Annotated in this window: 247 protein-coding genes, 1 tRNA gene and 4 pseudogenes (2 of these 252 running past the window's edge); 117 read left to right on the top strand and 135 right to left on the bottom strand. The window is 68.5% G+C overall.

The window, feature by feature from the left end; genetic code table 11:
* Positions 1–473, bottom strand: partial view of a S9 family peptidase gene (locus tag U3A55_RS14875; RefSeq protein WP_330992281.1) — the start only. It extends 1,315 nt beyond the left edge of the window; 473 of the gene's 1,788 nt are visible here — the first part of the coding sequence; it begins with the start codon at positions 471–473; its stop codon lies off the left edge, out of view.
* 90 nt (positions 474–563) lie between these two features.
* Between U3A55_RS14875 and U3A55_RS14870 the strand changes: the two genes are divergently transcribed.
* Positions 564–1,616: a glycosyltransferase family 4 protein gene (locus U3A55_RS14870; protein WP_330992280.1), complete on the top strand. Its 1,053-nt coding sequence runs from the start codon at positions 564–566 to the stop codon at positions 1,614–1,616.
* Here U3A55_RS14870 and U3A55_RS14865 read toward each other — a convergent pair.
* From U3A55_RS14865 to purH, 3 genes are all read right to left on the bottom strand, one after another.
* Positions 1,607–2,227, bottom strand: a complete 621-nt coding sequence (locus U3A55_RS14865) for a class I SAM-dependent methyltransferase (protein WP_330992279.1) — start codon at positions 2,225–2,227, stop codon at positions 1,607–1,609. The two genes, U3A55_RS14870 and U3A55_RS14865, sit on opposite strands and share 10 nt — an antisense overlap.
* Positions 2,220–4,619, bottom strand: a complete 2,400-nt coding sequence (gene folP, locus U3A55_RS14860) for a dihydropteroate synthase (protein WP_330992278.1) — start codon at positions 4,617–4,619, stop codon at positions 2,220–2,222. Before folP ends, U3A55_RS14865 begins: the two co-directional genes overlap by 8 nt.
* A gap of 224 nt (positions 4,620–4,843) precedes the next feature.
* Positions 4,844–6,418, bottom strand: a complete 1,575-nt coding sequence (gene purH, locus U3A55_RS14855) for a bifunctional phosphoribosylaminoimidazolecarboxamide formyltransferase/IMP cyclohydrolase (protein WP_330992277.1) — start codon at positions 6,416–6,418, stop codon at positions 4,844–4,846.
* A 162-nt stretch (positions 6,419–6,580) separates the two neighbouring features.
* On the opposite strand from purH, the gene purB reads away from it, so the two are divergent.
* A complete protein-coding gene (gene purB, locus U3A55_RS14850) occupies positions 6,581–7,951 on the top strand; it encodes an adenylosuccinate lyase (protein ID WP_330992276.1) in 1,371 nt (456 codons plus the stop codon).
* Positions 7,952–8,030: 79 nt separating this feature from the next.
* A complete protein-coding gene (locus tag U3A55_RS14845; RefSeq protein WP_330992275.1) occupies positions 8,031–9,185 on the top strand; it encodes an acyl-CoA dehydrogenase family protein in 1,155 nt (384 codons plus the stop codon).
* On the opposite strand, the gene U3A55_RS14840 is transcribed toward U3A55_RS14845, so the two are convergent.
* Positions 9,182–9,376 (bottom strand): helix-turn-helix transcriptional regulator, encoded by a 195-nt coding sequence (locus U3A55_RS14840; protein ID WP_330992274.1) that lies wholly within the window; start codon positions 9,374–9,376, stop codon positions 9,182–9,184. The two genes, U3A55_RS14845 and U3A55_RS14840, sit on opposite strands and share 4 nt — an antisense overlap.
* Positions 9,373–9,792, bottom strand: a complete 420-nt coding sequence (locus U3A55_RS14835; RefSeq protein WP_330992273.1) for a DUF2178 domain-containing protein — start codon at positions 9,790–9,792, stop codon at positions 9,373–9,375. Before U3A55_RS14835 ends, U3A55_RS14840 begins: the two co-directional genes overlap by 4 nt.
* Positions 9,793–9,890: 98 nt before the next feature.
* On the opposite strand from U3A55_RS14835, the gene U3A55_RS14830 reads away from it, so the two are divergent.
* Both U3A55_RS14830 and U3A55_RS14825 read left to right on the top strand, forming a co-directional pair.
* Positions 9,891–11,366 (top strand): SLC13 family permease, encoded by a 1,476-nt coding sequence (locus U3A55_RS14830; RefSeq protein ID WP_330992272.1) that lies wholly within the window; start codon positions 9,891–9,893, stop codon positions 11,364–11,366.
* A gap of 156 nt (positions 11,367–11,522) precedes the next feature.
* Positions 11,523–11,825 (top strand): hypothetical protein, encoded by a 303-nt coding sequence (locus U3A55_RS14825; protein ID WP_330992271.1) that lies wholly within the window; start codon positions 11,523–11,525, stop codon positions 11,823–11,825.
* Position 11,826: 1 nt separating this feature from the next.
* Here U3A55_RS14825 and U3A55_RS14820 read toward each other — a convergent pair whose 3' ends face one another.
* Genes U3A55_RS14820 through dapA form a run of 6 tightly spaced genes read right to left on the bottom strand, consistent with a single transcriptional unit; the run spans position 11,827 to position 17,353 of the window.
* On the bottom strand, positions 11,827–12,870 hold the full coding sequence (locus U3A55_RS14820) for a M20 family metallopeptidase (RefSeq protein ID WP_330992270.1): 1,044 nt from the start codon (positions 12,868–12,870) through the stop codon (positions 11,827–11,829).
* Entirely contained in the window at positions 12,867–13,691 is an 825-nt protein-coding gene (gene dapF / locus U3A55_RS14815) for a diaminopimelate epimerase (protein WP_330992269.1), read from the bottom strand. Before dapF ends, U3A55_RS14820 begins: the two co-directional genes overlap by 4 nt.
* Positions 13,688–14,908, bottom strand: a complete 1,221-nt coding sequence (gene lysA, locus U3A55_RS14810) for a diaminopimelate decarboxylase (protein WP_330992268.1) — start codon at positions 14,906–14,908, stop codon at positions 13,688–13,690. Before lysA ends, dapF begins: the two co-directional genes overlap by 4 nt.
* Entirely contained in the window at positions 14,905–15,723 is an 819-nt protein-coding gene (locus U3A55_RS14805) for a 2,3,4,5-tetrahydropyridine-2,6-dicarboxylate N-succinyltransferase (protein ID WP_330992267.1), read from the bottom strand. The genes lysA and U3A55_RS14805 overlap by 4 nt, the downstream gene beginning before the upstream one ends.
* Entirely contained in the window at positions 15,720–16,481 is a 762-nt protein-coding gene (dapB, locus tag U3A55_RS14800; RefSeq protein WP_330992266.1) for a 4-hydroxy-tetrahydrodipicolinate reductase, read from the bottom strand. The genes U3A55_RS14805 and dapB overlap by 4 nt, the downstream gene beginning before the upstream one ends.
* Complete coding sequence (gene dapA / locus U3A55_RS14795) at positions 16,478–17,353, bottom strand: 4-hydroxy-tetrahydrodipicolinate synthase (RefSeq protein WP_330992265.1); 876 nt, start codon at positions 17,351–17,353, stop codon at positions 16,478–16,480. Before dapA ends, dapB begins: the two co-directional genes overlap by 4 nt.
* A gap of 280 nt (positions 17,354–17,633) precedes the next feature.
* Between dapA and U3A55_RS14790 the strand changes: the two genes are divergently transcribed.
* Positions 17,634–18,275, top strand: coding sequence for a metallophosphoesterase family protein (locus U3A55_RS14790; RefSeq protein ID WP_330992264.1), 642 nt, complete (start codon positions 17,634–17,636; stop codon positions 18,273–18,275).
* A 29-nt stretch (positions 18,276–18,304) separates the two neighbouring features.
* Positions 18,305–18,802, top strand: a complete 498-nt coding sequence (locus U3A55_RS14785; RefSeq protein ID WP_330992263.1) for a LabA-like NYN domain-containing protein — start codon at positions 18,305–18,307, stop codon at positions 18,800–18,802.
* On the opposite strand, the gene U3A55_RS14780 is transcribed toward U3A55_RS14785, so the two are convergent.
* The gene (locus tag U3A55_RS14780) at positions 18,799–18,981 is read right to left on the bottom strand and encodes a hypothetical protein (protein ID WP_227260514.1); all 183 of its coding nucleotides are present in this window, start codon (positions 18,979–18,981) and stop codon (positions 18,799–18,801) included. The two genes, U3A55_RS14785 and U3A55_RS14780, sit on opposite strands and share 4 nt — an antisense overlap.
* Positions 18,982–19,066: 85 nt before the next feature.
* On the opposite strand from U3A55_RS14780, the gene U3A55_RS14775 reads away from it, so the two are divergent.
* The 3 genes from U3A55_RS14775 to U3A55_RS14765 all read left to right on the top strand — a co-directional run bounded on the left by U3A55_RS14775 (position 19,067) and on the right by U3A55_RS14765 (position 20,730).
* Positions 19,067–19,525, top strand: a complete 459-nt coding sequence (locus U3A55_RS14775) for a PUA domain-containing protein (protein ID WP_330992262.1) — start codon at positions 19,067–19,069, stop codon at positions 19,523–19,525.
* 102 nt (positions 19,526–19,627) lie between these two features.
* Positions 19,628–20,014, top strand: coding sequence for a nascent polypeptide-associated complex protein (locus U3A55_RS14770; RefSeq protein WP_330992261.1), 387 nt, complete (start codon positions 19,628–19,630; stop codon positions 20,012–20,014).
* On the top strand, positions 20,011–20,730 hold the full coding sequence (locus U3A55_RS14765; protein WP_442978309.1) for a tRNA (adenine-N1)-methyltransferase: 720 nt from the start codon (positions 20,011–20,013) through the stop codon (positions 20,728–20,730). Before U3A55_RS14770 ends, U3A55_RS14765 begins: the two co-directional genes overlap by 4 nt.
* A gap of 184 nt (positions 20,731–20,914) precedes the next feature.
* Here U3A55_RS14765 and U3A55_RS14760 read toward each other — a convergent pair whose 3' ends face one another.
* The 4 genes from U3A55_RS14760 to U3A55_RS14745 all read right to left on the bottom strand — a co-directional run bounded on the left by U3A55_RS14760 (position 20,915) and on the right by U3A55_RS14745 (position 25,130).
* On the bottom strand, positions 20,915–22,666 hold the full coding sequence (locus U3A55_RS14760; protein ID WP_330992260.1) for an acyl-CoA carboxylase subunit beta: 1,752 nt from the start codon (positions 22,664–22,666) through the stop codon (positions 20,915–20,917).
* A gap of 72 nt (positions 22,667–22,738) precedes the next feature.
* Positions 22,739–23,338 (bottom strand): GAF domain-containing protein, encoded by a 600-nt coding sequence (locus U3A55_RS14755; RefSeq protein WP_330992259.1) that lies wholly within the window; start codon positions 23,336–23,338, stop codon positions 22,739–22,741.
* 158 nt (positions 23,339–23,496) lie between these two features.
* Positions 23,497–24,342 (bottom strand): class 1 fructose-bisphosphatase, encoded by an 846-nt coding sequence (locus U3A55_RS14750; RefSeq protein WP_330992258.1) that lies wholly within the window; start codon positions 24,340–24,342, stop codon positions 23,497–23,499.
* Positions 24,342–25,130, bottom strand: coding sequence for a class I fructose-bisphosphate aldolase (locus U3A55_RS14745; RefSeq protein WP_330992257.1), 789 nt, complete (start codon positions 25,128–25,130; stop codon positions 24,342–24,344). The genes U3A55_RS14750 and U3A55_RS14745 overlap by 1 nt, the downstream gene beginning before the upstream one ends.
* Positions 25,131–25,222: 92 nt before the next feature.
* On the opposite strand from U3A55_RS14745, the gene U3A55_RS14740 reads away from it, so the two are divergent.
* The 3 genes from U3A55_RS14740 to U3A55_RS14730 are packed head-to-tail and all read left to right on the top strand — an operon-like array spanning position 25,223 to position 26,630.
* Entirely contained in the window at positions 25,223–25,516 is a 294-nt protein-coding gene (locus U3A55_RS14740) for a hypothetical protein (RefSeq protein WP_330992256.1), read from the top strand.
* A gap of 48 nt (positions 25,517–25,564) precedes the next feature.
* Positions 25,565–26,425 (top strand): 3-hydroxyacyl-CoA dehydrogenase family protein, encoded by an 861-nt coding sequence (locus U3A55_RS14735; protein ID WP_330992255.1) that lies wholly within the window; start codon positions 25,565–25,567, stop codon positions 26,423–26,425.
* 31 nt (positions 26,426–26,456) lie between these two features.
* A complete protein-coding gene (locus tag U3A55_RS14730; protein ID WP_330992254.1) occupies positions 26,457–26,630 on the top strand; it encodes a hypothetical protein in 174 nt (57 codons plus the stop codon).
* Positions 26,631–26,633: 3 nt separating this feature from the next.
* Here U3A55_RS14730 and U3A55_RS14725 read toward each other — a convergent pair whose 3' ends face one another.
* The gene (locus U3A55_RS14725; RefSeq protein WP_330992253.1) at positions 26,634–27,674 is read right to left on the bottom strand and encodes a phytoene/squalene synthase family protein; all 1,041 of its coding nucleotides are present in this window, start codon (positions 27,672–27,674) and stop codon (positions 26,634–26,636) included.
* An 89-nt stretch (positions 27,675–27,763) separates the two neighbouring features.
* On the opposite strand from U3A55_RS14725, the gene U3A55_RS14720 reads away from it, so the two are divergent.
* Positions 27,764–28,894 (top strand): acyl-CoA dehydrogenase family protein, encoded by a 1,131-nt coding sequence (locus U3A55_RS14720; RefSeq protein WP_330992252.1) that lies wholly within the window; start codon positions 27,764–27,766, stop codon positions 28,892–28,894.
* Positions 28,895–28,958: 64 nt separating this feature from the next.
* Here U3A55_RS14720 and U3A55_RS14715 read toward each other — a convergent pair whose 3' ends face one another.
* The 3 genes from U3A55_RS14715 to U3A55_RS14705 form a co-directional block, all read right to left on the bottom strand.
* Positions 28,959–29,273, bottom strand: a complete 315-nt coding sequence (locus U3A55_RS14715) for an AzlD family protein (protein ID WP_330992251.1) — start codon at positions 29,271–29,273, stop codon at positions 28,959–28,961.
* The gene (locus tag U3A55_RS14710) at positions 29,266–30,009 is read right to left on the bottom strand and encodes an AzlC family ABC transporter permease (RefSeq protein ID WP_330992250.1); all 744 of its coding nucleotides are present in this window, start codon (positions 30,007–30,009) and stop codon (positions 29,266–29,268) included. Before U3A55_RS14710 ends, U3A55_RS14715 begins: the two co-directional genes overlap by 8 nt.
* 79 nt (positions 30,010–30,088) lie before the next feature.
* Positions 30,089–30,394 carry a winged helix-turn-helix domain-containing protein gene (locus U3A55_RS14705; protein ID WP_330992249.1) on the bottom strand — a complete coding sequence of 102 codons (306 nt, stop codon included), beginning with the start codon at positions 30,392–30,394 and terminating at the stop codon, positions 30,089–30,091.
* Positions 30,395–30,494: 100 nt separating this feature from the next.
* Between U3A55_RS14705 and U3A55_RS14700 the strand changes: the two genes are divergently transcribed.
* The 3 genes from U3A55_RS14700 (at position 30,495) to U3A55_RS14690 (ending at position 32,519) form a co-directional block, all read left to right on the top strand.
* Positions 30,495–30,770 (top strand): DUF7111 family protein, encoded by a 276-nt coding sequence (locus tag U3A55_RS14700; RefSeq protein ID WP_330992248.1) that lies wholly within the window; start codon positions 30,495–30,497, stop codon positions 30,768–30,770.
* Positions 30,771–30,993: 223 nt separating this feature from the next.
* Entirely contained in the window at positions 30,994–32,160 is a 1,167-nt protein-coding gene (locus U3A55_RS14695; RefSeq protein ID WP_330992247.1) for a thiolase domain-containing protein, read from the top strand.
* Positions 32,157–32,519 carry a Zn-ribbon domain-containing OB-fold protein gene (locus U3A55_RS14690; RefSeq protein ID WP_330992246.1) on the top strand — a complete coding sequence of 121 codons (363 nt, stop codon included), beginning with the start codon at positions 32,157–32,159 and terminating at the stop codon, positions 32,517–32,519. The genes U3A55_RS14695 and U3A55_RS14690 overlap by 4 nt, the downstream gene beginning before the upstream one ends.
* Here U3A55_RS14690 and U3A55_RS14685 read toward each other — a convergent pair.
* Genes U3A55_RS14685 through U3A55_RS14675 form a run of 3 tightly spaced genes read right to left on the bottom strand, consistent with a single transcriptional unit; the run spans position 32,496 to position 34,839 of the window.
* Positions 32,496–33,431, bottom strand: a complete 936-nt coding sequence (locus U3A55_RS14685; protein WP_330992245.1) for an alpha/beta fold hydrolase — start codon at positions 33,429–33,431, stop codon at positions 32,496–32,498. The genes U3A55_RS14690 and U3A55_RS14685 overlap by 24 nt on opposite strands.
* A gap of 25 nt (positions 33,432–33,456) precedes the next feature.
* Positions 33,457–34,425, bottom strand: a complete 969-nt coding sequence (gene meaB, locus U3A55_RS14680; RefSeq protein ID WP_330992244.1) for a methylmalonyl Co-A mutase-associated GTPase MeaB — start codon at positions 34,423–34,425, stop codon at positions 33,457–33,459.
* Entirely contained in the window at positions 34,426–34,839 is a 414-nt protein-coding gene (locus tag U3A55_RS14675; RefSeq protein ID WP_330992243.1) for a cobalamin B12-binding domain-containing protein, read from the bottom strand.
* A 128-nt stretch (positions 34,840–34,967) separates the two neighbouring features.
* On the opposite strand from U3A55_RS14675, the gene U3A55_RS14670 reads away from it, so the two are divergent.
* On the top strand, positions 34,968–35,567 hold the full coding sequence (locus U3A55_RS14670) for a DUF420 domain-containing protein (RefSeq protein WP_330992242.1): 600 nt from the start codon (positions 34,968–34,970) through the stop codon (positions 35,565–35,567).
* Positions 35,568–35,702: 135 nt separating this feature from the next.
* On the opposite strand, the gene U3A55_RS14665 is transcribed toward U3A55_RS14670, so the two are convergent.
* From U3A55_RS14665 to cyoE, 3 genes are read right to left on the bottom strand one after another with little or no spacing between them, the layout of a single operon-like run.
* On the bottom strand, positions 35,703–36,449 hold the full coding sequence (locus U3A55_RS14665) for an ABC transporter permease (RefSeq protein WP_330992241.1): 747 nt from the start codon (positions 36,447–36,449) through the stop codon (positions 35,703–35,705).
* On the bottom strand, positions 36,446–37,372 hold the full coding sequence (locus tag U3A55_RS14660) for an ABC transporter ATP-binding protein (RefSeq protein ID WP_330992240.1): 927 nt from the start codon (positions 37,370–37,372) through the stop codon (positions 36,446–36,448). Before U3A55_RS14660 ends, U3A55_RS14665 begins: the two co-directional genes overlap by 4 nt.
* A 38-nt stretch (positions 37,373–37,410) precedes the next feature.
* A complete protein-coding gene (gene cyoE, locus U3A55_RS14655; protein WP_330992345.1) occupies positions 37,411–38,739 on the bottom strand; it encodes a heme o synthase in 1,329 nt (442 codons plus the stop codon).
* A gap of 168 nt (positions 38,740–38,907) precedes the next feature.
* Here cyoE and coxB point away from each other — a divergent pair, with 168 nt between their 5' ends.
* Both coxB and U3A55_RS14645 read left to right on the top strand, forming a co-directional pair.
* Positions 38,908–39,699, top strand: a complete 792-nt coding sequence (gene coxB, locus U3A55_RS14650) for a cytochrome c oxidase subunit II (protein ID WP_330992239.1) — start codon at positions 38,908–38,910, stop codon at positions 39,697–39,699.
* Positions 39,700–39,779: 80 nt separating this feature from the next.
* The gene (locus U3A55_RS14645) at positions 39,780–40,421 is read left to right on the top strand and encodes an SDR family oxidoreductase (protein WP_330992238.1); all 642 of its coding nucleotides are present in this window, start codon (positions 39,780–39,782) and stop codon (positions 40,419–40,421) included.
* Positions 40,422–40,517: 96 nt separating this feature from the next.
* On the opposite strand, the gene U3A55_RS14640 is transcribed toward U3A55_RS14645, so the two are convergent.
* Positions 40,518–41,390, bottom strand: coding sequence for a cytochrome c oxidase subunit 3 (locus tag U3A55_RS14640; protein WP_330992237.1), 873 nt, complete (start codon positions 41,388–41,390; stop codon positions 40,518–40,520).
* 86 nt (positions 41,391–41,476) lie between these two features.
* On the opposite strand from U3A55_RS14640, the gene U3A55_RS14635 reads away from it, so the two are divergent.
* The 5 genes from U3A55_RS14635 to U3A55_RS14615 are packed head-to-tail and all read left to right on the top strand — an operon-like array spanning position 41,477 to position 45,641.
* The gene (locus tag U3A55_RS14635) at positions 41,477–42,847 is read left to right on the top strand and encodes a hypothetical protein (RefSeq protein WP_330992236.1); all 1,371 of its coding nucleotides are present in this window, start codon (positions 41,477–41,479) and stop codon (positions 42,845–42,847) included.
* On the top strand, positions 42,844–43,101 hold the full coding sequence (locus tag U3A55_RS14630) for a DUF7410 domain-containing protein (RefSeq protein ID WP_330992235.1): 258 nt from the start codon (positions 42,844–42,846) through the stop codon (positions 43,099–43,101). Before U3A55_RS14635 ends, U3A55_RS14630 begins: the two co-directional genes overlap by 4 nt.
* Before the next feature lie 38 nt (positions 43,102–43,139).
* Positions 43,140–43,496, top strand: coding sequence for a DUF7541 family protein (locus U3A55_RS14625; protein WP_330992234.1), 357 nt, complete (start codon positions 43,140–43,142; stop codon positions 43,494–43,496).
* Positions 43,497–43,532: 36 nt separating this feature from the next.
* Complete coding sequence (locus U3A55_RS14620; protein WP_330992233.1) at positions 43,533–43,751, top strand: DUF6684 family protein; 219 nt, start codon at positions 43,533–43,535, stop codon at positions 43,749–43,751.
* Positions 43,752–43,808: 57 nt separating this feature from the next.
* Entirely contained in the window at positions 43,809–45,641 is a 1,833-nt protein-coding gene (locus U3A55_RS14615; RefSeq protein WP_330992232.1) for a cbb3-type cytochrome c oxidase subunit I, read from the top strand.
* 26 nt (positions 45,642–45,667) lie between these two features.
* On the opposite strand, the gene U3A55_RS14610 is transcribed toward U3A55_RS14615, so the two are convergent.
* Positions 45,668–45,793 carry a hypothetical protein gene (locus tag U3A55_RS14610; RefSeq protein ID WP_330992231.1) on the bottom strand — a complete coding sequence of 42 codons (126 nt, stop codon included), beginning with the start codon at positions 45,791–45,793 and terminating at the stop codon, positions 45,668–45,670.
* A gap of 19 nt (positions 45,794–45,812) precedes the next feature.
* On the opposite strand from U3A55_RS14610, the gene U3A55_RS14605 reads away from it, so the two are divergent.
* Positions 45,813–46,073: a DUF7520 family protein gene (locus U3A55_RS14605; protein ID WP_330992230.1), complete on the top strand. Its 261-nt coding sequence runs from the start codon at positions 45,813–45,815 to the stop codon at positions 46,071–46,073.
* Here U3A55_RS14605 and U3A55_RS14600 read toward each other — a convergent pair.
* Positions 46,070–46,735 (bottom strand): haloacid dehalogenase type II, encoded by a 666-nt coding sequence (locus tag U3A55_RS14600; protein WP_330992229.1) that lies wholly within the window; start codon positions 46,733–46,735, stop codon positions 46,070–46,072. The genes U3A55_RS14605 and U3A55_RS14600 overlap by 4 nt on opposite strands.
* A gap of 77 nt (positions 46,736–46,812) precedes the next feature.
* Here U3A55_RS14600 and U3A55_RS14595 point away from each other — a divergent pair, with 77 nt between their 5' ends.
* On the top strand, positions 46,813–47,565 hold the full coding sequence (locus U3A55_RS14595; RefSeq protein WP_330992228.1) for a GNAT family N-acetyltransferase: 753 nt from the start codon (positions 46,813–46,815) through the stop codon (positions 47,563–47,565).
* Here the strand turns inward: U3A55_RS14595 and U3A55_RS14590 are convergent.
* The 3 genes from U3A55_RS14590 to U3A55_RS14580 are packed head-to-tail and all read right to left on the bottom strand — an operon-like array spanning position 47,562 to position 51,086.
* Entirely contained in the window at positions 47,562–49,265 is a 1,704-nt protein-coding gene (locus tag U3A55_RS14590) for an acyl-CoA mutase large subunit family protein (RefSeq protein ID WP_330992227.1), read from the bottom strand. The two genes, U3A55_RS14595 and U3A55_RS14590, sit on opposite strands and share 4 nt — an antisense overlap.
* A 46-nt stretch (positions 49,266–49,311) precedes the next feature.
* On the bottom strand, positions 49,312–50,103 hold the full coding sequence (locus U3A55_RS14585) for an ABC transporter permease (RefSeq protein ID WP_330992226.1): 792 nt from the start codon (positions 50,101–50,103) through the stop codon (positions 49,312–49,314).
* On the bottom strand, positions 50,100–51,086 hold the full coding sequence (locus U3A55_RS14580; protein ID WP_330992225.1) for an ABC transporter ATP-binding protein: 987 nt from the start codon (positions 51,084–51,086) through the stop codon (positions 50,100–50,102). The genes U3A55_RS14585 and U3A55_RS14580 overlap by 4 nt, the downstream gene beginning before the upstream one ends.
* A gap of 86 nt (positions 51,087–51,172) precedes the next feature.
* Between U3A55_RS14580 and U3A55_RS14575 the strand changes: the two genes are divergently transcribed.
* Positions 51,173–52,030 (top strand): winged helix-turn-helix domain-containing protein, encoded by an 858-nt coding sequence (locus U3A55_RS14575; protein WP_330992224.1) that lies wholly within the window; start codon positions 51,173–51,175, stop codon positions 52,028–52,030.
* 1 nt (position 52,031) lies between these two features.
* On the opposite strand, the gene U3A55_RS14570 is transcribed toward U3A55_RS14575, so the two are convergent.
* The 16 genes from U3A55_RS14570 to U3A55_RS14495 form a co-directional block, all read right to left on the bottom strand.
* Positions 52,032–52,835 (bottom strand): CBS pair associated ParBc domain-containing protein, encoded by an 804-nt coding sequence (locus U3A55_RS14570; RefSeq protein WP_330992223.1) that lies wholly within the window; start codon positions 52,833–52,835, stop codon positions 52,032–52,034.
* A gap of 34 nt (positions 52,836–52,869) precedes the next feature.
* Complete coding sequence (locus U3A55_RS14565; protein ID WP_330992222.1) at positions 52,870–54,273, bottom strand: DHH family phosphoesterase; 1,404 nt, start codon at positions 54,271–54,273, stop codon at positions 52,870–52,872.
* 49 nt (positions 54,274–54,322) lie between these two features.
* A complete protein-coding gene (locus tag U3A55_RS14560; RefSeq protein ID WP_330992221.1) occupies positions 54,323–55,792 on the bottom strand; it encodes an NADH-quinone oxidoreductase subunit N in 1,470 nt (489 codons plus the stop codon).
* A complete protein-coding gene (locus tag U3A55_RS14555) occupies positions 55,793–57,310 on the bottom strand; it encodes a complex I subunit 4 family protein (protein WP_330992220.1) in 1,518 nt (505 codons plus the stop codon). It lies immediately after the preceding gene.
* Positions 57,311–59,320: an NADH-quinone oxidoreductase subunit L gene (nuoL, locus tag U3A55_RS14550; RefSeq protein ID WP_330992219.1), complete on the bottom strand. Its 2,010-nt coding sequence runs from the start codon at positions 59,318–59,320 to the stop codon at positions 57,311–57,313.
* A gap of 1 nt (position 59,321) precedes the next feature.
* The gene (nuoK, locus tag U3A55_RS14545; protein ID WP_330992218.1) at positions 59,322–59,624 is read right to left on the bottom strand and encodes an NADH-quinone oxidoreductase subunit NuoK; all 303 of its coding nucleotides are present in this window, start codon (positions 59,622–59,624) and stop codon (positions 59,322–59,324) included.
* A complete protein-coding gene (locus U3A55_RS14540; protein ID WP_330992217.1) occupies positions 59,621–59,944 on the bottom strand; it encodes an NADH-quinone oxidoreductase subunit J family protein in 324 nt (107 codons plus the stop codon). Before U3A55_RS14540 ends, nuoK begins: the two co-directional genes overlap by 4 nt.
* On the bottom strand, positions 59,944–60,219 hold the full coding sequence (locus tag U3A55_RS14535) for an NADH-quinone oxidoreductase subunit J (RefSeq protein WP_330992216.1): 276 nt from the start codon (positions 60,217–60,219) through the stop codon (positions 59,944–59,946). Before U3A55_RS14535 ends, U3A55_RS14540 begins: the two co-directional genes overlap by 1 nt.
* The gene (locus U3A55_RS14530; RefSeq protein ID WP_145843825.1) at positions 60,216–60,677 is read right to left on the bottom strand and encodes a NuoI/complex I 23 kDa subunit family protein; all 462 of its coding nucleotides are present in this window, start codon (positions 60,675–60,677) and stop codon (positions 60,216–60,218) included. Before U3A55_RS14530 ends, U3A55_RS14535 begins: the two co-directional genes overlap by 4 nt.
* Entirely contained in the window at positions 60,674–61,723 is a 1,050-nt protein-coding gene (locus tag U3A55_RS14525) for a complex I subunit 1/NuoH family protein (protein ID WP_330992215.1), read from the bottom strand. Before U3A55_RS14525 ends, U3A55_RS14530 begins: the two co-directional genes overlap by 4 nt.
* A complete protein-coding gene (locus U3A55_RS14520; protein ID WP_442978315.1) occupies positions 61,720–63,345 on the bottom strand; it encodes an NADH-quinone oxidoreductase subunit D in 1,626 nt (541 codons plus the stop codon). Before U3A55_RS14520 ends, U3A55_RS14525 begins: the two co-directional genes overlap by 4 nt.
* Positions 63,346–63,412: 67 nt before the next feature.
* Positions 63,413–64,120, bottom strand: a complete 708-nt coding sequence (locus U3A55_RS14515) for an NADH-quinone oxidoreductase subunit B (RefSeq protein WP_330992213.1) — start codon at positions 64,118–64,120, stop codon at positions 63,413–63,415.
* Positions 64,113–64,511 carry an NADH-quinone oxidoreductase subunit A gene (locus U3A55_RS14510; protein WP_330992212.1) on the bottom strand — a complete coding sequence of 133 codons (399 nt, stop codon included), beginning with the start codon at positions 64,509–64,511 and terminating at the stop codon, positions 64,113–64,115. The genes U3A55_RS14515 and U3A55_RS14510 overlap by 8 nt, the downstream gene beginning before the upstream one ends.
* Positions 64,512–64,626: 115 nt before the next feature.
* Entirely contained in the window at positions 64,627–65,232 is a 606-nt protein-coding gene (gene purE / locus U3A55_RS14505) for a 5-(carboxyamino)imidazole ribonucleotide mutase (RefSeq protein WP_330992211.1), read from the bottom strand.
* On the bottom strand, positions 65,229–66,368 hold the full coding sequence (locus U3A55_RS14500) for a 5-(carboxyamino)imidazole ribonucleotide synthase (protein ID WP_330992210.1): 1,140 nt from the start codon (positions 66,366–66,368) through the stop codon (positions 65,229–65,231). Before U3A55_RS14500 ends, purE begins: the two co-directional genes overlap by 4 nt.
* 53 nt (positions 66,369–66,421) lie before the next feature.
* On the bottom strand, positions 66,422–68,149 hold the full coding sequence (locus tag U3A55_RS14495; protein WP_330992209.1) for a flippase activity-associated protein Agl23: 1,728 nt from the start codon (positions 68,147–68,149) through the stop codon (positions 66,422–66,424).
* Positions 68,150–68,226: 77 nt separating this feature from the next.
* Between U3A55_RS14495 and ribH the strand changes: the two genes are divergently transcribed.
* The 3 genes from ribH (at position 68,227) to U3A55_RS14480 (ending at position 70,754) form a co-directional block, all read left to right on the top strand.
* Positions 68,227–68,631, top strand: coding sequence for a 6,7-dimethyl-8-ribityllumazine synthase (gene ribH / locus U3A55_RS14490; RefSeq protein WP_330992208.1), 405 nt, complete (start codon positions 68,227–68,229; stop codon positions 68,629–68,631).
* Positions 68,628–69,773 carry a pyridoxal phosphate-dependent aminotransferase gene (locus U3A55_RS14485; protein ID WP_330992207.1) on the top strand — a complete coding sequence of 382 codons (1,146 nt, stop codon included), beginning with the start codon at positions 68,628–68,630 and terminating at the stop codon, positions 69,771–69,773. Before ribH ends, U3A55_RS14485 begins: the two co-directional genes overlap by 4 nt.
* Positions 69,774–69,851: 78 nt before the next feature.
* The gene (locus tag U3A55_RS14480) at positions 69,852–70,754 is read left to right on the top strand and encodes a lysine exporter LysO family protein (protein ID WP_330992206.1); all 903 of its coding nucleotides are present in this window, start codon (positions 69,852–69,854) and stop codon (positions 70,752–70,754) included.
* Here U3A55_RS14480 and U3A55_RS14475 read toward each other — a convergent pair.
* Positions 70,751–71,551 carry an endonuclease III domain-containing protein gene (locus U3A55_RS14475; protein WP_330992205.1) on the bottom strand — a complete coding sequence of 267 codons (801 nt, stop codon included), beginning with the start codon at positions 71,549–71,551 and terminating at the stop codon, positions 70,751–70,753. The genes U3A55_RS14480 and U3A55_RS14475 overlap by 4 nt on opposite strands.
* 329 nt (positions 71,552–71,880) lie before the next feature.
* Positions 71,881–72,663 carry a helix-turn-helix transcriptional regulator gene (locus U3A55_RS14470; RefSeq protein ID WP_330992204.1) on the bottom strand — a complete coding sequence of 261 codons (783 nt, stop codon included), beginning with the start codon at positions 72,661–72,663 and terminating at the stop codon, positions 71,881–71,883.
* 177 nt (positions 72,664–72,840) lie between these two features.
* On the opposite strand from U3A55_RS14470, the gene U3A55_RS14465 reads away from it, so the two are divergent.
* Complete coding sequence (locus U3A55_RS14465) at positions 72,841–73,095, top strand: hypothetical protein (protein WP_330992203.1); 255 nt, start codon at positions 72,841–72,843, stop codon at positions 73,093–73,095.
* Between the two features lie 456 nt (positions 73,096–73,551).
* Here the strand turns inward: U3A55_RS14465 and U3A55_RS14460 are convergent, their stop codons facing one another.
* On the bottom strand, positions 73,552–73,965 hold the full coding sequence (locus U3A55_RS14460) for a DUF371 domain-containing protein (RefSeq protein WP_330992202.1): 414 nt from the start codon (positions 73,963–73,965) through the stop codon (positions 73,552–73,554).
* A gap of 282 nt (positions 73,966–74,247) precedes the next feature.
* On the opposite strand from U3A55_RS14460, the gene U3A55_RS14455 reads away from it, so the two are divergent.
* The 5 genes from U3A55_RS14455 (at position 74,248) to U3A55_RS14435 (ending at position 78,467) form a co-directional block, all read left to right on the top strand.
* A complete protein-coding gene (locus U3A55_RS14455) occupies positions 74,248–75,147 on the top strand; it encodes a coiled-coil protein (protein ID WP_330992201.1) in 900 nt (299 codons plus the stop codon).
* Positions 75,148–75,240: 93 nt separating this feature from the next.
* Positions 75,241–76,239, top strand: coding sequence for a signal peptide peptidase SppA (sppA, locus tag U3A55_RS14450; RefSeq protein ID WP_330992200.1), 999 nt, complete (start codon positions 75,241–75,243; stop codon positions 76,237–76,239).
* Positions 76,240–76,283: 44 nt separating this feature from the next.
* Positions 76,284–77,402 (top strand): DUF373 family protein, encoded by a 1,119-nt coding sequence (locus U3A55_RS14445; RefSeq protein WP_330992199.1) that lies wholly within the window; start codon positions 76,284–76,286, stop codon positions 77,400–77,402.
* A 44-nt stretch (positions 77,403–77,446) separates the two neighbouring features.
* Entirely contained in the window at positions 77,447–78,166 is a 720-nt protein-coding gene (locus tag U3A55_RS14440; RefSeq protein ID WP_330992198.1) for a diphthine--ammonia ligase, read from the top strand.
* Between the two features lie 73 nt (positions 78,167–78,239).
* Positions 78,240–78,467, top strand: coding sequence for a hypothetical protein (locus U3A55_RS14435; protein ID WP_330992197.1), 228 nt, complete (start codon positions 78,240–78,242; stop codon positions 78,465–78,467).
* Here the strand turns inward: U3A55_RS14435 and U3A55_RS14430 are convergent.
* Both U3A55_RS14430 and U3A55_RS14425 read right to left on the bottom strand, forming a co-directional pair.
* A complete protein-coding gene (locus U3A55_RS14430) occupies positions 78,464–79,432 on the bottom strand; it encodes an NDP-sugar synthase (RefSeq protein WP_330992196.1) in 969 nt (322 codons plus the stop codon). The genes U3A55_RS14435 and U3A55_RS14430 overlap by 4 nt on opposite strands.
* Positions 79,433–79,641: 209 nt before the next feature.
* Entirely contained in the window at positions 79,642–79,926 is a 285-nt protein-coding gene (locus U3A55_RS14425; protein ID WP_330992195.1) for a transcriptional regulator, read from the bottom strand.
* 70 nt (positions 79,927–79,996) lie between these two features.
* Between U3A55_RS14425 and U3A55_RS14420 the strand changes: the two genes are divergently transcribed.
* Entirely contained in the window at positions 79,997–80,410 is a 414-nt protein-coding gene (locus U3A55_RS14420; protein ID WP_330992194.1) for a Rieske (2Fe-2S) protein, read from the top strand.
* Here U3A55_RS14420 and U3A55_RS14415 read toward each other — a convergent pair.
* From U3A55_RS14415 to U3A55_RS14400, 4 genes and pseudogenes are all read right to left on the bottom strand, one after another.
* Positions 80,382–81,015, bottom strand: a pseudogene (locus U3A55_RS14415) (aminotransferase class IV). The gene U3A55_RS14420 and the pseudogene U3A55_RS14415 sit on opposite strands and share 29 nt — an antisense overlap.
* A 105-nt stretch (positions 81,016–81,120) precedes the next feature.
* Positions 81,121–81,612, bottom strand: a complete 492-nt coding sequence (locus tag U3A55_RS14410) for a helix-hairpin-helix domain-containing protein (RefSeq protein WP_330992193.1) — start codon at positions 81,610–81,612, stop codon at positions 81,121–81,123.
* 26 nt (positions 81,613–81,638) lie between these two features.
* Positions 81,639–82,442, bottom strand: a complete 804-nt coding sequence (locus tag U3A55_RS14405) for a shikimate dehydrogenase (protein WP_330992192.1) — start codon at positions 82,440–82,442, stop codon at positions 81,639–81,641.
* The gene (locus U3A55_RS14400) at positions 82,442–83,596 is read right to left on the bottom strand and encodes a sodium:calcium antiporter (protein WP_330992191.1); all 1,155 of its coding nucleotides are present in this window, start codon (positions 83,594–83,596) and stop codon (positions 82,442–82,444) included. The genes U3A55_RS14405 and U3A55_RS14400 overlap by 1 nt, the downstream gene beginning before the upstream one ends.
* 81 nt (positions 83,597–83,677) lie before the next feature.
* Here U3A55_RS14400 and U3A55_RS14395 point away from each other — a divergent pair, with 81 nt between their 5' ends.
* The 4 genes from U3A55_RS14395 (at position 83,678) to U3A55_RS14380 (ending at position 86,839) form a co-directional block, all read left to right on the top strand.
* Complete coding sequence (locus U3A55_RS14395; protein WP_330992190.1) at positions 83,678–84,961, top strand: D-aminoacyl-tRNA deacylase; 1,284 nt, start codon at positions 83,678–83,680, stop codon at positions 84,959–84,961.
* Between the two features lie 61 nt (positions 84,962–85,022).
* On the top strand, positions 85,023–86,165 hold the full coding sequence (gene ftsZ / locus U3A55_RS14390; protein WP_330992189.1) for a cell division protein FtsZ: 1,143 nt from the start codon (positions 85,023–85,025) through the stop codon (positions 86,163–86,165).
* Between the two features lie 64 nt (positions 86,166–86,229).
* Positions 86,230–86,400 carry a protein translocase SEC61 complex subunit gamma gene (locus tag U3A55_RS14385; protein WP_330992188.1) on the top strand — a complete coding sequence of 57 codons (171 nt, stop codon included), beginning with the start codon at positions 86,230–86,232 and terminating at the stop codon, positions 86,398–86,400.
* Position 86,401: 1 nt separating this feature from the next.
* Entirely contained in the window at positions 86,402–86,839 is a 438-nt protein-coding gene (locus U3A55_RS14380) for a transcription elongation factor Spt5 (RefSeq protein WP_330992187.1), read from the top strand.
* Between the two features lie 114 nt (positions 86,840–86,953).
* On the opposite strand, the gene U3A55_RS14375 is transcribed toward U3A55_RS14380, so the two are convergent.
* From U3A55_RS14375 to U3A55_RS14365, 3 genes are all read right to left on the bottom strand, one after another.
* A complete protein-coding gene (locus tag U3A55_RS14375) occupies positions 86,954–87,211 on the bottom strand; it encodes a hypothetical protein (protein ID WP_330992186.1) in 258 nt (85 codons plus the stop codon).
* Positions 87,212–87,254: 43 nt separating this feature from the next.
* The gene (locus U3A55_RS14370; RefSeq protein ID WP_330992185.1) at positions 87,255–87,545 is read right to left on the bottom strand and encodes a DUF7565 family protein; all 291 of its coding nucleotides are present in this window, start codon (positions 87,543–87,545) and stop codon (positions 87,255–87,257) included.
* 84 nt (positions 87,546–87,629) lie between these two features.
* Entirely contained in the window at positions 87,630–88,781 is a 1,152-nt protein-coding gene (locus U3A55_RS14365) for an acyl-CoA dehydrogenase family protein (RefSeq protein WP_330992184.1), read from the bottom strand.
* A gap of 84 nt (positions 88,782–88,865) precedes the next feature.
* Here U3A55_RS14365 and U3A55_RS14360 point away from each other — a divergent pair, with 84 nt between their 5' ends.
* Positions 88,866–89,621 (top strand): PHP-associated domain-containing protein, encoded by a 756-nt coding sequence (locus U3A55_RS14360; RefSeq protein ID WP_330992183.1) that lies wholly within the window; start codon positions 88,866–88,868, stop codon positions 89,619–89,621.
* Here U3A55_RS14360 and U3A55_RS14355 read toward each other — a convergent pair.
* Positions 89,618–90,106, bottom strand: a complete 489-nt coding sequence (locus tag U3A55_RS14355; RefSeq protein ID WP_330992182.1) for a metal-dependent hydrolase — start codon at positions 90,104–90,106, stop codon at positions 89,618–89,620. The genes U3A55_RS14360 and U3A55_RS14355 overlap by 4 nt on opposite strands.
* Positions 90,103–90,609 carry a CinA family protein gene (locus U3A55_RS14350; protein ID WP_330992181.1) on the bottom strand — a complete coding sequence of 169 codons (507 nt, stop codon included), beginning with the start codon at positions 90,607–90,609 and terminating at the stop codon, positions 90,103–90,105. Before U3A55_RS14350 ends, U3A55_RS14355 begins: the two co-directional genes overlap by 4 nt.
* 94 nt (positions 90,610–90,703) lie before the next feature.
* Between U3A55_RS14350 and U3A55_RS14345 the strand changes: the two genes are divergently transcribed.
* Positions 90,704–91,804 carry a pyridoxal phosphate-dependent aminotransferase gene (locus tag U3A55_RS14345; protein WP_330992180.1) on the top strand — a complete coding sequence of 367 codons (1,101 nt, stop codon included), beginning with the start codon at positions 90,704–90,706 and terminating at the stop codon, positions 91,802–91,804.
* Here the strand turns inward: U3A55_RS14345 and sfnG are convergent.
* The 4 genes and pseudogenes from sfnG to U3A55_RS14325 form a co-directional block, all read right to left on the bottom strand.
* Positions 91,801–92,898: a dimethylsulfone monooxygenase SfnG gene (sfnG, locus tag U3A55_RS14340; RefSeq protein ID WP_330992179.1), complete on the bottom strand. Its 1,098-nt coding sequence runs from the start codon at positions 92,896–92,898 to the stop codon at positions 91,801–91,803. The two genes, U3A55_RS14345 and sfnG, sit on opposite strands and share 4 nt — an antisense overlap.
* A gap of 84 nt (positions 92,899–92,982) precedes the next feature.
* Entirely contained in the window at positions 92,983–93,567 is a 585-nt protein-coding gene (locus U3A55_RS14335) for an NADPH-dependent FMN reductase (RefSeq protein WP_330992178.1), read from the bottom strand.
* Positions 93,568–93,676: 109 nt separating this feature from the next.
* Positions 93,677–94,564 (bottom strand): annotated as a pseudogene (locus U3A55_RS14330) (formate/nitrite transporter family protein); the annotation flags it as partial.
* 47 nt (positions 94,565–94,611) lie between these two features.
* Positions 94,612–94,794, bottom strand: coding sequence for a hypothetical protein (locus U3A55_RS14325; RefSeq protein ID WP_330992176.1), 183 nt, complete (start codon positions 94,792–94,794; stop codon positions 94,612–94,614).
* Between the two features lie 85 nt (positions 94,795–94,879).
* On the opposite strand from U3A55_RS14325, the gene U3A55_RS14320 reads away from it, so the two are divergent.
* Complete coding sequence (locus U3A55_RS14320; RefSeq protein ID WP_330992175.1) at positions 94,880–95,899, top strand: ArsA family ATPase; 1,020 nt, start codon at positions 94,880–94,882, stop codon at positions 95,897–95,899.
* Here U3A55_RS14320 and U3A55_RS14315 read toward each other — a convergent pair.
* From U3A55_RS14315 to U3A55_RS14305, 3 genes are read right to left on the bottom strand one after another with little or no spacing between them, the layout of a single operon-like run.
* A complete protein-coding gene (locus U3A55_RS14315) occupies positions 95,896–96,714 on the bottom strand; it encodes an SDR family oxidoreductase (RefSeq protein ID WP_330992174.1) in 819 nt (272 codons plus the stop codon). The genes U3A55_RS14320 and U3A55_RS14315 overlap by 4 nt on opposite strands.
* A 30-nt stretch (positions 96,715–96,744) precedes the next feature.
* Positions 96,745–97,521, bottom strand: a complete 777-nt coding sequence (locus tag U3A55_RS14310) for an endonuclease V (protein WP_330992173.1) — start codon at positions 97,519–97,521, stop codon at positions 96,745–96,747.
* 1 nt (position 97,522) lies between these two features.
* Entirely contained in the window at positions 97,523–98,491 is a 969-nt protein-coding gene (locus tag U3A55_RS14305) for a rhomboid family intramembrane serine protease (RefSeq protein WP_330992172.1), read from the bottom strand.
* Between the two features lie 327 nt (positions 98,492–98,818).
* Here U3A55_RS14305 and U3A55_RS14300 point away from each other — a divergent pair, with 327 nt between their 5' ends.
* From U3A55_RS14300 to U3A55_RS14290, 3 genes are read left to right on the top strand one after another with little or no spacing between them, the layout of a single operon-like run.
* Complete coding sequence (locus U3A55_RS14300; RefSeq protein ID WP_330992171.1) at positions 98,819–99,253, top strand: DUF5788 family protein; 435 nt, start codon at positions 98,819–98,821, stop codon at positions 99,251–99,253.
* Positions 99,250–101,001 (top strand): DNA polymerase/3'-5' exonuclease PolX, encoded by a 1,752-nt coding sequence (polX, locus tag U3A55_RS14295; RefSeq protein ID WP_330992170.1) that lies wholly within the window; start codon positions 99,250–99,252, stop codon positions 100,999–101,001. The genes U3A55_RS14300 and polX overlap by 4 nt, the downstream gene beginning before the upstream one ends.
* Positions 100,998–101,432 carry a DUF5615 family PIN-like protein gene (locus U3A55_RS14290; RefSeq protein ID WP_330992169.1) on the top strand — a complete coding sequence of 145 codons (435 nt, stop codon included), beginning with the start codon at positions 100,998–101,000 and terminating at the stop codon, positions 101,430–101,432. The genes polX and U3A55_RS14290 overlap by 4 nt, the downstream gene beginning before the upstream one ends.
* On the opposite strand, the gene U3A55_RS14285 is transcribed toward U3A55_RS14290, so the two are convergent.
* Entirely contained in the window at positions 101,429–102,268 is an 840-nt protein-coding gene (locus U3A55_RS14285) for a DUF7139 domain-containing protein (protein WP_330992168.1), read from the bottom strand. The genes U3A55_RS14290 and U3A55_RS14285 overlap by 4 nt on opposite strands.
* A 121-nt stretch (positions 102,269–102,389) precedes the next feature.
* On the opposite strand from U3A55_RS14285, the gene U3A55_RS14280 reads away from it, so the two are divergent.
* Both U3A55_RS14280 and U3A55_RS14275 read left to right on the top strand, forming a co-directional pair.
* A complete protein-coding gene (locus tag U3A55_RS14280; RefSeq protein WP_330992167.1) occupies positions 102,390–102,677 on the top strand; it encodes a DUF5789 family protein in 288 nt (95 codons plus the stop codon).
* A 32-nt stretch (positions 102,678–102,709) separates the two neighbouring features.
* Entirely contained in the window at positions 102,710–103,159 is a 450-nt protein-coding gene (locus tag U3A55_RS14275) for a DUF302 domain-containing protein (protein WP_330992166.1), read from the top strand.
* On the opposite strand, the gene U3A55_RS14270 is transcribed toward U3A55_RS14275, so the two are convergent.
* The 3 genes from U3A55_RS14270 to nreA are packed head-to-tail and all read right to left on the bottom strand — an operon-like array spanning position 103,145 to position 105,469.
* Positions 103,145–103,921, bottom strand: coding sequence for a CPBP family intramembrane glutamic endopeptidase (locus U3A55_RS14270; RefSeq protein WP_330992165.1), 777 nt, complete (start codon positions 103,919–103,921; stop codon positions 103,145–103,147). The two genes, U3A55_RS14275 and U3A55_RS14270, sit on opposite strands and share 15 nt — an antisense overlap.
* The gene (locus tag U3A55_RS14265; RefSeq protein WP_330992164.1) at positions 103,918–104,145 is read right to left on the bottom strand and encodes a hypothetical protein; all 228 of its coding nucleotides are present in this window, start codon (positions 104,143–104,145) and stop codon (positions 103,918–103,920) included. Before U3A55_RS14265 ends, U3A55_RS14270 begins: the two co-directional genes overlap by 4 nt.
* Positions 104,146–104,176: 31 nt before the next feature.
* Positions 104,177–105,469: a DNA repair protein NreA gene (gene nreA, locus U3A55_RS14260; protein ID WP_330992163.1), complete on the bottom strand. Its 1,293-nt coding sequence runs from the start codon at positions 105,467–105,469 to the stop codon at positions 104,177–104,179.
* 202 nt (positions 105,470–105,671) lie between these two features.
* Between nreA and U3A55_RS14255 the strand changes: the two genes are divergently transcribed.
* Both U3A55_RS14255 and U3A55_RS14250 read left to right on the top strand, forming a co-directional pair.
* Positions 105,672–105,827 (top strand): hypothetical protein, encoded by a 156-nt coding sequence (locus U3A55_RS14255; protein WP_330992162.1) that lies wholly within the window; start codon positions 105,672–105,674, stop codon positions 105,825–105,827.
* 74 nt (positions 105,828–105,901) lie between these two features.
* Entirely contained in the window at positions 105,902–106,048 is a 147-nt protein-coding gene (locus tag U3A55_RS14250; protein ID WP_330992161.1) for a hypothetical protein, read from the top strand.
* Here the strand turns inward: U3A55_RS14250 and U3A55_RS14245 are convergent.
* The gene (locus tag U3A55_RS14245; protein ID WP_330992160.1) at positions 106,045–108,531 is read right to left on the bottom strand and encodes a DNA topoisomerase I; all 2,487 of its coding nucleotides are present in this window, start codon (positions 108,529–108,531) and stop codon (positions 106,045–106,047) included. The genes U3A55_RS14250 and U3A55_RS14245 overlap by 4 nt on opposite strands.
* Before the next feature lie 78 nt (positions 108,532–108,609).
* On the opposite strand from U3A55_RS14245, the gene U3A55_RS14240 reads away from it, so the two are divergent.
* Genes U3A55_RS14240 through U3A55_RS14230 form a run of 3 tightly spaced genes read left to right on the top strand, consistent with a single transcriptional unit; the run spans position 108,610 to position 110,057 of the window.
* The gene (locus U3A55_RS14240) at positions 108,610–108,981 is read left to right on the top strand and encodes a hypothetical protein (RefSeq protein WP_330992159.1); all 372 of its coding nucleotides are present in this window, start codon (positions 108,610–108,612) and stop codon (positions 108,979–108,981) included.
* Between the two features lie 39 nt (positions 108,982–109,020).
* Complete coding sequence (locus U3A55_RS14235) at positions 109,021–109,389, top strand: hypothetical protein (protein ID WP_330992158.1); 369 nt, start codon at positions 109,021–109,023, stop codon at positions 109,387–109,389.
* 59 nt (positions 109,390–109,448) lie between these two features.
* Positions 109,449–110,057, top strand: coding sequence for a nitroreductase family protein (locus tag U3A55_RS14230; RefSeq protein ID WP_330992157.1), 609 nt, complete (start codon positions 109,449–109,451; stop codon positions 110,055–110,057).
* Here the strand turns inward: U3A55_RS14230 and U3A55_RS14225 are convergent.
* The 3 genes from U3A55_RS14225 to gatB all read right to left on the bottom strand — a co-directional run bounded on the left by U3A55_RS14225 (position 110,054) and on the right by gatB (position 113,018).
* Complete coding sequence (locus tag U3A55_RS14225) at positions 110,054–111,067, bottom strand: zinc-dependent alcohol dehydrogenase family protein (RefSeq protein WP_330992156.1); 1,014 nt, start codon at positions 111,065–111,067, stop codon at positions 110,054–110,056. The genes U3A55_RS14230 and U3A55_RS14225 overlap by 4 nt on opposite strands.
* A gap of 61 nt (positions 111,068–111,128) precedes the next feature.
* Complete coding sequence (locus U3A55_RS14220; RefSeq protein ID WP_330992155.1) at positions 111,129–111,533, bottom strand: GNAT family N-acetyltransferase; 405 nt, start codon at positions 111,531–111,533, stop codon at positions 111,129–111,131.
* A 6-nt stretch (positions 111,534–111,539) separates the two neighbouring features.
* On the bottom strand, positions 111,540–113,018 hold the full coding sequence (gatB, locus tag U3A55_RS14215; RefSeq protein ID WP_330992154.1) for an Asp-tRNA(Asn)/Glu-tRNA(Gln) amidotransferase subunit GatB: 1,479 nt from the start codon (positions 113,016–113,018) through the stop codon (positions 111,540–111,542).
* 110 nt (positions 113,019–113,128) lie between these two features.
* On the opposite strand from gatB, the gene U3A55_RS14210 reads away from it, so the two are divergent.
* The 3 genes from U3A55_RS14210 to U3A55_RS14200 are packed head-to-tail and all read left to right on the top strand — an operon-like array spanning position 113,129 to position 117,861.
* On the top strand, positions 113,129–113,407 hold the full coding sequence (locus U3A55_RS14210) for a DUF7518 family protein (protein ID WP_330992153.1): 279 nt from the start codon (positions 113,129–113,131) through the stop codon (positions 113,405–113,407).
* A gap of 6 nt (positions 113,408–113,413) precedes the next feature.
* Positions 113,414–116,992: a chromosome segregation protein SMC gene (gene smc, locus U3A55_RS14205; protein WP_330992152.1), complete on the top strand. Its 3,579-nt coding sequence runs from the start codon at positions 113,414–113,416 to the stop codon at positions 116,990–116,992.
* Positions 116,992–117,861 carry a ScpA family protein gene (locus U3A55_RS14200; RefSeq protein ID WP_330992151.1) on the top strand — a complete coding sequence of 290 codons (870 nt, stop codon included), beginning with the start codon at positions 116,992–116,994 and terminating at the stop codon, positions 117,859–117,861. The genes smc and U3A55_RS14200 overlap by 1 nt, the downstream gene beginning before the upstream one ends.
* Here the strand turns inward: U3A55_RS14200 and U3A55_RS14195 are convergent.
* From U3A55_RS14195 to U3A55_RS14185, 3 genes are read right to left on the bottom strand one after another with little or no spacing between them, the layout of a single operon-like run.
* Entirely contained in the window at positions 117,848–118,564 is a 717-nt protein-coding gene (locus tag U3A55_RS14195) for a DUF7504 family protein (RefSeq protein ID WP_330992150.1), read from the bottom strand. The genes U3A55_RS14200 and U3A55_RS14195 overlap by 14 nt on opposite strands.
* Before the next feature lie 57 nt (positions 118,565–118,621).
* Positions 118,622–119,476: an S-methyl-5'-thioadenosine phosphorylase gene (mtnP, locus tag U3A55_RS14190; protein WP_330992149.1), complete on the bottom strand. Its 855-nt coding sequence runs from the start codon at positions 119,474–119,476 to the stop codon at positions 118,622–118,624.
* Between the two features lie 44 nt (positions 119,477–119,520).
* A complete protein-coding gene (locus tag U3A55_RS14185) occupies positions 119,521–120,393 on the bottom strand; it encodes a hypothetical protein (RefSeq protein ID WP_330992148.1) in 873 nt (290 codons plus the stop codon).
* A 98-nt stretch (positions 120,394–120,491) separates the two neighbouring features.
* Here U3A55_RS14185 and U3A55_RS14180 point away from each other — a divergent pair, with 98 nt between their 5' ends.
* Positions 120,492–120,881: a CopG family ribbon-helix-helix protein gene (locus U3A55_RS14180; protein WP_330992147.1), complete on the top strand. Its 390-nt coding sequence runs from the start codon at positions 120,492–120,494 to the stop codon at positions 120,879–120,881.
* On the opposite strand, the gene U3A55_RS14175 is transcribed toward U3A55_RS14180, so the two are convergent.
* Positions 120,878–121,579 carry a phosphoribosyltransferase gene (locus U3A55_RS14175; RefSeq protein WP_330992146.1) on the bottom strand — a complete coding sequence of 234 codons (702 nt, stop codon included), beginning with the start codon at positions 121,577–121,579 and terminating at the stop codon, positions 120,878–120,880. The genes U3A55_RS14180 and U3A55_RS14175 overlap by 4 nt on opposite strands.
* A 68-nt stretch (positions 121,580–121,647) precedes the next feature.
* On the bottom strand, positions 121,648–122,031 hold the full coding sequence (locus tag U3A55_RS14170; protein ID WP_330992145.1) for a DUF7522 family protein: 384 nt from the start codon (positions 122,029–122,031) through the stop codon (positions 121,648–121,650).
* 205 nt (positions 122,032–122,236) lie between these two features.
* Here U3A55_RS14170 and U3A55_RS14165 point away from each other — a divergent pair, with 205 nt between their 5' ends.
* Positions 122,237–123,181 (top strand): PhzF family phenazine biosynthesis protein, encoded by a 945-nt coding sequence (locus U3A55_RS14165; protein ID WP_330992144.1) that lies wholly within the window; start codon positions 122,237–122,239, stop codon positions 123,179–123,181.
* Here U3A55_RS14165 and U3A55_RS14160 read toward each other — a convergent pair.
* The gene (locus U3A55_RS14160; protein WP_330992143.1) at positions 123,178–123,585 is read right to left on the bottom strand and encodes a hypothetical protein; all 408 of its coding nucleotides are present in this window, start codon (positions 123,583–123,585) and stop codon (positions 123,178–123,180) included. The two genes, U3A55_RS14165 and U3A55_RS14160, sit on opposite strands and share 4 nt — an antisense overlap.
* Before the next feature lie 94 nt (positions 123,586–123,679).
* Between U3A55_RS14160 and ppsA the strand changes: the two genes are divergently transcribed.
* The 5 genes from ppsA (at position 123,680) to metG (ending at position 130,710) form a co-directional block, all read left to right on the top strand.
* Positions 123,680–125,932: a phosphoenolpyruvate synthase gene (gene ppsA, locus U3A55_RS14155; protein ID WP_330992142.1), complete on the top strand. Its 2,253-nt coding sequence runs from the start codon at positions 123,680–123,682 to the stop codon at positions 125,930–125,932.
* A gap of 40 nt (positions 125,933–125,972) precedes the next feature.
* A complete protein-coding gene (gene mfnA, locus U3A55_RS14150; RefSeq protein WP_330992141.1) occupies positions 125,973–127,052 on the top strand; it encodes a tyrosine decarboxylase MfnA in 1,080 nt (359 codons plus the stop codon).
* The gene (locus tag U3A55_RS14145) at positions 127,046–127,606 is read left to right on the top strand and encodes a hypothetical protein (RefSeq protein WP_330992140.1); all 561 of its coding nucleotides are present in this window, start codon (positions 127,046–127,048) and stop codon (positions 127,604–127,606) included. Before mfnA ends, U3A55_RS14145 begins: the two co-directional genes overlap by 7 nt.
* Positions 127,607–127,645: 39 nt before the next feature.
* Positions 127,646–128,320 carry a LiaF transmembrane domain-containing protein gene (locus U3A55_RS14140; RefSeq protein WP_330992139.1) on the top strand — a complete coding sequence of 225 codons (675 nt, stop codon included), beginning with the start codon at positions 127,646–127,648 and terminating at the stop codon, positions 128,318–128,320.
* A gap of 317 nt (positions 128,321–128,637) precedes the next feature.
* On the top strand, positions 128,638–130,710 hold the full coding sequence (gene metG / locus U3A55_RS14135) for a methionine--tRNA ligase (protein WP_330992138.1): 2,073 nt from the start codon (positions 128,638–128,640) through the stop codon (positions 130,708–130,710).
* A gap of 57 nt (positions 130,711–130,767) precedes the next feature.
* Here metG and U3A55_RS14130 read toward each other — a convergent pair whose 3' ends face one another.
* On the bottom strand, positions 130,768–131,097 hold the full coding sequence (locus U3A55_RS14130; protein WP_330992137.1) for a hypothetical protein: 330 nt from the start codon (positions 131,095–131,097) through the stop codon (positions 130,768–130,770).
* A gap of 176 nt (positions 131,098–131,273) precedes the next feature.
* Here U3A55_RS14130 and pyk point away from each other — a divergent pair, with 176 nt between their 5' ends.
* The 6 genes from pyk to U3A55_RS14100 are packed head-to-tail and all read left to right on the top strand — an operon-like array spanning position 131,274 to position 136,994.
* On the top strand, positions 131,274–133,007 hold the full coding sequence (gene pyk, locus U3A55_RS14125; protein ID WP_330992136.1) for a pyruvate kinase: 1,734 nt from the start codon (positions 131,274–131,276) through the stop codon (positions 133,005–133,007).
* A 44-nt stretch (positions 133,008–133,051) separates the two neighbouring features.
* A complete protein-coding gene (locus U3A55_RS14120; RefSeq protein ID WP_330992135.1) occupies positions 133,052–133,195 on the top strand; it encodes a DUF7312 domain-containing protein in 144 nt (47 codons plus the stop codon).
* Positions 133,196–133,233: 38 nt separating this feature from the next.
* Positions 133,234–133,737, top strand: a complete 504-nt coding sequence (locus U3A55_RS14115; RefSeq protein WP_330992134.1) for an NfeD family protein — start codon at positions 133,234–133,236, stop codon at positions 133,735–133,737.
* Positions 133,738–133,781: 44 nt separating this feature from the next.
* Positions 133,782–134,954 (top strand): SPFH domain-containing protein, encoded by a 1,173-nt coding sequence (locus tag U3A55_RS14110; RefSeq protein WP_330992133.1) that lies wholly within the window; start codon positions 133,782–133,784, stop codon positions 134,952–134,954.
* Positions 134,955–134,993: 39 nt separating this feature from the next.
* A complete protein-coding gene (locus U3A55_RS14105; protein ID WP_330992132.1) occupies positions 134,994–135,587 on the top strand; it encodes a winged helix-turn-helix transcriptional regulator in 594 nt (197 codons plus the stop codon).
* A 42-nt stretch (positions 135,588–135,629) separates the two neighbouring features.
* Entirely contained in the window at positions 135,630–136,994 is a 1,365-nt protein-coding gene (locus U3A55_RS14100) for a lamin tail domain-containing protein (protein ID WP_330992131.1), read from the top strand.
* Here the strand turns inward: U3A55_RS14100 and U3A55_RS14095 are convergent.
* The gene (locus U3A55_RS14095) at positions 136,991–137,242 is read right to left on the bottom strand and encodes a DUF7123 family protein (RefSeq protein WP_330992130.1); all 252 of its coding nucleotides are present in this window, start codon (positions 137,240–137,242) and stop codon (positions 136,991–136,993) included. The genes U3A55_RS14100 and U3A55_RS14095 overlap by 4 nt on opposite strands.
* A gap of 195 nt (positions 137,243–137,437) precedes the next feature.
* Here U3A55_RS14095 and U3A55_RS14090 point away from each other — a divergent pair, with 195 nt between their 5' ends.
* A complete protein-coding gene (locus U3A55_RS14090) occupies positions 137,438–139,279 on the top strand; it encodes a flippase-like domain-containing protein (RefSeq protein WP_330992129.1) in 1,842 nt (613 codons plus the stop codon).
* Here U3A55_RS14090 and yjjX read toward each other — a convergent pair.
* Complete coding sequence (gene yjjX, locus U3A55_RS14085; protein WP_330992128.1) at positions 139,263–139,769, bottom strand: inosine/xanthosine triphosphatase; 507 nt, start codon at positions 139,767–139,769, stop codon at positions 139,263–139,265. The genes U3A55_RS14090 and yjjX overlap by 17 nt on opposite strands.
* A 141-nt stretch (positions 139,770–139,910) precedes the next feature.
* On the opposite strand from yjjX, the gene U3A55_RS14080 reads away from it, so the two are divergent.
* From U3A55_RS14080 to U3A55_RS14070, 3 genes are read left to right on the top strand one after another with little or no spacing between them, the layout of a single operon-like run.
* Complete coding sequence (locus U3A55_RS14080) at positions 139,911–140,873, top strand: transcription initiation factor IIB (protein ID WP_227260731.1); 963 nt, start codon at positions 139,911–139,913, stop codon at positions 140,871–140,873.
* Positions 140,874–140,903: 30 nt separating this feature from the next.
* On the top strand, positions 140,904–141,263 hold the full coding sequence (locus tag U3A55_RS14075) for a hypothetical protein (protein WP_330992127.1): 360 nt from the start codon (positions 140,904–140,906) through the stop codon (positions 141,261–141,263).
* A 24-nt stretch (positions 141,264–141,287) separates the two neighbouring features.
* Positions 141,288–141,965, top strand: a complete 678-nt coding sequence (locus U3A55_RS14070) for a type I 3-dehydroquinate dehydratase (protein WP_330992126.1) — start codon at positions 141,288–141,290, stop codon at positions 141,963–141,965.
* Positions 141,966–142,101: 136 nt separating this feature from the next.
* Here the strand turns inward: U3A55_RS14070 and U3A55_RS14065 are convergent, their stop codons facing one another.
* The gene (locus tag U3A55_RS14065) at positions 142,102–142,554 is read right to left on the bottom strand and encodes an MGMT family protein (protein ID WP_330992125.1); all 453 of its coding nucleotides are present in this window, start codon (positions 142,552–142,554) and stop codon (positions 142,102–142,104) included.
* 89 nt (positions 142,555–142,643) lie between these two features.
* On the opposite strand from U3A55_RS14065, the gene trpC reads away from it, so the two are divergent.
* The 5 genes from trpC to U3A55_RS14040 all read left to right on the top strand — a co-directional run bounded on the left by trpC (position 142,644) and on the right by U3A55_RS14040 (position 147,541).
* Positions 142,644–143,396, top strand: a complete 753-nt coding sequence (gene trpC, locus U3A55_RS14060) for an indole-3-glycerol phosphate synthase (protein WP_330992124.1) — start codon at positions 142,644–142,646, stop codon at positions 143,394–143,396.
* A complete protein-coding gene (gene trpB, locus U3A55_RS14055; protein WP_330992123.1) occupies positions 143,393–144,613 on the top strand; it encodes a tryptophan synthase subunit beta in 1,221 nt (406 codons plus the stop codon). The genes trpC and trpB overlap by 4 nt, the downstream gene beginning before the upstream one ends.
* Entirely contained in the window at positions 144,610–145,488 is an 879-nt protein-coding gene (gene trpA / locus U3A55_RS14050) for a tryptophan synthase subunit alpha (protein ID WP_330992122.1), read from the top strand. Before trpB ends, trpA begins: the two co-directional genes overlap by 4 nt.
* Positions 145,489–145,512: 24 nt before the next feature.
* The gene (locus U3A55_RS14045; RefSeq protein WP_330992121.1) at positions 145,513–146,301 is read left to right on the top strand and encodes a 2-amino-3,7-dideoxy-D-threo-hept-6-ulosonate synthase; all 789 of its coding nucleotides are present in this window, start codon (positions 145,513–145,515) and stop codon (positions 146,299–146,301) included.
* A 73-nt stretch (positions 146,302–146,374) separates the two neighbouring features.
* On the top strand, positions 146,375–147,541 hold the full coding sequence (locus U3A55_RS14040; protein WP_330992120.1) for a 3-dehydroquinate synthase II: 1,167 nt from the start codon (positions 146,375–146,377) through the stop codon (positions 147,539–147,541).
* On the opposite strand, the gene U3A55_RS14035 is transcribed toward U3A55_RS14040, so the two are convergent.
* From U3A55_RS14035 to lonB, 4 genes are all read right to left on the bottom strand, one after another.
* Positions 147,542–148,012: a universal stress protein gene (locus tag U3A55_RS14035; RefSeq protein WP_330992119.1), complete on the bottom strand. Its 471-nt coding sequence runs from the start codon at positions 148,010–148,012 to the stop codon at positions 147,542–147,544.
* A gap of 30 nt (positions 148,013–148,042) precedes the next feature.
* Positions 148,043–148,489, bottom strand: a complete 447-nt coding sequence (locus U3A55_RS14030; RefSeq protein ID WP_330992118.1) for a zinc ribbon domain-containing protein — start codon at positions 148,487–148,489, stop codon at positions 148,043–148,045.
* A gap of 30 nt (positions 148,490–148,519) precedes the next feature.
* The gene (locus tag U3A55_RS14025; RefSeq protein WP_330992117.1) at positions 148,520–149,200 is read right to left on the bottom strand and encodes a CPBP family glutamic-type intramembrane protease; all 681 of its coding nucleotides are present in this window, start codon (positions 149,198–149,200) and stop codon (positions 148,520–148,522) included.
* 151 nt (positions 149,201–149,351) lie between these two features.
* Complete coding sequence (gene lonB, locus U3A55_RS14020; RefSeq protein ID WP_330992116.1) at positions 149,352–151,394, bottom strand: ATP-dependent protease LonB; 2,043 nt, start codon at positions 151,392–151,394, stop codon at positions 149,352–149,354.
* A 175-nt stretch (positions 151,395–151,569) separates the two neighbouring features.
* Between lonB and U3A55_RS14015 the strand changes: the two genes are divergently transcribed.
* On the top strand, positions 151,570–152,082 hold the full coding sequence (locus U3A55_RS14015; protein WP_330992115.1) for a nicotinamide-nucleotide adenylyltransferase: 513 nt from the start codon (positions 151,570–151,572) through the stop codon (positions 152,080–152,082).
* Between the two features lie 605 nt (positions 152,083–152,687).
* Positions 152,688–153,296: a trimeric intracellular cation channel family protein gene (locus tag U3A55_RS14010; protein ID WP_330992114.1), complete on the top strand. Its 609-nt coding sequence runs from the start codon at positions 152,688–152,690 to the stop codon at positions 153,294–153,296.
* Position 153,297: 1 nt separating this feature from the next.
* Here U3A55_RS14010 and U3A55_RS14005 read toward each other — a convergent pair whose 3' ends face one another.
* The 3 genes from U3A55_RS14005 to thsA all read right to left on the bottom strand — a co-directional run bounded on the left by U3A55_RS14005 (position 153,298) and on the right by thsA (position 156,765).
* Entirely contained in the window at positions 153,298–154,671 is a 1,374-nt protein-coding gene (locus U3A55_RS14005) for an APC family permease (protein ID WP_330992113.1), read from the bottom strand.
* The gene (locus U3A55_RS14000) at positions 154,671–155,066 is read right to left on the bottom strand and encodes a hypothetical protein (RefSeq protein WP_330992112.1); all 396 of its coding nucleotides are present in this window, start codon (positions 155,064–155,066) and stop codon (positions 154,671–154,673) included. The genes U3A55_RS14005 and U3A55_RS14000 overlap by 1 nt, the downstream gene beginning before the upstream one ends.
* Before the next feature lie 133 nt (positions 155,067–155,199).
* Positions 155,200–156,765, bottom strand: coding sequence for a thermosome subunit alpha (gene thsA / locus U3A55_RS13995; protein ID WP_330992111.1), 1,566 nt, complete (start codon positions 156,763–156,765; stop codon positions 155,200–155,202).
* A 108-nt stretch (positions 156,766–156,873) separates the two neighbouring features.
* Between thsA and U3A55_RS13990 the strand changes: the two genes are divergently transcribed.
* Positions 156,874–157,689 (top strand): amidohydrolase family protein, encoded by an 816-nt coding sequence (locus U3A55_RS13990; protein WP_330992110.1) that lies wholly within the window; start codon positions 156,874–156,876, stop codon positions 157,687–157,689.
* A gap of 85 nt (positions 157,690–157,774) precedes the next feature.
* On the opposite strand, the gene U3A55_RS13985 is transcribed toward U3A55_RS13990, so the two are convergent.
* The 3 genes from U3A55_RS13985 to U3A55_RS13975 all read right to left on the bottom strand — a co-directional run bounded on the left by U3A55_RS13985 (position 157,775) and on the right by U3A55_RS13975 (position 159,940).
* Positions 157,775–158,689 (bottom strand): glycosyltransferase family 2 protein, encoded by a 915-nt coding sequence (locus U3A55_RS13985; protein WP_330992109.1) that lies wholly within the window; start codon positions 158,687–158,689, stop codon positions 157,775–157,777.
* A gap of 61 nt (positions 158,690–158,750) precedes the next feature.
* Complete coding sequence (locus tag U3A55_RS13980) at positions 158,751–159,455, bottom strand: class I SAM-dependent methyltransferase (RefSeq protein WP_330992108.1); 705 nt, start codon at positions 159,453–159,455, stop codon at positions 158,751–158,753.
* Between the two features lie 53 nt (positions 159,456–159,508).
* Positions 159,509–159,940: a PPOX class F420-dependent oxidoreductase gene (locus U3A55_RS13975; RefSeq protein WP_330992107.1), complete on the bottom strand. Its 432-nt coding sequence runs from the start codon at positions 159,938–159,940 to the stop codon at positions 159,509–159,511.
* A 109-nt stretch (positions 159,941–160,049) separates the two neighbouring features.
* Between U3A55_RS13975 and U3A55_RS13970 the strand changes: the two genes are divergently transcribed.
* From U3A55_RS13970 to U3A55_RS13960, 3 genes are read left to right on the top strand one after another with little or no spacing between them, the layout of a single operon-like run.
* The gene (locus U3A55_RS13970; RefSeq protein ID WP_330992106.1) at positions 160,050–160,313 is read left to right on the top strand and encodes a helix-turn-helix domain-containing protein; all 264 of its coding nucleotides are present in this window, start codon (positions 160,050–160,052) and stop codon (positions 160,311–160,313) included.
* Positions 160,314–160,344: 31 nt separating this feature from the next.
* Entirely contained in the window at positions 160,345–161,103 is a 759-nt protein-coding gene (locus U3A55_RS13965; protein ID WP_330992105.1) for an MBL fold metallo-hydrolase, read from the top strand.
* A gap of 36 nt (positions 161,104–161,139) precedes the next feature.
* The gene (locus tag U3A55_RS13960) at positions 161,140–161,784 is read left to right on the top strand and encodes a YkgJ family cysteine cluster protein (RefSeq protein ID WP_330992104.1); all 645 of its coding nucleotides are present in this window, start codon (positions 161,140–161,142) and stop codon (positions 161,782–161,784) included.
* Here the strand turns inward: U3A55_RS13960 and U3A55_RS13955 are convergent, their stop codons facing one another.
* A complete protein-coding gene (locus U3A55_RS13955; protein WP_330992103.1) occupies positions 161,785–162,096 on the bottom strand; it encodes a hypothetical protein in 312 nt (103 codons plus the stop codon).
* 96 nt (positions 162,097–162,192) lie between these two features.
* Here U3A55_RS13955 and U3A55_RS13950 point away from each other — a divergent pair, with 96 nt between their 5' ends.
* Positions 162,193–162,600 carry a TRAM domain-containing protein gene (locus U3A55_RS13950; RefSeq protein WP_330992102.1) on the top strand — a complete coding sequence of 136 codons (408 nt, stop codon included), beginning with the start codon at positions 162,193–162,195 and terminating at the stop codon, positions 162,598–162,600.
* Here the strand turns inward: U3A55_RS13950 and U3A55_RS13945 are convergent, their stop codons facing one another.
* Positions 162,601–164,268, bottom strand: a complete 1,668-nt coding sequence (locus U3A55_RS13945; protein WP_330992101.1) for a radical SAM protein — start codon at positions 164,266–164,268, stop codon at positions 162,601–162,603. It abuts the gene before it with no gap.
* Positions 164,269–164,399: 131 nt separating this feature from the next.
* Between U3A55_RS13945 and U3A55_RS13940 the strand changes: the two genes are divergently transcribed.
* Both U3A55_RS13940 and U3A55_RS13935 read left to right on the top strand, forming a co-directional pair.
* A complete protein-coding gene (locus tag U3A55_RS13940) occupies positions 164,400–164,558 on the top strand; it encodes a DUF7559 family protein (RefSeq protein ID WP_330992100.1) in 159 nt (52 codons plus the stop codon).
* Entirely contained in the window at positions 164,555–164,926 is a 372-nt protein-coding gene (locus U3A55_RS13935; RefSeq protein WP_330992099.1) for an Hsp20 family protein, read from the top strand. Before U3A55_RS13940 ends, U3A55_RS13935 begins: the two co-directional genes overlap by 4 nt.
* On the opposite strand, the gene U3A55_RS13930 is transcribed toward U3A55_RS13935, so the two are convergent.
* Positions 164,923–166,020 (bottom strand): NAD(P)/FAD-dependent oxidoreductase, encoded by a 1,098-nt coding sequence (locus U3A55_RS13930; RefSeq protein WP_330992098.1) that lies wholly within the window; start codon positions 166,018–166,020, stop codon positions 164,923–164,925. The two genes, U3A55_RS13935 and U3A55_RS13930, sit on opposite strands and share 4 nt — an antisense overlap.
* Positions 166,021–166,131: 111 nt before the next feature.
* On the opposite strand from U3A55_RS13930, the gene U3A55_RS13925 reads away from it, so the two are divergent.
* Positions 166,132–166,263: a hypothetical protein gene (locus U3A55_RS13925; protein WP_255473799.1), complete on the top strand. Its 132-nt coding sequence runs from the start codon at positions 166,132–166,134 to the stop codon at positions 166,261–166,263.
* Here the strand turns inward: U3A55_RS13925 and U3A55_RS13920 are convergent.
* From U3A55_RS13920 to U3A55_RS13900, 5 genes are read right to left on the bottom strand one after another with little or no spacing between them, the layout of a single operon-like run.
* Complete coding sequence (locus tag U3A55_RS13920) at positions 166,253–166,711, bottom strand: hypothetical protein (protein ID WP_330992097.1); 459 nt, start codon at positions 166,709–166,711, stop codon at positions 166,253–166,255. The genes U3A55_RS13925 and U3A55_RS13920 overlap by 11 nt on opposite strands.
* Before the next feature lie 49 nt (positions 166,712–166,760).
* Complete coding sequence (locus tag U3A55_RS13915; protein WP_330992096.1) at positions 166,761–167,354, bottom strand: NUDIX hydrolase; 594 nt, start codon at positions 167,352–167,354, stop codon at positions 166,761–166,763.
* Positions 167,355–167,380: 26 nt separating this feature from the next.
* Positions 167,381–167,836: a DUF7109 family protein gene (locus tag U3A55_RS13910; protein WP_330992344.1), complete on the bottom strand. Its 456-nt coding sequence runs from the start codon at positions 167,834–167,836 to the stop codon at positions 167,381–167,383.
* A gap of 23 nt (positions 167,837–167,859) precedes the next feature.
* The gene (locus tag U3A55_RS13905; protein ID WP_330992095.1) at positions 167,860–168,954 is read right to left on the bottom strand and encodes a glycosyl transferase family 2; all 1,095 of its coding nucleotides are present in this window, start codon (positions 168,952–168,954) and stop codon (positions 167,860–167,862) included.
* Between the two features lie 27 nt (positions 168,955–168,981).
* Complete coding sequence (locus U3A55_RS13900; RefSeq protein WP_330992094.1) at positions 168,982–170,181, bottom strand: MFS transporter; 1,200 nt, start codon at positions 170,179–170,181, stop codon at positions 168,982–168,984.
* 82 nt (positions 170,182–170,263) lie between these two features.
* On the opposite strand from U3A55_RS13900, the gene U3A55_RS13895 reads away from it, so the two are divergent.
* Complete coding sequence (locus U3A55_RS13895; RefSeq protein ID WP_227260765.1) at positions 170,264–170,431, top strand: HVO_0758 family zinc finger protein; 168 nt, start codon at positions 170,264–170,266, stop codon at positions 170,429–170,431.
* A gap of 15 nt (positions 170,432–170,446) precedes the next feature.
* On the opposite strand, the gene U3A55_RS13890 is transcribed toward U3A55_RS13895, so the two are convergent.
* From U3A55_RS13890 to U3A55_RS13850, 10 genes and pseudogenes are all read right to left on the bottom strand, one after another.
* Positions 170,447–171,322, bottom strand: a complete 876-nt coding sequence (locus U3A55_RS13890) for an SDR family oxidoreductase (protein ID WP_330992093.1) — start codon at positions 171,320–171,322, stop codon at positions 170,447–170,449.
* Positions 171,322–171,753, bottom strand: a complete 432-nt coding sequence (locus U3A55_RS13885; RefSeq protein WP_330992092.1) for a DUF5791 family protein — start codon at positions 171,751–171,753, stop codon at positions 171,322–171,324. Before U3A55_RS13885 ends, U3A55_RS13890 begins: the two co-directional genes overlap by 1 nt.
* 38 nt (positions 171,754–171,791) lie before the next feature.
* Positions 171,792–174,557, bottom strand: a complete 2,766-nt coding sequence (locus U3A55_RS13880) for a DUF7286 family protein (protein ID WP_330992091.1) — start codon at positions 174,555–174,557, stop codon at positions 171,792–171,794.
* Complete coding sequence (locus tag U3A55_RS13875) at positions 174,554–174,982, bottom strand: DUF7262 family protein (RefSeq protein WP_330992090.1); 429 nt, start codon at positions 174,980–174,982, stop codon at positions 174,554–174,556. The genes U3A55_RS13880 and U3A55_RS13875 overlap by 4 nt, the downstream gene beginning before the upstream one ends.
* Positions 174,979–175,356, bottom strand: a complete 378-nt coding sequence (locus tag U3A55_RS13870; protein WP_330992089.1) for a DUF7285 family protein — start codon at positions 175,354–175,356, stop codon at positions 174,979–174,981. Before U3A55_RS13870 ends, U3A55_RS13875 begins: the two co-directional genes overlap by 4 nt.
* Positions 175,337–175,795: a DUF7283 family protein gene (locus tag U3A55_RS13865; RefSeq protein WP_330992088.1), complete on the bottom strand. Its 459-nt coding sequence runs from the start codon at positions 175,793–175,795 to the stop codon at positions 175,337–175,339. The genes U3A55_RS13870 and U3A55_RS13865 overlap by 20 nt, the downstream gene beginning before the upstream one ends.
* A 25-nt stretch (positions 175,796–175,820) precedes the next feature.
* On the bottom strand, positions 175,821–177,497 hold the full coding sequence (locus tag U3A55_RS13860; protein ID WP_330992087.1) for a type II secretion system protein: 1,677 nt from the start codon (positions 177,495–177,497) through the stop codon (positions 175,821–175,823).
* The gene (locus U3A55_RS13855) at positions 177,494–179,269 is read right to left on the bottom strand and encodes a type II/IV secretion system ATPase subunit (RefSeq protein ID WP_330992086.1); all 1,776 of its coding nucleotides are present in this window, start codon (positions 179,267–179,269) and stop codon (positions 177,494–177,496) included. Before U3A55_RS13855 ends, U3A55_RS13860 begins: the two co-directional genes overlap by 4 nt.
* Before the next feature lie 56 nt (positions 179,270–179,325).
* Positions 179,326–179,700 (bottom strand): annotated as a pseudogene (locus U3A55_RS15295) (DUF7311 family protein); the annotation flags it as partial.
* Positions 179,697–180,065: a DUF7310 family coiled-coil domain-containing protein gene (locus tag U3A55_RS13850; protein ID WP_330992085.1), complete on the bottom strand. Its 369-nt coding sequence runs from the start codon at positions 180,063–180,065 to the stop codon at positions 179,697–179,699. The gene U3A55_RS13850 and the pseudogene U3A55_RS15295, both read right to left, overlap by 4 nt.
* A gap of 75 nt (positions 180,066–180,140) precedes the next feature.
* On the opposite strand from U3A55_RS13850, the gene U3A55_RS13845 reads away from it, so the two are divergent.
* Positions 180,141–181,214, top strand: coding sequence for a tubulin/FtsZ family protein (locus U3A55_RS13845; RefSeq protein ID WP_330992084.1), 1,074 nt, complete (start codon positions 180,141–180,143; stop codon positions 181,212–181,214).
* A 483-nt stretch (positions 181,215–181,697) separates the two neighbouring features.
* Here U3A55_RS13845 and U3A55_RS13840 read toward each other — a convergent pair whose 3' ends face one another.
* Together U3A55_RS13840 and U3A55_RS13835 are read right to left on the bottom strand one after the other, a co-directional pair.
* On the bottom strand, positions 181,698–183,035 hold the full coding sequence (locus U3A55_RS13840; RefSeq protein WP_330992083.1) for an alkaline phosphatase family protein: 1,338 nt from the start codon (positions 183,033–183,035) through the stop codon (positions 181,698–181,700).
* Between the two features lie 269 nt (positions 183,036–183,304).
* Positions 183,305–183,838 (bottom strand): inorganic diphosphatase, encoded by a 534-nt coding sequence (locus tag U3A55_RS13835; RefSeq protein WP_330992082.1) that lies wholly within the window; start codon positions 183,836–183,838, stop codon positions 183,305–183,307.
* A 111-nt stretch (positions 183,839–183,949) separates the two neighbouring features.
* On the opposite strand from U3A55_RS13835, the gene U3A55_RS13830 reads away from it, so the two are divergent.
* Positions 183,950–184,297 (top strand): PadR family transcriptional regulator, encoded by a 348-nt coding sequence (locus tag U3A55_RS13830; RefSeq protein ID WP_330992081.1) that lies wholly within the window; start codon positions 183,950–183,952, stop codon positions 184,295–184,297.
* Here U3A55_RS13830 and U3A55_RS13825 read toward each other — a convergent pair.
* Both U3A55_RS13825 and rnhA read right to left on the bottom strand, forming a co-directional pair.
* Complete coding sequence (locus tag U3A55_RS13825; protein ID WP_330992080.1) at positions 184,294–184,845, bottom strand: DUF7108 family protein; 552 nt, start codon at positions 184,843–184,845, stop codon at positions 184,294–184,296. The genes U3A55_RS13830 and U3A55_RS13825 overlap by 4 nt on opposite strands.
* The gene (gene rnhA / locus U3A55_RS13820) at positions 184,838–185,431 is read right to left on the bottom strand and encodes a ribonuclease HI (protein ID WP_330992079.1); all 594 of its coding nucleotides are present in this window, start codon (positions 185,429–185,431) and stop codon (positions 184,838–184,840) included. The genes U3A55_RS13825 and rnhA overlap by 8 nt, the downstream gene beginning before the upstream one ends.
* A 257-nt stretch (positions 185,432–185,688) precedes the next feature.
* Here rnhA and U3A55_RS13815 point away from each other — a divergent pair, with 257 nt between their 5' ends.
* From U3A55_RS13815 to U3A55_RS13795, 5 genes are all read left to right on the top strand, one after another.
* On the top strand, positions 185,689–186,408 hold the full coding sequence (locus U3A55_RS13815; RefSeq protein WP_330992078.1) for a phosphoglycerol geranylgeranyltransferase: 720 nt from the start codon (positions 185,689–185,691) through the stop codon (positions 186,406–186,408).
* A gap of 65 nt (positions 186,409–186,473) precedes the next feature.
* Entirely contained in the window at positions 186,474–186,977 is a 504-nt protein-coding gene (locus U3A55_RS13810) for a hypothetical protein (RefSeq protein WP_330992077.1), read from the top strand.
* A 35-nt stretch (positions 186,978–187,012) separates the two neighbouring features.
* On the top strand, positions 187,013–187,840 hold the full coding sequence (locus tag U3A55_RS13805; protein ID WP_330992076.1) for a pantoate kinase: 828 nt from the start codon (positions 187,013–187,015) through the stop codon (positions 187,838–187,840).
* Positions 187,841–187,877: 37 nt separating this feature from the next.
* Positions 187,878–188,630 (top strand): 4-phosphopantoate--beta-alanine ligase, encoded by a 753-nt coding sequence (locus U3A55_RS13800; protein ID WP_330992075.1) that lies wholly within the window; start codon positions 187,878–187,880, stop codon positions 188,628–188,630.
* A 40-nt stretch (positions 188,631–188,670) separates the two neighbouring features.
* On the top strand, positions 188,671–189,444 hold the full coding sequence (locus U3A55_RS13795) for a DUF7551 domain-containing protein (protein ID WP_330992074.1): 774 nt from the start codon (positions 188,671–188,673) through the stop codon (positions 189,442–189,444).
* On the opposite strand, the gene U3A55_RS13790 is transcribed toward U3A55_RS13795, so the two are convergent.
* From U3A55_RS13790 to U3A55_RS13770, 4 genes and pseudogenes are all read right to left on the bottom strand, one after another.
* Positions 189,441–190,346 (bottom strand): thiamine-phosphate synthase family protein, encoded by a 906-nt coding sequence (locus U3A55_RS13790; protein WP_330992073.1) that lies wholly within the window; start codon positions 190,344–190,346, stop codon positions 189,441–189,443. The two genes, U3A55_RS13795 and U3A55_RS13790, sit on opposite strands and share 4 nt — an antisense overlap.
* Positions 190,343–192,013: a dCTP deaminase domain-containing protein gene (locus U3A55_RS13780; protein ID WP_442978314.1), complete on the bottom strand. Its 1,671-nt coding sequence runs from the start codon at positions 192,011–192,013 to the stop codon at positions 190,343–190,345. The genes U3A55_RS13790 and U3A55_RS13780 overlap by 4 nt, the downstream gene beginning before the upstream one ends.
* Positions 192,002–192,355, bottom strand: a pseudogene (dcd, locus tag U3A55_RS13775) (dCTP deaminase); the annotation flags it as partial. The pseudogene dcd and the gene U3A55_RS13780, both read right to left, overlap by 12 nt.
* 33 nt (positions 192,356–192,388) lie before the next feature.
* Positions 192,389–192,976 (bottom strand): YIP1 family protein, encoded by a 588-nt coding sequence (locus U3A55_RS13770; RefSeq protein ID WP_330992072.1) that lies wholly within the window; start codon positions 192,974–192,976, stop codon positions 192,389–192,391.
* Between the two features lie 90 nt (positions 192,977–193,066).
* Here U3A55_RS13770 and pth2 point away from each other — a divergent pair, with 90 nt between their 5' ends.
* From pth2 to U3A55_RS13725, 9 genes are all read left to right on the top strand, one after another.
* Positions 193,067–193,405 carry a peptidyl-tRNA hydrolase Pth2 gene (pth2, locus tag U3A55_RS13765; protein ID WP_330992071.1) on the top strand — a complete coding sequence of 113 codons (339 nt, stop codon included), beginning with the start codon at positions 193,067–193,069 and terminating at the stop codon, positions 193,403–193,405.
* Positions 193,405–194,772, top strand: a complete 1,368-nt coding sequence (gene truD, locus U3A55_RS13760; RefSeq protein WP_330992070.1) for a tRNA pseudouridine(13) synthase TruD — start codon at positions 193,405–193,407, stop codon at positions 194,770–194,772. The genes pth2 and truD overlap by 1 nt, the downstream gene beginning before the upstream one ends.
* Positions 194,773–194,826: 54 nt before the next feature.
* Positions 194,827–195,435, top strand: a complete 609-nt coding sequence (locus U3A55_RS13755; protein WP_330992069.1) for a VOC family protein — start codon at positions 194,827–194,829, stop codon at positions 195,433–195,435.
* A 42-nt stretch (positions 195,436–195,477) separates the two neighbouring features.
* Positions 195,478–196,230, top strand: coding sequence for a DUF2103 domain-containing protein (locus U3A55_RS13750; RefSeq protein WP_330992068.1), 753 nt, complete (start codon positions 195,478–195,480; stop codon positions 196,228–196,230).
* A gap of 55 nt (positions 196,231–196,285) precedes the next feature.
* Positions 196,286–196,570: a 50S ribosomal protein L37ae gene (locus tag U3A55_RS13745; protein WP_330992067.1), complete on the top strand. Its 285-nt coding sequence runs from the start codon at positions 196,286–196,288 to the stop codon at positions 196,568–196,570.
* The gene (locus tag U3A55_RS13740; protein WP_227260794.1) at positions 196,570–196,704 is read left to right on the top strand and encodes a DNA-directed RNA polymerase subunit P; all 135 of its coding nucleotides are present in this window, start codon (positions 196,570–196,572) and stop codon (positions 196,702–196,704) included. The genes U3A55_RS13745 and U3A55_RS13740 overlap by 1 nt, the downstream gene beginning before the upstream one ends.
* Entirely contained in the window at positions 196,691–196,939 is a 249-nt protein-coding gene (locus tag U3A55_RS13735; protein WP_330992066.1) for a KEOPS complex subunit Pcc1, read from the top strand. Before U3A55_RS13740 ends, U3A55_RS13735 begins: the two co-directional genes overlap by 14 nt.
* A gap of 160 nt (positions 196,940–197,099) precedes the next feature.
* Complete coding sequence (locus U3A55_RS13730) at positions 197,100–197,495, top strand: prefoldin subunit beta (protein WP_330992065.1); 396 nt, start codon at positions 197,100–197,102, stop codon at positions 197,493–197,495.
* Complete coding sequence (locus U3A55_RS13725; RefSeq protein ID WP_330992064.1) at positions 197,496–197,738, top strand: DUF3194 domain-containing protein; 243 nt, start codon at positions 197,496–197,498, stop codon at positions 197,736–197,738.
* On the opposite strand, the gene U3A55_RS13720 is transcribed toward U3A55_RS13725, so the two are convergent.
* Genes U3A55_RS13720 through U3A55_RS13710 form a run of 3 tightly spaced genes read right to left on the bottom strand, consistent with a single transcriptional unit; the run spans position 197,735 to position 200,868 of the window.
* A complete protein-coding gene (locus tag U3A55_RS13720; protein WP_330992063.1) occupies positions 197,735–199,597 on the bottom strand; it encodes a DUF2070 family protein in 1,863 nt (620 codons plus the stop codon). The genes U3A55_RS13725 and U3A55_RS13720 overlap by 4 nt on opposite strands.
* Before the next feature lie 3 nt (positions 199,598–199,600).
* On the bottom strand, positions 199,601–200,146 hold the full coding sequence (locus tag U3A55_RS13715) for a GMP synthase subunit A (protein WP_330992062.1): 546 nt from the start codon (positions 200,144–200,146) through the stop codon (positions 199,601–199,603).
* A 44-nt stretch (positions 200,147–200,190) separates the two neighbouring features.
* Positions 200,191–200,868: a DUF7097 family protein gene (locus U3A55_RS13710; RefSeq protein ID WP_330992061.1), complete on the bottom strand. Its 678-nt coding sequence runs from the start codon at positions 200,866–200,868 to the stop codon at positions 200,191–200,193.
* 111 nt (positions 200,869–200,979) lie between these two features.
* Here U3A55_RS13710 and U3A55_RS13705 point away from each other — a divergent pair, with 111 nt between their 5' ends.
* On the top strand, positions 200,980–201,327 hold the full coding sequence (locus U3A55_RS13705; protein WP_330992060.1) for a DUF192 domain-containing protein: 348 nt from the start codon (positions 200,980–200,982) through the stop codon (positions 201,325–201,327).
* Positions 201,328–201,387: 60 nt separating this feature from the next.
* A complete protein-coding gene (locus tag U3A55_RS13700; protein ID WP_330992059.1) occupies positions 201,388–202,743 on the top strand; it encodes an FAD-dependent oxidoreductase in 1,356 nt (451 codons plus the stop codon).
* 244 nt (positions 202,744–202,987) lie between these two features.
* Here U3A55_RS13700 and U3A55_RS13695 read toward each other — a convergent pair.
* Positions 202,988–203,072 (bottom strand) — tRNA-Ser (locus U3A55_RS13695).
* An 88-nt stretch (positions 203,073–203,160) separates the two neighbouring features.
* Here U3A55_RS13695 and U3A55_RS13690 point away from each other — a divergent pair.
* Positions 203,161–204,111, top strand: a complete 951-nt coding sequence (locus U3A55_RS13690; RefSeq protein WP_330992058.1) for an AAA family ATPase — start codon at positions 203,161–203,163, stop codon at positions 204,109–204,111.
* Here U3A55_RS13690 and U3A55_RS13685 read toward each other — a convergent pair.
* Genes U3A55_RS13685 through U3A55_RS13670 form a run of 4 tightly spaced genes read right to left on the bottom strand, consistent with a single transcriptional unit; the run spans position 204,108 to position 207,344 of the window.
* Positions 204,108–204,605 (bottom strand): DUF7519 family protein, encoded by a 498-nt coding sequence (locus U3A55_RS13685; RefSeq protein WP_330992057.1) that lies wholly within the window; start codon positions 204,603–204,605, stop codon positions 204,108–204,110. The genes U3A55_RS13690 and U3A55_RS13685 overlap by 4 nt on opposite strands.
* Entirely contained in the window at positions 204,602–205,864 is a 1,263-nt protein-coding gene (locus U3A55_RS13680) for a DUF58 domain-containing protein (protein ID WP_330992056.1), read from the bottom strand. Before U3A55_RS13680 ends, U3A55_RS13685 begins: the two co-directional genes overlap by 4 nt.
* On the bottom strand, positions 205,861–206,415 hold the full coding sequence (locus U3A55_RS13675; protein WP_330992055.1) for a DUF7269 family protein: 555 nt from the start codon (positions 206,413–206,415) through the stop codon (positions 205,861–205,863). Before U3A55_RS13675 ends, U3A55_RS13680 begins: the two co-directional genes overlap by 4 nt.
* Positions 206,412–207,344, bottom strand: coding sequence for a DUF4129 domain-containing protein (locus tag U3A55_RS13670; protein WP_330992054.1), 933 nt, complete (start codon positions 207,342–207,344; stop codon positions 206,412–206,414). The genes U3A55_RS13675 and U3A55_RS13670 overlap by 4 nt, the downstream gene beginning before the upstream one ends.
* Positions 207,345–207,442: 98 nt before the next feature.
* Here U3A55_RS13670 and U3A55_RS13665 point away from each other — a divergent pair, with 98 nt between their 5' ends.
* From U3A55_RS13665 to U3A55_RS13635, 7 genes are read left to right on the top strand one after another with little or no spacing between them, the layout of a single operon-like run.
* Positions 207,443–209,578, top strand: coding sequence for a type II/IV secretion system ATPase subunit (locus U3A55_RS13665; protein ID WP_330992053.1), 2,136 nt, complete (start codon positions 207,443–207,445; stop codon positions 209,576–209,578).
* Positions 209,575–211,392 carry a type II secretion system F family protein gene (locus U3A55_RS13660; RefSeq protein ID WP_330992052.1) on the top strand — a complete coding sequence of 606 codons (1,818 nt, stop codon included), beginning with the start codon at positions 209,575–209,577 and terminating at the stop codon, positions 211,390–211,392. The genes U3A55_RS13665 and U3A55_RS13660 overlap by 4 nt, the downstream gene beginning before the upstream one ends.
* Positions 211,389–212,093 carry a DUF7289 family protein gene (locus U3A55_RS13655; protein WP_330992051.1) on the top strand — a complete coding sequence of 235 codons (705 nt, stop codon included), beginning with the start codon at positions 211,389–211,391 and terminating at the stop codon, positions 212,091–212,093. The genes U3A55_RS13660 and U3A55_RS13655 overlap by 4 nt, the downstream gene beginning before the upstream one ends.
* The gene (locus tag U3A55_RS13650; protein ID WP_330992050.1) at positions 212,086–212,529 is read left to right on the top strand and encodes a DUF7266 family protein; all 444 of its coding nucleotides are present in this window, start codon (positions 212,086–212,088) and stop codon (positions 212,527–212,529) included. Before U3A55_RS13655 ends, U3A55_RS13650 begins: the two co-directional genes overlap by 8 nt.
* Positions 212,526–213,188 carry a DUF7263 family protein gene (locus tag U3A55_RS13645; protein ID WP_330992049.1) on the top strand — a complete coding sequence of 221 codons (663 nt, stop codon included), beginning with the start codon at positions 212,526–212,528 and terminating at the stop codon, positions 213,186–213,188. The genes U3A55_RS13650 and U3A55_RS13645 overlap by 4 nt, the downstream gene beginning before the upstream one ends.
* A complete protein-coding gene (locus tag U3A55_RS13640; protein WP_330992048.1) occupies positions 213,181–213,582 on the top strand; it encodes a DUF7262 family protein in 402 nt (133 codons plus the stop codon). The genes U3A55_RS13645 and U3A55_RS13640 overlap by 8 nt, the downstream gene beginning before the upstream one ends.
* Positions 213,570–214,082 carry a DUF7261 family protein gene (locus U3A55_RS13635; protein WP_330992047.1) on the top strand — a complete coding sequence of 171 codons (513 nt, stop codon included), beginning with the start codon at positions 213,570–213,572 and terminating at the stop codon, positions 214,080–214,082. The genes U3A55_RS13640 and U3A55_RS13635 overlap by 13 nt, the downstream gene beginning before the upstream one ends.
* 12 nt (positions 214,083–214,094) lie before the next feature.
* Here the strand turns inward: U3A55_RS13635 and U3A55_RS13630 are convergent, their stop codons facing one another.
* The 3 genes in view from U3A55_RS13630 to U3A55_RS13620 are tightly spaced (at most 54 nt apart) and all read right to left on the bottom strand, a layout consistent with a single transcriptional unit that may run on beyond the window.
* On the bottom strand, positions 214,095–214,688 hold the full coding sequence (locus U3A55_RS13630) for a thioredoxin family protein (RefSeq protein ID WP_330992046.1): 594 nt from the start codon (positions 214,686–214,688) through the stop codon (positions 214,095–214,097).
* Positions 214,689–214,742: 54 nt separating this feature from the next.
* Positions 214,743–215,231, bottom strand: a complete 489-nt coding sequence (locus tag U3A55_RS13625) for a hypothetical protein (protein ID WP_330992045.1) — start codon at positions 215,229–215,231, stop codon at positions 214,743–214,745.
* A protein-coding gene (locus U3A55_RS13620; protein WP_330992044.1) for a nucleotide-binding protein crosses the window boundary here: on the bottom strand, positions 215,228–215,434 show its end. 567 nt of this gene lie beyond the right edge of the window; only the last 207 of its 774 coding nucleotides appear in the window; the start codon falls outside the window, past its right edge; it ends in the stop codon at positions 215,228–215,230. Before U3A55_RS13620 ends, U3A55_RS13625 begins: the two co-directional genes overlap by 4 nt.

Below are 215,434 nucleotides of genomic sequence, written 5' to 3'. Positions count from 1 at the left end.
CCGGCGACGGTGAGCCAGTCCATGCCGCGGCCGTCGAACACCAACTCGGCGTCCTCACCGGTCTCGTCACGGCGCTGGACGTACGCGTCGAAGTCGCCCTCCTCGCGCCTGTTCGCGGTGAACGCGAACCGCTCGCCGTCGTGGCTCCAGCCGCCCCACTGGTGGATGCTCTCCGGGTCGTCGGTGAGAGGGACGTCCTCGCTGCCGTCCGCGCTCAATCGGAAGAGCTGGGTTTTCTCGTTTCCGCCCTCGTCCATCCCGTAGACGAGTTCCTCGCGGGCAGGCGAGTAGGACGCGAAGGAGACGGACTCCTCGTGGAAGGAGAGCTGGTCCGGCCACGACTCCGGTTCGTCGAGCTGCCAGACCTGGTTCGTTCCCGTGGTGTCCATCAGGAACGCGAGCCGGCCGTCCGGGCCGAACGACGGGCCGCCGGCGCTCCGGATGTTGAGATATCGTTCGATGTCGTACGCCATACCGGAGGGTGCGAACCGAGCAGGAAAGCCGTTCGGGTGGCGGAACCCGAACCGTGAAACCTTTTATGCGCACCTCGAATCCTCTCGTGTATGCGCGTGGCGTTCGTCGCGGACCACACAGTCCATCACGAGACCGTCCCGGAGTCCGCCGAACGCCTCGACCGCCTCGCCGGCCTCCTGGTCGCGCGCGGCCACGACGTGTCCGTCCTCTGCAGTCAGTGGTGGGAGGGCGACGTGGACGAGTTCGAACACGACGACATCGAGTACGTCGCCGCCACCGACGAGCCGGACGACTGGAAGTTCCCGGTTCGAGTGCCGGGCGCGCTCCACGAACTCGACCCTGAGGTCGTGCACGCGTTCGGCCCGCCGAGCCACCTCGCGGCCGCTCGCGTCGGCGCGCTCGGGGACACCGCGTTCGTGAGCGACGTGTACGACTCCCCCGAGCGCGGCGCGCTCGCCGACCGCTGTCTGCGGTTCGCAGCCGGTGGCGGTCCCGTCGTCGTCCCGGCACGGACCGTCGCCACCGCGCTCCGCGAAGCCGGCGTCCCCTCCTCGGCGCTCACGACGCTCGGGAACCCCATCGAGATGGAGCGCATCCGAACCACCGACCCCGAGCCCTGCGGCGACATCGTCTACTCGCGGCGGCTGGACGAGGACGCGAACCTCGAAAGCCTCCTGCTCGCGCTCGCGGAGTTCCGCGAGTACGACTGGAGCGCGACCATCGTCGGGGACGGCCCCGAGCGCGCGAACTACGAGCGCCAGGTCCGCGACCTCCGCATCGACGACCGCGTCGAGTTCGTCGGCGAGAAGGACGTGACGGAGCGCATCGCGCTGTTCAAGGACGCGCACGTCTACGTGCACACGGCGCGCCGGACGACGTTCGCGACCGACCTCCTGCGCGCGCTCGCCTGCGGCTGCGTCGGTATCGTGGAGTACCACGCGCAGTCGAGCGCGCACGAACTCGTCGAGCAGGAACCCCGTGGGTTCCTCGCGACGAACGACGAGGAGATAACGGAACGCCTCGCCGAGGCGACGGACATCCCCCGGGAGGACGTGTCGGAGCGGTTCGCCGACCGCGACGAAACGGCCTTCGCGGAGACGTACCTCGACTTCTACCGCGGGGGCGGCGCGGGCTACGACTGACGCAGGCGGAGGTGGCGGAACTCCCCGCCGAGTGAGTCCCCCACGTCTTCTTCCGCGCGGATTTCGAGGCCGGCGTCGGCCACCAGTTCTCGCGTCTCTTCGAGGTCCGGCCAGCTCCACGCCATCTCGACGCCCGCGTCGAGCCAGTCCGCGTTCGCGCCCGTCCACGCGTCGTGGCCGGTGACGACGACTGCGTCGCCGCCGGGGCGGAGGACGCGCGCGAGTTCCGCGTAGAAACTGCCGTGGTCCGCGGCGGGGACGTGAATCACCGAGTACATCGCGGTGGCGGCGTCGAACGCGTTCGCGTCGAACGGCAGGCGGGTCATGTCGGCTCGGGCGACGGCGTCCGTTCGGGCGCTCGCTCGCTCGACCTGTTCGCGGGAGAGGTCGATACCGACGCCCGTCGCGTTCGCGGGAAGCGAGTCGAGGACGAGGTCGCCGGCGCCGCAGCCGGCGTCGAGTACGCGCGCGCCCTCGGGGAGGTCGGCCAGCAGTCGGGCGAGCAGGTCGGGGTCGTCGTCGCTGGCGTCGCGCTGGTCGGCGTACGCGTCCGCGAGGCCGTCGTAGCCGTCCATCACGCGCCGCCGGAGGTCGCGGGCGTCGTCAGGCATCGTCACTCCCCCCGCGAACTGCGTCCGCGACCCGGACGGCGGCGACGTTCTCCGCGGCGTCGTGGACGCGCACGATGTCCGCGCCGCGGTCGGCCGCGAGCGCGGTCGCGGCGACGGTCGCGTACCCGCCCTCGTCCGGGTAGCGGTCTACTCGCCCGAACATGGACTTGTGGCTGTGTCCGACGAGCACGGGACAGCCGAGCGCGCGGAACTCCGCCGTACGGTCGAGAATCTCGAAGTTCTCCCCGACTGATTTCCCGAACCCGATGCCGGGGTCGACGATAATCTTCTCCCGCGACAGGCCGGCTTTCTCCGCGAGCAGCACGCGCTCGCGGAGTTCGTCGAGCACGTCGTCCACCACGTCGTCGTACGTGACGGACTCGCCCGGCTCGACGGGCGCGTGCAGCGAGTGCATCACGACGAGCGGCGCGTCGTGCTCGGCGGCGACGAACCGCATCTCGGGGTCGCCCAGTCCGGTCACGTCGTTGAGGATGTCCGCGCCCGCCTCCAGCGCGGCGCGTCCGACCTCGGCCTTCATCGTGTCCACGCTCACAAGCGCGTCGAGGTCGCTGATGCGTTCGATGACGGGGACGATACGGTCGATTTCCTCCGCGGCGGGCACGGGGTCCGCGCCGGGTCGCGTGGACTCGCCGCCCACGTCGATGACGTCCACGCCCGCCGCGACGAGGTCCTCCGCGTGCGCGACGGCGTCCTCGACCGCGCGGTACTCGCCGCCGTCGTGGAACGAATCGGGCGTGACGTTCAGGATGCCCATCACGGCCGTGCCGTCGTCCCACGGGTAGTTCGTCCCCTCGGTGTCGAAGGAGTCGCGGAGGTCGGACGCGACCGCGGGCAGGCCGTCCGGGGCGTCGTCGAGTCGGTCGCAGAGCGCGCTGAAGGTCGCGCGGGAGCCGGAGAGCACCACGCCGAGGTAGTTCCCGGGCTGGCTGCGGAGCGCGGACACCTCGCAGGCGCCGCCAGCGGCGGTCATCGCGGTCTCCACGCGTTCCGCCTGGCGCTCGCGGAGCCGGATGGTTCTGGTCGCACCCACGTGGTCGTCCGGGGTTCCATCCGGGGCGTCGGCGGCGTCGAGCGCCCGAGTCGCGTCACCCCGACCGCGAACGACGCGGGGCGTGGCGGTGCGCGTCCAGCGCCGCCGCCCCTCCGCGACCGCGTACAGCGACCCCGTGAGGAGCACGAGGTCGTCGGGGCCGGCGGCGTCGAGTCCCGTGTCGAGCGCGGATTCGACGTTCTCGACGACCCGCACGTCGTCCGTTCGGTCCTCGAAGACCCGGGCGAGTACGTCAGGGTCTTCGGCGCGCGGCGTCGCGGGTTCGCACGCGACGACCGTCGCGGGGTCGGGGAGCGCGTCCGCCATCCCCGCGTGGTCCTTGTCGTTCATCGCACCCAGCACGAGCACCAAGTCGTCGTAGTCGTACTCCGCGAGCACGTCGGCAAGCGCGTCGCACGCGCCGGGGTTGTGCGCGCCATCGAGCACGGTCAGGGGCGAATCGTCCATCACCTCGAACCGGCCGGGCCAGTGCGCGCCCCGGATGCCGCGCGCGATTGTCCCGGAATCAGCGTCCGCGAGCTGGCGCGCGAGCACGGCCGCGACGCCCGCGTTCTCGGCCTGGTGTCGGCCGGGATGGGGGAGGCGCGCCGACACCGCCCAGTCCCCGCCGTCGATGCCCACCGCGGCCTCCGCGAGGCCGACTCGCCCCCGGTAGTCGACGGTCACGTCCTCGCCCACGACGACCACATCGCCCGCTTGGTCGCGGACAGTGTCGAGCGCGTCCCCGGTGGCGGCGGTGACGAGCGGGCGGTCCGCGGGCGCGACGTGCGCCTTGTCGCGCGCTATCTCCTCGACGGTGTCCCCGAGCACGCTCTGGTGTTCGAGCGTCACGCTCGTCACCGCCGCGGCTTCGGGGTCGACGACGCTCGTCGCGTCGTACTTCCCGCCGATGCCGACTTCGAGCACCGCCACGTCCACGTCCTCGCGGCCGAAGTGCCAGAGCCCCATCGCGGTCACCGCCTCGAAGAACGTCGCCGGGTCGTCGGCCGCCGCGCGCTCCACGAGGTGGGGTTTCGCGTCCTCGACGAACTCGGTGAGCGCCGATTTCGGCATCTTCCGGCCGTTCACGCGAACGCGCTCCCGCACGTCGTCGAAGTGCGGGGACGTGAACAGCCCCACGTCCAGGCCCGCCTCCCGGAGAACGGATTCGAGCATCCGGGCGGTGCTCCCCTTCCCGTTCGACCCCGCAATCTGGACGTACGCCGGCCCCTCGTGGGGGTCGCCGAGCGCGTCCAGTAGGTCGGCCGTCGAGTCCGTGCCCGCGCGCGGCCGGTACCGCTGGAGGTCGAGCAGGAAGTCCGCAGCCTCGTCGTATCGCATACACCGAGTCCTCACCGGGCGGCCGCAAAGGCCTGTCGAACCACGCCCTCAGCGACCCCCGAAACGCGAACGCTAGTCGTGCCGGAACGCCCGGTTCCCGGTGAAAGACCCAAGCCCTCCTCGCTCGCACCGCTCGCTCGTCGCCCTTGGAGAGTCTTGCGGAAGACCGGTCTTCCGCCGTGCAGGAAATCTCTGGATTTCCGGCACCGCCAGGACCAGAACTATCAGTCGTGCCGGAACGCCCGGTTCCCGGTGAAGACCATCGCGATGTCGTGGTCGTTGGCCGCCTCGATGACGTCGTCGTCGTTCACGCTGCCGCCGGGCTGAATTACTGCACTGATGCCGGCGTCGGCGGCTTCCTCGACGCCGTCCGGGAACGGGAAGAAGGCGTCGGACGCCATCACGGCGCCGTCGGCGGACTTGCCCTCGGCGTGTTCGTCGGCCTTCATCGCGGCGAGTCGGACGGCGTCGACGCGGGAGACCTGTCCCATGCCGATGCCGACAGTTTCGGTTCCCTGCGCGAACAGGATGGCGTTCGATTTGACGTGCTTGATGGTCTGCCACGCGAACAGCATCGACTCGATTTGTTCGTCCGTGGGTTCGCGCTCCGTCACGATTTCGAGGTCGTTGGCGGTGAGAGACTGGCGGTCGCGTTCCTGAACGAGCCGGCCGCCCGTGAGCGGTTTCTCGGTGAAGCGCTCGCTGTAGCCGTCCAGACTTCCGACGTCGAGCACGCGGAGGTTCTTCTTCCCCGTGAGCACGTCGAGGGCGGCGTCGGTGTAGCCGGGCGCGACGACGACTTCCTTGAAGGAGTCCACGATTTGTTCCGCGGTCTCGGCGTCGCACTCGCGGTTGAGCGCGACGATACCGCCGAAGGCGCTCATCGGGTCGGTGGAGAGCGCGTCGGCGTACGCGTCGCTGAGGGTGGCGGCGGTCGCGCAGCCCGCGGGATTGGTGTGTTTGATGACGGCGGCCGCCGGTTCCTCGAACTCCTTGATGAGGTCGAGCGCGCCGTCCGCGTCGTTGTAGTTGTTGTAGGAGAGCGCTTTCGCGCCCTCGTTCAGCTGGGGTGCGCCGACGACGCTCGCCTCGCTGGTGGTGCGGTCGCGGTAGACCGCGGCGTTCTGATGGGGGTTCTCGCCGTACCGGAGTTCGCTGTCGCGGTCGTCGGAGACGAGTCGGCGCACGGGGAAGTCGCCGGACGCGTCCGCAGGGATGCTGACTTCGCCGTCCTCGACGGTGAGGTCGCCGTCGTGGAACCACTGGACTGCGCGCGGGTACGCCTCGAACTCGGCCTCGTGGAGCACGCGCTCCTTCAGGGCCTGAGCGTCGTCGTCCTCGAAGACGGGGACGGGTTCCTGGGTGACGATTGGGCCGTCGTCCACCTCCTCGGTGACGATGTGGACAGTGCAGCCGGTGACGCGGACGCCCGCGTCCAGCACCTGCTGGTGGGCGTTCATGCCGTCGAAGGCGGGGAGGAGGCTCGGGTGGACGTTCAGCGTCAGCGGCGCGGCGTCGAGGAAGGTGTCGGTGAGCACCCGCATGTACCCGTCCAGGCAGACGAGGTCGAAGTCGTAGTCGGCGAGCGCGTCGAGCACGCGTTCCTCGTGGGATTCGCGGGACTCGCCCTCCTCGCGGGTCACGACCTCGGTGGGGATGCCGCGGTCGGCGGCGGCGTCGAGAACGGGCGCATCGGCGCGGTTCGTGAGCACGACGCCCAGTTCTACGTCGTCGAGCGTGTCCGCGATGTTCCGGAGGTTGCGGCCGCGGTTCCCGGCGAGACCGGCGATGGTCGTCATACCCGAGTCCGGGCGCGCGCGCCGCAAAGTAATTGCGGTTCTACGCAGCCAGGTATGCAGGGACGCGGATAGAAACACGGCCGTTCGGGGAGGTATGGGTTCGTTATATGCACTCCCGTGATGTTTCGACACGCCTTTTGCGTGCGGGCGTCACTCCCCGCCATGAACCCGCTGTACGCCGTGAGTCCCTTGGACGGCCGCTACGCCGGCCGAACCCGCCCGCTCGCCGAGTACGCGAGCGAAGCCGCACTGATGCGCGCGCGCGTCGAGGTCGAAGTCGAGTACGTGCTCTCGCTCGCCGAGGTGGACGCGATTCCGCTGGCGTTCACGGACGACGAGGTGGCGGCGCTCCGCGACCTGTACGACGCGTTCGACGAGTCCGACGCGGAGCTCGTGAAGCAAATCGAGACGGAGGGCTACGGCGAGTACGCGGCGACCAACCACGACGTGAAGGCCGTCGAGTACTTCGTCCGGGAGGGCGCGCCGGCTCGCGCGCACTCGTGGATTCACTTCGGCCTCACCAGCGAGGACGTGAACAACCTCGCCTACCGCATCCTGGTGCGGCCCGCAGTCGAGGACGTGCTGGTGCCGGAACTCCGCGACGTGCGGGACGAACTCGTCGAGATGGCGCACGAGTATTCTGAGGTTCCGATGCTCGCGCGGACGCACGGCCAGCCCGCGACGCCGACGACGTTCGGGAAGGAGATGGCGGTGTACGCGAGCCGGCTCGGCCGCGCGCTCGGCCGCGTCGACGACGCGCTCGACGGACTGGAAGGAAAGCTCGCGGGCGCGTCCGGCACCTACGCCGCGCACCGCGCCGCCTACCCCGACGTGGACTGGCGAGCATTTAGTAGGGAGTTCGTCCACGAACTCGGCCTCCAGCACGCGAGCCACGTCACGCAGGTGAACCCGAGCGACGACCTCTGCGAGCTGTTCGACGCGCTCGGCGGCGTGAACGACGTGCTCCTCGACCTCGACCGGGACGCCTGGCGCTACGTCTCCGATAAATACCTCGGACAGGAGGCGACAGCGGGCGAGACGGGGAGTTCGACGATGCCGCACAAGGTGAACCCCATCGACTTCGAGAACTCCGAGGGGAACCTCTCGAAGGCGAACTCCGACCTCGAATTCCTCGGAGACTACCTGACGAAGAGCCGACTCCAGCGCGACCTCTCCGACTCCACGGTGAAGCGAAACATCGGGAGTGCGTTCGCGCACTGCCTCATCGGCTACCTGAAGCTCGGGGACGGCCTCGGGAAGGTCGTACCGAACCCCGAGGTGATGCGCGCCGAGTTGGACGACACGCCGGAGGTCATCGGGGAGGCCGTGCAGACCATCCTCCGCCGGGAGGGCCACAGCGACGCCTACGAGCGCGTGAAGGCCCTCACGCGGGGTCGCCGCGTCACCATCGAGGACTTCCACGAGCTGTTCCGCGACCTCGACGTCTCCGAATCCGTGCGGGAGGAGCTGCTCGCGCTCACGCCCGCCTCGTACACGGGATACGGCGCGGAGCTGGCGCGCGACGCGGAGTGAAACAGCGCGCGGAATGAACTCCGTGTCCGTTTCCGGTAGTTCCGGAGCGCCTAAGCCCGCGTGTGGGAAGAACTCTCGTATGGATTTCGAGCTATCCGACGAGCAGGAAGCGATTCGGGAGGAGGTTCGACGGTTCGCGGAGAACGAGATTGCGCCCGTCGCCACCGAGTACGACGTGGAGGAAAAGTACCCCTACGAAGTCATGGAGAAGGCCGCGGAGATGGGGCTCACGGGCTCCGGCATCCCTATCGAGTACGGCGGCGCGGGTTACACTCCCCTGGAGAACGCCATCATCATCGAGGAACTGTTCAGTTACGACCCGGGTATCGCGCTCTCCATCACGAGCGCGGCGTTCGGCGCGGACGCCATCCGCGAGTTCGGCACCGAGGAGCAGAAGGAGGAGTACCTCGCGCCCATCGCGGCGGGCGACGCGGTCATGGGAACCGCGATTTCGGAGCCGGACACGGGCAGCGACGTGTCCGCCGTCTCCACGCGCGCCGAGAAGGACGGCGACGAATACGTCCTCAACGGCAACAAGATGTGGATTACGAACGGCTCGGTCGGGGACTACTTCGTCGTGATGTGCAAGACGAACCCCGACGCTGAGGACCGGTACGCGGGCTTCAGTCAGATTATCGTGGAGTCCGACCGCGACGGCTTCAGCTCGGAGAAAATCACGGGCAAACTCGGTATCCGCGCGAGCGACACCGCCGAACTCATCTTCGACGACGTGCGTGTCCCCGAGGAGAACCTCGTGGGAACGGAGGGCATGGGTTTCCTCCAGTTGATGCAGTTCTTCGACGAGACGCGGACGATGGTCGCCGCACAAGCGGTGGGTATCGCGAAGGGCGCGTGCGAGCGCGCGCTCGACTACGCGCAGGAGCGCGAGCAGTTCGGGAAGTCCATCGGGGAGTTCCAGGCCATCCAGCACAAGCTCTCCGAGATGCACACGAAGACGGAGGCCGCGCGCAACCTCACGTACAAGAGCGCGTGGAGCGTGGACAACGCGGACGACCAGCTCACCGCGCTCGCGTCCATGGCGAAGGAGTTCGCGTCGAAGACCGCAGTCGAGTGCGCGGACGAGGCCGTCCAGATTCACGGCGGCGCGGGCTACGTCAACGACTTCGACGTTGAACGCCTCTATCGCGACGCGAAAATCACCCAGATTTACGAGGGGACCACCGAAATTCAGAAGAACATCATCGCCCGCGAGCTGATGGGGAAGGGCTTCTAGTCGTCGGGCGTGAAGACGTCCTCTATCCGGCAGTCGAAGTGGGCGGCGAGGGCGAACGCGAGTTCGAGCGAGGGGTCGTAGCGGTCGCGTTCGATGGCGTTGATGGTCTGGCGGGTGACGCCGACGGCGTCGGCGAGGTCGGCCTGACTCAGGCCCGCGCGCTCGCGTCGCTCGGGGAGGTCGTTTTTCATTGGCGGCGTTTGACGACGCCGAAGCAGACGCCGTAGAGCAGGAAGAGCGCGGACGCGACCCAGATGCCGCCCCAGACGGTTCCCGTGAGTTCGACGTAGTTGCCGGCGTCGAGGACGTACAGCGCGGGGATGACGCTGAGACCGACCAGCATAGCGATACCCATCGTGAGGCCGCTCGCGCGGTTGTGGAGGTCGTCGTCGCGTTCGTCCTGGAGTGTCGCGTCGGTGAACTTCGGCGCGAGCACGGCGATACCGCCGCCGAGCCAGCAGCCGAGCAGGTAGACGGCGATGCCCGCTACCGGGCGGTCGAATCCCATTCCGGCGAAGAGGCCGATGATGGCTAGCGCGAACAGCCCGTACACGATTCGTTCGTAGGTTTGACGGGTGAATCCCGTTTCAGTCTGTGACACCGACATTGTGTAAAGCACCCTTTACAGTAAATCCTACTTTACACTCCATCATAAGGCTTCCGCCGCACGGGGGTTTTTCTCGATACCGCGAGACGAGGGAGGTGATGAATCAGCGGAACGCGCTCACCGTCGCGGGCGCGCTCGCACTCACGGGACTGGTGGCGTTCGGCCTGTCCGCGGAGGGATTATCGACGACCGGCCGGTACGCGCTCGCGACCGGCGTGTTCGCGGCAGTACTCTGGGTGACGGGCGCGCTCCCGCTCTCGGTGACGGCGCTCTGCGTCCCGATGCTCCTCGCCGGACTCGGCGTGTCCTCGCTCGAAGGCGCGCTCTCCGGGTTCGCGGACCCCGTCGTCTTCCTCTTCCTCGGGACGTTCGTGCTCGCCGGCGCGCTCCGCGAGCACGGCATCGACCGTGTCGTCGCGTTCGCGCTCCTCAGACGAGTCGGCTCCACGCCCCGCCGAACCGTGTTCGGCGTGATGCTCTCGACCGCGGCGCTGTCGATGGTCATCTCGAACACGGCGACGGCGGCCCTGATGGCTCCCGTCGCACTCGGCATCGCGGAGTCCGCGGGCGGCGGCCGGAACTTCCGCGTCGCCCTCCTGCTCGGCGTCGCGTACGCCGCGTCCGTCGGCGGCGTCGCCACCCTCATCGGCACGCCGCCGAACGCCATCGTCGTCGGCCAACTCGACGAACTGCTCGGTGTCTCGGTGTCCTTCGCGGACTGGCTGCTCGTCGGCGTCCCGCTCGCCGCGGTGAGCCTCCCCGTCGTCTGCGCCGTCCTGCTCGCCGTCTTCCCGCCCGCCCTCGACGCGGACGCGCTCGCGCCCGCCGACCACCCCGACGTTCCCGCGCTGGACCGCGACGGCCGCCGGGTCGCAGCCGTGTTCGCGCTGGTCGCCGGCCTCTGGGTCGTCGGCGGCCTCGGCTTCCTCCTCGACGGCCTGCTTCCGGCGACGTGGCACGTCACCGTCTTCGGCGGAACGGGCGAGTCCGCGCTCGGCACGCTCGGCCACCAGGGACTGCTGTACTACGCGCTCGTCGGCCTGCTCGCCGTGCCGCTCCTCGTGCTCGTCGGCGCGGCGGACGAAAACAGCATCCGAGATATCGACTGGGCGACGCTCCTCCTGTTCGGCGGCGGCATCAGTCTCGCGGACGCGCTCGGGCAGACCGGCGCGACCGAGTGGCTCGCCGGCGCGCTGTTCGGCGGCCTCGCGCTCCCGTCCATCGTCCTCCTGCTCGCCGTCGTCGCGCTCGTCACCGTCGCGCTCTCCGAACTCGCTTCGAACACGGCGACCGCGGCCGTGATGGCCCCCCTCCTCATCGGCGTCGGCCTCGCCGTCGGCCCCGCGTTCGGGATGACCGGCCCCGAGGCGGCGACCTATCTCGCGGTCGGGAGCGCCGCCGCGGCGAGCTTCGGGTTCGCGCTCCCCGTCGCCACCCCGCCGAACGCCATCGTCTACGGCACCGGCGAGGTCACTCGCGACGAGATGCTGCGCGCGGGCGTCCTCCTCGACGTCGCCATGGTTCCGATTCTCACCGCCGTTCTCACGGTCGTCTTCGGCGTCGGCGCGTTCTAGGGAGAAGACCTATCTCGGGCGTGCCGGAACACGCCCGCGTGCTCGTACGGATTCCCGAGTCGGTCGCGGCGTGGGTGTGGACGCTCGCGTTCGCGCTCGCCCCGGGTCTGGTCGCGGCGGTCGTCTGGAGTCCGGTTCTGGCGTCGGAACGGCTCCGTGCGCTGTTCCGCGCTCCCGCCGACCGGCTCGCTCGGCGTCACGTACCCGGTGGTCGCGGTCGCGCTCTCGCTCCCCTACCTCGGCGCGTTCCTCGCCGCGCTCGCCCTCGTCTCCGTCGTGTACGTCGTCGGGGGACCGGTCGTCGCGGCGGTCGGCCTCCCGCGGCTGGGCGTCGACTGGGACTCGAACGGCTACGACGGCGCGACGTGGCTCATCCTCGTCGCTACGAGCGCGTGGTACGCCGCTATCTTCGCCGTTCGCTTCCTCGTGTTCTCGGTCTTCGCCGCACTTCCGACGTGACCTACCCGACCAGGTCGGCGAGCGCGCCTTCGACGACCTCGGCGGCGCGCTCCACGTCGGGGAGGGCGACGTGTTCGTCGCTGGAGTGCGCGACGGCGAGGTCGCCGGGGCCGAAGACGACCGTCGGCGCGTCGGTCGCGAAGTAGGAGGCTTCGGTGGCGGCGCCGAACGGACGGGGGCGGCCCGCGCCGGCGTCGACGAGCGCCTGAACGACGCTCGCGTCGCTCGGCGTGTGGAAGGCTTCGAGGAAGGGCGTGTCGCGCTCGGCGCGCGCGACGGTGACGGTCACGTCGTCGGGAACGGAGACGCCGACGTGGTCCGCGAACGCAGCGAAGAACTCGGCCTCGGTTTCGGGCGGGACGCTCCGCCGGTCGAACGTGACGCTGGCGTCGCTCGGGACGCGGTTCGTCGCCTCGCCGCCCCGAATCTTGGTGGCGACGAGCGTCGGCGGTCCCAGTTCGTCGTGCCGGCTCGGGCCGTGTTCGGCGTCGTAGGAGTCGATAGCGTCGAGCACGGGCGCGGCGGCCTGAATCGCGTTCACGCCCTCCTGTGGTTGTGCGGCGTGCGCGCCCTCGCCGCCGAGTTCGACGGTCCCCTGGAAGCGCCCGCGGGCGCTCGTGCAGGCGTTCAGGCTCGTGGGTTCGCCGACGATGTACCCGTCCACATCGGCCAGTTCGAGGGCGTGCGCACCGGTCGAGTCCGTCTCCTCGTCCGGCGTGACCGCGAGCGTCACTCGGCCCGTATCGGGGTCGACGCGGTCGAACGCGGCGAGCAGGGCGGCGAGCGGTCCCTTCGCGTCACAGGACCCGCGGCCGTGGAGCGTGTCGCCGTCGCGGCTGGCGGGAACGTGCGGCGGCACGGTGTCGATATGGGTGTTGAGGACGACGTGCGGCCGGCCCGACCCCCGAGAGGCGAGCACGTTCCCGGCGTCGTCCACCTCGGGGTCGTGGTCGGCGAGTTCGTCCAGGAGGAGGGTGCGCATCGCGTCGACGTTCTCGTGGGAGGGCGTGCGGACCGCGCGCTCGAGGAAGTCGAGGGGGTTCACGTGTCCATCCGGCGCACGGGCGTGCGCTCGGCTTCGCCGTCCCCGACGACGGTCGTGGGGCCGTGGAGCACGGCGGTGTCGCCGTCGAGGTCGATGGTGAGGTCGCCGCCGGGCGGGGAGACGCTGACGGTGGCGTTCTCGGGGACGCGGCCCTCGCGGGCGGCGACGACCGCGACAGCGACCGCGCCCGTGCCGCAGGACTGGGTTTCACCCTCGACGCCGCGTTCGAACGTCCGCTGGCGGAATCCCGTCTCGGTTTCCTCCGCGAACGTCGCGTTCGCGCCCTCGGGGAAGCGGTCGTGGTGGCGAATCGGCGGGGCGTCCGCGTCGATGTCGACGGCGTCCACGTCGTCCACGAACGCGACCGCGTGCGGGACGCCCGTGTTCACCGCGGTGACGGTGTAGCCCGCGATATCCTCGCGAATCATCGGGTCGTCGCCGGTGACGGGGACGGACGCGGGAGTGAAGGCGGGCGCGCCCATCTCGACCGCCACGTCGTCGCCGTCCACGACGGTGCGGCGGGTGCCGGCCTGCGTGTCGAGCATCACTTCGTCGGCGTCGGTGCGCGCGGCGACCCAGCGTGCCGCACAGCGCGCGCCGTTCCCGCACATCGCGGCGGTGCCGCCGTCAGGCTGGACGAGCGTCATCACCGCCCGCGGCGGTCGAGTGGAGTCGTTAATCGCGAGGAAGAGGACGCCGTCGATGTCGAGGTCGGCGCAGAGCGACTCCGCGAACGCGCTGCGGTCCGGGACGTGCTGTGCGTTCGCGTCGACGATGGCGAAGTCGTTGCTGGTGCCGTGGTAGATGTCGTAGGGAATCATGCTTCGTGGAGTGTGAGGTCGGCGAGGGTCTCGCGCCGACGGACGAGCGTCTCGCCGTCACCGTCGAGCGCGACGACGGCGGGCCGGGGTCGGGAGTTGTACGTGCTCGCCATCTCGACGCCGTACGCGCCGGCGTTCCCGACGGCGAGCAGGTCGCCGCGTTCGACGCGCGGGAGGTCGCGGCCCTCGGCGAGGACGTCCGCGCTCTCGCAGACGGGGCCGACCACGGAGGTCGAGACGGAGATTCGGTCGGCGGCGTCGGGCGCGAGGTTGCGGACGGCGTGGTAGGCGTCGTAGAGCGCGGGCCGAATCAGCGTCGTCATCCCGGCGTCGACGCCGGCGAGCAGGTCGCCGTCGGTCTCCTTCGTGGTGTTGACGGTGGTGAGGAGGACGCCGGCGTCGGCGACGAGGTAGCGGCCGGGTTCGATGACGAGGTCGACGTCGAGGCCGGCGAGGGCGTCCCGGGTGGCGGCCGCGACGGCGTCGAGGTCGAGCGGCGGTTCGGACTCGCGGTAGGGGACGCCGAACCCGCCGCCCACGTCCACGCGGTCGAGGTCCACGGGGCTGTCGGCGACGAGGTCGGCGAGCGTCTCGACGACGGTACGGTGGTCGTCGCGGTCGCTCGCGGTCAGGAGGCCGCTTCCCGTGTGGGCGTGCAGGCCGCGAACGTCGAACCCGCGGTCGTCCGCGTCGGCGAGGACGCCGTGCACGCGGTCACGGGGGACGCCGAACTTCGCGTCCGCCCCCGTCGCGACTTCGGCCGAGTGGCCCGCGCCGACGCCGGGGTGGACGCGCACCAGCACACGGCCGGTGAACCCGCGCTCCGCGAGCCGGTCGAGCGTGTCGGCTGAGCCGACGGTGACCGTGGCGTCCGTATCGGCGAGGCGGTCGACCGCGTAGTCGAGGTCGCGGGCGGGCGGATTGACGGGCGTGTAGTGGATATCGCTCGGGTCGAATCCGGCATCGAGCGCGCGCTTCAGTTCGCCGGCGCTCGCGCACTCCGCGCCCGCACCCGCCTCGCGGAGCGTGTCGAGGACGTGCCGGCCGGCGTTCGCCTTCACGGCGTACAGCACGTCCGCGTCCGGGAACGCGTCGACGAGCCGCCGGTAGTTCTCGCGGACGCGGTCGTGGTCCTGCACGTAGAGCGGCGTGCCGTGCTCGTCGGCGAGCCGACGGAGGCGGGTGTCGGACCACTCGGCGAGCCGGCGTACGCTCACCGGAGTTCGTCCTCCCGCTGGCTGGCTTCCAGCGTCTGGTTCTCCAGTTCGGTCGCGACGACCGCGGGCTTGTACGCCGCGCCCGGGATGAGGTCGTTGTCGCTCACCGAGGACTCCACGAACCGCGCGAACGCGCGGCGCTCCGGCGGGAGTTCTCCGTACAGAACCTCGTCCTCCACGAGGTCGTAGACCGGAATCCGGGGGGAGAGCAGGGTGTTCTCGCCGACGACGGAGTTCTCGCCGACGACGAACCCGGAGGTGACGCGGCAGCCCGCGCCGAGGCTGACGCCGTCCTCGACGACGACGGGCGCGCTCTCGACGGGTTCGAGGACGCCGCCGATGAGCGTGTTCGCGCCGAGCTTCACGTCGCTCCCGATTTGCGCACAGGAGCCGACAGTGTCCGAGGAGTCGACGAGCGTGCCGTCGCCGACGTACGCGCCGATGTTCACGAACGAGGGCGACATCATGATGGCGTTCTCGCCGACGTACGCGCCGCGGCGGATGACGGTTCCGTCGGGCGTGTTCCGAGTGCCGCGCTCGCCGAGGTCGGCGGTGTCGCGGAGCGGGAGCACGTCGTGGTAGGTGACATCGCCGTACTCCCGGGCCTCGGTCGCGCGCAGGCCGAAGTTCAGGAGGATGCCCTGCTTCACCCACTCGTTCGCCTCCCACGACCCATCGGTCTTCTCGGCGGCGCGGATGTCGCCGGCTTCGAGCGCGTCGAGGAACGCGTCCAGGGTGTCCTCGGCCTCGCTGAAGGACGCCTCGTCGTTCTGGTGGCGCTGCCACAGGTCGGAGATGTCGGATTCGAGTGTCATAGGTCGGCTGCGATGTCGGAGAATCGGTGGTAGTTCGGTTCGGCGTCCTGTACGAAGCGGGCGGCGTCGAGCGCGCCGGCGGCGAACACGCCGCGGTCGCCCGCGCGGTGCGTGAGCGAGAGCGACTCGTCGTTGCCGGCGAGGAGGAGTTCGTGTTCGCCCGTGATGTCGCCGGCGCGGCGGGCGTGCACGCCGATTTCGCCGGGCTGACGGGGCGCGTCGCCCTCGCGGCCGTGCACGCGCTCGCCGGCGTCCTCGCGTTCGGCTTCAACGGTGTCGAGGATGCGCTTCGCGGTGCCGCTGGGAGCGTCACGCTTCCCGTTGTGGTGGGTTTCGGTGAGTTCCACGTCGTACTCGGGGAGCGCGGAGACGGCGGTGCGGGCGACCGAAAGGAGCGCCTGCACGCCGCGGGAGAAGTTCGCGCCCCGGACGACGGGAATCGAGTCGGCGGCGTCCCGGAGCGCGGCCTCGTCGGATTCACTGAAGCCGGTGGTGCCGGTGACCACGGGGACGCCGGCGTCCGCCGCGGCCGCGACGTACTCGACCGCCGCTTCAGGGACAGTGAAGTCCACGATTGCATCGGGCTGGTGGTCGTCGAGGGCGGCCGCGAACTCCGCGGGCGTGACGACGGGCGCGTCGGTGTCGGCGTCGTCGGGCGTGCGGGAGACGGCGAACGCCACGGAGATGTCGCGCTCGCGGGCGGCGGCGAGGACTTCGCGGCCCATGCGGCCGGTCGCGCCGGTGACGCCGATTCTCATAGCTCGGCGAGGACAGCGTCGAGTCGGTCGATAGTCTCCTCGCTCGCCGGCGACAGCGGGTCGCGGAACGTCGCGGTGCCGTGCCCGCGGAGGGAGAGCGCGTGCTTCACGGGCACGGGATTGGTCTCCGCGAACAGCGCTCGAAAGAGCGGCCCGAGTTCGTGGTGCACGTCGCGAGCGGCCGCGTACTCGTCGTCGTGGGCGCGCTCGACCAGTTCGACCATCCGCTCGGGTTCGACGTTCGCGGCGACGCTGATGACGCCCGTGCCGCCGGCGGCCATCGTGGGAAGCGTCATGGCGTCGTCACCGGAGAGCACGGAGAACTCCGCGTTACGGGTGCGTTCGGCGACTTCGCCGATGCGGCCGAGGTCGCCGCTCGCGGCCTTGTACCCGATGATGTTCTCGTGGTCCGCGAGCGACACCGCGGTGTCGACGGCGATGTTTCGGCCGGTGCGTCCGGGGACGTTGTAGATGATTTGGGGGATGTCGACTTCGTCCGCGATGCGTCGGTAGTGCGCTTCCATGCCCGCGGGCTCGGGGCGGTTGTAGTACGGCGAGATTAGGAGGAGCGCGTCCGCGCCCGCGTCCGCGGCGCGCCGGGAGAGCGAGACGGCCTCGTGGGTCGCGTTACTCCCCGCTCCCGCGATGACGGGCACGTCCACCGCGTCGACGACGGTCTCGATGACGTCGATGTGTTCGTCGTGCGTGAGCGTCGCGGACTCGCCCGTGCTGCCGACGGGAACGAGGCCGTCGACGCCCGCGTCCGCGAGTCGTCGGGCGTCCGCTGCGAGTTGGTCGTGGTCGATACTGCCGTCCGCGTCGAAGGGCGTCACCATCGCCGGGAAGACGCCGGATGTGAGGTTTCGTGTCATGTGTCTCGGGAGTCGTCGTGGTCGGAGCGTGATTCAGTCGGGGACGGCCCGGCACGAAATGTCAGTCCGCGCGGAGCCACTACTGCGCGCGTTTGCGTTTCGCACCCGAGGAGAAAACGACGCCAGCGCTCCCCGCCGCGGACGACCGAGTGGAGCGCGCGTGGCACATACTCCAGTTTGGGGGTTGGGGTCGTAAAGCGTTGTCGCCGTTCGCAACCTCTGCCGTCCGCGGAGCGCTGCCGCCCGGGTTTATGTGTCCCGCGGCCCGACCGTGACGTGAATGCTCGTTCTCGGAGACGCACACGCGAACGAACCCGACCGGCGCCAGGCGCTCCTCGCCGCGTACCGCGCGAGCGACGCCGACGTGGCGCTCCAGGCCGGCGACCTCTTCTACTACCGACTGCCGATACAGACGTACTTCATCGCGGGGAACAACGAGGACTTCGACGTCATCGACGCGCTCCGCCACGGCCGCATCGAGAGCGACCGCGTGAAGAACGCGCGACTGCTCGCGAGCGACGCCGTCGACGTGCAGGGACTCCGAGTCGCCGGACTATCCGGGAACTACGCGCCGTCCCGGTACAACTACGCCCGCCGCGACCTCCGCGACGACCGCCGCCGGCACTTCGTCCGCGAGGACGTCGCCGCCGCGAAAGAACTGGCGGGCGTGGACGTCCTGTTGACGCACGAAGCGCCACACGGCGCGCCGGTCGACGAGGAGTACGACGTGGGTTGTCAGTACATCGACGAACTCCTCGACGCGCTCGAACCCGACCTCTGCCTCGTCGGCCACCACCACCAACACACGGAATCGACGTACGGCCCGACGCGAGTCGTCACGCTCGCACCTGCGTGGGAGTCGTACTACGACCTCGACCCCGACACGCTCTCCCTCACTCGGTTCGGGACGCCGGACGCGTAGTTTTTAGGACTGGCCGGCACAGACCCGGTATGACGGATATCCACGACGACCAGCGCGTCGCCGTGCTGGCGGACGCGCAGAACCTCTATCACTCCGCGCACAGCCGGTACTCGCGGAACGTCGACTACGAGAGCCTCCTCTCGGAAGCCGTGCAGAACCGCCGACTCACGCGCGCCATCGCGTACGTCATCCGCGCCGACAGCCCGAACGAGGAGTCCTTTTTCGACGCGCTCGTCGACATCGGGTTCGAGACGAAAATCAAGGACATCAAGACGTTCGGCGACGGGTCGAAGAAGGCCGACTGGGACGTGGGGATGAGCCTCGACGCCGTCACGCTCGCCGACCACGTCGACACCGTCGTGCTCTGCACGGGCGACGGCGACTTCTCCCGATTATGCAGTCACCTCCGCCACGAGGGCGTGCGCATCGAAGTGATGGGGTTCGCGTCGAGCACCGCGGACGAACTCAAGGAGAGCGCGGACGCGTTCGTCGACCTCGGCGACCGCGAGGACACGTTCCTGCTCTAGACGGAGCGCCCGCCTTCGCTCGTCCCCATGAGGAGGCTGCCGGCCGCGAGGAGCATGGTGGAGAGCGCGGCGATACCGAGCGAGACGGCACCGCCGTTCCAGTTGATGCCGGTCCAGAGGATGAGGACGGTTCCGACCGCGAGGAGCGCGCCGCCGGAGAGGACTTTCTGGTTTGCCATCGTAGCTATGGGTTCTCCCGCGGGCCATATAAGCCATTCTCCATCGGTTCGACGGGGTTTTGCGGGTCGCGGCCCCTGAACGGGTATGGACGAGTTCGCGGTGCTGCGGCGGATGGCGGTCTACCAGTTCGGTCGCGGAGCGGACGACGCGCTGTTCCCGGACGGCGAGGAGTTCCGCGTGGAGCGCTCGGCATCCGGGCGGCCGCGGCAGGTCGTGAGCGATAACGGCCGCCTCGTCTCCGTCGGGATGGACGGCCGGTTCACGCTCGGCCTCGCGGGCGGCCGCCGGCTCTACGACGCAATCGACGGCTACCGCGTGACCGTCGGCGACGAGAGCGAGCCGTTCGTCCGCGACGGCCGGAACGTCTTCGCGAAGTTCGTCGACGAAGCGGACGACGCCATCCGCCCCGAGGACGAGGTCGTCGTCGAACACGAACGCGGCGAAGTCATCGCCGTCGGTCGCGCGGAACTCGACGCACAAGGTATGCTGGACTTCGACTCCGGGATGGCGGTGAAAGTCAGAGAGGGTGCAGGCGGCGACTAAGCGGCCGCGGGGAGGGAGTGGGGGCGCGGACCGCGACGAGTGACCGCGTGTTCTGCGGTCGGACCCGCCATGTTTTTTGCCGCGCGGCGTGACTCTCTGGGTATGTTTGGAGGAGGTGGCGGAATGAATCCGCGGAAGATGGAACAGATGATGGAACAGATGGGGATCGATACGGAGACTATCGACGCCGAAGAGATCGTCATCCGAACCGCAGACGGGACGGAGCTCGTGTTCACGGACGCCGACGTGACGCGTATCGACGCGCGCGGCCAGGAGACCTACCAGGTCATCGGCGAACCCGAGGAGCGCGAGAGCACCGCTGGCGAAGTCGAGTCCGGCGAGGCCGAGTCGGCGGGCGAATCCACGGGGATTCCGGACGACGACGTCGAGCTCGTCGCGGCCCGTGCGGGCGTGAGCGCGGAGGAAGCGCGTGCGGCGCTCGAAGCGACCGGCGGCGACCTCGCGGCTGCGATTGACCGCGTAGAGTGATACTGGTCGTTCGGGGCGACCGCGAATTCCTCTGTGAACCCGGGGAGGAGGTCCACACGGACCTCGGCGTCCTCCACCTCGCCGAGGACGTGGAACCGGGGGACACCGTCGAGTCCCATCTCGGCGAGGAGTTCCGGGTGCGCGCCCTCCGCGGCCCCGACCTCTTCGACCACCTCGAGCGCACGGGCGCGCCGATGATGCCGAAGGACATCGGCCTCGTAATCGGCCATACGGGTGCGGCGCGCGGTGACCGCGTGCTCGACGCCGGCACGGGGACGGGCGTGCTCGCCGCCTACCTCGGGCGCCTCGGCGCGACCGTCACGACGTTCGAACGAAAGGAGGAGTTCGCCGAGGTCGCCCGCGAGAACATGGAACTCGCGGACGTGGACGACACCGTCGACGTGCGAACCGGCGACCTCACGGACGAACTCGACGAACTGGACGAGTTCGACCTCGTGACGCTCGACACGCCGAACGCGCCCGAACTCGTCGAGCGCGTTCCCAACCATCTCGCCGGCGGCGGGTTCCTCGCCGTCTACTCGCCGTTCGTCGAGAACGCCCGCGAGTGCGAACTCGCCGCGCGCGACGCCGGCCTCGTGGAAGTCGAAACCCGCGAGACCATCCAGCGCCGCATGGACTTCGACGACCGCGGCAGCCGACCCAGCACGGCCGGCGTCGGCCACACTGGCTACCTCCTGTTCGCCCGGAAACCGTAGGCAGGTGGCGGACGGCAGACTGTGCATTCCCGCGCGAACGGAGTGAGCGCGACACTTTTTAGTCCAGGTTTTTGCTCCGAGCGGTTTGGTTCGAGAGAGCTTCGCTCTCTCGTCATCACGAAAGAGCGCTTTGCGCTCTTTCGAACGACGCCAGCGGCGAACCCGAGGAGGAAAAACGTGGGGTCTAGATGATGGTGCCGTGTTTCTTGTCCGGGACGTCTTTCTCGACGGTTTCGTAGAAGTCGAAGCGGTTGGTGAGTTCGTCGCGGAGGGTGCTGGGCGGGACGATGTCGTCGATGACCACGTCGCTCGCCATCCGGTGCACGTCGATGTCCTCGCGGTATTCTTCGCGGAGTTCCTGTTCGCGTTTCTCGCGTTCCTCCTCGTCTTCGATGTCGTTGAGTTTGTTCGCGTAGACGGCGTTGATGGCGGCTTCGGGACCCATGATGGCGATTTCGCCGGACGGGAGTGCGATGGTGGATTCGGGGTCGTAGGCGGGGCCGCTCATCGCGTAGATGCCGGCGCCGTAGGCCTTCCGGACGACGACGCACTGCTTGGGGACGGTAGCGGCGGAGGTGGCGTAAATCATCTTCTTGCCCTTCTCCAGGATGGCCTCCTTCTCGACGCCGGAGCCGGCCATGAAGCCGGGCGTGTCGGCGAGGTAGAGGAGGGGGATGTTGTAGGCGTCGCAGGTCCAGACGAACTCGGCGGCCTTCTCGGCGGCGTCCGGGAAGATTGCGCCCGCGCGCTCTGCGGGCTGGTTCGCGACGATACCGACGGGGCGGCCGTCGACGCGCCCGAACCCGGTGAGGATTTCCTTCCCGTAGGACTCCTTGAGTTCGAAGAAGCTCCCGGCGTCAACGACGCGGTCGATGACGTCGTGCATGTCGTACGCGCGGTTCGGGGCGTCGGGGATGACCGCGTCGATGCCCTTCGGGGACTTCGCGGGCGGCTTCCCGTCTGTCTGCGGTGGTTTCTCGTCGCTGTTGTTCGGGAGGTAGGAGGTGAGTTGCGCGACGAGTTCGCGGGCGTGTTCCTCGTCCTCGGCGACGAGGTCCGCGCTCCCGGACTCCTCGGCGTGCATGCGCGCTCCGCCGAGTTCCTGCATGTCGATGTCCTCGCCGGTCACCATCTGCACCATCCGCGGGCTGGCGATAGCCATCGCGCTCATTCCCTCCACCATCACGGTGAAGTCCGCGAACACGGGCGTGTAGGCCGCGCCGGCGATACACGGCCCGTACAGCACGCAGATCTGGGGGACGCGTCCCGAGAGCTGGGAGTGGTTATAGTAGTACTTCCCGATGCCCTCGCGGTTCGCGAAGAACCCGGACTGCTGGTCGATGCGGCCGCCGGAGGAGTCCATCAGGTAGAGCACGGGCTTCCCGGTCTTGAGCGCGCGCTGCTGCATCCGGAGGAACTTCTCCACGCCCTTCTCCGCCATCGACCCCGCCTTCACGGTGAAGTCGTTCGCCATGAAGTGGAGGTCGCGGCCCTCGAACTCCGCCGCGCCCGTGATGAGTCCGTCCGCGGGCAACTGGTCCTCTGAGTCCCACTCGGCGAACTTCCCGTCCTCGAACAGAATGCCGTCATCGCCGTCGCCGGACTCCGTCCGGCTGCCAGCCGAGCTCTGCTCGGCGTTGAACCAGAGGTCGAGACGGTCGCGGACGAACAGTTTCCCCTGCTCGGAGAGGCGTTCTTTGTACTTCTCCGGGCCGCCGTCGAGGATTTCTTCGATTTCGTCCCACAGCTGTTCTTCGCGCTCGGTGGGTTCGTACTCCTGTTCTGGTTCCGACTCGTCGGGCCCGTCGCGGGTCGCGGCGGGTGTGTCGCTCTCCCCCACGAAGACCTCGACGTCGTCCCGGTAGTGTTCGGCGAGCGCGGCGGCCACCGCCGCCGCCTCCTCGGCGGTAGCGTTTGCACCGATACGAACCTTCATACTGGCCCGTTCGTCGAACCGGCTTGAAACAGTTTCCCCTTACGCGCCCCGGCGTTCGACGTGCGAGACGACCTAGTCCGCGAACCACGAGAGGGCGCGCTCGTCGTCGCCGCCGAACTCGCGCGGTTCGGAGTCGAGCACGCACACCATCCCGAGACGGTGGCCGTCCGAGGTGGTGAGGGGCGCGCCGGCGTACGCCGCGGGGTCGAAGCCGTCGAGCGGATTGCTGGGGAACCGAACGTCGGCGTCGAGGTCGGGGATGCAGACCGGGCCGTCGGCGAGCAGTCCGTGCGCGCAGACGGCGTCGGCGCGCGAGATGTCGGCGAAGTCGGCGCCGTCGACGCCGAGGAAGCGCTCGGTGTCCGCGTCCAGCACGCCGACGAACCCCACGTCGGCGTCGAGGGATTCGCGGACCGCGACGGCGAGCGCGTCGAGGTGTGCGGCGAGCGCGGGCGTCGAGAAGTCGTAGCGGGCGAGGGCGTCCAACCGCGCGGGTTCGCCGACCGGAATCGGGAACGCGCGGGCGTCGTGGCCAGCGGCGTCGCGGATCGCGGCGGCGAGACGCGCGTGACTGTCCGGTACGTCCGCGTCCACGACGGCAGCGGCGCCGGCGGGACCGGTACCGTAGCCGACCGCGGGCGCGTCCACGGAGAGCGTGGAGTCGTCGCTCACGGCGACCGCGTCGGGCGAGTCGTCGACGAGCGTGAAGGACGCGTTTCGGCTGAGCCACGCTCGCGCGTCCTCGCGGAGGGCGACCGGTCGAACCCGTGTCGGGGGACGTGTCGATGGGATACCAGTACTCGGGGTGGGTCGCTAAAGAAAATGTCGGCCTACAGCGATTCGACGCGCTCGACGTACGCGTCGTCCCCGACGAACACGGGCGTGCGCTGGTGGAGGCGCGTGGCGGGAACGTCGAGAAGGCTTCGCTCGCCGTCGGTGGACGCGCCGCCCGCGGCTTCCACGACGTACGCGATTGGCGCGCCCTCGAAGAGGAGGCGGAGTTTGCCCTCGGGGCGGTCGCGGAGGCCCGGGTAGCCGAAGATACCGCCGTACGTCAGCACCTGGCTCACGTCGGCTATCATCGCGCCGCCGTACCGGAGTTTCAGTTCGTCCTCGACCTCGCGGACGAACGCCTCGAAGTCGTCGGTCCAGTCGGGGACGCGGCCGCCGAACCCGTACACCGTCGGGTCCTCGGGGAGTTCGACGGCCCCCACGTCGCGGGGCGTGCCGTCCTCCACGACGTACTCGGTCGCCGTCGCGTCACTCGCCGGACGTCCCGCAGCGCCCTCCGCGACGACCATCGTCGTGATGGGGCCGTAGAGCACGAACCCGGCGGCGACGAGGCCGGTGCCGGATGCGGGGAGCGGCGCGTCGTACACGCCGACGACGGTCCCCATCGGGTTGTTCGACTTGAGGTTCGAGGAGCCGTCGAGCGGGTCCACCGCGACGGAGACGCCGTCGCCGGCGTCCACCACGTCGTCGCGCTCCTCGCTCGCGTACGCGCCGACGGAGTCGAGCGCGGTGAGGCGTTCTTCGAGGAGTTCGTCCGCCCACACGTCCGCGGCGAGCTGGGTCTCCCCGCTCGCGTTCTCCTCGTCGGTCTTTCGGCGGCGTCCCGGGAGGCCGGCGCGGATGTCGGGCACGGCCGCCGCGACCGTCTCGAAGACCTCGTGCATCAGAGGTAGTCGAGCGCCTCGTCGACGCTCGCTTCCTCGAAGATGACGGCTTCGAGCGCGTCCAGCATCTCCCGGGGGTTCTCGCGCTGGAAGACGTTCCGCCCGACCGCGAGACCGACCGCGCCGGCGTCGATGGCGTCCGAAACCGTGGTGAGGAAGTCCTCGTCGCTCGTCTTCGACCCGCCGGACATCACGACCTTCGTCGGCCCCGCGGCGTTCACGGCGTGCTCCATCGCCTCCTTGCTCCCGGGGTACTTGACCTTCGCCACGTCAGCGCCGAGTTCGAGCGCCTGCCGCGCCGCGTACGCGATGGTTCCCGGCGACGTGTCGTTCTTCAGGCCCTGGCCGCGCGGGTACGACCACATCACGACGGGAAGGTCGTGCTCGCGCGCTTTCTCCTGAGCGTCCCGGAACTCCTCGGCCATCTCGATTTCGTTGTTCGACCCGCCGTACAGCGTGAAACCGACGGAGGACGCGCCGAGTTCGGCGGCGTAGTCCACGCTGCAGTTGACGGCGGAGTCGGGTTCGCCCATCCAGAGGTTCGACGTGCCGTTCAGCTTCAGGAGGAGGTTCACGTCGTCGTACTGGTCGGCGTAGGCCTCCGCGACGCCCTTCTGCACCGCGAATCCCGTAACGGCGTCGTGGGTCGCCACGTCCCAGACTGTCTCGGGGTCCATCGTCTCCGGCACGTCCTCGAAGTCGACCGGGCCGTGTTCGAGGCCGTGGTCGTACGCGAGGATGAGTACTTTGCCGTCACGCGAGAGGGGTGTGTCGTCGAACGGTCGCATACGCGAGTCTCCGGCGCGCCCGACTATAAAACCAGTCAAGACGCACGCGCCCGACCCAATCTTTTTTATCCGATACGTGAAACGTTCGAATAATGCCCTCCAATAGCCTCCCCGACTCGATCATCGGCCGTCTACGATGGGCGCTCGGTGAGAGCCTCGTCGTCGCTGGAATCTTCGCGTTCTGGATACTGCTCGCCCCCGCTCTCAACACGGCCCTTGGCCTCCTCACACGCGTGCTCGCGGCCCTCGACGTGCACGCGGTTTACTTGCTTGACGACCTCACGGTTCTGTGGCCGACCGTCGTCCCGCTCGCATTCGTCACGGCCGTACTCTACACGGTCGTTCGCGCCGGAACGCTCCTCATCGACCACTACCGGAACGAGTGAGCGGACGACTCCGCTACCTTTAGGCACGACTCGCGTCGAGAACGCGATATGCGTGGATTCGACGAGATAGAGACCGTCGGCGTGGTCGGCGCGGGAACGATGGGGAGCGGTATCGCGCAGGTCGCGGCGACGCACGGCTACGACGTGGTGATGCGGGACGTGGAGGAGGACTTCGTGGAGTCCGGGTTCGACACCATTCGGGACAGCCTCGCGCGGTTCGTGAAGAAGGAGAAGCTCACCGAGGACGAATCCGACGGTATCGTGGAGCGCATCACGGGAACGACGGCGCTCGACGACCTCGCGGACGCCGACTTCGTGGTGGAGGCCGCGGTGGAGAACATGGATATCAAACAGGACATCTTCGCGGACCTCGACGCGACCGTGGACGAGGACGTGGTGCTCGCGACGAACACCAGCACGCTCTCCATCACCACCATCGCGGCCGCGACGGACCGCCCGAGCCAGGTGGTCGGCCTGCACTTCATGAACCCCGTGCCAGTGATGAAAGGCGTCGAGGTCGTCGCGGGCGAGAAGACCGACGACGACGTGACCGCGTTGGCCCACGAGTTCGCGGAGTCCCTGGAGAAGGAGACCTGGGAGTCCGACGACAAACCCGGGTTCGTCTCCAACCGCATCCTGATGCCGTGGATAAACGAGGGCGTCCGCGCGCTCGACGAGGGCGTCGCCACGAAGGAGGACATCGACACGGGCATGAAACTCGGCACGAACGTCCCGATGGGCCCGCTCGAACTCGCCGACCACATCGGCCTCGACGTCTGTCTGAACGCGACGGAGACCCTCCACGACGAACTCGGCGACCGCTACAAGCCCGCCTACCTCCTCAAGCGAAAAGTGGACGCGGGCGACCTCGGGAAGAAGACCGGGAAGGGATTCTACGAGTACGACTAGATTTTTCGGGGACGCTCGACGAGACTAGCGTATGCGACGCACCTCCGTCCTCACCACGATGGTCGCCGCGGCCTGTTTCGCGTTCGGCCTGTACGCCTACCTCGTGCTCGGATGGCGGTTCGACGGCGGCGGAAACACGATAGGAACGGTCGTCGGCGCGGCGGTGGCGGTCGGCGCGGTCGCGCTCACGCTGCTGCGGTGGTAGGACTCAGTACGTGTAGGGACTGTCGGCGATGTCGTCACGCAGCCGGTCGAGGTCGTCGCGGCGGACGCCGTCGCTGAACCGCTGGATGAGCGAGAACACTTCCGCTTTCGAGACCTTCGCGTCGCCGGTGCGGAGCACGTCCCGAGGGCGCTGGCGGAGTTCGCGCATCGTGCCGACGGCGAGCAGGTAGGGGATGGCCCACGCGGCGAGCGTGTTCCCGTACTTGAGCGGGAGGTGTTCGAGGTAGGTCTGCGCGCCGTCGGTGTAGCCGTCCGCGTGCCCGACGAGGCGCTCGATGACGTCCGCGACCTCGGCCTCGTTCTCGGGGTCGTTCACGGCGTTCTGGTCGATACCGGCCTCGGCGAGCCACTCCGCGGGGAGGTAGACGTTGTCCTCGCTCTCGTAGTCGTCCCGCACGTCCTTCGCGACGTTCACGAGCTGAAGGAGGAGCGCGAAGTCCTCGGCGTTCTCACGGAGCACTTGCTCGCGCTCGGGGGACGTGTGGCGGACGAGGAGGTTCGTCACGAGGTCGCCGACGGTACCGGCGGCGTACCAGCAGTACTCTTCGAGTTCCTCCACGGAGTGGATGCGGAGGCCGCCGGTGTCGGCGTGGCGCGCGACGAACTCCGCCATCCCCTCGACGAGTTCGCGGACGGGCGGCAGCATCGCCTCGCGGTCCGCGGCGGGCAAGCCCTCGAACGCGGCGACGGCGCGGTCGGCGTTCGCGACCACGTCCCAGTCGGCGTTCCGGTCGGCGGGCACCCACGGTGCGACCGCGTCCGCGAACTCCGCGACCGTCGTTTCGCTCGCGGGGTCGAGCGTGTCCGCGTACGTCCGGAGGACGGCGGCCTTCTCGCTCGCGGGGATGTGGCCGGCGTCCTCGACGGTGTCCGCGACCCGACACAGGAGGTAGCCGACGCAGATTCGGGACGCCATCGGCTCCTCCAGCACGTCGACGGTGATGGCGAAGGTTCTCGAAACACCGTCGACTGCGTCGAAACACCACGCCACCTCGGCTGTTCGGCCGCTCGCACGCTCGCGCATTACCCCCATAGACGGGCCGCAGAACCGAAAAGCCACCGGGCGAGACCGACGAACGGAACCCCTAAGGATTGACACCCGAACGCTAGCGTATGGATTTCAGCCCGAGCGCGGAGCAACAGCAGATCCGGGAGATGGTCGCGGAGTTCGTGGACGAGGAAGTGAAGCCGCGCGCGGCGGAGATAGACGAGACGGACGAGGTGCCGTGGGACCTCATCTCCGAGATGGGCGACCTCGGCCTGATGGGGATGCCGTTCCCCGAGGAGTACGACGGCGCGGGCCTCGACTACCACTCCTACGCGCTCGCGCTCGAGGAGATAGCGCGCGGCAGCGGCGGTCTCGGTACGATTGTCGCGGCGCACACGAGCCTCGCGGGGAACGTCGTCTACCACTACGGCGACGACGACCAGGTCGAAGAATACCTGCCGGCGATGAACCGCGGGGACGAACTCGGGGCGTTCGCGCTCTCCGAGCCCGGCGCGGGAAGCGACGTGCCCGCGATGCAGACCACGGCGGAGAAGGAGGGCGACGAGTACGTCGTGAACGGCGGGAAGCTCTGGATTTCGAACGGCTCGGTCGCCGGCACGGTGACGCTGTTCGCGAAGACCGGCGAGGAGGAGATTTCGACGTTCGTCGTCCGCCCCGAGGAGGACGACGGTTTTTTCGTCGAAGGCACGGAGGACAAACTCGGCGATAAGGGCTGTCCGACCGCCGAACTCCGGTTCGACGAGATGCGCCTCCCCGAGAACCGCCTGCTCGGCGAGGAAGGGGACGGCTTCCGGCACGCCCTCGAAACCCTGAACGGCGGCCGCATCACCATCGCCGCGCGCTCCATCGGCATCGCGCGCGCCGCCCTCGAAGACTCGCTCGCGTACGCGCAGGACCGCGAGCAGTTCGACCAGCCCATCAGCGAGTTCCAGGCCATCCAGCACAAGCTCGCGGACATGGACACGAAAGTCGAGTCCGCCCGGATGCTCATGCACAAGGCCGCGGACAAGAAAATCCGGGGCGAGGACTACATCAAGGACGCCGCGCAGGCGAAGCTCTACGCGAGCGAAATCTCGCGGGAAGTCGCGAACGAAGCCATCCAGATTCACGGCGGCTACGGCTACACCAAGGACTTCGACGTGGAGCGCTACTACCGCGACGCCAAACTCAACGAAATCTACGAGGGCACGAGCGAAATCCTCCGGAACACCATCGCGCGGCAGCTACTGGAGTAGCGCGCTCGGGGATTCGCCGGTCCCTGGTGGACTCTCCGCGGGGCGAGTGCGCTCGGCTCCCGGACTACAGCGCGTTTCTGAGTGCGAGTACGGTGCCGACGCCGACGGCGAGCGACAGCAACAGGTTCCCGGATTTCCGGGCGACGGCGAGCGTGGCGGCGCCCGCGAGCCACTCGGGCGGGCCACCGCGGGCGAGCGCGGGGGCGACGTACGCGACGACGACGGCGCCGGGGAGCGCGTCGACGCCCGCTTCAGCGCGCTCCGAGAGGTCGAAGCGCCCGACGAGCCAGAGCCCACTCGCTTTCGTGGCGTACGTGACGGCCGCCATCCCGAGGACGACGGTGACCGTCAGGGGGTCGAGCGCGAGCGCGTCAGGCATCGTGGGTCACCACCTCGACGAGGGCGCCGGCGAGCGCGCCGCCGACGACGTACCACTTGCCGGGGAGGACGGCGGACGCGGCGATCGCGACCCCGGCGGCGGCGAGCCACGGCCGGAGCGACGCCTCGCCCTCCCAGAGCCCCGCGGCGAGCGTGAGGAAGACGGCGGTGACGACGAAGTCGAGGCCCCAGCGCGCCGGGTCGCCGACGAGGTCGCCGGCCGTCGCGCCGACGACGGTAGCGGCGACCCAGAGCACCCAGATGGCGAGGCCGCTCCCGAGGAGGAACGCGCCCCGCGTGCTCCCGTCCCGGAGTTCGGCGACCGTGAGCGCCCAGTTCTCGTCGGCGGTGAAGAAGGCGCTGCCGTAGGCTTCGACGGGCGAGAGGTCGCGGAACCACGGGCGGAGCGCGGCGCCCATCAGGACGTACCGGAGGTTCACGACGGCGGTGGTGGTGAGGACGGCGGCGACCGGGACGGGGTCGCGCCACAGTTCGACGGCGAGCAGTTGCGCGGCGCCCGCGAGCACGGTGGCGCTCATCAGCGCGGCCTCGGCGACGCTGAGGCCGGCGCGCGCCGCGAGCACGCCGAACACGACGCCGTAGCCCGCGACGCCGACGGCCACGGGGAGGCCGGCGACGAACCCCTCTCGGACGCCCGCGAGCGAGAACGACAGGGACTGCTGGCGCTGGGCGTCACTCGTCGGCGTCGGTTCGGCGGTCGCGTCGGCGTCAGCCACGGCGCTCGCTCACCCGGTCTGGCATCGCTACGGTGACAGGGCCGGCACCGACGTAAGGGTTCGGAGAACGCGCGTTCCCCTATCGGGTGGCGGCGTCGAGCGCGGCGACGAGCGTCTCGCCGCGGTCGGTGAGCGCGTAACCGTCGTCGCCATCCGCGAGGCAGTCGTCGAGGCGGCGGAGGTGGTAGTTCAGGCGGCCGTTGTCCTCAACGCCGGCGGCGTCCCGCAACTCGGAGTACGCGAGCGGGCCGTCGGCGTCGGCGAGCGCGCCGAGAACCGCGGCGCGCGTCGGGTCCGAGAGCGCGTCGAAGGCCTTACTGGCGGCCGCGAAGTCGGTGTCGCCGTCCGCGTCGCCGTCCGGCCACGTCCAGTGTGGAATCGCCATCCGTCGCCCGTGGCTTCGACGCGAGCGACAATAAGTCCGGGCGAACCGGCGAGGCCGCGAACCCGGCCCGTTTTTGGCCGCGCCGTCCGAAGGTCCGGCGATGACCGAGGAGACCGCGGAGGCCGACGGCGTCACGGCTCGCTACTTCGAGACGGAGACCGAGCGCGTCCTCGAATTCGAGAAGGGCGGGCACACCGCCGCCATCGCCCAGAACATCGAGGGGTACGCGATGCTGAAAGTCCGCCCGACCGCGGACGGCGACGAACTCGAACGCTACTACGGCTTCGACATGGCGCTCGACCACGCCGCCGAACTCCTCCACGCCGACCCCACCGACCTCCCCGTCCCCGAGCGCGCAGACGACATGGGGATGTGAACGCACCTTTTTTCGCTTCGGGTCGCGCGAAGCGCGACCGCTCAGCCAAAAAATCTGCACCAAAAAACACCGCGAGCGCCGGCGGCGCTCGCGGTTCAAGTCAGTTCCGCACTGCCAGCCCCCGGATACTCGACTCCGCCACCGCGAACGCGTGTTTCGTCAATCGTCGAGTTCCTTCGCCGGTTTCGCGCGGTTTTTACAGGCGGTATCTGTATGGGCGTGTATGACAGACCCCCGGGTCGCGGGTGTGGGACTCACTCACTTCGGGTCGCATCCCGCGCGGACGAGTCGTGACCTCTTCGCGGAGGCCGGGTTGGCGGCGCTGGACGACGCCGGCGTCGACCCCGCGGACGTGGAGGGCGTGTTCTACGGGAACTTCATGGGCGAGATTTCGGAACATCAGGGCCACCAGGGGCCGCTGATGGCGGAGGCTATCGGCGTGGACGCGCCGGCGACGCGCTACGAGTCGGCGTGCGCGTCCAGCGGCGTGGCGCTCCGGCAGGCCGTCCGCGACGTGCGGAACGGCGAGGCGGACGTGCTCGTCGTCGGCGGCGCGGAACGCATGACGAACCTCGACACCGAGGAGACGACGGAAGCGCTCGCCATCGCGGCGGACGACCTCTACGAGGTGCGCGCGGGCCTGACGTTCCCGGGCGCGTACGCGCTGATGGCGGCCGCGTACTTCGACGAGTACGGCGGACGCCGGGAGGACCTCGCGGAAATCGCGGTGAAGAACCACGCGAACGCCGTGGGGAACGAGCACGCGCAGTTCCAGCGCAAAATCACGGTCGAGGACGCGCTGGACGCACCGATGGTCGCCGACCCGCTCGGCCTGTACGACGCGTGTCCCATCACGGACGGCGCGAGCGCCGCGGTGCTCGTGAGCGAGTCCTACGCGGAGGAACACGACCTGGACGCGGGCGTCGCCGTCACGGGAACGGGCCAGGGCGGCGACAAGATGGCGCTCCACGACCGGGACGCGCTCGCGCGCACGCCGGCCGCGAGCGACGCCGCGGACGAGGCGTTCTCGGACGCCGGCATCAGCACCGGCGATGTGGACGTAGCGGAGGTTCACGACTGCTTCACCATCGCCGAGGTTCTCGCGCTCGAAGGCATGGGCTTCTTCGACGCGGGCGAGGGCATCCGGGCGGCCGCGGACGGCGTCACCACGCGCGACGGCGACCTTCCGGTGAACCTCTCCGGCGGTCTGAAGGCGAAAGGCCATCCGGTCGGCGCGACCGGGGTCAGCCAGCTCGCGGAGCTCACCAGTATTCTCCGCGGCGACCACCACAACAGCGAGCACGTCTCCGACGCCCGCGTGGGCGTCGCGCACAACGCGGGCGGCACGGTCGCATCGGCGACTGTTCACGTGTTGGAGGTCAGAGAATGAACGACGGACACGACGAGTTCCTCGACGCGCTGGAATCGGGCGACGGCTACTACCTCGAATGCGAGAACGGCCACGGGAGCCTGCCGCCGCGCGTGGTCTGCCCGCACTGCGGCGACCGCGACCTCACCGAGACCGCGCTCCCCGACACCGGGAGTATCGACTCCTACACGGTGGTGCACGTGCCGACGCCGGCGTTCGCGGACGAAGCGCCGTACGTGACGGCGGTCGCGGACTTCGGGCGGGTGCGGTTGACGGGCCGCGTGCTCGCGGACGAGGACGCGGTGGAAATCGGCGACACGGTGGCTGTGTCGGTCGGCGGCGCGGACGAGTCGCGGTCAGTCGTCTTCGAGCCGCGGTAGTTCGCGCGAGAGCGCGGAGAGGAACACGTCGGGGTGTTCCGCGTGCGGCGTGAGTCGCGCCTCGTTCACGACGACGAGGCGCGTATCGCCTTCTTCTGCGAGCCGTCGGCCCTCGGTGAGCGTGGTGAGTTCGGCTTCCCGACCCCAGACGAGCGTGACGGGCGCGTCGAGGTCGACGAGTTGACTCCCCAAATCGACGACGGGGTCGAGGTAGCCGCCGACGAACGACGCGGGCGCGAACCGCGCGTTCTCCTGGTGGCTCGTCCGCCACTGGTAGTCCACGGTGTCCGAATCGACGTTCTGCGGGTGGTAGTAGGCGTCGCGCTGGTCGAAGTACTCCAGGCTCGGCTTGGAGACGAGGAGGTTGAACAGGCCGGTGCCGACGACGGGCGCGCGGAAGAGCCCGCGGAGCCAGGGACGCTCGACGGTGGTGTCGGCAGCCGGGCAGACGAGGACGAGCCGGGAGAAGTCGACGCTGTCCGCGGCGATGGCGGCGTGCGCGCCGGAGAGCGAGGACGCGAGACAGACGGCGTTCTCGGTGCGGTCGCGCGCGAAGTCGCGGACGAACGACTCGTAGAGGTCGGTCGTGTACGCGACGGCGGGACGGTCGCTCCGCCCGAACCCAGGGAGGTCGGGCGCGAGAACGTGGTACTCCTCGGCGAGTCGGTCCGCGATGCCGCGGAATTCGTGGGTGCTCGCGGCCCCGTGAATCCCGTGGAGGAGGAGCACGTCGGGGTCGTTCGGGTCGCCGCGTTCGGTGTACGCGATATCGAACCCGCGCCAGCGATACGTGTGCTGGTCGCCGTCCAGTCCGGGGTGGAGGGTGCCGGCGCGCGCGGTGAGAAGCCGATTCACAGCCGCCGTGCCGGCGATACCGCCGGCTGTACCGGCGAGGAGTCTGCGGAGACGCATACGAGAAATGGGGGTCGGGAGTCGCTTAGTCGTTGTGTCGGAGCGCCTCGCGGAACGGTTCGAGCACGTCGTCCGCCACAGAGTACGGGTCGGTCTCCCGCTCGACGACGCGCTCGACGAGGTCGTCGATGCCGCCGCGGCGCTCGACTTCCGCCTCGACGAGCGCGCCAGCGTCGTTCCGCAGGAGCGTGCGAATCTCCTCGGCGGTGCGCTTTCGCTCCAGTTCGTCGCGTTTTCCTGTTTCGTCCAGCCAGTCGGCGTGCGCGTCGAACACGGAGAGGAGTTCGTCGACGCCCTCGCCCGTGTTCGCGACCGTCTCCACGATGTCGGCCTCCCAGTCGCCGTCCTCGCGGTCGCGCATCTCCAGCATCCCGCGGAGCTCCTGGACTGTTTTATCGCTCCCGGCGAGGTCGGCCTTGTTCACGACGAACACGTCCCCGATTTCGAGGATGCCGGCCTTGAGCATCTGCACGTCGTCGCCGCTGCTCGGCGGGACGAGCACGGCGACCGTGTCCGCGGTCTTCACGATGTCGACCTCGTTCTGGCCGGCGCCAACGGTCTCGATGAGGATTTTGTCCTTTCCGAACGCGTCGAGCGCCTTCACGGCGTCCGACGTGGCGGTGGAGAGGCCGCCGAGGGTGCCGCGCGCGCTCATCGACCGGAAGAACACGTCCATGTCGCCGACGTTCGACCCCATCCGGATGCGGTCGCCGAGCACGGCTCCGCCCGAGAACGGACTGGACGGGTCGACGGCGATGATGCCGACGGTGAGGCCGCGGTCGCGGTACTCGGCCGCGAGTTTGTCGACGAGCGTGGATTTCCCGGCGCCGGGGCTGCCGGTGATGCCGATGACGTCCGCGTGACCGGTGTGCTCGTGGAGCGCGGCGACGATGTCGCGGTAGCCTTCGCTGCGGTTCTCTATCTTGGTGATGGCGCGAGCGAGCGCACGGTGCTTCCCGTCGAGGAGGTCCGCGACCAGTTCAGGGGGAGCCATCTAGCGTTCGGGCGCGTGGTCGCGGATGAACTCGATCGTCTCTTCCATCGGCGTGCCGGGGCCGAAGATGGCGTCGACGCCGGCGTCTTCGAGGTCGGCGCGGTCCTCGTCGGGGATGATGCCGCCGACGAGGACGAGCGTGTCCTCGAACGCGCCGTACTCCTCTAAGCCCTCGATGACTTTCGGAACGAGCGTGTTGTGCGCGCCGGAGAGGATGCTGATGCCGATGACGTCCACGTCCTCCTGGACTGCCGCCTGCACGATGTCCTCGGGTGCCTGGTGGAGGCCGGAGTAGATGACCTCGAACCCGGCGTCGCGGAAGGCGCGCGCGATGACGTGCGCGCCGCGGTCGTGCCCGTCGAGCCCGACTTTCGCGACGAGACAGCGGATTTTGCGTTCCGAACTCTCGCTCATGTCCCGACACTCGCTGGAAGCGGGTTTCACTCTAACGGAACCCTATTACACCTTAATTGTACTTGGGAAACCATAGTTGTGGTCGGGAAAGCGAAACACCGTAGACGCCACCCCCTGAACACCCACGTATGGCAGGCTTCCGCGACTGGGCCCGGGAGAACCCGCGCACGCTCACCATCGCCCTCTCGATTCTGGGGTACGCGCTCGTGTTCGGGGCGTTCGGCGGCGTCCTCCCCGTCCCCAAAATCGGGAAGGGAACGGTCGACCTGTTCAGTCACCTCATCGCCGGCATCAACACGCTCGCGCTGAGCGCGCTCCTCCTCGGCGTCTACCTCGTGAAACAGCGCCGCCTCCGCCAGCACCGCGCCGCGATGCTCACCGCGTTCACGCTCATCATGGCGTTCCTCGTGCTCTACCTCTGGAAGGTCGGCGGCGGCTACGAGAAGGAGATCGTCATCCGGCAGGGCCAGTTCCTCGCGAACTACGAGACCGTCGTGCACGGCGCGTACCTCTTGATGCTCGCTATTCACATCGTCCTCTCCGCCGTCTCCGTCCCCGTCGTCCTGCACGCGGTCGTGCTCGGCCTCACGCAGCCCATCGACCGACTCGGCGACACCCTCCACCCCCGCGTGGGACGCATCGCCGCGGCGGCGTGGTCGCTCAGCCTCTTCCTCGGCGTCGTCACGTACTGGATGCTGAACCACGTCTACTCCGCTGTCCCGCGGTAGCTGTCGCTCGCGAGTTGTTAGAGTAGACGGGGTAGGTCAGCCGGTGCGTGGCCCGCGAGGCGGGCTGAAAGGTGACCGACGGACCGTGCCGTCTACTGTATTCTGGGTGTGTGCGACGGATAACCCCTCCGATACCTAGTTCTCGCGCCACGGGAGCGCGTACACGCCGACGGCGAACGAGAGCGCCGCGAGCGCGAGCACGACGGCGAATTCCGGGACGGGACTGCCGCCGGTGTAGGTGGCGGCGCGGACGCCCCTGGCGAAGTACGTGAGCGGACTGAGGTTCAGGAGCGGAACGAACCACTCGGGGAGCGCCGCGGGACTGACAAACGTATCGGAGAGGAAGAGGAGGGGGAGGGCGACGCCGTTCGACATGGAGATAGCGCCGTCCTGGGAGTCCGCGAGACTGCCGAGCACCGCGCCGAGCCCGCAGAACAGCACCGAGGCCGTGGGGACGAACGCGACGAGCCACGGGCTGAGTGTGAAGTCGGCACCGGTGACGGCGAGCGCGCCCACGAGCACCGTGCAGGCGACGGCGATGAGCGCGACGTTCACGAGCGTGTGCGCCGCGAGCCACTCCCAGGGACGAAGTGGGGTCGTGGAGAGCTTCTCGAAGCGCGCGCCCTCGCGGTGCCGGGCGACCGTACTTCCCAGCCGGGAGAGCGGCGTGAACAGCACGACGACCGCGAGGTAGGCGGGGACGTAGTAGCCGGGCGACTGCGAGAAGAGCCCCGTGCCACCGCCCCCGGTGCGCACCAGCCCGGCGAAGATGACGATGAGCAGGACGGGGAAGAAGAACGTGAAGAACACCGCCGTCCGCCGCCGCAGGAAGGACTTGAGGGAGGCGCGCGCCTCCGACGCGACGCGGGCGAGCGACCTCATCGCTCCACCTCCGCGTCGGCCGCACGTCCGTCCACTGCGTCCGTGTCGTCGGCGAGCGCGAGGTAGACGTCTTCGAGGTCGGTTTCGCGCCACTCCACCGCGTCGAACGCGAGGCCGCGGGACTCGAAGGCGTCGACGACGCGGCCGATGTCGGTCGCGGGGACGCCCTCGAACACGACGCCGGTGTCGGTGTCGCGGGGCGCGAAGTCGCTGTCCGCGAACGCGTCGCTCGCGGCGTCGGTTTCGACGACGACCCGGCTTTCGCCGCCGTACTCGTCGACGAGGCTCTCGGGGTCGCCCTCCGCGACGAGACGACCGTCAGCGAGCAGGCCGACGGTGTCCGCGAGGCGCTCGGCTTCCGCCATGTAGTGCGTCGTCAGGAAAATCGTGGTGCCGGCGTCCGCGAGGTCCTCGAAGACGCGCCAGAGGTCGCGGCGGCCGGCGGGGTCGACACCCGTGGTCGGTTCGTCCACGAACAACACGTCGGGGTCGTTCACGAGCGCGCACGCGACGGCGGTGCGGCGCTGCTCGCCCCCGGAGAGGTCGCCGTACCAGGTTTCGGTATCCGGCTCGACGCCGACCTCCCGGAGGGCGTCCGCGGGGTCGCGGGCGTCCTCGTAGAGGCCGGCGTAGTACGCGACGAGTTCGCGGGGTGTGAGGCGGTCCGGCGGGTCGAACGACTGCGGGAGCAGGCCGAGGCGTTCGCGGCCCGACTCGCGGGGCGACTCCCCGAGCAGCGACACCGACCCGTCGTCGGGCGTGGCGGTGCCGGTGAGACACCGGACGAGCGTCGTCTTCCCCGCGCCGTTCGGGCCGATGAGCGCGAACACGTCGCCCGCGGGCACGGCGAGGGTGACGCCGGCGAGCGCGCGCGTCCCGTCGTACGACTTCGACACGTCGTCCGCGGCGACGACCGGTTCCATGCGCGAGGCTAACGCGAATGCGGCGGTAAGGATTCCGGTTAGAGGACGAGGAGGGCGTCCGCGGCGATGGCGACCAGCACTGCGCCGAGGTAGGCGTTCGAGGCGTGAAAGGCGCGCATCGCGGCGGAGCGGTCGCGTTCGCGGTGCAATCGGACGACCATCCAGAGGAAGAGCGCGCCGAGGCCCAGGCTGGTGGCTGCGAACAGGAAGCCGAGGCGGGACACCCACGCGAGCACGGCGGCGGCCATCAGGGTCGCGCCGAGATAGTAGACGATGTGCTTGCGGGTGGGCGCGTCGCCGCGGACGACGGGCATCATCGGGAACCCGCCGCGCTCGTAGTCGTCCTTGTAGGCGAGCGCGAGGTTGTAGAAGTGCGCGGGCGTCCAGAGGAAGATGACGCCGGCGAGCGCGAGCGCCGGGACGCCGAGTTCGTTCGTCACCGCCGCCCACCCGATGAGCGCGGGGAGCGCGCCCGCGAATCCGCCGATGACGGTGTTCTGCACCGTGTTCGGCTTGAGGACGAGCGTGTACACGACGCTGTAGAAGAGGATGGCGGTGACGCCGAGTCCGGCGGCGAGGAGGTTGAGGTGGAGGAACGCCCACACGGACGCAGCGGCGAGGAAGACGCCCCACGCGACCGCGTTCCGAACGGGCACCTCGTCGGTGACGGTCGGGCGGTCGCTCGTTCGGTTCATCTTCTTGTCGATGTCGCGTTCGAGCACGTGGTTGAACGTCCCGCTCGCGCCGATGGACAGCACGCCGCCGAGGAACGTCCAGGAGACGGTTGCCACGCTCAGTCCGGGACCGGCGGCGAGCGCCATCCCCGCGCCGGCGACGAGACAGAGCAGCCACATCAGCCTGGGTTTCATCAGGCGGAAGTAGGCGTACGCGGTCGCGACGGGACCCGAGACAGTGAGTGCGGGGTCGGGGTTCGGGTCGCCCGTTCGGGGTTCGGACTCCCGGGAGGGGAGGTCGGCGGTCTGCGCTTCGAGCGTCCACGCGAGCGCGAGGACGAGCCCGGCGAAGATGCCGAGGCCGACGACGAGGTGGAGGGCGGAGACGGTCGCGGGCGTGCCCGAGACGGCGGCGAACGCGCCGATACCGACTTGAACGGGGTAGAGGAGGACGGCGGCCGCGACGGCGGCCCGGACGCGCCGCGGTTCGTCGTTGTGCCACGCCAGCGCGAGCGTCGCGAGCACGAGCACGGCGACGAGGACGGCGGTCACTCGGTGCCCCCAGACGATAGCGAGGTCGAGCGAGGACACCTGCAGCCACTGGCCGCCGCACGCAGGCCACGTCGTACAGGAGTGTGCGGCGTCCGTGATTGCCGTCGTCGCACCCACGACGACGAGCGCGTACACGCCCATCGTCGCCGCGACGAGCAGCCGCGTGAACCGGACGCGCGCGTCCGACGGAGTTTGGGACACGGTTCTCGTCTAGGGGTTGCGTGCCCCCATACTTGTACTGCCCGCTTGCGTCCCAGGACCCGAAAGACAGCAGTATTATTAACCCAGTTGCCGAACAAGCGACGTATAATGAGAGGAAAGCGGTTTGCGTCCCTGGCGGTGGCAGGGCTCGGGTTCCTCGCACTCGCGGTCGGGCCCGCGGCGGCAGCCTCCTCGAACTCTCTGGACGCGATCAACGGCGTGAGCAACGTCCTGATGGCGGCCGCGCTCCCGATTACGATTCTCGTCGAGGCCGCGCTCTTCTACACCGTCTGGAAGTTCCGGAAGTCGGACGAAGCGAAGCCCACGAAGGAGAACCGTCGGCTCGAAATCACGTGGACCGCCGCGACCGCGGTCGTCCTGCTGTTCGTCGGTCTCGCCGCGTACGGCGGCCTCGCCGCGCCCGGCGGGCTGGCCGCGACCGGCGACACCGTGAACGATACGATGGCGCAGGACGACCCCGTCGTCGTGGACGTCATCGCCTACCAGTGGGGGTGGCGGTTCGAGTACCCGGTCGGTAACGAGACAGTCACCGTGAACAGCACGGAGCAGACCCTCGAAAACTTCACGGTGAACAGCCAGATGGTGTTGCCCGACGACCGCACGGTTGTCCTCCGCCTGCACAGCGAGGACGTGCTGCACGCCGTCCACGTGCCCGCCCTCGGCCTGAAGCAGGACGTGATGCCGTCGCGCGTGAACGTCATGCAGACCACCCTCGACGACGCGGAGCGCGAGAAGCCGTACGTGCTCTACTGCGCCGAGTTCTGTGGCGCCGCGCACTCCCAGATGCTCGGGTCCGTGAAGGTCGTCAGCGACTCCGAGTACCAGCAGTTCCTCGCAGAGAACGGCGCGACGAACACCACCGCGAACGCGAGCGCGTAACGCGGTCACTCCCTCTTTCGTTTCTCGCGGTTTCCGCTGTCGACAGCAGGCACTTGTCGGTGGACTGACTACCACGAGGTATGCGTGTACTCGTCACCGGCGCACACGGACAGGTCGGACGACATATCGTGCGGTTGCTCGCGGAGCACGCGGACCACGAGGCGGTCGGTCTCGTTCGAAAATCGAGCTACACCGAGGACGTGACAGCGTGGGGCGGAGAGCCGGTCCGCGGTGACGTGACGGACCGGGGAAGCCTCGACGCGGCACTCGCGAACTGCGACGCCGTCGTGTTCGCCGCCGGGTCGAGCGGCGAGGACGTGCGGGGCGTCGACCGCGACGGCGCGATGAACTGCGTGGACGCCGCGGCGGCGACGGATACCGAGCGCTTCGTGATGCTGTCCGCGATGAACGCGGACCAGCCGAAGGAGAGTCCGGAGGAACTCCGTGAGTACCTGCGCGCGAAGGCCGAGGCCGACGACTACCTCCGGGAGAGCAGCCTGACGGACACGGTCGTGCGTCCGGGCGCGCTCAGCGACAACCCGGGGACCGGGCGCATCAAGGTTGGCGCGGCCCTCGACCGGGACGACGCCACGATTCCGCGCGAGGACACCGCCGCGACGCTCGTCGCGACGCTCACTATCGAGGAGACGTACGGCGAGACGTTCGAGGTTCTGAGCGGCGACACGCCCATCGAAGCGGCGCTACGCGGTCTCGACGACTGACGCCGCGGGCTGCTCTATCAGGATTGCTCGACGGGGCGTCGCGTATCGGCGCGGCTCGCGCTCGACGGGAGTGAAACGGGAGGCGAAAGACCGCGATTAGAGGGCGACGCCGAGGTCGGTTCCGAGCTGGCCGCCGACGTAGAGCGCGAGCACGAGGAAGATCCAGACTGCGTCGACGAAGTGCCAGTACCAGGAGACGGTGGTGACGGCGGCGTGGCGGTCGCTGGAGAACTGGCCGCGGACGGCGCGGAAGAGGACGATAGCGATGAGGAGCACGCCGAGCGTCACGTGAAGGCCGTGGAGGCCGGTGAGACCGAAGAACGCGCTCCCGAAGATACCCTCACTGAGCGTGAAGCCCTCGTGCACGATGAACTCGTAGTACTCGTACACCTGGCCGCCGAGGAACACGATGCCGAGGAGGAGCGTGACGGCGAGGCCGGCGACGAACCCGCGGTGGTCGTCCTTCGCGAGGCGTTTTTCCGCCCAGTGGAAGGTGAAGCTGGAGAGGATGAGGATGAGGGTGTTCGCGACGACGAGCGACCCGAAGATGCCGCCGTGCGGAATCGTTCCCTCGCCCCAGGCTCCCGAGCGGATGAAGAAGTAGTACGCGAACCCGGCGCCGAACGTCGCGATGTCAGTGGAGAGGAACAACACCATCCCCCAGCGCAGGCTCTTGCCCTCGTTGTGGGATTCGTTGTCCCAGAACTTGTACGCGAACGCGTGGTACATCCAGCCGAAGAGTCCGAACACGAACAGGACGGTGGAGACGCCGAACACCGCGAGCCCGGGCGTGGTGCTGCCGAGAAGGTTGTTCTCGCCGTGCGCGAAGACGTACAGCATCGCGCCGAGGTAGAGGCCGCTCGCGCCGATAGCTCCGATGAACGGCCACCAGCTCGCTTCGCCGTACCCGCGCGGGAAGTCGCGGACGGCTGGCAGGAAGCCGTGTCCACCTGACTCGTCTGCGGTCATATAGCCGGCTGTTGTTCGGCGACCACCAAAAAGCCTCCCAACCGCGTTCCGAAACCGACAGTACCCGGGAGGGCGAACCGTCGGGTATGAGTCGCCGGCTGCGCGCGGCCGTCAGGACTGCCGCCGTGACGAGTATGCTCGTCGCGTACACGGGCACGGCGCTCGCGCACGCGGGCGGACTATCGGGGGCAGCGCCGGAGCGGATGGCGGTGCCGACGTGGCTGTTCCTGTTCACGGGCGGCGGCGTCGTCGGCGCGTCCTTCCTGCTCGCGAGTTTCGCGACCGACCGCGCGTTCATCGAGCACGTCCACGAACTCGGCCGGCGCGTTCAGGTGCCGGAATCGGCGCTCGCCCGGGCGGGCCGGCTCGTCGGCCTCGGCGGGCTGCTGCTCGTGGTGGTGTCCGGGTTCTTCGGGCCGACGGCGCCGATGGAGTCCGCGGCCATCATCGTGGTGTGGGCGGGCTGGTGGGCGGGGTACGCGATAACCACATATCTCGTCGGGAACACGTGGCCCGCGGTCGACCCGTTCCGCACGCTCGCTCGCCCGCTCGGCGACGGCGTCCGCGAGTACCCCGAGCGAGTGGGTGCATGGCCGAGCGTCGCGTTCCTCCTCGTGCTCGTCTACGTCGAGGTGACCAGCCCGCTCGCGGACGACCCGCGCGTCCTCGCCGCGTTCGCGCTCGCCTACCTCACGGTGTCGCTCGCCGGGAGCGCCGTCTTCGGCGTCACCGACTGGTTCGAGCGCGTCGACCCGCTCTCCCGAATCTTCCGGCTGTACGGCGCAGTCGCCCCGATTACGCGAACCGACGACGGCCTCCGGCTTCGATTGCCGGGCGCGGGCCTCGTCGACGACCTGCTCGCGGACCGCTCGGAGGTCGGGTTCGTCGTCGCGCTCGTCTGGGCGACCACGTTCGACGGCCTCACGTCCACGCCGGTCTGGACCGACCTCGCGAACGCGGTCGTGCCCGCGGGCGTCCCCGCGCCCGTCCTGTACGCGGGTGCGCTCGTCGGCGGGTACCTCGTCTTCCTCGCGGTCTACCGGGCGTCCGCGCGGCTCGCCCGCCGGACCGCGCCGACGTACCGGACGACCGCGGACGTCGCGCGATTGTTCGCGCCGTCGCTGCTCGCGATAGCCGCCGCGTACCATCTCGCGCACTACCTCGCGTACTTCCTCGCGCTCTCCCCGCTGCTCGTGCACGCGCTCGTCACGCCGCTCACCGCGGGGACCGTGCCGGGCCTCACGATTCCGGCCTGGCTGCAGGCGGTGCCGGTGGTGTCCGTGCTCGCCGGCCACCTGCTCGCCATCTGGGTCGCGCACAGCATCGCGTTCGAGACGTTCCCGAGCCGGATTCAAGCGCTCCGCAGCCAGTACGCAGTCACGCTCGTGATGGTGCTGTACACGATGACAAGCCTCTGGATAGTCACCCAACCCGAACTCCCCCCGCCCTACGTATGACCGAAACACACGTTCCCGAGGACGCCGAGGCGTCGACCTGCCCACACTGCGGGATGGCGTTCCCGAGCGAGACGATTCGCGACATGCACGTCGGCCGCAGCCACCATGACGCGATGAGTGCTGCCGAACGCGACGCCTACGAGGACGCTTACTACGCGGACGCGGACGATCTCCGGCTGTTCCAGTACAAGGCGCTCGGCGCGCTCGTCCTCGTCTACTTCTTCTTCCTCATCACGTACGCCGCCGTCGCGTAAACGATGGGTTTTCTAAGCCTCCCGGCCCAATCCCGGGTATGGAAGAACAACCCGGACTGAGCGACCAGTACCGGCGGTCGAGTCCGTGGCCGGTGTTCATCGCACTCGGGTTCGTACTCTCCGAACTCGGCATCCTGTTCGGCGGCGCGCTCATCCCGCTCGCCGTTGGGGGCGTCGTGCTCCTCGAAGCCAGCGTCATCGGCATCCTCCGGGAATCCGGGTACGCGTCCTCGCTCTGGGCGCCCGCGCTCGGCGTCGGCGCGCTGTTCGCGCTCGCCGGCGGCGCGCTCCTCTACTGGGGGCTTCGCATCCGCGCGGGCACCGTTCTCGGCGCCGGCGTCATCGCGATTCTCGCGGGTATCGGGTTCTGGCTCGGCGAAACCGGCCGATTCTGAAAAGATATTTCCGTTATCGGCGCGCACACTCGACTAATGACCAACAAGGTGTTCGACAAGGACGTGCTCCTCGACCTCACGGTCAACATCATCCCGCTCGCCATTATCGCGTTCTTCGCCGCGCTGTTCGCCGTGTTCAATCCGTGGGCGAACGAGGGGCTGTTCGGGATGGTTCTCCAGTACGCGCTCCTGGTGTTGCCGTTCATCGCGCTCGCCGTCCTGACGTACGCCGCCGCGAAACGCATCGAGGAATAGTCGCCGCACGCGGGCGGAACCTAACCTTTCTTTACGCTCCGGTCCGCAATTCGGGACATGGAACTCACCCCGCAACTGGTGCTGACCGTGTTGATGGGGGTGCTCCTCGTGGCCGTGGCCGGCTGGCTCACGCGTCTCGAGGACTGGCGCTCCTACTCCCCCGTCGGTGGCGGCGGCCACGGCGAGGGCGGATACGGTCACGCGGAGAAACCGGGCGGCATCACTCGGTGGCTGACGACAGTCGACCACAAGGACATCGGCATCCTCTACCTCGTGTACAGCGTTGTCACATTCCTCTGGGGCGGTCTAGCTGCGATGCTGATGCGGTTCGAGCTCATCACGCCCAAAATGGACTTCCTGAACACCGTCGGCGGACTGCTCGGCGGTATCGGGGGAGCGACGCTCTACAACGGATTCCTCACGACACACGGGATTACAATGCTCTTCCTGTTCGCCGCGCCGCTCGCGTTCGCGTTCGGGAACTACGTCATCCCAATCCTCGTGGACGCCGAGGACATGGCGTTCCCGCGCGTGAACGCCATCGCGTTCTGGATTCTGCCCTTTGCGACCGTCCTCATCTGGGCGGGCTACTTCCTGAAGCCGCTTGGGTTCGACGTCATCCCTGCACCGACAAGCTGGACGATGTACCCCCCGATTACGGGGAAGTCCGCGGCCGGCGGGTCGCTGTACATGCCGAATCCCGGCGTCGACCTGATGCTGCTCGGACTGCACCTCTCCGGTATCGCGACGACGATGGCGGGTATCAACTTCATCGCGACCATCGTCGCGGAGCGCAACGTCCCCTGGAAGAACCTCGACATCTTCAGCTGGACCGTGCTCACGACGGGCGGCATCATCCTGTTCGCGTTCCCGCTGCTCGGCGCGGCGCTCATCATGCTGCTGCTCGACCGTAACTTCGGCACGACGTTCTTCACGGTCGAGGGCGGCGGAACAATGCTCTGGCAGCACCTCTTCTGGTTCTTCGGCCACCCCGAAGTGTACATCCTGGTGTTGCCACCGATGGGCGTTCTCAGCCTCCTCATCCCGAAGTTCTCGGGTCGGAAGCTGTTCGGGTTCAAGTTCGTCGTCTACTCCACGCTCGCCATCGGCGTCCTCTCCTTCGGCGTGTGGGCTCACCACATGTTCACGACGGGGATGGACCCCCGACTCCGCGCAAGCTTCATGGCGGTCTCGCTCGCCATCGCGATACCGAGCGCGGTGAAGACGTTCAACTGGATCACGACGATGTGGAACGGGAATATTCGGCTCACCGCACCGATGCTGTTCTGTGTGGGCGCGCTCCAGAACTTCATCCTCGGCGGCGTGACGGGCGTGTTCCTCGCGGCCATCCCGTTCGACCTCCTAATGCACGACACCTACTACGTCGTCGGACACTTCCACCTCATCGTGTTCGGGATGATCGGGTTTGCGCTGTTCGCCGCGACCTACTACTACTTCCCGATGATTACGGGGCGGCTGTACAACAAGAAGCTCGCACAGTGGCACTTCTGGCTCTCCATCGTCGGCGCGAACGTCACGTTCATCGCGATGCTCGTCCTCGGGTACGGCGGGATGCCGCGGCGGTACGCGACGTTCGACCTCTCCCCTATCGCGGGGAGTCACGAGGCGCTTCAGAGTCTGTTCGTGAGCGCACACGGCATCGCGACGCTCGGCGCGGTCATCATCGCGGTCGGCCAGGTCATCTGGCTCTGGAACATGATTCAGTCCTTCCGCAGCGGGAAGCGCGTCGAGAGCGGTGACCCGTGGAACCTGAAGGAGACCGGGCAGTTCACGCGCGAGTGGGCGTGGTTCGAGCAGAAACTCGAGACGAAACTCCCTGACGGCGGGGAAGAAGACGCGGAAGCGGACAAAGCGCAGTCCGCAGACTGAGTTCGGAACGCGTCCCGGTTTTTCTCTTAGTTCAGTACGAGTACGAATCCCGTGACGAACATGAGGAGTGCAACGCCGACGAGCGTGACGAAGAGGAGGTCCGTCTCGTCCATACGGGAATCTGCGGGACGAGAGCGCAAAAGCCTACTCACTCCGTCCTGAACTAGGGGTGTGCGCGAAGAAACGTCCGGTCGGCGCGTCATCAAGACGATGTACGTCGCGACCATCCTGGTCGTCGGCGTGTTCGGCTACCTCGTCGGTATCGCGATTCAACCGCGCCTCGAAGAACTGGGCGTGTCGTCGGTCGGGGTGGGGCCGCTGATGCTCCCGATGTCACCGCTGAACCTCGCGTTTATCGGAATGGTTCTCGTCGGAACCGGGCTCACGGCCGCGTTCGGCCTGGTTGCGCTCGTCTCCCGGTACGAGGACTAGAGCGCGTCCGGGAGGGCGGCGAGCGACGGGAGTTCGAGGGTTGCGTCGCCGCCGACGCGTTCCGCGGGGTCGTTATCCCGGTTCACCCACGCGGCGTTCATTCCGGCGTGCGACGCACCCGCGATGTCCCAGGCGTTCGAGGAGACGAGCCAGCAGTCGTCGAGGTCTCGGTCGAGTTCGTCCGCGGCGTGTTCGTACACTGCGGGAGTGGGTTTGAACGTGGAGACGGCGTCGGCGCTCAGAATCCGGGAGACGCGGCTGTCGATACCGGTGTTCGCGGCGAGCGCGTCGAGCATCGCGGGGTTGCCGTTCGAGAGGACGGCGAGGTCGAAACGCCCGGCGAGCGCGTCCAGTGCGTCCAGCGCGTCGGGAAAGGGGTCGAGGGTGTCGTAGGCATCAAGGAGTCGGTTTCGAGTCTCCGCGCTCGGGGTTTCGTTGTGGCGGGCGAGCGCGTAATCGAGCGCGTCCGCGGTGACCTCGCGGAACGTCGCGTAGTCGTCCATCTGGGAGCGCTGCTGGGCGTATTCGAGTTGGCGTCGCCGCCACGTCGCGTCGATGTTCGCCGCGTGCGTCGCGCTCGCATCGAGTTCTCGGCGGAGTGTTCGCGTGACGCTGGCGGTGTCGCAGAGCGTGCCGTACATGTCGAAGCAGAGCGCGTCCATACCGGTCGTTGCGGGTGGAGGCTCAAAAGGTCGTGTTCGTCGACCGGATTATGTGTCTGGCCGTGCTACGCTAACTCATGGAGGTTCGTGCTGCGGTCGACGACGACGCGGAAGGGATTCGAACCGTCGCGCGCGCGTCGCTCGACGCGTCGTACGCGGACGCGCTCGGCGAGGACGCCGTCGCGGGAGTGCTCGAGAAGTGGTACGCCACGGACCGGCTCGCGGACCGCATCGACGCCGAGAGCGTGTTCTACGTCGTCGCGGAGTCCGACGGCGCGGTCGTCGGGTTCGCGGAGGTGGAGCTCGACGAGCCGAACGAGTCCGCGGCTGAAATCCAGTGGCTGCACGTCCACCCCGACAGCCGCGGCGAGGGTGTCGGCGTGGCGCTCCTCGAACGCGCGGAGGAGCGCGCGCTCGAACGCGGCGCGAACCGCGTCGAGGGCGTCGTGCTCGCCGCGAACGACGAGGGGAACGCGTTCTACCACGAACACGGCTACGAGCGGGTGGGCACGCACACCGTCGAGGTCGGTAGCGAGTCGTTCGACGAGCACACGTACGGCAAGCGCCGGGACGCCGAGGGGCCCGCGGACTTCCTCGAAGAACACGACGTGAACGGCGAGACCGTGTACGTCGCGCTCGACGAACGCGAGCGCGGGAGCGAGGCACCGTTCTACGTCGCGTACACCGACGACGAGCGCGAGAACACGTACGGCTACTACTGCTCGAACTGCGGGAGTTTCGACATCGTGATGGATTCGATGGAGCGCGTCGAGTGCGCGGACTGCGAGAACAGCCGGAAGCCGAGCCGCTGGGATTCGGCGTACCTCTAGGCGACGCCGACCGTCTCCTGATAGGAGCCGTGTTCGGCTTCGAACACGTCCATGATTTCGCCCATCGTCGCGTACGCCTTCACGGCGTCCACCACGTACGGCATCGTGTTTTCACCGGAGCGGACGGCGTCCGCGAGCGCGGAGAGCGCGTCCTCGACCGCCGCGTCGTCGCGTTCGTCCTTCACCGATTCGAGCCGGGAGAGCTGGCGTTCGCGCGCCGCTTCCTCGTCCACGTGCAGGAGGTCGAGTTCCTCGTCGTCCTCGCTCGCGTACTCGTTCACGCCGACGACGACCTCCTCGCCCGCGTCAACGCGCTCCTGGTACTCGTACGCGGACTCCTGAATCTCCCGGTGGAAGTACCCCTCCTCGATGCCGCGGAGGACGCCGTCCCGAATCGAGCCGTCGCCCATTTCCTCGATTTCCGCGAGGTACTCGAGCACGGTCTCCTCCATCTCGTCCGTGAGGGCTTCGACGGCGAAACTCCCGCCGAGCGGGTCGACGATGTCCGCCGCGCCCGACTCCTCCGCGAGAATCTGCTGGGTGCGTAGCGCCACACGGACCGCGTCCTCCGAGGGGAGCGCGAGCGCCTCGTCGTAGGAGTTCGTGTGCAGGCTCTGCGTTCCGCCCAGAACGCCGGCCATCGCCTGAATCGTCACCCGAATAATATTATTCAGGGGTTGCTGGGCGGTCAGCGACTGACCGGCGGTTTGCGTGTGGAACTTGAGCTTCTGGGACGCCTCGTCCGTCGCGCCGTACTCCTCGCGCATGGTGCGGGCGTAGATGCGGCGGCCGGCTCGGAACTTCGCCACCTCCTCGAACAGCGAGTTGTGGCTGTTGAAGAAGAAACTCAGCGTGGGCGCGAACGCGTCCACGTCCAGGCCGCGCTCGATGGCGTCCTCGACGTACGCGAACCCGTCCGCGAGCGTGAACGCGAGCTCCTGGGCGGCCGTACTGCCGGCTTCGCGGATGTGGTAGCCCGAAATCGAGATGGGGTGGAACTTCGGCGTCTCCCGCGTGCAGAACTCCACGGTGTCCGTGACGAGGTCGAGGCTTGGTTCGGGCGGAATCACCCACTCCTTCTGCGCGATGAACTCCTTGAGCATGTCGTTCTGGAGCGTCCCGCGGAGTTCGCTCCGGTCGATGCCCTGCTGGTCGGCGAGCGCGACGTACATCGCGTAGATGACCGGCGCGCTCGGGTTGATGGTGAACGACGTGCTGACTTCGCTGAGGTCGATGCCGTCGAAGAGTATCTCCATGTCGCGGAGGGTGTCCACGGCGACGCCCTCCTTCCCGACTTCGCCGAGGCTCATCGGGTCGTCCGAGTCGAGCCCCATCAGGCTCGGCATGTCGAAAGCGGTGGAGAGGCCGGTCTGGCCGTTCTCGATGAGGTAGTGGAAGCGCTCGTTCGTCTCCTCCGCGGTCCCGAAGCCGGCGAACTGCCGCATCGTCCACGTCCGCCCCCGGTAGCCCGTGGGGTAGACGCCGCGCGTGTAGGGGTACTCGCCGGGATACCCGAGGTCTTCGGTGTAGTCGAGGTCGTCGACGTCCGTGGGGTCGTAGAGCCGGTCGACTTCGAGGTTCGAGACGGTCGCGAACCGGTCCTTGCGCTCCCCGTACTTGTTCAGGACGGGGTCGAGCGTGTCGCGCTCCCAGTCCGAACGCGCCGCCCTGATTTCCGACAGCTCCTCCTCGTCGAACATACCACAAATTTTGCCGCACAATCCATTAAGGTTCCGCGTACCGCACTCAATAGTGGCCCATTACGCCAGCGCGGCGCGCCCAGCGCTGGCAGTAGTGGAAGGCGGCGTACCCGACGGCGAGGTAGCCGACCGCGGTGACGACGAGCACGCCGAGTTCGCCCGCGGGCATCCTGGTGAGGGGGACGCCGTCAGCCATCGCGCGCTGGAGGAGGTGGCTGCCCTGCGCGAGCGGCAGCCACTTCAGGAGCGGGTAGTCGCCGACGGGCGCGGCGATGAGCGCGATGAAGACGAACTGGAGGAGCTGGAAGGCGTTCTCCACGCGCTTAAACCGGATGGCGAGTCCGCCGAACACGAACCCGATTCCGACGGCGGGCGCGACGGCGAGCGCGCCGAGCGGCACGACGGTGAACGGGTCGAGCGCGAGCGACCGCCCGGTGACGACGAGCATCACGGCGAGCGTAATCGCGCCCCAGAGGAAGGATTCGAGGACGTTCACGACGGTCTTGGTCGCCATCACCCTGCCGAACCCGAGCGGCGACATGAACAGCTGTTCGAGCGTCCCCCACTGTGCCTCTCGCGTCACGGCCCACGACAGCCCGCTGTACGCGGCGATAGCCATGCTCCAGAGGAGGTAGCCGACGATGATGCCGGAGAGCGAGTCGTCGATGGCGGCCGGCGCGACCGCGCGACCGCCGTAGAAGATGACGAAGAACACGAGAATCAGCGTCCCGACCTGCGAGAGCGTGTTCACGGGGTAGCGCACGAGCAGGAGAACGGTCTTGCGCGCGGACGCCCGGAAGAACCGGGTGTAGTCCGCGAGCGTCACGTCCGTGCTCATCGCGCGTCCTCCGTGACGGAGAGAAAGACGTCTTCGAGGTCGGGGTCGTGACTGTCCACATCCGACAGCGCGAGGCCGGCGTCCCGAAGCACGTCGAGCACGTCGTAGAGCGACGCGTCGCCCGCGAGCGTCACGTCGAACGCGGTGCGTTCGCCTCGGGTCGTCCAGTCCGCGGCGTCGAACCGGGCTTCGAGCGTCCCGCGCGCGTCCTCGGACACTCGTCCTTCGACTTCGACGCGGTAGGCCTGCGTCTCGAAGACGCCGACGAGGTCGCCCACGGGGTCGTCAGCAATGACCGACCCGTCGGAGAGGATGACGACGCGGTCGCAGACCGCCTCCACCACGTCCATGTCGTGACTCGACAGCACGACAGTGATGTCTTCTTCCTCTGCGAGCCGGCGGAGTTCCCGGCGGAGCTCCAGTGACGCCTCCACGTCCAATCCCAGGGTCGGTTCGTCGAGGAACACCACGTCTGTGCCGCGGGCGAGCGTGCACGCGAGCGACACCTTCTGTTTCTGGCCCCGGGAGAGGTCGTTCACGGCGTCGTCCGCTTTCTCCGCGAGACCGAACTGGGAGAGCAAGCGGTCCTGTCGCTCCCGGGATGCGGGGTTCGCGCCGAGCGCCGCGAAGTAATCGAGGTTCTCGCGAACCGTCAGCCGCCAGTAGACGTTGCGCGCGCCCTCCAGCATCGCGCCGACGTGCCGATACACCTCCCGTGGGTGTTCGTGCGCGCTCACGCCCGCAATCTCCACCGTTCCTGACGTGGGCACCACGAGTCCGAGAATCGACTTGATGGTCGTCGTCTTCCCCGCGCCGTTCGGCCCAAGCACGCCCACGACCTCGCCCCGCGACACGTCGAACGAGACGCCGTCGACGGCCGTCACCGCCTCGTCGCCCTCGCCGTACGTCTTCCGGAGGGCGTCGACGTGAAGGACTGTTTCAGGGGTCGCGTCCGCGTCCGCTCGCGCCTGCGTTCGCTGCATGCACGAATCCTCCCCGTGTCGCGTGGTAAATGTTTCCAGAACCGAGTTTCAGTCAAGTAGACCACACGAAACTGTTTAGCCGGCGAATGTCGAACGCGGCGGACGTGAGCGAGGACGCGACGACGGTCTTCGAACTGCTCGCGGACGACACACGGTACGCTATCGTGGCGGCACTCGTTGAGTCATTCAACCCGAACGACGGAACCGGTGGGCGGCGTTTCAGCGATCTGCGGCAAGCGGTCGGCGTCGAGGACGGCGGTCGATTCAACTACCACCTCGACCGTCTCCGCGGCGCGTTCGTCCGGCAGGACGGCGAGACGTACTACCCGACCCCGGCCGCGTTCCGCGCGACAGAGATGGCGAACGCGACCGAGCCCGCGACCGACCCGCGAACCGGCCGACTCGACGAGCGCGCACCCTGCGGCGAGCGCTTGCACGCGTTCGTCTGGGGCGGCGTCGTTGACGTCACGTGCCCGAAACACGACACCTACCGGTTCCGGACGTTCGTGCCGCCGCGGCTCCCCGCCGGACGGACGCTGGACGAAACGGTCGCGGCAGCCGGCCGACACACGGGCGTCCTGCTCGACACCGTCACGACGAACGTCTGTCCACGATGCGGCAGTACGCTCGACTACGGTGCGTTCGAGGAGTACGAGGGCGTTCCAGCGGTTCCTGTCTCCTGTCCGCACTGCTGGTGGGAAGCCCGGTTCACGCTCGCCACGCGCGGCGTCCGGGACGCCGCGACTGTCGCGTTCTACGCCGCACTCGGCCGCGACATCGACGCCGAACCCATCTATCGCACTGTCGCCGACACCGCCCCGGAGGTGTCGGTGGACGACAACGCGACCGTTCGCTTCGAGGAAGAGGGCAGAACGCTCGAACTCACGTACGACAGCTCGCTCACCAGACTCGACGCGCGACGGAACGGCGACCCCGTGTTCTGAGCTACTGCAAGCGTTCGGTGGTCTCGACGAGCGGGTGGCGGGCGTAGTCCACGACGTCGATGTCCGCGACGGACTCCAGGCCTTCCTTCTCCGCGGTCTTCGCCATCCCGAGGTCGACGCGGCGGTCGAGCACGATGACGTACGCGTCCATCTCCGGAATGTCAGCCTGTTCGGCGGCTTTCACGCGGTGGTGGCCGTCCGCGAGCAACAGCTGGCCCTTGTTGTCGATGACGACGAGCGGTTCGGTGAGGCCGCGTTCGAGCTCGTACTGGCGTCCCTCGAGTTCGTCCGCGTACACGCGGTTCTGCGTCGGCACGATGTCCGCGAGCCGGACGGTGCGGCGCTCCTCGTCGGCATCGACGCCGTGGATAGATTCGAGCGTGCGCGTGAGCTTCCCGACTTTCTCCGGGGTGGCGCGCTCTATCTGGGAGCGGATGAAGTCCGCGTTCGAGATGATGCCCACGAGGTGGCCGGCGTCGTCCACGACGGGGAGTTTCTGGATGCCGGAGCGGAGGATGACGCGCGCGGCGTCGGTCACGTCCATGTCGGGATGGGCGACGATGAGGTCGTCGCTCATCACGACGAAGATGGCCGCATCTTCGTCCGCGAGCAGGAGGTCGCGCGCGCTCACGAAGCCCTCGACGCGGCGGCCCTCCGTGACGGGGAAGCCGTTGTGGCCGTCGCTCTGCGCGATGCGCTCCGCGACCTCGGCGACCGTGTCGTCGGGCGAGACGGTCTGCACGTCCCGCGTCATGTACTCGCTGACCTTCGGTTTCCCGGGGCCGCCCTCGAACGCCTCGTCCATACCGAATAGAGGATTCCGGGGAGGAAAAGCCCTGCTACCGGACCGCGTCGAAGAACCGGCTGGCGATGGCGTCCTCGAGAACGGACGTGAGTTCGTCCGCGGCGTCGCCCTCCAGCACGTCGAAGACGCCCATCGGTATCTGCGCGCCCGCCATGTCGGCGTGCCCGCCCGCGCTCCCGAGATCGTCGAACGCTTCGCGGAGCGCGCTCCCGAGGTCCACGTCCGCGCTACGGGCGCGCGCCGACGCGTACACGGTGCCGTCCATGAACCCGTAGACGAACGTGACGGTGACGCCCTCCATCGCGAGCAGTCGGTCCGCGGCCTGCGCGAGCGTGTCCCGGTCGTTGATCGAGCCGACGCAGGACGCGAGCACGGAGCCGTTCAGCTGGCGGTTCCCGATGCCGCGCGCGATAACGTCGAACGTGTCCGCGCTCACGTTCGGGCTCTCGACGCGCTCCAGGACGTCCACGTCGGCGTACGCGAGGAGTTCCGCGGCGGCCTCGAAGTCCGCGGTCGTTATCTCCCGCGAGAAGTCCTTCGTGTCCACGCGGATGCCGTACAGCAGGCCGGTGGCGACGGACGTGTCGAGGTCGACGCCGAGCTGGCTGAGGTACTCCACGAGAATCGTGCTCGTCGCGCCGACCTCGGGGCGGACGTCCACGAAGTCCGCGTCTATCTCGCCCTCGGATGGGTGGTGGTCGATGACCACGCTCACCTCGGTGTCCGGCGGGAGTTGGTCGTTCACGCCCGGCCGCGAGTGGTCGACCAGCGCGATGCCCGCGTAGTCGTCCAGGCTGGCGTCCGGGTCGAGGTTCACGAGGTCGAGGTCGAGGAGGTTCACGAACGCCCGGTTCTCCTGGTGGCTGATTTCGCCGAAGTAACAGGCGTCCGCGGGCGTCCCGACGCCGTCCGCGATGCGGGTGAGCGCGACCGCGGCGGCGATAGCGTCGGGGTCGGGGTTGTCGTGCATGAACACCGCGAGCCGGCCGTCCACGTCCTGGAGGGTGCCGCGGAGGTCGTGGACGCGTCCCGAGCCCCCGCGCGCGGCGGTCTCCGCTACGTCGTCGAGAACAGCGGCGCCGGCGTCCACAACCCGGTCCGCCGCTGCGTCGAGCGCGTCCCGCGTGGCGCGGGTGGCGCCGAATCCCGCGAACGCGACGACGTACGCGTCCGGGTACGCGACCGTGGCGGCGCGAACGGCGCCGAGGGTCGTCTCCGGGTCGTCGGCACCGACGAACACGACGTCCGGCACGGTTTCGCGGTCGATGCTCGCGGGGTCAGTGATGTCCGCCGTCTCCGCGGGCACCTTCTCGTTTCGCAGGGACTCGACGCGGCTCGCGTCCGAGTCGAGGACGAGCAGGTCGCCCGGCTGGCCGCCGAGTTCGTCGACGGCCGCGTGGCCTGTCGTCCCACACCCGAGGACGAGCCGGAATACCATCACGTCCGGCTATCCTGCCGCCGGCCTAAAACCTACCGTCTACCGCCGACTACCCGAGAAGGGACGTGGCGGCGGCGACGGCGGTGTCAGCGACGGGGTCGAACGCCACCAGGAGGAGAACGGTGACGATGCCCGCGGTGACGACCGACGCGTACAGGCCGACGGGCCGCGACCGGATGTCGAACGCCGGCTCCGGCTCCGAGACCCAGAGCGCCTTCACGACGCGCGAGTAGAAGTAGAGCGAGAGCGCGCTGTTCACGACCGCGATGGCGACGAGCCAGACGAACCCGGCGTCGACGGCGGACGCGAACAGGAAGTACTTCGAGAGGAAGCCCGCGCCGACGGGGAGGCCGGCGAGGCTGAACACGAACACGGTCATCGCCGCGGAGGCGACGGGCGCGCGACGGCCGAGGCCGTTGTAGTCCTCGAACGTCTCGCCGACGCCCCAGTGTTCGGCGAGCGCGACGAAGAGGAACGCGCCCGTGTTCATGAAGCCGTACGCGAATAGGTGCATCATGCTCGCGCCCAGGACGAGGCCGTCGGCGTCGCCGGCGAGCGCGGCGAGGCCGATGAGGACGTAGCCGGCGTGCCCGATGCTGGAGTAGGCGAGCATGCGCTTGACGGCTTCCTGGCGGGCGGCGGCGAAGTTCCCGAGCGTCATCGTCACCGCGGCGAGCACGGCGAGGACGAGCGCCCAGTTCACCGTGGACGCGACGGCGTCGAGCGGGAAGGCCGTCGTGAAGACGCGGAACGCCGCGGCGAACCCGGCGGCCTTCGACGCCGACGAGAGGAACGCGCTGATGGGCGCGGGTGCGCCCTCGTACGCCTCGGGCGCCCAGAAGTGGAAGGGGACGCTCGCGGTCTTGAAGAGGAACCCGCCGAGCACCATCAGCACGCCGACGCCGAACACGCCGTCGAGGGACTGCTCGGACGCGGCGGCCGCGATGTCTGGGAGGGCGAGCGACCCGGTCGCGCCGTAGACGAGGCTGATGCCGTACAGCATCACCGCGCTGGAGAGCGCGCCGACGAGGAAGTACTTCATGCTCGCCTCCACGCTGTCCTTGTTCGACTTCAGGAAGCCGACGAGGACGTAGGAGGGGAGGCTGACGAGTTCGAGCGCGACGAACACGGTCGCGAGGCTGTTCGCGGCCGCGAGCACGCTCATCCCGGTCGTGGCGAGCAGGACGAGCGCGTAGTACTCGGCGGCGTGCGCGTGCTCGTGGACGTAGTCGTAGGACGCGACCACGACGAGCGCGGCGACCGCTCCGACGAGCACCGTGAAGAACAGCGCGAGGTCGTCCACGACGAGCGCCCCCTCGAACGCCGTGAGGGCGTCGCTACCGGTGCCCGCCCACGCGAACCAGACGGCGAGTCCGGTCGCGACGAGCGTTCCGGCGCCCGCGATGGACGCGAGCAGGCCGTCCTTGCGCTCGCCGGGCGCGATGGTGTCCACGGCGAGCACGAGCAGCGCCGCAATCGCGAGAACGTACTGCGGGGAGAGCGGTGGGAGTTCGACCATCTATACACCACCTCCGAGAATCGCGTTGATGGAGTCCTGAATCATACCCATGAAGACGTCGGGGGCGACGCCGAGGCCGATGGCGAGCAGGACGAGCGCGACGCCGGGCGCGAGCGCGCTCCGGGCCGGGTCGGCGACCGCGGCGTCGGTGTCGACCGCGTACGGGCCGAAGAGCACGCGCTGCATCGTCCACAGCAGGTAGCCGGCGATGACGACGATTCCGAACATCGCTATCGCGGTGAAGAGCGCGGCGTTCTCGTACGCGGCCTGGAAGGAGCCGGTGAAGATGAAGAACTCAGCGGCGAACCCGCTCATCAGCGGGAGGCCCATGTAGCCGAACGCGCCCGCGACGAACAGGCTGCCGGTGACGGGCATCTCCGACATGACGCCGGAGAGCTTATCGACCATCCGGGTGCCCGCGGAGCGCTCGATGGCGCCGACCGCGAGGAACAGCAGGCCGATGAGGAGGCCGTGGCTCACCATCTGGAAGGTCGCGCCCGCGAGGCCGTACGTCGTGTACGTGACGAGGCCGAGGAGCACGAACCCCATCGACGGGATGGAAGTGTACGCGATGATGCGCTTGAGGTCCTGCTGGCTCACCGCGACGAACGACCCGTACAGCACCGTGACGACCGCAATCGCCGCGAGCAGGGGCGCGAACTCGCGCATCGTCTCCGGGAACATCGTGACGTTGAACCGCAGGAGCGAGTACGTCCCCATCTTCGTTACGACGCCCGCGAGCACGAGCGTCACCGGCGTGGGGGCTTCCGTGTACGCGTCCGGGAGCCACGTGTGGAACGGCACCAGCGCGGTCTTCACGGCGAACCCGAAGAACAGCGCGAAGAACGCGATGGTGGTGACGGTGTCGGGCGCGAGTCCGTAGAACGTCGTGAGTTCGTCGCCGCGCACGGCGGCCGCGACGGCCGCGAGGTCGAACGATTCGACGGGCGACGCGAACACGACGAGCACGAATCCGACGAACAGGACGAGGCTCGCGACGTTCGTGTACACGAAGAACTTGATAGCGGCGTACGTCCGCCGCGGGCCGCCCCAGACGGCGACGAGGAGGTAGAGCGGGACGAGCACGAACTCCCAGAACACGAACCAGACGAAGAAGTCGAGCGCCGCGAACACGCCGAACAGGCTGGCTTCCGTGAACAGGAGGAGCGCGTAGAACGCGGAGCGCCGCTCGTCGATGTAGCTCCACGCGGTCACGACGGCGACCGTCGTCATCACGGCCGTGAGCAGGACGAGCGGGAGGCTCACGCCGTCCAGTCCGACGTGCCACTGGAGCGCGTATCCGCCGAACGATATCCACTCGCGCGTGGTTTCGAACGCGGGCGTGCCGCTCTGGAGGAGGGCGTTGCCCGCGCCGTCGTAGCGACTGTACAACAGGAAACTGCCGGCGAGCGGCAGGAGGCTGAGCGCGGCCGCGAGTTTCGCCGCCCACTTCTCGGGCGCGGCGAGCACGGCGAGCGCGCTCAGGAACGTGACTGCGAGTAAGGCTTCTATCAACATCTAGAACCACCCCCCGAGGAACCCGACCACGGCGAGCATGACGACGAGGCCGAGCGTGAGGAGCGTGACGTAGTTCGACACCCGGCCGGTCTGCAGGCGGCGGGTCTGCGCGCCGCTGAAGAGGGTGACGCTCGATACGCCGTCGACGACGCCGTCGACGATGCCCTGGTCGAACTTGCTCGCGCCCCGCGAGACGGGGAGCGCGACGCTCGTGGCGAGCCAGTCCTGGAACTCGTCCTGGTAGTAGTTGTTGTAGAGCAGGGTTTTCACGGACCCGAGTTTCTCCGTGTGTTCCGTCGGCTCGGGGCCGCGGTAGAGCAGCCACGCGAGCAGGACGCCCGCGAGTGCGAGCGCCAGGGAGACGCCCGCGGTCAGCACGCTACTGACCTCGGTCGCGGTGTACGCGGCGTGCGCCGCGACGGTTTCGTGGTAGCCGCCCGCGCTGGTCGTTTCCAGCGGGCCGTGCAGCCACGAGTCGAGGAACGTCACGCTCGCGCCGGTGAGTTTCTCGACCAGTCCGGGGTTGACGAACCCGACAACGGTCGCGCCGACGCCGAGGACGGCGACGGGGAGTTTCATGCTCCAGCCGACGCCGTGCGCGGACTCCGCCTCGCTGGTGCGCGCCTCACCGTGGAAGGTGAGGAGGACCATCCGAATCGTGTAGAGGCCGGTGAAGAACACCGCTACGAGGCCGAGCGCGGCCGCGACGAGGAGCGCCGTGTTCCCGCCGAGACCGTAGACGAGGGCTTCGTGGAGGACGGCGTCCTTCGACCAGAAGCCCGCGAAGGGCACGATACCGGCGAGCGCGAGCGACCCGGCGAGGAACGCCCAGTACGTCACCGGGAGTTTGTCCTTCAGGCCGCCCATGTTCCACATGTCCTCGTCGTGGTGCATCGCCACGATGACGACGCCCGCGCCGAGGAACAGGAGGGACTTGAAGACGGCGTGCGTGAGCAGGTGGAAGACGCCCGCGACGTACCCGCCCGCGCCGAGCCCGAGCATCATGTAGCCGTACTGGCTGATGGTGGAGTACGCGAGCACCTGCTTGATTTCGCGCTTCACGAGCGCCATCGTCGCCGCGAACAGCGCCGTGAACCCACCGATGAGGGCGATGACGGCGAGCACGGTCGGGAGGTGCGCGTAGAAGCCGTACATGCGCGCGACGAGGTAGACGCCTGCGGCGACCATCGTCGCCGCGTGGATGAGCGCCGACACGGGCGTCGGGCCTTCCATCGCGTCCGGGAGCCACGTGTGCAGCGGGAACTGCGCGGACTTCCCGATGACGCCACCCAGAACGAGCAGGCCGAGGACGGCGAACCAGTTCTGCGCGCTCAATCCGAAGTACGTGGTCGCGCCGTCGTCGAGGCCCTGCGCGACGAGTTTGGGGAGTTCGGTGAACGTCGCGGTGCCGAACGTCCCGAGAATCCCCACGAGGCCGAGGAGGAGGAAGTAATCGCCGAACCGGGTGACGAGGAACGCCTTCTTCGCGGCGCTCGCGGGGCCGGGCCGGGTGTACCAGTGGCCGATGAGCCACCACGAGCAGAAGCCGACGAGTTCGAAGAAGACGAAGCTCATCAGGAGGTTGTCGGCGAGCGTGAACGCGAGCATGCTCGCGGTGAACAGCCCGAGGCCGGCGTAGTAGCGCGGCCGGCCGGGTTCGTTCTCGGCGTTCATGTAGCCGAGGCTGAACACGTGGACGAGCAGCGCGACCAGCGACACCAGGACGGCCATCATCGCCGACAATGGGTCGACGAGCAGGCCGAAGTGGAGGCTGAAGGTGCCGTCGCCGGCGACCCACGTGTAGAGTTCTTCGTTCAGCGTTTCGCCGCCGCTGACCGTGAGGAAGACCCACGCGGACAGCAGCAGCGACCCTGCGGTCGCGAGGATTCCGGGTATCGCGCCGTCCCGTGGGAGGACGCGCGGCGCGTAGTGGCCGACGAGGAGCGCGACGAGGAATCCGGCGAGCGGCAGGGCGGGAATCGCCGCAGCGTAGTCGAGTGCACCCGCCATCTTACCACCTCATTGACGTAGGAATCGTCACATCGACGCCTTTGAAGTTCCGGTACAGGGTGAGCACGATACCGATGCCCACGGCGACTTCCGCGGCCGCGAGCGCCATCGCGAACAGGCTGAACGTCTGTCCGACGAGGTTGCCGTGCATGTGGCTGAACGCGATGAAGTTGAGGTTCGCGGCGTTCAGCATGAGTTCGACGCTCATCAGGAAGACCAATGCGTTCCGCCGGGTGAGCACGCCGAACAGGCCGATGCAGAAGATGCCGGCCGAGAGCAGCAGGAAGTACTCCGTGGGTATCACTCGTCGTCACCCCACTGGAGCGGATTGCCGATGCTGCCGTCCTCGCGTTTCGCGAGGAGGACGGCGCCGACGAGCGCCGCGACGAGCACCAGGTCGATGAGTTCGAACGCGGCGAGGAAGCCCTCGGTCGGGACGCCGCTCTCCGCCGTGAAGTCGAAGAGCGAGTACCCGATGTCGGTGATGAGCGTGGCGTCCGCGGGGTAGCCCGCGGGGTCGGGGAGGTTCGCGCCGAGGAACGCCGCGGCCATCACGACGAAGAGGGCGAGCGCGACGAGACCGGGGAGGACGTTGAGGTCCTCCGCGAAGCGGAAGCGCGTCATCAGCCGGCCACCTCCGCGTCCTCCCCTTCTTCTTCGGCGCGCGTGAGCATCACCGCGAACGCGATGAGCACGAGCACGCCGCCGACGTACACGAGCACCTGCATCGCCGCCGGGAACTCCGCGTTCAGCCACACGAAGTGCACGGCGAGCGAGAGGAGCGCGCCGCCCAGCATCAGTGCGGAGTGCCAGACGTCACGCATCAGCACGACGCCGAGGCTGCACGCGAGCGTGACGAGCGCGAGCACCGCGAACGCGCCCGTTTCGACGAGCGTCACTGGTAATCCACCTCGCCTTCGCCCTCGCCCACCCACGCGGACCGGTCGGGTTCGCGGGCCGCGAGCGGGTCCAGGTCCTTGTACCACGGAACGTTCTTCAGCTGTTCCTTGTTGTACGCGAGGTCGTGTTTCGTGTCCCCGGTGAACTCGAAGTTCTGCGTCAGCAGAATGGCGTCCACGGGACACACCTCCTCGCAGAGCCGGCAGTAGATGCACTGGCCGACGTGGAGGTTGTACTGTTCGCCCTGTCGCTTGTCGTCGGTGACGATGTGAATGGTGTCGTTCGGACACACCTTCTCGCACTGCCGACACCAGATACAGCGCTCCTGACTGAACTTGTGAATCCCGCGGAACCGCGGACTCACTTCGGGCGCGGTATCCGGGTACTCGACGGTGAACGTCTTCCCGTCGAGCGCGTGCTTCATCGTCGTCGCCATGGATTTGAGTACGCCTATCATGCGATCACCCCCACGATGACTGCGGTGAGAACGAGGTTCGCGAAGGAGAGCACGAGCATGCCCTTCCACCCCATCTCGATGAGCTGGTCGACCCGGACGCGGGGAACCGCGGACCGACACCACTGCGTGAAGAGGAACACCGCCCAGATTTTGGCGATGAACCAGACGATACCGGGAAGCCACGGGCCGGCGGGACCGCCGAGGAAGAGCGTGGCGATGATTGCGCCGCCGAGGAAGATGTGGAGGAACTCCCCGAGGTAGAAGAGGACGAAGTAGACGGAGGAGTACTCGGTCTGGTAGCCGGCGACGAGTTCGCTCGGCGCGTCAGCGAGGTCGAAGGGGTTCCGTCCGACCTCGGCGAGGTTCGCGACCATGAAGAGTGCAAACGCGAACGGGTTCACGAACCCGAACCACATCGGGATGCGGACGCCCGCGATGACCGCGAGCGTGCCGGACTGCGCGGCGACGATTTCGCTCACCTGGAGCGACCCGGCGAGCAACACGACCGAGGCGGCCGTGACGACGAGCGGAATCTCGTACGCGATGCTCTCGGCGACGGCGCGCATACTGCCGAGGAACGAGTACTTGTTCGAGGACGCGTAGCCGCCGGCGACGATGCCGAGCACGGAGAGCGAGGAGACGGCGAAGACGAACGCGATGCCGACCTCGGGGTCGGCGAGCTGGATGCCGTTCCCCATCGGAATCACCGCGAACCCGAGGAGCGCGCTGAACGGCAGGAGAAAGGGTGCGAGGTCCCACGCGGGCCGGTCGACGCCCTCGGGGACGATGCGTTCCTTCGACAGCAGGCGGACCGCGTCGGCGACGATGATGAACAGGCCGAACGGTCCGACCTTGCTCACGGCAATGCGGTCGGTGAACGCCGCCGTGATCTTCCGCTTCGCCCACGGGCCGGCAATGGCGCTCAGCGTCAACAGCAGCGTCGCGATGAACGCCGCGGCGAGCAGCGCGCTCAGGAGCTCCACCCAGAACGGGGGTGTCGCGCCGTACCCGAGCAGTTCGCTGATGGTGACGGGGAGCGTGCTCATCTGTCCACCTCACCCAGGATGATGTCGAGGCTGCCGAGGGTGGCGATGAGGTCGGGGATGTACTCGCCGTTACTCATCGCAGGGAGCGCCTGCAGGTTCGAGAAGCAGGGGCTCCGAATCTTGAAGCGCGCGGGCTTCCCGGTGCCGTCCGACCGGATGTAGACGCCGAGCTCGCCCTTCGCGCCCTCGACAGCGCGGTACGTCTCGCGGTCCGCCTCGGGGTTGAGGGTGCGCGGGACGTTCGACTGAACCTCGCGGTCGTCCTCGGGCCAGTCCTCGAGGAGGTCCACGCACTGCTCGATGATGCGCGCGGACTGCTCGACCTCCCGCATCCGCACCAAGAGGCGGCTGTAGTTGTCGCCGCCGGACTCCGTGACCACGTCCCAGTCGAGGTGTTCGTAGTAGCCGTAGGGGTCGTCGCGGCGGAGGTCGTAGTCCACGCCGGACGCGCGGGCGATGGGGCCGGTGACGCCGAAGTCCTTCGCGGTGTCGGCGTCGAGGACGCCCGTGTCCACGCAACGTAGCTGGAAGAGTTCGTTGTCCGTGATGAGGTCGTGGTACTCCTCCAGGCGGTTCGGGAGGTCGTCGAGGAACTCCCGGACGTTCTCGAAGAACGTCTCCCGGGGTTCGGGGATGTCCCAGACGACGCCGCCGAGGCGGAAGTAGTTGAACATCATCCGCTGGCCCGTGAGGTCTTCGAGGAGTTTCTGGACGTTCTCGCGGTCCCGCATCGCGTACATGAAAATCGCGGTGAACTCGCCGTAGATGTCGAGACAGAACGTCCCGAGCGCGAGCATGTGACTGGCGATGCGGCAGAGTTCCGCGCCCATCGTCCGGATGACCTGCGCGTACTCCGGCACCTCGATGTCGTTCAGGTCCTCCGCGGTGCGGGCGTACGCCCACTCGTTCAGGAGGCCAGCCGACGCGTAGTCCCACCGGTCGGGGTACGGCATTATCTGGTAGCGGTAGTTCCCGTTCTGCGCCATCTGCTCCTCGCAGCGGTGGAGGTAGCCGATGTCGGGTTCCACGTCCACCACCTGCTCGCCGTCCAGGACGGTTTCGAGGTGGAGGACGCCGTGGGTCGCCGGGTGGTGCGGGCCGATGTTGAGGAACATCGTGTCCGACTCCTCGTCCCGGAACTTCCCTTCGAGGGGGTTCTTGTTCTCCTCGAACGTCACGATCTGGGGCTTGTTCTGGTTGTAGTCGCGGCCGAGCGGGTGGCCCTGCCACGTCTCGGGCAGGAGGATGCGGCGGAGGTCGGGGTGGTCGTCGTACTGGACGCCGACGAGGTCGTACGCCTCGCGTTCGTGCCACTTCGCGGTCTCGAACACCGAGGACGCGGACTGGCTCACGGGGTCGTCGCGGCTCGTCGGCACCACCACGGACACTTCCTCCGTCGGGTCATTGTACTTCTTCAGGTGGTAGATGGACTCGAAGCGGTCCTCGTACTCCTGCGCGGTGACCGCGGAGAGGTGGTCGAAGCCGGCTTCCTCCTTCAGCGCGCTCAGCGACTCCTCGACCCGGTCCGCGCGCACCACGAACCCGTCCGCGTTCAGGTGGCTCTCGCGGCCGACCACGGCGTCGCCGAGCAAGTCCTCGAGCGCGTCGTAGTCGACGCCCATCGGCTCCACCGGCGGTTCCGGCTCCTCGTCAGTGGATTCGTCGGCCTGGCTCATCGGTCTCCCTCCGTCATGGCGAGTCAGCCCAGTTGTACCGCATGACGAGCGTCTCCTCGTCTATCTCGCCCGCGAGTTCCTGGACGAGTTCGTCCCGGTCGAGGTCGCCGAACTCCTCCAGTTCGTACGGCTTGACCGTGACAGGCGAGCTCTCGCCGTTCATCACGCGCTCCTGAAGCTTCACGACGCCGTAGACGAGCGCCTCGGGGCGGGGCGGACACCCGGGGACGTGGATGTCCACGGGGATGACCTCCTCCGCGCCCTTGAGGACGTTGTAGCCCTCCTGGAACGGGCCGCCCGAAATCGTGCAGGAGCCCATGCCGACGACGAACTTCGGCTCAGGCATCTGGTCGTAGACGCGCTTCATGCGCGGCGCGAACTTCGAGACGATGGTCCCCGGCACGATCATCACGTCGGCCTGCCGGGGGCTGGCGCGCGGCACGCCGGACCCGAAGCGGTCGAGGTCGTGCTTGACCGCGTACGTGTGCATCATCTCGATGCTGCAGCAGGCGATACCGAACTGCAGCATGAACATCGAGTTCCCGCGAACCCAGTCCATGAACTTATCGAACTTCGTGAGGATGAACGGGGAGGTGCCGAGCGCTTCGCGCAGTTTCGAGTTGAAGCGGTCGTCGACGCCCTCGCCCATGCGGGCCTCGCGGGTCTTGGTCTGCGGTACTGTGCTCTCGGCTATCGCGTCCCGTGGCGTGTCACTACTCATGCTTGTACTCGTACCGTGGGTTCCGCACCCAACTCACCGCGCCGTTCCGCCACGCCCACACAAGTCCGATGACGAGAACGCCGATGAAGACGAGCATGGGTGCGAGCGCGGCAACGAGGCCCTGACTGTCGACCGCGGACCGATAGATGACGGTCCAGGGGAGAATGAGCACGGTCTCGATGTCGAAGACGACGAACAGCAACGCGACCATGTAGTATTGGATGTTGAACCGAAGACGCGTGCTCCCGGTCGGAACCTCGCCGCTCTCGAACGCGGCGCGTTTCCCTTGTTCGGGCACACTGGGGCGTAGCAGGGTGGAGACAGCCACCATCGAGAGAGGGATGATGACGCCGACAGCCGCCAGCGCGCCGATGGCGATCCAGGTATTCATAACTCCGTATCGTCTGTCGATTCATCCGCCACACCTATAAACGTTGATTCTTCCATCGGCGGGCGAACGACGGCGTATACGGGCGTTTCGCGCCGTCTCGAACGGGCGGGTTCGCTCAGTCGTCGCGGCGCTCGCGGAAGCCCTCGACGCCGCGGTCGTGGAGGTCGCGGGAGACCTCGGCGACGCCGGCGCGGCGGGCGTCGTGGAGGTCGCGGAGGCGTGCTTCGAGGTCGCTGTCGGAGCGTGCGAGAATCTGCGCGGCGGACAGCCCCGCGTTGTAGGACTTCCCAGCGTCTACGGCGGTGAGCGGCGCGCCGGTCGGCATCCCGATAACGGAGTCCACGGACTTCTCCTGCACGGGCACGCCGATAACGGGGACAGGGTACGCGATGGACGCGGTCATGTTCGGGAGGTCCGCGGACTTCCCGCCCGCGCCGGCGATGATGACGTCGAGGCCGCGGTCGCCGGCGGTGTCGGCGTACGCGTACATGAGGTCGGGCGTCCGGTGCGCGGACACCACCCACGTCTCGAACGAGTAGCCCTCGGGCGGGTTCTCGGGGTCGGTCTCCTCCGCGAACCCGAGGTCCGTGAGCGCCTCGACGGCGCCGGCCATCGTGTCGAGGTCGGAGTCCGACCCCATCACGATACCCACGTCCGGCGTGTGTTCGCGCTCCGATGCGGCGTCCGTCTCGAAGAAGTCGATGAGGTCCTGAACGGTCATTTGAATTCGAGTGCGTCGCGGGCGGTTCGCGCGCGGGAAAGCGCGGTCTCGGTGTCGTCGCCGCTCGCGGTGACGTGCCCCATCTTCCGCAGGGGCCGCACCTGTTTCTTTCCGTACCAGTGGAGCGCTGCCGTCTCCACGCCGAGCGCCTCGTCCGCGCCGGCGAGGGTCGCGGGACGTTCCGCGCCGGTTCCGAGTATGTTCGCCATTGCCGTCGGCCCCCGGAGTTCGGTGGAGCCGAGCGGCAGGCCGAGCACGGCGCGCACGTGCTGCTCGAACTGCGAGGTGTGCGCGCCCTCGATGGTGTAGTGGCCCGAGTTGTGCGGCCGGGGCGCAATCTCGTTCACGAGAAGCTCGCCGTCCGAACCGGACGCCTGCACCTCGAACAGTTCGATGCCGAAGACGCCGCGGCCGTCGAGCGCGTCGAGCACGTCCAGCGCGACCTCGCGGGCGCGTTCGACGGTGGCGTCGTCGGTGCGGGCGGGCGCAATCGTCTCGCGGAGGATTTCGTCCTCGTGGACGTTCTCGACAACGGGGAAGGCGTCGCGTTCACCGTCACCGCGAACGCCGATGACGGAGAGTTCCCGCTCGAAGTCGACGAGTTCCTCCGCGACGAGGCCGGTGAGGTCGTCGAAGTAGCCGGCGGCGTCGGAGACGGTGGCGGCGACGTGGTTCCCGCGGCCGTCGTAGCCGCCGCGGCGCGCCTTCAGCATGAGGGGGCTGCCGAGGTCGTCGAACGCGTCGCGGAGGTCGGCCTCCGAGTGTACCTCGCGGAACGCGGGGACGGGGAGGGCGGCGTCGGCGAGCGCGCGCTTCTCCGCGAGTTTGTCGCCCGTCGTCCGCAGGGAGTCGGGCGCGGGGTGGACGGGCGCGTCGAGCGATTCGAGCGCGTCCGCGTCCGCCAGCTCTATCTCGTACGTCACCACGTCCGCGCGCTCGGCGAGCGATTCGAGCGCGGCGGGGTCGTCGAAATCGGCGACGAGCTGGTCTGTCGCGGGCGGACAGGCGGGGCAGTCGGGCGTCGGGTCGAGGACGACCACGTCGACGCCAAGCGGGCTCGCGGCCTCCGCGAGCATCCGGCCGAGTTGGCCGCCGCCGACGACGCCGAGCGTGCCACCGGGGACGAGCGAAGCCATCACCCGATAGCTGTCCTCACTCCTGCATAAGAGTTGTCGAACTCGCTCGCGAATTAGGCAGGTTCGTGCGTATCGTTTCGAATCCAGAACACGGTCGGCGTGTCCGTCGAGGTCATGCGGTACGTGTAGGCCGTGTAGTTCTCCAGAGCGGGGTTCAGGTCGTCGTACGTGTCGGCGAGCGCGACGACCACGGGCGGTTGCTGGGCTTCGACCTCGTCGACGGAGAGCGTACTCTCCGAGTTGGCGCCGTAGCGTTCGAGGTACCAGGGGAGGGGGAGGCGGTACGTCCAGTGCTGTGGTTCGCGGGTGCCGTCGACGAGGTGGGGTGAGGGGTCGGTCGTGGTGTGGAAGTGCTCGCCGTAGAACAGAACGGTGTCCTCGCCCCCGCTCACCGCGGCGTCGAGGTCGGTGAGGAGCGCGTCGTCGATGCCGGGCTGACCGTACTGGACGAGGGAGTTGTCGGCGTCCGCGGCGTTCGTGTACGAGGTCTGGTAGGCGGTCGCGCCCGCGTAGCCGGCGACGCAGAGCAGGACGACGACCGCGACGGTCCCGCCGACGCGGTCGCCCTGCCGCCAGAACCCGACGCCCTTCTCGGCCACCCAGCCGACGCCGACGGCCGCGGGGACGGCGAGCGGCACCATCGCGTGGACGAGCGACCAGTGCGCGGCGATGTCGGTGACGATGGGGTAGCCGACGACGCTGAACAGCCCCCAGTACGCGCAGAACTCCACGAGGTCGCGGCGGCCGAGCCAGTAGCGGTCGTAGACGAACCCGAGGACGGCGAACGCGCTGAGCGGGAGGGCGACCGCGGCATGCGCGCGGACGGCGAGTTCGAGGTACTCGACGTAGCTGTGTTCGTGGCCGCCGCCCCAGACGGAGAACATCTCCTCGAACGCGCCGAGAGTCGCGGCCTCGAAGCCGTCGAGGCTCGTGAAGGCGTGCAGGAGGCCGGGCCGTGGCGCGAAGAAGAACGCGGTGACGACCGCGAAGAGGACGCCGAGGCCGACGGCGCGCGGGAGGTACTTACCGAGCGCGCCGTTCGCGAGCGCGTCGAACCCCGCGACGAGGTGGTCGGGGAGGGAGCCGTCGCGCTGGTCGGGGTCGCGGAGGCCGTCGAGCCAGTCGACGGCGGCGTCTGTGGCGTCCCACAGCCACGCCCGGAGGTCGGCGACCCAGCCCTCGTCCCCGCCGAGGACGCGGTGGTCGGCGACGAGGAGGAGCGCGCCCGCCCAGCAGACGAGGTAGAGGAGGGCGTTCGCCTTCGTGGTGAACGCGAGGGCGAGCGCGACGGTGGCGGCGGGCCAGTACCAGCGGCGGCCGGTGGCGAGCGCGCGGACGACCAGGCCGAGCGCGAGCAGGCTGAACGCGGCGACCAGCACGTCGTTCCGCATGAAGCGGCTGTAGTAGACGAGGACGGGGTTGATGGCGAGGAAGCCCGCGAACCCGAGGACTTCGGTGTCGGTGAGGTGGTCACGGAACAGCCACGCGGTGAGCGGGAGGAGACCGCCGACGAGCGCGACGATGGCGCGGGCGGTGGCGTCGGTCGCGCCGAACAGCCCGAAGACGTACTTGTTGACGTGGTAGAGGAAGGGGCCGTGGATGATGGGTTCGTAGTCGTAGTGTCCGGTCTCGACGTAGCGGAGTATCCAGTAGCCGACGCGGCCCTCGTCCCAGTGGAACGTGCGGAGGCCGAGCGCCCAGAACCGCACGAGGAGGGCGGCCGCGGTGAGGGCGAGGAGGCCGGCGACGACGCGTCGGCGGCCGAGGCGGGACGGAAGCATACCGAAGCCACGTGTGGGGCGGGGCAAAGACTTTCCGAAGACGGTAGCACTAAGCCCCGTCCCGCGCTCTCTCCGGCATGGTCTCTCTCGGCCTCGTGGTCGCACAGTTCAACAGCAGTGTCACCGACGGGATGGCGGAGGCGGCGCGGGACGCCGCTGCGGACGACGGCGCGGACGTCGTCGAGACGGTTCCCGTGCCGGGGGCGTACGACGCGCCGCTCGCCGCGGATCGCCTCGCGCGCCGGGACGACGTGGACGCCGTCGCGGTCGTCGGCGCTATCGTCACCGGTGACACCGACCACGACCAGGTCATCGCGCACGCGACCGCCCAGAAGCTCACGGACGTGAGCCTGGAGCGGGATACGCCGGTCGCGTTCGGCGTGAGCGGTCCCGGGATGAGCGGTGCGGAAGCCCGGGAGCGCGTGGAGAAGGGTCGGGAGGCCGTCGAGAGCGCGATTCACCTCGCTGAGGAACTACAATGACCGAGTACGCAGACCGCGTCGAACGAGTCGAACCGAGCGCCACCCTCGCGGTGTCGAACCTCGCAAGCGAACTGGAAGCACAGGGGGAGGACGTCGTCGACCTCTCCGTCGGCGAACCCGACTTCCCCACGCCCGAGAACGTCGTGGAGGCCGCGGAGGACGCCCTCGAAGCCGGCCACACGGGCTACGCGCCGTCGAACGGGATTCCGGAACTGAAGGAGGCTATCGCGTCGAAGCTGAACGACGACGGCCTGCCGTACGAGCCGAGCAACGTCATCGTCACGCCCGGCGCGAAGCAGGCGCTCTTCGAGACGTTCCAAGCGTTGGTGGACGAGGGCGACGAGGTCGTCCTGCTCGACCCCGCGTGGGTGTCCTACGAGGCGATGGCGAAGATAGCGGGCGGCGACCTCACCCGCGTGAACCTCGCGCCGCACGACTTCCAGCTCGAACCCGCGCTGGAGGAACTCGCCGCGGCCGTCTCCGACGACACGAAACTCCTCGTCCTGAACAGCCCGAGCAATCCGAGCGGCGCGGTGTTCTCCCGCGCAGCGATGGAGGGCGTGCGCGACCTCGCGGTCGACCACGACATCACCGTCATCTCAGACGAAATCTACCAGCACATCAACTACGGCGCGGAACACGTCTCGCTCGGGAGTCTGGACGGGATGTTCGAGCGCACGGTCACCGTGAACGGCTTCTCGAAGGCGTACTCGATGACCGGCTGGCGGCTCGGCTACCTCGCCGCGCCCGAGGGCACGGTGTCGCAGGCGGGGAAGGTGCACTCGCACTCCGTCTCCTCCGCGACGAACTTCGTCCAGCACGCGGGCGTCGAAGCCCTCGAACACACGGACGACGCCGTGACCGAGATGGCTGCCGCCTTCGAGGAGCGCCGCGACTACCTCGTCGAACTGCTCTCCGAGTACGGCGTGGACGTGTCCGTACCCGAGGGCGCGTTCTACATGCTCTTGCCGGTGGACGAGGACGACCAGGCGTGGTGCACGAACGCCCTGGAGGACGCGCACGTCGCCACCGTTCCCGGGAGCGCGTTCGGCACGCCGGGCTACGCCCGCATCTCCTACGCCGCGAGCAAGGACCGCATCGAGGAAGCCGTCGAGCGACTCGCGTCCGAAGGCTACCTCTGAGGAACGTTCGCACGCGAAACCACCGCACGGCGGCGGCGTGAACGACGACTATTTCCCCGTCTTGCATCTCGTTCGAGTATGTTCACCGTGTTCGCCGCCCTCCTCGCCGGAGTGGCGACTGGACGGCTCGGCGGCGTGCGCGCCGCCCGGCACGCCGGCCGTCTGCTCTCCCTGGGTCTCGTCGTTCTCCTCTTCCTGATGGGAGTGCGCCTCGGCGCGAGCGACGCCGTCGTCTCGAACCTCGGGCAAATCGGCGCGTACGCGTTCGTGCTCGCGCTCGGTAGCGTCGTCGGCAGCGTCGCCTGCGCGTACGCCATCCGGGGGTTCCTCCCGTCGTTCGACTCGCCCGGCGACGTGGACTCGGGTGACGGCGACTCCCGAACGCTCACCGCGCTCGTGCTCGGCGCGCTCGTCGCCGGCGCTGTCGTCGGTGCGACGGTGCTTCCCGCGGGGAGCCTCCTGCTGGTCGAGCGCGCGACGACGCTCGCGCTCGCCGGCCTGCTGTTCGCCGTCGGCGTCGGCCTCGGCGCGGACGGCGCGCTCCTCGCGCAAGTGAAGCGCCTCGGCGTCCCCATCCTCGCACTCCCCGCGTCCATCGCCGTCGGGAGCGTGGCGGGCGCGCTCGCGGTCGGCGTCGCTCTCGGAATGAGCGGTACTGCGGCCGCCGCCGTCGGCGCTGGGTTCGGCTGGTACAGCCTCTCCGCCGTCCTCATCACCGACGCGGCCGGCGTCCACCTCGGGTCGCTCGCGTTCCTCGCGAACGTCTTCCGGGAGGCGCTCGCGCTCGCCAGCCTCCCGTTCGTCGTCCGGCACTTCGGCCGCGCGGCCGCCATCGCGCCCGGCGGCGCGACCACGATGGACGTGACCCTTCCCGCGGTCAAGGACTCCGCGGGGAACGGCGCGGTCGTCCCCGCGTTCGTCAACGGCGCGGTGCTCTCCTCGCTCGTCCCGGTGCTCGTCCCCGCCTTCCTCGGGTTCTAGGTCTCGCTCGGGTCGAGTACGTCGCCGTCGTGCGGATAGACGCCGACCTGGTCGCAGATGTCGCTCATCGGGCACGCCTCCGGCCCCTCCAGGCACGCGGGCTTGCGGGCGGTGCAGAACTCGCGGCCGAACTGAATCATCGCCGTGTGCCCGAACCCGCACTTCGACTCCGGCACCTCGGCCTCCATCACCTGCCGCACGTCCTCGTGGTCGGCGTCCGGCGGCGCGAACCCCATCCGGCGCGCGATGCGGTGGACGTGCGTGTCCACGGGGAAGACGCCGTCTCGACCGCCCGCGAAGAGGAGGACGCAGTCCGCCGTCTTCGGGCCGACGCCCTTCATGTCGAGCAGGGCGTCCCGAACGTCGTCGGGCGATTCGGATTTCACGAACTCGTCGAACCCCGCGGCGCCCCCGTACTCCTCGACGACGCGGGCCGCGAGCCGGATGATGGTCTCCGACTTCTGGTTGTAGAGACCCGCGGCGGAGATGGTGTCCGCGAGTTCGTCCTGCTCGGCGTTCGCGAGCGCGCGGGCGAGGTCGCCGCCGTCGGTCGCGTAGCGCGCCATCAGGTCGTCGTGGGCGGGCTGGCTCGCCTTGTCGGACGTGTTCTGACTCAGGATCGTGCGGACGAGGCACTCGAAGGCGTCCTGGCCGCCGTACGTCTTCTGCCAGTAGCGTTCGCCGAGGCGGTCAGTGAACACCTCGACGCGGGAGGTGGCGTCGCCGGGGTCGAACGCAGCCGCCCGTCCGCCACCGGCGTCGCCGCCGGAGATGTTCTCGGCTGGCTCGTCGCTCATACCCACGTCTTCGTGTGCGGCGAGGAAAGTGGTTCGGGAGTGCCGTTGAAATCCGAGTGTCTCGACAATTTTCCCGCTGAAACAGCTGTTGGGTAGGTGTGCGAACTGACCTCCAGTTTAGTGTTAGCGTTCAAACTATAGTGAGTTACTGCGCCGCGTTTGATTGACGCAGTACAGCTCGAAGAAAGGGACCACTGAGTATAGCGATAACACCCCCAGCCAATTGGACTATAGTCGCTACTGGCGCTCCTGGCAGTGTACACTCGGAAAAAACCCATGTGAAATAGTTCTACCAATCACGTTGAAACATCCCGCGTGCTCAGAATTTACTACAACTCAGCTGTCGATATTTCGTCTGCCCCCTCTCTATACTGTGCATACTGGTCTTCGGCCCACTGTACGGCCTCCTCTACCTCGTTGATGAGTACGCCAACGACACCCCCACCGTCGTAGGCGGTGATACCGGCGTAGCTCGATTCCGGCGTGTCCATTATCCACAGTGCGTAGGGGAGTTCCTGGTCACTCTCGTAGAGTTCCAATCCGTCCACTTCGGAGAGAGGCTCCGTCCCGAACTCCGGAAGCGATGGAAGGGCTTCGAGCACGTCCGGCTCGGCGACGATCTCGACGGTCAAATCGCCTTCGCCGAGTCGCTCTGCGAGGAGACTCGGGTAGAAGCTGAGCACGACCGGTGCAAGCCCTCGCATCCGCGTCGCGCGCTGAAACAGTTCGTTGCTGGGTTTGAGCGCCTGGTCCGGCGCGTGATCCGCTCCCATCGTGACGGACGCACCCTCCAGGAGACTCGTAGAGACCGGTGCGTCCCGCGGAAGGTGATTGACGAACGCAGTCGTCAACGAAACCGCATCCGTCGCCCGCTCGTACTCTCTATACTCCCGAAGTGCAAGCCGACCGGCGGTCGTCATCGTGTACTCCGAGCCGTCTTTTTCGACGAGGCCAGCCTCGGTGAGTTCGGTGATTGCACGGTCAACTGTCGAACGCGAACTCTCGAGTTCGGCGACGAGCTCCGGTTTGCGAGCGGGGGCTGTCTGTAAGGTGGCGAGTACGGGCGAGCGCCGTTCGAGAAGGCGTCGCATCTCTGCATCACTCTCTGGCATATTGCGGTCGTATTCGTGGGGTGCGTATAATCGATGTCACATTCATCGCAACGAAACCCGCACTCACGGTTCGGGAGATCCACCGCACTGTGAACGTACTAACGATGGGTGAGGATATACGAACGAGAACACAAGTTGAAGACGTCCCCGCTGACGCATCGGTGGACGGTTGCTAGCATGAGTTCCAAGATACTCCTGAACGAAGACCACTGGATCACGCTCGTCGCTGCGATTGTAACCGTGGGCGGGCTTGGGTTCCTGTCCGACCTTCCGTGGTTCTGGCTGTTAGTCGCTGGGATGATCGTCTCAGGGATCGTTGAATTCGTGATTCGAGAGATACCCCCTGATAGGGATAACTACGATCCGGAAGCGTACCGACTGTGGGACGCTGGATACGGTCGAGACTCCGAAACCAGCAATAATAACAAGTGAAATAACTCTGTTGAAATCCGTTATGAGTTCCCGTAAAGCACGCCTCCGGTATACGCCGTATGCGCTGGTCGTCATCGGTTTCATAGCCGTGTGGTACGGGTACTTTGAGCGTCTTCCATTCCTTTTCATCGGGGTTGCCGCTATCCTTGGAGCAGGCTATATTCTCATTCGAGGATATACTGCGACTACTCTTGCGCTGATGTTTGGAGTGCTAGCACTAAGCGGCTTGCTTGGTGTGATCTACGCGCTTCGTGGCAATGAACCCGTAATATGGGCTATCGCATATCTTGGAGTTGGAATTGTGGCAGGCGTCCGATTCAGACAATACTGGCAGGCCCGCTCGTGGGAACCAGGAAGATAGCGACTGATAGGTCTGTTAGGTTCGCACACCTACCTAACGGCTAGTCCACCGAGACAAATGGTGGGTCGATAGGAGTTCAACAGAGCCGTTCGGGGTTACTCGACGCGGAGCGTCATCGTGAGCGGCGCGCCGTCCGCGAGTGAGGTGACGAAGTCGCGGGGGAGGTCGGTGGCCGCGGCGTCGGCGTCCACCATGACGGTGCGGTCGTCGACGTAGGTGCTGGTGCGGCCGACGTGCCCGCGCTGGTTCTCGAACGCGAGGTCGGGGTGGCCGCGGCCCGTGATTGTGACGCGTTCGTCGGGCGTTTCGAGGACGGCGGTGATGGCCGCGCTCTCGTCCCGGCAGGCGTCGACGAACTCGCGCGAGAAGTCGCTGGGGGCGCGGTCGGCGTCGATAGCGAGGATGCAGTCGCCGGCGGGCGTGAGGTAGTCGTCGGTCGTGACCTCGAACGTGCTCGCGTGTTCGGCGGAGACGTTCTCGTGGCCGTGGGCGTGCACGACTTCTTCCATACCCGCGTTCACTCCCTCTCGTACTTGAAGGTCTTTATGTGTGCGCGGATTCAGCGAAACCGTGGTAGAGTCCCGCAAGCGGCCTCGTGGTAGCTGTTTGCACACCCCAGGAGAGGGCAAATTTTAAATGTCTATGGGAGGTACTAGGTGATACCTGAACGCCCCAGCGTTCACCAGCACCGCTCGAGAATGACAGGCCGTTTTCACTTACGACGATTCGCAGCAACTCGCGAGCGACGCCTGTGTGGCGCACAGCGGCGGAATGGAACCGAGGTTTGAACAATGGTAGAACAAGAAACTATCGACGTGTCGTCCGCGGACGAGCTGATTACTGACGAAGAACTCGAGAACAAATCCAAAGGCCAGCTTATCAAGAAAGCCGGCCAGTTCCGTGACCGACGGAACGAGCTCAACCAACTCGCATCCTCGCGCGCATCGAAGCGCGACGAGCTGAACGCGAAGACGCGCGAGAAAGTCGACGCGGCCCAGGAACATCGCGAGGACCGCGACGAACTCAACGAGCGCGTGCAGGAGCACAAGGAAATCCGGAACGAGCTCAACGCGGAAGCGAACGAGCTCTTCGAGGAGGTCGAAGAGCAGAAGTCCGACCTCGAACTCGACGAGGGCAAGGACCTCGAAGAGCTCAAGGAGGAAATCGAGCAGCTCGAGTTCAAGCAGCAGACCGAAGTCCTCTCGACGGAGGACGAGCGCGAGCTCATCGAGAAGATCGAGCAGAAGCGCGAGGAGTACCAGACGCGCAAGGAGAAGCTCGACCAGACCGAGGGGCTCGACGAGCTCGTCGAGGAGGCGGAGGAAGTCCGCGCCGAGGCGTCGAAGCACCACGAGAAGGTGACGGAGCTCGCCGACCGCGCGCAGAAGCACCACAACGAGATGATCGAGGCCTACCGGGAGGCCGACGACATCCGTGACGAGGCCGACGAGAAGCACGAGGCGTTCGTCGAGGCCCAGGAGGCCGCCGACGCCCACCACGAGGCCTTCGTTCGCGTGCAGAAGCGCCTGCGCGAGCTCGACAAGGAAGAAGAAGAGGAGAAGCAGACCCAGCGCGAGGCGAAGCGCCAGGAAGCGAAGGAAGAGGCAGAGGACATCTACGAGCGGTTCCAGGAGGGCGAAACCCTCGACACCGAGGACCTCCGGAAGCTCCAGAAGTCCGGCCTCCTATAGTCGGCTCTCCGATATTTTCTCCCGTTTTCTCGACCGCGTAGCGGTGCGGCCGGACTGGTGAGTTTTTAACACGCCCGGGCGTGTCGTGTCGGTATGGATACTGCATTCAAGCGGTTCGGTCGGCTGGCGCTGTTCGTGCTCGCGCTCGTCGTGGGCGCGGTCGCCGGCTGGATGGTGTTCGTCGTGGGCGCGGACGAGAGTCTCGCGCGCCTGCTCGGTATCGTGCTCGCCATCGTCGTCGCCGTCGCGGTGGGGCGACTGGGCGCGAACGTCGCCGGGTCGGTGTTCGCGCCGTACAACGTCGCCGAGGTGGGCGTCGAGGGCCCGATTACGCGGGACGGCGGGAGTTCCGTGCCGATGCAACCGGGGACGACGCCCGCGGACGCAATCGTCGAACAGATGGAGCGCGCGGACGCCGACGGGAACGTGGACGCGCTCGTCGTGCGGCTGAACACGCCGGGCGGCGAGGTCGTGCCGAGCGACGACATCCGGAACGCGGCAGACGAGTTCGACGGGCCGACGGTGGCGTACGCGACGGACACGTGCGCGAGCGGCGGGTACTGGATCGCGTCCGGTTGCGACCGCATCTTCGCGCGGGACGGCAGCATCGTCGGGTCTATCGGCGTGGTCGGGTCGCGGCCGAACGCATCGGAGCTGATGGACAAAATCGGCCTCTCCTACGAGCAGTTCACGGCGGGCGAGTACAAGGACGCCGGCGTTCCGCTCAAGGAGATGGAGGAGAAGGAGCGCGAGTACCTCCAGGGTATCGTGGACGGCTACTACGACGAGTTCGTGGAACGCGTGACGGAGGGCCGCGACCTCGACGAGGAGACGGTTCGGGACACGGAAGCCCGCGTCTACCTCGGGGAGGACGCGGAGGAACTCGGATTGGTGGACGAACTCGGGACGCGGGACGCCGTGGACGACTACCTCGAATCGGAGCTCGGCGTCGGCGTGGAGACGCGGGAGTTCGAACCGCAGCGCGGGCTCGCGTCCCGAGTGCGGTTCGGCGCGCAGTCGCTCGCGTACGCGTTCGGCGCGGGACTCGCGAGCACGGTCGGCGCGGACGGCCTCGGGTTCGAGTTCAAGTAGACGGGAGGTTTTTACCGGGGGGTGTGCATCCTCTACGTAGCTGAATGCACACGCTGGTCCTCTGTCTCGACCGGTCGGGCGCGGTGCCGCGCGCGACCGGCGTCACACCCCCAGTCGCCGGCTGGGAGGCCGTGCAGTCCCTCGTCGTGGAGTACGGCGTCACGGACCCCGAGGACTCCGCGGTGAACTGCCTGCTGGAAGGCCTCCGCGTGAGCCGCGACCTCCGAGACGACGGCGAGGAGTCCACGGTCGCGGTGGTGTCCGGGAACGCGGACTCCATCGTCGGCGCGGACCGCACCATCGCCGAGCAAGTGGACGCCCTCCTCGACCGCTACGACCCGGACGCCGCCATCCTCGTCGTGGACAGCGCGGAGGACGAACGCGTCGTCCCCATCGTCGAGAGCCGCCTCCCCATCGACTCCGTGGACCGCGTCGTCGTCCGGCAGGCCCGCGACATCGAGTCCACGTACTACCTCCTGAAGCAGTTCCTCGCCGACGAAGAACTCAGGGGCACCGTGCTCGTTCCGCTCGGCGTCGTCCTGCTCGTGTTCCCGATACTGCTCACGCTCACGAACAGCCTCGCGGTCGCCATCGCCGCCATCACCGCCGTTATCGGCGTCTTCCTCCTCTACAAGGGCCTGAACATCGACGAGTCCCTCAGCGGCGTCCCGAGTCAGGCGCGCGACGCCCTCTACTCCGGCCGCGTGAGCATCGTCACGTACGTCGTCGCCGCCGGCCTCGCGCTCATCGGCGTGTTCGCGGGCGCGCTCGGCGTCTCCGACATGTCGTCGATGGACGGCGAGTTCGTCGCCGCGATGGCGTTCGCGTACTACAGCGTCCCCTGGCTCGCTCTCGGCGCGCTCGCCGCCAGCACCGGCCGTCTCATCGACGAGTCCATTCGCGCGGACGACCTCAGCGCGAACTACGTGAACCTCCCGTTCGGCGTCGTCGCCGTCGGCCTCGTCATCAGAGGGTTCGCGGGCTACTTCCTCGAACGCGCCGCCGTCCTCGACTCCATCACGGTCGGCGGCGTCGACCTCGGCGTGCTCTCCATCGCGCCCGTCGTCGTCTCCCCGGAGGGACGGCTCGCCGTCTTCGTCGTCGCGGGCGTGCTCGTCAGCCTCGCCGGCATCCGCGTCGGCGCCGTCCTCGGCGACGAGTAACGGGAGTCCGCGACCCATATAGCCCTCGAGCGCGAATCGCGAGTATGACCGACGGCCAGTGGGTGGGGTTGTTCTCCGGCGGGAAGGACTCGAACTGGGCGCTCTACCGCGCGCTCGAGGACGGCCTCGACGTGGGCCGCCTCCTCACCGTCCACCCCAAGGAGGACTCCTACATGTACCACGTTCCCGCGACCAGCCTGACCGAACTCGCGGCGGAGAGCATCGGCATCCCGCTCGTGAACGTCGACCCCGGCGACCTCGACGCGCTCGACGCCGAGGATTCGGGCGCGCAGGGCGACCGCGAACTCGAACCACTGGAGGCCGCGCTCCGCGACCTCGCCCCCAGCCTCGACGGCGGCCTCGCGGGCGTCACCGCCGGCGCCATCGAGAGCGAGTACCAGACCAGCCGCATCCGGGCGATGGCGGACCGCCTCGACTGCGAGGTGTTCGCGCCGCTCTGGCAGGAAGACCCCGAAGAACTCGGCCGCGCGATGCTCGACGCCGGCTTCGAAATCACCATCCTCCAGGTCGCCGCCTACGGACTGGACGAATCCTGGCTCGGCCGAACCCTCGACCGCGACGCGCTCGACGACCTCCGCGGCCTCCACGACGAGTACGGCGTCCACCTCCTCGGCGAAGGCGGCGAGTTCGAGACGTTCGTCACCGACGGCCCACACTTCGACCACGCAATCGAACTAGAGTACGACACCGTCTGGGAAGGCAACCGCGGACACGTCAAAATCACGGACGCGCGGCTCGAATAGTCCACATCGAGCGCGGAACGCCGTTCAGCGACCACGCAAGAGTGAAACGATGAAACGCCGTATCACGCGATGAATGGGTGACGTGTTCGGACTGGTGGCAGGGTCGTTGGTGATAGTGTTCGGGGTGCTTTCGCTTCTAAACCACCCCGTAATCGACGTCCTGAATCGGTGGATGAAGTCGTGGGGAACGACACAGCGAACGAGGAACGTAGAGCTGAACGACCTCTCGGTAGCGATAACGCGTATCGTGGGTTTCGTTCTGGTCGTCTTGGGGGTCGGAATACTCGGTGACGCGACCTAATTCCCGTTCGATATCGTGGTGTGCGCGCCGATGAGCGCGCCGGCGAAGTCGATGTTCGCGACGTGCGTCTGTTCGTCGATGATGGAGTCGCGGACGTCGCAGTCGAGGATGGTGGCGTCGGGGAAAACGATGGAGTTGTCGAGGCTGGAGTTGACGACTTCGGCGCCGTCCATCACGTGGACGTTGTCGCCGAGCGTGGTGTTCTCGACCGTGGCGCTGTCGGCGACGAGGTTGTCGCCGTCGAGCGTCCACGCGACCGCGTCGAGGTAGGATTCGGGCGTGCCGATGTCGAACCACGCGCCCTCGAACGTGAACGCGTGCACGGACTGGCGGTTCTGGAGCCACTGAATGAACCAGCCCGGCTCGTCCGGGTTCTCGCCGGCCTCGAGGTACTCGCCGAACGACGGGATGGTGTCCGCGGGGAACGCGTAGCACGCAATGGAGACGAGCGTGCTCTTCGGGTCCGCGGGCTTCTCCTGGAAGTCCACGACCTCGTCACCGTCGAGGTTCACGAGCCCGTACGACTTCGCGCGCTCTTTACTCCCGACATCGTACGCCGCGAGCGACGGCGACTCCTTCGCCTCGAAGAAATCCAGGAACTCCGAAACCTCGAAACTGATGAGGTTGTCACCCGCGATGACGAGCGTGTCCTCCTCCACGCCCTCCCGCTCGAACAACTGATTCAACGCCCCCACGACACCGAACTTCTCGTCCTCCTCCGTCGTATCCTCGATGGAGAGCGTCGTCTTCTCGTACCCCTCCGCCCGGAGATGGTCCGCGAAATCATCCGCGAACCGCTCGTTCGTCGACACGAACACCTCACTGATGCGGTCGTCAGCCTCCAACTCCGAGAAAATCCGGTCAATAACCGTTGACTCCCCAACCGGGAGGAACATCTTCGGCCGATGCTTCGTAATCGGCCACATCCGCGTCGCATACCCGCCAGCGAGAACGACAGCTTTCATACCCCACCGATACCCCGGCCGCGGTAAGGTCTTTTTCCTTCCACTTTTTGCGTCGGGGCCGCTTCGCGGCCCCGTTACAAAACCTGGAGGAAAAATCGGCGACCGCATCGCGACCGCGCCGCCTCCGCGGCCGCTACCGCACCACACTACCTCGTCGCGCAACAGCACCGCCTACCGCAGTTCGCCGCAACCACACCGCCGCAGCACCGCTACGCTATCTTGAACGCGGGTTCCTCAATTCCCTCGTGCTTGCACTCGGGGCAGCGTGAGGGGAGGTTGAGCGGGTCGTCGAAGTCGTTGAACCCGCATTCCTCGCATTCGGGTGGGCGGACGAGGAGTTCTTCGTCCGTGCCGTCGAGGGATTTCGCGACGTGTTCGACGTGGCGGAGCGCGGCGTGCGCGGTGATGGCGAACTCGGTCGCGAGCGAACTCGGCGTCCCGGGGTCCTCGCGGAGCGCGTCGGCGATGCGTTCGCGGGTCGTCCGCTCAGGCATACCGGGGTTTGGGGAGACGGTGCTTAGTGTCCATCGGTGGACGTTAGTTCGCGCGACGGCGAGCAGTCGTATGACCGACGGCGAACGCGTCACCGCGGCCGAGAACGTCCCCGTGGACTCGACGTTCCTGTTCACGGTGGAAGGCGAGGACGGCGAGGACGAGGCGGTTCTCACACGGAGCGAGGACGGTATCGAGGCGTACGTGAACCGCTGCATGCACTTCACGCACATCCGCCTCGACAAGGGGAGCGGCGCGCCGGTCCGGCACGGCGAACTCGTCTGCGCGAACCACGGTGCGATGTTCGAGCAAGACACCGGCGTCTGTACGTTCGGTCCGTGCGAGGGCGCACAGCTCGACCGAATCGAGGTCGAAGTGCGGAACGACGCTGTCTACCTCGCCGACGACGCGTACGCGTTCGTCCGCGAGGGCGGCATCGAGACCGACCCCACGGACCTCACGTCGACGTCGAACGTCGAGTTCTAGCCCGGTACGCGTCGTGGAGGTCGCTGGCGGCATAGCGGCCGGTTTCTACCGGAATGTCGCGTTCGCGAGCGATATCCAGAACGACCTCGCGGGTGACACTGGGGAGTATCGGACCGTCGAAGCTCGGCGTGCGGAGGACGCCATTTCGGACGAAGAAGGCGTTTCGTCGCGCCCTCGGCGACGAACCCACTGGAATCGAGGAGGAGGGCTTCGTCGGCGTCGACGCTCCGGCGCGCGAGGGTTCCGTTGAGGTAGTTGTGGGTCTTCGTGGCGGCGGGAACCGCGTCGTCCGGGAGTCGCTGCACGGGCGACGTTTCGAGCGTCGCGGGCGCGTTCCAGGTCGGTCCGCGGCCGAGTTCGCGCACCTGCACGACGACCGTCGGGTCGGTCGCGAGACCGGAGGCGAGCTTGCCCGGCTGGACGCCGCGGGAGACGCTGAGTCTGACGTACGCTTCGGCGAGACCGTTCGCGTCGAGCATCCCCCGGACGCGCTCGCGGAAGGTCTCGGCGGAGATACCGTGGTCGATGCCGAGGAGCGAACAGGAGTGCGCGAGGGGGTCGAGGTGGGCGTCCAGTCGAAAGACGCGGCCGTCGTAGGCGCGCATCGTCTCGAAGGCGGCGGCGTACTGGAATCCGCCGTCCCGGACGCTCACCGAGGCCTCGTCGGCGGGAACGAGCTCGCCGTCTACGCTGTATCGCGGGCCGCGAACTTAGGGTAGTCGCTCCTGCGCGCGGTCGATCCAGCGCTGGACGCGGGACGACGACACGTCGATTTCGTCGCCGAGTTCGTCCGCGTCGGCGTCGGCGAGGTCCGCGACGGTCTCGACGCCCGCGTCGTGCAGGCGTTCCGCGTAGGCCGGTCCGATCCCCTTCAGGAGTTCCACGTCCTCCGCGCCCTCCTCGTCAGGTGCGGATTCGCTCTCCGCGTCCGGTTCGACCTCGTCGATGTCCGTGGTTTCGTCCTCGGCGTCCGGCTGCCCTGCACCCGCTTCTGCGGGCTCAGCACGCTCCGACTCCGCGACCTTCTCGCCCTCCTCGACGTGGTCCTCGACGAGCGACTCCGTGGACGCCGACGCGTCCGTCTCCTCGGCCACGGGTTCGTCCTCGCGTTCGCGTTCGACAGTTACGTCAACGCTCCCGTTACGCCCGGACTCGTCCGACTCCAGTCCGAGCATCGATTTGAGTGCGGATAGCAGTCCCATTGAACGGCCGTAAGCCCGGCTCTCACTTAAAGCCCTGCCCGCAGTGCGGCGTTCATCGCGTCGACGGGCGCGTCCCGGCCCGTCCAGCGCTCGAATGCCTCGACGCCCTGGTAGAGCAACATCCACGCGCCGTCAATGGTCTCCGCGCCCACTTCGCGGGCGTCCCGGAGGAGGCGGGTGTCGAGCGGGCTGTACACCGCGTCCATCACCGTGAGGTCGGCGTGAAGGGCGTCGGCTGGTACGGGCGACGCGTCCTCGTCCATGCCGACGCTCGTCGCGTTCACGAGCACGTCCGCGTCGGCGAGCAGTTCGGGGAGGGCGTCGAGAGCGTGCGCGCTCGCGGCGTCGCCCACGTCCGCGGCGAGCGATTCGGCCGTCTCGACGGTTCGGTTCGCGATTCTGACCGAGGCCCCGGCGTCCGCGAGCGCGCACGCAATCGCGCGGCCCGCACCGCCCGCGCCGACGAGCACGGCGGTCGCGTCCGCGAGTTCGACGCCGTGGCTGGTGAGCGCGCGCCGCGCGCCGCCGGCGTCCGTGTTGTACCCGCGTGGCGTGTCGCCCGCGAAGTCGATGGTGTTGACGGCGCCGATGCGCTCGGCGAGCGGGTCGGGGTCCACGAGGTCGAGTACGTCCTGCTTGAAGGGAATGGTGACGTTCAGCCCGGAGATTCCGAGGGCGTCCGCGCCCGCGACGGCGTCCGCGATGTCGGATTCCGCGGGTTCGAACGTGACGTACCGGGCGTCGAGGCCGAGCTCGTCGTACGCCGCCTCGTGCATCGGCGGGGAGAGCGAGTGCCCGACTGGGTTCCCGACGAGACCGTAGACGTCCATCAGTGGCCTCCCGTGGTGATGCCGAGGAACACGACGAAGTACACGAGCAGTGCGATGAACGCCGCGTAGAAGACGCCGCCGACCAGGAACGGCTTGAAGCTCATCGGGTCGTTGTGGGCGCTCCGGGCGCGAGCGTAGAGGATGCCGCCCGAGATGACGGCGAGGATGACGGAGAACGCGTTCAGGAAGCCCGTCGTCCCCCAGGCGAGCGTGAGGTCCCAGTCCGTGTAGACGATGCCGAGCGTGACGGGGAGAGTTCCCTGGAACGCCATCGCGCCCGTGATGTTCCCGAGCGCGAGCGTGTCCTTGTCCCGGCTTATCCAGAGCACGCTGTTGAACTTCTCGGGGAGTTCCGTGGCGAGCGGCGCGATGAGCAAGGCGACGATGGCGACAGGGATGTCGATGACTTCCTGCGACACCCACTCGATTTCGGTGACGAAGAGGTGCGCGCCGCCGATGATGATGCCGAGCGCGAACAGCGTCTGGAACGCGACGAAGAAGAGGTGGGGGTTCTCGCCGTGCTTGCGGGGGTTGTAGCCGAGGCGGGCGGCGAACCGCTCGAAGAGGAGGCCGAAGTGGAGGGCGTCGAGATCTTCGGACTCCACGAGTTCGCCCGCCTGGAGCGACCGGTAGAGGTAGACGATATAGAGGAGGACGAGCGCGGCCCCGAAGACGTACTGGACGGTCTCCTGACCGAGGCCGAAGCCGTTGTCGGGGACGAACGCGGCGCTGAACGCGATGACGTACCCGACGAGGAAGAAGGAGAGGTCGCGGCGCGTCGTCGCCTCGTTGAAGTGGAGCTCGGGGCCGTGGACGCGGCGAGTCCGGAAGTAGTAGACGCTCACACCGACGAGGAACATCGCGATGGTCGCGAGCATGAACGGCGCGCCGAGGATGGCGCCGACGCCGACGTGGGACGCTGACTCGCCGCCCTGGAGGATGGCGATGACGGGGATGAGGGTTTCGGGGAGTGCGGTGCCGACCGCGGCGAGGATGCTGCCCGTCGCGGACTCGGAGACGCCGAGGCGGTGGCCGAGCCACTCGACGCTGTTCGTGAACACTTCCGCGCCGAGCAGGAGAAACGCGAACGAGAGGAGGAGGAGGATGCCGCGTTCGACGCCCGCAGGGAACGGAAGAACGGGAATAGCGCTCATGCGCTCGACTTACCGGAGGGCGCTGTTAAGCCCTTCCAAACTTCGACGCGCTCAAGCGCCCGACGCGCCAGAGTGAGAACAATGATAGGCGTGGTCGTCAGTCGCGCGGACGAGGCGTCCGTCGCTATCGGCGAACAACTGCGGGCGCTCGCGGACTGGACGAAGGACGGGGGCGCGTGGCACCGGGACGGGTTCGAACTGCGGGAGTTCGACGAGTGGCACGTCGAACTCGACGGGGTCACAGAGGCGTTCTCTGACCCCGACCTCGTGGTGTTCGCGTCCCGTCACTCGGGTGAGACAGGGCCGCTACTGACCGCGCACCACACCGGGAACTTCGGGCCGGGCGAGTTCGGCGGCGACGACTACGCGCTCGCCGAGACCGCGCCCGCGGCGCACCGCAGACTCCTCGACGGCTTCCGCGAGCACGCGCCCGACAGCTACGAGGTCGGGATGGAGTGCACGCACCACGGCCCGACCGAAGTGGGCGCACCGTCGCTGTTCGCGGAACTCGGGAGTAGCGAGGACGAGTGGCGGGACGATTCGGCCGCGCGAGCGGTCGCGCAGGCCATCCTCGACCTGAACGGCGTCTCCCCCAGGGGCGGCCGGGCGCTCGTCGGGTTCGGCGGCGGGCACTACGTCCCGCGGCCGACGCGCATCGTCGCGGACACCGACTGGGGGTTCGGGCACATCGCGGCCGACTGGTGTCTCGCCGACATGGGCGACCCCGACGCGCACCGAGACACCATTTCTCGGGCGTTCGAGGCGACCGGAACCGAGTACGCGGTCGTGGACGGCGAGAAACCCGCGCTCGAAACGACCATCGACGACCTCGGGTATCGGGTCGTGAGCGAGACGTGGGTGCGGGAGACCGACGGCGTCCCGCTCGACCTCGTGGAGACGCTGGAAGCCGAGCTCGCGAACGTCGATGACGGCCTGCGGTTCGGCGAGAACGCGAGCGAGGAGTACGTCGTCGCGGACCTGCCGGACGACCTCTGGGCGGACGCGCACAGCGTCAGCCCCGAGCGCGCCCGCCGCGCCGCGCGCGCCCACACCGTCGCGTACGAGACGACGGAGAACGGGAACCGCGTCGAAGGCCGCGGCGCGTTCCACGACCGGGACGCCTACGACGCCTACGTCGAACGCCTCGCCGCGCTCCTCCGCGAGAAGTACGACGACGTCGAGGTCGACGCCGACGCGGTGACGGTTACCGACACGGCCTTCGACCCCGAACTCGCGCAGGAGGCCGGCGTACCCGAAGGCCCGAAGTTCGGCCGACTCGCGAGCGGCCAGCCGGTCGAGGTGGACGGCGAGCGCGTCGCACCCGAGGACGTGTCGCGGAAGCGAACCGTCCGCTACGGCGTCTGACCGTCGTCTGACGCGAGGGGGAAAGGTAATTAAAGCTCGTTCGTTTACCCATCACCCAACTATGGACTCTCTCGTAGAGGACGCAATCGACGAGGCCGAGGAGGAACCCGAGGCCTCGAACGCGGCAGCGGAGTCCGCCGCGAACGCGTCCGGTCGGATGAGCGACGAGGAACTGATGGACGTCCTCGAAGAACTGCAGACGAACATCACGGTCGTCGGCTGCGGCGGCGCGGGGTCGAACACCGTGAACCGGATGGCCGAGGAGGGGATTCACGGCGCGAAGCTCGTCGCCGCGAACACCGACGTCCAGCACCTCGTCGACACCGACGCCGACGTGAAAATCCTCATGGGACAGGAGAAGACGAAGGGCCGCGGCGCCGGGTCGCTCCCCCAGGTCGGCGAGGAAGCCGCCATCGAGAGCCAGGACGAGATTTCTGAGGCGCTCGACGGCTCGGACATGGTGTTCGTCACCGCCGGCCTCGGCGGTGGCACGGGCACCGGCAGCGCGCCCGTCGTCGCGAAAGCCGCCCGCGAAATCGGCGCGCTCACCATCAGCATCGTCACCACGCCGTTCACCGCCGAGGGCGAAGTCCGCCGCACGAACGCGGAAGCCGGTCTCGAACGCCTCCGCGACGTTTCTGACACCGTCATCGTCGTGCCGAACGACCGCCTCCTCGACTCCGTCGGCAAACTCCCCGTCCGTCAGGCGTTCAAGATTTCGGACGAAGTCCTCATGCGGTCCGTGAAGGGCATCACGGAACTCATCACCAAACCCGGCCTCGTCAACCTCGACTTCGCCGACGTCCGCACCGTCATGGAGAAGGGCGGCGTCGCCATGATCGGACTGGGCGAAGCCGACTCCGACGCGAAAGCCGTCGACTCCGTCAAATCCGCGCTCCGCTCACCCCTCCTCGACGTGGACATCTCCAGCGCGAACAGCGCGCTCGTGAACGTCACCGGCGGCCCCGACATGAGCATCGAAGAGGCCGAAGGCGTCGTCGAGGAGATCTACGACCGCATCGACCCCGACGCCCGCATCATCTGGGGGACCAGCATCGACGAGGAACTCGACGGCACGATGCGCACGATGGTCGTCGTCACCGGCGTCGAAAGCCCCCAGATTTACGGTCGGAACGGCGAGCAAGCCGAACCCGACGAGGAGACGAGCGAGGGCGCCATCGAGGACATCGACTACGTCGAATAGTGCCTTTTTCGCTCCTCGGAGCGCGCATCAATAGATAGAAAAGAGATGACGCCGAATCGGGGGTATGGACGTTCCCCTAGAGCCTTCCGCGTACACGCGGGTGCTCAAACTCGCGAGCACGCCGTCGTGGAACGAGTTCTCCCAAATCGCGCTCATCGCCGGCGCCGGCATCCTCTTCGTCGGCCTGATGGGCTTCGTCATCGGCGTCACGATGGGCGTCATCCCGGGTGTCTGAGATGGGCGTGTACGCAGTGAAGACCACGGCCAGCCAGGAACAGACGGTCGCGAGCATGATCGCGAACCGCGAAGAACCCGAGATTCACGCCGTGCTCTCCCCTGAGTCCCTCACGAGCTACGTGATGGTCGAAGCCGACGGCTCCGCCGTCCTCAATCGCGTGATGGAGGAGATTCCGCACGCTCGCAGTATCGTTCCCGGCGAATCCTCCATCAGCGAAGTCGAGCACTTCCTCAGCCCCAAGCCCGACGTCGAGGGGATCGCGGAGGGCGACATCGTCGAACTCATCGCCGGCCCGTTCAAGGGCGAGAAAGCCCAGGTCCAGCGCATCGACGAAGGCAAAGACCAGGTCACCGTCGAACTCTACGAAGCCACCGTCCCGATTCCGGTCACCGTCCGCGGCGACCAGATTCGCGTTCTCGACTCCGAGGAACGGTAGCGCGGTTTTTCCTCCAGGTTTTCCGTGCGAGCACCGCGAGCGCGGAAAAAGTGGGCGACATCGGATTCGCGTTCTCGACTCCGAGGAACGGTAGCGCGGTTTTTCCTCCAGGTTTCACTCGACGTAGCCGGGGGCCTCGTCGCCGAATTCGCTCGCGACGTAGTCCCGGCCGTGGTCGGTGATGCGGTAGTGGGTGTCGTCGAGCGCGCGGACGTAGTTCTCGTCCTCGAGCGCGCCGAGCGCGTTCTCGACCGTTGACTCCGTAACATCGACCTCGTAGAGTTCCCGGAGGTTCGCGGCGATACCGCCCGGGGAGACGGCGATGCCGGCCTGTGAGAGCACGCGCAACACGGCCTCTGACGACTCACGCATACCCGAATCCGAGAACGCGCGACCGGAAAAACGGCGTGGCCGCCTAGAGGTCGAGACGCTCCCGGAGCGCACCGACCTCCACCTCGTCCTCGATTCGAGTCTTCACGTCCTCGCGCTCGCGGATGTCGTCCGAGTCCGCGTCGTACGCCCGCACGAACTCGGCGCGCGTGTGCTCGTCGAACACATGCCGAATCGCGAAAAAGCCGTCCGGGACGACCGTCCCGCAGACCGCGCACTCGTGACGCTCGTGCTCGGTCGCCTGATGCGCGAGCAGCGACTCCACGTCGCCGAACACCGCGTCACAGCCGCCGATACCGCACGCCCAGCCTGTCATCACCCGAGAGTAACCGAAACTCCGGGATAAGCCTTACCGTCGGCCGAACGAACCGAGAACATCACGGCTGGAAAACGCCTCGTGTTACTCGCCGCTTTGCCGATACACGAGGTTGCGCTGAATCTCGTTCGCGCCCTCGTAGACGACGGGGATGCGGACGTCCCGATACACCCTGGCGATGCGGCGGTCGGTGAGGATGGAGCGGCCGCCGTGGAACTGCATGCCCTGCTGGGCGTTGTCGCGGGCGACCTCCGTGCTCTTGGTTTTCGCCATCGCGGCCCAGAGGCCGGGGTTGTCGTAGTCCCTGACTTTCTCGGCGGCGCGGTAGTTCAGGGCGCGCGCGGCCTCGAATTCGAGGCGCATGTCCGCGAGTCCGTGCTGCACCGCCTGGAAGTCGCTGACGTGGCGGCCGAACTCCTCGCGTTCGTGCACGAACTCCCAGGCTTCCTCGAACGCCGCGGCGGCGAGTCCAAGGCCGTGCCCGCCGACGACGATGCGGCCGTGGTTGAAGAAATCCGCGAGCATCATGAACCCGCCGCCCTCGGTGCCGATGAGGTTCTCCTCGGGGATGCGGCAGTCGTCGAAGACGATGTGCGCCTGTTTCGACGCGCGCATCCCCATCTTCTCCGGGATGTGCTCGGCGTCGTACCCCACGGCGTCGGTGGGGACGATGAACAGCGAGTAGTTCATGTAGCGGTCGTCGGTGTCCGCCGTTTTGGCGTACACCGTAATCCAGTCCCCCTCCACGCCGTTCCCGATCCAGTACTTCTCGCCGTTCAGCACGTACTTGTCGCCCTCTTTCTCCGCGGTGGTCTCCATGCCGGCGAGGTCGCTCCCCACGTCGGGCTCGGACACCGCGAGCCCCGAAATCTGCTCGCCCTCCGCGAGCGGGCGGAGGTACTCCTCCTTCTGTTCGTCGGTGCCGTACTGTTCGAGCATCTCCGCGCCGAACGACGCGAGCTGGAGCGTGAGCGCGATACCGGCGTCCGCACGATAGAACTCCTCCGCCATCGCGAGCATCTGCACCACGTCGAGGCCGCGGCCGCCGTACTCCTCGCCGATGTCCTGTGCGACCAACCCGGCGTCCTGGCCGGCTTCCAGAATCTCCCAGGGGTAGTCGCCGGTTCGGTAGTACTCCTCGGCGTTCGGCGCGATGTACTCCTGCGCGAACTCCCGGGCTTCGTGTTTCACGTCGCGGGCGTACTCAGGGACGATGTCCTCGGAGAGCAACTCCATACTGGACAAAGGGACGCCTCCCGCATAAATCCGGGAGGCCGCGGAACCGCAAACCGCTAAACCCTCGGTCGAGAACACGTACGTGTGACAGCCTGCCGGGTCGACCTGCACGTGAAAGTCCTCAACGAGGACGTGGTGGCGCGCGCGAAGTCGCGAGGGCTGGACGCGCTCGTGTACGCGCCGCACTTCCAGCGCCTCCCGGACGTTCGGGAGCGCGCGGAGCGGTTCAGCGACGACGACCTCGCGGTGATTCCGGCGCGCGAGGTGTTCACGGGCGACTGGCGCGACCGCCGCCATCTCCTCGCCGTCGGCCTCGACGACCCCGTTCCGGACTTCATCACGCTCGAGGGCGCGCTGGACGAGTTCGAGCGCCAGGGCGCGGCCGTGCTCGCGCCGCACCCGGCGTTCCTGACGGTGTCGCTCACGTCGGCGGACGTGGAGCGCTACCGCGACCGCATCGATGCCGTGGAGACGTACAATCCGAAGTTCCTCGCGCACCACCGCCGTCGCGCGAAGCGCCTCGCGCGCGCCCAGGACCTCCCCGCGTTCGGGTCGTCGTACGCCCACCTCCCCGGGACCGTCGGGGAGGCGTGGACGACGTTCAGCGAGGACGTGACGAGCGAGGACGCGCTCGTCGAGGCACTCCGGTCGGGCGCGCGCCGCGTCGTCGACCACCGGTCGGGCGTCGCGCACGAAGCGCGGTGTTACGCGGAGTTCGCGCATCTCGGCTGGGAGAACACGTACGAGAAGGTGGACCGGATTCTGCTCTCCGGAATGGAGCCGACCCATCCGCGCCACATCGCGTACGAGGGGCGGTTCGACGACGTGCGCGTCTACTAGAGGGCGTTCACGGCCACGTCGAACCCGCTCGGGAGGTACTGGGGCGCGTACGTGATGGCCGCCCACACCACGGCGAGTTCGAGCGCGGTGATGACGATGGTGACGATTGTCGCGTAGTTACTTACGGTGCTCACGCCGATGGGGAGGCCGTACTCCTTCTCGGAGAGCGGGTGGAAGAGCGCGATGCCGCGCTTGCTCCCGACCACGTCGAGGACGTAGTGGGTGAGCACGCCGACCCACACCCAGTGGAGGTTGTCGAACACGTAGGGGTACGCGACGAAAACCGCCAGAACGGGGAGGCTGTGCAGGGTCTTTCGGTGGCGGCCGAAGTCGGTGTCGACGTCGGGGAAGAGCGCGCCGAGCACGACCGGGATGGTCGCGGCGGCGACGGTGCGGAGCGTCTCCATGTCGCCGGCGGGGTGGAGGACGTAGCCAAGGCCGATGCCGAGGAGGAGGCCGTTGAGGACGTGGTCTTTCTTGTTCATTCGAGTTCGTTCTCGACGTTTCGGAGGGCGCGCCGGGCTATCTTCTCTTTGATGTCGCGGCGGTCGCCGTCGAACTCGTAGCGCTCCACGCTGGTGTACGTCTCGTCGCTCCCCCAGTCGCCGGCGTGCGCGACGCCGATGTAGACCGTGCCGACGGGTTTCTCGGGCGTTCCGCCCGCGGGGCCGGCGATGCCGGTGGTGGAGACGCCCCACGTCGTCCCCGCCGAATCCCGAACCGCTTGCGCCATCTGGCGCGCGACGGGTTCGCTGACCGCGCCGTGCTCGTCGAGCGCCTCGCGCGTGACGCCGGTGTCGAGTTTCGCGTCGTACGTGTACGTGCAGTACGTCCGGTCGAAGTAGTCCGATGACCCCGGAATATCGGTGAGGAGCGAGCCGACGAGGCCGCCCGTGCAGGACTCGGTGGTGGCGATGGTGTCGCCGCGCTCGCGGAGCGCCTCCCCGAGCGTCTCCTCGACCGGCGGATCGCGGGCGTGTTCGCGCATACCCCGGGTTTCCGCCGCCGGGGGAAAATAGGTGCCGGCGGCGGTGGCGGTGGCGCGCCGAAAGAGCGAGGGGAGTCGAGTCCCCAGTCGGAGTATGGAGTACGAGGAACCGCTGTTCTTCGAGGTGATGGCGTACGCGGAGGACGCCGACCGCGACGTGGTGGACATGGTGTCCGGGAACCCCGACTGGGGGTCGCCGGACGGCATCAGCGAGGGGTTGCACGAGTACGCGGACCTCGGCGGCGACGACTTTCAGTACGCGCCGAGCGCGGGTCTCCGCGAGTTGCGCGAGGAGATAGCGGCGCGCCGGGGCGTCGACGCGGAGCGCGTCATCGTCGCGAACGGCGGCGGCGCGGCGAACTACCTCGCGATGGGGCGCGCGCTCGAACGCGGCGCGGGCAACGAGGTCATCCTCACCGACCCCGTCTATCCGTACTATCCGGGGAAGACGACGATGCTCGGCGGCGAGCAGTCGTTCGTCCCCGTGGACGACGACGGCACGCTCGACCCGGCGGACGTGCGCGCGACCGCGAGCGACGACACCGCCGCTATCGTCGTGAACACGCCGAACAATCCCACGGGCGCGGTCTACGGTGAGGAGACGATGCGCGAACTCGTCGCCGTCGCGAAGGAGTACGACGCCGTCCTGGTGAGCGACGAGGTGTACGACCACTTCGTGCTCGACGGCGCGTTCACGAGCGCGCTGGAGTTCGACTCGGCGCACGTCATCGTCACGAACTCCTACTCGAAGACGCACGCAATCACCGGGTTCCGGGTCGGATACACGATTCTCCCGCGCGAGCACGTGCCCGCCGTTCGCGCGCGGAACATGCTGACGAACGTCTCCACGACCCGGCCCGGCCAGTACGCCGTCCTGAACGCGCTCCGGGAGACGGGTCCGGACTATCACGCGGAGAACCGGGACCGACTCCGCGAGCGCGTCCGGACGTTCACCACCGCACTGGACGCCGCGGGCGCGGAGTACACGGAGCCCGACGGCGCGTTCTACGTGCTCGCGAAGTTCCCCGACTACCCCGGAACGCTCGAAAACACGCGACGGCTAATCGACGAGGCCGGCGTCGCCGGAATGCCCGGGTCGGCGTTCGGCGAGTCGCGGAGCGAGTGGTTCCGGTTCGCGCTCGTCACGCCCCGCGTCGAGACGGCCGCCGAACGCCTCGCCGAGTACTTCGCCTAGTCGTCAGCCAGCACCGGGTCGGCGTCGTCGAGCGGTTCCGCGTCCTCGACGGCGGGGATGATGGTTTCGCCGAACTGTTCGAGTTCCCAGTCGTAGTTCAGGAAGCCCGTGAGCACGATGTCGATGCCGATGGCGTCCAGTTCGCGGATGCGCTCCACGATCTGCTCCTCCGTGCCGATGAGGCCGGTCTTGAAGCCGTCGTTGTACTGAACGAGGTCCTCGAACTCCGAGTCGGCCCACATTCCGTCGCCCTCCTCCGTGGACTGTCCGGCCTGCTTCACCTGTTCCTTGAACGCCTCGACCTGTTCGTCGGTCGCGTTCTCGATGATGTTCTCCAGTTCGTCCTTCGCCTCCGCTTCGGTGTCGCGCTGGATGACGAACGCGTTCGCCGCGAACTTCGGCGGCTCGGTGTCGAACTCCTCGGCGTACTCGCGAACGTCGGCCATAATCTCCGCTAGTTCGGAGGGACTGCCGCCGTTCATGAACAGCACGTCCGCGTTCCGCGCCGCCATCTTCCGGGCGCGCTGGGAGTTCCCGCCCTGGAAAATCGTGGGATGCGGGTCCGCGGTCGGTTTCGGCTGGAGGGGAGCGTCGTTCATCTGGTAGAACCGGCCGTCGTAACTGAACTCCTCTTCCGTCCAGAGGCCCTTCAGGACCTCGATGAACTCCTCGCTGCGCTCGTAGCGCTCGTCGTGTTCGAGCCACGGCTCGCCGAACCCGGTGAACTCGCGCTTGAACCAGCCCGAAACGACGTTCAGGTGGAAGCGGCCGTTGCTGATGTGGTCGCCGGTCGCCATGAAGTTCGCGACCGGTCCCGGATGCCACAGGCCGGGGTGGACGGCCGCGATGAGTTCGAGTTCCTCCGTGTTCGCGACGAGCGCGTTCGAGATGCTGAGCGCTTCGAGCTGCTTGTCCGCGTTGTAGCTCCCGAAGAAGCGAGCCTGCGCGAGCGCGTACCGGAACCCCACGTCCTCCGCCTTCTGCGCGAGTTCCTCGTTGTAGTCGTACTGCCAGTCGGTGTCGGCGGGCCAGTCCGTGATGACGAGGCCGCCGCTGACGTTCGGCACCCAGTACGCGAAGTCGACATCTACCATGTGCGTGGAGAGAGACCGCGGAAGGAAGCCGTCTGTGGCCTCGCTAAGGCTTGGCAGGGGTTCCCGGTAGCGGAAGTTCTTGCGCTAGAACTGGGGGCCGAGCGCGGAGAGCGCGTCCGACTCCGCAATGGCCTCGGAGAGGTCGACGGTCGCCGCGCCGAGCGTGTCGAGCCGCTCCTTGAGGTCATCAGTCGCGAGTTCGTAGTCGTCGAAGTCGTCGTCGCTCGCGTACACCGCGCCGCCGACCGTGTGCGCGCCGAAAAAGCCGAACAGCGGCCGGAGTTCCTGGTCGATGGCGAGGTAGTGGTGGTCGGTCGCGCCCGTCGCCACCAGTCCGACCGCGCTGTCCTCGAACGGCGCCACGTCCGCCGCCCAGATGCCGCGCGGCACCATGTCGAGGAAGTTCTTCAGGAGACCCGAACACGACCCGCGGTAGACGGGCGTACCGACGACGTACGCGTCCGCGTCCACGACCTGCTGGAGGGCGTCGGCGGTGTCGCCCGTGTAGTTCTCGAGGCCGCGGCCGTCCGCCGTTTCGAGGTCGTACTCCGCGAGGTGGAGGAGACTCGTCTCCGCGTCCGCGGCCGCGCCGTCGAGCGCGCGTTCGACCGCCGCCTTCGTTTTCGACTCCTCGGAGACGCTGCCGACGATGCCGAGTACGTGCGTCATGCCTCCCCGTTCGCGGCCCGGGGAGTACCGCGTTCGGGTCGTCGCAAAACGTGCGCGTACCTCGGAGTCAGTCGTTCTCCTCGTTCTCGATGTACGAGTCGTCGGTCCGGCCGAACAGCCAGTCGCGCGTGGATAGCTGTCGGTCCGCGGTGCGGCCGCGGGCGAGTTCGCGGCGTTCGGCGGTCGTCTGGAAGTAGTTCACCACGGTGACGAGGAGGACGCCGCCGACCGTGTTCCCGAGGAGAACGGGGAGCACGAACCCGACGAGCGGGTCGAGGAGCGCGGCCTGTCCGGCGGTGACGAGGTAGACGACTTCGGTGAAGGAGACGACGACGTGGAAGAGGTTCCCGAACGGGATGGCGAGAAAGGCGACGTACACGACGACGAACCGGGAGATGGTCTCGCGGGCCGCGTAGTCGAGCCAGACGACGCCGGCGACGATGAGCCCGGCGAAGCACGCCTTGAAGAACAGCGCGCCGAACGAGGTCTCGATACCCTTCCGGGCGATATCGGTGGCCGCGACCGCGGCGTCCGGCGAGAAGACGCCCGTGGTCGCGAGCACGACGCCCCCGATGGTGCCCCCGGCGAAGTTCCCGAGGAGGACGATGCCCCAGATGCGGAGGAGTCTGGGAACGCTCGCCAGCCGCTCCAGGACGAGCACGACCGGCGGGAGCGTGTTCTCCGTGTAGAGCTGGTAGCCGCCGAGCACGATGTAGACGAACCCGAGCGGATACAGCAGCGCGCTCAGCACGGGGTCGCCGCCGGTGGACGCGGTGAGCGACGCGTAGAGCAGGAACGTCACGGTGATGGCGAACCCGGCCGCCAGCCCGCTGAAGAACAGTTCGCGGTCGCTCGTCGTCGCCTCCTCGTCCGCCGCGACGATGATTCGCTGGAACACCTCGTGCGTCTCGAACCGGTCGCGGATTGTCGACCCGACCGCCGGCGCGCCGTGCGACGACCGCCGGTCGTCGGGCGCTGTCTCGTCGGCACCAGTCATTCGTCCCGGGTCTGTGGCCCGGCGGAAGAAGAAAGTTCTCGCCTCGGTCACGGGGTGTGTGCGGTTCGCGTCATGAACGACCCGACCGTCGCGACGAGGCCGAGCGCGATAAGGCCGAGCGCGAACCAGGCGAGGCCGAGGTGGAGGGCGGCGAGGCCGAGCACGCTGAGTTGCGTGCCGAGCACCATCCGCTGCGTCATCGTCAGTTCCCGGTCTGTCTCGGAGGGCATACGGATGGCATTCGCCGGGAGCGACTTCAACGCTGGGTGGCGGGGAACCGACGGATTGACCGGAGCGTGGCGCGACGCCCCGAGTATGAGCGAAATCGAAGTCGAAGCCGTGGATTCCGCGGACCTCACCGTCGACGCCGGGACGGCCGAGTACGTGCTGTACGGCGGGAAGGGCGGCGTCGGGAAGACGACGATGGCCGCCGCGACCGGGCTGGCGTCAGCGAGCGACGGCACGGACACGCTCGTGGTGTCCACGGACCCCGCGCACAGCCTCAGCGACACCTACGAGACGGAGGTTCCCACGCGCCCGCAGCGCATCCGGGACGACGTGCCGCTGTACGCGGTGGAAATCGACCCGGAGGACGCGCTGGAGCGCGCGGGCGTGTTCGGCGGCGGGGGCGAGAACCCGCTCGGCGGGATGGACGCGATGCTCCCCGGCGGCGAGGGCGACGACGGATTGGAGGGGATGATGCCGGGCGCGGACGAGGCGGCGGCGATGCAGTTGCTCCTCCGGTACATGGACGACGACCGGTTCGAGCGCGTGGTCGTGGACACCGCGCCGACGGGGCACACGCTCCGCCTGCTGGAACTCCCGGACGTCCTCGACTCCATGATGGGGCGCGTGATGAAGCTCCGCCAGCAGTTCTCGGGGATGATGGAGAACCTGAAGGGCATGATGGGCGGCGACACGGAGGGGATGGGCGCGGACCTGGACGAACTCGCGGCGCGCGTCGAACGCCTTCGGAGCGTCCTCCGCGACCCTGCGCGAACGGACTTCCGCATCGTGATGGTGCCCGAGGAGATGAGTGTGTTCGAGTCGAAACGCCTCCGCAGCCAGCTCGAATCCCAGGAGATTCCGGTTGGGACGGTCGTGGTGAATCGCGTGATGGAGCCGCTCGCGGAGGTGACGGACGCGCCCGAGGACGCGTTCGTCACGCCCGACCTCGACTCCTGTGAGTTCTGTCAGCGCCGCTGGAGCGTCCAGCAGGACGCGCTCGCGGAGGCGCAGGACCTCTTCCGGGGGACTACCGTGAAGCGCGTTCCGCTGTTCGCCGAGGAGGTGCGGGGAGAACGGATGCTGCGGGTCGTCGCGTCCTGCCTCTAGGCGAACTTCGCGGCGAGGCTGAACGCTTTGTCGCGGAGGCGGTCGGGGACGAAGCGCGCGAGGACGCCGAGGCGGCCGGCGCGCCCGACGGGGTAGCGCGCGGGCGGGTCGGGGCTGACGGCGGCGTCCACGATGCAGTCCGCGACCTCGCTCGGGTCGCTCGCGCCCGCGCCGCTCACGAGCACGTAGTCCTCGTAGAGCGAGTACACGTGGTCGTAGACGCCCGTCGCCTCGACGTCGTCGAGTTCGGCCGTCGCGCGCTCGCCGAACTCGGTGTCGACCGGGCCGGGTTCCACGACGCACACGTCGATGTCGAACGCCTCGACTTCGCCGCGGAGCGCGTCGCTCATCGCCTCCAGCGCGAACTTCGACCCGGAGTACGCGCCCATCCCGGGCGTGCTGACGCGTCCCGAGACCGAGGAGACGTTCACGATGGTGCCGTCCTCGCGCTCGCGCATGTGCGGGAGCGCCGCCCGAATCAGCCGGTGGGGGCCGTAGACGTTCACGTCGAACTGCCGGTGGAGTTTGCGCGTCGGGAGGTCCTCCAGCGCCCCCATCTGCCCGAACCCCGCGTTGTTCACGAGGCAGTCGAGGCGGCCCGCGGTCTCCACCACATCGTCCACGACGTTCTTGCACTGCGCGGGTTTCGTCACGTCCAGCTCCCGGGTCTCGCAGCCGTCGCGCTCCGCGAGGTCGGCCACGTCCCCGGTGTCGCGCGCCGTTGCGTACACCGTCCACTCCTCGTCGAGGAACAGTTCGGCGGTCGCGCGGCCGATACCCGAGGACGCGCCCGTGATGAGAACGACCTTCGTCATACCCGACTCCTGGACCGGCTCCGAGTTAAGTCATTTCACCCGGTCGGCGTCGGCGTCCGCGAGCCGCGTCGGCTCCGGGAGCTTGTAGCCCGCGCAGAGCGCTTCCACGAAGTCCACGGTCGTCTCAGCGCTCACGCGGTGGCCGGGACTCACGATGAGCGGGTTGACGTGGCGCGTCTCGGGGTTCGGGTACTGCCGGGACTGGTAGGCGTACCCGATGACGGTTCCGGCGGGCGCGCTCACGCGGTCGGTCGCCTCGATGGCGACGCGCGTCCCCGCCTCGTAGTAGTTGTCGAGGGACTGCCGGGGCGTGCCGCAGAGGAGGTTCTTCGCGACGCCGAGCGCGGGTGCGTCGAAGATGACGCCGACGTGCGTGGCGATGCCGGCCTGCCGGAAGTGGATGCGGCCGCTCCCGTCCAGCACGAGGAGGTCCGCGGGCACGGAGAGCGAATCGAGCGCGTTCACGATGGAGCGGCCCTCGCGGAACGCGAGCAATCCCGGGATGTAGGGGAGGTCGAGCGGCGCGCGCCCCGTCTCGCGTTCCACGATTCGGCCGCCCTGGATAGCGACGACGGCGCTCACGGACTCGTCGTCAGTAAACGCCTGGTCAACACCCACGACGACCGGCCCGCCGTCGGGGTCGTAGTCACTCTCGTCCTCGACGGTGTCGGTGAGGCGGAACGCGTCGGGGTCGATGCCGTGGTCGTCCGCGAAGACGGCGTCCGCGGCGATGTCGTCCTGCATGGACTCCATCTCCTCGCGGGAGAGCGCGGGGTCGGGAACGTATTCGGGGCGTTCGACCTCCATGTTATCGCCGCCGTCGGCCGCCCATACCGCCCATGCCACCGCCCCCGCCGCCGAACCGGAGTTCCTGCGGCGCGCGCTCGCCGTCCCGCTTGAGTTTCACGCCGTACAGCAGTCCGAGCACGAGTCCCGCGAGGTGCGCGAGCTGCGCGACGCCGCCCGCACCGATTCCGCCCACACTACTCATCAACACCGAATAGCCCGCGAACAGCAGCGTCGCGACCCAGAGCGGCATCGGAATCACGAAGTAGAGCATGATGCGGAGGTTCGGGTTCAGCACCGTGAGCACGCCCATCAGCGCCGCGATAGCGCCGCTCGCGCCGAGCACGGCAGTGGCGTTCGTGAGCCGGTACATCTCCCCACCATCCACGAAGAGCATCTGCCGGCCGTACACCTCGGGGTGCTGGAGGAGCGTCGCCCCGACCTGCGCGAGACCGGCGAGCGCGCCCGCCGCGAGGAACAACGCGACGAGCTTCTTCGAGCCGATTCGCCGCTCCACCACCGGCCCGAAGAAGTACAGGACGATGCTGTTGAAGACGATGTGCATCAGGTCGCCGTGCGCGAACACCGACGTGATCCACGTCCAGACGTACAGCGGGTGCGTGGTGTTCAGCGTGAACAAGTTCACCCACGCCTGCGTCCCCGGCTCGATACCGAACGCCGGCGCCAGCACACGCTGCACGAGGAACATCACCCACATCACGCCGAGCAGGATGTACGTCGCGTTCCCACGGAAGTACGCGAGGACGCCGCCCGGTCCCGTATCGAGACCGAGCACGGACGACTTCGCGGACGAGTCGCTCACGCTATCGTCGAACCCCGAGTCGAACACCCCGCTCGGGTCGTTCCAGCTGTCGAGGCCGGAACAGTCGTGGTTCTCCGGGAGCCGGTGCTCCGAGCAGAACGTACCGCCACAGAGTCGACACTGGTACGGCATCCCCTCTTCCTCTCCGCACCGGTCACACCGAGCCATTACCCGGGATTCGAACGGCGGGCCGTTAAGCGTTCCGCGGCTAGTACGAGATGTCTCCGAATACGGGCGATCGAACCGCGACGACGAGACCCGAAAGCCCTCGGCACTCTCGACTCCCGCGGGTCGCTGCGCGCTCGCTTCGCTCGCGTGCTTGCGTCCCCGGGGTTCGTCGAGACCGCCTCGCCCGTTCAATCCGCCAGGCCCGCACCGTCCCACACCGACCGCGCCGCACCAGCCAAACCGTGCCGCACCGCGCCGCCGGCGTGGCGGCACGGTCTCGTTCGCGCGGGCCGAAGTGCTTTCCCGAGTGCGTTCGTACGCCGACGTATGAAGCCGTACGAGCGCAAACAACTCCTCGAGCGCGTGGAGCGCGAGGGCGCGACGGTCGGTGCGTCCATCCCGGAGGAGATCGAGGTGCAGGGCGAGCCGTTCGAGCTGCGGTCGTTCGTGTTCGAGGTGAAGGACGCGGACGGCGTGGCGGCGGGCGAGCGCGAGCGCGTGCAGGAGGCGAAGAAACTCCTCCGGCGGGAGCGCCTCGAACGCCTCGAACGCCTAGAGGAGGGCGACATCTCTTTCGCGGACGGCGAGGAGTTGGTGAACGCCATCGTGGGATTGGACCGGGCGTTGAACGCGCTCGACTCGCTCGGGTCAAAGAGCGTTGCGCAGGAGATGGAGGTGCAGGAGCGCATGGACACGAAGCGCTGGTACTCATTCCTGAGCGAGGCGCTCGGCTGGGACGACGACCGGGGGATTCGGCGATGAGTCGGAACGCCGAGGTCGCCGAGCGACTGGAGGAGTACGCGGACCTGCTGGAGGCGCAGGACGTGGGGTACAAACCGACGACGTACCGGCGCGCCGCCTCGAACGTTCGCGACCACCCCGACGCAATCGAGGACCTCGCCGCGGACGGGCAGGACGCCGTCGAGGAGATAGACGGCGTCGGCGAGGCTATCGCGTCGAAAATCGTGGAGTACATCGAGACCGGGAGCATCGAGGAACTCGAAGAAGAACGCGAGAACCTTCCCGTGAACATGGCGGCGCTCACCCGCGTGGAGGGTGTCGGTCCGAAAACCGTCGGAACGCTGTACGACGCGCTCGGGATTCGCGACCTCGACGACCTCCAGCGCGCGGCGGAGAACGGCGAGATTCGGGATGTCGAGGGGTTCGGCGCGAAGACGGAGCAGAACATCCTCGACCACATCGAGTTCGCGCGGCAGGCGGGCGAGCGCGACCTCCTCGGGGACGGCCGGCCCGTCGCGGACGACATTGTCGCGTTCCTCGAAGGCGTCGAGGGCGTGGAGCGCGCCGAGGCCGCGGGGTCGACGCGGCGGTGGCGCGAGACCATCGGGGACGTCGACGTGCTCGCGGCGAGCGACGCCGGCGAAGCCGTGGGCGAGGCGCTCACGGAGTGGGAGCACGCGGACGAGACTATCGAGGTCGGGCCGACGAAAACGTCGGTTCGGAGCGACGGCCTGCGCGTCGACCTCCGGGTGGTGACGCCGAGCGAGTTCGGCGCGGCGCTCCAGTACTTCACCGGGTCGAAAGACCACAACATCACGCTCCGCAACCACGCGATCAGCCAGGAGAAGAAGGTGAACGAGTACGGCGTCTTCGACATCTCGGACGTCGACGACCCGGATTCCGGCCAGCGCGTCGGCGACCTGCTCGCGAGCGACACGGAGGAGGCCGTGTACGACGCGCTCGGCTGCGCGTGGATTCCGCCCGAACTCCGCGAAGACCGGGGCGAGGTTGCGGCCGCGGCGAACGACGACCTCCCCGACCTCGTGGCGGAGGGCGACGTTCGCGGCGACCTGCACACGCACACCGAGTGGTCGGACGGCGCGAACACCATTGAGGAGATGCTCGACGCCGCCGCGGCGCGCGGCTACGACTACTACGCCATCACGGACCACGGCGAGGGCCCGGGCGTGTTCGGGGACTCCGGGCTCTCCGGGAGCGACCTCCGCGACCAGATGGACGAAATCGACGCCGTCCGCGACGACTACGACCTCACCGTCTTCCACGGTGTCGAGACGAACATCGACGCGGACGGGAACGTCGTGGACGTCCCGGACGACGTGCTCGCGGAGCTGGACATCGTCGTCGCGAGCCCGCACTCCGGGCTGGGCGACGACGGCGGCGACCAGACCGACCGACTCGTCGCGGCCGTCGAACACGAGCACGTGGACGTGCTCGGCCACCCGTCGGGCCGCCTCATCAACGACCGGCCCGCGATGGAGTTCGACGCCGAGCGCCTCGGGGAAGCCGCGGCCGCCGCGGGGACCGCGCTGGAGGTGAACAGTAACTACCACCGCCTCGACCTCCCGGGAAGCGCCGTGAAGGAGGCGGTGGCGGCCGGTGCGACCATCGTCGTGAACACGGACGCGCACAGCCCGAGCGAACTCGACCAGCTGGAGTACGGCGTCCACACCGCCCGGCGCGGCTGGGCGGAACGCGACGACGTGCTGAACACCTGGTCGATGAGCGAGGTTCAGGAGTTCCTCGAATGACGCCCGACGACACCCGGCTGATGCTGGACGTGATGTGCGGCGACCTCGCGCGCCTCCTGCGGATGTGCGGGTACGACGCGGCGTACGCGCCCGAACGCGGCCTTCTCGAAGACCCCGAAATCGCGGACGCGGCGCGTCGCGAGAACCGCGTGCTCGTCACGCGGGACGTGGACTTCGCCGACTCGTACGGTGAAAGCGTGCTACTCGACAGCGTGGATACGGACGAACAGCTGGACGAACTCCGCGCGGCCGGGCTCGAACTCGAACTCACCGAGGGCGCGCGCTGCTCACAGTGCAACGGCGAACTCGCGGAAACCGCGGACCGCCCCGAGCACGCGCCCGACGGCGCGGACCGCGTCTGGCAGTGCACGGACTGCGGGCAGTACTACTGGAAGGGAAGTCACTGGCGGCACGTCGAAGAGCGCCTCTAGTTGTTCGGCGTCCACTCCGCGCACGCCTCCATGTCGTCCATGACCTCGTCGTGGAGGCCGCAGTAGGGCTTGAGCCCGTCGTCGGTTCGGACGTAGTCGAAGTGCTCGCAACTCCCGCAGTACTTGTCCTGCGGGTCGTCGAGCGGCGAGGTGATGTCGGCCGCGGCGCCGCCGTCGCTCGCGGACGCGCTCGCGGACCCCGTCTGCGTCGGATGGTCGTCTTCGGGCGTCCCCATGTCGCCGAACACGCCGACGCCGCCGAACGACCCGCCGGTTAGCGCGTCGCGCGCGGAGCCGAGTTGGTCCTCGGGGACCTCCACGGTCCGCGTCTCGCCGTCCCGCGTGATGGTCATGGTCACGGTGCCGCCGGGGTCGTTCCGCGTTTTGAACGTCGCGACCGCCGTGAATAGACACCAGAGCGTCGTCATCACGCCCACGGAGTACACCACCACGAGCACGAACACGGCCGTGCTCGGAACACCCGGGCTCGAGTACCAGTTCCCGGGGTACGTCGACGCGAAGAGGAACACGCCGACGGCCGCGAGCAGCGCGCCGCCGACCGCCGCCGCGCGCTGGAACCGGTTCGCCGGCAGCACGGTGACGATACCCGTGAACACCGCGGGAAGCCCGAGGCCGACGAAGATACCGGCGAGTTCGCGCGTTCCGAGCACGTCAGCCGCCGAGGGGTTCTCGCCGAGGAGGAGCGGCGTCGTGCCCGCGATGACGCCAAACACGACCATGAGCGCGCCAACCGCGAACACGGCCGTTCCCGCGTACACGCGACGGCGGCTCACGTCGCCCGCCTGCCGCTCGTACGCGTCCGCGAGACTCGTCATGAGCGTGGTATGCACGAGCAACACCAAAAGCACTGCGCACCGGTGTACTGGCGGCGACCAGACAGCGGCGCTCCCGCGACCCATCGAAAGAACTACCCACGCGTCCACCGCAGAGTCGCGTATGGCTGACGACGAGGAAGACGAGGGGCCCGCGGTCGAACTCGGCGAGGGCGAACCCGTCGACGGCGCGCCGCTCGCCCGCGTGTCCGCGCGGCTCACCTGGGGCCTGGAGAAGAGCGAGGTCGCCCGCCGCGAGGGCGAGACGACCATCCGAACACCCGACGGCGCGCGCGAACTCGGGAGTGTTCTGGACGAGGTGGACGCGACGTACTTCTCCTCGCGGAACGACTTCGAGACCGCCGTCCGCGGCGTCATCGGGACCGGCGCGGTGCCGACCGCCGAAGAGTAGACGCTTTTCCCGTTCGCGACCGAAGACCGGGTATGTCGCTCCCTATCGACCCGTCGCGCATCGACCCCGAGGACATCGGCGAGGAGACCGCGACCCTCCACATGGACCACGCGGAGGCCGTCGAGCACGTCCGCGAGGCGTTCAGCGACGCCGGATTCGGGTTCCCCGCGGAGTTCTCGCCGTCCGAGCTGTTGAACGAGAAGGTGGACGCCGACCGCGACCCGTACTACGTGCTCGGCGCGTGCAACCCCGCGATGGCCGACCGCGCGCTCGACGCGAGCGAGAAGAAAATCGGAGGGCTGTTCCCGTGCAACGTGGTCGTCTGGCAGAAAGAGCCGGGCGTCCAGCAGGTGTACCACGTCTCCATCATGCGCATCGCCCGCCTCGTGGGTCTCGCGCCCGACGACGAGGACTGGGCGGACATCGTCGCCGACACGGGCGAGTACGTCGAGGAAGCGATGAGTAATCTAGAGGCCGAGTAGGCTCTGGGTCTCGGGCGCGTACGCAGTCGCGAGGTAGAGCATGGCGAACAGGAACGCGTCGTAGAGGCCGTGCGCGAGCGCGGGAACGACGAGGTTGTCAGTCTTCTCGTACGCGTACCCGAACGCGAGACTCGGGAGGAACAGGACGGCGATGGTGACGAGGCCGGCCTGGAGGTCCCCGATGAGCGCGGTGATGTGGAGGGGGGCGAACGCGCCGCTCGCGAGCAGGATGGCGGCGGGCGCGGAGAAGTGTTTTCGCAGAGTTCCCTGGATGACGCCGCGGAACAGCAGTTCCTCGCCGGGGCCGATGAGGAGGAAGGACGCGAGAATCAGGAAGGGGACGATTTCGGGGTTCGCGCTCGCGGTCTCGCCGGCGGTGTTCGACGCCGCTTCGAGGCCGAGCGTCTGGATGACGAGGCCGGCGACGATGATGAGCGCGATGATGCCGAGGAACGTCAGGACCGTCTGGCCGAGTTCGCGCAGCGACGGCAGGGAGTAATCGAGGAAGTCGCGGCCGAGGCCGCGGCGGTGGAGGTAGGTCAGTGAGACCAGCGGGAACGCGAGTCCCTGGAGCGCGATGAGGCTCATGCCGAGCGACGCGACGGCGGATATCTGGTCGGAGCCGGTGGCCGAGAGGTACACGACCGCGATGGCGGTGAGGAAGACGACGCCGACGCCGAACGCGAGCACGGCGAGGGCGTACGTGAGGAGGACCGCGCGGACGCGCGGACTCAATCCCCACCTGGTTTCGGTGGTGCTCATCTCTCCTCCTCTTCGTCGAGGCGGCGCTTGAGTTCTGCGACCTCGGCTTCGAGTTCGGCGACGCGGTCGTCGTCCCCCTCGCTCGACGTGCGCGTGAGGAGGTACCAGCCACCGGCGACGAGGAGGGCGAGCGACACCACGCTGAACACGAGGAAGAAGAACAGGACGATGAGGAACTCCATGCCGCCGGGCAGACCGCTGACGAACGCGGGGAGGGCTGTCATACCTGGGCCTACGTCGTCGAGGATTGTAAACCTACGAGAAGGAGGAGAGGTCGGCCTGAATTCCCGAAATCATCGTGGATTTGCGGCGGAGCGCGTTCAGACTGACGGGGAGGTGGGGCGTGATTTCGCGGACGGCGTCGTGGAACGTCTCGGCCTCACCGTGGTCGTCGGGCTGGTCGAGGTAGGCGGCGTCGGGGTCGAAGGCGTTGCGCACGCTCTCGCGGACCTGCCAGACGCCGACGGGCGCCCAGTAGTCGTCGCTGACTTCGCGGAGGACGAGGGCTTTCGCCTGCCGGCCTCTGTCTCGGAGGTGTTCGAGGACGCCGAGGCGGGCGGCGTAGTACGCGCCCGCGGTCTCCTCGACGTAGCCCGTGCGGCCCTCGTAGCCTTCCGAGGCGCTCGCCATCCAGAGGTCGCCCTGGGGGTCGGGGTTCCAGATGCTGCCCGGGGACTTCATCTCGACGAGTTCGAACTCCCAGGTGCCGGGCGCGAGCACGACCCAGTACCGGTTCCCCATGTACTCGTTCACGTGAACTTCGACCGTGTCGATGCTGCGTTCGTCCCGTATCTGCCCGCGGAGGAACTGGCCGACGGTGTCGTCGACGGCCGTAATCGACCAGCGCGTGGGGACGAGGCGGCGGTTCTCCCCCTGGCCGAGGCCGCCGACGGAGAGCACGCGGTTGATGTCGTACACGTCGAGGCCGCGGCGGTAGAGGTAGGTCATCGCGCCCTGCGCCTGCCAGTCGTCGTCTTCGAGGGTTTTCTCGACGGCGCGGGGGACGTGGGGGTTCTCGGCGAGGTCGGCGGATTCGGCGGTCGCGTTCGGTCCGGTGGGGGCGTTCGCGGCGGGGTTCGCGAACGCGTCCGGGTCGAACTCGGGGGTGTCGGAGAGGCCGAGTTCGACGTTCACGGGCCGGTCGGCGAGCGCGACCTCGCGCTGCACGCCGACGAAGCCGTCCCAGACGTCGTTGACGTTCACGTCCGCGGAGCGCCGCGAGTTCAGTAAGCCAGTTCGGTACTGGAGGACGTTCTCGACGCCGAGGCCGCGGTCGTACCAGTTCCCGCTCGTCGCGAAGTTCTCGGCGTCCTCCTCGTCGCCGACCGGGGAGAGGATTCCGGCGGAGACGTTCGGATACGAGGAGCGCCCGACGAACACCGAGGGCGCGGTCGCGCCGTACAGCGAATCCCCGGACTTCACTGACTCGAAGCGCTCCTTCGCGCCCTCGACGTAGTCCAGTATCTCGTAGGACTTCTCGCCCGCGAGCTGGCGCTTTCGGGCCTCCTCGTCGGGCGAGAGGTCGTCGATGTACTCGTCGAGACGCATCACGTGGACGGAGGGCGTGCGCGTCCTTGAACGCTTCTCCCGACCCCCGAATCGAGAATACGAATACCACATCCTATATAGAGAAAATACCTATGTTTGAGTGTTTTTACGAGCGTGTATTGGCTGTACTAGCACTGATATTAGGTGTTTAGTGGTGTTCTGCCAAAGAGTTAAGTCGATTCGTGGTGTGTGTTAGCATGCAATGGGAGTGACGCAACGCCTCGTCGACCGTGTCGCCGCAGCCAGTTCACAGAACAGCTTCGAGTGCCCCGTCTGCGGCGCACGCTATCAGCGCGAGCCGTTGAACTGCGCCGCGTGCGGGAACACGCAGTTCGACGGGTACGACGGGCGTACGTAGCCCACAATAGTAATCCGTGCTAGTGGGCAACAAGACTCTTTGTTCGGGGCGTCGTTCCCCTACTCGACGCACAGATGGCCCTCCGTGACACACTCGAACGACTGACGGGACGCACGACCGAGCACGACCAGCCCTACGAGTGCGGGGTGTGCGGCCTGACGTTCAAACGTCGGCGCGTCAACTGCCCCGCGTGCGGGAGCACGGACGTGAAGAAGCGCTAGTCCGCCTTCGCCTGCCACTCGCGCACGCGGTCGGCGGACACGCCGTCCACCTCGTCCGCGAGCGTCTCGGGTTCCACGTCCGCGAGGTCGCCGACGGACGACACGCCCGCCGCTTCCAGTTTCTCCGCGGTCTTCGCGCCGACGCCGTCGAGGGCTTCCAGCCCGCGGTTCTGCTGGCGCTCCTGGTACTCCGCGAAGTTACAGATGGGACAGCCGAGGTCCCACGGCTCGTCGCCCTCGTCGTGCACGACGAGCTTCGGGAGACCGTGCTCGTCGCACGACTCGTCCGTGATGTCGATGTCGCCGCGCCGGGGGAGCGGGAGCGAGTACTCACAGTCCGGATACCGCGAACACCCAACGAGTCGGTTCCCGTTCCGCAGCGTCTTGATGCGGAGTTCGCCGTCGTGTTCCTCGCCGCAGTCGGGACACGGCCCGAGAACGGGTTCGTCGGCGTCGTCCGCTTCCTCGGCGCGACAGAGCGGGCAGCCGTGAACGAACGTGTTCCGGCCGGCGAGCATCTTCACCTCGTGCAGGCCGTGGTCGTCGCACTCCGAATCGAGGACGATCGGGTCGCCCGTGTCCGGGAGCGGGAGGGTGAACTCGCACTCCGGGTAGCCGTCACAGCCGACGAAGAACGAGCCCTGGCGGCTCTTCCGAATCAGGAGCGTCTCCCCGCAGTCGGGGCACGCGCCGAGCGTCTTGTCCGCCTTGAGGGACTCCTGGAGGTGGTCGCCGACCTCCTCCCGGGACTCGCCGAGCGAGTCGAAGATGCGGTCGAGGAGGTCGCGGGACTCCTGCGTGACCTCGTCGTACGTCTTCTCGCCGGACGCGATGGCGGCCATATCGGCTTCGAGTTCGGCCGTCATCTCCTCGGAGACGAGCATGTCCGCGTACTCCTCCGCGGCCTCCACGACCGCCATCGCCAACCGCGTGGGCTTCGGCGGGTCGTCCTCGATGTATCCGCGGTCGTAGAGCTTCTCGATGGTGTTGTGGCGTGTGCTTTTCGTCCCGACACCCAGAGACTCCATCGTCTCAATGAGCCGGGACTGCCCGTACCGACGGGGCGGCTGAGTCTGCTTCGCCTCGATGCGGGTGTCCGTCACGTCGAGGGTGTCGCCTTCCTCGACGGCCGGGACGTAGTTCTCGTCCGTGCCGAAGTAGGGATAGACGGCGTGGTATCCCTCCTCCAGGAGACGGCGGCCGTTCGCCTTCAGGCGCAACCCCTCGCAATCGGCGACGACGCGCAGGTGCTCCCAGCGCGCCGGGTCGGCGACCGTCGCGAAGAACCGGCGGACGACGAGTTCGTACACCTCCCACTCGTCCTCGGAGAGGTCGCCGCGGGCGGGCATATCCTCAGTGGGGTGGATGGGCGGGTGGTCGGTCGTCTCCTCGTCGCCCTCCGTCGGCGTGAGGTCGTCGGCGTCAAGGAGCGTCTCGGCGTCATCCCCGAAGTGGGGATTCGTGGAGAGCGAATCCAGCAACTCCGCGGGGTCGAGGTCGTCCGGATAGACCGTGTTATCAGTACGGGGATACGTGATGTAGCCCGCGGTGTAGAGGTCCTCCGCGATACTCATCGCGCGCCCCGCCGCGTACCCGAGACTGCTCGCCGCACGGATGTACTGTGTCGTGTTGAACGGCGCAGGCGGGTCGTCCGTCCGCGTCCGCCGATTCACCGACTCGACGACCGCGCTCGCCGCGTCCCGCAGCACGTCGAACGCGTCCTCCGCGTCGCTCTCGTTCCAGACGCGCTCCGCCTCGTTCTCGTCCTCGTCGAGGTAGAAGTACTGCGCCTCGAACTCCGCGTCGTCCTTCGCGAGGTCGGCGAACAGCTCCCAGTAGTCGTCCGGTTCGAACGCCTCTATCTCGCGCTCCTTGTCCACGATGAGCTTCAAGGTGGGCGTCTGCACCCGTCCGACGGAGATGAAGTCGCCGCCGGTCTGCCGGGCGGAAAGCGAGAGGAATCGCGTGAGCGCTGCGCCCCAGATGAGGTCGATGGTCTGACGGGCCTCGCCGGCGGCGGCGAGGTCGAAGTCGAGGTCGTCGGGGTCCGCGAACGCCGTCTTCACCTCGTTCTCGGTGATGGAGGAAAAACGCACACGATTGATGGGCGCGTCCTCGTTCACCTCGCGCACGAGTTCGTAGGCTTCCTTCCCGATGAGTTCGCCCTCGCGGTCGTAGTCCGTCGCGATGACCACGTCGTCCGCGCGCTCGGCGAGCCGCTGGAGGACGTTCACGATGTCCTCCTTCGTCGCGGTCTTCGTCACGTCCGCGTGCACGAGTTCCGCGGGCTCGACGTCCCGCCAGTCCGAGTACTCCGCGGGGAAGTCCACGCCCACGACGTGCCCCGAGAGGCCGACGCAGCGCTTCCCACCCCACTGGTAGACGTTCACGCCGGCGTCGCGCTCCATCGCCGCGCCGCCGTCGCTCAAGATGTCGGCGATGCGGCGAGCCGCGTTGTTCTTCTCGGTGATGATGAGTTCCACTACTGTCCCCGGCTAGGCCGGAATCCCGCCTAAAGGTTTCGTCGCAAAACCTAACCCGGAGAGCGACGATTCACGCGTATGCACGTGTCTTCTCGATGGTTCTCGCTCCTCGGCGGATTCATCCTCGCGGGCGGCGTTCTCGGCCTGCTCTCGGAGACCGGACTGGCGCGCGTCCAGTACGCGTTCCTCGCGGCCGGCGGCGTCCTCTTCATCGTCGGCGGCACCGAGAACCGCATCCGCGAACAGGTCCCGTGGTACCAACTCATCGGACTCGGCGACATCGCGGTCGGCCTCGGACTGGTCACGAGCGCGTTCGGCGACCCCTCGGGAACGGTGACGCTCACTCTCCAAACGACGCTGCTCGCCGCTGCCGGCCTCGCGCTCGCCGTCATCGGCGCGGACTACTTCCTCGGCGGCGCGTACCTCGAAGTCCCCGAGGAAGCGCCATAGGCCGGAACCGTTATCGCCGACTCCCGACTAGTTCCGCGTATGCAGTGGCCCGCTCGGTGGTACGCCGTCGTCGGCGGCCTACTCGCCGTCGCCGGCGTCGGCCTGCTCGTCGCGTTCACGCCGTCCGGTCTCGGCGTCCTCCAACCGCTCGCGCTCGCCGTTGCCGGCGTTCTCATGGTGCTCGTGGGCGTGCAAAACCCCGTCCGCGACGCCGTCGGCTGGCACCGACTCGTCGGCATAGCCGACATCGTACTCGCCGGGTCGCTCGTCCTCGGCTCCCTCCTGAGTGACCCCGTAAACGCGTGGTACGTCGGCGTCACGCTCGCCGGCGGCGGGTCGCTCGCGCTCATCGGACTGGATTACATCCGGGGCGGCCACTGGTTCAACGTCCCCGAAGAAACGCCCTGAGTCGGTTGCCGCCGCCGGAGGCGAAGCCCGTATAGTCAGCCGTCGGCTAGTACTCCATAATGCAGGAAGTGGAAGCCGAGCGGTCGCTCCGCGAGGACGTCGCGGCGAACCGCACGCCGACACAGGACGTGGACCCGCTGTTCGTGAACCGCTGGTCGGGGTACGCGATGACCGGCGACCCGGTACCCGAGGAGGACTACCTGCCGGTGTTCGAGGCGGCGCGCTGGGCGCCGTCGTCGCGGAACACGCAGCCGTGGCGGTTCGCGTACGCCGACCGCCGCGACGACAAGTGGGAGACGTTCGCCTCGCTCCCGAACGACTGGAATCAGACGTGGGCGAAGAACGCCGCCGTGCTCGTCGTCCTGTTCTCCGAGACGACTGACGAGAAAGGACGCGGCCTCTCCTCGCATTCGTTCGACGCGGGCGCGGCGTGGGAGAACCTCGCGCTCGAAGCCACCCGGCGCGGCCTCGCCGTCCACCCAATGGGCGGCTTCAACCACGACGCCGCAGCGGAGAAACTGAACGCGCCCGACGACTACGACGCCGAGGTGATGATAGCCATCGGCGAACCCGCGCCGACCGAGACGCTCCCCGAGGACCTCCGGGACGGGGACGAACCGAACGGCCGGAAGCCGCTCGACGAAATCGTCACCCGCGGCGGGTTCTAGAGCGAGACGACGACCTTCCCGTGGTGGTCGCCGGCCTCGACGTACCGGTAGGCCTCGCGGACCTCGTCGAAGTCGAAGACCGTGTCGACGACGGGTGAGAGTCCCGCGGCGTCGATGGCGCGCGCCATCCGGTCGAACATCTCCCTGCTGCCGACGCCCATCACGCCCTCGACGGTGAGCGCCTTCCCCATGACTGGGCCGGGGTGGACGCGGCCGTCCTGGCCGGCGAGCACGCCGATGAGGTGGACGTGTCCGTTCGTTCCCGCGGCGGCGAGCGACTGCTGGAGGGTTCCGGGACCGCCGACTTCGACGACGTGGTCGACGCCGCCCGTGCGCTCCATCACCTCGTCACCCCACTCGGGCGTCTCCTCGTAGTTGATGGTGTCGTCCGCGCCGAGTTCGCGGGCGCGGGCGAGTTTCTCGTCGCTGGACGACGTGACGACGACGCGCGCGCCGGTCGCGTCCGCGAACTGAAGCGCGAACGTCGAGACGCCGCCCGTCCCGAGCGCGAGCACCGTCTCGCCCGCGGTGAGGTCGCCGTCCTCGGCGAGCGCGCGCCACGCCGTCAGCCCCGCACACGAGAGCGTTGCGCCCTCCTCGTAGGAGAGGGATTCAGGGAGCCGCGGCACGCTATCCGCGGGGAAGACGGCGTACTCCGCGAGCGCGCCGTCGACGTTCCCCCCGGTCGACCGCCGGAACTTCGCGGGCGTCCCCTCGCCGCTCACCCAGTCGGGCGCGAACGGCGTCGCCACGCGGTCGCCTTCTGCGAGCCGCTCGACGTCGGACCCGACCTCGACCACGTCGCCCGCGCCGTCCGAAAGCGGCACGACGGGGAGCTGTGCGCCCGGATACGTGAGGTCGCTGTTCGCGATAGCGAGGTCCCGGTAGTTCAGCGACGCGGCACGAATCCGGATCAGGACTTCGTCCGCGTCCGGGGTCGGTCGGTCGCGTTCGGTGCGAACGACGCCCGAGTAGTCGAGCGTTTTCTCCTCGACGACGTAGGCCTGCATACGCGAACGGACGGCCGACGGGCGTTTCAGGGTGAAGGCCGGGGCGGAACTCGCTGACTCCTCAGGACCGATACATCCCCTTCGTCTCGGGCGCGGTGCGCTCGAACCCCCAGCGTTCGTAGAAGCCGTCCACGTCCGCGAGGAGGTTCACGTACGCCGTCTCGGACGCGTGCTCGTCCACGTACTCGACGACGGCGTCCATCAGTCGCGACCCGAGTCCTCGTCCCTGGTGGTCGGGGTGGACGGCCATGTCGCAGACGTGGAACACCGTCGCCCCGTCGCCGACGACGCGCGCCATTCCGACCGTCTCACCGCTGGGTTCGTGCACCATCGTAACGCCGTACAGGCTGTTCGGCAGGCCGTCGCGGGCGTCCGCGACGGTTCGCGGCGCCATCCCGGCGGCTTCGCGGAGTTCGCAGAAGCGCTCCGGCGTCGGCAGCTTCTCGCGCAGGACGTACTCGCTCATCGACCCCTAGAGGCGTTCGCGCAGCAGTTCGTTCACCTGACCGGGGTCGGCGCTCCCGCCCGTCTTCTGCATCACCTGCCCGACGAGGAAGTTGATGGCGCCCTCGTCGCCGTCCTCGAAGTCCTCGACGGCGTCTGGGTTCTCCTCGATGGCTTCCTCGACCGCGGCCTCGACCTCGCTTCCCGAGGTCTTCCCGAGGTCGTGCTCCGCCACCACCGCACCCGGCGATTTCTCTTCGTCGAGCATCTCGCGCAGGACGACCTCGCGCGCGTTCTTCTCCGTTATCTCGTCCTCCGCGACGAGTTCGACGAGGCGCGTGAACTCGTCGAATCGCCCCTCGATTTCGGTTATCTCCATGTCGCGGTAGTTGAGTTCGCCGAGGAGGTTGTCCGCGACCCAGGTCGCGGCGAGCGCGGGGTCGTACTCGGTCGCCACGTCCTCGAAGAAGTCCGCGACCTGCTTCGTGGACGTGAGTTTCGACGCCGCCTCCTCCGAGAGGCCGTACTCGTCGCGGAAGCGCTCGCGGCGCGCGTCCGGCAGTTCGGGGATGTCGAGTGTCTGCTTCCAGTCCGAGACCTCAAGGGGCGGGATGTCGGCCTCCCGGAAGTACCGGTAGTCCTTCTCCTCCTCCTTCGAGCGCATCGACACCGTCGACCCCGAGCCTTCGTTCCACGCCCGGGTCTCCTGTTCGACCGCGCGACCGCGCTTGAGGAGGTTTCGCTGGCGGGCGATTTCGTAGGACAGCGCGGACTCCGCGCCCCGGTGGCTGGAGATGTTCTTCACCTCGGTCCGGTTCGCGGCCGCCAGCGCCTCGTCGCTGGGTCGACCCGCGTCGTCGAACTCGGCCGACTTCATCATCGAGATGTTCGCGTCCACGCGGAGGCTGCCGTCGCGTCCCGAATCGTAGATACCGAGGTATTCCAGAACTTCTTCGAGTTTCGCGAGGAACGCCCGCGCCTCGCCGGGTTCCCGGAAGTCGGGCTTCGTGACGATTTCCATCAGGGGCGTGCCGGCGCGGTTGTAGTCGACCTTCGTGTAGTCCGCGGTCTCGATGCTGCCGCCGACGTGCTGGAGGCTGCCCGGGTCTTCTTCGAGGTGGGCGCGTTCGAGTTCGATGGTGCGCCGACTGCCCTCGTGGTTGATTTCGAGTTCGCCACCGTCGCAGATGGGGGCGTCGTACTGCGTTATCTGGAAGCCCTTCGGGAGGTCGGGGTAGAAGTAGTTCTTCCGGTGGAATCGAGTGCGTTCGGGGATGTCCGAGTGGAGGGCTTTCCCGAGTCGGACAGCGGACTCGACGGCCGCCTCGTTGAGGACGGGGAGCGCGCCCGGGAGGCCGAGGCAGACGGGACACGTGTGGGTGTTCGGCTCCGCGTCCGCGGTGTCCGTCGAACACGAACAGAAGATCTTGGTGTCCGTTTCGAGTTGGACGTGGACTTCCAGCCCGATGACGGACTGGAGGTCCGTTTCGGCGGCCTGCGTACTCATTACGCCATGATTCTGGGTCGCGCGGCTTAGAACTGACGAACGCCAAAGTGACTTCGTATTGATACGTGTCTGACGCCGGTTTTATACAGTCACATGAGGTTCATTGGGGTATGAGTGACGAACGCGTCGACGAACTCGAAGGCCGCGTGAAGGAACTGGAAGCGACCGTCAGGGGGTTGACGGAGGAGCTCGTGGACACGACGGAGCGCGTGCGGGAACTCGAAGAGGAGCTCGGGCTGAACGAACCCGCCGAGCGCGCCCGCGACGAACGCCGGGACGCGGAAGCCGAGCAAGCCGCCGCGGCGGCCGAAACGACCGAAGCCGAGGCTGACGCCGAGGACGACCAGGACGAGGAGTCCGGCTTGGGCGACGACATCATCGTCGCGTAGGCCACGATGTACATCGACGAAATCGTCCTCGAGAACTTCAAGAGCTTCGGGCGCACCACCAGGATTCCGTTCTACGAGGACTTCACCACCATCAGCGGCCCGAACGGCAGCGGGAAGTCGAACATCATCGACGCCGTGCTGTTCGCGCTCGGTCTCGCCCGGACGCGCGGGATGCGCGCGGAGAAACTCACGGACCTCATCTACAACCCGAGCCACGACGGCGACGAGGACGCGGGCGGGCCGCGGGAGGCGAGCGTCGAGGTCGTGCTGAACAACGAGGAGCGCACGCTCTCGCGCTCGCAGGTCGTGAACGCCGCCGGGAGCGACGACGTGGGCGACGTAGACACCGTTTCTATCCGGCGGCGCGTGAAGCGCACCGAGGACAACTACTACTCGTACTACTACCTGAACGGCCGGTCGGTGAACCTCTCCGACATCCAGGACTTGCTCGCGCAGGCGGGCGTCACCCCGGAGGGGTACAACGTCGTGATGCAGGGCGACGTGACGGGCATCATCAACATGACCGCGGGCGAGCGCCGCGAAATCATCGACGAAATCGCGGGCGTCGCGGAGTTCGACGCGAAGAAGGCCGACGCGTACGAGGAACTCGATGTCGTCGAGGAGCGAATCGACGAGGCCGACCTCCGCATCGAGGAGAAGGAGAACCGTCTCGAACAGCTCTCCGAGGAGCGCGAGACGGCGCTCGAATACCAGGAACTGCGCGAGGAGAAATCGGAGTACGAGGGGTACGTGCAGGCCGCCGAGTTGGCGGAGAAGCGCGAGTCGCTCGCGGACGCGGAGGACGAGGTCGAAACGTGGACGGAGCGCCTCGACACCCTCCGGGACGAACTCGACAGCCGCCGCGGCCGGGTCGCCCGACTCGAGGACGAACTGGACGAGCTGAACGCCGAAATCGAGCGGAAGGGCGAGGACGAACAGCTCGAACTCAAACGCGAGATAGAGGAGGTGAAGGGCGAAATCAACCGCCTCGAAGACCAGATTGAAGCGGCCGAAGAGCGCGTCGAGGAAGCCGAAGCGGAGCGCCGGCAGGCGTTCGTCGAAATCGACCGGAAGCAGGAGCAGATAGACGACCTCGAGGACGAGATTCGAGACATCAAGGTCGAGAAGGCGTCGCTGAAGACGGACGTGCAGGCGAAGCAGGAGGAACTCGCGACCGTCGAGGAGGAAATCGCGTCGGTCGACACCGAGTTCGACGAACTCAAGGCCGAACTCGAGTCGAAGAAGGAGGAGTTGGAGGAGCGGAAGTCGGCGCGCAACGACCTCCAGCGCGAGAAGGACCGATTGCTGGACGAGGCGCGGCGGCGGTCGAACGAGGTCTCCGAGGTGGAGACGGAGTTGGACGAGGCGCGCGAGTCGCTGCCGGAGTTCGACGCGAAGCTCGACGACCTCCAGTCCGAGCTGGAGAAGGCGAAGAAGAACGCCGCGCAGATAGAGGACGTGGTCGCGGACCTCAAACAGGAGAAGTCCGAGTTGCAGGACGACCTCGCGGATGTCGAGGACGACCTCTCCGCCGCACAGGAGGAGTACGCGCGCCTCGAAGCGCAGGCGGACGAGTCCGGCGACTCCTCGTACGGCCGCGCGGTGTCCACCATCCTGAACGCGGACCGGGAGGGCGTGCACGGGACGGTCGCCCAGCTGGGCGGCGTGTCCGGCGAGTACGCGACCGCCGCGGAGACCGCCGCTGGCGGCCGGCTCGCGAACGTCGTGGTGGACGACGACAGCGTCGGCCAGCAGTGCATCGAGTTCCTGAAGTCGCGGAACGCGGGTCGCGCGACCTTCCTCCCCATCACGAAGATGCAGAACCGCTCGCTCCCGCGGAAGCCGAGCGACCCGGGCGTGGTGGACTTCGCGTACAACCTCGTAGAGTTCGACCAGCAGTACGCGCCGATTTTCTCGTACGTACTCGGGAGTACACTCGTCGTGGAGGACATGGAGACCGCCCGGGAGTTCATGGGCGACTACCGGATGGTCACGCTGGACGGCGACCTCGTGGAGAAATCGGGCGCGATGACCGGCGGCAGTCGCTCCGGCAGCCGGTACTCATTCTCCAAGACGGGGAAGGGCCAGCTGGAGCGCGTCGCGACCCGCATCAACAAACTGGAGGACGAACGGCGGAGCATCCGAGAGGACGTGCGGGACGTGGAGGACCGCCTGGACTCGGCGCGCGACCGGCAGTCCGACGCGAAAGACCAGGTGCGCTCCATCGAGTCCGACATCGAGCGCGTCGAATCGGAGCGCGCGGAGACCGAGGAGCGCATCGACGACCTCGAAGACCGCATCGCGGAAATCGAGAGCGAGCGCGAGGAGGTCGACGAGCGGATGCAGGAACTCGAAACCGAGTTGGACGAGACGAACGAGGAAATCGCGGCCGTCGAGGCCGACATCGACGAACTCGAAGCCGAACTCGCGGACTCCCGCATCCCCGAACTCACCGCCGAGAAGGAGGACATCGAGTCCGACATCGACGAGTTAGAGGACGAAATCGACGACCTCGACGGCGAACTGAACAGCCTCCAGCTGGAGAAGCAGTACGCGGAGGAAGCCATCGAGGACCGCCACGACGACATCGAGGCCGCGCAGAACAAGAAGGCCGAGCAGGAAGAACGCATCCGCGAGCTGGAGGAAAAAATCGAGGACCAGCGGGACTTGCTCGCGGAGAAGGAAGCCGCGGTCGAGGACCTGGAGGACGAACTCGCGGACCTCAAGTCGGAGCGGGCGGAACTACAGTCCGAGCTGAAGGACGCGCAGTCCGACCGCGACGAGTACCAGTCGAAGGTCGACAACGCGGAGAGCGAACTGGAGCGCGCGGAGAGCGCGGTCGCGCGGTTGGAAGCCGAAATCGAGGAACTCGAAGCCGCGGTCAGCGAGTTCGACCCCGAGGACGTGCCCGACCTGGACGAGGTCGAGGCGCGCATCAGCGAACTGGAATCCGAGATGGAGGTGTTGGAGCCAGTGAACATGCTCGCCATCGAGGAGTACGACGAGGTCGAAGCCGCCCTCGACGACCTCCAGGAGAAGCGCGAGACGCTCGTCGCGGAGGCCGACGGCATCCGCGAACGCATCGAGTCCTACGAGTCCCAGAAGCGCGAGACCTTCATGGACGCGTTCGAGGAGATCAACGACCAGTTCCAGCGCATCTTCAGCCGGCTCTCCGACGGTTCGGGCGAACTCGTGCTGGAAGACGACGAGGACCCGTTCGAGGGAGGACTGACGATGAAAGCCCAGCCCGGCGACAAGCCCGTCCAGCGATTGGACGCGATGAGCGGCGGGGAGAAGTCGCTGACCGCGCTCGCGTTCATCTTCGCGATTCAGCGGTACAACCCCGCGCCGTTCTACGCGCTGGACGAGGTGGACGCGTTCCTCGACGCCGTGAACGCCGACCGGGTCGGGGAGATGGTGGACGAACTCGCGGGCGACGCGCAGTTCATCGTCGTCAGCCACCGCTCCGCGATGCTCGAACGCTCCGAGCGCGCCATCGGCGTGACGATGCAGGAGAACAACGTCTCCGCGGTCACGGGTATCGACCTCACCGGCCAGCACGCGGAAGCGAGCGGTGACGACTGATGAGTGAGAACCCCGAGGACGCGCTCGCCATCGCCGGCCACGAGGACCGGGAGCCGCCCGCAGGCGCGAGCGACCTCCTCGACGCCGGCGGCGACACCACCGACGAGAGCGCGGACGAGGAGGAAGTGGAGCCGGTCGAACTCCTCGTGCAGTTGGCGAAGGAGGGCGAGATAGAGCCGTGGGACATCGACATCGTGGACGTGACGGACGCGTTCCTCGACCGGCTGGACGAGGCGGACCTCCGTACGTCCGGCCGAGCGCTGTTCTACGCGAGCGTCCTCCTCCGCATGAAGTCGGATGTCCTCCTGGAGCCGGACGAACCCGAGGAGCCGGACGAACCGGAACCCGCGCCGTGGGACGCACCGGAGGCCGAGGGCGGCGCGCCCGGGTTCGACCCCGTGGACGCCCTCGAAGCCGAGATGGACCGCCGGCTCGACCGGAAGGACGCCCGCGGGACGCCCGAAACATTGGACGAGCTCGTGCGCTCGCTGCGGGAGGCCGAGCGCGGGTCGTGGTGGAAGGAGTCCCGGACGTACGACACGGACGCGTCCCCGCAGGGGTTCCAGCGGGGCACGCAGACGCTCGACTACCACACGGGCGACGATATGCGGCTGGACGACGAACCCACGCAAGCGGAGGCGCTCGGCACCGCCCACGACGAGGACATCGAGGCAACTATCGAGGACGTGGACGGCGCGCTCGCGGAGCGGTTCGACCGCGGACGGAGCGAAGTGCTCTACGAGGAAATCGCAGACGCGGGCGGCACGCGGGTGGAGACGTTCCTCGCGCTTCTCTTCCTCGCACACCGCGGGAGCGTCTACCTGGAACAGGACGAACTGTTCGACGACCTCTGGGTCAGTCGAGCGTGAGCCACGCGGACTCCAGGCCGGAGTCGTGGAGCCGCCACTTCTGTCGGATGCCGCCGCCCGGTTGGGATTCGGCGTCGATGGTCGCGTCGAACAGCGGTTCGTAGACCGCGAGATGGCGCTCCGGGATGCCCGCGGCGACGTGCGCGTGCAGGATGCCGTCGCTGTTGCGGGCGCGCGCCGTGAGGAGTTGGAGGAATCGGAACAGTTCTTCTTCGGTGGCGTCGCCGCCGCCGACCGCGTCGAGGAGCGCGTCGAGCGTGTGCAGGCAGACGCGGAGTTCTCCCGGACCCGGTTCGCGGGGGAACAGGCGGTCGATGTGGTCGTCGACGGCGGCGAGCACGTCGGGGAACGCGGTGCGGTCGTCGACCGTGGTCCGCCACGCGTCCGCGGTCTCGGGTTCGGGGAGCGACGTGGTGGACCCGCTCGTGGCGACGGCGGAGCGCGTGTACTCGCCGGCGGACGCGTCGACGACACCGAACTGGTCGGGCGAGAGGTCGCGGCCGTCGCGGACGGTGAGCGCGCGGTCGGCGTCGCTCGTCGAAACGAGGACGTGTCGGCGGTCGAGCGACGGGTCGCCGAGTAGGCGGTCACAGACGCCGTTCGTCCCGCGCGTGTCGCCGCGGACGAGGACCGCACACCCCTCCCGCTTGAGGTCGGCGAGGCGGGCCGCGAACGATTCGGCGCGGGTCGCGTCTGATTCCATGACTACCCTAGTGGACGGGTTCCCCCTATTTAGTTTTTCTGAGAGAGAGGGTGAAGTTTATAGGTAGTCGCCGACGAAGAGGTCGACGCGCTCGCGGGTTTCCGCGGGGATGGCGTCCGTCGGCGTGTTCACCGTTCCCTCCAGGCTGTGCCCGCAGTCGCACTCGCGCGAGTCGGGCAGCGTCTCGATGGCGTGCTCGATGGTTCGCTTGATGGCAGTCTCGTTCGCCGCGGCGTTCTCCAGGACTTCCTCGAGCGTGACCTCGCTGTCCTCCTTCCACACGTCGTAGTCGGTGACGCCGGCGACGGTGGCGTAACACATCTCGGCCTCGCGCGCGAGCTTCGCCTCCGGAATAGCAGTCATTCCGACGAGGTCCCAGCCCTGCGCGCGGTAGAACTCGGATTCGGCCTTCGTGGAGTACTGCGGGCCCTCGATGCAGACGTACGTCCCGCCCTTCTCCGCGTCGGCGCCCGTCGCCGCCGCGGCGGCGTCGTGGAGGTGGTCGACCATGTGCGGACAGTACGGCTCCGCGAACGGCTGATGGACGACGATGCCGTCCCCGAAGAACGAGCAGTCGCGGTGTTTCGTGCGGTCGAAAATCTGGTCGGGAACGACGAGCGTCTGCGGCGGCAAGTCCTCGCGGAGGCTGCCGACCGCGTTCGACGCGAGCACGCGCTCGACGCCGAGTTGCTTCAGCGCGTAGATGTTCGCGCGGTAGGGGAGGTTCGTCGGTTCGCGCTGGTGGTCGGGGCCGTGCCGCGGCAGGAACGCGACCTCCGTCCCCGTCTCTCCGAACTCGCCGACGGTGACGGGCGCGCTCGGGTCGCCGTACGGCGTCGAAACCTCGTGTTCCGTGACGTTCGAGAGGGGGAGCGCCTCGTAGATACCGCTCCCGCCGATGAAGCCTATCATGCTGGGTTCTCGCGCCGGCCGGAACTTAAGCCGCTCGCCATCGCTTAGAGGACGCCAAGCACGAACCCAACCCCCATCGCGACGAGCACCACCGCCGAGAACACGGGCAGGTAGGGCGCGTACGCCTCGACGCGCTCCTCGTAGCGCTCGTAGCCCGCGACGAGCAGCATCGTCAGCGCCACGATACCGACGATAACCGTGAGCGCGTACGCCGTCATCAGTTCGAGACAGTACGTCGACCCCGCGCACAGCGCGATTATCTCGAACTCCTCCTCGTGCGCGAACCCGAGCAGGAACGCGAACCACGCGATACCCCACAGGCCGCGGTCCGCGCCCTCGCCGAATTCGTGGTCGTGCGAGTGCCCGCCAGCGACGAACACGCTCCGAACCCGCGACCAAACTCGCGACACCAGCGACGCCGCCCCGCCGTCCTCGTGCGAATGGTCGCCGTGCGAATGGTCGTGGGAGTGCTCGTGCGCGCCGTGCGAGTGCTCGTGACCAGCATGGTCGTGAGTTTGGCCGTCGTCGCGTGAGTGTGCGTGGTGGTCGTGCCCGCCGTCGTGGTCGTGACTGTGTCCGTAACCGGCGTACTCGCGGACGCCGAGGAGAACGAGGAGGATGCCGGCGACGACGCTGACGGGACCTCCGATGGAGAACCCGAGGACGGTGAGCGGTTCGTTTACCTGGGTGAGGGAGAAGTAGGATTTGGCGTAGAAGAAGACGGCGACCATGGCGATGCTGGAAACGAGGTGGCCGACGCCGAGGAGGACGCTGGCGGCGAAGCCGTGCAGCCACTTGTTCGAGCGGTCGAGCGCGTAGGACGCGGCGACGGGCCAGCCGTGTCCGGGTTCGAGGCCGTGAACCGCGCCGAGCGCGACCGCGCCGACGAGCAGGCCGAGCGCGTCACCGTGGAGCATACGCGAGTCGAGCGAACTCGCGGCCCTAAGGGTTGTTAATACCCGACGCGGGGTGTCGTCATACGGAAGTTCTTGTGGCGGGCGGCCCGACTCCGGGTATGCGGACGAGTTTCAACATCCCGGACGAGGTCGTCGCGGAGTTCGATCGCGTCTGGCAGGACGAGGGGCTGGCGAACCGCTCGCGGGCGGTCCGGGAGGCGATGCAGGAGTACGTGGAGGCGCACGAGCGACTGGAGGCGATGACGGGCGAGGTGGTGGCGCTCGTCGGGTTCGATTACCGCCACCACGAGGTCATCGAGGAACTGCACGGAGTCCAGCACGAGTACCAGGACGTGATACTGAACACGAGCCACACCCATCAGGGCGAGTGGTGTCTCGAATCCCTGTTCTGTCGGGGTGACGTGGCGCGCGTCCGCGAACTCACCTATCGGCTCCGGGACTTCGACGGCGTGCGCCGCGTGAAACACATGCTGATTCGCGCCGACTAGGCGTCCGCGCGCCGCATCCACTCGTCGTCGCTCGTCTTCACGAGTGCGTCCCGGCGCACCATCTCCTCCAGGACTTCGTCTAGCCGGTCGGGCTGGGCGATCTCCATTTCGATGCGTTCGATGTCGTGGTACTCGGAGAGGTAGTGGCGGATGTCGGCGCGGGAGAACGTCGCGGTGTCGGCGCGCTCCATCACGCCCTCGATGATGTCTATCATGTCCTCGATGAAGTTCCAGGGGTAGACGATCCACGCCCAGTCTTCGAGGCGTTCGCCGACGAAGTCGGGGTCGTACTCGCTCGTCCCGAGGAGCTGGAGGGTCGCGGTACGGACTTCGTTGGCGTTGCGTTCGTCGACGTACTCGTGGGCGCGCTCGATGGAGCCGCCGGTGTCCGCGATGTCGTCGATGATGAGGACGTCCTTGTCCTCGACGGAGCCTTCCGGCATCGGGTAGCGGACCTCGGGCTCCCCGCTCTTCTGCGCGGCGCCGACGTAGTGTTCCATCTTCAGGCTCGTGAGGTCGTTCAGCCCGAGGAAGTCACAGAGACAGCGGCCCGCGAACCAGCCGCCTCGCGCGAGCGCGACGACCACGTCCGGTTCGAACTCGTCGCGCTTGACCTGGTCGCTGACGTCCCGGCAGAGACCGTAGATGTACTCCCAGTTCGTGATAGTGCACTTGAAATCGTCCGGGAGGTCGCTCATTACTCCGGCATCTCGGAGTCCTCGCCACTTAACGGTTTACAGGCTCGATCAGAGCCGGTCAGCCGGGGTCAACTGCGTTCCTGTTCGATATGGGCGGCGGCAGTGCTCATGAAGCCGACGAGGCGGGGCGTCACGTCGGTGTCGAGGCTGACGCCGTAGCCGGCGTTCTCGTCGACGGGGAGTTGGACGAGGACCGCGTTCGAGAAGACGCGGACGGTGCCCTCGAAGTCCCCGAACAGGGCGAGGTCGTTCGCGGCGTGTTCGCGGTGGGCGAGTTCGACGAGGTCGGGGAGGTCGTTGCGAACGTGAGAGCGCCACGCGTCGTCCTCCTTGAGGTCACCGCGGAGGTAGTGAACCTCGAACTCGTTCCCGCGGTAGGAGAGGACGCCGCGGAGTGCGTCGTCGATGTCCTCTCGAAGCCACCGGACGAATCGTTCGTCGCTCGGACGCATATAAAAATACTATAGATAGAGAGTTTTAATCTATTGGGGTGTCAGTGCGTTCATTTCGACGGGATTTGTAGGCCAGTATGAGGCGGCCAACGGAACGAGAAGAGAGGGGCTCTCTCGCAGGTCACGGAGCGACGTCCGCGGTGGGAGACCTCGCGGGCTGACTCGGAGGGAAAGACGGAACACGCGAGCGACTGAACGTGAAGGTATGAGTGAGAGCGTGCGGGCGTTTCTGGTGGACGCGTTCGCGGACGAGCCCTGCGCGGGGAACCCCGCGGGCGTCGTGCCGGACGCGGACGGCCTGAGCGACGACCAGATGCGGGCCGTCGCGTCCGAGCTGGGCGCGAGCGAGACAGCGTTCCTTCGGGAGAGCGACACCGCGGATCGCCGTGTCAGGTACTTCTCGCCGACGACCGAGGTCGACCTCTGCGGGCACGCGACAGTCGCGAGCCACGCTCGGCTCTTCGAGAGCGGGCGAATCGGGGCGGGGACGCACACCCTGGAGACGAACGTCGGCACGCTCGACATCGAACTCGAGGAATCGGGGACGGTGTGGATGACGCAGAACCCGCCGGAGGTCCGGCAGGTGGGCCTCGACTCCGCGCGCGTTGCGGGCGCGCTGGGCGTGTCGTCGTCGTCGCTCGTGGGCGACCTGCCGTTCGCGGTCGCCTCCACGGGCCTGCCGTTCCTCGTCGTCGGCGTGGAGTTCCTCTCGGATTTGGGGGACGCCGCACCGAACTTCGACGCGGTCGCGGACCTCTGCGAGGAGGTCGACGCGGAGGGCGTGTACGCGTTCACGTTTGACACGCTGAGCGGCGACGCGGACGTGCACGGCCGCGCGTTCTGCCCGCTCCTGGGTATCGACGAGGACCCCGTGACGGGCACGGCGAGCGGCGCGACCGCGGCCTACCTCGACCACATCGGCGCGTTCCGCGGCGGCGGCGAGAGCCCCAACGCGACCGACGTGTCGATAGAGAACGAGGGATTCCCGGACGAACTCGTCCTCGAACAGGGGCACTTCCTCGACCGGCCCGGCACCGTTCGCGCGACCGTTGACGGCACCACGGTCCGCGTCGGCGGCGCCGCGACCACCGCGATGGACGGAACACTCGCGCTCCCCAAGCGCGGGGACGACGAGATACTCGAAGCCTAAAATTCGTCGTCGTCGCGCTTGAGGTCGCGCATCTCCCGGTTCACTGACTGGATGTCGTGCTGCATGTCGGTGAGGCGGTCGTCGAGCACGGCGACGATGTCGCTCTTCACGTGCTCGGTGTCGAACGTCTCGCCGACCTCCTCCTCCGTCGCGGCGGTGAGCGTCTTGAACAGCGCCCACGCCTTCCCGAAGCGGTAGAGGAGGAGTCCGAGGACGGCAACGAGCAGGCCAGGCGCGCCGGCGGTGAGCGACGACGCGTAGGAGTCCGTGGACTCGTAGACCGCGTACCCTTCAGTGAATCCGTAGTAGCCGCCGGCCGCGACGAGCGCGAACCCGACGACGGCGAACAGCGACGTGAGCGCGAAGTACTTCCCGGCCCAGGCGAGGGCCCGTTTTGCGTCCATGAGCGGCCGGAGACGACCGAGCGGCTAAAGTCCTGCGTCCCGCGCGATGCGTGGTCCGGAACCTTCTTTATCGTATTCTCGGACTAGCCACTCAATGGCTGTACGCTGGCTGGCGGACGTACGGGCCGACGACATCGAGAGTGTCGGCGGCAAGGGCGCGTCGCTCGGCGAACTCACGGACGCCGGGCTACCGGTGCCACCGGGGTTCGTGGTGACAGCGGACACGTACCGCGCGTTCATCGAGGAGACCGGCATCGAGGATGAACTGTTCGAAGCGGTGGACGTGGACCCGGAGGACTCGACGGCGCTCGCGGAGGCCGAGTCCCGCGCGAAGGAGCTCGTGCTCGACACTGAACTCCCCGAGGACATCCGCGAGGAGGTGCTCGCGGCGTACGACGACCTTGACGACGGGGAGGCGTTCGTCGCGGTGCGGTCGTCCGCGACCGCGGAGGACCTGCCGGACGCGAGTTTCGCGGGCCAGCAGGAGACGTTCCTGAACATCACCCGCGAGGACCTCGTAGATAGGGTGAAGCGGTGCTGGGCGTCGCTGTTCACGCAGCGCGCCATCTACTACCGGCAGGAACAGGGGTTCGAGCACTCGAAGGTGAACATCGCGGTCGTCGTGCAGCGGATGGTGGACGCGGAGAAGTCGGGCGTGATGTTCACGAGCCACCCGTCGACGGGCGCGGAGAAGGTCATCATCGAGGCCGCGTGGGGACTCGGTGAAGCGGTTGTCTCGGGGTCGGTGAGTCCGGACAACTACGTCGTCGACCGCGCGAGCGGGGAGGTCGCGGACGTGACCGTCGCGGACAAGAAGGTGATGCACGAGAAGGACCCGGAGACGGGCGAGACCGTCGAGCGCGCGGTCCCCGAGGAGAAGCGCACCGAGCGCGTGCTGTCCGACGACGAGATTCAGGAGCTCGTGACGCTCGGCGAGCGCGTCGAGGACCACTACGACAGCCCGCAGGACGTGGAGTGGGCGATGGCAGAGGGGGAGACGTACATGCTGCAGTCCCGCCCAATCACGACCATCGACGAGGACGCCGCGGAGGCGTCCGAGTCCGAACCGGGGGACGGGGAGAGCCTCGTCTCCGGGTTGGGCGCAAGTCCCGGCATCGCGTCGGGCGCGGTGCGGGTCGTCGGGAAGCTCGACCAGCTCGATAAGGTCGGGGACGGCGACGTCATCGTGACCGAGATGACGACGCCGGACATGGTGCCCGCGATGAAGCGCGCGGCCGGCATCGTGACGGACGAGGGCGGGATGACGAGTCACGCCGCCATCGTCAGCCGCGAACTCGGCTGTCCGGCCGTCGTCGGCACCGGGAACGGCACCGAGGTCCTGTCGGACGACCAGATAGTGACCATCGACGGCGACAAGGGCAGCGTCCGCGAGGGCCGACTGGCGAAGGAGGAGGAGACGGAACCCATCGAGGAGGCGCGGCCGAAGACGCCGGTGAAACCGATGACGGCGACGGAGGTGAAGGTGAACGTCTCCATCCCCGAAGCCGCGGAGCGCGCGGCCGCGACGGGCGCGGACGGCGTCGGTCTGCTCCGGATGGAGCACATGATTCTCTCCACGAACAAGACGCCGGACAAGTACATCGCGGACCACGGCGTCCGCGCGTACGTGGACGAAATCGTGGAGGGCGTCCGGGGCGTCGCAGAGGAGTTCTACCCGCGGCCCGTCAGGGTGCGGACGCTCGACGCGCCGACGGACGAGTTCAGGCAGCTGGAGGGCGGACAGGACGAACCGCACGAACACAATCCCATGCTGGGGTATCGGGGGATTCGGCGGAGTCTGGACGAGCCGGACGTGTTCGAGCACGAGCTGGAGGCGTTCAAGCGGCTGTACGAGCAGGGGTACGACAACGTCGAAATCATGTTCCCGCTCGTGAACGACGCGAGCGACGTGTACGGCGCGAAGCGCCTGATGGAGAAGGTCGGCATCGACACGGAGAAGCGTCGCTGGGGAGTGATGGTGGAGACGCCCGCGTCCGCGCTCACCATCGACGAGACGGCCGAGACGGGTATCGACTTCGCGTCCTTCGGAACGAACGACCTCACGCAGTACACGCTCGCCGTGGACCGGAACAACGAGAACGTCGCGGACCGGTTCGACGAACTCCACCCCGCGGTCCTGAAGCTCATCGGACAGACCATCGAGACCTGCAGGGAGCACGACATCGAGACGAGCATCTGCGGGCAGGCCGGGTCGAAGCCCGAGATGGTGAACTTCCTCGTCGAGGAAGGGGTGTCGAGCATCTCCGCGAACATCGACGCAGTCCGGGACGTCCAGCACGAGGTGAAGCGCACGGAGCAGCGCCTCATCCTCGATTCGGTGCGCTGAGAACGACACGGCTAAACCACGCCCCCTACTTTCACTCCACATGGACGCCGCGCCGCAGGACTTCACTCGCGTCCTCTCCTCGATGTGCACGGTCCCGCATCCGGACGCGCGCGACGCGGCAACGACGTTTCTCGCGGACAACCCCGGCGACCCCGCGACCTACCCCGCCGTCTCCGCCCTCGAATCCGAAGTGGTGGAGATGCTGGGCGAAATCACGAACCTCGACGAGCCGAACGGCTACGTCGCGTCCGGCGGGACGGAGGCGAACATGCAGGCCGTTCGCGCCGCCCGCGACCTCGCAGACACCGACAGCCCGAACGTGGTCGCGCCGGAGAGCGCGCACTTCAGCTTCCCGAAGGCGGCGGACGTGCTCAACGTCGAACTCCGCCTCGTACCCGTGGACGACGACCGGCGCGCAAACCTCGACGCCGTGCAGGCCGCCGTCGACGACGACACCGCGATGGTCGTCGGCGTCGCGGGAACGACGGAGTTCGGGCGCGTCGACCCGATTCCGGCGCTCGGCGAGGTGGCGGCGGACGCAGAGGCGCTGTTCCACGTGGACGCCGCCTGGGGCGGGTTCTGCCTCCCCTTTACGGAGTACGACTGGGACTTCGCGGACGCGCCCGTGGACACGATGACCATCGACCCCCACAAGATGGGGCGCGCGCCGATTCCGGCGGGCGGGTTCCTCGCGCGCGACGAGCGGGTGCTCGACGCGCTCGCGGTTGACACGCCGTACCTCGAAACGACCGGGCAGGCGACGCTAACCGGGACGCGGAGCGGCGCTGGCGTCGCGGGCGCGCACGCCGCCATCGACGCGCTCTGGCCGCAGGGCTACCGAGAGAACTACGAGCGCGGGATGGAGAACGCGCGGTGGTTCACAAGCGAACTCCGAGCGCGGAACGTCGACGCGGTCGACCCGACGCTCCCACTCGTGGCGTTCGACCTCCCCCCACGCGAGTTCGAGGCGCTACGCGAGCGCGACTGGCGCATCTCCCGAACCGCATCGGGAGAGACGCGCGTCGTCTGCATGCCCCACGTCACCCGGGAGATGCTCACTAACTTCCTCGCGGACCTCGACAACGTTCGCGCCGAACCGGTGAGTGCGCGGGAATGCTAGCGTTCCTCGGACTCGACTTCGGGTGGTTCCAGCACGCCGTCGAAGCCGCGACCGGCTGGGGCGGCATCTTCCTCATCGTCGTCTACTCCTTCCTCATCGCGTTCATCCTCCCGCTCCCGAGCGAAGTCGTTCTCATCCCCGCGTGCACGGGCGCCGCAGTGTGCACGGGCACGCTCGACCTCGGATTCCCACAGCCGGCCGAACTCGCCATCGTCATCGTCGCGTCCGGCATCGGGAAATCCGCGGGGAGCGTCATCGCGCTGAAAGTCGGGCACGGCGCCAGCCACTCCGGCCCGGTCGTCAACACCCTCCGCCGGATGGGGTACGACCCGGTCGAATGGTCGAAGCGCCGCGTCGTCACGCTCGTCAAGAAGTGGGGGTACGCGGGGCTCGCGGTCGGCCTCACCGTCCCCGGGTTCCCGGACACGCTCTCCATCTACGCGTTCAGCGTCATCGAGAAGAACGAACTCAAGTTCGCGGTCGCGACGTTCGCCGGGAGCGTCGGCCGCCTCGTCGTCACCGTCGTCTTCCTCATGGGCATCGCTGCCATCTGAGGCTCAACGCTTATCCTCCCGGACGCGAAACCGCCGCGTATGGCACGCACGTCACGCCGCTGGGGGTCCGCCGGGTTCTTCGTTCTCCTAGGTATCGTCCTCCTCCTGTTCACCACCGACGCGGTCGAATCCATCGACCTCTGGACGTGGTTCCCCGGCCTGTTCGTCCTGCTCGGCGCGTGGTCGCTCGTCGCGTCCCGCGGCCGCAACCTCACCGGACCCGTTCTCGTCATCGTCGTCGCCGGCGCGTTCCTCCTCCGGAACCTCGACTACCTCCAGGAGGGATTCATCAGCACCTACTGGCCCGCCGTCTTCGTCCTGCTCGGCGCCCTCATCCTCCTCAACCGCGGACGCAGACATCGCAGTCACACCGCGAGCGCGACCGGCGAATTCACGTCCGTCTCCATCTTCGGCGGAGACTCCCAGCACGTCGGCAGCGACGACTTCCGGGGCGGCGACGTGGTCGCTATCTTCGGCGGCCCCACCATCGACCTCCGCGACGCAACCGTCGACGACAAACCCGCCGTCCTCGAAATCGTCTCGGTCTTCGGCGGCGCGGAAATCCGCGTCCCCGAGGACTGGACCGTCAAAACGGAGAGCGTCAACATCTTCGGCGGCCTCGAAGACAGCCGTCGAAACCCCGGTACCGCCGACGAACCCGACCTCGTCCTCACCGGGGTCAGCGTCTTCGGTGGCGTCGAACTCACCGACTGAGTTCGACTAACCCCCACTCGCTCCGCTCGCGGGGATGGCGTCGAACTCACCGACTAACTCCGACCCACAGACTGACTGAAAGCTTTTTGCGGCGGGCGTTCCGAGAAGCGAGCGTGACACGAGTGGCGTCGCTGATGCGGTCTATGCGCACGCGGTAGCGACGCCGCCGGGCGAACCGGACACCGATTCGGCCCTCATACGGCCGCGGCGTCCGCGAAACCCACGCGCTCGTTCTCGCTTCGACACGAAACCAGTCCTTCGAGAGAGATGATTCGGAATCCACGGGCTTTAGGCCCACACGGCGAGGTGTATCACGCATGAGTCACGAGGACTTCCCGACGGAGAACCCCGCGGTGGTGACGTGCGGGCTTCCCTATCCAACTGGGGACCTGCACGTCGGCCACCTGCGGACGTACGTGAACGGCGACGCGTTCAGCCGCGGCCTCCGAAAACTCGGCCAGGAGACCGCGTTGGTCTCCGGGACGGACATGCACGGCACGCCCATCGCCGTGCAGGCCCTAGAGGAGGGCGTCAGTCCGCTCGAACTCGGTCTGGAGCGCCACGAGCAGTACGCGGAGACGTTCCCCGATTTCAACATCGAGTTCGACAACTACGGTCACACGCACGAGGAGACGAACGTCGAACTCACGAAGGAGTTCGTGCGGGCGTGGGAGGACGAGGACCACGTCTACGAGAAGGAGATCCAGGTCGCGTACGACCCCAACGCCGACCAGTGGCTTCCCGACCGGTACGTCGAGGGGACGTGTCCGTACTGCGGCGAGCACGCGCGCGGCGACGAGTGCGACGACGGCTGTCAGCGCCACCTCGAACCCGGCGAAATCGAGAACCCCGTCAGTACCATCACGGGCAACGACGCGGAGTACCGCGAACGCGCGCACAAGTTCCTCCGCCTCTCCGACTTCCAGGAGTACCTGGAGGGATTCATCAATCGAATGGAGGGCACGAACAACGCGAAGAACCAGCCCCGCGAGTGGATCGAGGGCGGCCTGGAGGACTTCTGCATCACGCGCGACCTCGACTGGGGCATCGACTACCCCGGGGAGGAACGCGACCGGGACGGTCGCGAAGAGGCGAGCGGCGGCGACGACCTCGTGCTGTACGTCTGGGTGGACGCGCCCATCGAGTACGTCGCGTCCACGAAGCAGTACTCGGAGCGCGTCGGCACTGACGAGTTCGACTGGGCGGAGCCGTGGCGGGACGGCGACGGCGAAATCGTCCACGTCATCGGCCGCGACATCATCCAGCACCACACCGTCTTCTGGCCGTCGATGCTCAAGGGAGCGGGCTACAACGAACCACGCGCGGTCTGCGCGACCGGGTTCGTGAACCTCAACGGCAAGGCGTTGAGCACGTCGAAGAACCGCGCCATCTGGGCGCGCGAGTACCTGGACGAGGGGTTCCACCCCGACCTCTTCCGGTACTACATCGCGACGGCGAGCGGGTTCGAGCGCGACGTGAACTTCTCCTGGGAGCGCTTCCAGGAGACCGTCAACTCCGAGTTGGCGGACGTGGTCGGGAACTTCGCGTACCGCGCGCTGTTGTTCGCGGAGCGGAACTTCGGCGGGACGCCCGACGTGGCGCTGTCGGACGACGTGGAGACTGAAATCGCGTCCGCGATGGACGACTACGAGGACGCGCTCAACGACTACGACCTCAGGAGTGCGGGCGAGGTCGCGGTGAACCTCGCGCGGTACGGGAACGAGTACATCCAGTCCGCGGAACCGTGGAAGCTCGACGACGACGAGGCCGCGCCCGTCATCCGGGACTGCGTTCAGCTCACGAAGGCCGTCGCGGTGCTCCTCCAGCCGTTCACGCCCGAGAAGGCCGACGACCTCTGGAGCCAGCTCGGCGAGGACGGGTCGGCCGCGGACGCGACTATCGCGGACTGCCTGCAGGAACCGCCGGCGGCGTTCGGCGAACCCGAGGCGCTGTTCGAGAAAATCGAGGACGAGCGCGTCGAGGAGCTGAACGAGAAGCTCGAAGCCAGTATCGAAGACGCGAGTAGCGAGGAGAGCGAGACCGAAGACGTGGATTTCGAAGCCCTCACCGAAGACCGAATCAGCTTCGACGACTTCCAGGACCTCGACCTGCGGGTCGGCCGCATCGAGGCCGCGGAGGGCGTCGAGGGCGCGGACAAGCTCGTGAAGCTCACCGTGGACATCGGCGTCGAGACCCGACAAATCGTCGCGGGCCTCAAGCAACTCCACGACACCGACGACCTCGAGGGTCAGAAGGTCGTCGTCGTCGCGAACCTCGAACAGGCCGAGCTGTTCGGCGTGGAGTCGAACGGGATGGTGCTCGCCGCGGGCGAGCAGGCCGACCTCCTCACGACCCACGGCGACGCCGAACCCGGCACGAAAATCAAGTAACTCCTCCCGGGTTTTTCTTCGCCAACCCCGCGGCCACCGAGTGCGTTTCGGGCGCGTTCACCCGAGGATGTCGTAGACGGTGACGAGGAGGAAGGAACTCCAGAGGAAGACGCCGCCCCCGTAGAAGAGGAGTGGGACGCTGACCGGCGTGTCGAGGTCGGTTCCCGTCCAGCCACCCTGGGCGTCGAGGCCCTCGGCGTTCTCGAAGCTCCCGCCGTCCACCGGCCCGCTGCTGCCGACGCTGAGGATGACAGCGGTCACTCCACCCATAGCGGTGAAGAGGACGAGAACGCCCGAGTCGGCTGCGACGTACACCGCGCCGACCGTGACGGCGGCGAGAACGCCCGCGTAGAGGACGAGGGGTTTCGAGAGGCCTGTGAGGTTCATGACTGCTCGCTAGAACGACTCGGGCCGCCACGTATGAACGTTTTCCAGAAACGCCAGCAGCGAATCAATCGAGAGCATGAGTTCTCCGGAGGACTGCGGAGGAGTGGATACGACACGTTCGTTCGTGAGCGACTGACGGCGAGGGTTTTTGCGCCGTCACGCCCAACTATCGCGTAATGAGAAACGCGAAGATAGTGTGCACGCTCGGCCCGGCGACGAACGACCGGGCGTCGGTGCGTGCGCTCGCGGACGCGGGGATGACGGTGGCGCGCGTGAATTCGAGTCACGGCGAGCGCGAGGACCGCCGCGCGCTCGTGGAGACGGTTCGGGAGGTGGACGAGGCGACGGAGAACCCGGTCGCGGCGATGATAGACCTGCAGGGCCCGGAGGTCCGGACCGCGCCCATCGAGGGCACCATCGAACTCGAAGCGGGGCGGACGGTGCGGTTCGAACCGGGGACGACCGCGGACCCGGACCGCGTGGGGCTGTCGACGAGCATCGCGGCCGCGGAACCCGGTGACAGAGTGTTGCTGGACGACGGCCGCATCGAGACCACGGTCGAGGAAGTCGAGGGCGACGCCGTCGTCGCGCGCATCGAGTCCGGCGGCGAACTCGGGAGTCGAAAGGGCGTGAACGTCCCGGGCGTGAGCCTCGGCCTCGACGTGGTGACGGAGAAGGACCGGAAGGACCTGAAGATGGCCGCCGACCTCGGCGTGGACTTCGTCGCGGCGAGTTTCGTCCGGGACGGCGACGACGTGCTGGACGTGAGCAGCGTGCTGGAGGAGTTCGACGCGGACATCCCCATCATCGCGAAGGTCGAGCGCGCGGACGCCGTGGAGAACCTCGACAGCATCGTGGAGGCCGCGCACGGCGTGATGGTGGCGCGGGGCGACCTCGGCGTCGAACTCCCGATGGAGGACGTGCCCGTCATCCAGAAGCGCATCATCCGCCGCTGCCGGAACGCGGGGTCGCCCGTCATCACGGCGACGGAGATGCTGGATTCGATGATTCACAACCGCCGGCCGACGCGCGCGGAGGCGTCGGACGTGGCGAACGCCGTGCTCGACGGAACGGACGCCGTGATGCTGTCCGCGGAGACCGCTATCGGCGACCATCCGACGCGCGTCGTGGAGTCGATGGACCGCATCATTCGAGAGGCCGAGCGTAGCGAGGAGTACGCCGAACTGCGGGAGCAGCGCGTGCCGAACGCCGACGACGGGCGGACGGACGCGCTCGCGCGGTCGGCGCGCTACCTCGCGCGCGACGTGGACGCGACGGCGGTCGTGGTCGCCTCCGAGTCCGGGTACACGGCGCGGAAGGTCGCGAAGTTCCGGCCGGCGATGCCCGTCGTCGCGGCGACGCCGAACGACCGCGTGCGCCGCCAGCTCGCGCTCTCGTGGGGCGTGAACGCGCAGTACGCGCCGATCGCGTCCGGCGACGCCTCCGACGTCATCGACTCCTCGGTCGGCGCCGCGCTCGACGCCGGCGTCGCGGACAGCGGGGACACCGTCGTCGTGCTCTCCGGGATGATGACGGAACTCGAGGGCACGGACACGACGAACACGCTGAAGGTGCACGTCGCGGCGGAGACCCTCGCGGTCGGGCGCGCGGTCGTCGCGGGCCGCGTCACCGGCCCGTTCGTCTACGCGCCCGACGGCGACCTCACCGATATCCCCGACGGCGCGATTATCGGACTGCCCGCGGACTTCGACAGCGAGTTCGAGGGCGACCTCTCCGTCCTCGGCGGCATCGTCAGCGAGCGCTCCGGAATGACCGGTTACCCCGCGATGATAGCGCGCGAGCTCGACGTGCCGATGGTGAGCGGCGTCACACTCCCCGACGACCTCGCGGACGGCGACTCGGTCACGCTGGACGGCGAGCGCGGCGTCGTCTACGGCGGCCGCCTCTAAGCGCGACCCCCGGGCTTTTGTCGACCGAACTCCGAGAGACGGGTATGAGTGACTCCGAGGAGTACGACAGCCCCGAGGTGCCGCGACCGCCGCCGATAGACGTGGAGTCGCCCGACCCCGAGAACGTCACGTTCTTCCTGCTCGGCGCGGCGGTTGCGGCCGTCGCCATCGTTCAAGTCGCCCTGTAGCGGACAACGGTTTTGGTGCTCCGCGTTCGATATCACGTATGGCAGTAGAGACGCTCCCGCTGTTGCTCGTGATCGGCGGCGTCGCCCTGATGGTGATGGAGGCGTTCGCGCCGGGCGCGCACTTCGTCGTCATCGGCACCGCGCTGTTGGTCGCGGGCATCGCCGGCCTCCTGTTCGCACCGCTCGCCGCACCCATCGCGCTCGCGGGTATCGTGCTCGTCGTCGGCGGCGTCTCCCTCTGGGTGTACCGCCACTTCGACATCTACGAGGGCACGGACGAGGGCCAGACGGAGGGGTCGGCGAGCCTCCGCGGGAAGACCGGGTACGTCGTGGAGCGCGTAACGGAGCGCGACGGCCGCGTGAAAATCGAGGGTGGCGGGTTCAGTTCGCGGTACGCCGCTCGCACTAGGACCGGCGACATCGAGGAAGGCACCGAAATCATCGTCACGGACCCCGGCGGCGGGAACGTCCTCACCGTCGAGGCGCTGGACGGCCGGGACGACATCGACCGCGAACTCGACCGGGAACGCGGCGGCGAATAGGTCGCGAGGCGAACCTTTATCCGGGAACCGGGAGCAGATAGTGTATGGAACTCTCCCCCCTCCAATCGGTCGGCGGGAGTCCCGTCCTCACCGCGGTAGCGATTCTGCTGCTGGGACTAGCAGTGGTCATCGTCTACCAGATGGTGGAGATCGTGGACGCCTACGAGAAGAAGGCACTCACGGTGTTCGGCGAGTACCGGGGGCTGCTCGAACCCGGTATCAGCTTCATTCCGCCGTTCGTCTCGCGAACGTACGCGTTCGATATGCGGACGCAGACCATCGACGTGCCGCGGCAGGAAGCCATCACGCGCGACAACTCGCCCGTGACGGCGGACGCCGTCGTCTACATTCGCGTGATGGACGCGAAGCGCGCGTTCCTCGAAGTCGATAACTACGAGCGCGCGGTGTCGAACCTCGCGCAGACGACGCTGCGCGCAGTGCTCGGCGACATGGAACTCGACGACACCCTGAACAAGCGCCAGGAGATCAACGCGCGCATCCGCGAGGAGCTCGACGAGCCCACGGACGAGTGGGGAATCCGCGTCGAGAGCGTGGAGGTCCGCGAGGTCAATCCGTCGCAGGACGTCCAGCAGGCGATGGAGCAACAGACGTCCGCGGAGCGCAAGCGCCGCGCGATGATTCTGGAAGCGCAGGGCGAACGCCAGTCCGCCATCGAGACCGCGCAGGGAGAGAAGCAGTCCGACATCATCCGCGCACAGGGGAAGAAGCAGTCCCAGATCCTCGAAGCGCAGGGTGACGCAATCTCGACCGTGCTCCGCGCGAAGTCCGCGGAGTCGATGGGCGAGCGCGCCATCGTCGAGAAGGGCATGGAGACGCTGGAAGCCATCGGACAGAACGAGTCGACGACGTTCGTGCTGCCGCAGGAGCTCACGAGCCTCGTCGGACGGTACGGCAAACACCTCACCGGGAGCGACGTGGAGGCAGCGACCGAATCCCTCGACAGCCTCGAGTTCGACGAGGAGACCCGTGAGCTGCTCGGGCTGGACGACATCGACGAGATACTGAGCCAGCTCGACGAGGAAGCGGACATCGACACGGACAAACTCGAGGAGAAGGCCGAGGAAGTGATGGCCGGCACGGACGCCGGAATGCAGGACGCCGAGTCCGTCATCGAGGAGATGGACCAGGAGTTCGAGTCCGCGAACGACGACACGTCCGGCGGGTCGGCGGACGAGAGCGACGAGCAGACGAAGTAAGGCAACCCTTTTCTCGGTCTGTCACGTACTCACACGCAGATGGTCGACGAGGACAAGCGTTCGACGCTCCGGCGGTTCGCGGCAGTCGGGGCGGTCGGTCCGCTGTCGCAGCTCCCATCGAGCGACGACGACGGGAGCGAGACGCGGGACGCCATCACGGGATACGTCGCGTCGACGCCGGGCGCGCACTTCTCGAAGCTCCGCGACGACCTCAAACTCGGGACCGGGGAGGCCCAGCACCACTTGCGCCGACTCGTCGAGGACGGCGTGGTTGAAGCGCACCGCGACGGCGACTACCGGCGGTTCTTCCCCGCGGGCCAGTTCTCGGACTTCGAGCGCGTCGCGTTGAGCTATCTGCGGCGGGAGACGCCGCGCGGAATGCTGCGCGAACTCCTCCGCACGCCGGACGCGTCCGGCGCGGCGTTGGCGGACGCGCTCGGCGTATCGGGGCCGACGGTGAGCAAGTACGCGAGCGAACTCGAACGCGCGGGCGTGCTCTCCCGGGAGGACGGGTACGCGGTCGAATCGCCGGAGACGGTGTTGATGTTGCTCGTTCGGTACGCGGAGTCGTTCGACGCTGAGACCGCCGAGTTCGCGGCCGAGGCCGCTGATTTCGTCTCGTACACTCCCTGAATCGGCGATAAGTCCTTTCAGTTCGCGGGAGTGAGTTTCCGTATGAGCAAGGAGCGACTGCCGGACCTCTCGCGGCGCGCGTACCTCGCGGGGGCGGCGACGGTCGGCGCGCTCGGCGCCGGGGGCGTCCTCTACAACGGCGATTTGCCGTTCACCGAGTCGGAGATGCCGACGTTCGTGGCGCAACAGGGATATCTCCGCTGGGAGCTGGAGCCGATGTCCTACCGAGACCAGACGGTGAAGGAGTTCTACGGGTACGACGACGGCGGAGCGGCGAGCGCGAACCCGTCCGCGGCTCTCGCGGAGGAGGACGCGGCGAGCCGCGTGTTCGCGTACACTGGCCCCGTGAACGACAGCCTGGGGTTCCTGCACGGCGGGCCGAACGGTCCCGCCGGCGAGGCCGACTTCTCCTTCTCGGGCCTGAACCGCTCGAAGGGCGAGTGGGTGGTGCAGGACGACCCGAGTAGCGCGGACGACGACTACGAACCCTGGGAAGGCGGAAACCAGCGCGTCGACTGGCAGTGGCCCGCGGGCGGGACTGACGGCGGCGCGTTCTGGAACGCGTTCGAGAGCACGGTGACGGTGACGGCGAAGACGCTGTCCGGCGTGGACTCCTGGCGGCTGCTCTCCGGGTCGGACCCGGCGGACGCGACCGTGCACGAGCTCTCTCCGGAGAAACCCCTGAAGGTTCGCGAGGCGAAGCGGCCGGTGAAGACGATAAACGTGGACGTGATGCCGGACGCGGAGGACAACGTCTTCGACCCGTACTCGCAGGACACGCTCGACGTGGCGGTGAAGCCCGGCGGGGAGGTCGAGCCGGACGACCTCGACCCCGGGAACTACTCGCTCTACTTCGGCTCCCGGGAGTACCTCGCGGGGCAGAACGGTGCGTCCCCCCAGAAGAGCATGACGATAGAGGGCGACCTCCTCCTGAAGTACAAGATTTCCGCGGCGAACTTCAGCCTGAGCGACCGCACCGCCTACCTCGTCGGGAAGTCGAAGTCGGGCGCGTGGGTGCGCGGCACCGACACCATCCACCCCGGCGGGTTCGGGACGGGCGAACCGACGGGCGACCTCGTCGTCTCCGACCTGCACGTGGACGCCGCGGGCGCGGACGAGGAGAACCTGAACGGCGAGTGGGTGGAGTTCCAGAACGCCGGCGACGCCGCGCTCGACCTCACCGGCTACACCGTTCGCGACGAGGAGGGATGGGCGTTCAACATGCCGGACGGTTTCGCGCTCGACCCCCAGGAGACGGTTCGCCTCCACACCGGCAGCGGCGAGTACGGCCCGCACAACCTCTACTGGGGCGTCGAGTCCGAAGTCTGGCAGAACGGCGGCGGCACCGTTCTCGTCGAGGACGACACCGGCACGACGGTCGTCGAGTACGAGTACCCGCGGAACTAGGCCGTGACTTTCCAGGTGGTGCTGGAGGAGTACCCCCACTTCTCGACGTCGAGTTCGATGTCGGCCTGCTGGAGCGCGGGCATGTTCGTGCCGACTTCCTTCGCGGACATGTCGAGTTCGTCGCCGATGACGCGGGACTTGAAGTAGGTCTTCGTCGGGGCGTGCTCGCGGAGGAACGCGAGGATGGCTTCCTGTTTGTCGGTGAGGGTCGAGGCCTGAACGGCCTGTGCCTGGGTTGCGGCGCTCATACCAGTGGAGAGCACACATACCTCAAAAGGGGCTTTGGTACGTCCGGTAAAACGCGCCTTTCAGACTTCCTATCCGACCCTCACAGCACTTCCGGCGGTTCGAAGAGGGGTGAGAGTGGGCTGGTGGTGGGGTGGTTGGTACGAGTGGCTAAGAGTCCAGAAAGTTCTTACGCGAAACCGCCCCCCATTAGGGCAATGAGCGATGGGGCCGTCGAGGTGAGTGTCGTCCTCCCGGCGTACAACGAGGAGGACACTATCCGGGAGACCGTGGAGACGACGCTCGCGACGCTCGACGGCTTTCTGCCCGCGGGTGGTTTCGAGGTCGTTGTCGCTGAGGACGGGTGTGACGACCGGACGCCCGAGATTGCGGACGAACTCGCGGCCGCGGACTCGCGAGTGCGGCACTTCCACTCGGACGAGCGCCTCGGCCGGGGTGGCGCGCTGGACTTCGCGTTCGAGCGCGCGGCGGGCGACGTGCTCGTCTACTTCGACACCGACCTCGCGACCGACATGCGACATCTGGAGGAGCTCGTGGAGAGCGTGCGGTCGGGCGAGTACGACGTGGCGACGGGGTCGCGGTGGCTGCCGGGGAACGTCGCGGACCGCCCGGCGAAGCGCGGCATCCCTTCCCGGGGATTCAACTTCGCGACGCGGCTCCTGCTCGGCTCCGAGCTGCGCGACCACCAGTGCGGGTTCAAGGCGTTCAGTCGGGAGGCGTTCGAATCGCTGCAGGACGAGGTCGAGGACAAGCACTGGTTCTGGGACACGGAGATGCTCGTGCGCGCCCAGCGCAAGGGGTTCCGGGTGAAGGAGTTCGCGGTGGACTGGACGCCGAAGGGCGACTCGAAGGTCGACCTCGTGCGGGACGTGTTCGGAATGGGGTCGCAGATTCTCCGGTGCTTCTGGGAGTTCCGGGTGTCGCCGTACGCCAACCGGCGAACCGGAATGGCGGTCGGCGTGCTGCTGTCGATACTCGCGTTCGCGCTGATGTTCGTCTACATCGACACCGACACCTTCGTCAACGCGGTGTCGAGCGCGGACCCGGCGCTGGTCGCGGCGGGCGCGGCGGTGTACGTGCTGTCGTGGCCGCTCCGCGGACTGCGATACCGGGATATCCTCGCGGAACTCGGCTACGACGGAAGTATCGGGTTCCTCACGGGCGCGGTGTTCATCAGCCAGACGGGAAACCTCGTGATACCGGCGCGGGCGGGCGACGCCATCCGTGCGTACATCGTGAAGGCGCGCCGGGGCGTGCCGTACACCACGGGATTCGCGTCGCTCGCGGTCGAGCGCGTGTTCGACCTCCTCACAATCACAGTGCTCGCGGGGAGCGTGCTCGTCGGCCTCGCGCTGTTCGCGCCGTCGACGCTCGCAGACCTCGCGACCACCGCGTCCGGCGTCGGCGTGGAGGGGAACGCGGCGGCCGTGCAACAGGCCGTCGTCGTCGCCACCGCCGTCGGGCTGCTCGCAATCGGCTCCGTCGTCCTCATCGTCTGGTCGGCGCGCTCCGACTCGAACTACGTCCGTCGCGTCGTGAACTGGGCGAGCGACGACTCGTACACGGCGTACGTCGCGAGCGTCTTCGAGGACTTCGTGACGGACGTCCAGCGCGTCGCCGGCACCGCGAGCGGGTTCGCGCGCGTCGGCGGGACGAGCGTGCTCGTCTGGACGCTCGACGTGGCCACCGCCCTCCTCGTGTTCCGCGCGTTCGGCCTCGACCTCCCGCTCGTCGACCTGGTCGCCGTCGGGTTCTTCGCGGTGAGCGTCGGCAACCTCTCGAAGGTGATTCCGGGGCCGCCGGGCGGTATCGGCATCTACGAGGCCGCGTTCGCTGCCATCGTCCACACGCTCCTCCCCGTGACCTTCACCACGGCAGTCGCCGTCGCCATCGTCGACCACGTCGTGAAGAACGTCGTCACCGTCGCGGGCGGCGCCGTTTCCATGGTTCGACTGAACGTCTCCCTGACGGAGGCCGTCGACGGTACCGTCGATGGCGAGGCGGACGCGGAGGACGCGCCGGTCAGTAGTAGTCGGTGACGAACGGTCCGAGCGCGCCCGCGAGCGCGTGCCGGAGCGCGGATTCCCTGTCGACGAGGTCGCCCGTCAGCACGCCGGCCGCGCCCTCGGAGCGCGCGACGTTCTCCGCGCCGACCACGTCGTCCATCACCGGTCCGAGTTCCTCGCCGGCCTGCACGCGCGCCGCAATCGGGTCGGGGAGGACGAACCGCGGACCGCCGCCCAATCCCATCGTGTCGCCGTCCGTCACGGCTGCCCACATCGTAAGCAGGAGGTCGTCGCCCGCCGAGGCGACGCCGCCTTCGAGGCCGACACCGAGGTCGTAGTCGCCGGCGGCGAGCGCGCGCTCAGCGCGAGTTCGCGCGCCCGTCCGCGTCTCCTCATCGGTCATCGGCTGTTCGGGGACGCCGGAGTCGACGTCCTCGGTCGCGATCGTGGCGTTCAGCGCGGCGGTCGCGCGCTCGGTTGCCTCGCGCTTCACGGGGTTCTCGCTCCCGACTGCGATTCGCATACAGGTCGGTGGCGAGCGTCCCGTGAAAGCGTTCCGGCGTCCCTGAGACACTATACCGAACCCGTCGTGAAGGGGAACGCTTATGCGCGTTTTGGGCTAACGCTGTTTCCACGACCCCCTCCGAGTTTTCGGAGTTTACGCATGACTAATCAGCGCATACAATCCCGAAGGCAAGAGACGACCGAAGCGGAAACCGAGAGTGAGGAGTCGAACGAATGCCCCGAGTGCGGCGGTCTCGTTATTCAGGACGAGGAGCACGGCGAGTCCGTCTGCATGGACTGCGGCCTGGTCGTGGAGGAGGACGGCATCGACCGCGGCCCCGAGTGGCGCGCGTTCGACTCCGCCGAGAAAGACGAAAAATCCCGCGTGGGTGCCCCGACGACGAACACGATGCACGACAAGGGCCTCTCCACCAATATCGACTGGCGGGACAAGGACGCCTACGGAAATAGTTTGAGTTCGAATCAGCGCCAGAAGATGCAGCGCCTCCGGAAGTGGAACGAGCGCTTCCGGACGCGCGACGCGAAGGAGCGGAACCTGAAGCAGGCCTTGGGCGAAATCGACCGGATGGCGAGCGCGCTCGGCCTCCCGGACAACGTCCGCGAGACGGCGTCCGTCATCTACCGCCGCGCGCTGGAGGAGGACCTCCTCCCCGGTCGCAGCATCGAGGGCGTCTCCACGTCCTGCGTGTACGCCGCGGCGCGGCAGGCCGGCGTCCCCCGCAGCCTCGACGAGATCGCGGACGTGAGCCGCGTCGAGAAGGCCGAAATCGCCCGCACCTACCGGTACGTCGTGCGCGAACTCGGCCTGGAAGTCCGACCCGCGGACCCCGAGAGCTACGTCCCGCGGTTCGCGTCCTCCCTCGAACTCTCCGATGAGGCCGAACACCGCGCCCGCGAGCTCCTCCAGACCGCGAAGGACAAGGGCGTTCACTCCGGTAAATCGCCCGTCGGTCTGGCGGCCGCCGCGGTGTACGCCGCCGCGCTCCTGACGAACGAGAAGACCACGCAGGCGAAGGTCAGCGAGGTCGCGGACATCAGCGAGGTCACCATCCGCAACCGCTACCACGAACTCCTCGAAGCCGAGGACTCGATTCCGGTCTAAGTTTTTCACGCTCGCGGTCCAATTTCGGGTATGCGAGTTCCCGAGTCTCCTCCTGCCCGTGCGGGCGTCGTCCTCCTCGGCGCGCTCACCGGCGGCGTCGTCGCCGCGCTCGCGAGTACTGTACTCTCCTATCCGTATCCGCTGGCAATCGGTATCGCGGCCGCCGTCCCCGTGATGGATGTCGGCATCTACCCGGAGAACGTCCCCGACGAGGCGGGTGTGGCCGCACTGGTCGGCGTCGGGGCGGCGGTCGGCGGCGCGCTCGCCGGTTGCGCCGTCGGCTGGGCGTGGCTCTCGGTCTCCCTGCCGTATCCGACGGTGTTCGCGGTCGCGACCGCGTACCTCGCGGCGGAAGTCGGCGGGTACGCGGCGCGGTCCCGCCTCACCTAAGTCGGGGGCGCGAAAGTATCGGGTATGGAGTTCACGGAGTTCACGCTCGCCGCCTCGACGGACAGGCTCGCGGACGAACCCGCGGCGCGCGAGCACGCCGACTGCCTGGAGTTCCGGATGGACCTCGCGAGCGACCCGCTCGCCGCGCTCGACGACTACGACGGCGCGCTCCCCGTCCTCGCGACGAACCGCGCGAAGTGGGAGGGCGGCGCGGCCGCGGACGACGACGCGCGCCTCGACGCGCTCTGCGACGCTGTCGCGCACGACGCGGTCGAAGCAGTCGATATCGAGTTGGAGTCGATGCTGGACGGGGACGGCAAGCGCGTGCGGGACGCCGCGCGGGACGCGGACGCGTCGGTGGTCGTGTCGGTGCACGACTTCGAGGGGACGCCGCTCCGTCAGGACATGCGCGGCCTCCTCGGGAACGCGGTCGAGTACGGCGACGTGGGGAAACTCGCGGTCACCGCCCAGGACAGACAGGACGCGCTCGACCTCCTCACGGTGACGCACGAGTACGCGATGGCGGACGAACCGGTGGCGACGATGGCGATGGGCGAAGCGGGCCGCCACACGCGGGCCGTCGCGCCCGTCTACGGCTCCAAAATCGGGTACGCGCCCGTCGATGCCGCGGACGCGACCGCGCCCGGCCAGTACGACCTCGAAACCCTCCGCACGCTCGTCGACGACCTGCGGGAGAACTGACGCTACAGACGCGGCCGGTGCATCGCCGCGCGGCGCGCGGCGTTCTCGAGCGACTTCGTCGCTCGGGATTTTTAGTCCAGGTTTTTGTGACGAGCGGTGAGCGCGAAGCGCTCACCCGAGTCAGAAAAACGTGGGTTCAGAGGTCTTCGAGCGCGCGGAGTTTCTGTTCGATTTCGGGCGGGGCGGCGCTGGGGCCGTCGCGGACGCGATGGTCGGGGATGACGAGCGGGAGGGGGTTTTCGGCGAGCGCCGTCCGTACCTCGTCGAGGTCGCTGGGTTCGTCGGGGTCGAGGTCGGGCGTGATGCGGGCGAGTGCTTCGACGGAGAGCTGGTCGCCGTAGGGGATTTCTCGGACCTGTTCGAGGACGTTCCGGTGGGTGGTGGGGACGGTGAGGCCGGTTTCGATGTCGCGAAAGTCGTCCTCGACGCCTTCGAGGTAGGCGAAGATGCGGTCGAGGAGGTCGTGGTCGTCGTTCGCGTCCTCGTCGGGCGCGGTGGGGAATGAGACGCTGATGAGGCGGTCGCCGGCGAGGCCGAGTTGGACGTAGCGGTCGAGGTAGTCGGAGTGGCGGGTGTAGAGGCCGCTCATGGGCGTGTGGTGGCGCGTCGGCGGTTTATACCTCCCGGGCCGGAAGAGACGAAAGCCTAATGTACAGAAGAGTGCATTGACGTACAACAATGGACGGGTCCGAGTTGGCGCCGGCGGTGCGGTCCATCCTCGACGCCGCGCGCGAGAGAACACACGACGGCGAGCGACTCTCGGTCGAACCGCGGTCGCTCACCGACGCGGTCGCGGCCGCGGAGGCCGACGGCCGCGTCCCGCTCATCGCGGAAGTGAAACCCACGAGTCCGACGACCGAGGGGACGCGCGAGGTCGACCCCGTCGAGGCAGCGACGGCGATGGTCGACGGCGGCGCGGCCGCGCTCTCCGTGCTCACGGAACCCGCGCACTTCGGCGGGAGCACGGAGACGCTCGAACGCGTGCGGAGCGCGGTGGACGTGCCCGTCCTCCGGAAGGACTTCATCGTTCGCGAGGAGCAACTGGACGCCGTCGAGGCCGACGTGATCCTGCTCATCGCGCGGTTCGTCGACGACCTCGACGGCCTGGTCGCGGCGGCGCGCGAGCGCGGCTTCCAGGTGCTCGTGGAGACGCACACCCGGGCCGAAGTCGCGCGGGCGCTCGCTGCCGGCGCGGACATCGTCGGCGTGAACAACCGCGACCTCGGGAAACTCGACGTGGACCTCGAAACGTTCGAGTCGGTGGCGCCCGAGATTCCGGATAGCGTGACGACAGTCGCGGAGAGCGGAATCAGCACGCGAGACGACGTGCGGCGGATGCGAGCGGCGGGCGCGGACGCCCTGCTGGTCGGGTCCGCCGTGATGGACGACACGCCCGACGCCATCCGGGAGAACACACGAGACCTCACATGAGTCAGAAAACGTTCGGCGACTACGGCGGACAGTACGTCCCCGAGGCCCTGATGCCCGCGCTGACGGAGCTCGAGGACGCCTACGAGCGCTACGTGCTGGAGAACGAGGACGGCTTCGTCGACGAGTTCGAGGAGCGCCTCCGCGACTTCGGCGGCCGGCCGACCCCGCTCCAGCGCGCGGACAACCTCTCCCAGCGGTACGGCTTCGACGTGTACCTCAAGCGCGAGGACCTCGTGCACGGCGGCGCGCACAAGCTCAACAACGCGCTCGGCCAGGCGTTGCTCGCGAAGTACATGGGGAAGGAACGCGTCATCGCGGAGACGGGCGCGGGCCAGCACGGTACCGCGACGGCGATGGCGTGCGCGTCGCTGGATTTGGACTGCGAGATTTACATGGGCCGCACAGACATCAACCGCCAGCGGCCGAACGTCTACCGGATGCGCATCCACGGCGCGGACGTGAACCCCGTCGACATCGGGTCGGGGACGCTGAAGGAAGCGACGAACGAGGCGATGCGGGACTGGTCGCGGACGGTCGAAGACACGCACTACGTCATCGGGAGCGTCGTCGGCCCGCACCCGTTCCCGACGATGGTGCGGGACTTCCAGTCCGTCATCAGCGAGGAGGCGCGCGAGCAGTTCAAAGCGCAGGTCGGTCGACTCCCCGAAGCCGTCATCGCGTGCGCGGGCGGCGGGTCGAACACGATGGGGGCGTTTCACGAGTTCGTCGGCGACGAGGACGTTGACCTGTACGCCGTCGAGGCGGGCGGGAGCGGGCTCGGCGTCGATAGCGAGGAGTCGTACGCGCCGAACTCCGCGAGCCTCGGCACGGGCACGGAGGGCGTGCTGCACGGCGCGCGCACGAAGCTCCTCCAAACGCCCGAGGGCCAGATTGTGGAGTCGCACTCGGTCTCCGCCGGCCTCGATTACGCGGGCGTCGGACCCGAACTCGCGCACCTCGTGGACGAGGGGCGCGTCACCCCCGTGAACGTGGACGACGACGCGGCGCTAAACGCATTCCACCGGCTCTCCACGGAGGAGGGCATCATCCCCGCGCTCGAATCCAGTCACGCGCTCGCGTACCTCGAAGAGTACGAGGGGGAGGGGCCGGTGATGGTGAACGTCTCCGGTCGGGGGGACAAGGACCTCGACACGGTCATCGAGGAGTCGACGGAGCGCGACATCGCGAACGCGCCAGACATGGAGGTGTACCAGTGAGCGACCTCGAAGCGGCGTTCGACGGCGACCCCGCGCTCGTCTCCTACATCGCCGCCGGCGACCCCAGCGTGGAGCAGACGAAGGAGTACGTGCGCGCGCTCGTCGAGGGCGGGAGCGACGTCATCGAACTCGGCCTCCCGTTCTCGGAACCCATCGCGGAAGGCCCGACGATTCAGAAGGCCGTGAAGCGCGCGCTCGACGCCGGCATGACGCCCGAACGCTACCTCGACCTCGTCCGCGAACTGCGAGAGGAGGGCGTCGAGGTGCCGCTCGTGTGCATGACGTACTACAATCTCCTGCTCCAGCACGGGCAGGCGTCGCGGAGCGACGCCGAACGGGCGAGCGCGGAGGAATGCGAGGCGCGAGCATCACCCGAGGCGTTCGTCGCGGACGCGGCGGAAGCGGGCATCGACGGCTTCGTCATCCCGGACCTGCCGGTGGACGAGGCAGCGCCGCTGAAAGCGGCGTGCGACGAGCACGGACTCGATTTGGTGTTCATCGTCGCGCCGACGACGACGGACGACCGGCTCGAACGGATGCTGTCGACGGCGTCCGGGTTCGTGTACGTGCAGGGCCGGATGGGGACGACGGGCGCGCAGGACGACGTGAGCGAGGACGCGCACGGCAGCCTCGGGCGTCTCCGGGAGGCGGACATTCCGAAAGCGGTCGGGTTCGGTATCAGCACGGGCGAGCACGCCCGTGAAATCGTCGCGGGCGGCGCGGACGGCATCATCGTCGGGAGCGCGTTCGTCGATATTATCGCGGAACACGCCGACGACGGAACGGCGGCGGAGCGGTTACGGGAGAAAGCGCAGGAGTTGAAGGACGGAGCTGTCGCGGGCGCGAAAGAGACGCCGGAATCACAATCGACATAGCCACCCCTTTGCTACACTGTATCAATGAATTCTACCGGGAAATCCGCACGACTCGACCGAATCGGGAAAGACGGGAAGCTAGTGACGATTCCGATGGACCACGGCATCACGCTCGGCGCCGTCGAGGGCCTGAAGGACATCGAATCGACCATCGACGCCGTCACAAGGGGTGGCGCGGACGCGGTGCTCACGCAGAAAGGTATCGCGCCGCGCGTCCACCCGAACAAGAACGGGAAGGGCTACATCATCCACCTGAACGCATCCACCACAATCGGCCCGGACGCGAACGACAAACGCCGGACCGGAACCGTGGAGGAGGCGGTTCGGGCGGGCGCTGACGCGGTCTCCTTCCACATCAACGTCGGGTCGGACCACGAACCGGACCAGCTCGCCGACCTCGCGCGCGTGACGGACGAGGCCGACCGACTCGGCATTCCCGTGCTCGCGATGGCGTACGCGCGCGGTCCGGGCGTCGACGAACACGACGCGCGGAACCTCGGGCACGCCGTCCGGCTCGCGGAGGAGGCGGGCGCGGACGTGGTGAAGACCGCGTACTCGGGCGACCGCGAGAGCTTCGAGCACGTCGTGGAGTCCACCGCGAAGCCCGTCATCATCGCGGGCGGCAGCCCGCAGGGCGACCTCGCGACCCTCGAAGCCGTGCGGGGCGCGATGGACGCCGGCGCGAAGGGCGTCTCGATGGGACGCACGGTGTTCCAGCACGACGACCCGAACGCCATCTCGGAGGCCGTCGCGGCGGTCGTGCACGACGACGCAGCGCCCGCGGACGCGCTCGACGCGGCCGGGCTGTCGTAGCGAATACACGGACGGTCGCGGAGGCGCTGCGGTATCCGCCACGTTCAAGCACTCCCACCGCGAGTTTCGGGATATGACTGAACGCGCCGTCTGGCTGAAGGCGGACGACTCCGTCGGCGACTGGGAGACGCGGAAGCGACGCATCACCGCGGGCCTGGAAGCCGGCGTGGACTGGGTGCTCGTGGACGAAGCGGACGTGGAGCGCGTCCGCGAACTCGGGAGTGTGAACGTCGCGGCGTTCGAGCGCGACGACGTGGACGTTATCGGGCAGGCCGAGGAGGAGACGCAAGCGGACTGTTACGTCGTCGGGAAGGCCGGCGAGGGCGACGGCACGGTCGACCTCCCCAGCGATTTCTCGGGGAGCGCCGACCTCTCCGCGCTCCGCCGGAAGGACGAGGTGGGGGGCGCGTACGTCCGCATCCTCGGGACGGACTACGAGTCGTTCGCGGAGGCCGCGGCCGAGGAGGCCGAGTACACCATCGTCGTCGGCGAGGACTGGACCATCATCCCCCTCGAAAACCTCATCGCGCGCATCGGCGACGAGACGACGCTCGTCGCGGGCGTCACCACCGCCGAGGAGGCGGAGACCGCGTTCGAAACCCTCGATATCGGCGCGGACGCCGTCCTGCTGGACTCGGACGACCCGGACGAGATTCGGCGAACCGTCGGCGTGCGGGACGCCGCGCGCCGCGAGACGCTCGACCTGGAGTGGGCGACCGTCACCCGCGTCGAGGAAGCGGGGAGCGCGGACCGCGTCTGCGTCGACACGGGCACGCTGATGGACGACGACGAGGGGATGCTCGTCGGCTCCATGTCCAGGGGGCTGTTCTTCGTGCACGCCGAGACCGCTGACTCGCCGTACGTCGCCTCCCGGCCGTTCCGCGTGAACGCCGGCGCGGTCCACGCGTACGTCCGCACGGCCGACGGCGGCACGAAGTACCTCGCGGAACTCGGGAGCGGCGACGACGTGCAAATCGTGGACACGGACGGCCACACCCGCGAGGGCGTCGTCGGGCGCGCGAAGATCGAACGCCGCCCGATGTTCCGCGTGGAGGCCGAGACCGCGTCGGGCGACCGCATCGAGACGCTCCTCCAGAACGCCGAAACGATCAAGGTCGCCACCCGCGAGGGCCGGACGGCCGTCACCGACCTCGAGGAGGGCGACGAGGTGAAGGTCTACCTGGAAGAAGGCGGTCGGCACTTCGGCGAATCCATCGAGGAGCGAATCATCGAACAGTAGTCAGCGGTACTCTCCTGCGGGCTGTGCGCCCGCATCGGGTTCGGTGTGACGGACGATGAACACGTCGTAGGCGTCGTCGGCGGCGACACTGCTCCCGACGCTGCTCACGGAGGTAACGAGGTGGCCGGCGTTCTCGCTGCCGACGAAGACGATGCTCGCAGCCTCCTCGCGCGCCATGCTCTTGACGTGGCGCGCGACCGTGCCCGACGACGCGCGCCGGCCGAGGAGTTCGTGGCGGAAATCGGCTTCTGGCGTAATCTCCATGACTGATTCGTGGACGGCGGCGACGACGCGGTCCACGTCGAACTCCTCCTCGTCGTCGAGCCACCCGCGCTCACGGGCGGTCTCGACGCTGCGCTCGATGACGGTGACGGCGACGAGGCGCTCGTCGAGCACGGATTTGAACTGCCCGGCGCGCCGGAGCGCCGCTCGCGACAACGCGGAGCCGTCGAACGGAACGACAATCGACATACGCACAACACGACCGCGACGGCCATAGGCCTACTCCTCGTTCTCAAACTCGTACGTACACCACGGGCAGAAGTCGAGTTCCTCGTCGATTTCGCGTCCGCAGTTCGGACAGGTAGCGGCCGCCTCGTCGACCGTCTCGGTATCCGTATCGCCCGGCGTTGGAACATCGTCCGCGAGCGCGGCGTCCCGGTTCGCGGCCTGCGCGGCCGTGAGGAAGTAGGCGTCGATAGCGCTGAGAACGCGAATCACGAGCAACGCGACGGTGAGTTCCATCGGGAGTGTCGCCGTCTCGAACACCGCGAGGCCCTGCTCCTCGAACGCGGTGAGGAGTTCGGGCGGCGTGAGGAGGTACGCGATGGCGACCGCGAGTGCGATCCATGCGACCGCACGAACCCACGCGCGGCGGTAGAGCTGGCCGAGACCCGGATAGACGAACGAGAGAGCGGAGGCGAGGATGCCGCGTCGGTTCAAAGCCACGAGTACGCGAATACTGCGCACGCCGGCTCCTTAATCCCCGTGGGTCGCGTGACCGACGAGTTCGATGGCGTTCACGAGCGCGTGCGCGACGACGACCGCGACGAGACTGTCCGTGAGGACGAACACGGCCGCGAGCGCGGCGCCGAGCAGGCCCGCGACGAGGACGCCGGCGAGCCCCTGCGCGCCGTGGGCGAGGCCGAACAGGACGCTCGAGAACGCGACCGCGACGACGACGGGTGTGTCGAACCCCGTGGTGAGCGCGCCGACCAGTGCGGCGCGAAACAGCAGCTCCTCCGCGAGCGCGACCAGCGGCAGCACGCCACCGAGCAAGGCGAGCCAGCCGCCCGCGGACGCGGGCGTGAGGAGGTCCGTGAGCGCGTCCGAGTACGGGACGCCGAGCGCGTCCGCGACGCGCGCCGCGACGAGATTTCCAGCTGCGAGCACAACGCCGGCGAGCACGCCCAGGAGAACTGCACTCGGGAGCGGGCGCGTCCCAACGCCGAGCGCGTGAAGGGGGATGCCAGCAGCCCACGCTGCCGCCGCGACCGCACTGAGGAGCGTGCCGTGCGTGAGCGCGACGTTCGCGTACAGTGCGCCCGCCGGCGGGTCAGCGGTGTCCGCGACGGCGTCCGTCGGCGTCGCGCGGGACAACGCGACCACCGCGAACGCGAGGAAGACACAGACGCCGAGGAATCCCGCAAACGCGGCCATACCCGGCGTTGGACGGCCGCCGGTAAAACGCCGTGTGGTCTATCGGCGGTAGTACGTGCTCGCCGAGAAGCGAACGACTCCGACGAACAGCGCGAGCGAGAAGCAGAGAACGCACCGACGCGACACCGCGAAGAAACGGCGTTCAGCCCCGTTACTGGGGGCTCGGACTGCTGTTCGGGCCGACCTGCTGGTCGAGCGCCTTCCCCGTGATGGACTTCAGGCGCGTGACGAGCGAATCCTTCTCGGGTTCGCCGACGAGCGCCACGTCCAGGACCTCGCTGAGGTGGCTGACGGGGATGATTTCGATCTGGTCCTTGTACTCGTCCTCGATCATCACGTCCTGCTCGTTCGCCTTCGGGATGATGACCTTGTCACACCCGGCCTTCGCCGCGGCCTCGATCTTGTGCGTGACGCCGCCGACGGGCAGTACGTCCCCGCGGACGCTGAGACTGCCGGTCATCGCGAGACTCTGGTCGATGGGGATGTTCTCGAGCGCGCTGATGACCGCCGTCGCGACCGTGATGGACGCGGAGTCGCCCTCGACGCCCTCGTAGGACTGCACGAACTGGATGTGGATGTCCTTGTCCGCGATGGACTCCCCAGTGTACTTCTTGATGATGGCGGAGACGTTCTCCACCGCTTCTTGCGCGATCTCCTGGAGTTTCCCGGTGGCGAAGATTTCGCCGCCCTCGCCCTGCCGGGGCGTGACCTCGGCCATGACGGGCATCATGATACCGGAGTCGCCGCCCATGACGGCGAGCCCGTTGACGCGGCCGACAGCGTCCTCCTCGGTCGTCCGGAGTTCGTAGTCCTTCCGGCGGTCGATGTAGTCGTCCGCGACCTGCTGTTCGATGCTACGCGAGCGCTTCTTCGCCTCCAGGACGTCCTCGCGCGTCGTCTGCTCGTGACCCTTCGACTTCGCGATGTCGCCCGCGACGCGGACGAGACCGCCGAGGTCGCGGAGTTCGAGCGTCAAGCTGTCCTTCCGGCCGGCACGGCGCTTCGCTTCGAGGATGATTTCGCTCACCGCGTCCGGTTCGAAGTGCGGGAGGCGGCCGTCGTTCTCCACTTCCTGGGCGACGAACCGCGCGTACTTCCGCCGCATCTCCGGGGTGTCGTCGATGGTGTCCTCCATGTACACCTCGTACCCGTACCCCTTGATGCGGGAGCGGAGCGCGGGGTGCATGTTCTCCATCGCGTCCATGTTCCCGGCGGCGACCATGATGAAGTCACAGGGGACGGGTTCGGTCTGGACCATCGCGCCCGAACTGCGCTCGGACTGGCCGGTGATGGAGAACTCGCCCTCCTGGATCGCCGTCATCAGCTTCTGCTGGCTGCGAACGTCCAGCGTGTTGATTTCGTCGAGGAACAACACGCCCTTGTTCGCCTCGTGAATCGCGCCGGACTCCACGCGTTCGTGCGCCGGCGTCCCCATTCCACCGGACTGGAACGGGTCGTGCCGAACGTCACCGAGCAGCGCGCCGGCGTGCGCGCCCGTCGCGTCCTTGAACGGCGCAGTCTGGCGGTCCGCGTTGTTGATGAGGAGTTTCGGCACCATCGCGTCACCGCCCTGGTTCGTGTACCGGAACGCGAAGTAGAGGATTCCCGCCGCGAGAATCCCCATCAGGGGCTGGAACGCGATGAGGAACGCGTACCCGATGACGACCGCGATAATGACCCACATCAACAGCGACCGCATCTGATTACGTTTGCGGGACTCCTCGCGGTGGGCTTCCACGATCTGGTCGCCCTTCCCCGCGGGGACGGTGCGGACCTTTGGTTCGTTCGAGTCCTCGGGGTTGTGGTAGACGAGGATGTCCTGGAGGTTCTCCTTCGGGAGGAGCTGGCTCATCGCCTTCGCCAGCATGGACTTCCCCGTTCCCGGCGACCCAATCATCATCACGTGACGGTGCTGTTTCGCCGCCCGCAGCACGATGTCGCGGGCGTCCTCCTGGCCGATAACTTGGTCGACCAGGCGGTCCGGGACCTTGATGTCCGAGGTGTCGTCGACCTTGAGGCCGCCGAGGAGGTCGTCCTCCGCCACGTCCTCGTCGATTTCGACGTCACCCTCGACATCAACCTCGCTACCGAGGTCTTCGAGGTCCCCGATGGGGTCGGCAGGCTCGTCGGGTTCGTTCCCGTGGCTGCCGTACTCGTTCTCGGGGGGTGAATCAGTCGGGGGCTCGTTGCTCATAGAAGTCTACTCAGTGCTAAAGGGGAGGGTCGGGCGACTGATATACTTTCTCCCTCCGGCGAACGCGCGAGCGCCGTAATCAGCCGCATAGGGCCGCTAGAACGCCGTTCTCAGTTCGGGGGTGTCGCTGACTCGTCACGCTTATGCAGACGCGCGCGCTCTGTCCGCCAACGAAATGACGCGCGGGTTCTACATCGGCCGATTCCAGCCGTACCACCAGGGCCACCATCGCGTCGTCGAGGAGATCTCCGACGAGGTCGACGAACTCGTCGTCGGCGTCGGGAGCGGCGACAAATCCCACAGCACGCGCAACCCGTTCACCGCGGGCGAACGCGTGATGATGATAACGAAATCCCTCGTCGACGTGGACGTCGTGACGTACGTCGTCCCCATCGAGGACATCAACCGGAACGCCGTCTGGGTGAGTCACGTTCAGTCCATGACGCCGAAGTTCGACGTAGCGTACTCGAACAACCCCCTCGTCATCCGCCTGTTCGGCGAGGCCGGCGTCGACATCCGCCAATCCCCGATGTTCGAACGCGACGTGCTGGAAGGCACCGAAATCCGGAACCGAATGGTCCGCGACGAGGACTGGCGCGAACTCGTCCCCGACCCCGTCGCCGGCGTTATCGACGAAATCGACGGCATCGAACGCATCCGCCAGGTCAGCGACACCGACGCCGGATAACGTAGGAAACGACCACCAAGGTCTATTTACAGAACGCCGAAAACGGGTTGAGAGAGGATATTTTATATTTCGGGTCGGACAGGTCGAATATGGCTCCACCCGAACTTAGTATCCTGCTGGCGGCTACCGCCATCGGAATAGCGGGCTGGTCACAAATCATTGATTCACCACAGAGCCGAATTGAATCGTTCGACAACCCCTGGTACAGGATTGTTACTGCAACGAGCCTTTTTGTAAGCTTTCTCGTCATGATTCTAACATTCCTGTCGCTGTTGTTCGGCATTGCAGCAAATATAAACAATCTACCAGCGGGGGGACGGCATTCTATCTCGTTCTAGTGGCTATTCTGTTCGCGAGTATACCGAGCGCGATTAGAATGTCAGAGATGATATTGACGGAGTTAGAGAGCTTTGGACGGGAAACCACGGTAGCTGTTGCTGTCAGTGTCTTCGGTATATTAGCTATTATCGCGTGGCTATTACTCAGTATCGGAGTGGGTTTTTCATGATTAGTTCGTTGTTTCCGCGAATCAAGGGAGCCGATTCTTGTCGTGATGAACAGCGTCAGACCGAAGGTCTGACTGGCTCACGACACCGAATACACGCATGGACGCATTCGGTATCATGAACGCGGTCGGGTTGGTCGCGTTCGCAATCGTCGGCTCCCTCAAGGCGAGCGACGCCGACCTCGACCTCCTCGGAATCGCCGTGCTGGGGTTTCTGACCGCGCTCGGCGGCGGGATTACGCGGGACGTGCTGGTGGGGCGGACGCCGGCGGCGTTCTCGGGGAGCGGGGACGTGGCGTGGGCGTTCGTCGGCGTCCTCCTGGCGCTCGCGCTCGCGGTCGTCGTGGACGAGCGTGGGCTGCTCGACAGTCCGGCGCTTCTCGTCCCGGACGCGGTGGGGCTGGCGGCGTTCGCGGCGATGGGCGCGCTCGTCGGCGCCGAGTCGGGCGTCTCCCCGTTCGGGGTGGTCGTGCTCGCGACCCTGACCGGCGTGGGCGGCGGCACCATCAGCGACGTGCTGCTCGACCGCGTGCCGTTCGTGCTCACGGAGGACTTCTACGCGTCCTGCGCGCTCATCGGCGGCGCACTGTTCGTGCTCGCCGTCGATGCCGGCGTGGCGCGGCGGACGGCAGCGCTCGCGTGCGCGGCCGTCGTGTTCACGCTCCGAGTCGCGGCGTTCCACCGGGAGTGGGCGCTCCCGCGACTCTGAGTCACTCGGAGTCCTCGCCGATTCCGTCCTCGACGCGCTCCACGGCGCGTTCGAGCGTCACCGGAACGACCTCCTCGAGTTCGCCGCGCTCGAAGTAGAGGAGTTCGACCGCGACGACGGCGACGGCGACGACGAGCACCATCCAGAACGTGTTCGGTTCGCGGTTGTAGAGGTTCCAGAACATCACGGGCGCGAACACGGCCGCGCCGACCGCGCCGATTGCGGGCGGAATCGGATTGACGTCCCCCCGGTCGCGCTCCCGGAACGCGAGGACGCTCATCGCGCCGAAGACGATGATGAACGCGAGCGACGCGAACGACGTGATTGCTCCGAGACTCCCCCACGCGCTGAACGCGGCGGTGATAGCGCCGAGCACGAGGAACGTCTTGTCCGGAACGCCGTCGGCGTCGGTGTCGCCGATTTGGTCGGGGAGGAGGTCGGAATCCAGCAGTCCCTTCGCGAAGTGCCCGCTCGAGAACAGGGTGGCGTTGATGGCGCTTCCCGTGGAGAACAGCGCGGAGATGGAGATGATAATCATGCCGAGCGACCCGAGGCCGACGTAGCCGAGCATCGCGGACGCCGCGTCGCCGAGCGCGACGTGCGGGTGGTGTTGGATGGCTTGCGGAGCCAGGTTCGTCGTCACCACGGCAACCATCACGTAGATGGCGACCGCGGCCGGAATCGAGATGTAGACCGCCCGGCGGATGGTGTCGACTGGGTCGCCGATTCGCTCCTGGTCGTAGAAGAGGAGCTGCCAGCCCTGGAAGGCGACGAACGAGATGGCGGCCGCGACGAGCGGGGTGACGCCCGTGAGGTGGCTGAAGCCGAGCGAAACGCTCTGCGGGGACACCGGACCGAGGTAGGCGAGCCCCCAGACGCCGAACGCAACGAGGATGGCGACTTTCGCGGCGACCAGGACGTTCTCGGCAGAGCCGGTGATGCGTGCGCCCGCGACGTTGAGTGCGACGAACAGCGCGATGGAGAGCACGGAGATGACGGGGCGGAGCGAGAATCCGGCGTAGCTGTCCGGGACGGCGTTGAACGCGGTGGTGAACTCGGCGAACGCGAACGCGTACATCGCCATGGAGCCGATGTAGCCGAACAGCAGCGACCAGCCGAGCATCCCTGCGAGCGTGGAGTTCCCGACGAACTCCTGAACGAACGAGACGGAGCCGCCGCGCTGGTCGCCCAGTGCGTTGAGTTTGTTGTACGAGTAACCGGCGCAGACGGCGACGACGCCGGCGGCGACGAACCCGAACCAGGTGGCGAACATCGCGATGTTCGCCACGACGCCGAGCACGGCGTAGATGCCGCCGCCGATCATGCCCCCGAGCGCCATCGAGACGCTCTCCTTCAGTCCGAACTCGCCGCTCATCAGGGTCCCTCGTAAATCGTCGTCTCGGTCTCACCGTCGGGGCCGAACCGCGACCCCCAGACGGCGACGACGGCGACCAGCGCGATGACGAGGACGGCGACGGCGGCGGTGCTCCAGAAGAACAGCGTGTCGTGGGGCTGGACGAGCATCGCGCTCGTGAGCACGATGCCGCCGACGACGAGGATGAGCCAGAGGGAGGGAAGTTTCGCCCCCGGGTCTCGGGTAATCTGGAGGAGGTAGAACCCGGCGAGGCCAGCGACAACGAAGCCGAGTAGGACGTGTTCCGCGGAGTTCTCAGGAGTTTCGAGGACGAACGGCGACGCGGCGAGCCAGAGGCCGAGAACGGTGATAGCCGCCGCGATGTATTTGACGATGCGGGCGTACCGGAGGGTCACGTCCCACCACCCACGGACACGACGAACGGGCGTTCGGGTTTCGACACCGCGGGGGGCGACGCGTGAAGCACGTTGGAACAATCGGGGAAAACAAACTAAACGATTTGGGCCACGGGACGGAGGGCGTCCGGGGCTAGTTCGCGGCGATGATGTCGTCGATACGGACGACCATCGTCGCGGCCTCAGTGGCGGATTCGAGGGCGTCGCGCTTCACGGCCGCTGGGTCGAGCACGCCACCTTCGACGGGGTCGGCGAGCGCGCCGGTCTCGCCGTCAGTGACGATGCCCGCGCGCCCGGTTTCGTTCGCGGTGCGGAGGTCGACGAGCGCGTCGATGGGGTCCATGCCGGTGTTCTCGGCGAGCGTGCGCGGAAGCACGTCGAGCGCGTCCGCGAACGCCTCGGCGGCGAGCTGCGCGCGTCCGTCGATGCCGGGTGCGCCCTCGCGGATAGCGTCGGCGAGCACGATTTCGGTGCAGCCCGCGCCGGGGACGACGCCCTCGCCGTGGAGCGCGACCGCGACCACGTCGAGCGCGTCGCCGAGCGCGCGTTCGAGTTCCAGCGCGACGTGCTCGGTGCTCCCGCGGACGAGGAGCGTGACGGACTCGGCGTCGCGCCCGCCCTCGACGAGCGTGAGGTCGTCGTCTCCGTACGTCTCGACGCGCACGGACGCGGCGTGCCCGAGGTCGTCGGGGTCGATGTCGCGCACGTCGCCGAGCGCGAGCGCCCCGGTGGCGGACGCGATGGCCGCCGCGTCGGAGGACGAGACACTCTTGAACGCGGTAATACCTGCATCCGCGAGGTACGCGGCGGCACGGTCGTCGATTTTCTTCGTGCAGAACAGCACGTCGACGCCGGCGTCGGCGAGGAGGCGGGCGTACTCGCGGAGTTCGGCGTCCTCGGCGTCGACCGCGGCGTTCAGCTGGTCGACGTTCGTGATGGCGTACTCGACGCTCGCGCTGGTCTCGCGGGTGTCGAATTTCGCGTCGAGCACGGCGACGGTCGCGACCGACACGTCGCGGGACATCTCCTCGCGGACGGGCGCGTTCTCCGCGACCACGCCTTCGATGAGTTCGGTTGCGCTCGCGGACGCGCCGGGGAGCGTGTGGACGTATACGTCGTCGCGGCGCACGCCGTCGTCGTCCTCGACGTGCCGGATGGCGGCCACGACGAGGTCGGCGAGCCGGGCGGCGGAGCCGTCGCCCGTGCCCTTGCCGGTCATGCTGGTCGCGGCGACGCGCGCGAGCAGGTCGTCGTCGAGGTCGGCGTCCACTGCGAGGTCGGCGAGCGCGTCGAGCGCGAGGTCCCGGGCGGCCGCGTACCCCTCGACGACGGTCGTCGGATGCACGTCGCTGTCGAGGAGGTCCTCGGCGCGCGCGAGGAGGTTCCCGGCGAGCACGGCGGCCGTGGTCGTGCCGTCGCCGACCTCGTCCTCCTGGGTGCGCGCCACGTCGACGAGCAGTTTCGCGGCGGGGTGCTCGATGTCCATCTCCTCGAGGATGGTGACGCCGTCGTTCGTGACGACGACGGTTCCGGTGGCGTCGACGAGCATCTTGTCCATCCCGCGCGGCCCCAGGGTCGTGCGGACGGCGTCGGCGACGGCCTTCGCGGCGGTGATGTTCGAGGACTGCGCGTCGCGCCCGCGGGTTCGCCGGGCGTCGTTTCCGAGGATGAAGACGGGACTCATCGTGTTCGCTGCCATGCTGTCCGGGAGGATTGCGAGTCTACATATACGTTGCGCGACACGTGATAGCAGTTGGCCGCGTACGGGACCGGTAGGACGAAATACGCGGCTCTACCTCGTAGAACCATGCTGGAACTCGAACACGGGTTCCGAATCGTGGACGTCCACGCGCGCCTCCACGCCGGCCCGGAACCCCCGCTCCGCGGCCGCGACGTGGACGCCGAGCAGTTGGAGCGCGAACTCCACCAGGCCGGCGTCGTGCGCGCCGCCGTCTTCCCCGGCGCGCAGGCAGACGAACACGGCTACCTCCGCGCGAACAACGCCGTCGCCCGGCAGACCGTCGAGCGGCCGTTCGTCGCGCTCGCCCGCATCGACGGTCCCCGCGACCCCGGCACGGACGCGAGCGCGCGACTCCGCAACCTCCGCGCGACCCGCGAGAACTACCACACCGATCCCGACGACGTCGAGCAGTACGCGTACGACGACCGCTTCCACGGGTTCCGCCTCCACCCGCCCCGGGACGGCCTCCCCGACGAGGACACCCTGGACGCGCTCGGGGACGCCGGCCTCCCCGTGCTCGTGCACGCCGGCCGCGACTTCCGCCCGGAGACCGCCGCGGACGCGCTCCTCGACCGAGGCTTTCCGGTCGTCTTCGGTCACTTCGGCGGCCATCCGCTCGACCGCGACGCGATGACCGACGCGCTCGACCTCCTCGACCGCCACGACGACCTCTACCTGGACACGAGCGCCGTCCGCTACCGCGACATCCTCGAACGCGGTATCACCGAACACCCGGACAGAATCGTGTTCGGGAGCGGGGCGCCGGCCGTCCACCCGGACGTGGCGGTGATGGAGGTGCTGACGCTCGACGTTCCCGAGGATTTGATGAGTCGTGTGTTCTCGAAGAACCCGGGACGCGTCATCGACGCTCTCAGCGAGTGACGCTCACTCCGGGAGAAAACAACCCGGGACGCGTCATCGACGCCCTCAGCGAGTGACGCTCACTCCGGGCAGTGCGTAGGAGGGATTAGTCGTAGCGGGCGAGGGTGCGGTCCATGCGCTGGGAGATGCCGTTGGGGTTGCGGCGCGGCGGGTCGTCGGCGCGGCGGGCGCTGAGGCCGTCGCGGAACCCGCGAACGGTGTTCCGGAGGACGGCGGCGCCGTCGGCGGCCCACTCGGAGGGGCGTTCGTCGCCCGTGAGCACGTCCCGGGCGACGCCGAGGGCGTCGTGGACGGCGTGCTTGCCGATGCGGTAGGGGACGGTGGGGTGGACGCCGTAGTTCTTCGCGAGGCGGTAGGCGAGCGACCGGTACTTGAGTCCCCAGAGGGGAACGTCGGCGTCGGCGGCGACGCGGTGTGTCACGTCGTCGGCGTCCGTGCGGACGACGGCCATCTCGGACCGCCAGGCGACGGTTCGATTCATGCCGGCGAGGCGGTGGGCGGCGTCGCGCGCGGCGCCGGTTTCGAGGTACTCGTCGAAACCGTCGAGCGCTTCGAGGGCGTCGCGGGTGAACGCGGCGTTTCCGCCGTCGAAGTACGTGACGTCGCGTCCGCGGATGCGACGGCGTTCGACGGCTTCGGTAGTGTGTCCGCCAGCTACGTCGCGATGGATGGGGCCGGTGACGGCGTCGGCGTCGGAGATACCGTCGCGGAGGGCGTCGGTCCAGCCCTCGCGGACGCAGCTCGCCTGGCCGACGAGCGCGATGATGTCGCTCGTCGCGGCTGCGATTCCGGCGTTCCGGGCGGCGTTAACGTTGCGCTCGGAGAGTTCGAGAAGGATGTCGACCGCCGGGTGGTCGCGCACCAGGCCGCTCGTGCCGTCCGCGGACGGGCCGTTCACGACGACGACCTCGGCGTCCGGCGCGTGCGCGCCGAGCGAGTCGAGGGTCGCCGCGAGACGGTCCCGGGCGTTGAGCGTGGGCACTACCACCGACAGGTCCATACGATCCGGTTCGGACGTACGACCAAAAACATCCCGGCACGTCGGCGAAAAGTCCGGAATATTACACTCGTGCGTCCCAGTAGGAGACGGATGCGAGCGCGTCCCCGACGCGCGTCCGACCGAGCGAGGTGTCGGCGGACCGGAGCGAGTTCGCGAGCCAGTCGGGGAGCTTCCGGTAGAGCCCGTAGGGGAGCACGAAGTCGTGCTCCGCGCCCGCGAGCCGGAGGTTCGCGCCCGCGACGAGGTCGCGGACCTGATCGTCGGAGTAGAGGTGCGACCCCATCGGGAGGAGCCAGTTGTAGATAGAGCGCGTCGAGGTGTCGTTGAACGTGTCGAAGAACACCTGGTTCTTGGAGACGCGCGCCATCTCGCTGAGGAACTTCGCGGGCGTGTCCGCGAGGTGGAAAAAGCGCATCGCGAACACGGCGTCGAAGTGGTCGTCGGGGAAGGGAAGGCGGGCGGCGTCGCCGCGCATGAACTCCAGGTGGTCGTCCACGCCCGCCGACCGCGCTTTCTCGCGGCCCTCCTGGAGCATCGCGCTGGAGATGTCGAGGCCGACGATGTCGGCGCCGCGATCGGCGAGCATCACGGTGAACCGGCCGGTCCCGCAGGCGATTTCGAGGACGTGCTTGTCCTCGACGGGGCCGAGGGCTTCGAGGACGGCTCGTTTCTCGCGCCGGTCGATGAGCTGTCCGCCGCGGGAGAATCGCTTCTCGTCGTACTCCTCCGCGACGTCGGAGGCCTGGTACCACTCCTGTCCCTTCACGCTACCTTCACGTCCACACCCGGCCCCTAAAACCGTACTGGAACGCGGGAGGGTTACGCGGTGACGACGCGGTCGGGACGGATGCGGACGACGACGCGTTCGCCGTCCTCGTCGCCGTGATGGGGGTACTCGTCGACCCCGAAGTAGCGCTGGGCGAGCGCGTCGATGTGTTCGACTGCGCCCGTCGTGTCCACGCTGTCGACCACGCCGCGGACGGAGAGGTAGCGGTAGGGGTCGTCGGGGTCGGTGATGGAGACGCCGACCTTCGGGTTCTCGCGAACGTTCTTCTCCTTTCGACGGCCGCGTGCGGTGTTCACGAGGAGGTGTTCGTCGCCGCTCGACCACGGGTGGGCGTCCTCGCCGGGCGCCTCGTAGCCGACCCAGACGGGCGTGGTGTGCGGGGTGCCGTCGGGCATGACGGTGGCGAAGTGCGCGAACGACTCGGTCTCGAAGAGGTCGCGGTAGTCGTCGGGTATCGCTGGCACGGGTAGGCTTCGACGCCCAGACGCATCAATCCCATCGCCTAATATTGTATTAATCCATTAGACACCAGTATAGCCAACCTTTACGTATAGCTGTGTGGCAGTAATTGTCATGAGTACGACCGCGGAGCAACACGTAGCCACGGACGACGAGGAATTCCGGGAGCGCCTGCGCGAACTCCCCCCGAGCGCGAAACTCGTCGCGAAAGTCCTCGAGATGGACTCCCCGCTCTCACAGGGCGACCTCGCCGAAGAAACGTTGCTCCCCGACCGCACCGTCCGCTACGCGCTCAACCGCCTCGACGACGCCGGCCTCGTCAACGCTCGGTACAGCTTCGAGGACGCGCGCAAGCAAGTGTACTACCTCGACGCGTAACTTTTCCTCCCCGCAGGTCCACGTTCCGGGCGTGTTCGAACGCATCTCCGTTCCCGTATCGACGCGCGCCCCGACGGGCGCGACGAACGCCTACCTCGCAGACGGCGTTCTGCTCGACCCCGCCGCCCGCAGCGACGCGCTCGACCGCCGCGTCGCCGACCGCGACGTCGACCACATCGCCGTCACGCACACCCACGTGGACCACGTCGGCGCGCTCGCGCACTACGCCGCCGAGACCGGCGCGACTGTCTGGGCGCGTGCCGGCCGCGAGGGCCGGTTCGAGGCCGCGACCGGCGTCACGCCCGACCGCGTGTTCCGCGAGGGCGACGAGGTGGGGCCGCTCACGGTCCTCGAAACGCCGGGGCACGCGCCCGACCACGTCGCGTTCGCCGCCGGGGGCGACCTCGCCATCGGCGACCTCGCGATGGCCGAGTCGAGCATCTTCGTCGGCACCCGTGACGGCGACATGCGAGCGTACTACGCCAGCCTCCGCCGCCTGCTCGCACGGGACGCCGATGCGCTCTACCCGGGGCACGGACACGCCATCGAGAACCCGAACGAGCGCGTGACCGCGCTGCTCGCGCGCCGCGTCCGCCGCGAGCGGAACGTCGAGCACGCCGTCGAGTCGGGCGCGCGCGCCGTCGCCGACATCGTGGACGCCGCGTACTCCCGGAACGTCGCGGACGTGCGCGATCTCGCGACCGAGACGGTGCGCGCCCACCTCGAAAAGCTCGATATCGAGGGGCGCGTCCGCTGGTACCCCGACGAGGATCGCGCGACACCCCCGTAGCACGGGGCTTTTCCTCACGGAGCGCGAGAACCCGATATGGAGTCGCTCGAAGCCGAACTCGAACGCGCCCGCGCGCTCGACGAGTCCGAGCTGGCGGACGCCATCGAGACCATCGGCTTCGAGTGCACCCGGTGCGGGAACTGTTGTAAATCCGAGTCCGAGGACCCGCACACGGCGACGGTGTTCCCGGACGAGGTGCGCGACCTCACGGACGAGACGGGTGGCGAGTGGCGGGACGTGGCGCGTCCGATGCCGTACGGGCTGGACGAGAACGGAGATGGTGAGACGTTCGAGTGGGCGCTCCAGACCGACGCGTGCGGCGACTGCGTCTTCTACACCGAATCGGACGGCCGGGGGGCGTGTACGGTGCACGACGACCGGCCGCTCATCTGCGAGACGTACCCGTTCAGCGTCGCGCTCGGCGGGACGAGTCAGCCGATGGGCGAGGCCGTGGACGAGTCCGGGATGGTGCGCGCCCACGAGTGCGAGGGACTCGGGCGAGACATCAGCCGCGCGGCCGCGGAAGACCTCGCGAGCGCGCTGAAGGAGCGCGCGATACGGGAGCTCGAGGAAGCTATCGCCGTTCGGGAGAACTACGAACCCGCGCGGCCCGAGTCGGGCGCGGTCGTCCACGACTCAGAGGGCGCGAAACGTCCCGACGGAACGCGCTACGAGGGATAGTTACTCGCGGTAGCGGCGGTCGTTCTCCGCTTTGAGGTCGGCGGCCGAATCGTGTTCGTTCACGCGCGCCTCGACGTGGTCGGCGGCCGCAACCGCGTCCGTCACGTGCCGGTGTTCGAGTTTCGTGACCGAGACGGCGAGCAGGACGAACAGAAGAACGCCGACGAGTGAGGGAATCGAGAGCACGAGCGCGAGCACGGTGAGCGCGGCGTCACCCCACCACAGGACGCGCTTGAGTCGCTTCGCCCGCGCGTAGCGCGCGTCGTCCGCGACCGAAACCGTCGGCCGCCAATTGTCGAGATGGGGCTTCACGGACGAAGGGCGCCCGTGGAGATACTTAGGCGCCGTGGTGGCGCAGGCCATACTACTAAGACCACACCCTTCCTGCGTTGGGATGAGTGTCTGACTATGGAAATCTCTGAGAAACTGCTGTGTCTGTTCAACGGCGAAGTCACCGTGAAGGACGACGAGTACGTCGTCACGGTGCCGAAGAGCGAGGTCGAAGCGGGCTCCATCGACCCCGGCGAAGTGTATCGGGTCGCGCTCATCGCACGGGAGGACGAGGAGGAGCGCACGGACGACGAGCGCGAACGCCGCGCGGCGGGCGAGCCGCAGCCACCGGTCGAGGAGGGCGAAATCCGGTACGTCGAGGTCGAGGACATCGGCAAACAGGGTGACGGCATCGCGCGCGTCGAGCGCGGCTACGTCATCATCGTCCCCGGCGCGGAGATGGGCGAGCGCGTGAAGGTCGAAATCACTGAAGTGAAGTCGAACTTCGCGGTCGGCGAAATCATCGACGACGACGTGGCGGAGTAACTATATCGAGAGGAAGCGCGAGAGGTCCACATCGGCCTCGGGGAGCGTGTCGTGCGGGCGAGCGACGACGATGTCGCCCGCGGTCCCGCTGCCGATTCCCGGAATCGCGGTGAGTTCGTCCATCGACGCGGCGTTCACGTCGAGCGGGTACGGGACGCCCGTGACGGACCGATACCCGTGGTCGGTTATCACGACGTCCGTCATCCGGCCGAGTTCGCGCTCGCCGGGGACGGCGACGAGGAGGCTGTACGTGCCGAGCGACCGGCCGAACGTCTTCCCGTCCTGATGGTACTCGAAGTGCACGTCCTCCAGTATCGCGCCGGGCGGGACGACGCGTTCGAGCATCGGCTGGTCGATCTCCTCGCGGACCTCCTGTTTGTACTTCTTGAAGCGTTGCTTGTTGGCGTGCGCGACGTCAGCGCCGGTCTCGTCCATCTCCGTGCCCTCGAACGCCATCACCTGCCGGATGTTGATGCGGCGGAGCATCAGGCCCTCGTCGTACACGTCGTGGAGGAACTGCTTGTTGTGCTCGTAGGTCTCCGGGCGCTCGCCCGTGAGGCCGTGCAGGAGGTTGATTCCGGGCAGGAGTTTCGGGAGGCGGGGCGCGTCGTCGTCGCGGTCGGGCCGCCAGCCGCCGGCCTCGTTCACCACGCGCACGGCCTCCAGGCACTCGTCGGCGGTGACGAGGAGGTTGTTCTGCTCCTGAACGACGGGGTCGGCGGATTCGAGGCCGAACGCCGCCGTATCCCCGGGTGTGTTGTGTTCCGCGATGACCTTGATGGCCTCCCGTGACTTCTCGGGGTAGTCCGTGATGGTCACGGGGTTCATGTTGTCGAGGTGGAGCGTGCGGAGGTCGGGCGCGACCTCCCGGATGCCGCCGTAGAGGTCGCGGAGCGCGTCCGGGTTCGGTGCTTCGCCGTCCCCGCCGAACGCGAGGATGTCGGCCTGCCGGCCGAGTCGGAAGTCCCGCACGCCCGCGTCGGAGAGCGCGTCCACCTCCTGGATGACGGAGCGCGCACTCCGGAACGAGGGGTCGCCGTACATCGGTTCCGTGCAGAAGGAACACCGGTACGCACACCCTCGGCTGGTCTCCATCTCCGCGATGAGGTAGTCGGGATAGTTCGGGTGCTGTTCGACCACGAACGCGCCCTGTTCGGCCCACCGGTCTATCTCCTCGTTGTCCCGATAGCGGTTGTTGAACCCCTCCAGACCGCTCGCGACGAGGTCGTGCGCGGCCGCCTCGATGTCGGCCATCGCGAGGAAGTCGAAGTCGAGGTCCTTGCGCTCCATCTCCGAGGCGCCCGCGTTCTCCTCGCCGACGCCGAACCGGATGGGGCCGCCCATCAGGCTGGTGCCGTTCGCCGTCCACGCCAGTTCTCTGACTTCGTCCGGTTCGGCGGGCGTTCCGCCGACGTAACTTCCGGGAACGGTCATTCCGCCGATGTAAATCATCAAATCAGCCTGTTCCACGTCCAGCCAGCGCGAGCGCTCCTCGCGCAGCGCGTCGATAGTGTAGTACGTGACGTTCTCCTCGGGAACGCCCGCATCCACGAGCGCGCCCGCCGTGTACCGCGGGTAGGTCGAGATGTAGGGGGGGACGCCGAAGTGCGCGGGCTCGTCGACGTAGCCGTCCACGAGCACGACGTCGAGGTCCGCGGCAACAGTCATAGGGGGAAGAAGAGCGCGAGCGAATAAAGGCTACACGAAGCTGTGGCCCTCGAATCGGGTTCACCGGACTCCCGGGAGACGCGTGCAGGCCGCCCACGGGACTTATGCCGCCGCCCGTGGTACGTTCGTGTATGCCCGCGACGCTCGAAGTGAAGTGTACGAGCGACGACTGCGAGATGGATATGTTCGAGCTGCACTACACGTACGACATGCCGGACGACGTCGGCGTCTCCGACTTCCAGTGTCCGTACTGCGGCAACACCGACCCGCTGGAGGAGTTATCGCCGTGAGGTTCGAGTCGGTGGGGCGGTCGGTCGGGGACGCCGTGCTCTCCCGGCTCGGCCGCGCCGCGAGCAGAGTGAGCGAGGAGACGCCGCTCCCGGTGGACGTGCTGGAGAGCGAGGACGAGTACCTCGTCGTGTTCGACGCGCCGGGCGTGGCCGTCGAGGACGTGCAGGTCGGGTACACCGACGGCGCGGTCGAGGTGCGCATCGAGCGCTTCCGCGACCCGCATCCGGGCTTCGAGATGCGGTATCCCGGGCGTGCGCTCGCGCTCGACGGCCGCGCCGAGTTGCCGGACGGCGCCGACGTGGACGCGGACGCGGCGCGCGCCGAACTCGCCGACGGAGCGCTGCGCGTCTTCCTCCCGAAGACCTAGTCCGGGTCGCTTCCCGAGCGCACCCGAAACTCCTCGTCGCCGTCGAACCGCGTCGGGTCGAACGGCGCGAGTCCAGCGTGTTCTCCGCGTATCTGTTCGGCGATTGCTTCGCCGGTGGCGGGTGCGCGCATGAAGCCGTGGCCCTGCCAGCCCGCGGCGACGAACAATCCGTCGCGGAGTTCGCCGAGCAGCGGGTCCTTGTCGGGGGTGGCGACGCAGAGGCCGGCCCACGCGCGCTCGACGGACACGTCGGCGTCCGGAAGTCGATGCTGGAGTTTCTCGCGCGTGTCCTGAACGAAGTCGTCGTCGGCCGTTCGGTCGTACGTGTCGGGGTCGAACTCGCGGCGCTGCGTGCCGTCCCCGGCGAGCACGCCGCGGGCGTGGGGTCGGGCGTAGTAGTCGCGGTTCGCGTCCCAGAACAGCGGCACGTCGGGGCCGGACGCGACGAGCGCCTGCACCCGGTAGGCCTTCAGCGGCACCCGAATCCCCGCATTCGCAAGCACCTGTTTCGTGTGCGCGCCCGCCGCGACGAGCACCGAATCGTAGGGGGTTCCGTTCACGCGCGCCGGGTCGAGCGCCACCTCGGCCGGCGTCCCCTCGCGAATCTCCGCGCCCGCGTCGCGGGCCTTCTCGGCGAGTAGTTCAGCATACGCCGCAGGCGTGGTGTAGCCCGCGTTCCGCGCGACCGCCGCAGCCTCCACGTCGTCGGTGCGGAGCGCGGGATACTCGGCGGCGAGGCCGTCGGGCGTCAGGTGTTCCACGTCGAGGCCTTGCGCGCGCATCGCGTCCGCGTCCCGGGCGACCGCGTCCGCGGCCTGTCCGGGTTCGGTGGCGAACCAGACGTAGGGCGCGCGCTCGAAGACGAAGTCGCCCTCGCCGGAGAACGCCGCGAAGCGCTCGATTGCGCGCTCCGCGATGCGGGCGTCCACGTCCTCCGCGTACGCGTCGTACAGCAGTCCGGCGGCGCGGCCCGTGCTCTCCGCGGCTATCTCGTCGCGTTCGTAGAGCGTCACGTCCGCGCCGCGTCGCGCGAGGTCGTACGCGGCGGTGACGCCGACCGCCCCACCGCCGACGACCGCGACCGACTCAGTCATACCCGAGAGACCGCGCTCGCAGTACTTAGCGTCCGTGCCTTCCGCCCTCGGTTACTTTCACTTTCACCGCGCACGGGTCGACTTGATAACCGAACGCGAGAACAGACGTGTATGGCCGCGAAGCAATCCGAACGAGTCGACGTGTCGGACCTCCCCCTGAACCAGATGGAAGCGTTCGTCGCCGGCGCAGAGGACGTGTACGTCGAGCGCACACCAGCGAAAACCTACGTCGTCACCGAGTAGTCTCTGCAGTCGTCCCCCGGTCGCACGGGAGCGCGAACACCCCGCTGAAGGTTCCCGTCGGCCGGACGTACCACCGGAGGTCGACGCACGCGGCGCGTTCGCGAACCTCGCGGGGTTCGAGGGTGAGCCACTCCCCGTCGTCGAGGCGCGAGCGCACCGTGTACGCGGCGGGGTCGTCCGACCAGCCGTCCGTCCAGATGCGTCCGCCCGGCGTTTCCGCTCCCGCGCCCGTCGCCGGTTCCATCCGCTGTGTTCTGTCGAAGACTGTGTCGCCGTCGCGTTCGAGTCGAACCTGAAGCGTGTGCGCGACCGAATCTCGGTTCCACCCGCCGACCGATTCGACGCGGTACGTCGTCTGCCCGGGGGTATCGAGTCCGGCGCAGCCGGCGGTGAGGGCCGCGGCACCGAGCGCGAGGAAACCGCGACGAGACATCCCATAGCTAGCCATCAACACTCGACACGATTGTTTTATGTCGTGAAAAATTGGCGGAATGGGGTTAGTAGTCGTTCTCCGCGTCGACCACGCGCTCCGGTTCCCGGGGTGGCTCCCAGTCGAGCGCGAGTTCGAGGAACTGCACGAGGATGCGTCCGGTCGCGCCCCAGACGGTGTAGCCGTCGACGTGGAAGAAGTGGACGACGGCTTCGCCGTACCGGGGGTGCGTGCGGTGTTCGACCTCGTAGTTCTCGGGGTCGACGAGTCCCGATATCGGGAGGAAGACGACTTCCGCGACCTCGCGCTCGTCGGGCGTGTACTCGCGGTCGGGAACCCGTGCGACGAACGGCGTCACCGCGTACGAGGACGTGGTGCGGATGTCGTCGAGTTGGCCGACGAACTCGACCTCCTCCGAGCGGAGCCCGATTTCCTCGTTCGACTCGCGGAGCGCGGTCGCGCGGAGGTCGGAGTCGCTCGGTTCGCGGCCGCCGCCGGGAAAACTCATCTGACCGGGGTGTTCGCCGAGGTGGTCGGCGCGCTTCGTGAACACCAGCGCGGGGCCGTCGGGTCGCTCGACGACGGGGGCGAGCACCGCGGCGTCCCGGTCCTCGTCCTCGATAGTGACGGGTTCGTGCGCGGCGACCCGACCCAGGTCCATGCGCCTGTGTACTTTCTCGTCCGCCATTAACCCTCCCGTCGGTCGAGGCGGTCGCGGAGGGCGTCGGCGTCAACGTCCGCCCACGTCTCCGCGTCGTACGTCACGTCCCGGAGGAAGTCGCGGCGCTCGTCGTCGGGGTTGGCGGCGAGTTCGTCCGCGAATCGGCGTTCGAGCGCGTCCCCGAGTTCGTCGCGGGGCACGTCGCGGCGCTCGACGTCGAGGATGTGGGGGAGGTCCATGCCGCCGTCGGGCACGGCCGGGAAGGCGGCGGGACCGGGCACGATGAGGTCTGTGTCCTCGCGGGGGACGACGAGGAGCGCGTACTGGTCGAGCGCGCGCTCGATGGCGGCGTCCACGGCGTCGGCGTTCACGTCCTCCCCGCGTTTGAACGCGAGTTCGTGGAGGGCGTCCGCGAGTTCGTCGCGAGCGAGCGCGCCGAACAGGTCGACGACGCCCGCGAGTTCGTCGAGCGTGCGGTCCATGCCCGTGAAACCAGCCTCCTCGGTCATGAGTCTACCGCGTCCAGGTCGGCCGCCGCGGCCGCGCGGACCTCGTCGGCGGAGAGGTCCGTGTCCGTCCACGCGGGCAGGCGGTCGTCGCCCTCGGGCGGGCGGACGGCGTCCGCGTACTCCTCGACCTGCGCGCGTTCGTCCGCCGGGTCGTAGTCGAGGCCGTTGAACGCGGCGTCCGCGGCGTACCCCCGGATGTATCGGCGCGCCGTCTCGCGGTAGCGTTCGGGGAGCGTGTCGTAGTCCACGCTGACACCGTGGTCCTCGCAGGCGCGGAGGAGCGCGGCGACGACGCCCGCGCTCATGTCCGAGAGCCCGGACGGCCCGGAGACCGCGCGGTGGTCGTGCTCGTACCGACCCAAATCGACCTGCGCGGTGCCGTCGAACCCGGCGGCGGCGTAGGCTTCACCGAGCGTCCCGACCTCCAAGCCCCAGGTTCGAGGGATGCGGATGGTGCGCGCGACCTCCCCGGTCATCGCGCACTCGCCGGCGAGCGCGTATCGGAACGCGCCGAGGTAGTCCAGAATCGGTTCGTCGGACTCGCGTTCGAGCGCGTCCACGAGCGGTTCGTAGCAGAGGCGAAAGAGCCGGCCGTAGAGCCGCTGGTTCTCGACGCGGGCGTAGTAGCCCTTCACGAAGTCGAACCCGGAATCGAGTGGGTGGAGGAGTTTCGGCACGTCCCGCGGCGAGTACGTCTTCGTGTCCGCGTCGTGGACGGCGACGTAGGGCGCGTTGGCGGCCGTGCCGAGCGCGAGCCAGATGTCGCGGCCCTTTCCGGCCTCCCCGTTCAGACCGTACTCGTCGAGCAGTTCGGCGACGCGCGGGCCGTTACACCAGAGAACGTCCAGCGGAACGTCGAAGGAGTCGAGCCAGTCCGCGAACGCGCCCGCCTTCTCCGCCGAGGCGCGGAGCGGAACGACGACGCGGTCGATGTCGAGCGTTTCGAGCGTGGAGAGCACGCTCTCGGGTGCGAGGCCGCCGTACTCGCGTTCCGTCATCGGGACGACGACGGTCGCGCGCTCCGTCGGCGCGGCGGGGTGGGCGTCCCCGTAGTCGTGGAGCGTCGCCACGCGCTCCTGCGTGTAGTCCATACCGCGTGTTTCCGGCTGCGCCGGCATTTAGGTTGGCGTCTCGGCCGCGCCCTCCGGGAGCAGGTCTGCGCGGTACGCGAGCACTAGCACGACGACGAGCGCGCCGAGTGCGACGGCGAGCGCGCGGAACACGAGGTCGTACGGGAGTCCGGTGCTGAGCACGCCGACGACGGTGCCGCCGGCCGCCTGCATCGTCATCATGCCCGCGCTGTAGGCCGAGTAGGCGGAGGAGCGGTCGGCGTCCGGCAGCGAGTCGAGGAGGAAGGTGTCGATGGTGGGGAAGAGGCAGTGGACGACCGCGCCGGTCGCGAGCGTCGCGACGGTGACGGCGAGCAGTCCGGTCGCGTACGTGAGCGCGAACAGGCAGGCGGCGAAGCCGGCGAGCACGCCGATGAGGAGCGGGACGTAGGCGACGCGGTCGGCGAGCCGGCCGGCGAACCAGAACGCGGGGACGCCCGCGGCGAACATGCCGGTGAGGAGGAGGTTCGCGGTTCCCGACGTGAGGCCCTTGGCTTCGACGGCGTAGAGCGTGTAGAAGTTCCAGAAGCCGTTCCAGACGAGCGTGGTGACGCCGAGGATGGCGATACCGGTGAGCACGAGTCGCCACTGTCGTCGGACCGCGCGGACGAGGTTGCGGTCCGCGGACCCGGCTTCCGGGAGGTCCGCGCGGCGCGTCGTGAGGAAGACGGCGACCGTGGTCACGGCGGCGACGGCGGCGAGCAGCCAGAACACGGTCCGCCAGTCCGTCACACCGAGCAGCGCGCCGACGGTGACGGGCGCGCCGACGGCGGCGAGCTGCATCGCGGTGCCGTGCACGCCGATGACGCGGCCGACGCGCTCCGGGAACAACTCCGAGATGAGGGGGTTGGCGGCGATGAAGTACGCGCCGGACGAGACGCCGATGAGGAACCCGCCGACGAACACCATCTCGATGGTCGCCGCGAGCGCGGTGAACGCGGACGCGCCGGTGAGGAAGGCGCCGGTCGCGAGGACGACGCGGTGGCGCGCGACCCGCGTGAGGAGGTAGCCGGTCGGGATGCGGGGGAGCGCGCTCCCGAGCCAGACGAGGGAGGCGGTGACGCCGACGGTCGCCCGGTTCACGCCGAACTCCGCGATGAACGGGCCGTAGAGCGGCGCGAACGCCACCCGGCCGAAGTTCACGAAGAACACGAGCGCGCAGAGCGACCCGAACACGTGGACGCGGCGCGCACTACTCGACTCGGACACGGGTCGAGTGAGGACTGAAGGCGGTTCAAGGCTTCCGGAGTCCGCGCGTGGGTTTTTACGGCGGGCGCGCGAACGCCGAGCTATGAAATCAGTACGGAAGGGCCTCCGGGCGGGGGAACTGGAGAAGGACACCTACGACCGGCTCGTGTGCGCGGAGTGCGGCGAGAACCTCAAGACGGAGAACGACCCGGACGAGGTCGGGAGCGTCCGCGTCTGCCCCGAGTGTGGGAAGCGCTGGCAGCAGATATAGCGAGTAAACGGCCCGTCAGTAGGCGTCGAGGGCGGCGCGGTAGCCCTCGCGGAACGTAGGGTAGGCGAACTCGTAGCCGAGCCGATGCAGGCGTGCGTTCGAGCAGCGCTTGCTCGTCAGGATGCGGCGCTCCGCCGCCTCCGAGAGGTCGCCCTCCTGAAGCCGCTCTTCTTTGGTGCGTTTCGGCGGGCGGGGGACGCTGGCCTCGTCGGCGAGCCAGTCCGCGAAGGCGTGTTTCGAGACGGGTTCGTCGTCCACCGCCAACAGGACCTCGGGAACGTCCTCGGCGAGCGCGAACCGCACGACTCCGGCGGCGTCGTCCCGGTGAATCATGTTCAGGTAGCCCGCCGTGACCGGGCCCTCAAGGTATCGTTCGAGGCGGTAGCGGTCGGGGCCGTACAGTCCGGCGAACCGGACGACCGACCCGTCGATTCCGTGGTCGGCGGTGCGCTCGCGAGCGAGGCGCTCGGCCTCGACGAGTACTTCCGTCTTTTCGGTGGTCGGGTCGAGCGGCGTGTCCTCGTCCACCCACCCGCCGTCGTGGTCGCCGTACACGCCCGTGCTCGACGTGTACACGAACCTCTCTGGAGGGTTCTCGCGCCCGCCGAAGTGGTCGATGGCGGTGCGGAGGCCGTCGACGTACACCTCGCGCGCGGCGTCCGCGCCGCGGCCGCCGGAGGACGCGATGAACACGACGGCGTCCGCGTCCGGAACGACGGCGAGGCTCTCGGGGTCGGTCACGTCGGCGCGCACGCCGTCGAACCCCGCGTCCGCGATGGCGGCCAGGCCGTCGTCCGAACGCCGAACGCCGACCGGTTCGTGTCCGGCGGCCGCGAGCTGGCGGCCGAGTTCGAGGCCGACGTACCCACACCCCAGAATCGCGACCCGCATCACCAGGGGTTCTCGACCGCGAGGTAGTGATGGATCTCGGCGTACTCGCGGAGCGTCATCGGCTGGCGACCCTCGACCTTCTGCTGGACTTCCTTCGGGTCGAGCGCGGCGTCGATGCCGTCCGCGAGCGAGTCCACGTCCACGACCGCCGAACTCATCTGGAGCATCACGTGGTCCTGGAGTTCTAGGCGAACGGTCTCCGCGTCCGGCCAGTCGTCCGTGAGCGCGAGGAGTTCCGCCGCTTCCGCGACCGTAACCGGGTCTCCGTCGCCCGATTCGATGTCGGCGACGCGGTCGGCGGACAGCGTGGTGTCGGCGGCGACCGCGTCGACGCCGCGCGTCTCGATGACAGCGAGCAGGGCGGCCTCGTACTCCGCGAACACCTCGTCCGCGGAGACGGACTCGGGCTCCGAGATGGTGTCGGTTAGCATACCGACGGCTAGGCGGCGGGCGCGTATGTGGTTTTATGTTACCAGCCGGACGAGCGCTCGTCCGCGTTCCCGTCGGTGTCGCCGACGCCGCGCGGCCCGGGCGGAACGGCCGCGACGACGACCGTGTCGAACGCGAACTCGACCCGGCTGTTTCTGCCGAGCGTCTCCGATCGGCCGTCGGCGTCCACGTCGAACGCGACGAGAGCGTCCTCGCGAACGTACTCGTACGTTTCGGCGTCGAACCCGGGCGGGAGTGCGCCGCCGGTGACGGCCAGCCGTTCGTAGCCGCCGCGGGCGGAGACGACCCACGCGTTCACGGTCGCGTACCAGAACCCGGGAACGGGGACGACCGGGAGGCCCGCAGGGAGTGCGGCGAGGCGGCCGCCGAGCGCTCGCCGAGCACGGTCCGTGGCCGCGCGTCCGAGCGCGTCAGTGAGTTCGCTACGGACTGCCGTCCTGGCCGCGCTCACCACGTCCTCCGCCACTCCGCCGTCGTCGCTCCGTGCGAGCGCGCGGGCCTCCGCTCTGAGCGCCGCGGCGAGCGCGACCCGTGCCGGTCCGCGAGCGCCGGCGGCAGCGACGGCTGCGGCGAGCGACCCGTTCGTCGCCGCTCGCGCCCGCGCTGCGTCCGTCCGCCAGCGTGCCGCCGCAGCCGCCACGGTCCGGTCGGCCGCGTCCGTGTCGAGCGTCGTTCGGTCAGCGAGCACGGACGCAAAGCGCGCGTGGACGCGCTCGGTCTCCGCACGCACGGCGGCGGCAAGGGCGGGCGGCCGACCGGAAGCCGTATCGAGGAGGGTAGCGGCGGTCGCGAGCCGAACCGCGCGGTCGCCACCGTCAACGACCGCGTGCACGATGGTGTCGGCGGCGTCGCCGTAGGGAACGGTGAAGACGTTCACGTTCCGTGCGGCGAGTGCCTCGGTGTCGACCAGCGAAAGGTACCGCGGGGACGCAGACACCGACGAAACGATTGTTTCGGGAGTGTCGCGCGCCGTCGCGCCCGTCGGTATCCAGCCGCCGAACCGGGTGACGGTGTCGCGGAGCGCGCCGCGAACGCCCGCGGCGTCGGCGGCCCTGTCGCGGACCAGCGCGAGCGTCGCGTCGAGGTAGCGGGCGCGCGCAGCGGTCAGTGCCCGCTCCGCGAGCGAGTCGTAGCGCGACTGTGCATCCACGAGCCGGTCGCGGTCGGCGGCGAGCGTTCGCGCGAGCGCCGCAACCGGCGACGATGCGAGGACGCCGGCGCCGCTCACGCGGGTCGTCGTCGACGTGTTCGCGACCCGGTTCCGCGTCCGGGAGAGCGACCGCGCCGCTCGCTCCCGGAGCGACCCGGGCGGATCGACCGCGACGGTCCGCGCGAGGCTGTCCACGCCGTCCGTCGCGGCTTGAACGGCCAGCGCGTCGACGCCGTCGGGGAGGAGAGCGCGGCGGACCGCGGCCGTCGTCCGCGAGGAGACCGTGTCGACGGGACGGTCCGGAACCCCGTCAAGCGCGGCTGGTCGCGCGGCCAACGCCATCGAGACCCGGTACGTGGAACGCTCGACGCCGGTGAACGTGCGGACCGTGGACCCGTTCGTCCACGAGGTCCGCGTCGTTCGCTCCACGACCACGCGGCGGCCGGCAGTGTCGAGCACGCGGAACCCCTGCGGCGTGTTGAGCGTCCGGGTGGACGCGGCGGTGGCGGTCGTCGTGGTGGACGTGTCGGTGGCGAGTCTCGTCCAGTTCGCGGGCGGCGTCGCAGGGTCGACGCGGTGGTGGGTGCGGGTCACGCGGACGAGGCGTCGAGCGTCCATCCGGTAGGCGGCATCGAGCGCGGCCGCGAGACCGCCGTCGAGGACGTTGAGGAGCGCGGTGTCGGCGGCCGCGGCAGGCGTGAGCGTGGACTCCGCGGTCGAGGTCGGTACCTCCCGGGCAGCCGTGACGTTCCACGAGTCGAGGATGCGGGCCGCGCGCTCCCGGGCGCTGTCGCGCGTGACGGTGAAAGCGTCGGTGACGCCGGTGAGCGCGTACGCCCGCCGCACCGCGGTATCGGACGCGTTCGGCGTTCTGCCGAAGGTCGCACGCTGCACGGCGAGCAGGCCGTCGTTCGCCGCGACCTCGACGTGGCGGTTCGCGAGGACGTTCGCGATGGGCGCACCAGCGTACTGCGCGAGGCCGCGAGCCGCGGTGTAGGGCGCGAGACGCGCGGTCGTTTCGCGGGCGAGGCCGTAGCCGTCGAGGGCGCCGCGATTGAGCCGGCCAGCGAAGGTTTGGACGCGGTCGTGGAGCGCGAGCACGGGCGTATCGACGACGACCGAGACGGCGCGCTCGCTGACGCCGACCACGGCCCCGTCGTTGGTGACGGTGAGGGTCGCGTTCCGGACGGTGACGCGCACGCGCGCCGGGTTGATACGGTCGAACGTGACTGAGCTGACGGCGCGGCGAGCGTCGGAGGGGCTGTCGATTCGGTCGAGCGACACGCGCGCGGTCGCGTCGGCCTGCCGTCCGTCGTGGTCAGCGAACGCCGCGCGTGCGGCGGCGTAGACGCGGAGCGCGAGCGCGTCCCGGAAGACGGAGTCGTTCCCGAGGACGCGGCCGTACGGCGTGTCGGCTGCGGCGGTGACTGGCCGGGCCGCCGCCGCGGCGCTCGCCTCGATGGTCGCGCGTTCGAGGGCGACGCGCGCACCGGTGAGCGCGCGGTCCGCTGCCCGGTCCGCGGCGTTCGTCTCCGTCGGCGTATCTCGGGTAGCCAGCGTCGCACCGACGGCGGTTGCGGTGACGAGGAGGACGACGCCGACGCGCGCGAAGGGCCCGCGACCGCGGTCGTTCAACACGCCCACCACCGCAGGAGGACGACCGTCGCGTCGCCTACAGGGAGGACGGCAGCGGTGGTGTCCGCGGTCGGTGACGGCGGCGCGCCGATTCGGAACACCGCTTCGTCCGCGCGGACGACGACGCTCACCCGCCCCGGAAGCGTGGCAAGTCGGTCACGCACGTGGGCCGCCACGGCGCGGGCGTACGCCGACTGCGGGCGCGGCGCGGCCGCGGCGAGATGCGTGCCGAACGTGGCTCGCACGGGCCCCGTCGTCGTGTTCACGGTCGCCGTGGTGACGGCGAGCGCGTCGAGTGCGGTGCCGGCGTCCGGCGGGGTCGGCTGCGGCGCGGGAGCGAGGACGAACAGGGCGGTGACGGCCGCCGCGACGAGCGAGACGGCGAGGACGGTGTCGACGGCGGTGCTGACGCCGCGCGCGCTCACCACACGACCACCCGGAGGCGGCCGAACCGAACGTCGCCGGGCGCGACGCGCACCGGAACGGGACGGCTCGCGGCGTCCGCGTCCGCGGGTGGCGCCGGGCCGACAGTCCACGTCCGGTTCCCGGCGACGAGCGTGGCGTTCACGGCGTGTGAGGTACCGGTGAGTGCGGCGTCGAGGCGGTCGGAGCGGACAACGCCGCCAACGCGGAGCGCATCGGTCGTCGTGGCGAGGACGGGCGGGGCGAGATCGCGGTCCGCACTCGGGAGGCTGTGGTCGTAGACGGTCGCGTAGCCGGCGAGCGCGACGCACAGCACGGCGACGCAGACGACGGCGACGAGCGGGTCGGCCTGCGCCCTAGCCGACGAGGACGACATCAATCCCCCGCCACGTGAGGTGGCGAATCCGGAGCGTCTCGGCGGCCCGCCAGACGGTAGCGCGGGCGCGGGCAGCGGCCACGGCGCGGACGAACCCGATACTCGCGTCGAAGACGAGCGCAGGGTCACGACCGGCGAGCACGGCGGCGAGCGGGCCGTCCGGCGGAACCGGAACGACGCGCGCGACGAGGGCGGCGGACGCCCGTCCACCGGGGCCGCGCAGGCCGATGCTCTGAGGGGTGACGCGAACAGCCTCAGCGTCGAGGTGGAGGGGGACGCTCGCGTCGTAGTTGCTCGCGGCGACCCGGTCGACGGTCGCGGCGACGGCGGTCGCGTCGGGCGGTGGCGCGGCGGGGATGGCGAGCGCGGCGGCGAGCATGGTGGTACCCACGAGCGTGAGGGCGACCCAGGTCGCGAGCGCGTCTGCGGCGTCGAGCACGCCACCAGCTGAGCCGTCATCCGATTTAAACGCTCGTGACGAGTTCGGCGAGCGTTGCGACCGCGGGATACACGAGGACGGCGACGGGGAGTGCTGCCCCGGCCGCGTTGGCGGCGCGGGCGCGGTCCGCGCCGTGCTGGACGACCGACGCGAACACGGGGAGGAGGACCGCGAGAGCGGCGACGTACCCGCCGACGACGAGTGCGAGCGCGTCGGGCGAGTATGGAAGTGCGCCGTCGCCGAGCGGACGGAGGGTGCGGGCGAGCGCGACAGTGACGCCGGCGACGCAGGGCGCGACCCAGCGGCCGGTCGTGTCGAGGGCGTTGGTGACGGACGCGAGGTCGGCGGCCGTGTCGCGTTCGACGCGGACGAGGCGGTCGAGGTGGTCGGCGAGCGAGACGAGGACGCGCCCGCCGGGCGGGCCGGCGGCGACCGCGTCGGCGAGGACGGCGACGGTCGAGCGGGCGCGGGGGCTGGGGAGGTCACGGAGCGCGCCGTGCGGCCCGAGAAACGCCGTCCGGGTGTCGACGGTGAGGGTTCGCTGGACGCGGCTCGCGTGGGCGATGACGGACGCGGCGGTTCCGTCGAGCTCGTCGGCTGCGGCGGCAAGCGCGCGTTCGGGTGGGCGGCCGCGGCGGACGTGCTGGCCGACGACGACGAGCGCGTCCGGCAGGCCGCGTTCGAGGGCGGCGACCTCCTCGCGGACGGCGAGCACTGGTCGCGTCCACCGGACGAGACCCGCGCCGACGCCGACGAGGGGCGCGAACGGGAGCGCCCACGGCGCGAGCACGTGGAAGACAGCCAGCGCGACGAGGCCGCCGCCGACACCCCAGCCGAGGGAGGGACAAGCACGGTCGGCGAGCGCGGGGTGGTCGGGCGGCACCGCGGCGGCCGGGAAGGCGGCGGGCCGGCGCGCGAGCACGACGGCGATGCCCGCGGTGAGCGCGAGCGGGAGAAAAACGTCGTAGACAGCGGCGAGACCGAGGAGCGGAACGGAGACTCCGGAGACGGGCGCAACGGGGAGCAGACCGACGAGCGCGAGCGGGAGGACGACGCCGGCGGCGTAGACGCCCGTGACGAGCGTGGAGAGCGTGCTCGCGTACTCGGTGACGCGGTCGGCGACGGCGTCGAGGGAGACGGAGAGCGCGCGGTCGAGCAGTCGGGCGCGTTCGCCGTCGGGGGCGTTGGTGGCGGCTTCGAGGAGTGCGACGGACCGCGCGAGCGCGGGGTCGTGCTCCCGCCACGCCCGCCGGAAGCGCGTCCACGCGGTCGTGGGTGCGCCGAGTGCGTATCGGACGTGGCCGGCGAGGCGGTCGGCGAGCGAGCCCGGGGCGTCGGCGGCGAATGCGGCGGTGTGTTCGGGCGTCGGTTCGAGCGCGCCCGCGAGGACGGCGCGACAGACGAGGTCGGGGCCGTCGCCGAGCGCGCGTGACCGGACGGCGTCCGCGGCGAGTGGAGGAACGGCGAGGAGGCCGGCGGCGGCGAGCGCGCCGAGCGCGAGGATGGAGAGACCGACTGCGGCGGACACGAGAACGCCAGCGGCGAGCGCGGGAAGAACGGTCACGCAGGCGAGCGCGAGCGCGGCCGACCGGACCGTTTCGGCGTCCTCCGGGCGGCCGAGGAGGGCGAGCGAGCGGTCCAAATCGGGGTCGCCGCCCGCGGACACGGGCGCGATGCGAGCGAGACGGGTGAGAACATTCATCGGAAGCGCTCCGTTCGAGCGTCGATGGCGGTTCGAACGGCCGCGTACGTCTCGTCGTGGTCGGCGAGCGACGCGACGACCGCCGACTCGCCGCGGTCGACCCGGCCCGAGGAGGCGAGACCGTCGGGCGTGCGCTCGAACAGCGTGTGGAAGTCGTCGTCGAACTCCTCGACTGCGACCACTTGCTTGCCGGCCGCGGTGTCGGCGAGCGTGACGACGAGGTCGGTGGCGGCGAACGAGTTCGGGGGAACGCCGAGGTCGGAGACGACGCGCTCCCGGACTGAGTCCCCGCCGTCGCCGTGGATGGTGCCGAGAACGGCGCTCGCGCCCGCGCCGGTCCGCATCGCCTCGTACAGCACGGCGGCTTCGGTGCCCCGGACTTCCCCGACGGCGAGCGCGCCCTCCCCGAGTCGGAGCGCGGTGCGGAGGGCGTCCGCGGTCGACACCTCGGCACCGTCGCCGTCCGCGGTCGCGCGGAGCGCCTGCACGTCCCGACCCGCATTCTGGAGGCCGAGGACGGGGAGTTCGGGGGCGTCCTCGATGACGACCGCGCGGGTGTCGGCGGGGAGTTCCCAGAGGAGCGCGCCGAGAAACGTCGTCTTCCCGGCGGCGCGGGCGCCCGCGACGAGCACGGCCGCGCCGCGCTCCACCGCGACGGAGAGGAGCGCCGCGGCGCGGGGTGTGAGCGTCCCCGTCTCGACCAACCGCGGGAGCGTGAAGCGCTGGGCGCCGTGCGCGCGGAACGCGAACCCGACGCCGTCCGCGACCGGCTCGGACACCGCGGCGACCCGAACGCGGTCGGCGACACCCACGTCGGAGAGAACGGCGTCGAGGGTCGGGTTCGCGGGCGAGAACGGCCGGCCGCTCGCGGCGCGGACGCGGGAGGCGAGCGCGTCGACACCCCGCGCAGTGAGGCGAACGTTCGTGGGGAGGAGGCGGCCGTCGAGGACGACGCGGAGGCGGGTGTCGGCGGCGGGCGCGGACGCGTACACGTCAGTGACGCGGTCGTCCGCGAACAGGTCGTCGAGCACGCCGTACCCGCGCGTGTGTTTCTCCAGGACGGCGGCGATTCCCTCCGGCGACTCGGTGGCGCGGGCGGCGGCCCGGATGGCGGCGCGGTCGCCCGTCACGACGCCGTCCGCGAGGAGTTCGTGCGCCCGGTCGAGCGCCCTGTAGGCGTCGTCGCCGAACCCGGCTTCGGGCGGTTCGAGGCAGTACGTTCGGCCGCCTGGGGTGTCGTATCGGCGGGCGGTCGCGCCGCCGGGGAGGTCGACGGAATCGACGAGTGCGGCGTCCGCAGGCGGGTCGGGGTTGACGCGGGCGTGGGCGATTCGGGGGCCGACGAACGCGCGGACGGCGTCGTACGTCCGGACTCCGTCCGCGGCGACGGCGAGTCCGGTTTCGGCGGCGGTGTCGGCCACGGGGCCGGCGCGGCCGGTGGCTTCGCGGGCGGCGGCGAGCGGGTCGGTGCCGGCGAGCGCGGCGAGGCGGGCGTCGCGGTCGCGGACGCGTGGGGCGAACCGGCCGGCGGCGACGAGGAGCGCGGTCGTGGCGTCGTCGTATCGGTGGTCGCGGCCGACGCGGCGGACGACGAGGGCATCGGCGTCGCGGTCGCCGAGCGCGCGAACGGCGGTTTCCCGGCAGTCTGGAGACGTTGCGAGGTCGCCGTCGCAGTCGGTGGCGTCGAGGACGAGCGTGTCGCGTTCGAAGGCGGGCCGGCACCGACACCCGTCGTCGGTGTCGTCGCCGAAGAGCGCGCGGAGTCGTCGCATGGCCCCGAGTCGTCCCGTTTCCCTACTTGAAGGTTCGTCGCGCGAATACGCGGCCCGGACGGGCACGCGACGAGCGCGAGGACGAGCGTCGTCCGCCCGCTCGGGGTCAGGCGGCCGCCGGGCGCGGTGAGCGGAACGGCGGGCCGGCACGCGCGTCGGTCGACGCCGCCGGTACGAACCCGGACGGACCGGCCGAGCGAGAGGCTGGCGCCGGCGGGCAGTGAGAGCGAGAGTGTGCGGGTCGCCGCGGTGGCCGGTGGCGCGGGGTTCGAGGACTCGACGAGGGTGTGCGCGGCGTCGCAGACGCGGTCAGCGGCGGCGCTGGCGACGGCGAGCGTTCGTCCCGAGCGGGCGTCTTCGATGGCGGGGAGCGACGCGGTGACCAGTGCGGACGCGACGACCACCGCGACGAGCGCGCGGACGGCGGTCACAGGAACGACCGGACGCGCTCCCGGAGCGACCGCGAGGACTGCGGTTCGTCCTCGGGCGATTCGATGTCCGGAACGGGATGCGGGAAGTCCGCCGGCCGCGGCGAACGGGTGTCTCGGGGTCGCGGCGATTCCTCCGCGCGGTGGGCGCGCTTCGCGGGCGTGCGGTCGACCTCGCCGACGTGACCACGAACGGCCTGCAGGTCCGCGTCGAGGTCGGCGAGCGTCCGCTCCACGCGGTCGAGTCGGGTTTCGAGGGCGTCGAGTCGCTCGGGCGTCTCGGTGTCAAAGTCGGGGAGTTCGTCGGCATCGGTGAGCGCGCGTTCGACGGCGCGAACGCGGTCCGCGAGCGCGGTCGTGTCCGGCATACACCGGGATGGCCGCGGCTTCCCGTTTCAACTCTCGGCGCAACCTTGAAGGCGTCTGACAGAGAGCATCCGTTCATGAAGGCCGCCCTCGTCGGCGTCGGCCAAGCCGGCGGTAAACTCACCCAAGCCCTCGTCCGAAACGACCGCGAGAACGACTACGGCGCCGTGCAAGGTGCGCTCGCCGTCAACACCGCGCGCCAGGACCTCACCCCGCTCGACATCCCCACCCTCCTCATCGGTCAGGACGTCGTGAGCGGCGACGGCGTCGGCGGCGAGAACGAACTCGGCGCGGAACTCATGGAGGAAGACACGCCCGAAGTCGTGAACGCCCTCGACGGTACCATCACCAGCAGAACCGAAGCCGTGTTCGTCGTCGCCGGCCTCGGCGGCGGCACCGGAAGCGGCGGCGCGCCCGTGCTCGTCCGCGAACTCAAACGCGTCTACGACATCCCCGTCTACTGCCTCGGCGTCCTCCCCGGCCGCAACGAAGGCGCGCTCTACCAGGCGAACGCCGGCCGCAGCCTCAAAACCGTCGTCCGGGAAGCCGACAACACCCTCCTCGTCGACAACGACGCCTGGCACGCGAGCGGCCAATCCGTCACCGACGCCTACGCCGCCATCAACGACACCGTCGCCCACCGCATCGGCCTCCTGCTCGCCTCCGGCGAAGTCACCGACGGCGTCGCCGAATCCGTCGTCGACTCAAGCGAAATCATCAACACCCTCCGCAACGGCAGCATGGCCGCCATCGGCTACGCCAACGCCGACGCCAGCCCCGACCCCGAAGAGAACATCAACGTCGTCACCAGCACCGCCAGAAAAGCCCTCCTCACCGGCATGAGCGTCCCCGAAACCACCGACGCCGACGCCGCGCTCGTCGTCGTCGCCGGCCACCCCGACCGCATCCCCCGCAAAGGCGTCGAACGCGCCCGCCGCTGGATCGAGGACGAAACCGGCAGCACCCAGGTCCGCGGCGGCGACTACCCCCTCGACAGCGACCACATCGCCGTCCTCGTCGTCCTCTCCGGCATCACCCATTCCGACCGCATCGAAGCCTTCCTCGACCGCGCCCGCGAAGCCACCAACACCGACCCCGAACCCGACCCCGCCGACGCCTTCCAGAACGACGAACTCGACGGGCTTTTCTAACGGACCTTTTTCTTCGTCGGGTCCGCCTTCGGCGAACCACTCCTCGAAAAATCTCCACCAAAAAGGCCGAGCGCGCCGCCGGCGCGCTCGGTACGACAGCGGAGCGACTTCCGCGCCGCAACCGCAGCGCGGAGCAGCGCTGAGATAACATTCCCCATCAACAGAGAGGATTCGCCGTCGTTCGCAGCAATACGGGCGGAACTACCAGTCAACGGCGACGCAACCCGCGTACCGCTGATAGCAGCCTCGTTAGCTCCGCGAGAACCTCGTTTCAACCGTCGACTCGTGGGTCGAGTTCCACCAGAAACCGCCGAGACCAAAGACAGCGTGAACGAACGCGATACCCGCGATGAGGTAGTTCGCGCGGTCGACAGCCCAGAGGGTAGTTACGGCAAAGACCAGGCCGAATCCAAGGAGGAGCCATCGACTGTTCACGTCTTCGCTACACCGTCCACTATCATGATATTTCTGGGAGGGGGGGGACTACAGCAGGGTTTTCCCGTCGAACTCGCTCGTCTCGAAGTCGATATCGAGGAGGTCGAGAAGGGTGGGGGTGAGGTCGTAGAGGCTGGCGGCGTCGGTGCGGAGCCCGGGTTCGTCCGTGACGAGGAGGGCGTCGTCGAACGTGTGCATACCGGTCCGGTGACCGGTCTCGAACACGTCGCGGTCGCCGCGGAACCCGGCTTTGAGATCGAACCCGTCGTTCGGGATGGCGACGAGGTCAGGCGCCATGTCGTCGTGCGGACCGTCGAACGCGGCTTCCTTCTCCACGACGCGGTCGACGACGGGCGCGCCGTCCGGCCCCGTGAACTCGCGGAGCGCGGCCGCGAGTTCGTCCCGAACCGCGTGGTAGTCGTCCTCGGGGACGCTCCCGCGGGGTTCGCGGTGTTCGAGGTTCAGGTAGAACCGGCCGGGACTGAACGAGTACGCGCGCGTGTCGTCGCTGATGTCCGCGAGCGTCCCCGGGTCGTCCTCGTAGTCGAGCCAGCCCTCTTCTTCGAGCCAGGCGTTCGCGTACACCTCGTGGTCGAGGCCCGTGAACCCGTGGTCGGACGCGACGACGAGCGTCACGTCGTCCGGGAGGCTGTCGTGGAGCGCGCCGACGTACCGGTCGAGTTTCTCGTAGAACTCCAGGAAGTCGTCCCCGTATTCGCCGTCCGCGAGGTAGTCGCGGTAGAGGAAGTGGTTCACGTGGTCAGTGGCGGTGAACGCCCCGCAGAAGAAGTCCCAGTCGTTCGCGTCGATGAAGTGGTCGAACGCCTCGTAGCGCGCGTCCAGCGTCTCGTGGGCGTTCGCGAGGAAGTCGGACTTGTCGTCGCGGTGGCCGAGTTTCGCGTTCGTCTGCAGGCGATACCCGATACCGTCGAGGTAGTCCGCGACCGCGGGCGGGTGCGCGGCCTGTTCGACGCTCGGCGAGAGGAATCCCGAGACCATCCGCTGCACGTCCTGCTGTGGCGGCGCGGTGACGGGAACGTTCAGGACGGTGGCGTTCCGGTCGGCGGCGGTGACGTAATCCCAGACGCGGTCGGTCTGCACGTCACCCCCCATCGGCACGTACGTCTCGTACGTCCCGGTCTCGCGGTCCTGAAGCCCGTACACGCCCGTCCTCCCGGGGTTCTTCCCGGCGGTGAGCGCTGGCCAGCACGCGAGTTCGTCCGGCGGCGTGATTGAGTCGATGGTGCCGGACGTGCCGGCGTCCGCGATGGCGGTGAGGTTCGAGAAGACGTCCGGGTGCTGGGCGACGAGGCTCGCCGACACTCCGTCGAGACCAAGAAACGCGACCCGTGGCGCGCCGCCGCCGAGGCGGTCGAGCAATCCCATACGCCGCCTTCGCGTGCGACTGTCAAGAAACTTCTCAGGACGCCCTACTCGTCGCCGTCGCGCCCGCGGTCCGCTCCGTCCTCGTTCTCGTAGTTGGTCGGGACGACCGTGACGTGCTGGATTCCCACGGACTGTTTCGCTGCCATGGGAGAGAGAACGGGAGACACGCACCTAAAATTACCCATAGGCATAACGCATCGGGGAGGATGGTTCGGATGCGCGAGAAGAATAGACGCGGTGGAACGCGAGGCGGAGAACGTGCGTCGACGTTACGCGAATTTCTCCTCGTAGAGGTCCTGGGCGTGCTCGATGGCGTCCTTCGCCGCCTGCTTGTCCTGCCAGCCGAGCACTTCGACTTCCTTGCCTTCTTCGAGGTTCTTGTACGTCTCGAAGAACTCCTCGATCTCCTCTTTCTTCTGGTCGGTGACGTCCTCGATGTCCTCGATGTGGTCGTACCGAGGGTCCTCGACGGGCACCGCGATGACCTTGTCGTCCTTCTCGCCGTCGTCGTCCATCTCCATCAGGCCGACGGGGCGGGCTTCGATGACGCAACCGGGGAACGTCTGGTCCTTCACGAGCACGAGCACGTCGAACGGGTCCTCGTCGTCGTAGTACGACTGCGGGATGAATCCGTAGTCGCTCGGGTAGTGGACGTTCGAGTGGAGGACGCGGTCGAGCACCACGCTCGGGATGTCCTTATCGTACTCGTACTTGTTCCGCTCGCCCTTCAAGCACTCCACGACGGCGTAGATGACGTCGGGCGCGTCGGGGCCGGTTTCGAGGTCTTCCCAGAGGTTCGTCATGTGGACTCGACTGTGTTAAGCGACCTAAAGGACCTTTCGCATCGGCCTCAAGTACCGAAACTATCGCCGGGTTGAGAAGCGTTTAAATAGAGGGATGACATATATTCCGGTATGTCAGAGGCACAACGCGCGGTGCGTCAGGACGCCCGCGATCTGACTGCGTTCCAGAAGAACATCCTCGTCGTACTCGCAGAGGAGGCCCGCTACGGCCTCGCCATCAAACGCGAACTCGAAGACTACTACGGCGAAGAAGTCAACCACGGCCGTCTCTACCCCAACCTCGACGACCTCGTCAACAAGGGATTCGTAGAGAAGTCCGAACTCGACAAGCGAACAAACGAGTACGCGCTCACTGACGACGGCTTCACGGCCGTCCTCGACGACATCGAGTGGACGCTCAGCAAGTTCGTCACCGACGACGACCGCGCCGAGACCGTCCTCGACCTCGTCGACAACTAACTCGGGTACCGTTCTCCCACTATTTCGAACACCGCACGCAGCGACCGCTCCAACGACGCTTCTTGTTCGTCGGTCGGCCAGACGTTCCGCGGGTAGTACTGCTCGCGGAACTCCCGGAGTTCCTCGCGGGTCGCGGTCTCCATCCGCCGCGAGTGGTGGTTGCCCATGAAGTCCGCGAACGCCCGCGCGTTCGCCGCCTCTTCCTCCCCGTACTCGTCGCGCACCCGTTCGACGAGCGCGCGGTTGTGCGCCTCCACCGACTCCCACTCCTCGGACTCGCCACCCCGGGAGAGCGAGCGCTCGGCGGCGCGGTCGGTGTCCTTGATGCGTTCGACCCGCACCGTCCCGTCCTCCAGCCACTCCGCGGGATAGCAGACGAGCGTGTCACCGTCGTCGTCCGCGCGGATACGCGCCTCGTAGTCGTGTTCCGCGAGCAGGTCGTCGCGGCGGTCGCGGTACGCCGCCGCCTCCTCGTCGTCGCCGACACGGCGCGCGAGCCGCGTCAGGCGCTCGGCCTCGTCCACGGCGTCCTCCGGAGCCTCAGTCATTGTCGAGCGCCTCGTTCGCGAGGTCGTCCGCGCGGTCGTTCACCTCGCGCGGCACGTGCGTGAGCGACCAGTCGTCGAACCGGTCGAGGAGTTCGCGCACCCGGACGCGTTTTTCCTTCAGCGTCGGGTCGTTCGTGTTCCACGCGCCCGTCACCTGCTTCACGATGAGCTGGGAGTCCCCCCGCACCTCGACTTCGTCGAACCCGTAGCGGTCGGCGGCTTCGAGGCCCGCGACGAGCGCGTCGTACTCGGCCTGATTGTTGGTCGCGCGGCCGATGCGGTCGCCGCCCTCCGCGACGATTCCGTCGCCGGAGACGAGCACCCAGCCCACCGCGGCGGGACCGGGGTTGCCGCGGCTCGCGCCGTCGAAGTAGACGTGCACGCGGCCCGCGTGGTCCTCCACGACCGCGGTAATGTCCGTGGGGGTCGCGCCCTGCACGACGACCTTTTCGTCGTACGCGACCGCGGTGGCGTCCCCGAGGCTCGCGCGCCAGCGCTCGTGCTCGGTGTTCCCGTCCTCGACGGACGCACCCGCCGCCTGGAGGCGCTCGCGGGCGTCGTCGGGGTCGCAGTCGATGACTGGCATTCGACCGGTAGGTGGCGTCTGCAGCGTAAACGCGTTGCGTGTTTCCCCCGACGGGGTTCGCGGCGGCCGCGATTGACGCGGCGGACCTGCTGCGCAACGAGAAGAGGACCGGCACGAGGTCGCAGACGCCGCGCGAGTTACCGATGCCACCATCCGAAACCGCTATCAGAAGCAGATAGAGGGGCGGGGATTCACGCCTAGACGGGTGTGTTAGGCGGACCGAAGGGGTTTTTGCCGGGCGATAGAAATGACGGTCCATGAGTAACGCGTGGCGGGACTGGGACCACGTCCTGAAGGTCGACCCGGACAAGTCGCTCGCCGACGGGGAGACGTTCGAGGACGTGTGTCGGACCGGGACCGACGCCATCGAAGTGGGTGGAACGCTGGACGTGACATCGGAGAAGATGGAGCGCGTCATCGACGCCTGCCGGAAGCACGACGTGCCGCTCTACCAGGAGCCGTCGAACCCGGCGGTCGTGGTGGACGACGAGGCCCTGGACGGGTATCTCGTCCCTATCGTGTTGAACGCGGGCGGCGTCTCCTGGATTACGGGCGCGCACAAGGAGTGGGTGCGCATCGACGACGTGAACTGGGAGAAGACGACGACGGAGGCGTACATCGTCATGAATCCGGAGTCGAGCGTCGCGGAGTTGACGGAGGCGAACTGCGAGCAGACGCCGGAGGACGTGGCGGCGTACGCCACCGTCGCGGAGCGTATGCTCGGTCAGGACATCGTGTACGTCGAGTACTCCGGCACCTACGGCGACCCCGAGGTGGTCGAGGCCGCGCACGACGCGCTCGACGAGGCGACCCTGTTCTACGGCGGCGGTATCGGCGACTACGAGGCCGCGCACGAGATGGGTGAACGCTCGGACGTCATCGTCGTTGGCGACCTCCTGCACGACGAGGGCTGTGACGCCGTTCGCGAGACCGTCGAAGGCGTCAAGGACGCACACGGGAAGACCATCGACGCCTGAGTCGGTTTTCTCGGCCGCCTCGGAGTGTGCGGTTGGTTTTTGCGCGCGGGGTTCGTGTCCCATGTATGGAGCGGGTCAACGACGACGTGTTGCTGGAGGCGGCGAGTCTGGGTGGGAATCTCGACGCGGTGACGCTGGTGTCGTTGCTGGAGCGCGCGCACGAAACCGAGGACGCGGGCGTGTCGCGGGCGCTGGTGGACGCGTACGTCGTCGAGCTCGCGGAGTCACTCGACGCGGAAGCGTTGCGGAGCGCGGTCGGGGAGCGGTTGACGAACAGTCCGCGGTGGGTGGCCGAGGGCGCGCTGTACGAGGTGGCGAACGGGCGCGTGAGTCGGTTCCCACGCGAGTGGCACGACGACCTCGACGAGGGGAGCCGGCTGGTGGCGTTCGTTCGCGTGCTCGGCGCGAACCGCGACGGCGAGGGGGTGCCGCTCGAACTACTCGTCGCGGCCGCGGCAGCGCTCGGCGGACGCGGGGAGGACGAGACGCGGAGCGCAGTCGCCGAGCTAGCCGCGGACGGCGTGCTGGCGCGAGCGGACGATTCGGTGCGTCTGGCGGAGTCGTCCTGAAACGTTTATCCTTGGCGGCGGCCGAGTGAGAGGAGATGAGAGACGGAGCGCGCGCGTTCGTCCCCGGGCACGTCACGGGGTTGTTCAGCATCCATCGCGACGACGACCCGGCGCGAGCGGGGTCGCGGGGCGCGGGATTGACGCTGACGGACGGCGTCACCGTGTCCGTGCGGCCGGCCGACGAGGCCGCGGTGTTCCTGAACGGCGAGCGCGCGGACGTGGCGGCGGTCGCGGGCGTGCTGGACGCGCTCGGCGTGACGGCGCGCGTGGAGGCGGAGACAACGCTCCCGGTCGGTGCGGGGTTTGGCGTGTCGGGCGCGATGGCGCTCGGGTCGGCGTACGCGGCGAACGCGACGTTCGGCTGCGGGCGCTCGGAGAACGACCTCGTCCGTCTCGCGCACGCGGCCGAGGTGGAGGCCGGTACCGGACTGGGGGACGTGGTTGCGCAGGCGCGGGGCGGCGCGCCGATTCGCGAGGAACCGGGTGCGCCCCCGCACGGCCGATTGGACGGCGTGCCGGAGACGGCGCGCGTCGAGTACGCGTCGTTCGGCGGGCTCTCTACGGCCGAGGTGCTCTCTGGGGACACGGAAACGCTGTCGGCGGCGGGCGAGCGCGCGCTCGACCGCCTCCTCGAAACCCCGACGCTCGACGAGTTCGTCGCGGAATCTCGGACGTTCGCCGCGGAGGCGGGCCTGCTGACTGACGACATCGACGAGGTCGTCGGGAACGTGCTGGACGCGGGCGGCCGGGCGTCGATGGCGATGCTGGGCCGGACGGTGTTCGCGCTCGACCACGGACTCACGGACGCGGGGTACGACGCCGAATCCTGCCGGATTCATCCGGCGGGCGCGACGCTCCGGTAAACGGCTCTTTTTTCCCGGGGCGCGCGTGAGGAGGAGTATGAGCGACGTGGACGTGCCGGAGGACCACCCGCGGTACGAGTCCCTCCTCACCCGTCACCGCATCGAGGAGGGCGTCGAGAAGGGAATTACGAGCAAGCAGGGACTCATCGCGGAGGGCCGCGGCGAGGCGTTCGACTATCTGCTGGGCGAGGAGACGACGGCGAGCGCGGACGCGGCCGAGCGCGCGGCGGCCGCTCACCTCCTGCTCGCCGACCATCCCGTCCTCTCGGTGAACGGGAACGTCGCCGCGCTCGTCCCGGGGGAGATGGTCGAACTGGCGGACGCGGTGGGTGCGGACCTCGAAGTGAACCTGTTCAATCGAACCGAGGAGCGGATGCATGCCATCGCCGAGCACTTGCGCGAGCACGGCGCGAGCGAGGTGAAGGGGCTCGCGGCGAACGCGCGCATCCCCGGCCTGTCGCACGAGCGCGGGAAAGTTGACGCGGACGGTATCTACGACGCGGACGTGGTGTTGGTGCCGCTCGAGGACGGCGACCGCGCGGCGGCGCTCGCGGAGATGGGGAAGACCGAGATAGTCGTCGACCTGAACCCAATGAGCCGGTCGGCGCGGAGCGCGGCCGTCCCCGTCATCGACAACATCCTGCGGGCGGTGCCGAACATCACGCGGCACGCCCGCGACCTGCGCGACGCGAGCGACGAGGAACTCCGCGAAATCGTCGAGAATTTCGACCGGACGGCGGCGCTTGCGGACGCGGAGCGCCGCATCCGGGAGGGCGTCGACGACCGATAGAACTACGTTGTTTTAGGCAGACCTAAATCGTATGCGTGGTGTGACGCTCGACGAGCTCCGGCGACGACTGGACGCCCTCGCGACCGGCGGCCCCTACCGCGTCGGCTGCCTCGACACCGCCGAGCGACCGTACCCAGTCACGGACCACCGCTATCCCGACCGGGAGACCGCGCGTGAGGCCGTGGAACTCGCGACCAGGTACCGGGACCGACTCGCCGCGTACGACCCGCGCGCCCCCACGTACGACCTCGCCGTCGAACACGCCCGCGGAACCGACGGCGCGCCGCCCCGGGAAGCGTGTAGTCGGCTCGCAGGCGCGCTGTTCGACGCGCTCGGCGACTGCGGGGAGACCGACGTGGAGCGCGCGATTCTCGACACCTACCTCGCGGCCGCGAGCGAAACGACCGACCGAGACGTGCTCGGCGTCGCGCTCCTCGACACCATCGCGGGCGTACTGGACGACGCCCTCCCGCCCGCGCGCCAGCAGGCCGTCGTCGCGAACGCCACCGACCACCTCTCGGAGAACGCGAACACCGTCGCGGCCGCGCTCGACGCGCTCCGCACAGGGTCGCTACTGTCGGCGTACGCGTACCGCACCCGCACCGACGAACTCGACCTCCGACTCGACGGCTACGCGTTCGACGCCGCCGACGACCGCCTGCCGACACTCCCGCTCACGGTGGCGCTCGCCCGCGCGGACCGCACGGTCGCCGTCACCGACGCCCACCGCACGCGGTCGGGCGACTGGCGGCTGTCCGTCTCGCTGTCCGCCGACGCCCCGTGCGGTCTCGCGCGGACGGACGTAACGCCCTAGTCGAGGAGGTCGCGGGCGACTTCGGCGACCGCGGGCGCGGACTCGCCGAGCAGGTAGACCACGGGCTCGATGCCGAACCCGCCGGACTGGTAGAGCACGGTCGCGTCCGACCGGTCCGCGAGCGCGTCCGCGACGGCCGTCGAGAGGTCGTCGTAGTCCGCGTCGAACTCGGCGGTGACGTGCCCCCGTTCTTCGAGCGCGGCGACGAGACCGGGGTCGTATCGGAGGTTGAGCGCGGCGCTCGCGGCGCTGCCGTTCGCGCGCGCGGCGAGCAGAACGGACGCGACGTGCTCGGAGACCCCGAACGCCGGCTCACCGGGGACCTCGACGCGCCCCATCACATCGAAGATGCGGCCCGGAACGCCCGCCACGTCCTCCACGGAGTCGGCGTTCGGCAGGCACTCCACGAGGTTCGACCCGACGTTCGGGACGAGCGTCGCGAACCCGCTCGCGTGTTCGAGCGTGCGGACGCCCCGGCGGACGCTCGACCGCACGCGCTCGCGGGCGAGGAGTTCGCTGTCCGGGTCGTGCACGCGGAACTCGCCCTCGTACTCCGCGAGGTCGGGGACGGCGTCCTCGTGCAGGCGGGCGAGCACGTCCCCGCGCGCCTCCAGTTCCCGAATCAGGACTTCCGCCTCGACGAGCGCCTGCACCGTACTCATATCGCCGGATGCGAGTCCCTCGCCGACGCGCTCCACGAGGTCGCGCACGCGGTCGTCCGACGCGAGTTCCTCGTTGCGCGCCACGTCCCCCGTCGCGTACTTCGAGACGGCCGACTGGCTCACGCCGAGCACGTCCGCGACCGCCTGCTGGGTGAGTCCGCGCTCCCGGAGGTCCGCCGCGAGCATCGACCGGAACGTCGGGAGGAACTCCTCCACCACGACCTCCTCGACGAACTTCACTGCTCGCCCCCGAACTCGCGGTCGCCCCGAATGCGGGACGCCTGCGGGCCGCCCTGGTCCTGGTACTTCGACCCACGCTCGCTCCCGTACGGGCGGTCCGCACGGCTCGTGAGTTCCGTGAACACGAGCTGGCTGATGCGCATCCCCGGACTGAGCGCGACCGGCGCAGTCCCGAGGTTCGAGAGCTCGAGGGTTATGTTCCCTCGAAACCCCGGGTCGATGAACCCGGCAGTGTTAGAGAGGAATACACCGCCGAAGCCGCCGAGGAAGTTCTCGACCGGTCGACCACGCGGCTGCACTTCGAGGTCGTACGTCGTCTCAACTCGGTCAGTGGCTTCCACGGAGACAACACGATCGAACCGGACGTTCGCGTCGAGAATCTGGTCGAGGCGGGAGACGTCGACCTCGTGGGCGGCGTAGCAGTCTCGGAGACGTTCGAGCGTGTCTCGCTTCACGCTGCCGTATTCCTCGTTCTCGACGTTCGAGATGGAGGACTTCGACGAGAACCCGAGTTCGTCCGCGACCGCTTTCATCGTCAGCCCGGCCTCCGTCCGGAGCGTTCTGAGGAGCGCGGACGGGTTCGGGACGTACTGTCCGCGCTTGTGCGCGTCCGCGTAGAAATCGACAGCCCACTCGTCGCTCGCCGCGTCGTTGTCGCGCTGACGATGATACGTGGACGTTGCGTAGCCCAGGCGACTTCCGAGATAGGTCGCTCGGTCGGCGAGGTCCTCGTTCGCGGTGTGGAGCGTATCGCGCCCCTCTCGTCGGTGGCCGTCCCCGTAAATCAGTCCCTCGTAGAACGCCTCAACGACCCGATCCGGCCAGTCCCAGAGGCGTTCGGGGACGTTCTTCTTCGCGCCCTCGCCAGCGAGGGCGCGGAACACCCGCGACCAGAGCGCCGAGCAAACGGTTAGTTGGTGTACCCCGTTCGGGGTCTGCGACCACGAGACGGGCGTGTCGTACCGGTCGAACCAGTCGGCGATGCGTTCGAGCGGCCGGCGGTTCTTCTGCCCCAGCACGACCTGTTTCCGTCTCGCGTACCCCTCCGCGACGTAGAACCCGAGCAGCCAGCCGAGTTCGGGCGTCACAGGAATCGTTCGCGGGAGGTGAGTATCGCTCTGTTTGAACGCGAGCTCCGCGTTCGCGGGAACGGTCGACTGCTTCGTTACGGAGAGCGGTGCGCTGTCCCGGGAGCGATAGTGGCGTCGCGACCCTGGCGGGAGCTGGTCCCAGTCGACCGTCCCGACGCCGTCCGTCGCGTACACGGTGATGTCGTCCGTCTCGTCGCCGAGCACGTCGAGAAGGTCGAGTTTGGTTTCAGTCCCGTGTGCGCTCGGGAGCGTCCCGGGAACCATCACGAGCTCGCCCTCCGCGTCCTCGCTCGCGACCCGGGAAACGTGGCCGTGGTCGTCGAGCGTGAAGACATTGTGGTCGCTCGTCACGCGCACCTGCCGTCCGGAGTCGAGGGTGACTTCGTAAATCCGCTGTGCAGGGTTCGTGATGAAATCGGTTATCGGGAACGTTCGGACGTGAAGCGTCTCAGGGTCGAAGGAGACTGCGCGCGCGTCCGGTTCGTGCGCGACGACATCGCCGATTTCGTGGAACCCGAACCCGTCCTCGGGGGTCCAGAGGAACAAAGTCTCATCGGCTGGGAGTGACGCGTGCACCACGACGGCGAGGCGGCCGAGCGACGACCGGCCCTCGACCTGCGCGACGAGGTCGGACGGGACTTCGACGCGCTCGTGGGTGGTTCCGAGGACGAAGTCGCCGGGGTGGAGGATGAACTCGCCGTCCTCGTCGACGACGGTTTCGGTGACGTAGTCGTCGACCTCGGTCTCGTCGTTCGGGTGGATGCAGGGGATGTTCGCGCGCTGGAACTCGAGGAATTCGCGGCCGAGCCGGACGTCGATACTCGCGGGCTGAATCTGCAAGTCGGGGTCGTCGAGGGGTTCGACGACGAGGTCGCCGGCCTCCAGTCGGTCGAGGAGGTCGGCGTCGGAGAGTATCATACCGACCCCTGTACGCCCGGGGCCTAATAGGTTTCAGATGAGGCCGAGTAGCAAGCCGCCGTAGGCGACCAGGAATCCGAGCGCGCCCGTGGCGAGCGTGTCGGTGTCGTAGAGGACGGCGAACCCCTGCGCGTAGACGTAGGTCTGCCAGCCGGCGACCACGAACCCGATGGCGATACTGCCGAGGGACACTCCGGAGAGGGTGGTGCGGAGCGCGTCGGCCGACGTGCCGCTCGTCGCGCCGAGCGTACTCGCGGTGAGCGCGAACCCGAGAATGGACGTGAGCGCGCCGAGCGCGGTCGCCCACGTGGCGACGGTGAGCGCGGGGCCGACGCGGCTTCGGTCGCCGAGGAAGGCGTCCGCGAGCACGGCGACGAGGAGGACGGCGATGACCCAGCCGACGACGGCGAGAAGGACGGTGCCGATGAGCGGCGGGAGCAGGGCGGCGAACGCCGGCGCGTCTTCGACGCGACCGACGAGGAGGGCAGTAGTCGCGACGACGGCGACGAAGAAGGCGACCGCGGCGGCGGCGAACGCCGCGAGCGCCGGGCGGAGGGGGAAGCCGTTCGACTCGAAGTACGCGCGGGGGCGGAAGAGCGGCGTCCGGGGACCGGAATCCATGCCGGGAAGTATCTGTTTATTAAAATAAGTCTGTCGCGTGAGCGGGCGGTGAGTCGTAGCGGCTTTGACGCGTCCACGACACCACCCCGTATGAAGCAAGCCATCGTCGTGCGCGCCGACCTCGGGATGGGGACGGGGAAGGTCGCCGCGCAGGCGTCTCACGCGTCGCTGCGGGCGTTCGAGTACGCGGACGACCGGGCGCAGCGGGCGTGGAAGCAGGGCGGGCAGAAGAAGGTCGTGCTGAAGGCCGGGTCGGAGCGCGAGCTCTACGAGCTGAACGAGGAGGCGAAGGCCGCGGGCCTGCCGTCCGCGGTCATCGAGGACGCCGGGCACACGCAGGTGGACCCGGGGACGCCGACCGCGCTCGCCATCGGCCCCGCGCCGGAGGCCGACATCGACGCGATAACGGGCGACCTCTCCCTGTTCTGATGGTCGACCCACATCCGCTCGAACGCGCGGTCGGCGTCGAGCGCTACGCGAGCAGTACGGCGGGAACGGGCGGCCGCCTCCGCGACGCACCCGGGGACTTTCGAGTGCGGGAGATCGAGGACTTCGACGCCGAACCCGCGGGCGAGAGCGCGGGCGACTACCCGCACGTCGTGGTGCGGGCGACGCTCACCGACTGGGATACGAACGGGTTCGCACGCGAATTCTCGAACCGACTCGGCATCAGCCGGGAGCGCGTGAACTGGGCGGGCACGAAGGACAAGAACGCCGTCACCACCCAGTTGTTCACGGTGCGCGGCATCGACCCCGACGACGTGCCCGAGATTCGTGACGCCGAAGTCGAGGTGGTGGGGCGCGCGGGTCGAAACCTCCAGTTCGGCGATTTAGTGGGGAACGAGTTCGAAATCGCCGTCCGAGACCCCGACCGTCCCGAGAACGCGGCCGCGATTACGGACGAACTCGCGGAGTTCGGCGGTCGACCGGCGGACGCGGCGGCGGCAGGCGAGGGGAAAGCGGACGCGGGGCGGTCCGTCGCAGTCCCCAATTTCTTCGGCCAGCAGCGCTTCGGGAGCTATCGGCCGGTGACGCACGAGGTCGGGCTGGCGGTGCTGCGCGGCGACTGGGAGGGCGCGGTGCTGGCGTACGTCGGGAACCCGAGCGAACACGAACCGGCGGCGACCCGGGACGCCCGCGAGTTCGTGGAGGAGACGCGGGACTGGAGCGCGGCCATCGAGGAGTTCCCGGGACACCTCCGGTACGAGCGCACCGTCCTGAACCGGCTGGCGGAGAACGGCGGGCGTACTGAAGACGACTTCCGGGAGGCCTTGGAGACGTTCCCGTCGAACCTCCAGCGGTTGTTCGTGCACGCGGCGCAGTCGTACGCGTTCAACCGCATCCTCTCGGAGCGCATGGCGCGCGACATCCCGTTCCACGAACCCGTCGAGGGCGACGTGGTGTGTTTCGCGGACACGGACGCGCCCGGCGACCTCACGATTCCCGACCCCGACCGGCTCCAGCGGGCGACCGACGAGCGCGTGTCGGTGTTGTCCCGGCACGCGGAGCGCGGGCGGGCGTTCGTCACCGCGCCTCTGGTGGGAACGAACACCGAACTCGCCGAGGGCGTGCAGGGCGAGATAGAGCGCGCGGTGCTCTCCGACCTCGGCATCGAGCCGAGCGACTTCGACCTCCCCGGCGAGTTCCACTCCGAGGGAACGCGGCGCGCGATACTCGTCCGGACCGACGTCGACGTGTCCCGCGACCCGCTGACGTTCACGTTCGCGCTCCCGAAGGGCTGCTACGCCACCGTCGTCCTCCGCGAGTACCTCAAGACCAGCCCGCTCGACCTGTAGGCAGCCCCCGCGCCGACACCCACGTTTTTCCCGATACGGGTCGTCTACCCGGGTATGTCTGAGTATCCGGTGACGGACGAACTGCCCGACGCGCCGTTCCACACGACGGGCGTCGACCACATCACGATGATCGGGTCGAACGAGGAAGATACGATAGAGTTCTACCGCGACCTCCTCGGGATGCCGCTCGTCCTCCGGCAGCCGAACCTCGACGACCCGAACCAGACCCACCTGTTCTTCGACGCGGGCGACGGCCGCATCCTCACGTTCTTCGTGACCGAGGACCGGGATTCGAACCCCCAGCCCCACCGCCACCGCGTCGGGTCGGTCCACCACCTCTCCGTCTCCATCGACCCCCACGAGTTCGAGACGGTGATGGAGAGCCTCGACGACGCCGGACACGGCTTCAACGTCTTTGACCGCGGCGTCTTCCACTCGCTCTACACCCGCGACCACAACGGACTGGTCGTCGAACTCGCGACGGACAAGTACGAGATTCCCGACGACCGCCGCGCCGAAGTGCTCGCGAAGACCCAGGAGATTCGGGAGGCGGACGGCGCGGACTACGCCGAAGCCGAACACCTGGAGGAAGCGCTCGACGAACTCGGCCTGGATTCGGAGCCGGTCGAGCTACCGGACGCGCCGACGGGCGCGGGCGTCTGAGGACCGTTCTGGTTTTACGGACACCCATCTTAGTCCCGGGAAATGGAGTGTCGGCAGTGTGGCGCGCCGCTGGACAAGCCCGGCGACTACTGCCTGCTGTGCGGCACCGCGAACTGCGACGCCGTCGTCGTCGAAATCGAGGCGTCGCGGGCGACGCTGACGTTTCTCGACGCGGACCGCGTGGAGGACGACCCGCGCAGTCCGGTGCTGGGGGAGACGGTGGTGACGACGACGCCGGAGCCGAACGCGGAGCGCGAGGTGGCGCAGGTCCGGAACTTCGCGGGCCGCATCGCGGACGAGATACGGAGAAAGCGCCCGGAGACGGTGTTCGTGACGGGCGAGCGCGACGTGGTGCGGGCGTTGCGGGGCGACCTCCACCACGAGCTCTACCGGGTGAGCGGCGACGACCCCGTCCGGAGCGTGCTCGACCGGTGGGGCGGCCGCGACCTCGAAATCGTGGAGAAGGCCGCGGCGGAGAAAATCGGGGGGTCGCACTCGACGCTCGTCGGTGAGCGCGAGGGCTGGCACGCCATCGAGACCGTCGCCGGCCACCCGCACGTGAAGAAAATCGTGCCCGGCCCCATCGACGCCGGCGGCGCGAGCACGCGGGGCGGCGTGCGGGCGAAGGTGACGCGCGCGGACACGAACGGGAACGTCCGACTGCTCATCCGGGACGGCTCCTCGGTGCAGGAGAACCGCGTGGTGACGACGGCGATGGACCGCGAGACCGGTGAGCGCGTCCGCGACGACCTGAACGACGCGCTCGAAGACGAGGGGTTGAAGCAGGACGCGTAGGGCTCGGTCGGGACTCAAAGCCCTTATGTGCGCGCTGTGGCTACGTGCTTGTACTATGGCCGAGAAGAAGTCCACGACCGGGAGTGCCGGCCGATTCGGCGCTCGATACGGTCGCGTCGCGCGTCGTCGCGTCTCCGATATCGAGTCCGACACGAACCAGAACCACGCCTGCCCCGAGTGCGGCGCGGAGAAGGTCTCCCGCAAGGGCACCGGCATCTGGCAGTGCGGCAAGTGCGACTACAAGTTCGCGGGCGGCGCGTACCGGCCGGAAACGCCCGGCGGCGAGTCCGTGCAGCGCTCCATCCGCACTGCGCTCTCCGAGGAAGAGCAGGAGGCATAATGTCGTACAAGTGCTCGCGCTGCAAGCGGGACGTCGAACTCGACGAGTACGGCGGCATCCGCTGTCCGTACTGCGGGCACCGCGTCCTCCTGAAGGAGCGGGCGCGCGACGTGAAGGAAGTTGACGTCCGCTAGGCACGCGACGACGCTTCGTTTCTCCTACGCTTCTCCCGATATCGCACAGCGAATCGCCGAGAGCGTCCGCCCCGAAGCTGGCGCTATCGAGGGCGACCGAACGACAGCGTCGCTCTCCCGCGACGGGAGTGTCGTGCGCGTGGAGATTGTGGCGAGCGACCTGACGGCGTTGCGCGCGGGCCAGAACACGTGGGTGACGCTGCTCGAAGTCGCTGAACGCACCGGGGATACCTAACCAGTTAGGGACTGCACTCTTGGCGGTGACGGGGCTACTAGTAGATGCCGGCCCCGCGGACGCTCCCCCCTCCCCTCTCCCCAGCGTCCGCGGACCTCCCCTTTGCCGGCGCGGGCCCGAATGCAGGGTCTTTTTCCCTCTCGGGTCCCGATTTTCGCGTATGCAGGGTAACCTTCCGCCGGAGGCCCAGGAGAAACTTGAAGAGCTTCAGGACCTCCAGGAGACCGCGCAGACCGTGTCGACGCAGAAACAGCAGGCCGAGACTCAGCTGAACGAGGCGAAGGCCGCGCTCGAAGAACTGGACGAAATCGACGAGGACACGACGATGTACCGCGAGGTCGGCGAACTCCTCGTGCAGACTGAGTACGACGAGGCCGAAGACGACCTCTCGGAGAAGGTCGACAACCTCGAACTCCGCGTCGAGACGCTCCAGAAGCAGGAAGAGCGCGTGCAGGAGCAGTTCGAGGACCTCCAGCAGGAACTGCAGGAGATGCTCGGCGGCGGCGGTGGCGCTGGCGGCCCGGCACCCGGCGGCATGGGTCCCGGCGGCGCGTAAATGGAACCGACTGACGAAGAAGTCGTGGAGACGGCGGCCGAGGCAGCCGAAGGCTACGTGTTCTCGCAGCTAGCGACCTCGGACGTGGACGACCTCGACGTGACGGTGTCGTTCGAGGACGGCGTGCTGGACGTCGAAGTCTACATCACGGCGCCCGACGCGGACGTCGACCTCGAGCAGGTGGCGGACGACGCCGCGCTGGTCGCGGGACAGGCCGTCGACGACCTGTTCGCGGACGATTAGGTCGCGAAGAAGACGAGCGCGCTGAGCACCATCGTGGCGAACGCGACGACGAGCGCGAGCGCGCCGCCCATCGAGACGACGGCGTTCGCGTGACTGGCGAGCGTTTCTGTTCTGTCGTTCCCGAACACGGTGACCGTCGCGTGCTCGCTCGCCATCCCGGCCTCGACGGGTTCGAGGTCGTCGACGGCCTCGCTCGTGAGGTCGCGGAGGAGCGCTTCGAGTTCGTCCACGTCGAGCGCGCCCCCGACCTGGTTCACCGACTGGACGGTGTTCACGATGTGCGTGTCGGTCGTCATCACTTCCGCCTCGTCCAGCCCCTCGGTTTCGAGCGCGTCCACCAGGCGGTCGCGGACGCCGGGTTCCATGTTGTTCCCGTCGACGAGCACGTAGCCCGTGCGCTGGCCGTCGGTTTCGAGGACGGCGACGCGGACGCCGAGCGGGCCGATGCCTTCGGCGGGCGTCCAGTTCGTCGCGTCCCACGCGACGCCCATTTGGAGGTCGTGCTGGTCGGCGTCCGCGAGCCGGCTAGCGACCCCGCCCGCACCCCGTATCAGGTCGAAGGAGCGCTGGCTACCGGGAACGACGTGCCCGAGGTCGTCGCCGTCGAGACCGTCGTTCGAGTTGTGCGCATCGGCGAGCAGCACGTCGTCGACGCCGGCGACGCGCGCTTCGGCGCTCGCGGTGAGGCCGACCGCGTACTCCACGTCGTCCGCGAACCCGGGCGAGAACGTCGACGTGAGGAGGAGGTCGTCGCCGAACACCTGTCCGAGCAGGGACGCCTCACCGGACTGCACGCGCGCGCTCCGGGTGGCGGTGTCGGTGTAGGTGATGCGGTCGTGTGCGCGCTCGGCGGCGTCGATGAGCGGGCGGACCTCGCGTTCCGTCACGAGATTGAAGTCGTGGCCGGCAGTCGCGTGCGGCGGGAACGCCAAGCCCTCCGACATCTCCGCGATGTGCTGGGGGAGGTTTCCGCCGCCGATTTCGCCCATCGGGCCGGGGTGAATCATCGGGAGGACGAACCGCGCCTTCTCGCCGTCGTCGGTGCGGGCGGAGAGCACGGTAACGGGGACGATAGCGTCCTCGCCCAGCTGTTCGAAGAAGTCCTCCAGTTCGCGGGTTCCTTCGGCGATGTGACCGATGAACCCCCGGACGAAGTCGAGGACGCTGACGTCGAGGCTCTGCTTCCACGGGCGGTCGATAACCGCGAGGAAGCCGTACGCGACGAACCCGTAGAGAACGGTCATTCCGAGGAGGAGGAGGAAGTCACCGGGCGTGACGATGTACTGAATCTTCGTGGGTGCGCGCTCGGGCCGCGAGAGAAAGGCGTCGACGAGCGGGCCGCCGAGTTCAAGGTAGTTCATCGCGCCCGAATAGACGAAGAGGAGGAGGGCGGCGGTCGCGGTCTGGATGCCCGCGGGAACGGCGGCGAGAAGCGGGGAGTTCCGGGAGACCGCGAGCACGACGAGGAGGCGTATCGCGAACACGAGCGCGAGCGCGGCGGTGAGCGCGTCGAACACGAACTGCTGGCCGAGCGGCGTGAGCACCGCGACCGTGCCCGCGATGACGAGGATTGCGACGACGACGAGCTCGCAGACGAGCGCCAACAGCGAAGAGCGATTGTAGGTGAGCTGGCCGCCGAGCCAGCGGTCCACGGGCGTCGTCGCGAGCGCGGCGACGACCGTGGGGATGCCGACGAAGAAGACGCCCTGCCAGGCGTCCTCCAGCACGGACGGCGTCTCGAACGCGCTGATGCCGGTAATTGCGGCGACGAGCAGGGCGAACGCGACGCTGACGTACCAGTTCGGCGCTCGGAAGATGTACCGCGAGAGACTCGCGAGGTCGCCCTGCGTCTCCGTCATCCCTTAGCAGCGCTCGAGGAAGTTCTCGAACACTTCCTCGCCGCGCTCCGTGTGCGCGACCTCGGGATGCCACTGGACGCCGTAGAGGTCGCGGTCGGTGTCGCTCATCGCCTCCACGTCACACACGTCGCTCGTCGCGGTGAGCGTGAAGCCCTCGGGGAGTTCTTTCACCTCGTCGGCGTGGCTTGCCCACACCCGGGTTTCGGGCGCGAGCGACCCGACCAGCGGGTCCTCGTCGTCCACGATGTCCACCGTTACGTCCGCGTACCCGCCGTAGTCGCCGGAGCCGACGCGGCCGCCGAGTTCGTCCGCGATGAGCTGCATCCCGAGACAGATGCCGAGAACGGGAACGTCGAGGTCGAGGTAGTCCGCCGACCGGCCCGCGCGCTCGATGCTCGGGCCGCCGGAGAGCACGATGCCGTCCGCGTCCACGTCCGCGGGGTCGGTGGTGTTCTCCACCAGATCCACGTCCACCCCGAGGTCGCGCAGCGCGCGCTTCTCCAGGTGCGTGAACTGACCGTGGTTGTCCACGACGACGATGTGCGTCATTACCCGTGATTGGACGCGACCGGATAAAAACCCACTCGACTCGGCTACTCGTCGTAGCGCTCCGCCGCGGTCTCGAACCCGAGTTCCGCGAGTTCGTCGCTCTTCCGCCCCTCGCGCTCCGCGAGCGCCTCCGCATCCGGGCTCGCGTCGTCGCCGATAGCCGCCCACGACCCGTGCACCTTCGCGTGACACCACCGACACAGCGTCACCGTGATTTCGTGGCGGAGTTCGCCCGCCTCGTCCGCATTGCTCACGGCGTCGCCGTTCGCTCGTTCCGCGCGTTCGCTTCGCTCACGCGCGCTGTTCGCGGCGTTGCCGCTCACGTGTTCTGCGGACTCCCTCCGGTCGTCCGCGTTGCTCGCGGTTTCACCGCTCGCCTGTTCCGCGCGTTCGCTTCGCTCACGCGCGTACGACAAATGGTGTTCTTCGAGCAGCGGCCGGGCGTCGGCGTGGGCGTTCCGGCGTTCGTCGAGTCCGCAGCGCGCGCACTCGTCGCTCGTCGCGGTGTCGCGGTAGTGCGGGCAGTCGCGCCACTCCCACTCCCCGTCGGCGGCGGGACAGCGGTAGTCGTCGGCGCGGCGGTCGGCGGCGAACGCGGGGTCGTGCTGTGAGTGGTCGAAGGCGTACCGGCACGTGCCGTCGCCGGTGACGTGGTCGCAGACGCCGGCGTGCTCGTAGGGGTCATCGACCCCGACGCTGGTGCCGGACGGCGTCTTCTCCATGGCGGAAAATCGGACGCCGAGGGTTTAGGCGCGTCGGCGGCGACTGGGACGGCGAGGCGAGAGCCGGCGGCCGGGGGAACGCTTACCTCGCTGACCCGATTCGGGACGCACGTGCGACTCCGACACAATCCCGACGACAGCGCGCGCACGCTCGCGAGCGAGGTGGAGGTGGCGGACGGGCTGGTGAGCCGCGGGCTGGGCCTGATGTTCCGGCGGTCGATTCCGGACGACTACGCGCTCGCGTTCCGGCACGACGACGCGAAGAAGCGGGGGCTCCACATGGTGTTCGTGCCGTTCGACATCGACGTGGTGTGGACGGAAGACGAGGAGGTGACGGCGGTGGAGACGCTGTCGGCGTGGACGGGCCGGGGGACGGCGGTGGCGGACGACCTGTACGAACTGCCGGCGGGCGCGGCGAGCGAGGTTGCGGTCGGCGACCGCGTGTGGTTGGAAGTATAACACTATTTCTGCCCGGTTTGTCAGGGGATTAAGTGCCTGAACGCGGTTCTACCTACTAAGATGGGAGCCGGAACCACCGAATCCGAGTACGACCTTATCATCGTCGGCGGCGGTATCAGCGGCGCCGCCCTGCTCTACACCACCGCGAAGTTCACCGACGTGGAGCGCGTCGCCCTCGTGGAGAAGGAGGAGGAGATAGCGGCCATCAACTCCCACCACACGAACAACTCGCAGACGCTCCACTTCGGCGACATCGAGACGAACTACACGCTCGAAAAAGCCGAATCCGTGAAGGAGGGCGCGGAACTCCTCGCGGGCTACCTGGAGAACACAGACCCCGACCGCGAGTTCCACTCGAAGCGCTCGAAGATGGTGCTCGGCGTCGGCGACGAGGAAGTCGAGAGCCTCCGCGCGCGCTACGAGGACGAGGGGTTCGGCGACCTCTACCCGAAACTCCGCCAGATCGGCCGCGAGGAAATCGAGGACCTCGAACCGAAAGTCGTGGAGGGCCGCGACCCCTCGAAGGAACTCCGCGCGCTCCAGACGCCCGACGGCTACGTCGTTGACTACGGCGCGACCGCGAAATCCTTCGTGGACGACGCCCGCGAGGAGGACGGCGTCGACGTGCTCACCGGCACGAAAGTCGAGGACATCCAGCAAGGCCCCGACGGCTTCACCATCGAAACCGCCACGGGGAGCCTACAGGGTGACGTTGCGGTCGTCGCCGCGGGCTCGCACAGCCTCCAAATCGCGAAGGAGATGGGGTACGGGAAGAACATGAGCCTCCTGCCCGTCGCGGGTAGCTTCTTCCTCGCGGACAGCGGCCCCCTGAACGGGAAGGTGTACACGCTCCAGATGAAGAAACTCCCGTTCGCCGCCGTCCACGGCGACGCCGACGTGTACGACGACTCCATCACGCGATTCGGCCCGACCGCGAAACTCGTCCCAACTCTCGAACGCGGCCGATTCAAGACCGTCGGCGACTTCTTCGACGTGTTCGGCCTCAACATCAACAGCTTCCTGAGCTACGGGAACATCCTCGCCGACCGCATCCTCCTCCCCTACGTCCTCAAGAACCTCGTCTACGACGTGCCCAAGGTCGGGAAGCGCTCCTTCCTCCCCGAAGTCCAGAAAGTCGTCCCCACCGCCGAACTGGACGACATCGAGCGCGCAAAGGGGTACGGCGGCGTCCGCCCCCAGATAGTCAACACGGAGAAGAAATCCCTCGACATGGGCGAAGCCAAAATCACGGGCAACGACATCATCTTCAACATCACGCCCTCCCCGGGCGCGTCCACCTGCCTGAAGAACGCCATGCGGGACACCCACCAAGTGATGGACTTCCTCGACGACTACGCGTTCGACGAGGACGCCTTCCGCAGCGAGACCATCGACAACTTCCCGCGCGCCGACTAACCACCCCAGATTTTTCGCGGTTCGCGCGCACACCCGAGAAGCGACGCGAAAACCCGAGAGCCGGATTTGAACCTCAGTCACTCCGCTACGCTCCGTTCCCTGGTTCAGAATCCCACCTGTTGCTCTTCGTCCTCACTTCGTTCGCACAGAAGAGCCAAGGGAGAGATTTGAACTACCGTCGGATACGACCGACTGCGTTCACACTATCCGTTCGCGTTTCGTCTTCACTGCGTTCCGACAGAAACGCCGAGGGAGCGATTTGAACGCTCGAGTCCGTGAGGACAGTAGATTTCGAATCTACCGCCTTGGCCAGGCTAGGCTACCTCGGCTCACCTCCGTCTTGTGGGTTTTCGCGCTTGTAGGTTTCGGTTCGGTGGCATCGGCAGACATATGGACGCGCCGTCGGGGACGTGTTGTATGAACGTCACGCAGGCGAGCGAGGAGTCGTCGGCGGTGCTGGACGCGGTGTCGGAGGCGGTCATCGCGGACCGAGAGGTGCTCGAAACGGTGCTCGTCGGGTTCCTCGCGCGCGGGCACGTGCTCCTGGAGGACGTGCCGGGGACGGGGAAGACGCTCACCGCGCGGAGCGTCACGACCGCGCTCGGCCTCGACTTCTCCCGGATTCAGTTCACGCCCGACCTCCTTCCCGCGGACGTGATGGGGACGCACGTGTTCAACGAGAAGACCCGCGAGTTCGAGTTCCAGGAGGGACCGGTTTTCGGGAACGTCGTGCTCGCGGACGAAATCAACCGCGCGCCACCGAAGACGCAGGCCGCCCTGCTCGAGGCGATGGAGGAAGGCCAGGTGACGGTGGGCGGGGAGACGCACGACCTGCCCGAGCCCTTCTTCGTCATCGCGACCCAGAACCCCGTCGAGCAGGAGGGGACGTTCCCGCTGCCGGAGGCGCAGCTGGACCGGTTCGTGGTGAAGTCGAGCCTCGGGTATCCGGACGACGAGGGCGAAGTCGAACTGCTGCGGCGGCGCGCCGGCCGCGCCGAACAGAGCCCGAGCGTGAACACCGTGCTCGACATCGAGGGCGTGCGGTCGCTCCGGGCCGTGCCGGAGGACGTGCGCGTGAACGACGATGTGCTGGAGTACGTCTCCGCGGTCGCGCGGGCGACGCGGGAGGACCCCCGGGTCGAGGTCGGCGTCAGCCCGCGCGGCACCCAGCGGTTGTTCGAGGTGGCGCGGGCGCGCGCGGCGGTTCGCGGCCGCGAGTTCGTGACGCCGGAGGACGTGAAGCGACTGGCGGACGCGGTGCTCGCGCACCGGCTCGTGCTGACGCCGGACGCGGCGGTGCAGGACGTGTCGAAACGGGACGTGGTCGAGAACGTGCTGGACGGCGTTCCGGTGCCGACGATAGATTAGCGGAGCGCGCCGAACAGCGCGAGCGCGCCCGCCGCAAGCAGGACGACCGCGGCGACCGGACGGCGGTCGGCGCCGACGAGGTAGACGGCGTACCCGGCGGCGACGGCGAGCGCGGCGACCCCGAGCGTGAGCGCGGCGTGCACGAGTTCCGCGTTCCGGGTGCGGGCGTCCGCGCCGACGTGTTCGCCGAGGCCGATACCGTGTTCGCCGAGGTCCCACGCGGCGACGGCGAGCGCGCCCGCAGCGAGCGGAACGAACACCGCGCCGTGGAGCGCTACCGCGGCGAGCAGGGCGGCGAGGAAGACGACCGCGGCGCCGGCGGTGACGAGAAGTCGCGACCCATTGAACGCGCCGTACGTGAAGGCGAGAACGCCGACCGCGGCGATAGCCGCGACGCCGGTCGAGACGCTCGCAACGAGGACTGTCGCGACGGTGAGAGTGACGGTGGCGGCGGTCGCGGTGTGCCGAGGCGGCGCGGGTTCGAACTCCGTCACGCCCGCCACCTCCGTTCCGCGGTCGCCAGCGCGACGGCGAGCGGCGTCCCGGCCTCCCAGTCGAGCACGCGGATGCCGGCGCGTCGCACGTCGCGGACGCGGAGGCGGCGTTCGACCCGTGCGAGCGTCTCCCCGACCGCATCCCCACCGGTCGGGTTGGGGGAGACGACGGTCACGGCGTGGCCGTGCGCGTCGAGTTGCCGGGCGAACGCGGCGACGCCGTCGTCACAGAGCGGCGTGAGGCAGACGACCTGCGCGTCCGACGGGAGGCGGCCGAGGAGCCGCGTCAGGGTGGTTCGGCTGAAGAACGGCGCGTCCGGCGGGGTCGACGCGAACGCGTCGTCCAGCGCGAGCGTTTCGCGGAGTCGCTGGCGGTGGTCGCGGCCCAGTCCGGGGGCGAGCCAGGCGGTTCGCGGGCCGTAGCTCGCGACGCCGACGCGGTCGCCGGCGTCGAGCAGGGCGTTCGCGACCGCGCCCGCCGCGCCGACACTCCGCTCGACCACGGATTCGTCGTCTGTATCGGCGACATACGCCGCTTCGCGGGTGTCGACGACCAGCACGACGGTGCCCGCGCGCTCCTCGCGGAACTCGACGGTGGCGAGGTCGCCCGTGCGCGCGAGCCGCTGCCAGTCGATCCGGGAGAGCGGGTCGCCGCGGCGGTACTCGCGGGTCGCGTGGAACTCGACGCCCGTCCCGCCCTTGTTCGTGGTGAGCCGACCGACCTGCCGGGTCGCTTGCGCGCGCAGCGGGAATCCGTCGAGGTCGTCGAGGGCGGGCATGCAGCGGAGCGCCTCGTCGCCGTCCACGGCGGCCGTCTGCTCAACCTCGGCCGACCCGGGGATGTCACGCGCGACGACAGTGAGGTCGTCGAACGCGTGGTCGCCCCGGCTCGCTTCGACACGGTAGGAGAAACTGGCTTCCTTGCCGGCGCGGAGCGCGGTCGCGAGCCGCGGCGACCCCTCCCTGACTTCGAGGGCGGCGGGCACGCCGTCGACGAGTCGGAGGTCGGGGAGGAACCCGCCGTCGTTGTGGACGGTGACTGTCACCGCGACCTCGTCGCCACGCGCGGGGTCGGTGTCGGATACTTCGCGCTCGACAGAGAGGTCGGGACTCGGCGCAGTGTCGAAGCGCGCGTAGCCCGCGTACGCGCCGCCGACGACGCCGACGAGGAGCGCGCCGGGAGCGGTGAAGAGGAGGGCGGCGGCCGCGGAGACGAACGTGACGGCGGCGATTCCGCGCCAGCGCTCCGTCTCCGTCATGCTTCCTCCGCGATGGCCGCGAGTTCCGCGACGGCGCGGGTCGCCCGGTGGTCAAACGCCGCCGTTCCCCGGAACACGTCACGGAGCTGCAACCGGAGCGGCCTGGGTGGGGTGGTTCGCGCGAAGAACGCGGCGGCGTACGGGTCGTCGGTCCACGTGCCAGCGTCGAGCGCGGACTCGGCGCCGTCCTGCGTGTAGCCGTCGTAGGTCGTGAGCACGCGCACCGCGGTCTCCCGGAGCTCCGCGCGGAGTTCGCGGGCGTCGCGATTCAGTCGGCTGGACGCGGCCTCGCGGATTCGGTCGATGTAGTCGGTGCCCGGCCGGTCGAACGTCACGCGGGACTCGACCTCCGGGAGCGAGGCGGCCTCGCGGGACGCCGCCCGCCGGGTGCTGAGGGCGCGAATGGCGAGCAGGGCCGCGAGGCCGCCGAGCGCGAAGACCGCGGTTCGGTTCGTGCTGAACGCGCCCGCGAACCCGGGGGCGACCACGAGGGTTACGCCGAGCGCCACCGCGGCGACGCCGACGGCGAGCGCCACGCGTCGCGTGTTCATTCGTCGTCACCCCCGTACGCGGCTTCGATGTCGCGGAGCGCGTCGAGCGCACGGCGTTCACGCTCCTCGGTGACGGGTGCGTCGCCGTACCTGACCTCGCGGAACACCTCCGTGAGCGTGTCCACGTGCCGGGAGTCCATGCCGGCGTCCCGGGCGGCGCGCGCGAACTCGGCGGGCGTCGTCGTCTCCGGGGACGCGATGTCGAGCGAATCGGTCATGTCGCGCCACGCGCGGTAGACGGCGTTCTCCACGTCCGCGTCGTCCTCGATGCGGTCCGCGGCGACGCCGGCGGCGGTCGCGACCGCGTCGAGCGACTCCTCGGATTCGGGCTCCCGGAGTTCGTCGCCTTCCTCGTCGTCGCCGCTTCCGCGGACGAAGAGGTAGACGAGCACGGCGAGTGCGACGGCGAGCGCGAGCAGGAGGACCGGCGGCGTGGTGACCGTCTCCACGGGATTGGAGCCGGGCGAGCCGCCACCGACCGGGAGCGACTGGTTCTGGGCCTGTCGAACGGCCTGCTCGACCGGGTTCGGGGTGGCCCCGCATTTCGTGAGGAAGGCGTGCAGGAGGACTGTCGGGAAGAAGAGGACGAGAAGGAGCGAGAGGGCGATAGCCGTGTTCGCGCGCCACCGGACGAAGGCGAAGAGAGAGACGGCGACGAGCGCGGCGAGCGCGAAGAACGTCGGCGTCAGGAGGAACGGGATGCAGGTGGTGAACGCCGACCCGAGCTGGGGCGCGCCCGGAACGGACGGGTTCTGCCCGCGGTCAGCGCTGCTGCCGTCACGGTCGGCGTCGGCCGGCCCGCTCCCGCCGCCGAAGCCGCCGCCGTCTCCGCCACCGCCCGTTGTCGGGTTCGCGAGCGTCGCGGTGGCGAGGCCGAGCGCGACGACGACGAGGAGGGCGACGACGAGCGCGAGCCGATTCCGCTTCACGTCACGGAGTTATCCTATCGTCCCTAAAGTAGTATCGCACGACACGTACCGCCCACGGTCCTAAAAATTTAAATATGAATTAGTCCGATTCTAAATCCGTGAGTTCCCCGCCCGAGGTACCCGCGCCGGTGCCGCCCGACGCGGCCGACGCCTGGTACGCCCCCGACACCTACAGTCAGTACGAACCGACGCCCGGCGTCGTCGTCACCATCACCCGCGACCGCGGGTCGTTCCGCTACGGCGTCCGCGAACCCACTCTCACCACCGCCGAGACCGGCGCTCGCGACCTCGTCCGCGACTACTTCGAACGCGGCCGCCCCAGCCAGCCCCGCACCCGGGAGGGCGCGCGGGAACGCTACGCCGCCGGGTTGGACGAGAAACACCGCCGCGCCGTCGCCCGGCTCGCCGAACACGCCACGTCCGCGGGCGAACGCCGCCTCCGGTACTACGCGCTCCGGGACGTGCGATGCCTCGGCGCGCTCACGCCGCTCGCGCTCGACGACCGCGTCGAGGTCGCGGACGCCGACGGCGACCGACTCGTCGTTCACACGACCGAGTACGCGCCCGCACGCACCGACATTCCCGCCGACGCGGACGCGCTCGACCGCTTCCTCTCCGAGCGCCTCGACGCCTACACCGTCCCGTTCCGCGAGTTCGACGTGCCGGTCGTCGTCTACCGCGAACACGTCCTCGGCACGGACGCCTTCGACGTACGCTACGCCGTCCACGAACCCGACCTCCTCCCCGGCGACCGCGCCCTCCTCGACGACTGCAAAACCCACGTCTGGGACGCCCGCGTCGGCGACCTCGTTGACGACCACGCCGGGTTCGTCGCCGAGCACGCCGACCGCTATCTCACTCGCCGCCTCGCCGCGCGGAACGCCGGCCGCTGGCTCGACACACTCGAACACCGCGCCCGCGACGCCCTCGCCGCCTACGACCTCGCGCTCCCGCCGGTCGACCGGCGGTTCGCCGACGACCGCCTCGACGACCTCCGATACTACGTCCTCCGCGACTTCGTCGGCCACGGCGAACTCACCATCCCCATCCGTGACGACCACCTCGAAGACGTGGAGGCGAACCGCGTCGGCGAGCGCGTCAAGGTCGTCCCGCGGCACTCGCTCTGGAAGGACGGCCGCATCCCGACCAACCTCGTCTTCGACGACGAGCGGTCGTTCGTCGACCTCGTCACCCAGCTCGCCGCGGAGGACGGCGTCGAACTCAACGCGAGCAATCCGAGCGCGAAGGTGAACCTCCGGCCGGACGGCGTCGGCGACGACGTGACCGTCCGGTGCACGGTCGCACTGCCCGCCATCAGCGCGAACGGCCCCCACGTCTCCATCCGGAAACAGGCGCCCGACGCGCTCACGCCCACCGACCTCGTGCGCACGGACTCGATTTCGCCGGAGATGGTGGCGCTGCTCTGGATGGCGTACGAACACCACGGCGTCGTCGTGTTCTCCGGCCCGACCGGCGTCGGGAAGACGACGCTGATGAACGCGCACGCGCCCTTCATCCCGCACCGCGACCGCCCCGTCAGCATCGACGAAGGGAGTCGCGAAGTGAGCCTCCCGCACGAGACTGGCGTCTCCCTCACCACGCGCGACCACGAGAACCCCCACAAGCGCGTGACGATGGCCGACCTGATGACCGAGTCCAACTACCTCAATCCCGACGTGGAAATCATCGCGGAAATAAATACACCGGAAAGCTTCGAGACGTTCGCGGACGTGCTGAACACGGGCCACGGCGTCATCGGGACGACGCACGCCGCCGACGCCGACCGCCTCGTGAATCGCGTCGTCGAGCAGGGACTCCCCGCGTACCTCCTGCGCGAGCTCGACCTCGTCGTCTTCCCGCGGCACGTCGACGGCGAGCGGTACGTCGGCGAGATACTGGAACTCGTGGATGCGGCGGCGTACGACCGCCTCCCCCCGGACGCCCGCGGGCGCATCGAGAAGGACGGCACGACGATTCACTACCACCGAGTCGCGGGCCGCCGCGAGGGCGTGTTCACGTTCGCGGAGACGGGCAGGGTCGCCTTCTTCGACCGACTCGCGGCGCACACGGACCGCCCGCGCGAGACCGTCGTCAGTGAGTTCGAGCGGAAACGACGGTACGTCGAGTACTTCGTTCGTGACGGCCTCACGGACCGCGGCGACCTGTTCGCGTTCCTCGCGGACCTGCGGACGGACGAGGCGGCGACCGTGGAGCGCGCCGCGGAGGACGCGTGAGCGGCGTCCTCGACCGCGCGCTCTACGCCCTCTTCGGCGGGCACGCCGACCGCCGACGGCACGCGACCGACCGTCGGCGCTACCGCGGCACCACCGCTTCGGAGGGGTTCGACGTGTACCTCGCGCGGCTCTACGGCGCGTCCTGGCTCGCGTTCGCGCTAGTCGCTCTCCTCGCCGGCGTGCTCGCGTGGGCCACGCCGCTCGCCGCCACCGCCGCGGGTGTTGTCGGCGTGCTCGACCCGTTCGTGACGGCCGCGCTCGTCGGCGCGCTCGCGGGCTTCGCGGCGAAACGCGGCGTGCTGTTCGCGGGTAGCCTCCACCTGCGGTGGGTGTTGCACGCGCGCCGCGCGGACATCGACCGCACGCTCCCGAGCGCCGTGCGCTACCTGCGCGTGCTCGCGTCCGCCGGCTCCGGCGAGCGCGCGCTGTTCGACGCCGTCGCCGCCCGGGAGCGCGCGTACGGAGAGACCGCCGTGGCGTTCGGCACGGTTCGGAACAAGGCCGCGCTCTCGGGAAGCCTCGGGCAGGCGCTCCGCGTGGTCGCGCGCGACACGCCGTCCCGGGACGCGCTCGCGCCCTTCCTCCTGAAGTTCCGCGAGCACGCCGCGACCGGGCCGGACGCCGTCGAACAGTTCCTCCGCCTCGAAGCCCGGATGCTCGCGAACCGGCAGGCGCGCGCCCGCACCGAGGCGGAGGGCTTCCTCGAACTGCTCGCGGAACTGTTCGTCGTCCTGCTCGTGATGCCCGCGCTCGTCGTCGTCTCCGTCACCGTGATGAGTGTGCTCGCACCGGGACTCGGGGCACCCGTCGCGGTCGCCGGGCACGTGACGACGCCGCGGACGCTCCTCGTCGCCGGCTGCGGCGTGTTCGTGCTCGGCATCGGCGCGATAGCCGCCGTGCTCGTCGGCGTGTTCCGGCCGAGCGGGTTCGGCGACCACTGGACGCGCTCGCGCGGCCTCGGCGTCCTCGCGAACGCGCCCCGGAATCCCGCTGACGCCCTGCTCGTCCTCGCGCCGCTCGCGCCCGCGCTCGCGCTCGGCCTCGCCGCGCTCGGCGTGGGCGGCTGGGACGCGCTGATACTCGCGTACGCGGGCGTCGCCGTTCCAGTCGGTGTCGTGGCGGCGCGGCGCGCGCGAGCGGACGACGCGAAGGACAGGGAGTTGAAGGACGCCGTGCACGCTATCGCCGGCCACGTCAGCCTCGGCGTGCCGTTCGCGGACGCGGTCGGCCGTGTCGTCGCCGATGGTTCGCTGAGCGCGCTCCGCGCCGACACCGCGGACCTCGCGCGGCGTCTCGACCTCCCGCGTCCGGGCGTCGACCGACGGACTGCGGCGCTGTCCGCGTACGCGGAGCGCGTCGGCACGCCGCTCGCCGACCAGGCGATCGGCCTCGTCGCGGGCGCGCTCACCGCGGGCAGCGACATCGAGACCGCGTTCGACGCGCTTCAGGCGGAAGTCGGACGGCTCTACCACGAGAAGAAAGCGCTGCGCTCCGAACTCGCGGTGTACGTCGCCGTCGGCTGGACGACCGCGCTCCTCGTGGTGGGTATCGTCGTCGCCATCAACGCGTACGTCCTCGACAGCTTCGCGCAGCTCTCCACGGTTTCGACCGCGACCACGGGCCTCTCGCTCGCGCCAGACGCCGTCGACCCCGCGCGGGACCGCCACCACTTCTACCTCGTGACGCAGGCGACAATGCTGTCGTGCGGGTGGTTCGCCGGGATGGCCAGTCGGGGTCGGTACGCCGCGCTCCTCCACTCCGGCCTGCTCGCGCTCGCTGCGTTCTGCGCGTTCCGCCTCGGGGGGTTCGCGTGAACCGTCGCGCGCAGTCGAACGTCGTCGGCGTCGCCATCCTCCTCGGCCTGACGGTGCTCGCGCTCGGCGCGGTGACGGCGAGCGTCGGCAGCCTCGTCGACACGAACGCGGCCGCGGCGGACGCGAACCGGGTCGCATCGGACCTCGCGACGACCGTGCAGCCCGTTCGCACCACGGGCGTCCGCGTCGGAACGCTCGCGTTCACGGACGGCCACCTCGACACCGTCGAGCGCTCGATACGCGTGCTGGACGGCTCGGAGGTCGTGCTGGAACGCCCGGCGAACGCGCTCGTCTTCGAAGCGGGCGCGTACACCGCGACGACGCTCGGCGGCGCGGTCACGCTCGGCCGGAACGAGGGCGGGCGGTTCGTCCGCGAGCCACCGATAACCGCCGACGAATCGGTGCTCGTCGTCGGCCTACCCGTCATCGACGGCACGGTCGTCGCGGCCGGCGAGAACAAACGCGTGCGGCTCCGGACGCGCGTCACCCACACCAAACGCGACCTCGGCACCGGAACGTTCGGCGTCGCGGTCGAGACGACGCGACCGGGACCCTGGAAGCGGTTCTTCGCGGCCGCGAACGCAACGGTCTCGGCGCGCGACTTCGACGGGGACGGCGTGGCGAGCGTGGTCGCGCGGTTCCCGGGGGAGCGCGCGGGCTACGTCGTCGTCCACCGCGTGGAGGTGTCGCGGCGTGGATGACCGCGGCGTCGCGCCGGTCGTCGGGAAGGCGATGGAAGCCGGTATCGTCCTGCTGTACGTCGGCGTCGTCACGGCGGCAATGTACGGCTCGGTCGTCCCCGACTATCGGACTGCCGCCGGGGACGCCGTCGCGGAGCGCGCGCTGGTCAGTGCGGCCGAGGACATCGAGGCCGCGATACCGGCCGATGTGCGGGAAGCAACCGTCCGCGCGGACGTGACGCTCCCCGAGACGGTTCGCGGCCGGACGTACACGATTCGCGTCGAGAACGAGACGCTGGTCCTCGACCATCCCGACCCCGAGGTGAGTGCGCGGGTGCGGCTGTCGCTCCCCGCGTCCGTGACCGTGGTGTCCGGGAACTGGTCGAGTTCGACACCGGCAGTCGTCGTAGTCGAGCACGACGCCGGCGAGACGGCGGTTCGCTTGGAGGCGCGATGAGGGCGCAGTTGAACCTCCCGGCGCTCGGCATCGCGCTACTGCTCGTCACCGCGGCGACGGGCGTAAGCCTCGGCGTGGCGAGCGGCGCGTTCGACGCGGCGGAGCGCGACCCGATAGCCGACCACGCAGCGACCGCGCTCGCGGACCGCCTCGTCGCGGCGGACGGCCCGCTCGCCGTCCGCGGAAACGTCCTCGATGCCGCCGCAATCACGGGGTTCGACGCCAAGGAACTGAGGTCGCTGATCGGCGAGCGCGAGGCCGCCGTTCGGCTGGACGGCAGCGTGGTCGCGCGGACGGGCGAGCTATCGGACCCGCGGACGGTGCGGCGGCTCGTGCTCGTCGCGACGGTCGAGAACCGAACGCTCACGCCCGCAGTCGAGCGCGGCGCGGCGGTGACGCTCCCGCGGCGCACCTCGTCGGTCGTCGTGACCGTCGACCCGCCTGCGGGAACCGTGGTGCGGGCGGTTCGACTGAACGGTCGGACCGTCCTCCTGAACGAGGCGGGTCTCCGAGGACGGTTCGTCCTCGACGCCTCTCGCTTTCGCACCACCGTTCTGGCGTTCGACGCGACCGACCGGCTGCCGGCGGGGAGCGTCACCATCGAGTACGCGGCCGAGCGGACGGAGAAGGGCGTGCTCGGGGTGAGCGTTAATGCGTAGGGCGCAGCTCTCGCTCTCCGCGGTGGAGGCGGGCGTCGGCGTCCTGCTGGTGTTCGCGGTGACGACGGGGTTCGTGCTCGGGACGCCCGCGCCGGTCGGGGACGCCCAGCTCGACACGTACGCGACCGACCTCGGCACGGTGTTAGCGAACGACGCGCCCCGACACGGCGACGCGACGCGGTTGACGGAGGTGACGCGCTCCGCGTCCGGGTTCGACCGCGAGGCGAACGCGCTCGAAGCCCGAATCGCCCGCGTCCTGCCGGAGAACCTCATGTACCGGGTGGAGACGGCGCACGGAACTCTCGGGTATCCGCGGCCGGACGGCGTGGCGTACGGGACGGCGCGGCACGCAACGCCGTACGGCGCGGTGACTATCTGGGTGTGGTACGCGTGAACCGCCGCGGCCAGCTCGTCTTAGTCGCGGCCGCGGTGGTCGCGCTCGCGCTCGTCCCTGTCGTTGCGGCCTACCTCCAGCTCGGGTACGCGCCGGGGTCGGGCACGACCGTGGAACCGCGACCCGGCGCGGACGCAGCGCGGTTGCTGTCGCGGGCGGTGGCACGCGCGCCCGTCGTCGCCGACCACGACTGGGCGGACCGAGCGGAGGGGATCGCGGGCGTTCGGGACGCGCTCGCGCCGCGATTGGAGGCGCTACGGACCGCGCGGCTAGCTGGTGGGACGGCGACCGTCGTCTCGTACGCGCCGGACGTGGCGGACTCGTGGGCGGCGTCGCGGTGTCCGGCCGGGCCGAACCGCCAGTTCGGCGCGTGCCGTGCGAGCGATGGAATCGTCGTACAGGAGCGCGACGGCCACACGCACCTCGTCGCGGTCGCGTTCGCGGTGCGCGTCGTGTCCGAATCGCGGACGGCGACCGTCACGGTCGTGGCTGAACGCTGACGCGTCAGTAACTCAGAGGTCGTCCCAGTAGTCGGGTTCGTTCCCGGGCTTCCACTTGATGCTGCAGCCGCGAGCGGGCGCGAACTCCCGGGTCACGTCGTCGCCGGCGAGGACGGTGTCGATGGCGTCACGCATCTCGAATCCGGGGTCGTCCGACGGCTCCGCATCGGGGGACTGTGCGTCGTCGAGGCGGCCGTGGTAGGCGAGTTCGAAGCCGTCGCGGTTCGCGAACAGGAAGGGGTCGGGCGTGCAGACCGCGCCGTAGGCCGCCGCGGTCGCCTGCGATTCGTCGCGGAGGTAGGCGTCGTAGTCCACAGTGCCTTCTCGGACGGCGTCGCGCATGGCGTCGAAGGAGTCGTCGGGGTAGGCGTCGGCGTCGTTCGGGTTGATGCCGACCACGGCCACGTCGTCGTAGTCGGCGGCGATGGCGTTCAGGGTCGGGTGTTTCGCCTGCGCGTACGGACAGTGATTGCACGTGAAGACGACGAGCAGGGCGTCGTACTCGCGGAAGTCGTCGAGCGAGTGCGTTTCGCCGTCGGTGTCGGGGAGCGAGAAGTCAGGTGCCGGGTCGCCGCGGTCGAGCACGCGCGTGGATTCGCCTGCCATGGTGGACGCAACGGCGAGCGGTCGGAAAAGCGCTCGGCCCGCGGGCGCGTTCGCCTACTCGAACCCCCACTCGTTGGCGCGGCGTTCGGCCTCCTCGCGGGCGCGTTCGCGGAGGTCCGCGATGGCGTCGTCGTCCGCGAGGAAGGCTTCGACGGCGTCGAGCGACCCGGTGTCCGTGTCGTCGGGCGTGCGGTCGCGAGTACGGGCGGCGAGCGCGTCGTCGCCGGCGAGGTGGGTGGCGGGCGCGTCGGCCGCGACCGCGGCGTCGGCCGGCGTCGACGGAGCGGGGTCGGCGTGGAGTTCGACGCGGACGGGACCAGGGTTCGCGAACGCGGCGAGCGCCGCGCCGCCGGTGCGGCCGTCGCTGTGCCGGGCGTGCGTCGGTACGCCGTCGTCGAACCAGAGGGTGAGGCGGTCGGCGGCGTCGAGGAGGAGCGTCTGCTGGGGTTCGAAGACGGCGCGGCCGGTGTGGTCCGCGTCGAGCGCCGTCTCCAGGGGGGTGGCGGAGTCGGGGACGGTGCGGGCGAAGACGAGCCGACTCATACGTCGTCGGGGACGACGGTGCGCCGGAATCGGTCGGCGACGGTGGCCTCACTTCCGGGTTCGACGGAGAGTTCATCGGCGATGCGGCGGTAGGCGGCCGCGGCGGGGCTGTCCGGCGCGTGCGCGAGGAGCGGCTCGCCCGCGCGGCGGGCGTGCCGGGCGGCGTCGTCCTCCGGTACGCTCCCGAGGACGGGGCCGTCGAA

Source organism: Salarchaeum sp. III (genome assembly GCF_036418315.1).
Classification (GTDB): domain Archaea; phylum Halobacteriota; class Halobacteria; order Halobacteriales; family Halobacteriaceae; genus Salarchaeum.
This window is presented reverse-complemented; position numbering and strand designations above follow the sequence as displayed.

Bases quoted from the DNA above. Each gene is read 5' to 3' on its own strand.
- U3A55_RS14870 (WP_330992280.1), top strand. From the start codon at position 564: ATGCGCGTGGCGTTCGTCGCGGACCACACAGTCCATCACGAGACCGTC.
- U3A55_RS14865 (WP_330992279.1), bottom strand. From the start codon at position 2,227: ATGCCTGACGACGCCCGCGACCTCCGGCGGCGCGTGATGGACGGCTAC.
- folP (WP_330992278.1), bottom strand. From the start codon at position 4,619: ATGCGATACGACGAGGCTGCGGACTTCCTGCTCGACCTCCAGCGGTAC.
- purH (WP_330992277.1), bottom strand. From the start codon at position 6,418: ATGACGACCATCGCCGGTCTCGCCGGGAACCGCGGCCGCAACCTCCGG.
- purB (WP_330992276.1), top strand. From the start codon at position 6,581: ATGAACCCGCTGTACGCCGTGAGTCCCTTGGACGGCCGCTACGCCGGC.
- U3A55_RS14845 (WP_330992275.1), top strand. From the start codon at position 8,031: ATGGATTTCGAGCTATCCGACGAGCAGGAAGCGATTCGGGAGGAGGTT.
- U3A55_RS14840 (WP_330992274.1), bottom strand. From the start codon at position 9,376: ATGAAAAACGACCTCCCCGAGCGACGCGAGCGCGCGGGCCTGAGTCAG.
- U3A55_RS14835 (WP_330992273.1), bottom strand. From the start codon at position 9,792: ATGTCGGTGTCACAGACTGAAACGGGATTCACCCGTCAAACCTACGAA.
- U3A55_RS14830 (WP_330992272.1), top strand. From the start codon at position 9,891: ATGAATCAGCGGAACGCGCTCACCGTCGCGGGCGCGCTCGCACTCACG.
- dapF (WP_330992269.1), bottom strand. From the start codon at position 13,691: ATGATTCCCTACGACATCTACCACGGCACCAGCAACGACTTCGCCATC.
- U3A55_RS14805 (WP_330992267.1), bottom strand. From the start codon at position 15,723: ATGACACTCGAATCCGACATCTCCGACCTGTGGCAGCGCCACCAGAAC.
- dapB (WP_330992266.1), bottom strand. From the start codon at position 16,481: ATGAGAATCGGCGTCACCGGCGCGACCGGCCGCATGGGCCGCGAAGTC.
- dapA (WP_330992265.1), bottom strand. From the start codon at position 17,353: ATGACACGAAACCTCACATCCGGCGTCTTCCCGGCGATGGTGACGCCC.
- U3A55_RS14790 (WP_330992264.1), top strand. From the start codon at position 17,634: ATGCTCGTTCTCGGAGACGCACACGCGAACGAACCCGACCGGCGCCAG.
- U3A55_RS14785 (WP_330992263.1), top strand. From the start codon at position 18,305: ATGACGGATATCCACGACGACCAGCGCGTCGCCGTGCTGGCGGACGCG.
- U3A55_RS14780 (WP_227260514.1), bottom strand. From the start codon at position 18,981: ATGGCAAACCAGAAAGTCCTCTCCGGCGGCGCGCTCCTCGCGGTCGGA.
- U3A55_RS14775 (WP_330992262.1), top strand. From the start codon at position 19,067: ATGGACGAGTTCGCGGTGCTGCGGCGGATGGCGGTCTACCAGTTCGGT.
- U3A55_RS14770 (WP_330992261.1), top strand. From the start codon at position 19,628: ATGTTTGGAGGAGGTGGCGGAATGAATCCGCGGAAGATGGAACAGATG.
- U3A55_RS14760 (WP_330992260.1), bottom strand. From the start codon at position 22,666: ATGAAGGTTCGTATCGGTGCAAACGCTACCGCCGAGGAGGCGGCGGCG.
- U3A55_RS14750 (WP_330992258.1), bottom strand. From the start codon at position 24,342: ATGCACGAGGTCTTCGAGACGGTCGCGGCGGCCGTGCCCGACATCCGC.
- U3A55_RS14745 (WP_330992257.1), bottom strand. From the start codon at position 25,130: ATGCGACCGTTCGACGACACACCCCTCTCGCGTGACGGCAAAGTACTC.
- U3A55_RS14740 (WP_330992256.1), top strand. From the start codon at position 25,223: ATGCCCTCCAATAGCCTCCCCGACTCGATCATCGGCCGTCTACGATGG.
- U3A55_RS14735 (WP_330992255.1), top strand. From the start codon at position 25,565: ATGCGTGGATTCGACGAGATAGAGACCGTCGGCGTGGTCGGCGCGGGA.
- U3A55_RS14730 (WP_330992254.1), top strand. From the start codon at position 26,457: ATGCGACGCACCTCCGTCCTCACCACGATGGTCGCCGCGGCCTGTTTC.
- U3A55_RS14725 (WP_330992253.1), bottom strand. From the start codon at position 27,674: ATGCGCGAGCGTGCGAGCGGCCGAACAGCCGAGGTGGCGTGGTGTTTC.
- U3A55_RS14720 (WP_330992252.1), top strand. From the start codon at position 27,764: ATGGATTTCAGCCCGAGCGCGGAGCAACAGCAGATCCGGGAGATGGTC.
- U3A55_RS14715 (WP_330992251.1), bottom strand. From the start codon at position 29,273: ATGCCTGACGCGCTCGCGCTCGACCCCCTGACGGTCACCGTCGTCCTC.
- U3A55_RS14705 (WP_330992249.1), bottom strand. From the start codon at position 30,394: ATGGCGATTCCACACTGGACGTGGCCGGACGGCGACGCGGACGGCGAC.
- U3A55_RS14700 (WP_330992248.1), top strand. From the start codon at position 30,495: ATGACCGAGGAGACCGCGGAGGCCGACGGCGTCACGGCTCGCTACTTC.
- U3A55_RS14695 (WP_330992247.1), top strand. From the start codon at position 30,994: ATGACAGACCCCCGGGTCGCGGGTGTGGGACTCACTCACTTCGGGTCG.
- U3A55_RS14690 (WP_330992246.1), top strand. From the start codon at position 32,157: ATGAACGACGGACACGACGAGTTCCTCGACGCGCTGGAATCGGGCGAC.
- U3A55_RS14685 (WP_330992245.1), bottom strand. From the start codon at position 33,431: ATGCGTCTCCGCAGACTCCTCGCCGGTACAGCCGGCGGTATCGCCGGC.
- meaB (WP_330992244.1), bottom strand. From the start codon at position 34,425: ATGGCTCCCCCTGAACTGGTCGCGGACCTCCTCGACGGGAAGCACCGT.
- U3A55_RS14675 (WP_330992243.1), bottom strand. From the start codon at position 34,839: ATGAGCGAGAGTTCGGAACGCAAAATCCGCTGTCTCGTCGCGAAAGTC.
- U3A55_RS14670 (WP_330992242.1), top strand. From the start codon at position 34,968: ATGGCAGGCTTCCGCGACTGGGCCCGGGAGAACCCGCGCACGCTCACC.
- U3A55_RS14665 (WP_330992241.1), bottom strand. From the start codon at position 36,449: ATGAGGTCGCTCGCCCGCGTCGCGTCGGAGGCGCGCGCCTCCCTCAAG.
- U3A55_RS14660 (WP_330992240.1), bottom strand. From the start codon at position 37,372: ATGGAACCGGTCGTCGCCGCGGACGACGTGTCGAAGTCGTACGACGGG.
- cyoE (WP_330992345.1), bottom strand. From the start codon at position 38,739: ATGGGCGTGTACGCGCTCGTCGTCGTGGGTGCGACGACGGCAATCACG.
- coxB (WP_330992239.1), top strand. From the start codon at position 38,908: ATGAGAGGAAAGCGGTTTGCGTCCCTGGCGGTGGCAGGGCTCGGGTTC.
- U3A55_RS14645 (WP_330992238.1), top strand. From the start codon at position 39,780: ATGCGTGTACTCGTCACCGGCGCACACGGACAGGTCGGACGACATATC.
- U3A55_RS14640 (WP_330992237.1), bottom strand. From the start codon at position 41,390: ATGACCGCAGACGAGTCAGGTGGACACGGCTTCCTGCCAGCCGTCCGC.
- U3A55_RS14635 (WP_330992236.1), top strand. From the start codon at position 41,477: ATGAGTCGCCGGCTGCGCGCGGCCGTCAGGACTGCCGCCGTGACGAGT.
- U3A55_RS14630 (WP_330992235.1), top strand. From the start codon at position 42,844: ATGACCGAAACACACGTTCCCGAGGACGCCGAGGCGTCGACCTGCCCA.
- U3A55_RS14625 (WP_330992234.1), top strand. From the start codon at position 43,140: ATGGAAGAACAACCCGGACTGAGCGACCAGTACCGGCGGTCGAGTCCG.
- U3A55_RS14620 (WP_330992233.1), top strand. From the start codon at position 43,533: ATGACCAACAAGGTGTTCGACAAGGACGTGCTCCTCGACCTCACGGTC.
- U3A55_RS14615 (WP_330992232.1), top strand. From the start codon at position 43,809: ATGGAACTCACCCCGCAACTGGTGCTGACCGTGTTGATGGGGGTGCTC.
- U3A55_RS14600 (WP_330992229.1), bottom strand. From the start codon at position 46,735: ATGGACGCGCTCTGCTTCGACATGTACGGCACGCTCTGCGACACCGCC.
- U3A55_RS14595 (WP_330992228.1), top strand. From the start codon at position 46,813: ATGGAGGTTCGTGCTGCGGTCGACGACGACGCGGAAGGGATTCGAACC.
- U3A55_RS14590 (WP_330992227.1), bottom strand. From the start codon at position 49,265: ATGTTCGACGAGGAGGAGCTGTCGGAAATCAGGGCGGCGCGTTCGGAC.
- U3A55_RS14585 (WP_330992226.1), bottom strand. From the start codon at position 50,103: ATGAGCACGGACGTGACGCTCGCGGACTACACCCGGTTCTTCCGGGCG.
- U3A55_RS14580 (WP_330992225.1), bottom strand. From the start codon at position 51,086: ATGCAGCGAACGCAGGCGCGAGCGGACGCGGACGCGACCCCTGAAACA.
- U3A55_RS14575 (WP_330992224.1), top strand. From the start codon at position 51,173: ATGTCGAACGCGGCGGACGTGAGCGAGGACGCGACGACGGTCTTCGAA.
- U3A55_RS14570 (WP_330992223.1), bottom strand. From the start codon at position 52,835: ATGGACGAGGCGTTCGAGGGCGGCCCCGGGAAACCGAAGGTCAGCGAG.
- U3A55_RS14565 (WP_330992222.1), bottom strand. From the start codon at position 54,273: ATGGTATTCCGGCTCGTCCTCGGGTGTGGGACGACAGGCCACGCGGCC.
- U3A55_RS14560 (WP_330992221.1), bottom strand. From the start codon at position 55,792: ATGGTCGAACTCCCACCGCTCTCCCCGCAGTACGTTCTCGCGATTGCG.
- U3A55_RS14555 (WP_330992220.1), bottom strand. From the start codon at position 57,310: ATGTTGATAGAAGCCTTACTCGCAGTCACGTTCCTGAGCGCGCTCGCC.
- nuoL (WP_330992219.1), bottom strand. From the start codon at position 59,320: ATGGCGGGTGCACTCGACTACGCTGCGGCGATTCCCGCCCTGCCGCTC.
- U3A55_RS14540 (WP_330992217.1), bottom strand. From the start codon at position 59,944: ATGACGCGCTTCCGCTTCGCGGAGGACCTCAACGTCCTCCCCGGTCTC.
- U3A55_RS14530 (WP_145843825.1), bottom strand. From the start codon at position 60,677: ATGATAGGCGTACTCAAATCCATGGCGACGACGATGAAGCACGCGCTC.
- U3A55_RS14525 (WP_330992215.1), bottom strand. From the start codon at position 61,723: ATGAGCACGCTCCCCGTCACCATCAGCGAACTGCTCGGGTACGGCGCG.
- U3A55_RS14520 (WP_442978315.1), bottom strand. From the start codon at position 63,345: ATGGGCGTCGACTACGACGCGCTCGAGGACTTGCTCGGCGACGCCGTG.
- U3A55_RS14515 (WP_330992213.1), bottom strand. From the start codon at position 64,120: ATGAGTAGTGACACGCCACGGGACGCGATAGCCGAGAGCACAGTACCG.
- U3A55_RS14510 (WP_330992212.1), bottom strand. From the start codon at position 64,511: ATGAATACCTGGATCGCCATCGGCGCGCTGGCGGCTGTCGGCGTCATC.
- purE (WP_330992211.1), bottom strand. From the start codon at position 65,232: ATGACCGTTCAGGACCTCATCGACTTCTTCGAGACGGACGCCGCATCG.
- U3A55_RS14500 (WP_330992210.1), bottom strand. From the start codon at position 66,368: ATGGCTTCGCTCGTCCCCGGTGGCACGCTCGGCGTCGTCGGCGGCGGC.
- U3A55_RS14495 (WP_330992209.1), bottom strand. From the start codon at position 68,149: ATGCTTCCGTCCCGCCTCGGCCGCCGACGCGTCGTCGCCGGCCTCCTC.
- ribH (WP_330992208.1), top strand. From the start codon at position 68,227: ATGGTCTCTCTCGGCCTCGTGGTCGCACAGTTCAACAGCAGTGTCACC.
- U3A55_RS14485 (WP_330992207.1), top strand. From the start codon at position 68,628: ATGACCGAGTACGCAGACCGCGTCGAACGAGTCGAACCGAGCGCCACC.
- U3A55_RS14480 (WP_330992206.1), top strand. From the start codon at position 69,852: ATGTTCACCGTGTTCGCCGCCCTCCTCGCCGGAGTGGCGACTGGACGG.
- U3A55_RS14475 (WP_330992205.1), bottom strand. From the start codon at position 71,551: ATGAGCGACGAGCCAGCCGAGAACATCTCCGGCGGCGACGCCGGTGGC.
- U3A55_RS14470 (WP_330992204.1), bottom strand. From the start codon at position 72,663: ATGCCAGAGAGTGATGCAGAGATGCGACGCCTTCTCGAACGGCGCTCG.
- U3A55_RS14465 (WP_330992203.1), top strand. From the start codon at position 72,841: ATGAGTTCCAAGATACTCCTGAACGAAGACCACTGGATCACGCTCGTC.
- U3A55_RS14460 (WP_330992202.1), bottom strand. From the start codon at position 73,965: ATGGAAGAAGTCGTGCACGCCCACGGCCACGAGAACGTCTCCGCCGAA.
- U3A55_RS14455 (WP_330992201.1), top strand. From the start codon at position 74,248: ATGGTAGAACAAGAAACTATCGACGTGTCGTCCGCGGACGAGCTGATT.
- sppA (WP_330992200.1), top strand. From the start codon at position 75,241: ATGGATACTGCATTCAAGCGGTTCGGTCGGCTGGCGCTGTTCGTGCTC.
- U3A55_RS14445 (WP_330992199.1), top strand. From the start codon at position 76,284: ATGCACACGCTGGTCCTCTGTCTCGACCGGTCGGGCGCGGTGCCGCGC.
- U3A55_RS14440 (WP_330992198.1), top strand. From the start codon at position 77,447: ATGACCGACGGCCAGTGGGTGGGGTTGTTCTCCGGCGGGAAGGACTCG.
- U3A55_RS14435 (WP_330992197.1), top strand. From the start codon at position 78,240: ATGGGTGACGTGTTCGGACTGGTGGCAGGGTCGTTGGTGATAGTGTTC.
- U3A55_RS14430 (WP_330992196.1), bottom strand. From the start codon at position 79,432: ATGAAAGCTGTCGTTCTCGCTGGCGGGTATGCGACGCGGATGTGGCCG.
- U3A55_RS14425 (WP_330992195.1), bottom strand. From the start codon at position 79,926: ATGCCTGAGCGGACGACCCGCGAACGCATCGCCGACGCGCTCCGCGAG.
- U3A55_RS14420 (WP_330992194.1), top strand. From the start codon at position 79,997: ATGACCGACGGCGAACGCGTCACCGCGGCCGAGAACGTCCCCGTGGAC.
- U3A55_RS14410 (WP_330992193.1), bottom strand. From the start codon at position 81,612: ATGGGACTGCTATCCGCACTCAAATCGATGCTCGGACTGGAGTCGGAC.
- U3A55_RS14405 (WP_330992192.1), bottom strand. From the start codon at position 82,442: ATGGACGTCTACGGTCTCGTCGGGAACCCAGTCGGGCACTCGCTCTCC.
- U3A55_RS14400 (WP_330992191.1), bottom strand. From the start codon at position 83,596: ATGAGCGCTATTCCCGTTCTTCCGTTCCCTGCGGGCGTCGAACGCGGC.
- U3A55_RS14395 (WP_330992190.1), top strand. From the start codon at position 83,678: ATGATAGGCGTGGTCGTCAGTCGCGCGGACGAGGCGTCCGTCGCTATC.
- ftsZ (WP_330992189.1), top strand. From the start codon at position 85,023: ATGGACTCTCTCGTAGAGGACGCAATCGACGAGGCCGAGGAGGAACCC.
- U3A55_RS14385 (WP_330992188.1), top strand. From the start codon at position 86,230: ATGGACGTTCCCCTAGAGCCTTCCGCGTACACGCGGGTGCTCAAACTC.
- U3A55_RS14380 (WP_330992187.1), top strand. From the start codon at position 86,402: ATGGGCGTGTACGCAGTGAAGACCACGGCCAGCCAGGAACAGACGGTC.
- U3A55_RS14375 (WP_330992186.1), bottom strand. From the start codon at position 87,211: ATGCGTGAGTCGTCAGAGGCCGTGTTGCGCGTGCTCTCACAGGCCGGC.
- U3A55_RS14370 (WP_330992185.1), bottom strand. From the start codon at position 87,545: ATGACAGGCTGGGCGTGCGGTATCGGCGGCTGTGACGCGGTGTTCGGC.
- U3A55_RS14365 (WP_330992184.1), bottom strand. From the start codon at position 88,781: ATGGAGTTGCTCTCCGAGGACATCGTCCCTGAGTACGCCCGCGACGTG.
- U3A55_RS14355 (WP_330992182.1), bottom strand. From the start codon at position 90,106: ATGAACAAGAAAGACCACGTCCTCAACGGCCTCCTCCTCGGCATCGGC.
- U3A55_RS14350 (WP_330992181.1), bottom strand. From the start codon at position 90,609: ATGCGCGAACACGCCCGCGATCCGCCGGTCGAGGAGACGCTCGGGGAG.
- U3A55_RS14345 (WP_330992180.1), top strand. From the start codon at position 90,704: ATGGAGTACGAGGAACCGCTGTTCTTCGAGGTGATGGCGTACGCGGAG.
- sfnG (WP_330992179.1), bottom strand. From the start codon at position 92,898: ATGGTAGATGTCGACTTCGCGTACTGGGTGCCGAACGTCAGCGGCGGC.
- U3A55_RS14335 (WP_330992178.1), bottom strand. From the start codon at position 93,567: ATGACGCACGTACTCGGCATCGTCGGCAGCGTCTCCGAGGAGTCGAAA.
- U3A55_RS14325 (WP_330992176.1), bottom strand. From the start codon at position 94,794: ATGCCCTCCGAGACAGACCGGGAACTGACGATGACGCAGCGGATGGTG.
- U3A55_RS14320 (WP_330992175.1), top strand. From the start codon at position 94,880: ATGAGCGAAATCGAAGTCGAAGCCGTGGATTCCGCGGACCTCACCGTC.
- U3A55_RS14315 (WP_330992174.1), bottom strand. From the start codon at position 96,714: ATGACGAAGGTCGTTCTCATCACGGGCGCGTCCTCGGGTATCGGCCGC.
- U3A55_RS14310 (WP_330992173.1), bottom strand. From the start codon at position 97,521: ATGGAGGTCGAACGCCCCGAATACGTTCCCGACCCCGCGCTCTCCCGC.
- U3A55_RS14305 (WP_330992172.1), bottom strand. From the start codon at position 98,491: ATGGCTCGGTGTGACCGGTGCGGAGAGGAAGAGGGGATGCCGTACCAG.
- U3A55_RS14300 (WP_330992171.1), top strand. From the start codon at position 98,819: ATGAAGCCGTACGAGCGCAAACAACTCCTCGAGCGCGTGGAGCGCGAG.
- polX (WP_330992170.1), top strand. From the start codon at position 99,250: ATGAGTCGGAACGCCGAGGTCGCCGAGCGACTGGAGGAGTACGCGGAC.
- U3A55_RS14290 (WP_330992169.1), top strand. From the start codon at position 100,998: ATGACGCCCGACGACACCCGGCTGATGCTGGACGTGATGTGCGGCGAC.
- U3A55_RS14285 (WP_330992168.1), bottom strand. From the start codon at position 102,268: ATGACGAGTCTCGCGGACGCGTACGAGCGGCAGGCGGGCGACGTGAGC.
- U3A55_RS14280 (WP_330992167.1), top strand. From the start codon at position 102,390: ATGGCTGACGACGAGGAAGACGAGGGGCCCGCGGTCGAACTCGGCGAG.
- U3A55_RS14275 (WP_330992166.1), top strand. From the start codon at position 102,710: ATGTCGCTCCCTATCGACCCGTCGCGCATCGACCCCGAGGACATCGGC.
- U3A55_RS14270 (WP_330992165.1), bottom strand. From the start codon at position 103,921: ATGAGCACCACCGAAACCAGGTGGGGATTGAGTCCGCGCGTCCGCGCG.
- U3A55_RS14265 (WP_330992164.1), bottom strand. From the start codon at position 104,145: ATGACAGCCCTCCCCGCGTTCGTCAGCGGTCTGCCCGGCGGCATGGAG.
- nreA (WP_330992163.1), bottom strand. From the start codon at position 105,469: ATGCGTCTCGACGAGTACATCGACGACCTCTCGCCCGACGAGGAGGCC.
- U3A55_RS14255 (WP_330992162.1), top strand. From the start codon at position 105,672: ATGGGAGTGACGCAACGCCTCGTCGACCGTGTCGCCGCAGCCAGTTCA.
- U3A55_RS14250 (WP_330992161.1), top strand. From the start codon at position 105,902: ATGGCCCTCCGTGACACACTCGAACGACTGACGGGACGCACGACCGAG.
- U3A55_RS14240 (WP_330992159.1), top strand. From the start codon at position 108,610: ATGCACGTGTCTTCTCGATGGTTCTCGCTCCTCGGCGGATTCATCCTC.
- U3A55_RS14235 (WP_330992158.1), top strand. From the start codon at position 109,021: ATGCAGTGGCCCGCTCGGTGGTACGCCGTCGTCGGCGGCCTACTCGCC.
- U3A55_RS14230 (WP_330992157.1), top strand. From the start codon at position 109,449: ATGCAGGAAGTGGAAGCCGAGCGGTCGCTCCGCGAGGACGTCGCGGCG.
- U3A55_RS14225 (WP_330992156.1), bottom strand. From the start codon at position 111,067: ATGCAGGCCTACGTCGTCGAGGAGAAAACGCTCGACTACTCGGGCGTC.
- U3A55_RS14220 (WP_330992155.1), bottom strand. From the start codon at position 111,533: ATGAGCGAGTACGTCCTGCGCGAGAAGCTGCCGACGCCGGAGCGCTTC.
- gatB (WP_330992154.1), bottom strand. From the start codon at position 113,018: ATGAGTACGCAGGCCGCCGAAACGGACCTCCAGTCCGTCATCGGGCTG.
- U3A55_RS14210 (WP_330992153.1), top strand. From the start codon at position 113,129: ATGAGTGACGAACGCGTCGACGAACTCGAAGGCCGCGTGAAGGAACTG.
- smc (WP_330992152.1), top strand. From the start codon at position 113,414: ATGTACATCGACGAAATCGTCCTCGAGAACTTCAAGAGCTTCGGGCGC.
- U3A55_RS14200 (WP_330992151.1), top strand. From the start codon at position 116,992: ATGAGTGAGAACCCCGAGGACGCGCTCGCCATCGCCGGCCACGAGGAC.
- U3A55_RS14195 (WP_330992150.1), bottom strand. From the start codon at position 118,564: ATGGAATCAGACGCGACCCGCGCCGAATCGTTCGCGGCCCGCCTCGCC.
- mtnP (WP_330992149.1), bottom strand. From the start codon at position 119,476: ATGATAGGCTTCATCGGCGGGAGCGGTATCTACGAGGCGCTCCCCCTC.
- U3A55_RS14185 (WP_330992148.1), bottom strand. From the start codon at position 120,393: ATGCTCCACGGTGACGCGCTCGGCCTGCTCGTCGGCGCGGTCGCGCTC.
- U3A55_RS14180 (WP_330992147.1), top strand. From the start codon at position 120,492: ATGCGGACGAGTTTCAACATCCCGGACGAGGTCGTCGCGGAGTTCGAT.
- U3A55_RS14175 (WP_330992146.1), bottom strand. From the start codon at position 121,579: ATGAGCGACCTCCCGGACGATTTCAAGTGCACTATCACGAACTGGGAG.
- U3A55_RS14170 (WP_330992145.1), bottom strand. From the start codon at position 122,031: ATGCGTCCGAGCGACGAACGATTCGTCCGGTGGCTTCGAGAGGACATC.
- U3A55_RS14165 (WP_330992144.1), top strand. From the start codon at position 122,237: ATGAGTGAGAGCGTGCGGGCGTTTCTGGTGGACGCGTTCGCGGACGAG.
- U3A55_RS14160 (WP_330992143.1), bottom strand. From the start codon at position 123,585: ATGGACGCAAAACGGGCCCTCGCCTGGGCCGGGAAGTACTTCGCGCTC.
- ppsA (WP_330992142.1), top strand. From the start codon at position 123,680: ATGGCTGTACGCTGGCTGGCGGACGTACGGGCCGACGACATCGAGAGT.
- mfnA (WP_330992141.1), top strand. From the start codon at position 125,973: ATGGACGCCGCGCCGCAGGACTTCACTCGCGTCCTCTCCTCGATGTGC.
- U3A55_RS14145 (WP_330992140.1), top strand. From the start codon at position 127,046: ATGCTAGCGTTCCTCGGACTCGACTTCGGGTGGTTCCAGCACGCCGTC.
- U3A55_RS14140 (WP_330992139.1), top strand. From the start codon at position 127,646: ATGGCACGCACGTCACGCCGCTGGGGGTCCGCCGGGTTCTTCGTTCTC.
- metG (WP_330992138.1), top strand. From the start codon at position 128,638: ATGAGTCACGAGGACTTCCCGACGGAGAACCCCGCGGTGGTGACGTGC.
- U3A55_RS14130 (WP_330992137.1), bottom strand. From the start codon at position 131,097: ATGAACCTCACAGGCCTCTCGAAACCCCTCGTCCTCTACGCGGGCGTT.
- pyk (WP_330992136.1), top strand. From the start codon at position 131,274: ATGAGAAACGCGAAGATAGTGTGCACGCTCGGCCCGGCGACGAACGAC.
- U3A55_RS14120 (WP_330992135.1), top strand. From the start codon at position 133,052: ATGAGTGACTCCGAGGAGTACGACAGCCCCGAGGTGCCGCGACCGCCG.
- U3A55_RS14115 (WP_330992134.1), top strand. From the start codon at position 133,234: ATGGCAGTAGAGACGCTCCCGCTGTTGCTCGTGATCGGCGGCGTCGCC.
- U3A55_RS14110 (WP_330992133.1), top strand. From the start codon at position 133,782: ATGGAACTCTCCCCCCTCCAATCGGTCGGCGGGAGTCCCGTCCTCACC.
- U3A55_RS14105 (WP_330992132.1), top strand. From the start codon at position 134,994: ATGGTCGACGAGGACAAGCGTTCGACGCTCCGGCGGTTCGCGGCAGTC.
- U3A55_RS14100 (WP_330992131.1), top strand. From the start codon at position 135,630: ATGAGCAAGGAGCGACTGCCGGACCTCTCGCGGCGCGCGTACCTCGCG.
- U3A55_RS14095 (WP_330992130.1), bottom strand. From the start codon at position 137,242: ATGAGCGCCGCAACCCAGGCACAGGCCGTTCAGGCCTCGACCCTCACC.
- U3A55_RS14090 (WP_330992129.1), top strand. From the start codon at position 137,438: ATGAGCGATGGGGCCGTCGAGGTGAGTGTCGTCCTCCCGGCGTACAAC.
- yjjX (WP_330992128.1), bottom strand. From the start codon at position 139,769: ATGCGAATCGCAGTCGGGAGCGAGAACCCCGTGAAGCGCGAGGCAACC.
- U3A55_RS14080 (WP_227260731.1), top strand. From the start codon at position 139,911: ATGACTAATCAGCGCATACAATCCCGAAGGCAAGAGACGACCGAAGCG.
- U3A55_RS14075 (WP_330992127.1), top strand. From the start codon at position 140,904: ATGCGAGTTCCCGAGTCTCCTCCTGCCCGTGCGGGCGTCGTCCTCCTC.
- U3A55_RS14070 (WP_330992126.1), top strand. From the start codon at position 141,288: ATGGAGTTCACGGAGTTCACGCTCGCCGCCTCGACGGACAGGCTCGCG.
- U3A55_RS14065 (WP_330992125.1), bottom strand. From the start codon at position 142,554: ATGAGCGGCCTCTACACCCGCCACTCCGACTACCTCGACCGCTACGTC.
- trpC (WP_330992124.1), top strand. From the start codon at position 142,644: ATGGACGGGTCCGAGTTGGCGCCGGCGGTGCGGTCCATCCTCGACGCC.
- trpB (WP_330992123.1), top strand. From the start codon at position 143,393: ATGAGTCAGAAAACGTTCGGCGACTACGGCGGACAGTACGTCCCCGAG.
- U3A55_RS14045 (WP_330992121.1), top strand. From the start codon at position 145,513: ATGAATTCTACCGGGAAATCCGCACGACTCGACCGAATCGGGAAAGAC.
- U3A55_RS14040 (WP_330992120.1), top strand. From the start codon at position 146,375: ATGACTGAACGCGCCGTCTGGCTGAAGGCGGACGACTCCGTCGGCGAC.
- U3A55_RS14035 (WP_330992119.1), bottom strand. From the start codon at position 148,012: ATGTCGATTGTCGTTCCGTTCGACGGCTCCGCGTTGTCGCGAGCGGCG.
- U3A55_RS14025 (WP_330992117.1), bottom strand. From the start codon at position 149,200: ATGGCCGCGTTTGCGGGATTCCTCGGCGTCTGTGTCTTCCTCGCGTTC.
- lonB (WP_330992116.1), bottom strand. From the start codon at position 151,394: ATGAGCAACGAGCCCCCGACTGATTCACCCCCCGAGAACGAGTACGGC.
- U3A55_RS14015 (WP_330992115.1), top strand. From the start codon at position 151,570: ATGACGCGCGGGTTCTACATCGGCCGATTCCAGCCGTACCACCAGGGC.
- U3A55_RS14010 (WP_330992114.1), top strand. From the start codon at position 152,688: ATGGACGCATTCGGTATCATGAACGCGGTCGGGTTGGTCGCGTTCGCA.
- U3A55_RS14005 (WP_330992113.1), bottom strand. From the start codon at position 154,671: ATGAGCGGCGAGTTCGGACTGAAGGAGAGCGTCTCGATGGCGCTCGGG.
- thsA (WP_330992111.1), bottom strand. From the start codon at position 156,765: ATGGCAGCGAACACGATGAGTCCCGTCTTCATCCTCGGAAACGACGCC.
- U3A55_RS13990 (WP_330992110.1), top strand. From the start codon at position 156,874: ATGCTGGAACTCGAACACGGGTTCCGAATCGTGGACGTCCACGCGCGC.
- U3A55_RS13985 (WP_330992109.1), bottom strand. From the start codon at position 158,689: ATGGACCTGTCGGTGGTAGTGCCCACGCTCAACGCCCGGGACCGTCTC.
- U3A55_RS13970 (WP_330992106.1), top strand. From the start codon at position 160,050: ATGAGTACGACCGCGGAGCAACACGTAGCCACGGACGACGAGGAATTC.
- U3A55_RS13960 (WP_330992104.1), top strand. From the start codon at position 161,140: ATGGAGTCGCTCGAAGCCGAACTCGAACGCGCCCGCGCGCTCGACGAG.
- U3A55_RS13950 (WP_330992102.1), top strand. From the start codon at position 162,193: ATGGAAATCTCTGAGAAACTGCTGTGTCTGTTCAACGGCGAAGTCACC.
- U3A55_RS13945 (WP_330992101.1), bottom strand. From the start codon at position 164,268: ATGACTGTTGCCGCGGACCTCGACGTCGTGCTCGTGGACGGCTACGTC.
- U3A55_RS13940 (WP_330992100.1), top strand. From the start codon at position 164,400: ATGCCCGCGACGCTCGAAGTGAAGTGTACGAGCGACGACTGCGAGATG.
- U3A55_RS13930 (WP_330992098.1), bottom strand. From the start codon at position 166,020: ATGACTGAGTCGGTCGCGGTCGTCGGCGGTGGGGCGGTCGGCGTCACC.
- U3A55_RS13925 (WP_255473799.1), top strand. From the start codon at position 166,132: ATGGCCGCGAAGCAATCCGAACGAGTCGACGTGTCGGACCTCCCCCTG.
- U3A55_RS13920 (WP_330992097.1), bottom strand. From the start codon at position 166,711: ATGGCTAGCTATGGGATGTCTCGTCGCGGTTTCCTCGCGCTCGGTGCC.
- U3A55_RS13915 (WP_330992096.1), bottom strand. From the start codon at position 167,354: ATGGACCTGGGTCGGGTCGCCGCGCACGAACCCGTCACTATCGAGGAC.
- U3A55_RS13910 (WP_330992344.1), bottom strand. From the start codon at position 167,836: ATGGACCGCACGCTCGACGAACTCGCGGGCGTCGTCGACCTGTTCGGC.
- U3A55_RS13905 (WP_330992095.1), bottom strand. From the start codon at position 168,954: ATGGACTACACGCAGGAGCGCGTGGCGACGCTCCACGACTACGGGGAC.
- U3A55_RS13895 (WP_227260765.1), top strand. From the start codon at position 170,264: ATGAAATCAGTACGGAAGGGCCTCCGGGCGGGGGAACTGGAGAAGGAC.
- U3A55_RS13890 (WP_330992093.1), bottom strand. From the start codon at position 171,322: ATGCGGGTCGCGATTCTGGGGTGTGGGTACGTCGGCCTCGAACTCGGC.
- U3A55_RS13885 (WP_330992092.1), bottom strand. From the start codon at position 171,753: ATGCTAACCGACACCATCTCGGAGCCCGAGTCCGTCTCCGCGGACGAG.
- U3A55_RS13870 (WP_330992089.1), bottom strand. From the start codon at position 175,356: ATGTCGTCCTCGTCGGCTAGGGCGCAGGCCGACCCGCTCGTCGCCGTC.
- U3A55_RS13860 (WP_330992087.1), bottom strand. From the start codon at position 177,497: ATGAATGTTCTCACCCGTCTCGCTCGCATCGCGCCCGTGTCCGCGGGC.
- U3A55_RS13855 (WP_330992086.1), bottom strand. From the start codon at position 179,269: ATGCGACGACTCCGCGCGCTCTTCGGCGACGACACCGACGACGGGTGT.
- U3A55_RS13850 (WP_330992085.1), bottom strand. From the start codon at position 180,065: ATGCCGGACACGACCGCGCTCGCGGACCGCGTTCGCGCCGTCGAACGC.
- U3A55_RS13845 (WP_330992084.1), top strand. From the start codon at position 180,141: ATGAAGGCCGCCCTCGTCGGCGTCGGCCAAGCCGGCGGTAAACTCACC.
- U3A55_RS13840 (WP_330992083.1), bottom strand. From the start codon at position 183,035: ATGGGATTGCTCGACCGCCTCGGCGGCGGCGCGCCACGGGTCGCGTTT.
- U3A55_RS13835 (WP_330992082.1), bottom strand. From the start codon at position 183,838: ATGACGAACCTCTGGGAAGACCTCGAAACCGGCCCCGACGCGCCCGAC.
- U3A55_RS13830 (WP_330992081.1), top strand. From the start codon at position 183,950: ATGTCAGAGGCACAACGCGCGGTGCGTCAGGACGCCCGCGATCTGACT.
- U3A55_RS13825 (WP_330992080.1), bottom strand. From the start codon at position 184,845: ATGACTGAGGCTCCGGAGGACGCCGTGGACGAGGCCGAGCGCCTGACG.
- rnhA (WP_330992079.1), bottom strand. From the start codon at position 185,431: ATGCCAGTCATCGACTGCGACCCCGACGACGCCCGCGAGCGCCTCCAG.
- U3A55_RS13815 (WP_330992078.1), top strand. From the start codon at position 185,689: ATGAGTAACGCGTGGCGGGACTGGGACCACGTCCTGAAGGTCGACCCG.
- U3A55_RS13810 (WP_330992077.1), top strand. From the start codon at position 186,474: ATGGAGCGGGTCAACGACGACGTGTTGCTGGAGGCGGCGAGTCTGGGT.
- U3A55_RS13805 (WP_330992076.1), top strand. From the start codon at position 187,013: ATGAGAGACGGAGCGCGCGCGTTCGTCCCCGGGCACGTCACGGGGTTG.
- U3A55_RS13800 (WP_330992075.1), top strand. From the start codon at position 187,878: ATGAGCGACGTGGACGTGCCGGAGGACCACCCGCGGTACGAGTCCCTC.
- U3A55_RS13770 (WP_330992072.1), bottom strand. From the start codon at position 192,976: ATGGATTCCGGTCCCCGGACGCCGCTCTTCCGCCCCCGCGCGTACTTC.
- pth2 (WP_330992071.1), top strand. From the start codon at position 193,067: ATGAAGCAAGCCATCGTCGTGCGCGCCGACCTCGGGATGGGGACGGGG.
- truD (WP_330992070.1), top strand. From the start codon at position 193,405: ATGGTCGACCCACATCCGCTCGAACGCGCGGTCGGCGTCGAGCGCTAC.
- U3A55_RS13755 (WP_330992069.1), top strand. From the start codon at position 194,827: ATGTCTGAGTATCCGGTGACGGACGAACTGCCCGACGCGCCGTTCCAC.
- U3A55_RS13750 (WP_330992068.1), top strand. From the start codon at position 195,478: ATGGAGTGTCGGCAGTGTGGCGCGCCGCTGGACAAGCCCGGCGACTAC.
- U3A55_RS13745 (WP_330992067.1), top strand. From the start codon at position 196,286: ATGGCCGAGAAGAAGTCCACGACCGGGAGTGCCGGCCGATTCGGCGCT.
- U3A55_RS13740 (WP_227260794.1), top strand. From the start codon at position 196,570: ATGTCGTACAAGTGCTCGCGCTGCAAGCGGGACGTCGAACTCGACGAG.
- U3A55_RS13730 (WP_330992065.1), top strand. From the start codon at position 197,100: ATGCAGGGTAACCTTCCGCCGGAGGCCCAGGAGAAACTTGAAGAGCTT.
- U3A55_RS13725 (WP_330992064.1), top strand. From the start codon at position 197,496: ATGGAACCGACTGACGAAGAAGTCGTGGAGACGGCGGCCGAGGCAGCC.
- U3A55_RS13720 (WP_330992063.1), bottom strand. From the start codon at position 199,597: ATGACGGAGACGCAGGGCGACCTCGCGAGTCTCTCGCGGTACATCTTC.
- U3A55_RS13715 (WP_330992062.1), bottom strand. From the start codon at position 200,146: ATGACGCACATCGTCGTCGTGGACAACCACGGTCAGTTCACGCACCTG.
- U3A55_RS13710 (WP_330992061.1), bottom strand. From the start codon at position 200,868: ATGGAGAAGACGCCGTCCGGCACCAGCGTCGGGGTCGATGACCCCTAC.
- U3A55_RS13700 (WP_330992059.1), top strand. From the start codon at position 201,388: ATGGGAGCCGGAACCACCGAATCCGAGTACGACCTTATCATCGTCGGC.
- U3A55_RS13690 (WP_330992058.1), top strand. From the start codon at position 203,161: ATGAACGTCACGCAGGCGAGCGAGGAGTCGTCGGCGGTGCTGGACGCG.
- U3A55_RS13680 (WP_330992056.1), bottom strand. From the start codon at position 205,864: ATGACGGAGACGGAGCGCTGGCGCGGAATCGCCGCCGTCACGTTCGTC.
- U3A55_RS13675 (WP_330992055.1), bottom strand. From the start codon at position 206,415: ATGAACACGCGACGCGTGGCGCTCGCCGTCGGCGTCGCCGCGGTGGCG.
- U3A55_RS13645 (WP_330992049.1), top strand. From the start codon at position 212,526: ATGAGGGCGCAGTTGAACCTCCCGGCGCTCGGCATCGCGCTACTGCTC.
- U3A55_RS13640 (WP_330992048.1), top strand. From the start codon at position 213,181: ATGCGTAGGGCGCAGCTCTCGCTCTCCGCGGTGGAGGCGGGCGTCGGC.
- U3A55_RS13630 (WP_330992046.1), bottom strand. From the start codon at position 214,688: ATGGCAGGCGAATCCACGCGCGTGCTCGACCGCGGCGACCCGGCACCT.
- U3A55_RS13625 (WP_330992045.1), bottom strand. From the start codon at position 215,231: ATGAGTCGGCTCGTCTTCGCCCGCACCGTCCCCGACTCCGCCACCCCC.